Source organism: Bordetella bronchialis, assembly GCF_001676705.1.
Classification (GTDB): Bacteria; Pseudomonadota; Gammaproteobacteria; order Burkholderiales; family Burkholderiaceae_B; genus Bordetella_C; species Bordetella_C bronchialis.
In genome coordinates this window covers 1,138,052-1,366,072 of sequence record NZ_CP016170.1, presented here as the reverse complement: position 1 = coordinate 1,366,072, position 228,021 = coordinate 1,138,052, and the positions used below count along the sequence as shown (strand labels likewise).

The 228,021-nt window shown below is 67.6% G+C and carries 199 protein-coding genes, 3 tRNA genes, 1 pseudogene and 1 riboswitch (2 of these 204 only partly in view); of the genes and pseudogenes, 102 read left to right on the top strand and 101 right to left on the bottom strand.

What is annotated here, in order from left to right; translation table 11 throughout:
* Both pcnB and BAU06_RS06050 read left to right on the top strand, forming a co-directional pair.
* Positions 1-109 carry the end of a polynucleotide adenylyltransferase PcnB gene (gene pcnB, locus BAU06_RS06055; RefSeq protein WP_066345547.1) on the top strand. It extends 1,277 nt beyond the left edge of the window, so 109 of the gene's 1,386 nt are visible here — the last part of the coding sequence; its start codon lies off the left edge, out of view; it ends in the stop codon at positions 107-109.
* Between the two features lie 4 nt (positions 110-113).
* Positions 114-665, top strand: a complete 552-nt coding sequence (locus tag BAU06_RS06050; protein ID WP_066345546.1) for a 2-amino-4-hydroxy-6-hydroxymethyldihydropteridine diphosphokinase — start codon at positions 114-116, stop codon at positions 663-665.
* A 43-nt stretch (positions 666-708) separates the two neighbouring features.
* Here the strand turns inward: BAU06_RS06050 and BAU06_RS06045 are convergent, their stop codons facing one another.
* From BAU06_RS06045 to BAU06_RS06035, 4 genes and pseudogenes are all read right to left on the bottom strand, one after another.
* Entirely contained in the window at positions 709-1,341 is a 633-nt protein-coding gene (locus tag BAU06_RS06045) for a hypothetical protein (RefSeq protein WP_231934141.1), read from the bottom strand.
* An 81-nt stretch (positions 1,342-1,422) separates the two neighbouring features.
* Positions 1,423-1,572 (bottom strand): annotated as a pseudogene (locus BAU06_RS26990) (RHS repeat-associated core domain-containing protein); the annotation flags it as partial.
* A 150-nt stretch (positions 1,573-1,722) separates the two neighbouring features.
* On the bottom strand, positions 1,723-3,243 hold the full coding sequence (locus tag BAU06_RS06040; RefSeq protein WP_066345544.1) for a fumarate hydratase: 1,521 nt from the start codon (positions 3,241-3,243) through the stop codon (positions 1,723-1,725).
* Between the two features lie 105 nt (positions 3,244-3,348).
* On the bottom strand, positions 3,349-4,116 hold the full coding sequence (locus tag BAU06_RS06035) for a crotonase/enoyl-CoA hydratase family protein (RefSeq protein ID WP_066345540.1): 768 nt from the start codon (positions 4,114-4,116) through the stop codon (positions 3,349-3,351).
* Positions 4,117-4,286: 170 nt separating this feature from the next.
* Between BAU06_RS06035 and glyQ the strand changes: the two genes are divergently transcribed.
* Genes glyQ through BAU06_RS06005 form a run of 6 tightly spaced genes read left to right on the top strand, consistent with a single transcriptional unit; the run spans position 4,287 to position 10,699 of the window.
* Positions 4,287-5,198 (top strand): glycine--tRNA ligase subunit alpha, encoded by a 912-nt coding sequence (gene glyQ, locus BAU06_RS06030; protein ID WP_066345538.1) that lies wholly within the window; start codon positions 4,287-4,289, stop codon positions 5,196-5,198.
* Positions 5,195-7,330, top strand: a complete 2,136-nt coding sequence (gene glyS, locus BAU06_RS06025; protein ID WP_066345535.1) for a glycine--tRNA ligase subunit beta — start codon at positions 5,195-5,197, stop codon at positions 7,328-7,330. The genes glyQ and glyS overlap by 4 nt, the downstream gene beginning before the upstream one ends.
* A complete protein-coding gene (gmhB, locus tag BAU06_RS06020) occupies positions 7,327-7,872 on the top strand; it encodes a D-glycero-beta-D-manno-heptose 1,7-bisphosphate 7-phosphatase (RefSeq protein ID WP_066345532.1) in 546 nt (181 codons plus the stop codon). Before glyS ends, gmhB begins: the two co-directional genes overlap by 4 nt.
* Positions 7,869-8,606 carry a lysophospholipid acyltransferase family protein gene (locus BAU06_RS06015; protein WP_066345527.1) on the top strand — a complete coding sequence of 246 codons (738 nt, stop codon included), beginning with the start codon at positions 7,869-7,871 and terminating at the stop codon, positions 8,604-8,606. The genes gmhB and BAU06_RS06015 overlap by 4 nt, the downstream gene beginning before the upstream one ends.
* On the top strand, positions 8,593-9,573 hold the full coding sequence (locus BAU06_RS06010) for a M48 family metallopeptidase (protein WP_082988010.1): 981 nt from the start codon (positions 8,593-8,595) through the stop codon (positions 9,571-9,573). The genes BAU06_RS06015 and BAU06_RS06010 overlap by 14 nt, the downstream gene beginning before the upstream one ends.
* 28 nt (positions 9,574-9,601) lie before the next feature.
* Positions 9,602-10,699, top strand: coding sequence for a 2-aminoethylphosphonate--pyruvate transaminase (locus tag BAU06_RS06005; protein ID WP_066345525.1), 1,098 nt, complete (start codon positions 9,602-9,604; stop codon positions 10,697-10,699).
* A gap of 58 nt (positions 10,700-10,757) precedes the next feature.
* Here the strand turns inward: BAU06_RS06005 and BAU06_RS06000 are convergent, their stop codons facing one another.
* Positions 10,758-11,783: a Bug family tripartite tricarboxylate transporter substrate binding protein gene (locus tag BAU06_RS06000; RefSeq protein WP_066345524.1), complete on the bottom strand. Its 1,026-nt coding sequence runs from the start codon at positions 11,781-11,783 to the stop codon at positions 10,758-10,760.
* Between the two features lie 181 nt (positions 11,784-11,964).
* Positions 11,965-12,975, bottom strand: a complete 1,011-nt coding sequence (locus BAU06_RS05995) for a Bug family tripartite tricarboxylate transporter substrate binding protein (protein WP_066345518.1) — start codon at positions 12,973-12,975, stop codon at positions 11,965-11,967.
* A gap of 148 nt (positions 12,976-13,123) precedes the next feature.
* Here BAU06_RS05995 and gloA point away from each other — a divergent pair, with 148 nt between their 5' ends.
* The 3 genes from gloA (at position 13,124) to BAU06_RS05980 (ending at position 15,673) form a co-directional block, all read left to right on the top strand.
* Complete coding sequence (gloA, locus tag BAU06_RS05990) at positions 13,124-13,519, top strand: lactoylglutathione lyase (protein WP_066345516.1); 396 nt, start codon at positions 13,124-13,126, stop codon at positions 13,517-13,519.
* Positions 13,520-13,710: 191 nt separating this feature from the next.
* A complete protein-coding gene (gene def / locus BAU06_RS05985) occupies positions 13,711-14,244 on the top strand; it encodes a peptide deformylase (protein WP_066345514.1) in 534 nt (177 codons plus the stop codon).
* 199 nt (positions 14,245-14,443) lie between these two features.
* Entirely contained in the window at positions 14,444-15,673 is a 1,230-nt protein-coding gene (locus BAU06_RS05980; RefSeq protein ID WP_066345510.1) for a nucleoside recognition domain-containing protein, read from the top strand.
* A 559-nt stretch (positions 15,674-16,232) separates the two neighbouring features.
* Here the strand turns inward: BAU06_RS05980 and pyk are convergent.
* Positions 16,233-17,675: a pyruvate kinase gene (gene pyk / locus BAU06_RS05975; RefSeq protein WP_066358236.1), complete on the bottom strand. Its 1,443-nt coding sequence runs from the start codon at positions 17,673-17,675 to the stop codon at positions 16,233-16,235.
* 152 nt (positions 17,676-17,827) lie between these two features.
* On the opposite strand from pyk, the gene BAU06_RS05970 reads away from it, so the two are divergent.
* On the top strand, positions 17,828-18,964 hold the full coding sequence (locus BAU06_RS05970) for a glycerate kinase (protein ID WP_066345508.1): 1,137 nt from the start codon (positions 17,828-17,830) through the stop codon (positions 18,962-18,964).
* Between the two features lie 39 nt (positions 18,965-19,003).
* Here the strand turns inward: BAU06_RS05970 and rsmA are convergent, their stop codons facing one another.
* The 3 genes from rsmA to BAU06_RS05955 are packed head-to-tail and all read right to left on the bottom strand — an operon-like array spanning position 19,004 to position 23,947.
* Positions 19,004-19,822, bottom strand: coding sequence for a 16S rRNA (adenine(1518)-N(6)/adenine(1519)-N(6))-dimethyltransferase RsmA (gene rsmA / locus BAU06_RS05965; RefSeq protein WP_066345507.1), 819 nt, complete (start codon positions 19,820-19,822; stop codon positions 19,004-19,006).
* A 22-nt stretch (positions 19,823-19,844) separates the two neighbouring features.
* The gene (locus BAU06_RS05960; protein ID WP_066345506.1) at positions 19,845-21,491 is read right to left on the bottom strand and encodes a peptidylprolyl isomerase; all 1,647 of its coding nucleotides are present in this window, start codon (positions 21,489-21,491) and stop codon (positions 19,845-19,847) included.
* Positions 21,488-23,947 (bottom strand): LPS-assembly protein LptD, encoded by a 2,460-nt coding sequence (locus tag BAU06_RS05955; RefSeq protein ID WP_415834843.1) that lies wholly within the window; start codon positions 23,945-23,947, stop codon positions 21,488-21,490. Before BAU06_RS05955 ends, BAU06_RS05960 begins: the two co-directional genes overlap by 4 nt.
* A 197-nt stretch (positions 23,948-24,144) precedes the next feature.
* Here BAU06_RS05955 and BAU06_RS05950 point away from each other — a divergent pair, with 197 nt between their 5' ends.
* The 3 genes from BAU06_RS05950 (at position 24,145) to BAU06_RS05940 (ending at position 26,780) form a co-directional block, all read left to right on the top strand.
* Positions 24,145-25,185 (top strand): aminoglycoside phosphotransferase family protein, encoded by a 1,041-nt coding sequence (locus BAU06_RS05950; protein ID WP_082988007.1) that lies wholly within the window; start codon positions 24,145-24,147, stop codon positions 25,183-25,185.
* Positions 25,185-25,877, top strand: coding sequence for an N-acetylmuramate alpha-1-phosphate uridylyltransferase MurU (murU, locus tag BAU06_RS05945; RefSeq protein WP_066345502.1), 693 nt, complete (start codon positions 25,185-25,187; stop codon positions 25,875-25,877). Before BAU06_RS05950 ends, murU begins: the two co-directional genes overlap by 1 nt.
* Before the next feature lie 204 nt (positions 25,878-26,081).
* The gene (locus tag BAU06_RS05940; RefSeq protein ID WP_066345501.1) at positions 26,082-26,780 is read left to right on the top strand and encodes a DUF6776 family protein; all 699 of its coding nucleotides are present in this window, start codon (positions 26,082-26,084) and stop codon (positions 26,778-26,780) included.
* A gap of 46 nt (positions 26,781-26,826) precedes the next feature.
* On the opposite strand, the gene BAU06_RS05935 is transcribed toward BAU06_RS05940, so the two are convergent.
* The 3 genes from BAU06_RS05935 to BAU06_RS05925 form a co-directional block, all read right to left on the bottom strand.
* A complete protein-coding gene (locus tag BAU06_RS05935) occupies positions 26,827-27,372 on the bottom strand; it encodes a cytochrome b (protein WP_415834842.1) in 546 nt (181 codons plus the stop codon).
* Positions 27,373-27,436: 64 nt separating this feature from the next.
* Positions 27,437-28,627: an amidase gene (locus tag BAU06_RS05930; protein ID WP_066345500.1), complete on the bottom strand. Its 1,191-nt coding sequence runs from the start codon at positions 28,625-28,627 to the stop codon at positions 27,437-27,439.
* A gap of 4 nt (positions 28,628-28,631) precedes the next feature.
* Positions 28,632-29,468: an IclR family transcriptional regulator gene (locus BAU06_RS05925; RefSeq protein WP_231934005.1), complete on the bottom strand. Its 837-nt coding sequence runs from the start codon at positions 29,466-29,468 to the stop codon at positions 28,632-28,634.
* A gap of 128 nt (positions 29,469-29,596) precedes the next feature.
* Here BAU06_RS05925 and BAU06_RS05920 point away from each other — a divergent pair, with 128 nt between their 5' ends.
* On the top strand, positions 29,597-30,466 hold the full coding sequence (locus BAU06_RS05920) for a polysaccharide deacetylase family protein (RefSeq protein ID WP_066345494.1): 870 nt from the start codon (positions 29,597-29,599) through the stop codon (positions 30,464-30,466).
* Between the two features lie 189 nt (positions 30,467-30,655).
* Positions 30,656-31,636, top strand: coding sequence for a Bug family tripartite tricarboxylate transporter substrate binding protein (locus BAU06_RS05915; protein ID WP_066345492.1), 981 nt, complete (start codon positions 30,656-30,658; stop codon positions 31,634-31,636).
* A gap of 118 nt (positions 31,637-31,754) precedes the next feature.
* On the opposite strand, the gene dnaJ is transcribed toward BAU06_RS05915, so the two are convergent.
* From dnaJ to hrcA, 6 genes are all read right to left on the bottom strand, one after another.
* The gene (dnaJ, locus tag BAU06_RS05910; protein WP_066358208.1) at positions 31,755-32,879 is read right to left on the bottom strand and encodes a molecular chaperone DnaJ; all 1,125 of its coding nucleotides are present in this window, start codon (positions 32,877-32,879) and stop codon (positions 31,755-31,757) included.
* Between the two features lie 143 nt (positions 32,880-33,022).
* Complete coding sequence (dnaK, locus tag BAU06_RS05905) at positions 33,023-34,948, bottom strand: molecular chaperone DnaK (protein ID WP_066345490.1); 1,926 nt, start codon at positions 34,946-34,948, stop codon at positions 33,023-33,025.
* A gap of 99 nt (positions 34,949-35,047) precedes the next feature.
* Positions 35,048-35,383: a thioredoxin family protein gene (locus BAU06_RS05900; protein WP_066358201.1), complete on the bottom strand. Its 336-nt coding sequence runs from the start codon at positions 35,381-35,383 to the stop codon at positions 35,048-35,050.
* A gap of 61 nt (positions 35,384-35,444) precedes the next feature.
* Positions 35,445-36,020 carry a nucleotide exchange factor GrpE gene (gene grpE / locus BAU06_RS05895; protein ID WP_066345488.1) on the bottom strand — a complete coding sequence of 192 codons (576 nt, stop codon included), beginning with the start codon at positions 36,018-36,020 and terminating at the stop codon, positions 35,445-35,447.
* A gap of 174 nt (positions 36,021-36,194) precedes the next feature.
* Complete coding sequence (gene hemH / locus BAU06_RS05890; protein WP_066345486.1) at positions 36,195-37,271, bottom strand: ferrochelatase; 1,077 nt, start codon at positions 37,269-37,271, stop codon at positions 36,195-36,197.
* A gap of 44 nt (positions 37,272-37,315) precedes the next feature.
* On the bottom strand, positions 37,316-38,323 hold the full coding sequence (hrcA, locus tag BAU06_RS05885; RefSeq protein WP_066345485.1) for a heat-inducible transcriptional repressor HrcA: 1,008 nt from the start codon (positions 38,321-38,323) through the stop codon (positions 37,316-37,318).
* 118 nt (positions 38,324-38,441) lie between these two features.
* Between hrcA and BAU06_RS05880 the strand changes: the two genes are divergently transcribed.
* Positions 38,442-39,341: an NAD kinase gene (locus BAU06_RS05880; protein ID WP_066345483.1), complete on the top strand. Its 900-nt coding sequence runs from the start codon at positions 38,442-38,444 to the stop codon at positions 39,339-39,341.
* A 7-nt stretch (positions 39,342-39,348) separates the two neighbouring features.
* A complete protein-coding gene (gene recN / locus BAU06_RS05875) occupies positions 39,349-40,995 on the top strand; it encodes a DNA repair protein RecN (protein ID WP_066345481.1) in 1,647 nt (548 codons plus the stop codon).
* Between the two features lie 121 nt (positions 40,996-41,116).
* On the opposite strand, the gene fur is transcribed toward recN, so the two are convergent.
* Complete coding sequence (fur, locus tag BAU06_RS05870; protein ID WP_066345479.1) at positions 41,117-41,536, bottom strand: ferric iron uptake transcriptional regulator; 420 nt, start codon at positions 41,534-41,536, stop codon at positions 41,117-41,119.
* Between the two features lie 214 nt (positions 41,537-41,750).
* Between fur and BAU06_RS26505 the strand changes: the two genes are divergently transcribed.
* Together BAU06_RS26505 and dapB are read left to right on the top strand one after the other, a co-directional pair.
* Entirely contained in the window at positions 41,751-42,314 is a 564-nt protein-coding gene (locus BAU06_RS26505; RefSeq protein ID WP_156770363.1) for an outer membrane protein assembly factor BamE, read from the top strand.
* An 88-nt stretch (positions 42,315-42,402) separates the two neighbouring features.
* On the top strand, positions 42,403-43,194 hold the full coding sequence (gene dapB, locus BAU06_RS05860; protein ID WP_066345474.1) for a 4-hydroxy-tetrahydrodipicolinate reductase: 792 nt from the start codon (positions 42,403-42,405) through the stop codon (positions 43,192-43,194).
* Between the two features lie 33 nt (positions 43,195-43,227).
* Here dapB and murB read toward each other — a convergent pair whose 3' ends face one another.
* On the bottom strand, positions 43,228-44,277 hold the full coding sequence (gene murB / locus BAU06_RS05855) for a UDP-N-acetylmuramate dehydrogenase (RefSeq protein ID WP_066345469.1): 1,050 nt from the start codon (positions 44,275-44,277) through the stop codon (positions 43,228-43,230).
* Positions 44,278-44,332: 55 nt separating this feature from the next.
* Between murB and BAU06_RS05850 the strand changes: the two genes are divergently transcribed.
* A tRNA-Gly gene (locus BAU06_RS05850) sits at positions 44,333-44,408 on the top strand.
* 206 nt (positions 44,409-44,614) lie between these two features.
* Here BAU06_RS05850 and BAU06_RS05845 read toward each other — a convergent pair.
* A complete protein-coding gene (locus BAU06_RS05845; RefSeq protein ID WP_415834846.1) occupies positions 44,615-47,413 on the bottom strand; it encodes an autotransporter family protein in 2,799 nt (932 codons plus the stop codon).
* Between the two features lie 415 nt (positions 47,414-47,828).
* Complete coding sequence (locus BAU06_RS05840; RefSeq protein ID WP_066345461.1) at positions 47,829-48,554, bottom strand: GntR family transcriptional regulator; 726 nt, start codon at positions 48,552-48,554, stop codon at positions 47,829-47,831.
* A 62-nt stretch (positions 48,555-48,616) separates the two neighbouring features.
* On the opposite strand from BAU06_RS05840, the gene BAU06_RS05835 reads away from it, so the two are divergent.
* From BAU06_RS05835 to BAU06_RS05820, 4 genes are read left to right on the top strand one after another with little or no spacing between them, the layout of a single operon-like run.
* Positions 48,617-50,296 (top strand): GMC family oxidoreductase, encoded by a 1,680-nt coding sequence (locus BAU06_RS05835; RefSeq protein WP_066345456.1) that lies wholly within the window; start codon positions 48,617-48,619, stop codon positions 50,294-50,296.
* Positions 50,293-51,732, top strand: a complete 1,440-nt coding sequence (locus BAU06_RS05830; protein WP_066345450.1) for an aldehyde dehydrogenase family protein — start codon at positions 50,293-50,295, stop codon at positions 51,730-51,732. The genes BAU06_RS05835 and BAU06_RS05830 overlap by 4 nt, the downstream gene beginning before the upstream one ends.
* Positions 51,733-53,193 (top strand): sulfatase family protein, encoded by a 1,461-nt coding sequence (locus tag BAU06_RS05825; protein WP_066345447.1) that lies wholly within the window; start codon positions 51,733-51,735, stop codon positions 53,191-53,193.
* Positions 53,194-53,243: 50 nt separating this feature from the next.
* On the top strand, positions 53,244-54,218 hold the full coding sequence (locus tag BAU06_RS05820; protein ID WP_066345444.1) for a Bug family tripartite tricarboxylate transporter substrate binding protein: 975 nt from the start codon (positions 53,244-53,246) through the stop codon (positions 54,216-54,218).
* 16 nt (positions 54,219-54,234) lie between these two features.
* Here BAU06_RS05820 and BAU06_RS05815 read toward each other — a convergent pair whose 3' ends face one another.
* Together BAU06_RS05815 and BAU06_RS05810 are read right to left on the bottom strand one after the other, a co-directional pair.
* On the bottom strand, positions 54,235-55,155 hold the full coding sequence (locus tag BAU06_RS05815; protein WP_066345441.1) for a LysR family transcriptional regulator: 921 nt from the start codon (positions 55,153-55,155) through the stop codon (positions 54,235-54,237).
* 1 nt (position 55,156) lies between these two features.
* Positions 55,157-56,065, bottom strand: coding sequence for a LysR family transcriptional regulator (locus tag BAU06_RS05810; RefSeq protein WP_066345439.1), 909 nt, complete (start codon positions 56,063-56,065; stop codon positions 55,157-55,159).
* Positions 56,066-56,184: 119 nt separating this feature from the next.
* Between BAU06_RS05810 and BAU06_RS05805 the strand changes: the two genes are divergently transcribed.
* Positions 56,185-57,402, top strand: a complete 1,218-nt coding sequence (locus BAU06_RS05805; RefSeq protein WP_066345437.1) for an aminotransferase class I/II-fold pyridoxal phosphate-dependent enzyme — start codon at positions 56,185-56,187, stop codon at positions 57,400-57,402.
* A 43-nt stretch (positions 57,403-57,445) separates the two neighbouring features.
* Positions 57,446-58,114 (top strand): RraA family protein, encoded by a 669-nt coding sequence (locus BAU06_RS05800; protein WP_066345436.1) that lies wholly within the window; start codon positions 57,446-57,448, stop codon positions 58,112-58,114.
* Between the two features lie 354 nt (positions 58,115-58,468).
* On the opposite strand, the gene BAU06_RS05795 is transcribed toward BAU06_RS05800, so the two are convergent.
* Together BAU06_RS05795 and BAU06_RS05790 are read right to left on the bottom strand one after the other, a co-directional pair.
* Positions 58,469-59,380, bottom strand: coding sequence for an SMP-30/gluconolactonase/LRE family protein (locus BAU06_RS05795; protein ID WP_066345434.1), 912 nt, complete (start codon positions 59,378-59,380; stop codon positions 58,469-58,471).
* 19 nt (positions 59,381-59,399) lie between these two features.
* Positions 59,400-60,386 (bottom strand): Bug family tripartite tricarboxylate transporter substrate binding protein, encoded by a 987-nt coding sequence (locus BAU06_RS05790; protein WP_066345432.1) that lies wholly within the window; start codon positions 60,384-60,386, stop codon positions 59,400-59,402.
* Between the two features lie 312 nt (positions 60,387-60,698).
* Here BAU06_RS05790 and BAU06_RS05785 point away from each other — a divergent pair, with 312 nt between their 5' ends.
* Positions 60,699-61,466: a maleate cis-trans isomerase family protein gene (locus tag BAU06_RS05785; RefSeq protein WP_066345430.1), complete on the top strand. Its 768-nt coding sequence runs from the start codon at positions 60,699-60,701 to the stop codon at positions 61,464-61,466.
* A 139-nt stretch (positions 61,467-61,605) separates the two neighbouring features.
* Positions 61,606-62,589: a Bug family tripartite tricarboxylate transporter substrate binding protein gene (locus BAU06_RS05780; RefSeq protein ID WP_066345429.1), complete on the top strand. Its 984-nt coding sequence runs from the start codon at positions 61,606-61,608 to the stop codon at positions 62,587-62,589.
* 99 nt (positions 62,590-62,688) lie between these two features.
* Here BAU06_RS05780 and BAU06_RS05775 read toward each other — a convergent pair whose 3' ends face one another.
* The 6 genes from BAU06_RS05775 to ltnD form a co-directional block, all read right to left on the bottom strand.
* Positions 62,689-64,542: an ABC transporter ATP-binding protein gene (locus BAU06_RS05775; RefSeq protein WP_066345428.1), complete on the bottom strand. Its 1,854-nt coding sequence runs from the start codon at positions 64,540-64,542 to the stop codon at positions 62,689-62,691.
* Positions 64,543-64,937: 395 nt separating this feature from the next.
* Positions 64,938-65,927 (bottom strand): D-erythronate dehydrogenase, encoded by a 990-nt coding sequence (gene denD / locus BAU06_RS05770; RefSeq protein ID WP_066358194.1) that lies wholly within the window; start codon positions 65,925-65,927, stop codon positions 64,938-64,940.
* Between the two features lie 29 nt (positions 65,928-65,956).
* Entirely contained in the window at positions 65,957-66,757 is an 801-nt protein-coding gene (gene otnI / locus BAU06_RS05765; protein WP_066345427.1) for a 2-oxo-tetronate isomerase, read from the bottom strand.
* A 9-nt stretch (positions 66,758-66,766) separates the two neighbouring features.
* Entirely contained in the window at positions 66,767-67,441 is a 675-nt protein-coding gene (locus BAU06_RS05760; protein WP_066345425.1) for a class II aldolase/adducin family protein, read from the bottom strand.
* A gap of 87 nt (positions 67,442-67,528) precedes the next feature.
* On the bottom strand, positions 67,529-68,875 hold the full coding sequence (otnK, locus tag BAU06_RS05755) for a 3-oxo-tetronate kinase (RefSeq protein ID WP_082993533.1): 1,347 nt from the start codon (positions 68,873-68,875) through the stop codon (positions 67,529-67,531).
* Positions 68,872-69,768 (bottom strand): L-threonate dehydrogenase, encoded by an 897-nt coding sequence (gene ltnD, locus BAU06_RS05750; protein WP_066345416.1) that lies wholly within the window; start codon positions 69,766-69,768, stop codon positions 68,872-68,874. The genes otnK and ltnD overlap by 4 nt, the downstream gene beginning before the upstream one ends.
* 494 nt (positions 69,769-70,262) lie before the next feature.
* Between ltnD and urtA the strand changes: the two genes are divergently transcribed.
* The 5 genes from urtA to urtE are packed head-to-tail and all read left to right on the top strand — an operon-like array spanning position 70,263 to position 75,918.
* Positions 70,263-71,516, top strand: coding sequence for an urea ABC transporter substrate-binding protein (gene urtA, locus BAU06_RS05745; RefSeq protein ID WP_066345414.1), 1,254 nt, complete (start codon positions 70,263-70,265; stop codon positions 71,514-71,516).
* 21 nt (positions 71,517-71,537) lie between these two features.
* The gene (gene urtB / locus BAU06_RS05740) at positions 71,538-73,163 is read left to right on the top strand and encodes an urea ABC transporter permease subunit UrtB (RefSeq protein ID WP_066345412.1); all 1,626 of its coding nucleotides are present in this window, start codon (positions 71,538-71,540) and stop codon (positions 73,161-73,163) included.
* A gap of 2 nt (positions 73,164-73,165) precedes the next feature.
* Positions 73,166-74,356, top strand: a complete 1,191-nt coding sequence (gene urtC, locus BAU06_RS05735; protein WP_066358187.1) for an urea ABC transporter permease subunit UrtC — start codon at positions 73,166-73,168, stop codon at positions 74,354-74,356.
* 1 nt (position 74,357) lies between these two features.
* Complete coding sequence (urtD, locus tag BAU06_RS05730) at positions 74,358-75,218, top strand: urea ABC transporter ATP-binding protein UrtD (RefSeq protein ID WP_082988005.1); 861 nt, start codon at positions 74,358-74,360, stop codon at positions 75,216-75,218.
* A 1-nt stretch (position 75,219) separates the two neighbouring features.
* A complete protein-coding gene (urtE, locus tag BAU06_RS05725; RefSeq protein WP_066345411.1) occupies positions 75,220-75,918 on the top strand; it encodes an urea ABC transporter ATP-binding subunit UrtE in 699 nt (232 codons plus the stop codon).
* A 58-nt stretch (positions 75,919-75,976) separates the two neighbouring features.
* Here the strand turns inward: urtE and BAU06_RS05720 are convergent, their stop codons facing one another.
* On the bottom strand, positions 75,977-77,041 hold the full coding sequence (locus BAU06_RS05720; protein ID WP_197509440.1) for a DUF481 domain-containing protein: 1,065 nt from the start codon (positions 77,039-77,041) through the stop codon (positions 75,977-75,979).
* A gap of 261 nt (positions 77,042-77,302) precedes the next feature.
* Here BAU06_RS05720 and BAU06_RS05715 point away from each other — a divergent pair.
* Positions 77,303-77,378: transfer RNA gene (locus BAU06_RS05715), tRNA-Gly, on the top strand.
* Between the two features lie 340 nt (positions 77,379-77,718).
* On the top strand, positions 77,719-81,078 hold the full coding sequence (locus tag BAU06_RS05710) for an autotransporter family protein (protein WP_066345410.1): 3,360 nt from the start codon (positions 77,719-77,721) through the stop codon (positions 81,076-81,078).
* Here BAU06_RS05710 and BAU06_RS05705 read toward each other — a convergent pair.
* On the bottom strand, positions 81,075-81,740 hold the full coding sequence (locus tag BAU06_RS05705) for an alpha-ketoglutarate-dependent dioxygenase AlkB (protein WP_066345408.1): 666 nt from the start codon (positions 81,738-81,740) through the stop codon (positions 81,075-81,077). The two genes, BAU06_RS05710 and BAU06_RS05705, sit on opposite strands and share 4 nt — an antisense overlap.
* 294 nt (positions 81,741-82,034) lie before the next feature.
* Here BAU06_RS05705 and BAU06_RS05700 point away from each other — a divergent pair, with 294 nt between their 5' ends.
* Together BAU06_RS05700 and BAU06_RS05695 are read left to right on the top strand one after the other, a co-directional pair.
* Entirely contained in the window at positions 82,035-82,877 is an 843-nt protein-coding gene (locus tag BAU06_RS05700; protein WP_066345399.1) for a DUF899 domain-containing protein, read from the top strand.
* A 293-nt stretch (positions 82,878-83,170) separates the two neighbouring features.
* A complete protein-coding gene (locus BAU06_RS05695; protein WP_082993842.1) occupies positions 83,171-84,541 on the top strand; it encodes an MFS transporter in 1,371 nt (456 codons plus the stop codon).
* Here the strand turns inward: BAU06_RS05695 and BAU06_RS05690 are convergent.
* Complete coding sequence (locus tag BAU06_RS05690; protein ID WP_066345395.1) at positions 84,519-85,595, bottom strand: alpha/beta fold hydrolase; 1,077 nt, start codon at positions 85,593-85,595, stop codon at positions 84,519-84,521. The genes BAU06_RS05695 and BAU06_RS05690 overlap by 23 nt on opposite strands.
* A 227-nt stretch (positions 85,596-85,822) precedes the next feature.
* Between BAU06_RS05690 and BAU06_RS05685 the strand changes: the two genes are divergently transcribed.
* Complete coding sequence (locus tag BAU06_RS05685; RefSeq protein ID WP_066345394.1) at positions 85,823-86,938, top strand: calcium:cation antiporter; 1,116 nt, start codon at positions 85,823-85,825, stop codon at positions 86,936-86,938.
* Between the two features lie 42 nt (positions 86,939-86,980).
* Here the strand turns inward: BAU06_RS05685 and BAU06_RS05680 are convergent, their stop codons facing one another.
* On the bottom strand, positions 86,981-87,652 hold the full coding sequence (locus tag BAU06_RS05680) for an RraA family protein (RefSeq protein ID WP_066345393.1): 672 nt from the start codon (positions 87,650-87,652) through the stop codon (positions 86,981-86,983).
* A 331-nt stretch (positions 87,653-87,983) separates the two neighbouring features.
* Here BAU06_RS05680 and BAU06_RS05675 point away from each other — a divergent pair, with 331 nt between their 5' ends.
* Positions 87,984-88,838: an oxidoreductase gene (locus BAU06_RS05675; protein ID WP_066345392.1), complete on the top strand. Its 855-nt coding sequence runs from the start codon at positions 87,984-87,986 to the stop codon at positions 88,836-88,838.
* A 109-nt stretch (positions 88,839-88,947) separates the two neighbouring features.
* On the opposite strand, the gene BAU06_RS05670 is transcribed toward BAU06_RS05675, so the two are convergent.
* Entirely contained in the window at positions 88,948-89,907 is a 960-nt protein-coding gene (locus BAU06_RS05670; RefSeq protein WP_066345391.1) for a LysR family transcriptional regulator, read from the bottom strand.
* A gap of 108 nt (positions 89,908-90,015) precedes the next feature.
* Positions 90,016-91,416 carry an amidase gene (locus BAU06_RS05665; protein WP_066345390.1) on the bottom strand — a complete coding sequence of 467 codons (1,401 nt, stop codon included), beginning with the start codon at positions 91,414-91,416 and terminating at the stop codon, positions 90,016-90,018.
* 258 nt (positions 91,417-91,674) lie between these two features.
* On the opposite strand from BAU06_RS05665, the gene BAU06_RS05660 reads away from it, so the two are divergent.
* Positions 91,675-91,748, top strand: a tRNA-Cys gene (locus tag BAU06_RS05660).
* 79 nt (positions 91,749-91,827) lie between these two features.
* Here BAU06_RS05660 and BAU06_RS05655 read toward each other — a convergent pair.
* From BAU06_RS05655 to BAU06_RS05640, 4 genes are all read right to left on the bottom strand, one after another.
* Positions 91,828-92,175, bottom strand: coding sequence for a helix-turn-helix domain-containing protein (locus BAU06_RS05655; RefSeq protein ID WP_231934003.1), 348 nt, complete (start codon positions 92,173-92,175; stop codon positions 91,828-91,830).
* 43 nt (positions 92,176-92,218) lie between these two features.
* On the bottom strand, positions 92,219-93,706 hold the full coding sequence (locus BAU06_RS05650) for a cytochrome-c peroxidase (protein WP_066345382.1): 1,488 nt from the start codon (positions 93,704-93,706) through the stop codon (positions 92,219-92,221).
* Positions 93,707-93,783: 77 nt separating this feature from the next.
* The gene (locus BAU06_RS05645; protein ID WP_066345381.1) at positions 93,784-96,072 is read right to left on the bottom strand and encodes an alkaline phosphatase family protein; all 2,289 of its coding nucleotides are present in this window, start codon (positions 96,070-96,072) and stop codon (positions 93,784-93,786) included.
* A 40-nt stretch (positions 96,073-96,112) separates the two neighbouring features.
* The gene (locus tag BAU06_RS05640; RefSeq protein ID WP_066345380.1) at positions 96,113-98,128 is read right to left on the bottom strand and encodes an alkaline phosphatase D family protein; all 2,016 of its coding nucleotides are present in this window, start codon (positions 98,126-98,128) and stop codon (positions 96,113-96,115) included.
* A 324-nt stretch (positions 98,129-98,452) separates the two neighbouring features.
* Between BAU06_RS05640 and BAU06_RS05635 the strand changes: the two genes are divergently transcribed.
* Positions 98,453-99,256, top strand: a complete 804-nt coding sequence (locus BAU06_RS05635; RefSeq protein ID WP_066358167.1) for a 2OG-Fe(II) oxygenase — start codon at positions 98,453-98,455, stop codon at positions 99,254-99,256.
* Positions 99,257-99,480: 224 nt separating this feature from the next.
* Here the strand turns inward: BAU06_RS05635 and BAU06_RS26500 are convergent, their stop codons facing one another.
* Positions 99,481-99,891: a hypothetical protein gene (locus BAU06_RS26500; RefSeq protein WP_066345374.1), complete on the bottom strand. Its 411-nt coding sequence runs from the start codon at positions 99,889-99,891 to the stop codon at positions 99,481-99,483.
* Positions 99,892-99,996: 105 nt separating this feature from the next.
* Here BAU06_RS26500 and BAU06_RS05625 point away from each other — a divergent pair, with 105 nt between their 5' ends.
* The 6 genes from BAU06_RS05625 (at position 99,997) to BAU06_RS05600 (ending at position 104,857) form a co-directional block, all read left to right on the top strand.
* Entirely contained in the window at positions 99,997-100,926 is a 930-nt protein-coding gene (locus BAU06_RS05625; RefSeq protein ID WP_066345372.1) for an aldose 1-epimerase, read from the top strand.
* A 16-nt stretch (positions 100,927-100,942) separates the two neighbouring features.
* Positions 100,943-101,587, top strand: coding sequence for a DUF2946 family protein (locus BAU06_RS05620; RefSeq protein WP_066345370.1), 645 nt, complete (start codon positions 100,943-100,945; stop codon positions 101,585-101,587).
* Positions 101,588-101,597: 10 nt separating this feature from the next.
* Positions 101,598-102,173, top strand: coding sequence for an NUDIX hydrolase (locus tag BAU06_RS05615; RefSeq protein WP_066345368.1), 576 nt, complete (start codon positions 101,598-101,600; stop codon positions 102,171-102,173).
* Entirely contained in the window at positions 102,170-102,925 is a 756-nt protein-coding gene (aat, locus tag BAU06_RS05610; RefSeq protein WP_066345366.1) for a leucyl/phenylalanyl-tRNA--protein transferase, read from the top strand. Before BAU06_RS05615 ends, aat begins: the two co-directional genes overlap by 4 nt.
* A gap of 59 nt (positions 102,926-102,984) precedes the next feature.
* Positions 102,985-103,728, top strand: coding sequence for an arginyltransferase (locus BAU06_RS05605; protein WP_066345362.1), 744 nt, complete (start codon positions 102,985-102,987; stop codon positions 103,726-103,728).
* A gap of 79 nt (positions 103,729-103,807) precedes the next feature.
* A complete protein-coding gene (locus BAU06_RS05600) occupies positions 103,808-104,857 on the top strand; it encodes a quinone-dependent dihydroorotate dehydrogenase (RefSeq protein WP_066345358.1) in 1,050 nt (349 codons plus the stop codon).
* Between the two features lie 203 nt (positions 104,858-105,060).
* Here BAU06_RS05600 and phaP read toward each other — a convergent pair whose 3' ends face one another.
* Positions 105,061-105,645: a TIGR01841 family phasin gene (gene phaP, locus BAU06_RS05595; protein ID WP_066345355.1), complete on the bottom strand. Its 585-nt coding sequence runs from the start codon at positions 105,643-105,645 to the stop codon at positions 105,061-105,063.
* A 431-nt stretch (positions 105,646-106,076) separates the two neighbouring features.
* Here phaP and BAU06_RS05590 point away from each other — a divergent pair, with 431 nt between their 5' ends.
* Entirely contained in the window at positions 106,077-107,054 is a 978-nt protein-coding gene (locus tag BAU06_RS05590) for a tripartite tricarboxylate transporter substrate-binding protein (RefSeq protein WP_066345349.1), read from the top strand.
* Positions 107,055-107,141: 87 nt separating this feature from the next.
* On the opposite strand, the gene BAU06_RS05585 is transcribed toward BAU06_RS05590, so the two are convergent.
* From BAU06_RS05585 to BAU06_RS05575, 3 genes are all read right to left on the bottom strand, one after another.
* Positions 107,142-108,017, bottom strand: a complete 876-nt coding sequence (locus tag BAU06_RS05585; RefSeq protein WP_082987991.1) for an IclR family transcriptional regulator — start codon at positions 108,015-108,017, stop codon at positions 107,142-107,144.
* A 172-nt stretch (positions 108,018-108,189) separates the two neighbouring features.
* Positions 108,190-109,005, bottom strand: a complete 816-nt coding sequence (locus tag BAU06_RS05580) for a competence/damage-inducible protein A (RefSeq protein WP_066345344.1) — start codon at positions 109,003-109,005, stop codon at positions 108,190-108,192.
* 97 nt (positions 109,006-109,102) lie between these two features.
* A complete protein-coding gene (locus tag BAU06_RS05575; protein ID WP_066345342.1) occupies positions 109,103-109,906 on the bottom strand; it encodes an EI24 domain-containing protein in 804 nt (267 codons plus the stop codon).
* Between the two features lie 59 nt (positions 109,907-109,965).
* On the opposite strand from BAU06_RS05575, the gene BAU06_RS05570 reads away from it, so the two are divergent.
* A complete protein-coding gene (locus BAU06_RS05570) occupies positions 109,966-110,346 on the top strand; it encodes a thioredoxin family protein (RefSeq protein WP_066345340.1) in 381 nt (126 codons plus the stop codon).
* A 92-nt stretch (positions 110,347-110,438) separates the two neighbouring features.
* On the opposite strand, the gene BAU06_RS05565 is transcribed toward BAU06_RS05570, so the two are convergent.
* The 3 genes from BAU06_RS05565 to BAU06_RS05555 all read right to left on the bottom strand — a co-directional run bounded on the left by BAU06_RS05565 (position 110,439) and on the right by BAU06_RS05555 (position 113,135).
* Entirely contained in the window at positions 110,439-111,902 is a 1,464-nt protein-coding gene (locus BAU06_RS05565) for a DEAD/DEAH box helicase (RefSeq protein WP_156770159.1), read from the bottom strand.
* A gap of 148 nt (positions 111,903-112,050) precedes the next feature.
* Positions 112,051-112,392 carry an AzlD domain-containing protein gene (locus tag BAU06_RS05560; RefSeq protein WP_066345334.1) on the bottom strand — a complete coding sequence of 114 codons (342 nt, stop codon included), beginning with the start codon at positions 112,390-112,392 and terminating at the stop codon, positions 112,051-112,053.
* Complete coding sequence (locus BAU06_RS05555) at positions 112,389-113,135, bottom strand: AzlC family ABC transporter permease (RefSeq protein ID WP_066345332.1); 747 nt, start codon at positions 113,133-113,135, stop codon at positions 112,389-112,391. Before BAU06_RS05555 ends, BAU06_RS05560 begins: the two co-directional genes overlap by 4 nt.
* A gap of 137 nt (positions 113,136-113,272) precedes the next feature.
* Between BAU06_RS05555 and BAU06_RS05550 the strand changes: the two genes are divergently transcribed.
* The 4 genes from BAU06_RS05550 to BAU06_RS05535 all read left to right on the top strand — a co-directional run bounded on the left by BAU06_RS05550 (position 113,273) and on the right by BAU06_RS05535 (position 116,122).
* Positions 113,273-114,193 (top strand): branched-chain amino acid transaminase, encoded by a 921-nt coding sequence (locus BAU06_RS05550; protein ID WP_066345330.1) that lies wholly within the window; start codon positions 113,273-113,275, stop codon positions 114,191-114,193.
* Between the two features lie 102 nt (positions 114,194-114,295).
* Complete coding sequence (locus BAU06_RS05545; protein ID WP_066345329.1) at positions 114,296-114,508, top strand: zinc-finger domain-containing protein; 213 nt, start codon at positions 114,296-114,298, stop codon at positions 114,506-114,508.
* A gap of 80 nt (positions 114,509-114,588) precedes the next feature.
* Positions 114,589-115,008: a YybH family protein gene (locus BAU06_RS05540; protein ID WP_066345328.1), complete on the top strand. Its 420-nt coding sequence runs from the start codon at positions 114,589-114,591 to the stop codon at positions 115,006-115,008.
* A 16-nt stretch (positions 115,009-115,024) separates the two neighbouring features.
* On the top strand, positions 115,025-116,122 hold the full coding sequence (locus tag BAU06_RS05535) for a YheT family hydrolase (protein WP_066345327.1): 1,098 nt from the start codon (positions 115,025-115,027) through the stop codon (positions 116,120-116,122).
* A 7-nt stretch (positions 116,123-116,129) separates the two neighbouring features.
* Here BAU06_RS05535 and BAU06_RS05530 read toward each other — a convergent pair whose 3' ends face one another.
* Positions 116,130-117,596 carry a M48 family metalloprotease gene (locus tag BAU06_RS05530; protein WP_066358153.1) on the bottom strand — a complete coding sequence of 489 codons (1,467 nt, stop codon included), beginning with the start codon at positions 117,594-117,596 and terminating at the stop codon, positions 116,130-116,132.
* Positions 117,597-117,715: 119 nt separating this feature from the next.
* Between BAU06_RS05530 and galU the strand changes: the two genes are divergently transcribed.
* The gene (gene galU / locus BAU06_RS05525; RefSeq protein WP_066345326.1) at positions 117,716-118,561 is read left to right on the top strand and encodes a UTP--glucose-1-phosphate uridylyltransferase GalU; all 846 of its coding nucleotides are present in this window, start codon (positions 117,716-117,718) and stop codon (positions 118,559-118,561) included.
* Positions 118,562-118,589: 28 nt separating this feature from the next.
* Here galU and BAU06_RS05520 read toward each other — a convergent pair whose 3' ends face one another.
* The 4 genes from BAU06_RS05520 to BAU06_RS05505 all read right to left on the bottom strand — a co-directional run bounded on the left by BAU06_RS05520 (position 118,590) and on the right by BAU06_RS05505 (position 122,547).
* The gene (locus tag BAU06_RS05520; RefSeq protein ID WP_066345324.1) at positions 118,590-119,447 is read right to left on the bottom strand and encodes a cytochrome c oxidase assembly protein; all 858 of its coding nucleotides are present in this window, start codon (positions 119,445-119,447) and stop codon (positions 118,590-118,592) included.
* 64 nt (positions 119,448-119,511) lie between these two features.
* Entirely contained in the window at positions 119,512-120,633 is a 1,122-nt protein-coding gene (locus BAU06_RS05515) for a porin (protein WP_066345322.1), read from the bottom strand.
* Positions 120,634-120,680: 47 nt separating this feature from the next.
* Complete coding sequence (locus tag BAU06_RS05510) at positions 120,681-121,016, bottom strand: hypothetical protein (protein ID WP_066358147.1); 336 nt, start codon at positions 121,014-121,016, stop codon at positions 120,681-120,683.
* 520 nt (positions 121,017-121,536) lie between these two features.
* Positions 121,537-122,547, bottom strand: coding sequence for a sodium:calcium antiporter (locus BAU06_RS05505; protein ID WP_066358139.1), 1,011 nt, complete (start codon positions 122,545-122,547; stop codon positions 121,537-121,539).
* A gap of 61 nt (positions 122,548-122,608) precedes the next feature.
* Positions 122,609-122,765, bottom strand: a riboswitch (yybP-ykoY riboswitch).
* A gap of 90 nt (positions 122,766-122,855) precedes the next feature.
* Here BAU06_RS05505 and BAU06_RS05500 point away from each other — a divergent pair.
* Positions 122,856-124,199, top strand: coding sequence for an aminopeptidase P N-terminal domain-containing protein (locus BAU06_RS05500; RefSeq protein WP_066345321.1), 1,344 nt, complete (start codon positions 122,856-122,858; stop codon positions 124,197-124,199).
* A 12-nt stretch (positions 124,200-124,211) separates the two neighbouring features.
* Here the strand turns inward: BAU06_RS05500 and BAU06_RS05495 are convergent, their stop codons facing one another.
* A complete protein-coding gene (locus BAU06_RS05495) occupies positions 124,212-124,664 on the bottom strand; it encodes a TM2 domain-containing protein (RefSeq protein ID WP_156770156.1) in 453 nt (150 codons plus the stop codon).
* A 114-nt stretch (positions 124,665-124,778) separates the two neighbouring features.
* Here BAU06_RS05495 and BAU06_RS05490 point away from each other — a divergent pair, with 114 nt between their 5' ends.
* From BAU06_RS05490 to ruvA, 6 genes are all read left to right on the top strand, one after another.
* Positions 124,779-125,984, top strand: coding sequence for an FAD-dependent monooxygenase (locus BAU06_RS05490; protein WP_066345319.1), 1,206 nt, complete (start codon positions 124,779-124,781; stop codon positions 125,982-125,984).
* A 255-nt stretch (positions 125,985-126,239) separates the two neighbouring features.
* Complete coding sequence (gene dusB, locus BAU06_RS05485; protein WP_066345313.1) at positions 126,240-127,265, top strand: tRNA dihydrouridine synthase DusB; 1,026 nt, start codon at positions 126,240-126,242, stop codon at positions 127,263-127,265.
* Positions 127,266-127,302: 37 nt separating this feature from the next.
* On the top strand, positions 127,303-127,542 hold the full coding sequence (locus tag BAU06_RS05480) for a helix-turn-helix domain-containing protein (RefSeq protein WP_066345312.1): 240 nt from the start codon (positions 127,303-127,305) through the stop codon (positions 127,540-127,542).
* A gap of 47 nt (positions 127,543-127,589) precedes the next feature.
* Positions 127,590-129,179 carry a bifunctional phosphoribosylaminoimidazolecarboxamide formyltransferase/IMP cyclohydrolase gene (gene purH, locus BAU06_RS05475; RefSeq protein ID WP_066345311.1) on the top strand — a complete coding sequence of 530 codons (1,590 nt, stop codon included), beginning with the start codon at positions 127,590-127,592 and terminating at the stop codon, positions 129,177-129,179.
* Positions 129,179-129,730, top strand: a complete 552-nt coding sequence (ruvC, locus tag BAU06_RS05470) for a crossover junction endodeoxyribonuclease RuvC (RefSeq protein ID WP_066345310.1) — start codon at positions 129,179-129,181, stop codon at positions 129,728-129,730. Before purH ends, ruvC begins: the two co-directional genes overlap by 1 nt.
* Before the next feature lie 13 nt (positions 129,731-129,743).
* Positions 129,744-130,316: a Holliday junction branch migration protein RuvA gene (ruvA, locus tag BAU06_RS05465; protein WP_066345308.1), complete on the top strand. Its 573-nt coding sequence runs from the start codon at positions 129,744-129,746 to the stop codon at positions 130,314-130,316.
* Between the two features lie 55 nt (positions 130,317-130,371).
* On the opposite strand, the gene BAU06_RS05460 is transcribed toward ruvA, so the two are convergent.
* Together BAU06_RS05460 and BAU06_RS05455 are read right to left on the bottom strand one after the other, a co-directional pair.
* Entirely contained in the window at positions 130,372-131,304 is a 933-nt protein-coding gene (locus tag BAU06_RS05460) for a complex I NDUFA9 subunit family protein (protein ID WP_066345306.1), read from the bottom strand.
* Between the two features lie 74 nt (positions 131,305-131,378).
* On the bottom strand, positions 131,379-132,344 hold the full coding sequence (locus tag BAU06_RS05455) for a threo-3-hydroxy-L-aspartate ammonia-lyase (RefSeq protein ID WP_066345297.1): 966 nt from the start codon (positions 132,342-132,344) through the stop codon (positions 131,379-131,381).
* Between the two features lie 131 nt (positions 132,345-132,475).
* Between BAU06_RS05455 and ruvB the strand changes: the two genes are divergently transcribed.
* Positions 132,476-133,549 (top strand): Holliday junction branch migration DNA helicase RuvB, encoded by a 1,074-nt coding sequence (gene ruvB / locus BAU06_RS05450; RefSeq protein ID WP_066345291.1) that lies wholly within the window; start codon positions 132,476-132,478, stop codon positions 133,547-133,549.
* Between the two features lie 45 nt (positions 133,550-133,594).
* On the opposite strand, the gene recQ is transcribed toward ruvB, so the two are convergent.
* Both recQ and BAU06_RS05440 read right to left on the bottom strand, forming a co-directional pair.
* On the bottom strand, positions 133,595-135,421 hold the full coding sequence (gene recQ / locus BAU06_RS05445) for a DNA helicase RecQ (RefSeq protein ID WP_066345289.1): 1,827 nt from the start codon (positions 135,419-135,421) through the stop codon (positions 133,595-133,597).
* Positions 135,422-135,524: 103 nt separating this feature from the next.
* Entirely contained in the window at positions 135,525-136,874 is a 1,350-nt protein-coding gene (locus tag BAU06_RS05440; RefSeq protein ID WP_066345287.1) for a fimbria/pilus outer membrane usher protein, read from the bottom strand.
* Between the two features lie 214 nt (positions 136,875-137,088).
* Here BAU06_RS05440 and BAU06_RS05435 point away from each other — a divergent pair, with 214 nt between their 5' ends.
* Positions 137,089-137,790 (top strand): response regulator, encoded by a 702-nt coding sequence (locus BAU06_RS05435; RefSeq protein ID WP_066345285.1) that lies wholly within the window; start codon positions 137,089-137,091, stop codon positions 137,788-137,790.
* Positions 137,790-139,250 (top strand): sensor histidine kinase RisK, encoded by a 1,461-nt coding sequence (risK, locus tag BAU06_RS05430; RefSeq protein WP_066345283.1) that lies wholly within the window; start codon positions 137,790-137,792, stop codon positions 139,248-139,250. The genes BAU06_RS05435 and risK overlap by 1 nt, the downstream gene beginning before the upstream one ends.
* Here the strand turns inward: risK and BAU06_RS05425 are convergent, their stop codons facing one another.
* Together BAU06_RS05425 and BAU06_RS05420 are read right to left on the bottom strand one after the other, a co-directional pair.
* Positions 139,251-140,312 carry a cytochrome d ubiquinol oxidase subunit II gene (locus tag BAU06_RS05425; RefSeq protein ID WP_066345280.1) on the bottom strand — a complete coding sequence of 354 codons (1,062 nt, stop codon included), beginning with the start codon at positions 140,310-140,312 and terminating at the stop codon, positions 139,251-139,253.
* Positions 140,309-141,652 carry a cytochrome ubiquinol oxidase subunit I gene (locus BAU06_RS05420; RefSeq protein WP_066345278.1) on the bottom strand — a complete coding sequence of 448 codons (1,344 nt, stop codon included), beginning with the start codon at positions 141,650-141,652 and terminating at the stop codon, positions 140,309-140,311. The genes BAU06_RS05425 and BAU06_RS05420 overlap by 4 nt, the downstream gene beginning before the upstream one ends.
* Positions 141,653-141,887: 235 nt before the next feature.
* On the opposite strand from BAU06_RS05420, the gene BAU06_RS05415 reads away from it, so the two are divergent.
* Complete coding sequence (locus BAU06_RS05415) at positions 141,888-143,648, top strand: glutamine--tRNA ligase/YqeY domain fusion protein (RefSeq protein ID WP_066345277.1); 1,761 nt, start codon at positions 141,888-141,890, stop codon at positions 143,646-143,648.
* 35 nt (positions 143,649-143,683) lie between these two features.
* On the opposite strand, the gene BAU06_RS05410 is transcribed toward BAU06_RS05415, so the two are convergent.
* Positions 143,684-144,028: a hypothetical protein gene (locus tag BAU06_RS05410; protein ID WP_066345274.1), complete on the bottom strand. Its 345-nt coding sequence runs from the start codon at positions 144,026-144,028 to the stop codon at positions 143,684-143,686.
* Between the two features lie 238 nt (positions 144,029-144,266).
* On the opposite strand from BAU06_RS05410, the gene minC reads away from it, so the two are divergent.
* The 3 genes from minC (at position 144,267) to minE (ending at position 146,530) form a co-directional block, all read left to right on the top strand.
* Positions 144,267-145,334, top strand: a complete 1,068-nt coding sequence (minC, locus tag BAU06_RS25975) for a septum site-determining protein MinC (protein WP_082993530.1) — start codon at positions 144,267-144,269, stop codon at positions 145,332-145,334.
* Positions 145,335-145,456: 122 nt separating this feature from the next.
* Positions 145,457-146,272, top strand: coding sequence for a septum site-determining protein MinD (gene minD / locus BAU06_RS05395; RefSeq protein ID WP_066345272.1), 816 nt, complete (start codon positions 145,457-145,459; stop codon positions 146,270-146,272).
* A 3-nt stretch (positions 146,273-146,275) separates the two neighbouring features.
* Positions 146,276-146,530, top strand: a complete 255-nt coding sequence (minE, locus tag BAU06_RS05390; RefSeq protein ID WP_066345268.1) for a cell division topological specificity factor MinE — start codon at positions 146,276-146,278, stop codon at positions 146,528-146,530.
* A 143-nt stretch (positions 146,531-146,673) separates the two neighbouring features.
* On the opposite strand, the gene BAU06_RS05385 is transcribed toward minE, so the two are convergent.
* Both BAU06_RS05385 and ettA read right to left on the bottom strand, forming a co-directional pair.
* Positions 146,674-146,895: a glycine zipper 2TM domain-containing protein gene (locus tag BAU06_RS05385; RefSeq protein WP_066345259.1), complete on the bottom strand. Its 222-nt coding sequence runs from the start codon at positions 146,893-146,895 to the stop codon at positions 146,674-146,676.
* Positions 146,896-147,110: 215 nt separating this feature from the next.
* Positions 147,111-148,784 carry an energy-dependent translational throttle protein EttA gene (gene ettA / locus BAU06_RS05380; RefSeq protein ID WP_066345257.1) on the bottom strand — a complete coding sequence of 558 codons (1,674 nt, stop codon included), beginning with the start codon at positions 148,782-148,784 and terminating at the stop codon, positions 147,111-147,113.
* Between the two features lie 217 nt (positions 148,785-149,001).
* Here ettA and BAU06_RS05375 point away from each other — a divergent pair, with 217 nt between their 5' ends.
* From BAU06_RS05375 to BAU06_RS05355, 5 genes are all read left to right on the top strand, one after another.
* Positions 149,002-149,529 (top strand): hypothetical protein, encoded by a 528-nt coding sequence (locus tag BAU06_RS05375; RefSeq protein WP_066345250.1) that lies wholly within the window; start codon positions 149,002-149,004, stop codon positions 149,527-149,529.
* 94 nt (positions 149,530-149,623) lie between these two features.
* Positions 149,624-150,772: an ABC transporter substrate-binding protein gene (locus tag BAU06_RS05370; RefSeq protein ID WP_066345248.1), complete on the top strand. Its 1,149-nt coding sequence runs from the start codon at positions 149,624-149,626 to the stop codon at positions 150,770-150,772.
* Positions 150,773-150,779: 7 nt separating this feature from the next.
* Entirely contained in the window at positions 150,780-151,817 is a 1,038-nt protein-coding gene (locus BAU06_RS05365; RefSeq protein WP_066345246.1) for a branched-chain amino acid ABC transporter permease, read from the top strand.
* Positions 151,818-151,920: 103 nt separating this feature from the next.
* On the top strand, positions 151,921-153,723 hold the full coding sequence (locus BAU06_RS05360; RefSeq protein ID WP_082993529.1) for a branched-chain amino acid ABC transporter ATP-binding protein/permease: 1,803 nt from the start codon (positions 151,921-151,923) through the stop codon (positions 153,721-153,723).
* A gap of 56 nt (positions 153,724-153,779) precedes the next feature.
* Positions 153,780-154,700, top strand: coding sequence for a LysR family transcriptional regulator (locus BAU06_RS05355; protein ID WP_066345238.1), 921 nt, complete (start codon positions 153,780-153,782; stop codon positions 154,698-154,700).
* A gap of 105 nt (positions 154,701-154,805) precedes the next feature.
* On the opposite strand, the gene BAU06_RS27200 is transcribed toward BAU06_RS05355, so the two are convergent.
* The 4 genes from BAU06_RS27200 to BAU06_RS05340 all read right to left on the bottom strand — a co-directional run bounded on the left by BAU06_RS27200 (position 154,806) and on the right by BAU06_RS05340 (position 157,712).
* Positions 154,806-154,934, bottom strand: coding sequence for a hypothetical protein (locus tag BAU06_RS27200; RefSeq protein WP_254925996.1), 129 nt, complete (start codon positions 154,932-154,934; stop codon positions 154,806-154,808).
* A gap of 366 nt (positions 154,935-155,300) precedes the next feature.
* Positions 155,301-156,239 carry a sugar kinase gene (locus tag BAU06_RS05350; RefSeq protein WP_066345236.1) on the bottom strand — a complete coding sequence of 313 codons (939 nt, stop codon included), beginning with the start codon at positions 156,237-156,239 and terminating at the stop codon, positions 155,301-155,303.
* Positions 156,232-156,882 carry a bifunctional 4-hydroxy-2-oxoglutarate aldolase/2-dehydro-3-deoxy-phosphogluconate aldolase gene (locus BAU06_RS05345; RefSeq protein WP_066358128.1) on the bottom strand — a complete coding sequence of 217 codons (651 nt, stop codon included), beginning with the start codon at positions 156,880-156,882 and terminating at the stop codon, positions 156,232-156,234. Before BAU06_RS05345 ends, BAU06_RS05350 begins: the two co-directional genes overlap by 8 nt.
* 5 nt (positions 156,883-156,887) lie before the next feature.
* Entirely contained in the window at positions 156,888-157,712 is an 825-nt protein-coding gene (locus BAU06_RS05340; RefSeq protein ID WP_066345234.1) for an IclR family transcriptional regulator, read from the bottom strand.
* A 199-nt stretch (positions 157,713-157,911) separates the two neighbouring features.
* Here BAU06_RS05340 and uvrA point away from each other — a divergent pair, with 199 nt between their 5' ends.
* The 4 genes from uvrA to BAU06_RS05320 all read left to right on the top strand — a co-directional run bounded on the left by uvrA (position 157,912) and on the right by BAU06_RS05320 (position 167,931).
* Entirely contained in the window at positions 157,912-163,740 is a 5,829-nt protein-coding gene (gene uvrA, locus BAU06_RS05335) for an excinuclease ABC subunit UvrA (RefSeq protein WP_066345233.1), read from the top strand.
* Positions 163,741-163,749: 9 nt separating this feature from the next.
* A complete protein-coding gene (locus BAU06_RS05330; protein WP_066345230.1) occupies positions 163,750-164,940 on the top strand; it encodes an aminodeoxychorismate synthase component I in 1,191 nt (396 codons plus the stop codon).
* Positions 164,937-165,617 (top strand): aminotransferase class IV family protein, encoded by a 681-nt coding sequence (locus BAU06_RS05325; protein ID WP_066345226.1) that lies wholly within the window; start codon positions 164,937-164,939, stop codon positions 165,615-165,617. The genes BAU06_RS05330 and BAU06_RS05325 overlap by 4 nt, the downstream gene beginning before the upstream one ends.
* Before the next feature lie 70 nt (positions 165,618-165,687).
* Entirely contained in the window at positions 165,688-167,931 is a 2,244-nt protein-coding gene (locus tag BAU06_RS05320) for a hypothetical protein (RefSeq protein WP_156770155.1), read from the top strand.
* 38 nt (positions 167,932-167,969) lie between these two features.
* On the opposite strand, the gene BAU06_RS05315 is transcribed toward BAU06_RS05320, so the two are convergent.
* From BAU06_RS05315 to BAU06_RS05305, 3 genes are read right to left on the bottom strand one after another with little or no spacing between them, the layout of a single operon-like run.
* The gene (locus BAU06_RS05315) at positions 167,970-168,821 is read right to left on the bottom strand and encodes a tRNA threonylcarbamoyladenosine dehydratase (RefSeq protein ID WP_066358120.1); all 852 of its coding nucleotides are present in this window, start codon (positions 168,819-168,821) and stop codon (positions 167,970-167,972) included.
* A gap of 57 nt (positions 168,822-168,878) precedes the next feature.
* A complete protein-coding gene (locus BAU06_RS05310; RefSeq protein ID WP_066345219.1) occupies positions 168,879-169,547 on the bottom strand; it encodes a response regulator in 669 nt (222 codons plus the stop codon).
* A gap of 10 nt (positions 169,548-169,557) precedes the next feature.
* Complete coding sequence (locus tag BAU06_RS05305) at positions 169,558-171,033, bottom strand: ATP-binding protein (protein ID WP_066345217.1); 1,476 nt, start codon at positions 171,031-171,033, stop codon at positions 169,558-169,560.
* Positions 171,034-171,353: 320 nt separating this feature from the next.
* On the opposite strand from BAU06_RS05305, the gene BAU06_RS05300 reads away from it, so the two are divergent.
* From BAU06_RS05300 to purU, 6 genes are all read left to right on the top strand, one after another.
* Positions 171,354-172,562, top strand: a complete 1,209-nt coding sequence (locus tag BAU06_RS05300) for an MFS transporter (protein WP_415834867.1) — start codon at positions 171,354-171,356, stop codon at positions 172,560-172,562.
* Positions 172,555-173,232, top strand: coding sequence for a gamma-glutamylcyclotransferase (locus BAU06_RS05295; RefSeq protein ID WP_082987986.1), 678 nt, complete (start codon positions 172,555-172,557; stop codon positions 173,230-173,232). The genes BAU06_RS05300 and BAU06_RS05295 overlap by 8 nt, the downstream gene beginning before the upstream one ends.
* 138 nt (positions 173,233-173,370) lie before the next feature.
* A complete protein-coding gene (pdxH, locus tag BAU06_RS05290) occupies positions 173,371-174,012 on the top strand; it encodes a pyridoxamine 5'-phosphate oxidase (protein WP_066345215.1) in 642 nt (213 codons plus the stop codon).
* Positions 174,013-174,105: 93 nt separating this feature from the next.
* A complete protein-coding gene (locus tag BAU06_RS05285; protein ID WP_066345211.1) occupies positions 174,106-174,624 on the top strand; it encodes a flavin reductase family protein in 519 nt (172 codons plus the stop codon).
* A gap of 6 nt (positions 174,625-174,630) precedes the next feature.
* Positions 174,631-175,737 carry an NAD(P)/FAD-dependent oxidoreductase gene (locus BAU06_RS05280; protein WP_066345209.1) on the top strand — a complete coding sequence of 369 codons (1,107 nt, stop codon included), beginning with the start codon at positions 174,631-174,633 and terminating at the stop codon, positions 175,735-175,737.
* Positions 175,738-175,778: 41 nt separating this feature from the next.
* Positions 175,779-176,633: a formyltetrahydrofolate deformylase gene (gene purU, locus BAU06_RS05275; RefSeq protein ID WP_066345206.1), complete on the top strand. Its 855-nt coding sequence runs from the start codon at positions 175,779-175,781 to the stop codon at positions 176,631-176,633.
* 77 nt (positions 176,634-176,710) lie between these two features.
* On the opposite strand, the gene BAU06_RS05270 is transcribed toward purU, so the two are convergent.
* The 5 genes from BAU06_RS05270 to BAU06_RS05250 form a co-directional block, all read right to left on the bottom strand.
* A complete protein-coding gene (locus BAU06_RS05270) occupies positions 176,711-177,448 on the bottom strand; it encodes an amino acid ABC transporter ATP-binding protein (RefSeq protein ID WP_066345205.1) in 738 nt (245 codons plus the stop codon).
* A 36-nt stretch (positions 177,449-177,484) separates the two neighbouring features.
* The gene (locus BAU06_RS05265; RefSeq protein WP_066345204.1) at positions 177,485-178,177 is read right to left on the bottom strand and encodes an amino acid ABC transporter permease; all 693 of its coding nucleotides are present in this window, start codon (positions 178,175-178,177) and stop codon (positions 177,485-177,487) included.
* Between the two features lie 10 nt (positions 178,178-178,187).
* Complete coding sequence (locus tag BAU06_RS05260; RefSeq protein ID WP_066345203.1) at positions 178,188-178,946, bottom strand: amino acid ABC transporter permease; 759 nt, start codon at positions 178,944-178,946, stop codon at positions 178,188-178,190.
* Positions 178,947-179,071: 125 nt separating this feature from the next.
* Positions 179,072-180,001, bottom strand: a complete 930-nt coding sequence (locus BAU06_RS05255; protein WP_066345199.1) for an amino acid ABC transporter substrate-binding protein — start codon at positions 179,999-180,001, stop codon at positions 179,072-179,074.
* A gap of 209 nt (positions 180,002-180,210) precedes the next feature.
* Positions 180,211-181,116, bottom strand: a complete 906-nt coding sequence (locus BAU06_RS05250; RefSeq protein ID WP_066345197.1) for a LysR substrate-binding domain-containing protein — start codon at positions 181,114-181,116, stop codon at positions 180,211-180,213.
* Between the two features lie 297 nt (positions 181,117-181,413).
* On the opposite strand from BAU06_RS05250, the gene BAU06_RS05245 reads away from it, so the two are divergent.
* The 5 genes from BAU06_RS05245 (at position 181,414) to BAU06_RS05225 (ending at position 186,297) form a co-directional block, all read left to right on the top strand.
* Positions 181,414-181,746 carry a hypothetical protein gene (locus tag BAU06_RS05245; RefSeq protein WP_156770154.1) on the top strand — a complete coding sequence of 111 codons (333 nt, stop codon included), beginning with the start codon at positions 181,414-181,416 and terminating at the stop codon, positions 181,744-181,746.
* Positions 181,743-182,231, top strand: coding sequence for a hypothetical protein (locus BAU06_RS05240; RefSeq protein ID WP_066345193.1), 489 nt, complete (start codon positions 181,743-181,745; stop codon positions 182,229-182,231). The genes BAU06_RS05245 and BAU06_RS05240 overlap by 4 nt, the downstream gene beginning before the upstream one ends.
* 158 nt (positions 182,232-182,389) lie before the next feature.
* Positions 182,390-184,078 (top strand): thiamine pyrophosphate-binding protein, encoded by a 1,689-nt coding sequence (locus BAU06_RS05235; RefSeq protein ID WP_066345191.1) that lies wholly within the window; start codon positions 182,390-182,392, stop codon positions 184,076-184,078.
* A gap of 87 nt (positions 184,079-184,165) precedes the next feature.
* Positions 184,166-185,359, top strand: coding sequence for an acyl-CoA dehydrogenase (locus tag BAU06_RS05230; RefSeq protein ID WP_066345189.1), 1,194 nt, complete (start codon positions 184,166-184,168; stop codon positions 185,357-185,359).
* A gap of 227 nt (positions 185,360-185,586) precedes the next feature.
* The gene (locus tag BAU06_RS05225) at positions 185,587-186,297 is read left to right on the top strand and encodes an autoinducer binding domain-containing protein (protein WP_066345187.1); all 711 of its coding nucleotides are present in this window, start codon (positions 185,587-185,589) and stop codon (positions 186,295-186,297) included.
* Positions 186,298-186,303: 6 nt separating this feature from the next.
* Here BAU06_RS05225 and BAU06_RS05220 read toward each other — a convergent pair whose 3' ends face one another.
* From BAU06_RS05220 to BAU06_RS05170, 11 genes are all read right to left on the bottom strand, one after another.
* Positions 186,304-191,256, bottom strand: a complete 4,953-nt coding sequence (locus BAU06_RS05220; protein ID WP_066345185.1) for an autotransporter outer membrane beta-barrel domain-containing protein — start codon at positions 191,254-191,256, stop codon at positions 186,304-186,306.
* A gap of 148 nt (positions 191,257-191,404) precedes the next feature.
* On the bottom strand, positions 191,405-192,841 hold the full coding sequence (locus BAU06_RS05215) for a hypothetical protein (RefSeq protein WP_066345184.1): 1,437 nt from the start codon (positions 192,839-192,841) through the stop codon (positions 191,405-191,407).
* Between the two features lie 143 nt (positions 192,842-192,984).
* Positions 192,985-193,281, bottom strand: coding sequence for a hypothetical protein (locus BAU06_RS05210; protein ID WP_066345177.1), 297 nt, complete (start codon positions 193,279-193,281; stop codon positions 192,985-192,987).
* Positions 193,282-193,355: 74 nt separating this feature from the next.
* Positions 193,356-195,155, bottom strand: coding sequence for a Hint domain-containing protein (locus tag BAU06_RS05205; RefSeq protein ID WP_156770153.1), 1,800 nt, complete (start codon positions 195,153-195,155; stop codon positions 193,356-193,358).
* A gap of 114 nt (positions 195,156-195,269) precedes the next feature.
* Positions 195,270-196,595, bottom strand: a complete 1,326-nt coding sequence (locus BAU06_RS05200; protein WP_066345172.1) for a hypothetical protein — start codon at positions 196,593-196,595, stop codon at positions 195,270-195,272.
* Between the two features lie 266 nt (positions 196,596-196,861).
* The gene (locus BAU06_RS05195) at positions 196,862-197,701 is read right to left on the bottom strand and encodes a hypothetical protein (protein WP_066345167.1); all 840 of its coding nucleotides are present in this window, start codon (positions 197,699-197,701) and stop codon (positions 196,862-196,864) included.
* A complete protein-coding gene (locus BAU06_RS05190) occupies positions 197,698-198,147 on the bottom strand; it encodes a MaoC family dehydratase (protein WP_066345162.1) in 450 nt (149 codons plus the stop codon). Before BAU06_RS05190 ends, BAU06_RS05195 begins: the two co-directional genes overlap by 4 nt.
* An 85-nt stretch (positions 198,148-198,232) precedes the next feature.
* Positions 198,233-199,591, bottom strand: coding sequence for a benzoyl-CoA 2,3-epoxidase subunit BoxA (boxA, locus tag BAU06_RS05185; RefSeq protein ID WP_066345160.1), 1,359 nt, complete (start codon positions 199,589-199,591; stop codon positions 198,233-198,235).
* 115 nt (positions 199,592-199,706) lie between these two features.
* Positions 199,707-201,134, bottom strand: a complete 1,428-nt coding sequence (gene boxB / locus BAU06_RS05180) for a benzoyl-CoA 2,3-epoxidase subunit BoxB (protein WP_066345159.1) — start codon at positions 201,132-201,134, stop codon at positions 199,707-199,709.
* A gap of 174 nt (positions 201,135-201,308) precedes the next feature.
* Complete coding sequence (gene boxC, locus BAU06_RS05175; protein ID WP_066358113.1) at positions 201,309-202,967, bottom strand: 2,3-epoxybenzoyl-CoA dihydrolase; 1,659 nt, start codon at positions 202,965-202,967, stop codon at positions 201,309-201,311.
* 182 nt (positions 202,968-203,149) lie between these two features.
* Positions 203,150-204,055, bottom strand: coding sequence for a helix-turn-helix transcriptional regulator (locus BAU06_RS05170; RefSeq protein ID WP_066345158.1), 906 nt, complete (start codon positions 204,053-204,055; stop codon positions 203,150-203,152).
* 274 nt (positions 204,056-204,329) lie between these two features.
* Between BAU06_RS05170 and BAU06_RS05165 the strand changes: the two genes are divergently transcribed.
* The 7 genes from BAU06_RS05165 to BAU06_RS05135 all read left to right on the top strand — a co-directional run bounded on the left by BAU06_RS05165 (position 204,330) and on the right by BAU06_RS05135 (position 211,371).
* Positions 204,330-205,889 carry a benzoate-CoA ligase family protein gene (locus tag BAU06_RS05165; protein WP_066345152.1) on the top strand — a complete coding sequence of 520 codons (1,560 nt, stop codon included), beginning with the start codon at positions 204,330-204,332 and terminating at the stop codon, positions 205,887-205,889.
* 38 nt (positions 205,890-205,927) lie between these two features.
* Positions 205,928-206,773 (top strand): alpha/beta fold hydrolase, encoded by an 846-nt coding sequence (locus BAU06_RS05160; protein ID WP_066358112.1) that lies wholly within the window; start codon positions 205,928-205,930, stop codon positions 206,771-206,773.
* Between the two features lie 69 nt (positions 206,774-206,842).
* Entirely contained in the window at positions 206,843-207,976 is a 1,134-nt protein-coding gene (locus BAU06_RS05155; RefSeq protein ID WP_415834872.1) for an ABC transporter substrate-binding protein, read from the top strand.
* 11 nt (positions 207,977-207,987) lie between these two features.
* Positions 207,988-208,869: a branched-chain amino acid ABC transporter permease gene (locus BAU06_RS05150; protein WP_066345148.1), complete on the top strand. Its 882-nt coding sequence runs from the start codon at positions 207,988-207,990 to the stop codon at positions 208,867-208,869.
* Positions 208,870-208,881: 12 nt separating this feature from the next.
* Entirely contained in the window at positions 208,882-209,880 is a 999-nt protein-coding gene (locus BAU06_RS05145) for a branched-chain amino acid ABC transporter permease (RefSeq protein ID WP_415834868.1), read from the top strand.
* Positions 209,873-210,658 carry an ABC transporter ATP-binding protein gene (locus BAU06_RS05140; RefSeq protein ID WP_066345145.1) on the top strand — a complete coding sequence of 262 codons (786 nt, stop codon included), beginning with the start codon at positions 209,873-209,875 and terminating at the stop codon, positions 210,656-210,658. Before BAU06_RS05145 ends, BAU06_RS05140 begins: the two co-directional genes overlap by 8 nt.
* A complete protein-coding gene (locus tag BAU06_RS05135; RefSeq protein WP_066345143.1) occupies positions 210,655-211,371 on the top strand; it encodes an ABC transporter ATP-binding protein in 717 nt (238 codons plus the stop codon). The genes BAU06_RS05140 and BAU06_RS05135 overlap by 4 nt, the downstream gene beginning before the upstream one ends.
* An 11-nt stretch (positions 211,372-211,382) precedes the next feature.
* On the opposite strand, the gene BAU06_RS05130 is transcribed toward BAU06_RS05135, so the two are convergent.
* From BAU06_RS05130 to fba, 8 genes are all read right to left on the bottom strand, one after another.
* A complete protein-coding gene (locus BAU06_RS05130) occupies positions 211,383-212,405 on the bottom strand; it encodes an amino acid ABC transporter substrate-binding protein (protein ID WP_066345141.1) in 1,023 nt (340 codons plus the stop codon).
* Between the two features lie 259 nt (positions 212,406-212,664).
* Positions 212,665-213,708, bottom strand: a complete 1,044-nt coding sequence (locus BAU06_RS05125; protein WP_066345139.1) for an L-threonylcarbamoyladenylate synthase — start codon at positions 213,706-213,708, stop codon at positions 212,665-212,667.
* Between the two features lie 65 nt (positions 213,709-213,773).
* Positions 213,774-214,940 (bottom strand): 5-(carboxyamino)imidazole ribonucleotide synthase, encoded by a 1,167-nt coding sequence (locus BAU06_RS05120; RefSeq protein WP_066358108.1) that lies wholly within the window; start codon positions 214,938-214,940, stop codon positions 213,774-213,776.
* A gap of 98 nt (positions 214,941-215,038) precedes the next feature.
* Complete coding sequence (gene purE, locus BAU06_RS05115) at positions 215,039-215,566, bottom strand: 5-(carboxyamino)imidazole ribonucleotide mutase (RefSeq protein WP_066345137.1); 528 nt, start codon at positions 215,564-215,566, stop codon at positions 215,039-215,041.
* 157 nt (positions 215,567-215,723) lie between these two features.
* Positions 215,724-216,299, bottom strand: coding sequence for a disulfide bond formation protein B (locus BAU06_RS05110; RefSeq protein WP_066345135.1), 576 nt, complete (start codon positions 216,297-216,299; stop codon positions 215,724-215,726).
* Positions 216,300-216,309: 10 nt separating this feature from the next.
* Complete coding sequence (locus BAU06_RS26825; protein ID WP_231934002.1) at positions 216,310-216,462, bottom strand: DUF5993 family protein; 153 nt, start codon at positions 216,460-216,462, stop codon at positions 216,310-216,312.
* Between the two features lie 226 nt (positions 216,463-216,688).
* Complete coding sequence (locus BAU06_RS05105; RefSeq protein WP_066345133.1) at positions 216,689-217,570, bottom strand: phosphoribosylaminoimidazolesuccinocarboxamide synthase; 882 nt, start codon at positions 217,568-217,570, stop codon at positions 216,689-216,691.
* A 105-nt stretch (positions 217,571-217,675) separates the two neighbouring features.
* Positions 217,676-218,740 (bottom strand): class II fructose-bisphosphate aldolase, encoded by a 1,065-nt coding sequence (fba, locus tag BAU06_RS05100; protein ID WP_066345131.1) that lies wholly within the window; start codon positions 218,738-218,740, stop codon positions 217,676-217,678.
* Between the two features lie 242 nt (positions 218,741-218,982).
* On the opposite strand from fba, the gene BAU06_RS05095 reads away from it, so the two are divergent.
* Positions 218,983-219,309, top strand: a complete 327-nt coding sequence (locus BAU06_RS05095; RefSeq protein WP_066345126.1) for a hypothetical protein — start codon at positions 218,983-218,985, stop codon at positions 219,307-219,309.
* 239 nt (positions 219,310-219,548) lie between these two features.
* Entirely contained in the window at positions 219,549-220,103 is a 555-nt protein-coding gene (locus BAU06_RS05090; RefSeq protein ID WP_066345125.1) for a hypothetical protein, read from the top strand.
* 10 nt (positions 220,104-220,113) lie between these two features.
* On the opposite strand, the gene BAU06_RS05085 is transcribed toward BAU06_RS05090, so the two are convergent.
* Complete coding sequence (locus BAU06_RS05085; protein WP_066345124.1) at positions 220,114-220,548, bottom strand: hypothetical protein; 435 nt, start codon at positions 220,546-220,548, stop codon at positions 220,114-220,116.
* 168 nt (positions 220,549-220,716) lie between these two features.
* Between BAU06_RS05085 and yfiR the strand changes: the two genes are divergently transcribed.
* Genes yfiR through yfiB form a run of 3 tightly spaced genes read left to right on the top strand, consistent with a single transcriptional unit; the run spans position 220,717 to position 223,082 of the window.
* A complete protein-coding gene (gene yfiR / locus BAU06_RS05080) occupies positions 220,717-221,259 on the top strand; it encodes a regulatory sequestration protein YfiR (protein ID WP_066345123.1) in 543 nt (180 codons plus the stop codon).
* Positions 221,256-222,539 carry a diguanylate cyclase DgcN/YfiN gene (dgcN, locus tag BAU06_RS05075; protein WP_066345121.1) on the top strand — a complete coding sequence of 428 codons (1,284 nt, stop codon included), beginning with the start codon at positions 221,256-221,258 and terminating at the stop codon, positions 222,537-222,539. The genes yfiR and dgcN overlap by 4 nt, the downstream gene beginning before the upstream one ends.
* Before the next feature lie 12 nt (positions 222,540-222,551).
* Positions 222,552-223,082, top strand: coding sequence for an outer membrane lipoprotein YfiB (gene yfiB / locus BAU06_RS05070; protein WP_231934001.1), 531 nt, complete (start codon positions 222,552-222,554; stop codon positions 223,080-223,082).
* Here yfiB and BAU06_RS05065 read toward each other — a convergent pair.
* The 3 genes in view from BAU06_RS05065 to phnL are tightly spaced (at most 60 nt apart) and all read right to left on the bottom strand, a layout consistent with a single transcriptional unit that may run on beyond the window.
* Positions 223,069-226,137: a hypothetical protein gene (locus BAU06_RS05065; protein WP_066345112.1), complete on the bottom strand. Its 3,069-nt coding sequence runs from the start codon at positions 226,135-226,137 to the stop codon at positions 223,069-223,071. The two genes, yfiB and BAU06_RS05065, sit on opposite strands and share 14 nt — an antisense overlap.
* 60 nt (positions 226,138-226,197) lie before the next feature.
* Positions 226,198-227,400, bottom strand: a complete 1,203-nt coding sequence (locus BAU06_RS05060) for an alpha-D-ribose 1-methylphosphonate 5-triphosphate diphosphatase (RefSeq protein ID WP_066345110.1) — start codon at positions 227,398-227,400, stop codon at positions 226,198-226,200.
* Between the two features lie 2 nt (positions 227,401-227,402).
* On the bottom strand, positions 227,403-228,021 hold the 3' portion of the coding sequence (gene phnL, locus BAU06_RS05055; protein WP_066345108.1) for a phosphonate C-P lyase system protein PhnL. 95 nt of this gene lie beyond the right edge of the window; only the last 619 of its 714 coding nucleotides appear in the window; its start codon lies beyond the right edge, outside the window; its stop codon occupies positions 227,403-227,405.

Below are 228,021 nucleotides of genomic sequence, written 5' to 3'. Positions count from 1 at the left end.
GGAAGACGTTCCGCCGCGCCGCCGCCGGTCGCGCCGGCGTGGCAGCAGCGGTGGCAGCGGAGGCGATGGCCGGCCACCCGTCGCCGTCACGCACGGCCACGACGAGTAAGGCCATGGCGGCAACGGGCAGCGGCGCGGCCACGCCATGCGCCGTCCCGGCGGGACAGGCCATCGCTTATATCGGCCTGGGCGCCAACCTGGGCGACAGCGCCCAGACCCTGCGCCAGGCCCTGCGCGAACTGGCGGCGATACCCGGAATCCAGGATTGCGTCGCCTCGCCTTTCTACCGTACCGCTCCCGTCGATGCGAGCGGTCCGGACTTCGTCAACGCGGTGGCAAGGGTGGCCACCACGCTCGCCCCGCTGGCGCTGCTGGATGCGCTGCAGGCGCTGGAACTGCGGCACGGCCGCCAACGCCCCTACCGCAATGCGCCGCGCACCCTGGACCTGGACCTGCTGCTTTATGGCGACGTCCGCATGGACACTCCGCGATTGACGCTGCCCCATCCCCGCATGCGGGAACGCGCCTTCGTGCTGGCGCCCTTGCGCGACCTGGCGCCCGGCATGACATTGGATGGGGCAGCGCTGGACACGTTGCTGGCCCGTTGCGGCGGCCAGGACATCGGAATATTGCCTGGCGGGGATGCGCCCGCGCCGCACCGCTGACGTCTAACGACGGCCAGGATCCAGCGGCCGCGCGCATTCCGGCTCACTCGTCATCGTCGGCCATCAGCGCATCGCGCAGCGCCGAAGGCCCTTCCTCTGCCGGTGCGGCCGCGAAATACCGGTCCGCCAGTTTCGTCAGCAGGCGGTCCAGGCCGGTAAGGCGCTCCCCAAGCTCGGCTCGCCGGTTTCCGAGATATATCCTCCGGATACCGGGAAGCCCCATGGAAATCGCAGGCAATGTGGCTTCTTTCATCTTCGCCACGCGAAGCGCGAACCGCACCCTGTCGTAGGCGGTGCGCACGTCTTTCCGGCGGGGATCGATGGAGTGAACCACCAGCTGGTCCTCCAGGTCGTACAAATCGTCTTCCAGCGTGACGACGGTTTCCCGCAAGTCGGCGAGCGCGCTCGCCACCCTGCCTTCGTGGGCACCGTACTTTCCTGACCAGTGCGTATCGAACGCCGGTCCCCACTCGTCGCGACGTGCGGCGGATGCCCGGGCAGGCCTGGCTGTCCTGCGGGACGGTCCGGGCCGGTCCGCTTCCACGGCGGCGGCCGCCCGGGCCTGCTCCGCCGCGATGGGTACGTCCATGGCCGCGGGTTCTTCCCTGGCGGCAGGCTCGTCCCGGGCGCGGATCTCTTCGGCCGGATGCGCCAAGGACCGCTCGACGTCCTCCATTATCTCGCCGGGGACATTCATGTGGCCGGAGGGATCCCGCCGATTGGCGGGGTCGCCGGCACAATAGGCGTAGCAGTTCAAGCCGCCGCGTCCGAACGGACTTCGCGAATCCGGCGCGCCGAACCGCATCAAATGCGGCAGATAGCCGCGGTAGCCGTTGCCCAGCGGGTAACCGCCGCCGACGGGATCGCGGTAAGCCGCGGTGTAGCCCAGCGATGATCTGTCCGCCATGGCGCGGTCTCCAAAGCGGCAGAGTGTAGATCGGCGGCCATTTCCCGGACCGTAATTTCAGCGCGCAATTCTTTGCCGGGCATTGCGACGCCCGTGCCGCCGCTCGCCCGCCATGCCCGACCGGCACGGCCGGCGGCCGGGCCACGTCGGTTATGCCACCGCGACGGGGATCTTGCCGATCCTGGCCTGCCATTCGCGCGGACCGGTGGTATGCACCGAAGTGCCCTGCGCATCCACGGCGACCGTCACCGGCATGTCCTTGACCTCGAACTCGTAGATCGCTTCCATGCCCAGGTCCTCGAAGGCCAGCACCTTGGCCGCGCGGATGGCCTTGCTGACCAGGTAGGCCGCGCCGCCCACCGCCATCAAATAGGCCGACTGGTGCTTGCGGATGGCCTCGATGGCGACGGGGCCGCGCTCGGACTTGCCGATCATGGCGATGAGCCCGGTCTTGTCCAGCATCATGTCGGTGAACTTGTCCATGCGCGTGGACGTGGTCGGGCCGGCGGGGCCCACGACTTCGTCGCGCACGGGATCCACGGGACCGACGTAGTAGATCACCCGGTTGCGGAAATCCACCGGCAGGGTCTCGCCCTTGGCCAGCATGTCCTGGATGCGCTTGTGCGCGGCGTCGCGGCCGGTCAGCATCTTGCCGGACAGCAGCAGGGTCTGGCCCGGCTGCCAGCTGGCGACTTCTTCCTTGGTCAGGGTATCCAGGTTGACCTGCCGCGACTTGTTGTAATCGGGGGCCCAGCGGACGTCCGGCCACTCGGACAGCGACGGCGGGGTCAGGCGGGCGGGACCGCTGCCGTCCAGCTCGAAGTGCGCGTGCCGGGTGGCGGCGCAATTGGGGATCATGGCCACCGGCAGCGAGGCCGCGTGCGTCGGGAAGGTGGCGATCTTGATGTCCAGCACGGTGGTCAGGCCGCCCAGGCCCTGCGCGCCGATACCCAGCGCGTTGACCTTTTCGTAGAGCTCGATGCGCAACTCTTCGAGCTTGTTCTGCGGGCCGCGCTGCAGCAGCTCATACATATCGATGTCGTCCATGAGCGCCTGCTTGGCCATGAGGACGGCTTTTTCAGCGGTGCCGCCGACGCCTATGCCCAGCATGCCGGGCGGGCACCAGCCGGCGCCCATCGTCGGTACCGTCTTCAGCACCCAGTCCACCAGCGAATCGCTGGGATTGAGCATGGCGAACTTCGATTTGTTCTCGGAACCGCCCCCCTTGGATGCCAGCTGGACATCGACCTTGTCGCCGGGGACCAGTTCGACGTTCACGATACAGGGCGTGTTGTCCTTGGTATTGCGGCGGGCGAACAGCGGATCGGCCAGCACGGAGGCGCGCAGCGGATTGTCCGGGTTGGTATAGCCGCGGCGCACGCCTTCGTCGCACAGCTCCTGCAGGCTGCGCGACGTCTCGAAGCGCACGTTCATGCCGACTTTCAGGAAGACGTTGACGATGCCGGTATCCTGGCACAGCGGCCGCTTGCCCTCGGCGCACATGCGGGAATTGGTCAGGATCTGCGCGATGGCGTCGCGTGCCGCGGGGCTTTCCTCGCGCTCATAGGCGCGCGCCAGGTGGCGGATATAGTCCACGGGATGGTAGTAGCTGATGAACTGGATGCCATCCGCGATGGACTGGATGAAATCTTCTTCCTTGATGACGGTCATGACGTACGGTAGCGGTAAGGGTGTTGAGCGGTGACGGCCGGCGGGACCGCGGCCAGAGTATAGGACGGGCGCGCCGGGACTGCCGGCACGGTCCGCCCGGACGGATCATTTGCCCTGCCAGACGGGCTTGCGCTTCTGCGCGAAGGCCGTGGCGCCTTCCTTGGCATCGGCCGAAGTGAAGATATGGGCGATCAGGGGCCGCTGCCGGTCGAACATGCCGGCCTGATCCCAATCCACGGCCTGCGAGACGATGCTCTTGGCGGTCTGGACCGCCAGGGGGCCGTTCTCCACGATGGCGCGGGCCAGGGCCATGGCGTCCTGCAGGGCCTCCCCCGGCGCGGACAGGCGATTGACCAGGCCATAGGCATGGGCACGCTCGGCGTCCAGCATGTCGCCCGTCAGGATGACTTCCATGGCGATGTGGTAGGGCAGGCGGCGCGGCAGGCGCAGCATCCCGCCGGACCCGGCCACCAGACCGCGCTTGACTTCCGGCAGCCCGAACCTGGCGTCGCGCGCGGCCACGATCAGGTCGCAGGCCAGCGCCATCTCGAAGCCGCCGGCAAGCGCATAGCCCTCCACGGCGGCGATCAGTGGCTTCTTCGGCGGCGCTTCGTTCAGGCCGGCGAAGCCGCGCCCCGGAATCAGGGGCCGCTCGCCGCTCTGGGCGAAGGCTTTCAGGTCCATGCCGGAGGAAAACGTGTTGTTGGCGCCGGTCAGGATGCCGATGCGCGCAGCCGGGTTGTTGTCCAGTTCCTCCAGCGCGGCGGCCATGGCCTGCGCGGTTTCCAGGTTGATGGCGTTACGGGCGTCGGGACGGTTGATGGTAATGGTCTGGATACCGTCGACGAGCGCCACCTCGATCAGGTCGGCCATGGCGTTGTTCTCCTTCCGATGGGGCGGCGCGCGGGGCCGGCGGGCCCGCGGTTGCCGCGGAAATGGAATGATACGACCAACGGCGGCGGCGATTTTCCGGCAGGCCGTGCCGCCTCCAGTAAAATGCCGGGTTTCCCTAAGGCAGCCCTCCGGGCGGTTCCCCCTGTACCATGCTCACTTTTCAGCAAATCATCCTCAAACTCCAGGAATACTGGGACAAGCAGGGTTGCACGCTGCTGCAGCCCTATGACATGGAAGTGGGGGCGGGAACCTCGCACACGGCCACCTTCCTGCGCGCCATCGGGCCGGAACCCTGGCGCGCCGCGTATGTGCAGCCCTCGCGCCGCCCCAAGGACGGCCGCTACGGCGAAAACCCCAACCGCATGCAGCATTACTATCAATACCAGGTGGTGCTCAAGCCGGCCCCGCCGGAAATCCTGGACCTGTATATCGGTTCGCTGAAGGCGCTGGGCATCGACCCGACCCGGCACGATATCCGCTTCGTCGAGGACGATTGGGAAAACCCCACCCTGGGCGCCTGGGGCCTGGGCTGGGAAGTCTGGCTGAACGGGATGGAGGTGACGCAATTCACCTATTTCCAGCAGGTCGGCGGGCTGAACTGCACGCCCACCACGGGGGAAATCACCTACGGCCTGGAACGCCTGGCCATGTATCTGCAGGACGTACAGAGCGTCTACGACCTGGTCTGGACCGTCGGGCCGGACGGCCTGCCGGTCAAGTATGGCGACGTCTTCCACCAGAACGAGGTGGAACAGTCCACCTATAACTTCGAATATTCCTCGGCCGATATGCTGTTCGCGCATTTCAATGACTACGAATCCGAGGCCAAGCGCCTGATGGAAGTGCCGCTGGCCCTGCCGGCCTACGAGGCGGTGCTCAAGGCCGCGCATACCTTCAACTTGCTCGATGCGCGCGGCGCCATCAGCGTGACCGAGCGCGCCGCCTATATCGGCCGCATCCGCAATCTGTCGCGCGCCATCGCGCAGGCCTATTACGATTCGCGCGAACGCCTGGGCTTCCCCATGCTCAGCGGCCGTGCCGCCGCGGAGGCCGCGCAATGAGCGACATCCGCCCCCTGCTGGTCGAACTGCTGACCGAAGAACTGCCGCCCAAGGCGCTGCGCAAGCTCGGCGTGGCCTTCGCCGAAGGCATCCGCCAGGGCCTGGAGGCGCGCGGCCTGCTGGCCGCCGGCTGCCAGGTGCAGCCCTATGCCACGCCGCGGCGGCTGGCGGTGCACCTGTCCGCGGTGCTGGCCCAGGCGCCCGACCAGGCCTACGCGGAAAAACTCATGCCGGTCAAAGTGGGCCTGGATGCCGAAGGCCGCCCCACCCCGGCGCTGCTGAAGAAGCTGGCCGCCAAGGGCCTGGACGCGGCCGACGCCGCGACGCTGGCGCGCGAATCCGACGGCAAGCAGGACTATCTGGTGGCACGCGGCACGGCTCCCGGCGCACACCTGGCCGAAGGCCTGCAACAGGCGCTGGATGGCGCGATCGCCGGCCTGCCGATTCCCAAGGTCATGAGCTATCAGCTGGCCGACGGGCTCACTACCGTCAAGTTCGTGCGGCCGGCCCACGGCCTGGTGGCGCTGTTCGGCGCCGATGTGGTGGACATCGCCGCACTGGGCCTGGCCGCCGGCCGCGCCACCCAGGGCCATCGGTTCATGAGCGAAGGCGACATCGTCCTGCGCGATGCCGACGCCTACGCGGGCCAGCTGGCCGAGACTGGGCGCGTGATTGCATCCTTCGACGCGCGGCGCGAGGAAATCTCGCGCCAGCTGGACGCCCATGCGCAAAAGCTGGGCGCCACGCTGGGGGACGACCCGGACGTCCCCGCCCTGCTGGAAGAAGTGACGGCCCTGGTCGAACATCCCACCGTCTACGTCGGGGAGTTCGAGCCGCGCTTCCTGCAGGTGCCGCAGGAATGCCTGATCCTGACGATGCGCCTGAACCAGAAGTACTTTCCCCTGTTCGCGCCCGATACAGGCAAGCTCACGCACCGCTTCCTGATCGTCAGCAATATGCACGTGGCCGATCCGGTCAATATTGTCGAGGGCAACCAGCGCGTGGTGCGGCCGCGCCTGGCCGACGCGCAGTTCTTCTTCGACACCGACCGCAAGACGCCCCTGGCCGCGCGCGTGGAACAGCTGGGCAGCATCGTCTATCACAACAAGTTGGGTACGCAGCTGGAACGCGTGCAGCGCGTGCGCGCCATCGCCGCCGGCGTGGCGCGGGCGCTGGGCGCCGACGCCCAGGCCGCCGACCGCGCCGCCCTGCTGGCCAAGGCCGACCTGGGCACCCAGATGGTGGGCGAATTCCCCGAGCTGCAAGGCATCATGGGGGCCTACTATGCGGAAGCCGATGGCGAATCCCCGGACGTGGTGCGGGCGCTGCGCGAGCAGTACCGCAACAGGCTGGACGCGCCGGTGGACCGCGCGGGCCTGACCATGGCCTCGCTGTTCATCGCGGAGCGCGCCGAAACGCTGGTGGGCATCTGGAGCATCGGCCTGGCGCCGACGGGCGAGCGCGATCCCTTCGGCCTGCGCCGCGCGGCCCTGGGACTGATCAGCGCCTTCGAGAACCTGGCCGCGGGTGGCTGGCTCAAACCCAGCGAAGACGGCCCGCTGGCGCTGCGAGGCGTGCTGCGCCTGGCGGCCGACAGCTTCGGCCCGGGCAGGATCGCCGATAGCGTGCTGGCGGAGGTCGAAAACTTCATCTACGAACGCTACCGCAATCAATTGGCCGCCGATTTCGAACGCAACGCCGTGGACGCGGTGATCGCCCTGACGCCGCCGCTGCACCAGGTGGCCGCGCGGGTGCGCGCCGTCACGGCTTTCGGCGCGCTGCCGGAGGCCGCCAGCCTGGCGGCGGCCAACAAGCGGGTCGGCAACCTGTTGAAGAAGGCGGAAGGCGACATCGGCGCCGTCGACGCGGCGCGCCTGGTGGAACCCGCGGAGCGCGCGCTGGCCCAGGCCATCGAACGCCTCAGCCCGAGCGCGCAGGCGCAGTTCGAGGCGGGAGACTTCGCCGGCAGCCTGAGCACCCTGGCCCAGGCACGCGAACCGGTGGACGCATTCTTCGCCGACGTCATGGTCATGGCCGACGACCCGGCCGTGCGCGCCAACCGCCTGGCCTTGCTGGGCCGGCTCCATGGCTTGATGAACAAGGTCGCAGACATTTCCCGGCTGGCCCAGTGAAGCTCATCATCCTAGACCGCGACGGCGTCATCAATCAGGACAGCGACGCCTTCGTCAAATCGCCCGAAGAATGGATCGCGCTGCCCGGTTCGATCCAGGCGATCGCTCGCCTGCACCAGGCCGGCTGGACCGTCGTCGTCGCGTCCAACCAGTCCGGCCTGGGCCGCCGGCTGTTCGACATGAGCACGCTGACCGCCATCCATGCCAAGATGCGGCGCGAAGTCGCCCAGGCGGGCGGCGCGATCGACGCCATCTTTTTGTGCCCTCACCTGCCCGAGGACAATTGCCGCTGCCGCAAGCCCCTGCCGGGCATGTACGAACAGATCGCCGAGCGCTATGACGTCGACCTGACCGGCGTGCCGGCCGTGGGCGATTCGCTGCGCGACCTGCAGGCCTGCGCCGCCATGGGCTGCGCGCCCTGGCTGGTCAAGACGGGCAACGGGCCCAAGACCCTGGCCTCCGGCCAACTGCCGGCCGGTACGCAAGTCGCCGATGACCTGGCGGCGGTGGTGGACGTGCTGCTGGAAGACAACGCCGCATGAAGGCCGTCAATTTCCTGCGCTCGCTGCTGTATCTGGTTTTCCTGAGCGTTACGGTCGTCCCGTACGCGCTGGCCTGCCTCTTGTGGGCGCCGCTGCCCCTGCACTGGCGCTATCGGCTGACGGTGGGCTGGCCGCGCCTGGCGATCTGGGGCGCCCGCGCGATCTGCGGCATACGCTGGCAGGTGCGCGGCTGGGAGAACCTGCCCGACGGCCCGGCCATCCTGCTGTCCAAGCACCAGTCGGCCTGGGAAACCCTGTATTTCCCCGGCTTCATGCCGCGCGAAGTGTGTTTCGTGTACAAGCGCGAATTGCACTGGGTGCCCTTTTTCGGCTGGGGCCTGGGACTGCTGCGCATGATCCCGATCGACCGCAGCAAGGGCCGCGACGCCTTCGAACAGGTCGTGCGCCAGGGGCAGCGCCGCCTGAACGAAGGCCGCTGGCCTCTGCTGTTTCCCGAAGGGACGCGCATCGCCCCCGGCAAGGCGGGCCGCTTCAAGATGGGCGGCGCGCTGCTGGCCTCGCGTACCGGCAGCGTGGTCATTCCCATCGCGCACAATGCCGGCGAGTGTTGGGCGCGCAACGCTTTCATCAAACGCCCCGGCCTGATCACCGTTTCCATCGGCCCCGCGATAGAATCCCAAGGCAAGACCGCGGAAGCCCTGAACCGAGAGGTCCAGGACTGGATCGAAGGCGAAATGCGCCGCCTCAACCCTGAAAGGTATGTCTCGGAATAATCAGCTGGAACTGCTGTTCGATGCGCCGCCTGGCGATACGGGCGGCGGCGCTCCCGAGTCGCCTTCCGGATTGCCTTCCGAGTCGCATTCCTTTCCGTCCCTACCGGCCGCGCCTTCCCCGCCCGACCGGCATGAGCCCGAGGCAGCGGACCGCTTCGACCTGAAACCGTCGTCCGCCAGTCCCTTCCTGGTCGCTACCCCTTGCCCGCCCAGCCTGCCGCCCAATGCGCGCTGGCGGGTCGTGGCGACGCCACAGCAAGACATCGGCTTCGTGCTGCTGCGGTCGCGCCGGCGCACCATAGGTTTCGTCATCAGCGACGACGGCCTGCGCGTCACCGCGCCGAACTGGGTCACGCTGCGCCAGATCGACGAAGCCGTGGTCGAGAAATCCGGATGGATCCTGGCCAAACTGCGCGACTGGCACAAGCGCCGGGAACAGCTGGCGCTGTCGCAGACCCAATGGCGTGCGGGCGGCGAACTGCCCTACCTGGGCAAGCGCGTGGTCCTGGAACTGGGCTCGCGCGAGCGGCATGCCGCCCTGGCGGGCGACGCCGATGCGCCCTGCGACGGCGACGTGCTGCGCCTGGCCCTTCCCGCCGACGCGGCGGCCTCGCGCATCCGCGATGCGGCCCAGGCCTGGCTGCAGCAGCGCGCGGGCATCTGGTTCGGCGCCCGGCTGGCGTACTTCCTGCAGGCCAGCGGGCTGAAGATCCGGCGCTGGCGCCTGTCGTCGGCCGCCACGCGCTGGGGATCGTGCACCAGCGACGGCAACATCATGCTGAATTGGCGCCTGATCCATTTCGCGCCGTCTATCATCGATTACGTCATCGCGCACGAGTTGGCGCATCTGCGCGAGATGAACCACAGCCCGAATTTCTGGACCGAGGTCGGCCACATCCTGCCGGACTACCAGCAGGCGCGCGATGTCCTGCGGCGCCATGACCCCGCCATGCTTCCCCGGTTCTGATCCCCGCGACCCACTCCGCGAGCCAGCCATGCTATTGCTCACACCAGGCCCAGTCACCACGGCGGATGTCGTCAAGCAGGCCCTGGCGCAGGACTATGCGCCCTGGGACAACGACTTTCGCGCCATCGTGCGCAAACTGTGCGCGGACATACGGGAAGTGGCCGGCGGCACGCCCGAGACGCATGTGGCGCTGCCGCTGTCCGGCAGCGGGCATTTCGCGCTGGAAGCCGCGGTACGCACCTTCGTGCCAGCCGCCGGCAAGATCCTGATCCCCCAGACAGGCGCCTACGCGGCCCGCCTGCGGCGGCTGGCCAGCGAAGCCGGCCGCACGGTGGTCCCCTTGCCCGTGGGATCGCGCGAGCGCACGCAGGCCGCGGCACTGGCCGAAGCCTTGTGCGACGATCCCCGCATCACCCACGTGGGCCTGGTCTATAGCGAGACGGGCAGCGGCATCTGCCACGATGTCCCCTTGTTGGCCCAGGTGGCCGGCGGGCTGGGGCGGCGGGTGATCGTGGACGCGGTATCCGCCTTCGGCGCACTGCCCCTGGACGTTTCGGACCTGCCCGCCGTGGATGCCGTCGTCCTGACGTCCAACAAATGCCTGGAAGGCCCGCCGGGCGCGGCCTTCGCGGTCTGCCGCATAGACCGCCTGGAAGCGTCGCGGGGCAACGCCGGCAGCTGGTCGCTGGATCTTGCCGACATCCACGAGCACGGCAAGACCACCAACGGCGGCGCGCGTTTCACGCCGCCCGCACCGACCTTGGCGGCCTTGTCGGTGGCCATGGACCTGCATCGCCAGGAAGGCCGCGCCGCGCGGCTGGCCCGCTACACCGTCAACCAGCGCACGCTGTACGACGGCGTGCGGGCGCTGGGACTGGAACCTTACCTGCCCACCGAGCTGCAGGGGCCTATCATCGTCAATGTCCAGGCGCCCACGGTCCCGGGATGGACCCTGCAGGGCTTCGTCGACGGGCTGAAGCGGCGCGGGTTCGTGATCAGCAACTTCTATAACACCGAGGAGCCGACCTTCCGCGTCGGCTGCATCGGCGCCATCACGCCGGACGACATGTCGCGCGCCGTGGAGGCAATGGGACAGGCACTGAGCGAACTGCCCATCGCCGCGTAAGCGGCGGGAGCGGCGGAGACTCTTGCTGGCGGAAGGATGCGGCATAGAGTCCCGTACGTCATGGCCTTGCGCCCGCTTCGTCGGTGGGCTTACCGGCGGGCGCCGCGACGAAGTTGCGCTGGCGCAGCACTTCCGTCCACCTGACGGTTTCCTCGGCGATCAGGGCGCCAAAAGCGGCTGACGTATCCGGGGGTGGGGGAATATAGGCCTGGTGAAGCAGCGCTTCCTGCATTTCCTGCGTGGCGAGTACTGTATTCATCGATTGATTCAATCGCGCAATCACTTGGGGCGGGGTACCTGCCGGCGCCATCAACCCATACCAAGAATCGAGGGCGAGATTAGGAAGACCCGCCTCGGCGATAGTCGGAGTATGCGGTAGAGCGGGAACGCGCGATCTGGACATCACCGCGATAGGACGCACATTTCCCGCAACGATGTGCGGAAGCGCCGCGGGCAACGGGGCGAAACGCATGTCTACGCGGCCGCCAATAACGTCCGTAAAGGCCTGAAGACCACCGCGGTAAGGCACATGCGCTATGTCCGTGCCTGTTTCCTGTTGGAACAAGGCGCAAAGCAGATGGTCACTTGTACCCACGCCAGCGGAAGCACATGTTGGGGCCCCGGGATAGGCTTTCGCCAGCGCGACGATATCTTGTACGGTTGCCAGTGGGGTGTCCTTGCCTACGGTAATGATGTAGGGCATGGTCGCAGCAAGGCCTATCGGGATCAGATCGCGCGAAAAGTCATAGTCCAATCCGGGATACATCGTCTTATGGATCGTATTAGGACGAGAACCGAGATAAATCGTGTATCCGTCCGCCTGCGCGCGGGCGACGCCCCTTGCAGCGATGTTGCCAGCCGCGCCTGGCCGGAAGTCGACAATCACGCTCTGCTCGAGCTCGTCGCTCATATGCTTGGCGAGCAACCGCGCAAGCGCCTCGGCACCCCCGCCCGGCGGGAACCCGATGACAAGCGTGATTTGACGCTGCGGATATGTCGTCTCGGTATCGGCGGACATGGCGCAGAATGGAATGGCACCGCTTAGCAACGCAACCGCGGCGAGCTCCCGTGAGCAGAAGTGCATCTTGTCTCCGTTCGTACTGTTCGGTCATTGACATGGATTGCAAACAGCCCATGTACAGTCGACTGCGGCGGAGTGTGTACCTACCGCCGGGCGCGGGTTCCGCAGCGGCGACGTTAGAGTAAAGAAATCGCGGAGCTAACTGATGACGTGTGCCACCGATACCCGCCGGAAGAACCTACCCCTACGGGAGACGCGCATCCGGCGGGGCCGGCGCGAGATTCGGCCGGGTCAGGATCGCGGTCCACCTTTCGGTTTCTTCGGTGATGAGCCGTCCCAGGGATTCCGGCGTGTTGGGCGTGGCCGGCAGCCCGTATTCGTGATGCGTCATTGCATCCTGCAAGACCGGATCCGCAAGGGCCTTGTTAATGACGCCGTTCAGGCGCGCCACGACCGGTGGCGGCGTGCCCGCCGGCACCATCAAGGCATACCATGCCCCAAGGGCAAGGCGGGGGTATCCGGTCTCCGCGATGGTAGGAACCTGCGGCAGCGCCGACGCCCGGGCGTTGGACATCACGGCGATGGCGCGCAGCTTGCCCGCGCGTATATGCGGCAAGGCGCAAGCCAGCGGCGTGATGTACATATCCACCCGACCGCCCATGACGTCGTTGAACGCGCCGGCACTGCCGCGGTAGGGCACGTGCACCAGGGCGATGCGAGCGTCCCGCTGCAGCAGCTCGCAAAGCAGGTGATCCGTGGTACCGGTGCCACCCGAGGCGCAGGTCAGCCCCCCCGGATAGGCCTTGGCCAGCGCGATGAAGTCCTGCACGTTGGCGATGGGCGCGGCATTGTCGACCACCATCACGTATGTCGTGGTGGCCACCAGTCCCACCGGCGCCAGATCCCGCGCGAAGTCGTACTTGAAATCGGGGTAGATCACCTTGTGGATGGTGTTGGGCCGCCCGCCGAGATACAGCGTGTAGCCGTCCGGGGTCGCGCGCGCGGCGGCTTCGGCGCCGATATTGCTGGCCGCGCCGGGCCGGTAATCGATGATCACCTTCTGCCCGAGGTGCCCCTCCATATGGCGGGCCAGAAGCCGGCCGAGGAAGTCGTTGTTGCCCCCGGGGGGATAGCCGAGCACGAGCGTAAGCGGGCGCTGGGGATATGCGCTTTGCGCGTCCTGGCCCAGGGCGCTGGACGGAACCATACCGGCCAGCAGCGCGATAGCCGCCAGCTCACGTTTCCACGACTGCATTTCGTCTCCGATGGTGTACTGCCTGTCAAGGCTGAGCCGCGCACCGCACGGCGGCGCAATGTGTGCGCACGCTGACCGATAGGTTCCGTCGCGCTTGCCGGCCCGCTACTACAATAAGGACCTTCCCCCGCACCCAAAGGAAACCATCATGCGACTGCTCCACACCATGCTCCGAGTCGGCAACCTGGACCGTTCCATCGATTTCTATACGAATGTGCTGGGTATGCGCCTGCTGCGCCGCAAGGACTACCCGGACGGCAAGTTCACGCTGGCCTTCGTCGGCTACCAGGACGAAAAAGACGGCGCGGTGCTCGAGCTCACGCACAACTGGGACACCGAACGCTACGACCTGGGCAACGCCTATGGCCATATCGCCATCGACGTACCGGATGCCTACGAAGCCTGTGACCGCGTGCGCGAACGGGGCGGCAAGGTCACCCGCGAGGCCGGCCCGATGAAGCACGGCACCACGGTGATCGCCTTCGTCGAGGATCCGGACGGCTACAAGATCGAGTTCATCCAGAAAGGCACGCAGAACGACTAGCATCCCGGCCGGATCGCGCGCCGAAGGCAGCGCGCCCGGCGGGAAGGCGGCCGGTGCGCGCCCTCGCTTCGCCCCGGCCGCGGCAAGCGGCGCACGCGCCCGGACCATTGATCCGAGTTTCGCCCCCGCGGCGGGAATGGCACGCCGGCGCCCCTAGAATGCCGTGCCTTCCCTTCCTGGAAACACAAGCCATGATCCACGACATCCTGAAGATGGGCGACCCGCGACTGCTGCGCGTGGCCGCCCCCGTCCGCGAGTTCGATACCCCGGAACTGCATGCCCTGGTGCAGGACATGTTCGACACCATGAAGCACGCGAACGGCGTCGGCCTGGCGGCGCCGCAGATTGGCGTGGACCTGCAATTGGTCATCTTCGGGTTCGAGCGCAGCGAACGCTATCCCGACGCGGCGCCGGTGCCGCAGACCGTCCTGTGCAACCCCATCATCACCCCGCTGTCCGACGACAGGGAAGACGGCTGGGAAGGCTGCCTATCGGTGCCAGGCCTGCGCGGACTGGTGCCGCGCTACACGTCCATCCGCTACACCGGCTACGACCCCACGGGCAAGCTGATAGAGCGCGAAGCCAGCGGCTTCCATGCGCGCGTCGTACAGCACGAATGCGACCACCTGATCGGCCGGCTGTATCCCACCCGCATGACGGACCTGACCAAGCTCGGCTACACCGAAGTGCTCTTTCCCGGGCTGGACCCGAAAAGCGACGACTGAGCCGCAGGCGTGGCGTCGCCCGGGCGCCGACAGGGCCGGGCCGCGCTGGCCGCGCGGGCCCATGGCCCCTCGTATAGAATGGTGCGGATCTGGAAGCACCTACTATCAATATGATCCACGCGGCACGGGGCACGGGCGGCTCGCCCACGCATCGCCGCGCCATACGCCGGCCGGTCCGGTGACATAGGCGCGCCACGCGATGCTCAATCAGATATGGCTGGCCTTTTTCCTGGCAAGCGGCCTGGTCGGCGCCCTGCGGTGGCTGATAGGCGGCCATGCCGACGTCTTCGCCGCCATGGTCGGCGCGCTGTTCGACATGGCGCGCCTGTCCGTGGAAATCATGGTGCTGCTCTTCGGGACCCTTACCCTGTGGCTGGGCCTGCTGCGCATCGCCGAACAGGCCGGCATCGTGCGTGGCCTGGCGTGGTTGCTGGGACCGCTGTTCGCCCGGCTGATGCCCGAGGTGCCACGCGGCCATCCGGCGATCGGGCTTATTACCTTGAACTTCGCCGCGAACGCGCTGGGTCTGGACAACTCCGCCACGCCGATCGGACTGCGCGCCATGCGCGAGCTGCAGGCCCTGAATCCCCGTCCCGACACCGCCACCAACGCGCAGATCCTGTTCCTGGTCCTGAATGCGTCGTCACTGACGCTCCTGCCCGTGACGATCTTCATGTACCGGGCGCAACAGGGCGCCACCGACCCCACGCTGGTATTCCTGCCCATCCTGCTCGCGACCAGCGCGTCCACACTGGTCGGTTTCGTGTCCGTCGCCGTGTGCCAGCGGCTGCGGCTGCGCGACCCCGTGGTGCTGGCATGGCTGCTATCGGGCATCGTCCTGCTGGGCACCTTCGCGGCGCTGCTGGCCACCCTGTCCGCCGCCGCCATCGCGGCGCTGTCCTCGCTATTGGGCAACCTGACACTGTTCGGTGTCATCCTGGCCTTCCTGCTGTACGGCGCCCGGAAAAAAGTGGCGGTGTACGAATGCTTCATCGAAGGCGCGCGACAGGGTTTCGACATCGCGCGCGACCTGCTCCCCTACCTGGTGGCGATGCTATGCGCGGTGGGCGTGCTGCGCGCCTCGGGCACGCTGGACCTTGTCCTGGACGGCATACGATGGCTGGCCCATGCGGCCGGATGGGACACGCGCTTCGTCGATGCCCTGCCCACCGCGCTGGTCAAGCCATTCTCCGGCAGCGCGGCGCGCGCCATGATGCTGGACACCATGTCCCACTTCGGCGTGGACAGCTTTCCGGCACTGATGGCCGCCACCGTACAAGGCAGCACGGAAACCACCTTCTATGTACTCGCGGTGTACTTCGGCGCCGTCGGCATACGCCGCGCCCGCCACGCCATCGGTTGCGCGCTGCTGGCGGACCTGGCCGGCGTACTGGCCTCCATAGGTGTCTGCTACTGGTTCTTCGGCTAGCCGCCCGCCCCGAGCTCGAAGCTCGAAGCCCGAGACCCGAAGCCCTCTCCGACAGCCAAGCAGGGATAAACACACCCGACACTCACACAGCGCCAGTACGCCCCAACCACGGCATCGCGTAAGCTTTTTCCGGCGCCGCAGGGGCGCCGGAAAAAGCGGGCCCACGCAAATCTTCCACACCCCCGCCCTCAGGCCACGGAGCGCAAGCACCCCGACCGCCCCAGCGCCCGTGAATGAGAGACACCGGAGTCCGGCGGGGTGGTCACCTGTCGGGGCCAGCCTGTTGAGGACGAGCAAGCGGAATCGAAGGCAGGCGTGGCGCGGACGCCATGAAGAAGAACGCAAACGACAAACGCCCGCCGGACGAGATTAGCGCAGCGGTGTCCGGCCCCCGGGGGCCGGACCGGCCGATCAGGCTGGCCCCGACAGGTGACCACCCCGCCGGACGGCCCACCGACGCAGCGGCAACAACCCGACGCAGCGGCGACAACCGACGACCGGACCTCCGGCGAAAAGGTAGACCACCCCGACCGGCAGACAAAGGCACAACGCCCCCGCCCTACTCCACCGGAAGCAGCTTCATCCCATTCGTCCCACCGCTGTCGCGATAGAAATCGCCCTTGGTCAAAATCACCCAGTCCCCCTGTTCGACACGCCCGCGCTGCTTCAACTCCGCGATCGCCGCGTTGCTGAGCTCCGCCGGATCGTAGCTGGAGGGATCGAACGGCACCGTATACACACCCCGGAACAACGCCGCGCGATTCTGCGTGACCGGATGCGGGCTGTAGCAGTAAATGGGCACGCCGGAGCGGATACGCGACATGATCAAGGGCGTATGTCCGCTTTCGGTCATGGCGATCACCGCCTTGATGCCGGGAAAGTGATTCGCCGCGTACATGGCCGCCAGCGCGATGGTCTCATCGCAGCGGGAAAACGTCTCGCCCAGCCGGTGATGCGAATGCGTCGACGTGGGATGCTTCTCCGCGCCCAGGCACACCCGCGCCATCGCCTCTACCGCCTCGACGGGATACTGCCCCGAGGCGCTTTCGGCCGACAGCATCACGGCGTCGGTATAGTCCAGCACCGCGTTCGCCACGTCGGAGACCTCCGCGCGCGTCGGGAGCGGATTGGAGATCATCGATTCCATCATCTGCGTCGCCGTGATGACCACCTTGTTCAGGGTACGGGCATGCTGGATGATCCGCTTCTGGATGCCGGCCAGCTCCGCGTCGCCGACCTCCACGCCCAGGTCGCCACGGGCCACCATGACACCGTCGCTGGCGCGTATCAGCGCATCCAGCGCTTCGTCGTCCGCCACGGCTTCCGCTCGTTCGATTTTCGCGATGATCCAGGCCTGGCTGCCGGCCGCGCGCACGAGTTCGCGCGCCTCGTCGATGTCCGAGCCGTGGCGCGGGAAGGATACCGCCACATAGTCCAGCTGCAGATCCGCCGCCACCTTGATGTCCGCGCGGTCCTTGTCGGTAAGACTGGGCGCCGACAAACCACCGCCGCGACGATTGATCCCCTTGTTATTGGACAACGTCCCGCCGACCATCACCGTGGTCTGCACGGAATCGCGGTCTATGGTGTCCACGCGCAGCACCACACGCCCGTCATCGAGCAACAGCTCGTCGCCCGGCCGGCAATCCTGCACCAGCTCCGGATAATCGATGCCCACGATCTGCTCGGTGCCTTCCTCGTACGGATGGCTATTGGACAAGGTAAAGGTCGCACCCACCTTCAGGCTTACCTTGCCGTCCTTGAAGCGCGCAATACGTATCTTGGGACCTTGCAGATCGCCCATCAAGGCGACGAAGCGTCCTTGCCGGGCAGCCGCTTCGCGCACCAGTTGCGCGCGCCGCCGATGGTCCTCGGTGTCGCCGTGCGAGAAATTCAGGCGGGCCACATCCATGCCCGCGCGCACGAGCGCTTCGATGCGCTCCGGCGACGACGTCGCGGGGCCCAGGGTGGCGACAATTTTGGTGCGGCGCAGCACTGCCATGACGGGATTCCTGTGGAAGTTGAGCAAGCATCCTATGGTACCCCCGCGCATGCCCAGGGTCATGCGCGATATCCTCCGGGCGTTATCATGAGCCCCTTCCCGCCGCGCCCGCGGCAACGATACGGCCCGCACACACACAACGAGAACCGACCGTGAAAATCGTCATCGCGCCCGACTCTTTCAAGGAAAGCCTGTCCGCTCCCGACGCCGCAGCCGCCATCGCGCGTGGCGTACTTGCCGCGTGCCCCGCTGCGGACATCGTCGCCATCCCCATGGCGGACGGCGGCGAAGGCACGGTGGCCGCGGTGCTGGCGGCGACGGGCGGTCAATGGCGGTCCAGCGCCGCGACGGATGCGCTGGGCGCGACCGCGCAGGCCGCGTGGGGGTGGTTGGCCGACGATACGGCCGTCATCGAAATGGCCGCCGCCGCCGGACTGGAACAAGTGCCGCCGCAACGGCGCGATCCTTTGCGCGCGACCAGCCGCGGCGTGGGCGAACTGCTGCGCGCCGCGCTGGACGCGGGCGCGCGGCGCATCATCCTGGGCCTGGGCGGATCGGCCACCAATGACGGCGGCGCCGGCATGCTCGCCGCGCTGGGCCTGCGCATACTGGACGCCCAGGGCAAGCCCGTGGCCGATGGCGGCGCGGCGCTGGCGCAGGCGGCGCGCATCGATGTCGCCCAACTGGACCCACGCCTGGCGGACGTCCGCATCGAAGTCGCCTCCGACGTCGACAATCCCTTGTGCGGACCACACGGGGCATCGGCCGTCTTCGGTCCGCAAAAGGGCGCCACGCCCGAACACGTGCGTCAGCTCGATGCCGCCCTGTCGCATTTCGCCGACCTTAGCGCCGGCGTGCTGGGCCGCGACGAAAGAGACAGGCCGGGCGCCGGCGCGGCCGGCGGCCTGGGCTTCGCGGCCCATGCATTCCTGAACGCCACCTTCCGGCCAGGCGTGGAAGTCGTCGCCGAGCTAGGCGGACTGGCACAGGCCATGGAAGGCGCGACATTGGCCTTCACCGGCGAAGGCCGCATGGACGAACAGACCCTGCACGGCAAGACGCCGGCCGGCGTCGCGCGCATCGCCGCCCGCGCGGGCGTGCCCGTCGTGGCCCTGGCGGGATCTTTGGGCGACGGTTACGAGAAACTGTACGGGGTGGGCATCACGGCCGCCTACAGCCTGGCGTCGGGGCCCATGACGCTGGCCCAGGCCTGCGAACAGGCGGCCGGCCTGCTCACCGACCGGGCGCGCGATGCGACGCGCCTGTTCCTGGCCGGACGAACCGCCTGAGCGCCGGGCCGCGCATGGCGACAACGGCGAAGCGCCGACTCAGGCGTCGAGTTCCGCGCTATGCGGCCGGTCGGGCCCGACCAGGCCGGCATCGAGCAAGGCGTCGGCCAGGGCGATGAACCGGTCCACGGGAAGTTCCTCGGCGCGTGCCGTCGGAGCGATGTCCATCGCCTCCCAGGGAATGTGCGAGGCCCAATCCCCCAGCGCGCGACGCAGCATTTTGCGCCGCTGCGCGAAGGCCCGCGCCACGACCTGCTCCAGCGCCGCTTCGCTGCGCGGACGGACACGGTTCGGCGGCAACGGCATCATGCGCACCACCGCCGACACCACGCGGGGCGGGGGATCGAAGGCCTCCGGCGGGACATCGAACAGTTTCTCCATCCGGTACCGGGATTGCAGCATGACGGACAGCCGGCCGTAATCGGAGGATGACGGCGACGCCACCATGCGGTCGATGACTTCCCGCTGCAGCATGAAATGCTGATCGCGCACGAAGTCGCTCGCGGCCATCAGGTGGAACACGATGGGACTGGAAATGTTGTACGGCAGATTCCCGACGATGCGCAGCGTATCGCCGAATCGCGAAAAGTCCACGGTCAGCGCGTCCGCCTCGACCACCGTCAGCCGTTCCGGCGGGTGATCGCGGCGCAGGCGTTCCGCCAGGTCGCGATCGATCTCCACGACATTCAGGTGCCGCACGCGATCCAGCAGCGGACGGGTCAGCGCCGACAGCCCGGGGCCGATCTCGATCATGCGGTCGTCGGCGGCGGGACCGATGGCGCGCACGATGGCGTCGACGACGCTTTCATCGACCAGGAAGTGTTGTCCGAACCGTTTCCGCGCCTGATGCTGGGCCATGGGATGATGAACGGCGCCCCGCTCAGCGCGGGCTGCCGTCCTGGCTTTCCTGGCGGTCGCGCTTTTCCAGGCGGTTGTCGATGTACGCCTGGTCGCGCAACTGGTCCAGGTAGTCGTCGAAGGCCAGCTCGGAACGCCGTTCGAACAGGATGCGGCGCGCCTGCAGGCGCTCGACCTCGTCCTTGACGTCCTTTTCGCGCCGTTCCAACACCTGGATCAGATGCCAGCCGAAGCGCGTGTGCACGGGCTCGCTGACCTGGCCTACCTGCAAGGCGTTCATGGCCTGCTCGAACTCCGGCACGGTCTCGCCCGGGTTGAGCCAGCCGAGATCGCCGCCCTGGGGCGCCGTGGCGTCCTGCGAGTTCTGGCGCGCAAGCGCGCCGAAGTCTTCATGGCCGTCGACGATGCGCTGGCGCAGCAGCTCCAGCCGCTGGCGGGCCTCGTCATCCGACATCACGGCGGAGGTCTTGATCAGGATGTGGCGGGCGTGCGTTTGCGTCACCTGCACGGGCCCCTGGGGCAGCGGCACGGCGCCGTCCGAACTGGGATTCGGCGGCGGCGGCGCGGCAGGCGCGGTCGCGGGCGACTGGGCGGGGTTGCGGGCCGGCGCGGGCGCTCCAGCGCTGCGGCGAGCCACCACCTTCAGGATATGGAAGCCGTTGCCGCTCTGGATGATGCCGGAGATCTCGCCCTGCTTGAGATTGGCGATGGCATTGACGAACAGATCGGGCCAGCCTTCCAGCGGGCGATCGCCCATGGCGCCGCCCTGCAGGGCTTCCGGGCCGTCCGATGCCGCCGCCGCGACGCTGGCGAAATCCGCGCCGCTCTTCAGGCGCGCGAGGATATCCTCGGCCTTCTTGCGCAACACGGCCACCTGGTCGCGGGTGGCGCTTTCTGGCACGCGTACCAGGATTTGCGCCAAACTGAAGATCTGCGGGCCGGCGGCGGCCGGGGCCTGGGGCGCGGCACTGGCCTGCGCGGGTCCCTGGGCCGCGGGCGCGGCGCCGCCTGCTGCCTGGCGGCGCTGCTGTTCCTTCAGGAAGGCGTCCACTTCGGCATCGGAAACGACCAGATTGGCATCGACCGTGCGTTGGCGCAGCCTGTCGGCCAGCACTTCATTGCGGATGCCCTTGCGATAGCTGGTCCACGTCATGCCTTGCTTTTCGATGGCCTGGCGCAGCTGGTCGATGGACATCTTGTTGCGCGCGGCCACGGTCCCGATGGCCTGGTCCACCTGCGCGTCGTCCACGCGGATGTTCAGGCGCTGGGCCTCCTGGCGCTGCAGGTCTTCCATGATCAGGCGCTGCAGCACCTGGCGCTGCAGGACCTTGGGATCGGGCAATTGGATGTTCTGCCGCGTGAGCTCTTGCGTGGCCGTCTTCACGGCCTCGTTGACCTCGCGCATCGTGATGACGTCTTTGTTGACGACCGCGGCGATACCGTCGGCGAACTGGTCGGGCTGCGGAGCCGGGGCCGGGCTTGCCGCGGCCGGCGCGGCCGCCGGTTCGGCCGGCTTCGCGGCCGGCTTCCTGGCCTGCGTGCCTTGGCGCCCGGGGGCGGTGGATGGCGACTGCGATTGCGCGAAGGCGGCAAGCGGCAGCGACGTGCATGCCGCCAGGACCAGGACGCCGCGCGCGAGGCGAGCCGGCAAAAACACACTACGCATTATTCATACCTTTCGAAAGACGTTCCGGGCTGCGGCGGCGGGTTCACGGACTCGTAGCCGGGTATGCTGCGGCGCAACAGCTTCAAGGGATCGGTACCCAAGGCACCCAGGCCGTTCAGCTCGAGCTGGAAGAACACGGCTGTGTTGACCTCGTCGGTGGCGACCGCATAGCGCTGGAACACCACGCGGCCGGTCCAGCAGCAATCCCCTTTGTACTCCAGTCCCGCGATGGCTTGGGTGATGCGGCGGGAGTCCTGCACGGTCTGGTTGTCGGAATTCAGGATGGGCCCCGTGTGCATCGAGTAGTCGATGCGGCCGACACCGTACAGGCGCTGCGTGAACGGCCATTGGAATGCCAGGCTGACCTGGTTCTGGCCCTGCGGCAGGTAGGCCTGCTGTACGCCGTTGCTCAGGACGGGCGGATCGCGCTGGTAGCGATACGACACCGATATCGAGGTCAATCTTTGAGGACTCCACCGCGCCGAAACCAGACCCTGCTGGAAACGGCTATTGTACGGGTCGTACTGGGCACTGACCGTGGTGCTCAAGGTATCGGTGAGCGCCGCCGAGGTCTCCGCCAGGAAATTGGAACGTACGTTCGTACGCGGCGTTTCGCCGGGCAGCGTCACCCGCTGATCCTCGAAGTAGACCTGTTGCCCCACGGATGCGGACAAGCGCTCGAAGCCCGTGTTCGCATCCAGCCAACGCGTGGTCAGCGCGGCCGTCAACTGGTTGGCATTCGCGATGCGATCCCAACCGCCCGTGTAGAGGTTTTCCTCGAAGGCCTGCGCGAAACTGAAATCGGCCAATGACGTGTCGTACACCGGCATGCGCGATTGGTCCCTATACGGCACGCGCAGGTAATACAGGCGGGGCTCCAGCGTCTGGATCGAGTCCTTCCCGAACAGGGTCGTATCCCGCTCGAACGTCATCCCGCTATCGACCGAGAAAATCGGCAGGCCGCGTGAAATGCTGCTGGGATAGCCGCTGGTCGTCCCCAGGAAATTCCAATCGCCGCCAAACCAGTTCGTGCTCTGGTATTGCGTGAAGTTGTAGCCGACCTTGGGGGTGATATACCAGCCGGGCCGCACGATCGGGAACGCAATGCTCGGATACGCCTGGAGCCGGTCGCCATCGGGCCCGTAGTGGCCGTTCTTAGTGCCGGGGAACTCCTCGCCCGCGCCCACCAGGGTGCGTTGGAAACGCGTGGCGGTGCTGTCGAGTTCAAGGTCGAAACCATGGAAGTCATAGCGCTGCCCTTTCAAGGATAGTTCCGGCACCTTGTCGTACGGCGGCAGTATCGGGGCATCCGGGTCCTGCAAGGTCTGGTACTTGTAGACCTGCACAGAGGTCTGCCAGTAGGAGTTGCTCCAGCCCACCAGGCCTTGCCGGGGAAGATAGGTCGTGGATGCTTCGTTCAGGCCGATCGTCGAGAAGTCGCGATAGTAGTTATCGTCGGACACCCCATTGACGTTCCAGCTGGCGTAAAAGCCGTCGCCAAGGTTCTGGCTATGCCTGGACGAATACATCCACCGCTTTTCGCCGGTCTGGTTGTCGCTGGGCAGGTAGGTCCCCTGCAGAATGCCGGCGTAGTTAGACCCCAGATAGCGGAACTCGCCGCCCAGCTGGAGCCCACGCTTGGACATCAGCCGGGGATACAGCGTCGCGTCGTAATTGGGCGCCAGATTGAAGTAATACGGCGTCATGATTTCGAAGCCGCTACGGCTGGTCGACCCGTAGGTCGGCAGCAGCAGGCCCGATTTGCGTTCCTTCTTGATCGGGAACGTCATGTACGGCGAGGCCAGGATGGGCACATCCTTGAAATACAGCACGCCGTTGCGGGCCACGCCTTCGTTCTCGTCGAAGTCCATGTCCACCGAATCGGACTTGATGTACCACGACGGCTGCGCGCATTCGCAACCGGCGTAGGTGGTGTTCTGCAGCCGCATCGTCGAGCGGCTGAAAATATCCGCATGCTGGGCCTGCGCATGGCCGCCCGTCGCACCGAGCCAGAAATTCGGCGAACTGAGCTGCCCGCTTTCGTTGTCCACGTTGTACTGCATGGCCGGACCGGTCACCACGGTGCCTTCGCGGAACAGGCGCGCGCTGCCTTGGGAATCGACCTCGCCCGAGGCGCGGCGATAGGTGATCTGGTCGCCCTTGAGGATGGTGTCGATCCGGCGCACCTGTGCGCGGCCGGTCAGCGTGACGTTCGAATCCGGGTCGCCGTCCATGGTGTCGGCTTCCAGGTAGGCCGGCATCTGGTCGCTGGTCAGCCGGTGCACGCGCAGCCCGGGGGATGAACGCAGTCCCAGGACTTCCACTTCCTGGGCGCCCTTTTTCGAGCCAGCTTGCGCCGCCGACGGCTGGGAACCCGCTGACGTATCCGTTGCGACTTGGGCCTGGGCGACAGAGACCGCGCCAGCAAGGAATAGGATCAACGACCGGACGATGCGCACGTACGAGGGAACCTGAAAAGAGAGGGCAAGGCGGCCGGGACGGCGATGCACGCCCGCCCCGCGAGGGCCGCGAAGAGCCGGTATTATAGATAAGCTCGGCGTCAGCGCAGCCGCCGATGCGCCGGCATGCGCGATATCCCTGAATACGGGGTATTCACGCCCCCCGAATCGCCACTTTTCCTACACAGGTCTTTTCCTTGTCCACCCCCGCCGATCCCCGACTGGACGCGCTGCACGATTGGCTGCGCGGCCTGCCCGCCACACTGGCGCTGGCGCCCGACACCCTGCGCCCCGCCTCCAGCGATGCAAGTTTCCGACGTTATTTCCGCCTGGATGCCGGCGGGGGCTCCGTGGTTGTCATGGACGCGCCGCCTCCCCACGAGGACGTCCGCCCCTTCCTGCATGTGGCCGGCCTGCTGGGCGACGCCGGCCTGAACGTGCCGGCGATCCTGGCCCAGGATCCGGCGCGCGGCTTCCTGCTGCTGTCCGACCTGGGGCCCCACACCTACTACCAGCGCATCCAGGAAGGGCTGGACGACGCCACGCTGCAAACGATGTATCGGCAGGCGCTCGCCGCGCTGGTGCGGATGCAACAGGCCTCGGTAAGCGGACTGGCGGCCTACGACGGCGCGCGCCTGGCGGCGGAGCTGCAGCTCTTCCCGGAATGGTACGTGGGCCGCCACCATGGCGTAACGCTGGACGCCGCCGCCCAAGACGCGCTGCAGGGTGTCTTTTCCCTGCTTTCCTCATCCAATGCCAGCCAGCCCACCGTGCTGGTGCACCGGGATTTCCATTCGCCCAACCTGATGGCCTGCGACGGCGAACGCTACGGTCCCAATCCGGGCATCATCGATTTCCAGGATGCCCTGGCGGGCCCGATCACATACGACCTGGCCTCGCTGGTGACCGATGCCCGCACCACCTGGGAAGAAGCGCAGCAACTGGACTGGGCCATCCGCTATTGGGAAATGGCGCGCGCGGCCGGGCTGCCGGTCGCCGCGGATTTTGCCGAATTCCACCGCGCGTACGAATGGATGGGACTGCAACGCAACCTGCGCATCCTGGGCGTTTTCGCGCGGCTGCACCATCGCGACAACAAGCCCGGCTATCTGGCCCATATCCCGCGCGTCAATACCTACGTCCGCCAGGTCGCTGGCCGCTACGGCGTATTCGCCCCGCTCCTGCGCCTGCTGGACACGCTGGACGACCGCCAGCCCACGGTGGGATACACCTTCTGATGCGGGCGATGATACTGGCCGCGGGCCGCGGCGAGCGCATGCGGCCGCTGACCGACAGCCTTCCGAAACCCTTGTTGCAGGCCGGCGGCAAACCCTTGATCGGCTGGCATATCGAACGGCTGGTCGCCGCCGGCATCACGGACATCGTCGTCAACCATGCCTGGCTCGGCGACCGCCTGGAGGCCGCGCTGGGGGACGGCGCGGCCTACGGCGCCAGATTGCGGTATTCCCGCGAAGGGACCGCCCTGGAAACCGCGGGCGGCATCGCGCTGGCCTTGCCCATGCTGGGGGACCGGCCCTTCCTGGTGGTCAACGGCGACGTCTGGTGCGATTGGAATCCGGCGCTGGCGGCGCCGCTGGCCGGCGCCGTGGATGGCGCATCGGTACAAGCCTGGCTGCTGCTGGTCGACAATCCCGACCACCATCCCGGCGGCGACTTCCACTGGCGGCCCGACGGTACGCTGGATCCCGCGCAAGGCCAGAGGCTGACGTTTTCCGGCATAGGGATTTACCATCCGGGCCTTTTCAGCGGCATCGTGCCGGGCACCCCGGCGCGCCTGGGTCCCCTGCTGTCGCAGGCCATTGCCCGCCACGCGGTGCGCGGGCAGCGCCATGCGGGACGCTGGATGGATGTCGGCACGCCGCAGCGCTTGGCGGAACTGGACGCGAACCTGCGCGCGGCCCGGACCTGACCGGATATTTCACAATTTCAGGGTAGGCAACCAGGCTTGTCGAAATGGCTGCTGGGTGCCGCGGCAGGTTATCCTTCAATGCTTTGAGCGCTCGCCGCGCCAATTCAACGCGGCGGGGCGTCGGCAACGCACGCCCGCATACGCGCTGCATGGCGGTGTCGCCGGATGCAGAGCGGGGCTTTTATTGTTATTTGGATGGATGGGATGTTCGGACGGTCGCAGCGCGCGGTTTTCAAACCTTCGGTTTATCAGCCTGGAAAACGATCGCGGCGCATGCCGCGCTGGCTGGTCCTGCTGCTCGCGGGCATCGTGCTGGGCGCCGGTGGCGTCCTGTTCCTGCAAACCAATTACGGCCCGCAGCGGCTGACCGTGGAGCAATCCGAACAGCTGCATAGCGAGCTCAGCGCCGCCAATATCGATCGCCAGCGCCTGCAGGGCCAGGTAGAGGAAGTCACGCAGCAGCGCGACGCGGCGCGGTCCACGCACGACAAACTGACCGCCGACCTGGCCCAGGCACGGCAGCAGATCCAGAGCCTGAACAAGGATCTTGCGCTGTTCCAGGATGCCGTGCCCCCGGATCCGCGCGGCGGCCCCATCGGCATACGGTCCGCGACGCTATCGCGCCAGCCGGGCCAGCTGACCTACCAGGTACTGGTCATGCGCGACAAGGACACTACCGGCGTGCCGTTCAAGGGCACCCTGCAGTTCGCCATCGAAGGCCGCTATCCCAATGGCCGCAGCGGCACCGTAACGCCCGATCCGCTGCCCGTGGACATGGACCGTTTCGATAATCTCAGCGGCACCCTGCAACTGCCCGAGGGCTTTATCTCGCGCGGGGTGACGATCAAGGTGCTGGACTCGGCGCAGAAGCAGCAGGCCATGCGCATCTACTACGTGCGCTGACCCGCGCGCGCACGGGCCGCCGGGCCGGGCCAGCCGGCGCCGGCCCTTACAGCATCTTGCGCAGTGTGCCGTCCTTCAGCACGTATTGATGCCACAGCGCGGCCAGCGCATGCAGCCCGATCAGGTAGTACAGGGCGTTCCCCATGAACACATGGATGGCGTGCACGGTGCCGCGGGCGGCATCGTCGGCGCCGGCTAGCGAGATCGTGATCCCGGTACCCATCAGGCGCACCGGATTGCCGCCGTAGTTGATCATCAGGATGCCCAACAGCGGCTGGGCCAGCAGCACGATATAGAACAGCCAGTGCATCGCGCGGGCACAGGCCGCCAGCACGCCGCTGCCCTGCTCCGCCGCCGGCACGCCATGGACCAGGCGCCATATCAGCCGCAATGCGGTCAGACAGAGCACGGATACGCCGGCCCACATATGGATACCCGTCCACAGCGCCCGCGATTCGCTGCCGCGCGGGCCGCGCACTTCGATCGCGAACAAGGCAAGCGCCACCAGCAGGAAAATCAGCCAGTGCAGGACGATGGCGGGACGGCTGTAGCGGGCGACAGCGCCCGAAGCGGCGGAAGGCATGACGGACATCGAGGGCTCCTGGAGAATGGCGACCGCGGCGAGCCGGTCGCCGGCCCGCCAGTGTATCGCCGCGTCACGCTGCCCAGCGGGCAGCCTGTTCCAACAAGGCCCGGTCACGGCCACGGGCTGCTATCAGGGACAGGCCGACGGCGCATCGGTTCCCCGCCATGGCCGGCATGGTCAGCTGCGGCAGCCCCGCCAGGCTGGCGATGCACAATAGGCACAGGGCGCGGGTGCGGTCCTCCGCAGCCGTGGAAGAGCCCTTCACCGGCGCCACGAAGGACACGGTCGGTATGCAAAGGACGGCATCCTGCAGCAGCTCGTCCAGGCGGGCGGCGATGCGCCGGCGTTCCACGGCCGCGGCCGCGGCTTCGTCGGCGGCGATGGTCGACGCCCATTTGAAGCGCTCGCCGATGTCCGGCCCGAAGCGCGGCGCATGGCGGGCGATCCAGTCGCCGTGCGCGGCCCAGACTTCCCGCCCCTGTATCACGCGGAATATCTGCTGCCAGGCCAGCAGGCCCTCCTGGGCGAGCGTCACCTGTTCCACGGCGCCAAAGCGCGCCATCAGGGCGGCACGCGGCGCCTCCAGCCCTTGCCGTACCGCATCGGATGCCAGCGACCAGGCGTCGTCGGCCAGCAGCAGGCGGCCCGGCAAGCCGGTGTCGCCGGACAGCAAGGCCTGGCCGACCCGCGCCAGGGTGTCCGCGTCCCGGGTGATCCAGCCCACCACGTCATAGCTGGGCGCCAGCGGCACCACGCCCTCGCTGGAGACCGCCCCATGCGTGGGCCGGAAACCCCAGGCGCCGCAGAAGGTGGCGGGCAGGCGGATGGACCCCGCCGTGTCCGTACCCAGGCCGATATCGCACAGGCCGCTGGCGGCCGCCACGGCGGATCCGCAGGAGGAGCCCCCGGGGATGCGATCCGGCGTCACGGGATTGACCGGCGTTCCGTAGTGGAAGTTTTCCCCGTTCAGGCTGTAGGCCAGTTCGTCGGTCAGGGTCTTGCCGACGATGTCCGCCCCGGCCGCCAGCAATTGCGCCACCACGGGCGCATGCCGTTCGGCCGGCCCATGGGTGGCGCGCCAATCGGGGTTGCCCGCGCCGGTGACCCGGCCCTGGATGTCGATCATGTCCTTTACGCCGACGCGCAGCCGCGCCAGCGGCCCGCCGGCAGCGCCGGGAAGATCGAACCGGCCTTCCGGCGCGAACGCGCCGCCGGGATTGCCGGGCTCGAGGTTGGCCGGCGTGGTAGTCGCTTCAGTCATGGGGTCACCGATACAAGAGGGTTCCGATTACGTTCACTTCGTTGCGTAGCAAGGGGTACAGCGCGGCCTGCCGCGCGGGGGTCATGCGGCTGGAGATCGCCGCGATGGCCAGCGCCGCCACCGGGGCGCCGAAAGGATTGCGCACCGCCAGGCCGATGGCCGTCACGCCGGGCACGGCCTTCTCGCCGATCGCGGCATAGCCCTGCGCGCGTCCCGCCGCCACGGCTTCGCGCAGGTCGCGCTCGTCCAGCTCGCCGTAGGCGCCGATACGCGGCCGGATGGCTTCCACCACGCGATCGACTTCTGCCGGGGCCAGGGCCAGCAGGATGGCCAGCCCACCCGCGTTCACCCCCAGCGGCTGCCGGCTGCCCACGGTGACGACCGGCGTCTGGATGGGGTAGTTGCCCTGCACGCGGCTGATACATACCGCGTCGTTGCCCCGGCGGATGAAGAGAAATGCGGTGTCCCCGGTGGCCTCCGCCAGGCGCTGGAGCGACGCGGCGCACAATTCCCGCAGATTGAACTGCGGCGCCGCCACCAGTCCCAGCTCGAATACCAGGGTGCCCAAACGGTAGCGCCGCGCGCGCGCATCCCGCGACACCATGCCTTCGGCCACGAGGGCCTTAAGCATGCGATGCGCGGTAGGCGCTTCCAGGCCGCACAGGCGCGCCACGTCCACGAAGCGCAGGCCGGTTTCCTGGTGCTGGGCCAGGGTCTTGAGCACATGGACCACGCGGCGGATGGCCTGCGTGCCGGCCGGGGCGGCGGTCCCGGCCAGGCCGGGACCGGGGACGAGAACGTCCCCCGCGTCCTGCGGCAGCGATGGCTCAGGGTTTACCACGACGCAATTTTCCAGAATATGGATACTTTCAGGGCGCGCGTTGACACGCGTTTTACCGGTAAATACATTTGGCCTAAACAATACAGAGGCGGAATGCCCGGGTCAAACATCCATTATATGGACTATTCATGATACCCAAGGAACGCATCGACTATTCCGCGATCATCGATCGCAAGAAGCTCACGCCACCCGACGGCGCGCGCGTGATCGTCTGGCCCATCGTCAACGTCGAGGACTGGCAGATCGACCGCTACATGCCGCGCCAGGTCCTGCCCCCGCCCACCGGCGTCACCGCCCTTCCCGATATCGCCAACTGGGCCTGGCATGAGTACGGCATGCGTGTCGGCTTCTGGCGGCTGAAGGCCGCCCTGGACCGCCTGGGCATCGTGCCCACCCTGTCCATCAACGGCAGCGTCTGCCTGAACTATCCGCGCGTCGCGGAAGAAGCCCACAAGTCCGGCTGGGAGTTCATGGGCCATGGCTTCATCCAGATGCCCACGCACCAGGTCGAGGACCAGCGTGCCATGATCGAGCGCACGGTGGAGACCATCGAACAGTTCACCGGCAAGAAGCCGGTCGGCTGGCTGGGACCGGGCCTGACGCAGACACTGGAGACCGTCGATTACCTGCATGAGGCAGGCATCCGCTATATCGGCGACTGGTGCCTGGACGACCAGCCGGCCAAGGTAAGGACGGCGACGGGCGATATGGTGGCGATGCCGTATGCCCTGGAACTGAATGACATCCCGGTCGTCGCGGTCCAGCATCATTCCTCGGACGAGCTGCTTATCCGCGTGAAGGACACCTTCGACCGCCTGTACCAGGAAGGCACGGAACACGTGCGGGTCATGGGCATCGCGGTCCATCCCTTCCTGAGCGGCGTCCCGCACCGCATCAAGTATTTCGAGGAAGCGCTGGCCTACATCGCCGGCCACGACAAGGTGAAGTTCATGACCGGCGCGCAGATACTCGATTGGTATATGGCCCAGCAAGCCTGAATACCCGTCGCGACATAACGAGTGGCATCCGGACAGCGGTGCATTCCCGCAAGGGCGATGCGCCGCGCCGACAAAATCAAGGGGTCAGGGCAACGGGGGAAAACAAAGGACGATCGTCCAGATTCATGCGCGGCACGCCTTCGGGGCACCGCGTTATTGCCCTAGTCAATCTATCAGTTCGGAGTTTTTATGCGTACCCGCAGTCTTCTCAGCGCCTTCGCCTGCCTGTTCGCGCTGTCGGCCAGCACGGCCGCCCTGGCCCAGGCCGACGACTATCCCAATCGCCCGATCCGCCTGCTGGTGGGCTTTCCGCCCGGCGGCATTTCGGATGTGATCGCGCGCACGGTGGCCTCCAAGGCCAGCACTATCCTGAAGCAGAACATCGTGGTGGAAAACCGTCCCGGCGCGGGGACCACCATTGCGGCCGATACGGTTGCCCGCTCGGCGCCCGACGGCTACACCCTGCTATTGCAGGACACGACCACGCATGCCATCAACGCCAGCCTGTATCCCAAGCTGCCCTTCGATACGGTCAAGAGCTTCACGCCGATCTCGCTGGTCTCGAGCTCGCCGCTGATGCTGGTGGTCAAGGCCGATTCCCCGGCGCAGAACGTCAAGGAGCTGATCGCGATGTTGGCATCCAAGCCCGGCGGCTATGCCTATGGCTCCTCGGGCAACGGCACCATCATCCACCTGGCCAGCGAAATGATGGACCGGGCGGCGAACGTGCAGGCGGTCCACATTCCCTACAAGGGCAGCGCCCCCATCATCCAGGCGCTGCTGTCGGGCGACGTGGCCTATGCGTGGAGCAGCATGCCGCCCGCCATTTCGCAGGTGAAGGCCGGCAAGCTGCGCGCCCTGGCGGTCAGCACGCCCAAGCGCATCGCCGCCGCGCCGGACGTGCCCACCATCGCCGAAGCGGGCGTCCCGGCGGCGGAGGTCGTGCTGTACAACGGTGTCCTCGGACCCGCCAACCTGCCGCCCGCCATCGTCAAGCGCCTGAACGAGGCCTTCAACGAGGCCGCCAACAGCGACGAGGTCAAGTCCGTCTACGCCACCCTGGGCGCGGAGCCGGTCGCCGTCACGCCGGAAGCGATGCAGGCGCAGATCAATGCCGATATTCCCAAGTACGGCAAGGTCGTGAAGGAAGTCGGCGCCAAGGTGGACTAGCGTAGCGTCCGCGGATGGGCCGGCCGCGACCGGGCAGGCCACGCGACGCACGCAAAAAAGCCGGGCCTCTTGAGAGCCCGGCTTTTTGTTTTGCTGCCGCCGATAAGCCGGCGGACGATCAGCTGAAGAACTCCTTCACGCGGTCCGTCCAGGACTTGCTCTGGGGCGAATGACGGTCACCGCCGTCGTTCAGCGAAGCCTCGAACTGCCGCAGGATGCTCTTTTGCTCTTCGCTCAGGCGTACCGGCGTTTCCACCACGACATGGCAATACAGGTCGCCCGGATAGCTGCCGCGCACGCCGCGGATGCCCTTGCCGCGCAGACGGAAGGTCTTGCCCGACTGGGTGCCCTCCGGGATGGTGATTTCCGCCTTGCCGCCCAGCGTGGGCACCTGCAGGTCGCCGCCCAGCGCCGCGGTCGTGAACGGGATGGTCAGTTCGCAGTGCAGGTCGTCGCCGTCCCGCTGGAAGATCTTGTGCGGCTTGAGGTGGATTTCCACATAGAGATCCCCCGGCGGGCCGCCGTTCAGGCCCGGCTCGCCATTACCCGCCGAGCGGATACGCATGCCGTCGTCGATGCCGGCGGGGATCTTCACCTGCAGGGTCTTGTTGCGGCGGATGCGGCCGACGCCATCGCAATTGGCGCAGGGGTCGGTGATTTCCTTGCCGCTGCCGTGGCAGGTGGGGCAGGTCTGCTGGACGCTGAAGAAACCCTGCTGCATGCGCACCGCGCCGGAGCCGCCGCAGGTGCGGCAGGTCTTGGGCGTGGTACCGGGCTTGGCGCCGCTGCCGTGGCAGACCTCGCAGTTTTCCCAGCTGGGCACACGGATCTCCGTGTCGAAGCCATGGGCCGCCTGCTCCAAGGTGATTTCCAGCGCGTACTTCAGGTCGGCGCCGCGGTACACCTGCGGACCGCCGCCGCGGCGCGCGGCGCCGCCGAAGATTTCGCCGAAGATGTCGCCGAAGGCATCGGCGAATCCGCCACCCATGCCCGCCCCCATGCCGCCGGCGGCATTGGGATCGACGCCGGCGTGGCCGTAGCGGTCATAGGCGGCGCGCTTCTGCTCGTCGGTCAGGACCTCGTAGGCCTCTTTGGCTTCCTTGAACTTTTCCTCGGCCTCTTTGTTATCCGGATTGCGGTCCGGATGGTACTTCATCGCAAGCTTGCGATAGGCCTTTTTGATGTCATCGTCCGAGGCGTTCTTGGCAACACCCAGGATCTCGTAATAGTCACGTTTTGCCATGATCTTCCAGAGGCTTTTCTTCTTGCGAGGGCGCCGCCGGGGCGGACCCGCGCCGACCAAAACCCTGCTTCCATACGACCGCGCCCGGGACCGGAAAAAATCCGGGCCCGGGCGTTTACACCGTCATGCGCTGCAGCGGTTCATCACTGGTCGCGCTTCACTTCCTTGAAGTCGGCGTCGACCACGTTGTCGTCGGCCGGCTTGGCGTTGTCCGCCGCCGACTGCTGCTGCGCGGCCTGCTGGGCCTGCATGTCGGCGTACATCTTTTCGCCCAGCTTTTGCGACGCGGTGGACAGCGCCTGCACCTTGGCGTCGATCGCGGCCTTGTCGCCATCCTTCAGGGTGGCTTCCAGGTCCTTGATCGCGGCTTCGATGCTTTCCTTTTCGGACGCGTCGAGCTTGTCGCCGTACTCGGTCAAGGACTTGCGCGTGGCGTGCACCAGCCCGTCGGCCTGGTTGCGCGCCTGCGCCAGTTCGGCCAGGCGGTGATCCTCGTCCGCGTTCGCTTCGGCGTCCTTCACCATGCGCTGGATCTCTTCTTCCGACAGACCCGAGTTCGCCTTGATGGTGATCTTGTTTTCCTTGCCGGTGCCCTTGTCCTTCGCGGATACGTGCAAGATGCCGTTGGCGTCGATGTCGAAGGTCACCTCGATCTGCGGCACGCCGCGCGGGGCCGGCGGAATGCCTTCCAGGTTGAACTCGCCCAAGGCCTTGTTGCCCACGGCGATTTCGCGTTCGCCCTGGAATACCTTGATGGTCACCGCCGGCTGGTTGTCGTCGGCCGTGGAGAACGTCTGCGAGAACCGCGTCGGGATGGTCGTGTTCTTCTGGATCATCTTGGTCATGACACCGCCCAGGGTTTCGATACCCAGGGACAGCGGCGTGACGTCCAGCAGCAGCACGTCCTTGCGGTCGCCCGACAGCACGGAACCCTGGATCGCGGCGCCCGCGGCCACGGCTTCGTCCGGGTTCACGTCCTTGCGCGGATCGCGGCCGAAGAACTCCTTGACCTTTTCCTGCACCTTGGGCATGCGGGTCATACCGCCGACCAGGATCACGTCATGGATTTCCGAGACCTTGACACCGGCGTCCTTGATGGCGGTGCGGCACGGTTCGATGGTGCGCTCGATCAGGTCTTCCACGAGCGCTTCCAGCTTGGCGCGCGTGATCTTCAGGTTCAGGTGCTTGGGACCGGAAGCATCGGCCGTGATGTACGGCAGGTTGATTTCGGTCTGCTGGCTGGAGGACAGCTCGATCTTGGCCTTTTCCGCCGCTTCCTTCAGGCGCTGCAGGGCCAGCACGTCCTTCGACAGATCGACGCCCTGTTCTTTCTTGAACTCGCCGATGATGTAGTCGATGATGCGCTGGTCGAAGTCTTCGCCGCCCAGGAAGGTGTCGCCGTTGGTGGACAGCACTTCGAACTGCTTCTCGCCATCGACGTCGGCGATTTCGATGATGGAAATATCGAAGGTACCGCCGCCCAGGTCATAGACCGCAATCTTGCGGTCGCCCTTTTCCGCCTTGTCCAGGCCGAAAGCCAGCGCGGCCGCGGTCGGCTCGTTGATGATGCGCTTGACTTCCAGGCCGGCGATGCGGCCGGCGTCCTTGGTGGCCTGGCGCTGGCTGTCGTTGAAGTACGCCGGCACGGTGATGACGGCTTCGGTGACTTCCTCGCCCAGGTAGTCTTCGGCGGTCTTCTTCATCTTGCGCAGCACTTCGGCCGACACCTGCGGAGGCGCCAGCTTCTTGCCGTGCGCTTCGACCCAGGCGTCGCCGTTGTCGGCCTTGGTGATCTTGTAGGGCATCAGGTTGATGTCCTTCTGCACCTCTTTTTCGTCGTACTTGCGGCCGATCAGGCGCTTGACGGCGTACAGGGTGTTCTTGGGATTGGTGACGGCCTGGCGCTTGGCCGGCGCGCCGACCAGGGTCTCGCCGTCGTCCATGTACGCGATGATGGAAGGCGTCGTGCGGGCGCCTTCGGCGTTTTCGATGATGCGGACCTGCCCACCGTCCATCACAGCCACGCAGCTGTTGGTCGTGCCCAGGTCGATGCCGATGATCTTGCTCATGATGGATTACCTTGAATTAGGTCGGTTCTTAGGTTGAATAGTGAAAAACTCGGTTAGCGTGTAAGTGGGGCTGCCATCAGGGTTTTCAAGCGCGACGCTTTACTTCTTTTCGGCCCGCAACCGGTGCACGGCCTCGGAGAACTGCGGCAGGCCCGGCCAGCCGGTGATCCGGCCCAGGCGCTTGCCCGCCCGGTACATCACGAAAGTAGGGACGCCATGCAGGGAGAACCGCCGGCCCAGCGCCACGTCCGCATACACGTCGGCCTGGAACCAGGTCAGTTCCAGCGCCAGCAGGGCGTCCTGGTGCAGCATGGCCGCCTGCTTGAAACGATTGCAGTTGTAGCAGTCGGTGCCCCACAGGAAGACGCAGCGCAGATCGTCGCCCGGGGCCTGCACCACATCGCGCTCGAAGCCGTCGTTGTCGACGGGGCGCATGCCGAACAGCTCGAATACCTGGGAAGGGTCGAAGGCCTGGGCGTCGGTCACGGCGGCGCTCTTAGCTCTGTTGTCCCGCGGACACCACGACCAGCGCCGGGCGCAGCACGCGGTCGACGATCAGATAGCCCTTCTGCAGGGTCTGGACGACGGTGTTGGCGGGCTGTTCCGAGGGGACGGACGAGATGGCCTGGTGCTGGTGCGGATCGAACTTGTCGCCGGTGGCGGGCGCGATCTCCATCAGCTTGTTGCGTTCGAAGGCGGAGGCCAGCTGCTTGAGCGTGGCTTCCACGCCTTCGCGCATCGACTCGACGGTCTGTTCCTGCTGGGCCAGGGCGGCCTCCAGGCTGTCCTTGACCGGCACCAGGCTTTCGGCGAAGGACTCGATGCCGAACTTATGCGCCTTGGAGACGTCTTCCTGCGCGCGGCGGCGGATGTTTTCCGCGTCGGCGCGGGTACGCAGCAGCTGGTCGTAGTGCTCGGCCGCCTTTGCCTGGGCGGCTTCCAGTTCGGCGCGCAGCGCCGCCAGCAGGTCCTGCTGGCCTTCCCCGCCGTCCGCGGGCGCTCCGGTGTCGGCCGCGTCAGCCGCTGCATCGATGTCGGGCCTTTTCTCGGCAGGCTCGTTCTGTGCCGTCATGGGGTCTATCCTCCGGGGTAACGAATAAGGTTTGCAAGCACTGTGGGGGCCTATGCCCCCTTTTCAAGGGGGGTTAAGCGCGGGCGGCTTGCGAATTGATGTAAGCGACTGAAAACAAACGGGTTTTATTCTGGGCGCGGCCGTTCGCGATGCCCGGCCGCGGGCAGGCGCCCCTTATACGGGCCAGCCCTGCAGATTCCGCTGGACCAGTCCCGCCAGGGCGGCGATCCATGCCTCGTCGTCGTTTACGGCCGGGATGTACCTCAGCCGCTGGCCGCCCGCCGCGACGAAGGCATCGCGGCCCTCGACCTGGATTTCCTCCAGGGTCTCCAGACAATCGGCCAGGAAACCGGGGCAGACCACGTCGACCTCCGTCACCCCATCCTGGGCCAGTCCGATCAGCGTCGGCACGGTGTAGGGCTCCAGCCAGCGCGCCGTCCCGAAACGGCTCTGGAACGTCACTGGCGCCTGCTCCGGCGCCAGGCCCAGGCGCTCGCGCAGCAGGCGCCCCGTGCTCAAGCAGTCCTGGTAGTAAGGGTCGCCCAGTTCGACCGAATAGCGCGGCAGGCCGTGAAAACTCATCACCAGCTTCTGCGGGCGGCCGTGGACGCGCCAATAGTCCTCGATGCGCCCGACGACCGCGCCCAGATAGCCGGGATCGTCATGGAAGCGCTTGATGAAGCGCAGCTCGGGCTGGTCGCGCAGCCGGGCAGCCTGGCGGGTCACCGCGTCCACGGCGGTCGCCGTCGTGCTGGCCGCGTATTGCGGGTACAGGGGCACGACCAGGATGCGCTCGCAGCCGCGGCCGCGCAACTCGTCTAGGGCAGCCGCCACGGAGGGACTGCCGTAGCGCATGCCGAGCGCGACCTCCACGCCGGTCCCGCGTTGGGCGAGCGTCCGGGACAGACCCTGGGCCTGGCGGCGGCTATAGACCATGAGGGGAGAGCCCTCTTCCATCCAGATGCCGCGATACCGCGGCACCAGCTTCTTGGGCCGCAAGGTCAGGATGATGCCGTGCAGGATCGGCCACCAGAGATACCGCGGGATTTCGATCACGCGGGGGTCGGCCAGGAACTCGCCCAGGTAGCGGCGGATTTCCCGGGCGGTGGGCGCCTGCGGCGTACCCAGGTTGACCAGCAGCACGCCGGTCCTGCCCGGGCCGCGGGCCGTCTGTTCGACGAAAGGGTCTCCGCGTTCCGGTTCCGGAAGGAAACGTTCGGGCCACAGATACTTGAACGCACGCAGGAACACGCGGATACCTCGCCAGCCATGCCGTCCCCCGCGGGACCGCCGGCCTATTTGTGGTTATGACTCAGGGCGTTGGACAACAGGCGTGCCGTGATGTCGACGATGGGGATGACGCGCTCGTAGGACATGCGGGTGGGACCGATCACGCCCAGCGTGCCGACCACCTTGCCGTCCACGCCATAGGGCGCGGTGATGACGGAAACCTCTTCCAGCGGGACCAGCTGAGAATCGCCGCCGATGTAGATCTGCACGCCCTGCGCGCGGCTGGAGACATCCAGCAGCTGGAGCAGATCGGTTTTCTTTTCGAACAGGGCGAACATCTTGCGCAGGCGGTCCATGTCCGACGCGATGTCGGTGACGTCCAGCAGTTTGCGCTCGCCCGATATGACCACGGCGTCGCCGTCTTCCACGGCCTCTGTCCCGGCTTCCACCGCGGCCTGCATCAGGCGGGAAATGTCGTCGCGCAGTTGCGCCAGTTCCGTGGCCAGCGTGCGGCGCACCGCATCGAAGGACTTGCCCGCGAAATGCACGTTGAAGAAGTTGGCGGCCTCGACCAGTTCGTGCTCGACGTAGTCGCGCTGCACGAACAGGATGCGGTTCTGCACGTCGCCGTCGGGCGTGACGATGATCAGGAGCACGCGCTTTTCCGACAGGCGGATGAATTCGATCTGGCGGAAAACCTGGGCCCGCTTGGGCGTGAGCACCACGCCGGCGAACTGCGTCAGGTTGGACAGCAGCGCGGCGGCGGCGTTGACGGCGCGGGCCGGCTCGGCGGCCGGCAGGCTTTCGCGGATATGCTCGGGCTGGATGTCGTAGCTGCGGACCGACAGCAGGGAATCGACGAAAAGCCGGTAGCCGCGCGGCGTGGGGATGCGCCCGGATGAGGTATGCGGACTATGGATGAGGCCGGACTCTTCCAGGTCCGCCATCACATTCCGTATGGTCGCCGGCGAAAGATCGAACACCTTGGAAAGGGTGCGCGATCCGACCGGCTGGCCGTCGGCGATATAGCGTTCTATCAACGCCTTGAGCAGTGCGCGTGCGCGGTCGTCCATGTGGCTATTTTATGGAATCTTTTTTGCAACGGTGCCAATTTTGTCCCGCAAAGGCAAATATGGCCCCATATAATCGTTGAATCCTAGCTCAAACCTCTACCGGACGCCCGCCTCCAGCATGCATTTCCCGACTGTCGCCCTCATCGGCAGATACCAGGACACCGGACTGGACGCGCCGCTACGCGCCTTGGCCCAGATGTTGACCGAGGAAGGCCGTGGCGTGCTTATCGAAAAGGACACGTCCCACAACACCGGCCTGGCGGAATTCCCCGTCGCCGACATCGACGAGATCGGCCGTCGCGCCAACCTTGCCGTGGTGATGGGCGGCGACGGCACCATGCTGGGCGCGGCCCGGCTGCTGGCGCCGCACGGCGTGCCGCTGATCGGCGTCAACCACGGCCGGCTCGGCTTCATCACCGACGTCCCCCTGCACGACGCCAAGAACGCCTTGTCGCGCGTGCTGGAAGGCAACTTCAAGGCGGAAGACCGCATGCTGCTGGAAGGCAGCATCTGGCGCGGCGACCAGCAACTGTTCTCGTCGTCGGCCGTGAACGACGTGGTGCTCAACCGCGCGGGCCGCGGCGGCATGATCGAAGTGCGCGTCGAACTGGACGGCGTCTTCATGTACACCCAGCGCGCCGACGGCCTGATCGTCGCCACGCCCACCGGGTCCACGGCCTACGCGCTGTCGTCCAACGGGCCCATCCTGCATCCCGGCCTGCAGGCCATGGTGCTGGTCCCGGTGGCGCCCCAGACGCTGTCCAACCGGCCCATCGTGATCCCCGACAACGGGGAACTGGCCATGACGCTGACCGGCATGGGCCGCGTCGAGCATGGCGCCTCCTGCCACTTCGATATGCAGACCTGGTCCGACCTCCAGCCCGGCGACCGCATCGTCGTGCGGCGCGCCCCGCACACCATCCGCTTTCTGCATCCGGAAGGCTACAGTTTCTTCACCACTCTGCGCCGCAAGCTGCACTGGAATCTGATGCCGCAGGCCACGGATAGCGGAGAATGACGCCGCCATGCTGCGCACGCTGCATATCCGGGATTTCGTAATCGTGGAGAAGGCCGACATCCATTTCGGAGCCGGCTTTACCGTGTTTTCCGGCGAAACCGGCGCCGGCAAGTCCATCCTTATCGACGCGCTGGCGCTGACGCTGGGCGAGCGCGCCGATGCCTCCGTCCTGCGCGAAGGCGCGGCGCGCGCCGACATCAGCGCGGTATTCGACACGCCCGACAGCCTGCGTGCCTGGCTGGCGGAGCGCGAGATCGACGCCGAAGAAGAACTCGTGCTGCGCCGCGTGGTGGACCCGCAAGGCCGCAGCCGCGCCTTCATCAATGGCGTTCCCGCCACGGTCGCGCAGTTGCGCGAACTGGGCGACAGCCTGGTGGACATCCATGGGCAGCACGCCCACCAGAGCCTGATGCGCCCGGACGCCCAGCGCGAATTGCTGGATGCCCAGGGCGGCCACGGCGAATTGCGCCAGACGGTCGCGCAAGCCTGGAAGCACTGGCGGCAATTGGCCAGGCAGCTCGAAGGCCTCGAACGCGACAGCGCTTCGCTGGAGGCGGAGCGCGAGCGGCTGCAATGGCAGGTGGACGAACTCGACAAGCTGGACCCGCGCCCCGGCGAGTGGGAAGCCCTGCAGGCCGAGCACACCCGCCTGGCGCACGCGCAATCCCTGCTGGACGGCGCATCGCGCACGCTGCAGGCGCTGGATGGCGACGACGAATCCGCCCATAGCCGCGTGGTGGCGGCGGTGCACGTGCTGGAGCAGCTCAAGCGCCACGACCCGGGCCTGCAAGGCGTCTGCGACGAACTGGAGTCCGCGCGCATCGCGATCGCCGAAGCGGTTTCCGACCTGAACAACTACGTCAGCCGGGTGGACCTGGACCCCGCGCGGCTGGCCCAGGCGGAAGAACGCCTGGGCGCCGTATTCGAACTGGCGCGCAAATTCAAGACCGAACCGGAATCCCTGCCCGATCTGCGCGAGTCCCTGCAGGCGCAACTGGCCGACATGGCGGCGGCCGCCGATGTCGATGCGCTGCGCGCCCAGACGGAAGCGGCCCAGGCCGACTACGCCAAGGCCGCGGCCAAGCTGTCCGCCGCCCGCCGCAAGGCCGCCAAGGAATTGAGCAAACTCGTCACCGACGCCATGCAGGCGCTGGCCATGCAGGGCGGCCGCTTTGAGGTCTCCGTCGAAAAAGCGGCATCGCCGTCGGCGCAAGGCGACGACACGGTGGAATTCCTGGTCGCGGGCCACGCCGGCACCACGCCGCGGCCGCTGGCCAAGGTGGCATCGGGCGGCGAGCTTTCACGGATCTCGCTGGCGCTATCGGTGATCGCCAGCCGGGCCGCGCGCGTGCCCACCCTGATTTTCGACGAGGTCGATAGCGGCGTGGGCGGCGCGGTGGCCGAGGTCGTGGGCCGGCTGCTGGGTGAACTGGGCCAGCGCCACCAAGTGCTGTGCGTGACCCACTTGCCGCAAGTCGCGGCGCGCGGCGGCGCGCACTACCAGGTCAGCAAGGCGGAGAAAGCCGGCACCACGCATTCCCGCATCGTGGAGCTGGATGCCGATGCAAGGGTAGAGGAAATCGCCCGCATGCTGGGCGGTATCAAGATCACCGCCACCACGCGGCAGCATGCCCGGGAAATGCTGGGCGCCTGATGGCGGGCGCCGTCGGGGGGGCGCCGTGGCGGCCCCGCCTGGGGCACGCACTGGCGCGGCCCCGCCTGCGCGGCCCGCCCTGCGCGGCCCGGCCTGCGCGGCCCGGCCTGATGCGGCCCGCCTAGCGGCGGGCGGCGCAGTCGCCGCAGGTACCGTAGAGCACCATGGCGTGGCTTTCCAGCAGGAAACCGTTGTCCTTGGCGATCTTGTGTTGCCGCTTTTCGATATCGATGTCGTTGAATTCCACGACCTTTCCGCAGTTCGTGCAGATGAGGTGATCGTGATGGTCGCCGTCGTTCAGCTCGAAAACGGCCTTGCCGCTATCGAACTGGCTGCGCGCGAGAATGCCGGCCTGCTCGAACTGCGTCAGGACGCGGTAGACCGTGGCCAGGCCGATTTCGACGTTTTCGGCGATCAGGGCGCGGTAGACGTCTTCCGCGCTAAGATGGCGCTGCTCCGCTTTGCGGAAAATATCCAGGATCTTCAGGCGCGGAAAGGTGGCCTTCAAACCCATGGTCTTGAGGTCGCTTTGATCGCTCATTGGTCCAGTAGGGAAAGTTCCGCATGACGGGCGGGACGGGAGACCAGGCCGACGTGGCCGCCGGCTTATGCCCCTGCGCTATCGCGCCCTGTTGTCCACGCCACGCGGAATGACTTGAATAAACCTTTATGATAACGGTTTTGCCAGTATCCATTACGGGGAACCCCGAGTGTTCACGATCGCACGTTCCACATCCCACCGCCTGAAGGCGGCCATCGCCATCGGCGCGCTCGCGGCCGTCCTGGCGGGATGCAGCTCCGACAAATGGGGGTTTCCGTATAAGGCGCCGGTTCAGCAGGGCAACTGGATCACCAGCGAACAGGTTGCCCTGTTGCGCCCCGGCATGACGCGGGAACAGGTCCGCTTCGCCCTGGGCAGCCCCACGCTGACCAGCGTGCTGCACTCCGACCGCTGGGACTATCCGTACTACTACAAGCCGGGCTATGGCCCCACGCAGGAACGGAAGTTCACCGTCTTCTTCGAGAACGACAAGCTCACGCGCTGGGAAGGCGACAAGCAGCCGGCCGTCCAGCCCTACCAGCTGGCGGATGGGCCCGCGGGGTCGTCGGGGACCAGCGTTCCTCCGCCGCAGAATCCCGCGCCGGCCAGCACGACGCCTGCCGGACCCGCCGGGGGCGGACTGCCCGCTGGCGTGACCTCCTCGGACAACAGCCCGGCGGCGGCCGCCTCGTCCGGCAACGCGCCGGCTCAGGCCGCGCCCGCCGGCGGGGCCCCCGCCGGAACTTCCCGCACCGCCCAGCCGGGCGCGGCGCAGTAGCACGACGGGCGCCGGGCGCGCGCGGCCCCCACGCCGGCGCCAAGCCCGGGCCCGCAAATCGACAACGACGTCTAGCGAGGATCTACCCATGCGCATCGCCATTGCCGGCGCCAGCGGCCGGATGGGCCGCATGCTTATCGAAGCGGTGCTCGGCCACCCCGACATGACCCTGGCCGTCGCCCTGGACCGGGCAGGCAGCGACCACATCGGCCAGGACGCCGGCGCCTTCCTGGGGCGCGACACCGGCGTCGCCATCACGGACGACACGCAGGCCCTGGCCAACGCGGATTGCCTGATCGACTTCACGCGCCCGGAAGGCACCCTGCGCCATCTGGATGTCTGTGCGCGGCACGGCGTCAAGGCCGTCATCGGCACCACGGGTTTCGATGAAGCGGGCCACGCCGCCATCGCGCGCGCCGCGGAAAAGACCGCGATCGTCTTCGCGCCCAATATGAGCGTGGGCGTCAATGCCACGCTGCGCCTGCTTGAAGTCGCCGCGCGCATCCTGAATTCCGGCTACGACGTGGAAGTGTTCGAAGCGCATCACAACAAGAAAGTCGACGCGCCGTCCGGCACCGCGCTGAAGATGGGAGAGACCGTCGCCAAGGCCTGGGGCGTGGAATTGCCGGACGTCGCGACCTGGACGCGCCATGGCGACACCGGTGTGCGCGAACCTGGCACCATCGGCTTTTCCGTGGTGCGCGGCGGCGATATCGTGGGCGATCACACCGTGTATTTCTGCGGCATAGGCGAACGCGTCGAAATCACCCATCGCAGCAGCAGCCGCGCCACCTATGCGCAAGGCAGCCTGCGCGCGGCCGACTTCCTGCGCGACAAGACGCAGGGCCTGTTCGACATGCAGAAGGTGCTGGGCCTGTAGCCCGCCCGCCGGCGGACACCCCAGCCGCAACGATCAGGGCCGCACCGGCTCCGCTTCGAGTTCGACGCCGTACCTGGCGCTGACATCCGTGCGTATGGCCTCGGCCAGGGCCATGATGTCGGCGGCGGTGGCGCCGCCCCTGTTCACCAGCACCAGCGCCTGCCGGTCGTGGACGCCCGCCTTGCCCATCGCGCGGCCCTTCCATCCGCATCGATCGATCAGCCAGCCCGCCGCCAGCTTGTAGCGCCCATCCGCCTGCGCGTAGGACACCAGGTCAGGAAACCGCTGGCGCAGCGCCGCGTGGCGTTCCGCGGTAACGATAGGGTTTTTGAAGAAGCTGCCCGCGTTGCCGATGACGGCCGGATCCGGCAGCTTCTCGCGCCGGATGCCGCACACGGCGTCGAAGATGGCGCGAGCCGACACGGAATCGCCGCCGGCCAGGGCGGGATGCCGCTTGACGTCCGGATAGTCGAGCACCGGACGCCATGGCCGCGGCAGCGCGAAGCGCACCGACACGATCGCCCAGCGGCCGGGTTCGTCGTGCTTGAACCGGCTGTCGCGATAGGCAAAGCGGCAATCCCGCGCCGACATCGCGACCATCTCCCCACGCACCACGTCCCAGGCGTTCAACCCCAGGAAACGCTGGTCCAGCTCCACGCCATAGGCGCCGATGTTCTGCACCGGCGATGCCCCCACCGTCCCGGGAATCAGGGCGAGGTTCTCCAGGCCGTCCCAGCCATTGCGCAGGCAGGTGTCGACGAAGCCATGCCAGTTTTCGCCGGCGCCGGCCTCCACGATCCAGGCGTCGGCGCGGGCTTCCAACAGGCGAATGCCGGGGATGGCCATATGAGCCACCAGGCCTTCCATGTGCGCGGGAAGCACGACATTGCTGCCTCCGCCCAGCACGAAAAGCCGCCCATGTTGCCGCGCCAAGGCGGTCAGCGCGGGAAGCTGCGCGGGAGAAACCAGGCGGACATAGGCCCGCGCGGCCGAGGCCAGGCCCAAGGTGTTGAGGGCGGTAAGGTCCGCCGCGATCGGCGCTAGAGTTTCCGTATCGGTATTGGACGCCGATGGATTTGACATCGATTTTCGGAAGCTGATATAGTTTCGTTCTTCGCTGATTTTACGCGATAGCGATGCGGGAATAGCTCAGTTGGTAGAGCGCAACCTTGCCAAGGTTGAGGTCGCGAGTTCGAGACTCGTTTCCCGCTCCAGAATTCCGATCCGCAGTGCCCCGATGAAGAACCAGAATCGGGAAGCCTGCAAGAAAGCCGATCAAAAGAGTGATCAAAAGGCCGATAAAAAGGCCGATCGATCAAAAGGCCTGAAAGGGGCGAATCGGGGGCGAACCCCATGATTCGCCCCTTTTCTTTGCGCCGCCCGTACAACGACGGGCGTCGGCGTGGCAGCGTCGGCCGCACTAAAACCGCATCGCGAGCGTGAGCACACCCGCTTGCTGCCGGTTGCCACCGCCGAACTGCGCGTCGTAGGCGATGCCCGCCGTCGTATTGCGCGCGATGGTCATCTCGGCGCCGAGCCCGAGTACGGCGGCGTCGCGCGCGATCGGGACGCCCGTCACGGAGAACGTCTTACCGCCATCGAAAGCCAGATCCTGTCTTGGCGTCAAATCGCCCATTGCGTGGCGCCAGCCCAGCGAAGCGGTCAGACGTCCCGGCGCGCGGTCGGATCCGAACAGCCACGCGCCGCGCAATCCCAGCGTCGTGCTGGTCACATCGTCGGAATTTCCCGACCCGTGCAAGGCCGCCGTACCGCCCGACTCATCGAAGTGGCGCGTGCGCAGCTGGTTCCACGCGACGCCGGCGAAGGGTTCGATGTTGTAGGCATCGCCCAGCGGCAAGTTGTAGCCGAGTTCGGTGAACACCTGCGCCGAAGAGGCGTGATAGGACGACTCGAGGCTCTGGTCCAGGCTCCCGGCCGCCACGCTGCGCTTCGTGCCGATATCGTGCCAACTGTAGGCCGCGCCGGCCATGAAGCGGAAATGGCCGGGTCCGGCTTGGACGTTCCGCCCGCCGAACAACGTCGCCGTATAGCTGTCGACATTGGTTCGCGACGACACATCGGCGACCGAACTGTGGCTGCCGATGTAGCCAAGCGCGCCGCCCAGCCGCCAGCCTCCGCCGATCGCGCCGTCGCCGCCGACGAAAAGGCCTCCGTCCGACTGACTTACACGCGATGCGTTGCCGTCGCCGCCGAACGTGCGCCAGTTGCCGAATACTTGCGCCCAGACCGGATGGGCGCCGCTGCGCGGCAGGGCGTCGGACAACGGCGAGCCCCATTGGGCCGTGGGCGGCCCTGCCAGCGCGTGCGCATCGAGGTTGCCGCGCAGATGGGCCAATGGCAGCGTGCGCACGGTATCCCCCAGGCTCTGCAACACGCTGACATTGCTCGCATAGGTTTCGCCGGAAAGCATGTTCAAGGCCGAACGCGCCTCGTCCGGCGCCATGCCAAGCACCGCGGCCGCCACCTGCCCGGCGGCGGTGCCGCTGGCGGCGCCGGCCACCGAACCGGCCAATCCACCGTTGCCGCCGAGCGGACCGCTGGCCGAGGCACCGCCATTCCCGGCCGGCGACGACCCACTTCCGGTCACGGGTGGCGCTTCGTTATCCAGCGCACTGCCCACGCTGCTCTGGTTGCCCGTATTGCCGACGCTGCCGATCGGCACGTCGTTGCGCGTAAGCGTCATGAACGCGTTGTGCGGGTCGTAGCTGAGCGTGGGAGTCAGGAAGGCATACGCTGACGAGACGCCCGTGAACCGGCCCTGTATGCCGCCATCCGCGGTCAGGATGTTGTAGGTCGTGCGCGGCGCATAGTTGCCGTCGGGCCCCACGTGCGCCACGCTGCCGTCCAGGTAGGCGATGCCGGTGACGTGGATGCGGTCGCTCGCGCTGCTGGCCGGATCGGCATGCACACGATAGACGGTGTCCTGGCCAAAGGTGAGGTTGCCATTGACGGTAAGCGTGCCGATGGGCGAACCATCATTGCCGGGGGAGATCACCGCGGTGGGATAAAGGGTGGTGGTGCCCAGCTGACCGACGCCCGCCAACACGACTTCCCGGCCGATATCGACGGGACCGTTCAACTTGCCGTTCAATTCCAGGGCGCCGTCGGCGATCAGGATGGGGCCGGTCAGCCCGCTGCTATCCGCGTTCAGGATCACCGATCCCGGTCCGGTCTTGACGAAACCGCTGGTGCCTTGCAAGGCGTTGTCGATGGTATCGACGAATTGGCCGGAGGCGTAGGTGCCGTCGCCCACCACGATGGCAGGCGGGTTGCCCCCGTTGGGGACCAGGGTGATGGGAGCGCCTTGCAGGCGGTATCGGTCCGTGGCGAACTGAAGGCCCGATACGCGTACGGGACCCGCGCCGCCATCGACGGTCACCGTACCGGTCGCGCCGGTGAAAATCGCGTATGCGCCATCGGGCAAGGCTCCCGTGGCATTGCTTGGACTATTCCAGTTCGTGCTGGCGGCGGTCCAGGTGCCATCGCCGCCGCCGGCTCGGGTGGCGGACGCCACGCCGTTGCCGTTCCACAAGTTGGTCGTGCTCGGGCCGAGGATAAGGTTGATCTGCTTGTCGCCGGTCAGCGATTGGATGGTGGCCGCAGGCAAGGAGTCGCCGCTGACCGAACCCAGCGACAGGCCGTTCCCGCTCAACGTGCCGCCGTATGTCAGGATCCGGTAGTAGCCGGCAGTGACGCCCAAGGTATTTACCGAGACGTTCAGCGTCGTGTTGTTAAGGGCGGCGTCGCCGCGGACAGTGATGTTGTCGCCGGTGCCCGGCTGCGTAATAGGCAGCCCGGCATAGCCGGTCTCGAAGTCGAATGCGGCATTGTTCATCGACAGGTTGCCGTTGACCACGAGGTTGCCGTTCGAGACACCGGTTGGCGTACCGACGGGATAGCCGGGCGCGACGCGCGCGTTGCCCGTCACGCTGAGATCGCCATTGATCGAGCCGAAGCCGCCGACAATGGCGTTCGAGGTCGCGGCGACGTTCCCGTCGATAGCGACGCCCGCGCCGCCGCCGTTGCCACCGATCACCAGCGTGCCACCGTTCACGTCGATCCCGCCCGGAAAGCTGGCCGAACCGTCGAAAACCCGCGTATCCCCCGGCGAGACGGTCAAATCCGCCGCCATGCCCGCCCCGCAATAGGACGCGCTCAACGCAATCGTCGCCTTCAGCCACTTCTTCTTGGCGTACATCAATGTGGACTCCCCTGTATCGGTCAACAGTTCGATGCTCGGGCCGCCGGTTGCCGGAACTGCCATGTCGCAAACCGGTCCGTTGGCGGATGAGCACCCGCGAAAAAAGACGCAATGTATACCGCTTTAGGAGCAATACCAAGAATTTAGAAGGCAGATACCATCCAGATCGCCGAAGATACCGAGTTTTGATGATCCTAAATATGTAGATTGGGAGGATGGATACCATCCAGCCGGAAGCACGCCGGTCGCTTGGAGCAGGCGTACGCGAACCGCACCACGGTCTTCCTTGCGGAGCGGTACATGCAGACTCGCGGGGAATTGTCGCGTGTAGGCGCTCGCACCCTCGCAAGCACGGGCGGCCGCGTTAGCCATTCGCACACATTGCGGCCCGGCCACAACGCGCAGCATCCCTTCAAGGCTGCAATTCAATCTCCCACCGCACCCAGTCGCCCCGATAAGTGACGTCGGCGTAGTAAAGGATCAAGCCCTTCTTGTCCACGAATACGCGCGTGACGTTGACGACGGGGCTGCCCGCGCGCACGCGCAGCAGCCGCGCCGCCTCAGCGTCCGCCGAGCCGATGGACATGGTCTGGCGGGCCCGCTCTATCCGCACGGACTTCATTTCCATCAAGGTGGGGATGACCGCCCGCGACCGGAATTTCTCCGGCGCGCGCTGGAAGATGTCCTGCAGCAGGTATAGGGAGATGACGGCGTAGGGTTGCCCTTCGGTGAAATGCTGGCGGCGCATGAACACGTAGCTGTCGCCCAGCGTACCCGCGTCCGCCGCGGCGGGCGGCTTGCCATGGGATTCGTCGAAGGTGAGCATTTCGGCGCTGGTCGATTCATACATCGCGGCCAGAGACCGCAGCGAAGTCTGCATCACGACGGTGTTCGGACTTTCGGCGGCGCGCGTCACGACGGTGCCCAGCCCCCGCCTGGGGGCCAGCAGGCCCTCCTTGGTCAGCAGTTGAACGGCCTGCCGCACGGTGATGCGCGCCACCTGGAATTCCGCGGCCAGCGTTTCCAGTGTGGGGATACAGGTACCGGGAAGCCATTCCCGTTTGCCTATGCGGTCGCGCAATATGTCCGCCAGCTGCAGATAAAGCGGGATGGGGCTGTCTTGGGTGAGGTTTGACATCGGCAAACAATCAAAAGTACTATCAATAGAACTTTAGGCTTTTAATCCTTTCGCTGACCATTATGCAACACAGCCCCCGAGGGAGTCGTGGCTACGACTACATCATTGTCGGCGCGGGTTCGGCCGGATGCGTGCTGGCCAACCGCCTCAGCGCCGACCCCGCCGCGCGGGTACTGTTGCTGGAGGCCGGCGGCCCCGACCGCAATTTCTGGCTGCGTCTGCCGGTGGGTTATTTCAAGACCATCTACGACGAACGGTTTTCACGCGTCTTCCGGGCCGAGGGCGGCGCCGCGCTCAAGGGACGCGAGATCGCCTGGCCCCGCGGCCGCGTCCTGGGCGGCTCGAGCTCCATCAACGGCCTGATCTACACGCGCGGCCAGAAGGAAGACTTCGACGACTGGGCCCAGGCCGGCGCCCATGGCTGGGACTATCGGTCGGTACTGCCCTACTTCAAGCGGTCCGAGGCCTATCGCGGCCCCGCCTCGCCGTATCACGGCGTGCATGGCGAGCTGGGCGTGTCGCCGCTGCGCAACGACCATCCTTATTGCCAGGCATGGCTGGACGCCGCGCAGGCCTTGGGACTGCCGAGCAATCCGGACTTCAATGGGGAAACCGATTACGGCGTGGGCAATTACCAGCTGACGCTGAAGGGCCGCTGGCGTGCGAGCGCGGCGGCCGCCTTCCTGCGGCCGGCGCTGGCGCGCGACAACCTGACGGTGATCACGCGCGCCCAGGTCACCCGCGTGCTGTTCGAGGGCCAACGCGCCGTGGGGGTGGAATGGGTATGCGACGGCATGACCGACAATGCCACGACGGACCGCGAGGTCATCCTCTCCGCCGGCGCCATCCAGTCGCCGCAGGTCCTGCAATTGTCCGGCGTGGGGCCCGCCGCGCTGTTGCGCAGGCTCGGCATACCCGTCGTGGCCGACGCCGCGGAAGTCGGCGCCAACCTGCAGGATCATTACCAGGCGCGCACCATCGTCCGGCTCAAGACTCGCAAATCCCTGAACAATGACGTACGCAACCCATTGCGGCTGGCCTCCATGGGGCTGGAGTGGCTGCTGTTCGGACAGGGTCCGCTGACCGTAGGCGCCGGCCAGGCGGGCGGATTCGCGCGCACCCGCCACGCGGTAGGCGGGCGCAGCGACGTCCAGTTCGCGATCATGCCCCTGTCGGTCGACAAGCCCGGCGAGCCCCTGCACCGCTACGCCGGTTTCACGGCCAGCGCCTGCCAGTGCCGCCCGGCATCGCGCGGCCGCGTGGATATCGTCTCCACCGATCCTTACGCCGCGCCGCGCATCCAGGCGAATTACCTGGTCGAGGAAATCGACCGCAAGACACTGGCCGACGGCCTGCGGATGCTGCTCGAGATCTATGCGCAGCCGCCCTTCCGCGACCTGGTGGAGGCGCCGGTACTGCCCGCGCCATCGCGCGCGTCGAACGGCGACCTGCTGCGATTCGCCTGCGAGCACGGCAGCACCATCTTCCATCCCAGCGGAACCTGCCGCATGGGCAGCGACGACCGGGCGGTGGTGAACCCCTTGCTGCAGGTCAAGGGCGTCTCTGGCCTGCGTGTCATCGATGCATCGGTCATGCCTGCCGTGACGTCCGCCAACATCAATGCGCCCACCATCATGATCGCCGAGAAAGGCGCGAGCCTGATCCTGGACGGGCCCATCCAGGGCGCCCCCCGGACGGCCCGCGCAGCCGAGATGCAAACCTTATCCGGAACCCCCACATGAAATACGACTATGGCAACCTGATCGATGGCGTGTGGCAGGACACCGGCCAGATCTTCGACACCCATAATCCCGCGCGGCCCGCGGAGACGGTCGGCCGCTACGCCATGGCCGACAAGGCCATGGTGGACCGCGCCGTCGCGGCGGCAAGCCGCGCCGCGCGCGAGTGGCGCCGCGTGACGGTGGCGCAGCGCTGCGACATACTGGGCCGCTATATCGACGCCATCGAAGCCGCGCGCGGGGTACTAGCCGCCGCCATCACGGCCGAGCAGGGCAAGACGCTGAAGGAAAGCCTGGGCGAAGTGGCCAAGGCCTGCGGCGAAAGCCGCTACATGATGCAGCATGCCATGGCGGAGACAGGCAGCCGTCACGCCGCATCGCTGCGCCCGGGCGTGCGCAACCTCGTGGTACGGCGGCCACGCGGCGTCATTGTCGCCATCACGCCGTGGAATTTCCCCGTCATGACGCCCATGCGCAAGATCGCGCCGGCCCTGGCTTTCGGCAATGCCATCATCGTGAAGGCATCGGAATTCACGCCCGCGGCCGCGTGCCTGCTGGGGGCCATCGCCGCCGACATCCTGCCCAATGGGCTGGTGCAGATCCTCCACGGCGGCCCGGAGATAGGCAACGCCCTGGTGAGCCATCCCGGCGTACAGGGCGTGACCTTCACCGGTTCGGTGGGCACGGGCAAACGCATCGTGGCGGCGACCGCCAGCAATCTTGCCGAGGTCTCGCTCGAACTGGGCGGCAAGAACGCGGCCGTCATCCATGATACGGACGACCTGGACGCCTGCCTGGACCAGGTGGCGCAGGCCGCCATGATGTGCTCGGGCCAGCGTTGCACCGCCGTCAGCCGCGTACTGGTCCGCCGTGACCTGCATGCCCAGGTGGCGGCGGGACTGGCGCGGCGCATGGCGGCGATGCGCCTGGGCGACGGCAGCGACCCGTCGACCGAACTCGGCCCCATGACTCACCGGGCGCAGCTGGAGCATGTCCGCCTGTCGGTGGACCAGGCGCGCCGCGATGGCGCCGTGGTGGTCACGGGCGGCGAGCCGGTCCGGGTACCCGGCTGCGTGGACGGCTATTTCTATGCCCCGACGCTGCTGGACCGGGTTGCGCCCGACTCGGCGGCGGCGCGCGAGGAAATCTTCGGCCCCGTGGTCAGCCTGATTTCCTACGAGACGCTGGACGACGCGCTGCACCTGCTCAACGATGTGGCCTACGGCCTGACCGCCGCCTTGTTCTCCAACGACGCCCGAGCCATCGCCCGCTTCGTGGACGAGTGCGAAACCGGCATGCTGCATGTCAACCACGGCACCGTGCCGGACAGCCACATGCCGTTCGGCGGCATCAAGGCGTCCGGCGTCGGCGCGTACTCGGTGGGGCCGGGCGCGGCTGCCTTCTACACGACCGAGCATTCTGTCTACCTGGGAGCATGAATGAGCAAGCAACCCAACATCATCCTGATCATGACGGACCAGCAGCGCTTCGACACCATCGGCGCGTTGGGCGCGCCATGGATGAAGACGCCCGTGCTGGACAGGATGGCCCGCGAGGGGACCGCATTCACGAACTGCTATGTGACCTCGCCGGTCTGCGTGGGCTCGCGTGCCAGCCTTTTCCAGGGCATGTATCCGCATGCCACGGGCGTCTTCACCAACTTCCATCCCTGGGAGCCCACGTGGGTGAACGCGCTGGCCGATGCAGGCTACCACTGCGTGAACATCGGCAAGATGCATATCAATCCCTACGACGCGAAAGGCGGCTTCCACCAGCGCTTTTTCGTCGAGAACAAGGACCGCCCGCTGTTCCTGGACGAACATACGCGCGCGCTGTATGACGAATGGGACAAGGCCCTGCATGCGCGCAAGCTGCAAAAGCCCAGCCGATATACCCGCCACCGGAACGATCCGGCGGGTTACAGGAACGCGATGGGCGCCTTCGCCTGGGACATGGACGATGACATGCATTCGGACATGTTCATCGGCGACCACGCCACATGGTGGCTGAAGGAGCGGCAGTCGCAGAATCCGCTATTCCTGCAGATCGGCTTTCCCGGCCCGCATCCGCCCTACGATCCCCTGCCGCGCTATCTCGATATGTACCGCGATGTCGACATCCCCGTTCCTGAACCCACGGCCGCGGAACTCGCTGCGCAGCCGGCCATGCATGCCACCTTGCGCGGCAACATGATACGCAGCAACTATGACTCGGTCGCCTGGAAAGAGCACGCGTCCCGGGAAGAACTGCTGCGCATCCGCCGCCATTACGCGGCGAACGTCAGCATGATCGACGACAAGGTGGGCCAGATCATGGAGACGCTGGAAGAAAAAGGCTACCTCGACAATGCACTGGTGATTTTCACCTCCGACCATGGCGACGCGCTGGGCGACCACGGCCATATCCAGAAATGGACGATGTACGACTGCTCGGTACGGGTGCCCTTGATCTTCTGGTCCAAGTCCCTGGTGCAGGCGATGCAGACCGACGCGCTGGTGCAGCTGATGGATATCGCTCCCACCATCCTGGAGTCCGCCGGCGTTGCGGTGCCACGGTCCTTCGAGGCCAGATCCCTGTGGCCCATCCTGCACGGCGAGGCCCGCGGCATCCGTACGGCGGTGTACTCGGAACTGGCGCGCGACCACATCCAGACCGGGGCGGAATACATGGTGATGTGCCGCGACGCGCAATGGAAGATCGTCTACTACCTGGGCGAGACCGCTGGAGAGCTCTACGACATGAAGCAGGACCCCGGCGAACTGAACAACCTGTGGTCGGCGCCCGAACACCAGGCCATGAAAGAACAGATGATCAGGGACCTGTTGGAATGGTCGGTACGCGGCGCGATCGGCAGCCGCCAGCACCCCGCCCTGAAGCCGCAGCAGCCCATGCCGATCTGAGGCCTCCGGACATCGACACGAATACGCCAGAAAAACGAGGAGACAGAATCATGAACAAATACGGATCGGCCGCCCTGCTCGCGCTGGCATTGGGCACGGCCGTCACGGCCAGTCAGGCGGCGGAATCCTATCCCAGCCGCCCGATCAATCTGGTCGTGCCCTTTCCGGCCGGCGGCGTGGTCGACGTGGTCGCGCGCATGGTGGGCCAGAAAATGGCGGGCGCGCTCGGCGCATCCATCGTCGTCGAGAACAAGCCCGGCGCGGGCGGCACGATAGGCGCGGCCTACGTATCCAAGGCCGCGCCCGACGGCTACACCTTGCTGCTGGGCGGCTCGGCCACGCAAGTGTTCGGTCCCGCCCTTTATAAGAACCTGCCCTACGACGCCCGCACCGCCTTCGCTCCTGTCGGGCAGATCAGTTCCGGGCCGCTGGTGCTGGTCGTGGGATCCACGGTAAAGGCGAATACCGTGCCGGAACTCGTTTCCTATCTGAAGGGCCAGCAGGACAAGGCTTTCTATGGCAGCAATGGCAACGGCACCTTCCCCCAGTTGGCCGCCGAGCTCTTCAAGCAGGCCAACGGCCTGTCCACGGCCCATATTCCCTACAACGGCGGACCTGCCGCCATGACGGCCCTGGTCGCCGGGGACATCGCGTTTTCCATCAACCATATCCCGGTGGTACAGGGCCTGGTCAAGGGTGGGAAGATACGCGCGCTGGCGACCACGGGCGCTAAACGGTCCGTGGCTTTTCCCGATCTGCCCACCATGCAGGAAGCCGGCATGCCAGGTTTCGAGGCTGGCGCCTGGTGGGGCCTGTTCGCGCCCGCCGGCACGCCCGCATCCGCCGTCGATAAACTGAACATGGCATTGAAGGCCGCGCTGGAAGACAAGGCCGTGCAGGCCAGCCTGGCGGCGCAGGGTGACGAGGTCTTGTACAGCTCGCCGCAGGACTTTGGCCGCTTCGTCCAGGCCGAGACCAGGAAGTGGACCCAGGTGGTGAAGTCGGCCGACCTGAAGATCGACTAGGCCGGCGAACTGGGCGCTATCCCCGGCGGGCGCGCCTGCCCGGCACGTCGCGCCGCACGAAGGTACTGGACTGCCGCGCCACTTCCGCGACCTCGCGGCCGAGCGCGGAATCGGGATAGTGGGGGAAATAACAGGCGTAGGTCACGGTCGGCGCCGGCACCGAGGTCTTGACCAGCGCGAGACTGCCGGCGCGCAGTTCACTTCGAAAAAGCTGCACGGGCAGGCAGCCGATGCCGACGCCGGCCGCCACCAGGCCGGCCAGGGCCTGGATATTGTTGCCGCCGTAGATGCGGTCAGGCCGCAGGCCGGCGCTCTCCCAGATCCGGCCGCACACCAGCGTGATGACGGAATGCGCGGATTGTTCGATCACCGGCTTCTCGGCAAGCGCCTGCAAGGGATGCACGGCATCCGGCGCGAACATGCCCGGGGCGGAAAACCACCCGAACTTCACATCCCCCACGCCCAGTTTCACGACGCCTTCCGACGGCCGGTGGTCAGGCAGGATGGCAAAGTCCAGGGCGCCCCGCTCGACCTTTTCGTGCAAGGTCAGGGAAAGATCGATTTCCGGTTGCACGATGATCGACGGATACAAGGCCTTCATCCGTTTCAAGAAATCGGGGAACCACGTCAGGGCGACCACCTCGGTCAGCCCGACCTTGAAGACGCGGGCCGGCGGGGCGCCGGAGCGCTTCAGGTTCTCGAGCGCCTGGAGCCGGTCGAACAGACGTTCGCACTCGGCCTCGAGCTCGCGGCCCAGCCGCGTCAGCTGGCGCCTGCGGCCGTCTTCCTCGAACAACGGCCCCGCGGCCGCGGCCTCGACCTCTTGCAGGCGCTTGGTCACGGCCGACTGGGTAATGTGCAGCTTTTCGGCGGCCCGGTTCAATGTGCCCAGCCTGGCGACCCAGTAGAACGCTTGCAACTGTTTGATGGTCAGCATGTCAATCGGCCTTGGCCGGCGCCAGCGCCGTGTTGAAATCGCAGGTCTTGCGGGCGAGATCGGCGACGGTCGAGTGGAACGCCGTCATGGGCGCCACCCGCATCAGCAGCGTGTACGGCAGGCTCGGGGCCCCGATGGGGATTCTCACTTCCCTGAGCAGGCCGGACGCCATACCCTGGGACGCCACCGCCCGCGGCAGGCTGGCGATGCCCAGGCCCGCGGCGCAGATGCCGGCAAGCGCGGCAAGGCTGTCGCTTTGGATCGAGCTGGCCAGCTTGACGCCCCGCTCCGCCAGCCAGTCCTCGACCTGCGTCCCGCCCCCCTGCGCCCGCCCTTGCAGCAGCACGGTCTGCCGCTCGAACTCCGAGAGCTTCATGGAAGCCGGCAGCGGCGCATCCGCCGCGCAGAACCAGCCGCATTTGGCGACGCCGACCGGCAAGCGGACCATATCGTGGGAGCGGACCGACTCCATGACCACCGCCGCATCCAGTTGCCCATCCCGCATCAGCGCGTGCAGGCCGAACGACGATCCGACTTTCAAATCGAGGCGCAGCCGGGGATAGCGTGCCTTCAGCTTCGCGATGAACGATCCCAGCCAGGTCACGGCGGACAGCTCGGTCACGCCCAGCCTGAGCGTGGGCGCGTAAAGCGTCGAACCGCCGAAACGCTCCATCAGGTCCGTGCGCTGCCGCAGGATGCCGCGCGCGTGCAGCAGGACCTCCTGGCCCTTCGCGGTCAATTGCGCCGCGCGGCGGTCGCGGCTGAACAGCGGCTGTGCGTAGCCTTGCTCGAATTCGCGGATCAGGCGCGAGACGCCGGATTGCGACGTACCGAGATGCCGCGCGGCCTTTTCAAAAGACCCCATGTCGGCAACGGCGACGAAGGCTTCGAGCTCCCGGAAGGTGGTCATCCTGGGAAACACCCCATGTTTTCATACCGGATTGGAATTCTCTCACATCAGTAATTATCTCTTTTCAGAATTATTTCGCGTGCGGACAATCTGCCTACCCTACATCGTCGAGCAGCCACATGCCTACACACCCACAGATCCTCGCCGACCGGCTCGGCCACGTGAAACCGTCGGCCAGCGTCGCCGCGAAAGCACGCGCCGACGCGATGCGCGCGGCGGGCCGGGACATCACGGACTTCACGCTGGGCGAGCCCGACTTTCCCACGCCCGCCCATATCGTGCGGGCAGGCATGGCGGCGCTGGAAAGCGGCCACACCCGCTACACGGCGTCCGCGGGCACCGCCGCGCTGCGCAAGGCGATCGCGGGCAAGCTGAAGCGTGAAAACGCGCTTGAATTCGCCATGGATGAGATCGTCGTGGGGAGCGGCGCGAAGCACGTGATCTTCAATGCCTTGATGGCCACCGTCAATGAAGGCGACGAGGTGATCGTACCGGCGCCCTACTGGGTGTCGTACCCAGAGATGGTCCTGATCCACGGCGGCATTCCGGTGATAGCGGAATGCCCGGCGGCCGCCGGCTTCAAGCTGACCGCCCCACAGCTGGACGCCGCGATCACCGCCAGAACACGCTGGGTGATACTGAACTCGCCCGGCAATCCGACCGGGGCGGTCTACGGCCCCGCCGAACTGCGTGCCTTGGCCGACGTGCTGCTGCGGCACCCGCATGTGCGCATACTGACGGACGAGATCTATGAACATTTCGTCTATGGGCATGCCAGGCATGCCTGCATCCTGAACGTCGAACCGGAACTCCGCGCCCGCACGCTGCTGGTCAACGGGCTGTCGAAATCGCACGCGATGACGGGGTGGCGCATCGGCTATGGCTGCGGGCCCGCCGCGCTCATTAAGGCCATCACGCTGCTGATCACTCAAAGCACAACCTGCGCGACCGCGGCCGCCCAGGCCGCCGCGGCGGAGGCGCTGGACGGCCCGCAGCAATGCGTGCGCGAGGCGGCAAGGCGCTTCGAGGACCGCAGGGACCGGATGGTCGAACGGCTGAACGCCATCGACGGCATCGCCTGCGACAGCCCGGATGGCGCGTTCTACGTGTTCGCCTGCGTGGCGGGCCTGCTGGGACGCCGCACGCGCGACGGCCACGTCCTGAAGACCGATGTCGACGTGGCGGACTTCCTGCGGGAGGAAGCGGGAGTCGTGGCCATCGATGGCAGCTCCTACGGCATGTCGCCCTTCCTGCGCTTTTCCTTCGCCACATCGATGGAGGAGATCGATCGCGGTTGCAGCGGGATCGCGGCGGCGGTCGCCCGGCTCGAACCTTGAACACCTGGGCGCTACAGCGCCGGAACCTTCACCACGGACACCCATGAGCTACGCATCTTTCTCGGACTTCGATCGGCCGTCGCCAGCGCTGCTCGAGCGCGCACGCGAATTCCAGCCCGCGATCCTTTGCGACGTGGCGGGCCGCCGCGGCACCATGCATGCGCGTATCCGCGCGCTGGCTCCCGCCATGAAGCTGTGCGGCCCGGCGTTCACGGTCGAAGTCCGCCCGGGCGACAACCTGATGCTGCATGTGGCCCTGGCCATCGCCCGCCCCGGCGACGTGCTGGTCGTCGATGGAAAAGCCGACCAGACCTGCGCGCTTTTCGGCGAGCTCATGGCCACCCAGGCCATCGCCGCCGGACTCGGGGGGCTGGTCGTGGACGCCGCGGTACGCGACCTGGATGTGCTGGCGCGCGCGCCTTTCCCGATCTTCTCCGCGGGCGCGAATCCTTGCGGCCCGACCAAGGGCCTGCCCGGCAAATTGAGCATCCCCGTTTCCGTGGGGGGTGTCAGCGTCAGTCCCGGGGACCTGGTGATCGGCGATGCCGACGGCGTGGTCGTGATTCCCCGGGCCGATGTCGAAACCGTGCTGGACGCGGCGGAAGAGAAGGTCGCGGCCGAAGACCGGCGTGTGCGGGAAATCGCCGCGGGCGTACTGATTTCGCCCTGGCTGGACGATGCCCTGAGGCAGGCGGGCCTGCCGGCCTTGTAGCCTCGCGCGCGTCCGGCTCACCGACGAACGAGCGATATCGCGCGGCCCTTCACGCGAAGGGCACGCTTTCTTGCCCGACGGCCGGGCTAGGGCCTGTTAACGCTAGAAGGAGCCTCGCATGAGTACGCAAACCGGTGGATGGCAAGGCACGAAGCGCAGTCGTGGTGGTGCCACGGCGAGCATTCGTAACGCGGCCAGGCGCCGGTTTGCGTACTCACCCTTCGGGCTGGCCGAGTCCGGGGCGGCATACGTCGTTACGGACTCCTCACGTGGATCAACCACGCCGCGTCGTCCGCGCCTAGTCTGCCGCCCCGGACTCGGCCAGTGCGAGGCTCCTTCTAGCGTTAACAGGCCCTAGCGATGGGAAAAAAGCGGCTTGCCCGGCAGCGGCATGCGCACCCGGAATATTTGCGCGCTCGCGGACTCCGTGATGAACAATTCCGCGTTCTGCTCGCCGCCGTAGGCAATATTGGTGGAAAGCAGACCGCCCGGCGTCCTGACGCGCAGCAAGGGCTCCCCCTGGGCGTCGAACAGCCACACCGTCCCCAATCCGGCATGCGCGACCGCCAGTCCCCCCGAGGCATCCAGCGCCAGGCCATCGGGACCCAGGCCGCCCATGAGCGGCAGGAACAGGCCCGCTTTGGTCACGCCGCTGCCCGACAGGGGTACTTTCCAAACGGCGTTCGCCCGCGTGACCGCGAGCAGTACCGCGCGCTCGTGCAGGTCCATGACGACGCCATTGGGACTGGGCACATTCGACAGCAGGCAATCCAGCCGTCCGTCCGGCTTCAGGCGGAACAGGCGGCCGCTTGGGTCATGCAGTCCGGTCATGCCCTGGTCGGTGAAGTAGAGGTCTCCGCCGCGCGCGAAGAACAGGTCGTTGACGCCCTTGAATCGCTCCAGCCCCGCGCGCGGCAGGTAGGGTTTCACGGCCCGCGACCCCGGCTCGTGCACCATGATCCCGTGCCTGCAGTCCGCGATGAATACCAGGCCATCGTCGCGTATCTTCAGGCCGTTCGGCCAGCCGTCGTACTCGACGGCGATCGAGAAATTCCCCGCCCGGTCCACGTTCAGGATGCGCCCGTTGACGATGTCGACGCACCAAAGCACACCGGCGCGGTCGAACGATGGCCCTTCGAGAAAGCTGGAAGCGCCCAGGCCGGCGGGCTGGCCCCGGTTCCATTCGTTCGCGGGCGTCGCCGTGCGCAGCGCGTCGGGATACCGGGCGAATACCTCGGCCTGGACCGTCCTTGGCGCCTGGAACATGAAAGCCACGCGCCGACGGCTAGCTGTTCGCCAGGTCCGCGGGCCCGAGCAGCTCGGCCGCCCACTTCTTTGTCCTGTCGAACGAGTCGCGCATGTAGGCCGCGGTCGCTACGGGATCGAGGGGCGCGGAGATGGCGCCAAGCTGCTCGCGCAGCTTCGCTTCCACGTCCGGCATGCGGACCACTTCGCCCAGCTGTTTGCCCAGCGCCTGGGCGCGCGCCGTCTCCATTCCTTTCGGCGCGACGATAACGAAGAAGTCGTCGACCACCATGCCCGGCACCGACTCCTTTACCGTCGGCACATCCGGGAACAGCGGCGAGCGTTCCGCGTTGGACACGCCCAGGATCTTGACCTTGCCGGATTCCAATGTGGCGCGGGTGCCGGCCAGATTCTCGAACTTGGCGTCGATGAACCCGCCCATCAGGTCCTGGTTCGCCGGCGCGGAGCCCTTGTAATGCACGATGATGACGTCCAGGTTCGCCGCCTTGGCCAGATACGCGGCCGCCAGGTGGCTCGATGAGCCCTGCCCCACGGTCCCTATCCTGACCTTCTTGGGATTCGCGCGGCAGTACTCGATGAACTCGCCCACATTGGAAACCGGCAGCTGTTTGCCGGCCAGGAACAGATAGGTGTTCACCGAAAGCCTGGCCAGGGGCGTGAAGTCGGCCACCGGATCCAGTTTCTGGACGTCGGGATAGACCGCCGGCGCGGTGACCAGCATGGATGAGCTCAGGTAAAGCACCTTGCCATCCGGGGCCTGGCGCTTGACGTAATTGCTGGCGATCAGGCCGCCGGCGCCGGGACGCGCTTCGACGATGATCGTCTCGCCGATCTTCGGGCCCAGCTTCTCGGCCACAATGCGGGCGATCGCGTCGGCACCGCCGCCCGGCGGGCCCGGGATGATGATGCTGACCGGAGCCGAACTGGCTTGCACGCGTCCGGCGGAGGCCCCCGCCACCAGGACACTACCGTAGGCAAGCTTCAAGATGCCGCGACGTGAAATCATTGCGCCCCCCGTGATTTTTCATTGAGTCGCGGCAGTTTATCGGCGCCGAAAACGATAGAAAACTGAATTTTCCCGACCGCGGGATATTCCAGATTGATATGGATCGCTGGCGTTTACCCTAGCGGTCCGGGCAGTGCTGCCAACCGGCGACGGCGGCGCGGGACGCATGCTTGTCCGCGTTGCCGCGCGCGCCGCCCCGTGGGAATGCCCCGGCGGGCATCTATTGCCACGAGCGAATAATGAATCAGAATTTTCCATTGGCGCCGTGCCGGGGGGTATGCCTATAATCGGGCAAACTCCAAGGGGAACACCATGAATAACGATGTAAAGCGATTCGGCGTGTTGGCGCCGCCGGGAAATACGGCCATGGAACGCGAGCTCCCGTTCGCGCTGCCGGCAGGGGTGGCGATGAATCACAACCGCCTGTCCCGGCCGGGATCCGGGATCAGCGCGGACTCGCTGCTGGCGATGGCGGATTCCATCGGGAGGGCGGCCAGCGATCTGGCGCAGGCCTATCCCGAGATCATCCTTTACGGCTGCACCAGCGGCAGCTTCCTTGCCGGCATCGGCCGCGAGGCCGAGGTGGCGCAACGGATCGCCGACCTGACGGGAATCGAGGCAATCACCACGTCCACCGCCGTCGTCAATGCGCTGCGCGCGGTATCGGCCAAGCGCGTATTCATGCTGACGCCTTACCCGAAAGACATCACCCGCCACGAGGTGGATTTCCTGGCCCACTACGGCATCGAGACGGGCGCCTGGGATGCGCTGGAGTGTCCCACCAGCGAAGCGATACGCCAGGTGTCCTCGGAAGCGGTGCGCGACCGGCTGCTGGCAAATCGGAACCGCATCGATGGCTGCGATACGGTTTTCATCAGCTGCACCAACCTGCTCACCATGGACCAGATCGCCGGGCTGGAGCGCGAACTGGACAAGCCCGTCGTGTCGTCCAACCAGGCCTCTTTATGGGCGGTGTTGCGGCATATGAAGGTGGATACCGGCTATCGCGGCGATCGCCTGTTCCAGCGCGACGGGCATATCGAGGTTTCGCGTCCGGGGCCGGCGCGGGCCGCGGCCTGACCCACCATAACGCGCCGGACGGGCCCGCGCCACGCCGCATGCGCATCGACCGATAAATCTCAAGGGGAGCGCGGAGAACGGCACCGGCACGGCGGTCGCGAGGCCCCGTGCAGGATGCCGCGATCGCGCCGCACATATCATGCACAAATCCATTGTCCATGCCTTCCTGACCGTTCTCGGGCTGCTGTTCCTGGCGCCCCCTGCCGCCAACGCGGCGGACCAGAAATTCCCGGACCATCCGATCAAGTTCGTCGTTCCCTATGCCGCCGGCGGCTCCACCGACGTGCTGGCACGCATCCTGGCCGAAGCGCTGTCGCAGGAACTGAACGGCAGCGTCGTCGTCTTCAACCAGCCGGGCGGGGGCGGCGGGATCGGGACGTCCTTCGTGGGCCGCTCGCCAGCCGACGGCTATACATGGTTGATGGCGACCAACGGCACGCATGCCATCAACGTCAGCCTCTATCCCTCGCTGAGCTATGACCCGGTAAAGGACTTCGCGCCCGTCAGCCTGGTCGCGGCGGTCCCGCTGGTGCTGGTCGTGCCGGCCTCCTCGCCGGTCAAGAGCCTGAAGGACTTGATCGCGCTGGGCCGGGGCAAGCCGGGCGGACTCAATTTCGGTTCCGCCGGCATCGGGTCTTCGGGACACCTGGCGGCCGAGATGCTGAAAATCGAAGCGAAAATGCCGGGATCCCATATCCCGTTCAAGGGGGATGGCCCGGCCCTGGTGGACCTGATGTCGGGGCGGCTGGATTTCTCTTTCACCAACCTGCCCGCGGCGGTGAACCAGATCCGCGATGGCCGCCTGCGCGCCCTGGCGGTGACCACGGCGCAGCGGTCGGCGGAATTGCCCGACGTGCCCACCGTGGCCGAAAGCGGCTACCCGAGCTTGCAGGTCGATCCCTGGTACGGCGTGCTGGTGCCGGCGGGCACGGACCCGGCCCTGGTGAACCGGCTGAGCCAGGCGATCGACAAGGCGCTGAAGACGCCTTCCGTGCGCCAGCGCATCGTCGGCCTGGGCGCGACGCCGATCGGGACGACGCCCGCGGAATTCGCCGGCGTCATCAAGCGCGACACCGACAAATTCCGCGAAGTCATCCGCATTTCGGGCGCCCGGGCCGAGTAGGCGGGCGCGATTCTCCCCGGCCAGGCGCCGCGCCGGACGGCGCGCCGCCCGCCGTGGCCCGGGCGGCGCCCGCGCGGTGCCGGGACCGGCCGCCGCCGCTTATGGCGAGTCCAGGGCCGCCTCGTCGTCGAGCATGCGGTCGCGGATGCGCCCCTGCCCCGGCCCGTCCAGCGCCTGCCGCTCCAGCAGCTTGCGGTACAGGCCGCCTTCGATGCGCATCAACTGGTGGTGGCTGCCCTCTTCCACGATGCGGCCCTTGTCCATGACCAGCAGTCGGTCCAGGGCGCGCACCGTCGACAGCCGGTGCGCCACCACCAGGGTCGTGCGGCCCTCCATCAGGCGGCCCATGGCCTGCTGGATCAGCGCTTCGCTCTCGCTGTCCAGGCTGGAAGTCGCCTCGTCCAGGATCAGGATGGGCGCATCGGCCAGGAAGGCCCGGGCGATGGCCACGCGCTGGCGCTCGCCGCCGGACAATTTGACGCCGCGTTCACCCACCTGCGTGTCGTAAGCCTTCGGCAGGCGCATGATGAAATCGTGCGCATTGGCCAGCCGCGCGGCCTGCTCGATCTGTTCGCGCGTGGCATCCGGCCGCGCATAGGCGATGTTCTGTGCCAGCGTCCGGTGAAACAGCAAGGGCTCCTGCTGCACGATGGCGATGCGCCGGCGCAGCGACACCTGGCTGACCTTGGCGATGTCCTGGCCGTCGATAAGGATGCGGCCGGCCTCCAGGTCGTACAGGCGCTGGATCAGCTTGATGAAGGTCGTCTTGCCGGAGCCGGAATGCCCGACCAGGCCTATTCGTTCCCCAGGCGCGATGTCCACGGAAAAGTCGCGGAACAAGGGCGTTTCATGCGACCCATAGCGGAAGCTGACGTTCTCGAAGCGGATGCCGCCGGCATCCACGGACAGGGTCGCGGCGCCCGGCAGGTCGCGCACGCCCGGCGGCTGGCGGTCCAGCGCCGCCAGTTCCTCCATGTCGTTGACCGCGCGCTGCAGCTCGTGCAGGTCCATGCCCACGTCCCGCAGATACCCCTGCAGGACGAAGAACATCGCCATCGCGAAGGTGATGTCGCCGATCGAGGCCTGGTCCCGCACCCACAGATACAGCGAGGCGCCGATCATGGCCACCAGCATCGCCGCCAGCATCGCGCCCTGCGCGCCCAGGTTCAGCGTGGAACGCGTCCAGGTGCGGCGCGTGCGGCTGTCCCATTTGTCGATGATGCGGCGCAGGTGTTCTTCTTCGCGCGCCTCCGCGCCGAATGCCTTGACCACGGCGTTGCAGCCGATGGAATCGGCCATCGCGCCGCTCAGGCGGCTGTCCCAGGCATTGCTCAGGCTGGCCGCTGGCTCCACGTACTTCAAGGTCAGCGACACCGTCACCGCCAGATACAGCGCGGATCCCAGCCCCACGATCAAGCCCATGACCGGCCAGTAGATGGCCAGCAGCACCGTGGCGCCGACCAGTGTGGCGAACGAGGTCAGCAAGGCCAGCAGCAGCGTGTCGTTGAGCTGGTCCGCCGCCCACATGCCGCGGCCGATCTGCCGCACGGTGGATCCCGTGAAGTGATTCGCATGCCATTCCGACGACAGGCGCTGCACGTGGCGGAAGGCGTTGCCCGCCATGCCGCGCATCATGCCTATCGTGAAGGGAATGACCAGGTGATAGGCGCCCTGCCGCAGCAGGGTGGCGCCGACGCCCAGCGCGACCAGCATCCAGAATGCGGAGAACGCCGCATCGCGTGCGCCATCCGCGTCCACGGCGCTGCCCGCGACGGCGTCGATCAGTTTGCCGGCATACATGGGCGCCGCGACATCCGCCAGGGTGGACAACAAGGCCAGGAAAAGAATGCCGGACATGCGCCAGGGCTGCTGGCGCCAGTACCGGGAAGCAAAGCGCAGGACATGGAACAACGTCCGGCCACGCTGTTCTCGAGTGGTTTTGATTGAGGTCATGACTATCCACGGCGCATCGATGCGCCGGTCCTTCAATGCGAGGGCGCCGCGGGCGTCCGCGTGCGCGCCGGGCGCACACGACGGCGCCGTCAGCGCGCGTTATGCGTAATGGGTAGACGCGCCGCAAGGCGCGTGGAAAGCAGGGGATGAACGGGCGTGGCGGACCCGTCGCCGGGCAACAGACCGGCGACGGAACCGCGCGGGGGACGACTTAATGCCGTCGCTGGGGCACGCGCGGGATGGCGTTGTTGAACTGGATGCTTGGCATCACGCGCCTCCCTATGTGTGGGCAAGAAGAAATTCGAAGAGCTGACGTGCAGCTGAACCACGGATTATGGTTCGCCATGCGCGCGGCGTCAATGGCGCGCACCCGCGCCGCGCCGGCAAGCCGCTTCCTATGCGGACCGCCCCGTCTCGGCAAGGTATTGTTCGATGACCGCGCGATAGGAGACATCGGGCCGCAGGCCCAGCGCGGCGGCGCGCGGGCTGTCGAAGCGCGCCGGCCACCCGCCGACGATGCGCGCGATGGCCGCGTCGGGCCGCAGGCTGACCCGTCCGGCCACCTGCTTGCCGGCGACGCTTTCCAGCGCTTCCAGCATCTGCCTGACGGTCACCGTCAGGGCGGGCAGGTTGATGGCGGTGCGGCCGCCCAGCGCTTCGCGGTCCGCCTGCGCCACCGCCAGGATGCCGCCGACGGTATTGGCCGGGGACGCCAGCGCGACCGGGGTATCGAGATCCACCGGGCACACCGCGGCAACGCCCGCCAGGGGTTCCCGGACAATGCCCGACAAAAAGCTGGACGCCGCGCCGTTCGGCCGCCCGGGCCGCACGGACACCGTCATCAGCCGCGCCACGCGCCCGTCGATATAGCCTTTACGCGTGTATTCCGCGATCAATTGCTCGCAGATGAATTTCTGCGCGCCGTAGCTGGACTGCGGCGTGGGCAGCGTGTCGTCGCGGATCACGGCGGGCAGCGGTACGCCCGGATCCGAGCCGTAGACCGCCACCGAACTGGAGAAGAACAGCAGCGGCGGCCGGCCGGTGCGCACCGCCTGCGCGCGCAGTCCTTCCAGCAGCACGCGCGTGGTCTCCAGGTTGGAGCGCAGCCCCAGTTCGAAATCGGCCTCGCATTCCGCCGACACGGCCGAAGCCAGATGGAAGACCACGTCGGGAGACATCGCAAGCAAGGCCGGCATGCGGTCCAGCAGGTCTCCCACATCGCCCGCCACGCAGGCGGCGCCCGCCAGCTCGGGATGCGTCGGCGCAACACGGTCCGCCAGGGTCAGCCGCGCGATGGGCTGGCCGCGGAAACCGCCCTGTCGCAGCAGCGCCAGCGCCAGCCGCGTGCCCAGGAAGCCCGCGCCGCCGGTAATCAGGATGTTCAAGCCCTCGGTCGTGGCCGTCGTCGTCATGGTCAGGCTCCTTGCAAGGCGGAACGGGCATTGCGCAGCCAGCCCAGGCCGGCGCGCGTGCCGGCCGCCGGCCGGTACTCGCACCCTATCCACCCGTCATAGCGCAATTCGTCCAGGACGCGGAACAGGTGCGGATAATTCACCTCGCCGGCGTCGGGTTCGTGCCGGGCAGGCACGCCGGCGATCTGGATATGCCCGACGCGGCCCGTGGGCAGGTACTGGCGGATGCGGGTTTCCAGGTCGCCCTCGACGATCTGGCAGTGATAAAGATCCATCTGTACTTTCAGGTTGGCGGCGCCGATCTCCTGGACAATGGCATGCGCCTCTGCCTGCCGGTTCAGGAAATAGCCCGGGATGTCCCGTGTATTGATGGGTTCGATCAGTACGTCGCGGCCCTCCCTGGCCGCGGCTTCGGCGGCCCACGCCAGATTGCGGACATAGGTGTCGCGCAGGAGGGCGCGCGCCACGCCTTGCGGCATCAGGCCCGCCATGACATGAATGCGCGGGCAGGACAAGGCATCGGCGTAGTCCAGCGCGCGGGCTATGCTGTCGCGGAACTCCGCTTCGCGTCCGGGCAGGCAGGCCATGCCGCGTTCGCCGGCCTCTTCCCGGCCAGGCGCGCCGTTGAACAACACCTGCGAGAGGCCGTTCGCACGCAGCCGCGCCGCCAGCTCCGGGGCCGGCCAGGCGTAGGGAAACAGGAACTCCACGCCCTTGAACCCGTCTTCCGCCGCGGCCTGGAAACGATCCAGGAAATCGTGCTCGGTGTAGAGCATGCTCAGATTCGCTGCGAACTTCACCATGATGCCTCCTTACCAGAGCGCCTTGAAGTGCCGGCGCAGTTCGTCGATGTGTATTTCGTCCAGCGGCAGCGCGCGGCAGTCGCCCAGCAGCCACAGCGCCGCGGTTTCTTCCAGTTCTTCCAGCACCGCCATGGCGGCCGCGGGCGTTTCATGCCAGACCTGCGGGCCCAGGCGCTCGCACATCACAGCATGCAGGGCGCGGCCATCCGCCGCATGGCGCGCGATCCATGCCGCGACCTGCTCGCCCACCGCCGGATCGCCGGGACGGCAGTACGGGATCAGGGGCACGTGTCCGACCTTCATGACCTGATAGGGCGTGAGCGGGGGCAGGATATCGTCATCGCGCCAGGCGCCGCGCAGCGTCAGGGCCACCAGGTGCCGCGAATGGGTATGCAGCACGCATCCAGCCCACGGCGCGGCCTGGTAGATGCGGCGGTGCAGGACCAGCGTCTTGCTGGCGCGATCGCCGTCGCGCTGGATGCCGTCGTCCCCCACCCAGGCCAGGCGGACCGGATCCAGGTCGCCCAGGCTGGCGTCCGTGGGCGTTATCAGGAAACCGCCGCCATGTCCGGCGGGCACGCGCGCGCTGATATTGCCCGTGGTCCCATGCACGTAACCGCGCGCGAACAGGCTGCGGCCGACGCGGCAGATTTCATCCCGCAGGGTATTCAGGTCGGTGTCCATCGGTTCTCCATGGCCTTGCCGTGGATCGCGGCGCCCGCATGGCGCGCGCGTGGCGAGGATGATGCCCGCCGCCAGGGGCGGGGAATCTTAGCATCCGGTTTCGCGTGTCCCGCGCCGCGGTTCGGGAGCCTCCCGGCGGTCGATTCCCGCGTCCAGCACCGCGTAGGCGCGGCTGAAGAAATCGTCGCCGCCGAAGTTCCCGGACTTCAGCGCCACATGCAATCCCGGTCCGGATGCATCGTTGCCGCGCGCGTGGCACCAAGGCACGCCCGGATCGATCTGCGGCCCGATCTGCAGCTGGCTCAGGCCCAGCGCCTGCACGCAGGCGCCCGAGGTCTCGCCACCCGCCACGATCATTTGCCGCACGCCGGCCTGCGCCAGGCCGCGCGCCACCTGCGCCAGCACGGACTCCACCCGGGCGCCGGCCTGCTCGGCGCCCAGGATGTCCTGCGTCTGCCGTACCGCCTCGGGCGAGGCGGACGAATACACCAGCACGGGCCCATCCGCCAGGCGTGGACGCGCCCATTCCAGCACGCGTTGCGCCTCGGCGGCCGAGGCATCGGCGGCCTGGGCCAGGCGCGCGGGGTCCACGGCCATGGCCGCTCCGCCCGCATCGATGTAGTGGCGGACCTGGCGCAGCGTGGCTTGCGAGCAGCTGCCGGACACGATGGCGCGCATGCCCTGCGCGGGCGGCAGGCGCTCGGCGGTGGGCGACGGCCGCAGGCCGAAATTCGCCGGCAAGCCCAGGGCCAGCCCCGAGCCGCCGGTCACCAGCGGAAGATCGCGAACGGCCTCGCCCAGGCGCAACAGATCGCCGTTGGACACCGCGTCGACGATGGCCATGCCCACACCGGCCGCACGCAGGGCGTCGATGCGCGCGCGGACAGCCGGCGCGCCGGCGGCCACCGCGCGGTAGTCGATCAAGCCCACCTGCCGCCGGCTCTGCGCCTGCAGCACGCGCACCAGGTTGGCGTCCGTCATCGGCGTCAAGGGATGGTCCCGCATGCCGCTCTCATGCAGCAGCACGTCGCCGACAAACAGATGGCCCTTGAAAACGGTACGGCCGTTGTCGGGAAAGGCCGGCGTGGCGACGGTGAAGTCCGTGCCCAGGGCATCCATCAGCGCCTCGGCCACGGGGCCGATATTGCCGCGCGGCGTGCTGTCGAACGTGGAGCAGTACTTGAAGTAGATCTGCGACGCCCCTTGCGCACGCAGCCAGCGCAGGGCAAGCAGCGACTGTTCGACCGCGTCTTCGGCGGGCGTCGTGCGGGACTTCAGCGCCACGACCACGGCGTCCATATCGCGCACACCGTCCGCCGCCGCGGCGTCCGGCACACCGATCACCTGCAAGGTGCGCATGCCCCCGCGCACGAGGTTGTTGGCCAGATCGGTCGCGCCGGTGAAATCGTCGGCGATGCATCCCAGGCGGATCATGATTGCGCTCCAGGCAGCTGGATTCCGGGAAAGATCTTGATGACGGCGCTGTCGTCCTCGGCGGCATGGCCGGCCGTGGAGGCCTGCATGAACATCTGGTGGGCGGTGGCCGATAGCGGCAGCGGGAACTTGCTGGCGCGGGCCATATCCAGCACCAGGCCCAGGTCCTTGACGAAGATGTCCACCGACGACAAGGGCGTATAGTCCGCCGCCAGGACGTGCGCCATGCGGTTTTCGAACATCCAGCTGTTGCCGGCGCTGTGCGTGATGACGTCGTATAGCGCCGCGGGGTCCACGCCTTCGCGCAGGCCCAGCGCCATGGCTTCGGCCGCGGCGGCGATATGCACCCCCGCCAGCAACTGGTTGATGATCTTGACCTTGCTGCCGGCGCCCGCGCGATCGCCCAGCTTGTAGACGCGCGCGGCCATGGCGTCGAACAGGGCCTCGCATTTGGCATAGGCTTGCGGGCGGGCGGCGGTCATCATGGTGATTTCCCCCGCCGCGGCGCGCGCCGCGCCGCCCGAGATGGGCGCGTCCACGTAAAGCAGGCCCAGCGCTTCCAGGCGCGCCTCCATGGCGGCGGACCATAGAGGATCCACGGTGGAACACATGACGAAGACGGATCCCGCGGACATCGCGGCGGCGCAGCCCTGTTCCCCGAACAGCACCGCTTCGGTCTGGGCCGCATTGACGACGACGGAGACGACCACCTGGCAATGGCGCGCGAGCGGGGCGGCGCTGCCATGGGCGGTCCCGCCCTCTTCCGCGAAAGCCGCGGCGACCTCCGGCCGGACATCGTACACATGCACCTCGTGGCCGGCGCGGCGCAGCGAGCGCGCCATGCCGCCCCCCATCGCGCCCAGGCCGATCACACCCACCGCCTGTCCATTCATCGCAGTCTCCTCTCATGTCGTTCTGGCGGGCGCCGGCACGGCATCGCGCCCGCCATAAACGTAACACGGCCCCCAGGGCGGGCGGGTGCCACGGCCGTGCACCAGCGCGGCCCGCTCACGCCCGCAATGCAGGCGGCACGCCTGCCAAGGCGCGACCGCCGGCACCAGGCCCAGGCAGGCATGCACCATGAGCGTGCCTTTCCTTGTGCCTGGCGCCTCCATATGGTGCCGGCCATTCACGGCATCGTGCGCGCCCGCCGCCAGCGGGCGCCCCGTGGCGGCACTTCCGTGGCCGGCGCGCGCGGGAGATCCGGCGATACCCGGCCGCCGTGCGCCGCCCAGGCGGCGCGGGCCCCCTTAACAAATTGGCATACGTTTTGCTTTTGGTGCTTGTGCACCTGCGTCATCGCCCGATGCGCACGTGTCAGCCGTACGAAGCTTGGCTATGCACTCCTGCCGGCGCACACCGGCTTACTGTTAAGGATCCCGACAACATGAACCGCAGACACGTACTCAAACAATTGACGGCCGCCAGCGTGATGGCGATGACGGGATGGCTGCCGGAAGCCCTGGCCGCCGAGGACACCATCAAGGTCGGCATCCTGCATTCGCTGTCCGGCACGATGGCCATTTCCGAGACGTCGCTGAAGGACGTGGCCCTGATGACGATCGAGGAGATCAACGCGGCCGGCGGCGTCATGGGCAAGAAGCTCGAACCCGTGGTGGTCGACCCCGCATCGAACTGGCCGCTGTTCGCCGAAAAAGCGCGCCAGCTGCTGTCGCAGGACAAGGTGGCCGTGGTCTTCGGCTGCTGGACCTCCGTGTCCCGCAAATCGGTGCTGCCGGTTTTCAAGGAGCTGAACGGCCTGCTGTTCTACCCCGTCCAGTACGAAGGCGAGGAACTGGAACACAACGTGTTCTACACCGGCGCGGCGCCCAACCAGCAGGCCATCCCGGCGGTGGAATACCTGATGAGCGAGGACGGCGGCGGCGCCAAGCGCTTCGTGCTGCTGGGTACCGATTACGTCTATCCGCGCACGACCAATAAGATCCTGCGCGCCTTCCTGCATTCCAAGGGCGTGAAGGACGACGACATCCAGGAGGTCTACACGCCCTTCGGCCATTCCGACTACCAGACCATCGTCGCCAACATCAAGAAGTTCGCCACGGGCGGCAAGACCGCGGTGGTCTCGACCATCAATGGCGACTCCAACGTGCCCTTCTACAAGGAGCTGGGCAATGCCGGCCTGAAGGCCACCGACGTGCCGGTGGTGGCCTTCTCCGTGGGCGAAGAGGAACTGCGCGGCGTCGATACCAAGCCCCTGGTCGGCCACCTGGCCGCGTGGAACTACTTCGAGTCCATCAAGAATCCGGTCAACGCCGAGTTCATCAAGAAGTGGAAGGCCTACGCCAAGGCCAAGAACCTGCCCAACGCCGACACGGTGGTGACCAACGATCCGATGGAGGCCACCTACATCGGCATCCACATGTGGAAGCAGGCCGTCGAACAAGCCAAGACCACCAACGTGGAGAAGGTCATCGCGGCCGTGGGCGGCCAGAAGTTCAATGCGCCCGACGGCTACACCGTGGAGATGGACAAGACCAACCACCACCTGCACAAGCCGGTCTACATCGGCGAGATCCGCGCCGACGGCCAGTTCAACGTGGTCTGGAAGAGCAAGGGCCCCATCCGCGCGCAACCGTGGAGCCCCTACATCCCCGGCAACGAAGGCAAGCAAGGCCTGTAAGCAAGAAGGAACCGCATCGCCATGCGCCTCGCGCTGATCGCAATCACTCTGCGCCGCTTGCTGGCGGCATGGCTGCTGGCCATGCCCATGGCCGCGGCGCTGGGCGCGGGGCTGGACGCCTCGCTGCTCGCGCCGCTTGCCGGCGACGACACCGACGCCAAACTGGAGGCCATCGGCAAGCTGGGCCAGTCCACCGAACCCGCGGCCGCCGACGTGCTGGCGGCGATGGGCTCGGACCGGCTCTATGCCACCGGCGACGGCCGCGTGCTGATCGACACCGGCGCGGGCGCGCGGGATCCGGCCACCGGGCAGAGCCTGGCCATGCCGGCCGATGCGAGTTCCGTCATGATCAATAACCGCCTGCGCCGCGCCATCGACGGCGCGCTGGCGGAATCGCGGCTGCACGCCGCCGATCCCGCCCAGCGCCTGGCCGCGGCGCAGCGCCTGCAGCAGACCTCGCAGCCCAGCGTGCTGCCGCTGATCGTGGCGGCGCTGGACAAGGAAAAAGACCCGCAGGTCCGGTCGGCGCTGGAGACGGCGCAGGCCAACCTGGAATTGAAGAGTCCGGATGCGAACGTGCGCCGGCACGCCGTGGAGATCCTGGGCCGCAGCCAGAACACGGCCTTCATCCCCGTGCTGACCACCCTGGCCGGCCGCGACGCGCAAGGCAATTACGCCGAGCCGGACGCCGGCGTGCGGGACGCGGCGGCGGCCGCCCTGCGCGCCATCGACCGCCATCTGGCCGCCATCGAGTGGGCCGGGAATATCTTCTATGGCATCAGCCTGGGCAGCGTATTGCTGCTGGCCGCGCTGGGCCTGGCCATCACTTTCGGCCTGATGGGCGTGATCAATATGGCCCACGGCGAGCTGCTGATGATAGGCGCGTACGCGACCTTCGCCGTGCAGGCCGCCTTCCGTGCCTGGGCGCCCGCCTGGCTGGACTGGTATGTGATCGCCGCCCTGCCCGTGGCCTTCGTGGTGACCGCGCTGGTCGGCATGGCGCTGGAACGCACGGTCATCCGCTGGCTGTACGGGCGCCCCCTGGAAACGCTGCTGGCGACCTGGGGCATCAGCCTGATCCTGATGCAGCTGGTGCGCTCGCTGTTCGGCGCGCAGAACGTCGAAGTCAGCAACCCCGGCTGGATGAGCGGCGGCATCACCGTCATGGGCGGCCTGGTGCTGACCTACAACCGCCTGGTCATCATCGTGTTCTCGCTGCTGGTGCTGTTCTTCGTCTGGCTGCTGCTGAATCACACGCGCCTGGGCCTGTTCGTGCGCGCGATCACGCAGAACCGCCGCATGGCCGATTGCGTCGGCGTGCCGACGGGCCGCATCGACATGCTGGCCTTCGGCCTGGGCTCCGGCATCGCGGGGCTGGCAGGGGTCGCCCTGTCGCAACTGGGCAATGTCGGCCCCGACCTGGGGCGCGGCTACATCGTCGACTCGTTCATGGTGGTGGTGCTGGGCGGCGTCGGGCAACTGGCCGGGACCGTCATCGCCGCCCTGGGCCTGGGCGGCCTGAACAAGATCATGGAGCCCTATGCGGGCGCCGTGCTGGCCAAGATCGCCATCCTGGTACTGATCGTGCTGTTCGTGCAAAAGCGCCCGCAGGGCCTGTTCGCCCCGCGCGGCCGGAGCGTCGAATGAAGATGTCCCCTTCCATGGACCTGGCCGCGATGGCGCGGCCCCCGCTGTATTCCAGGCGCGCCTGGGCCGCGCTGGTGCTGGCGGCGCTGATCCTGGCGCTGCCGCCCTTGCTGAACCTGGCTTTTCCGCCGGGCAGCCCGCTGCATATGTCGTCCTACGTCGTGGCGCTGCTGGGCAAGTTCATGTGCTATGCCCTGGCCGCCCTCGCGCTGGACCTGGTGTGGGGCTACGCCGGCATCCTGTCGCTGGGCCACGGGCTTTTCTTCGCGCTGGGCGGCTATGCCCACGGCATGTACCTGATGCGCGCCATCGGCCACGACGGCGTGTACAAGAGCGACCTGCCGGACTTCATGGTCTTCCTGAACTGGAAGTCCTACCCCTGGTACTGGTCTTTCACGGAACACTTCTGGTACGCGGCGCTGCTGGTCGTGCTGGTGCCCGGGGTGCTGGCTTTCGTGTTCGGCTACTTCGCCTTCCGCTCGCGCATCAAGGGCGTGTACTTTTCCATCATCACGCAGGCCCTGACCTTCGCGGCCATGCTGCTGTTCTTCCGCAACGACACGGGCTTCGGCGGCAACAACGGGTTCACCGATTTCAAGCGCATTCTGGGCTTCGACATTACCTCGGCCGGGACGCGGGCCGCCCTGTACTGGGCCACGCTGGCCTTCCTGGCGGGCTGCCTGGTGCTGGCCCGCGCCGTCACGCAATCCAAGCTGGGCCGCGTGCTGACCGCCATACGGGATTCCGAAAGCCGCCTGCGCTTCATCGGCTACGAGCCCCTGGGTTTCAAGCTGTTCGTCTGGACGCTGTCGGCCGTGATGTGCGGTATCGCCGGCGCGCTGTACGTGCCGCAAGTGGGCATCATCAACCCGGGCGAGATGTCGACGGAGAACTCCATCGAAATGGTCATCTGGGTGGCCACGGGCGGACGCGGCACGCTGATCGGGCCCATCCTGGGCGCCGGCGTGGTCAATGGCCTGAAGACCTGGTTCACCAGCGTCTTCCCCGAATTCTGGCTGTACGCGCTGGGTTTGATCTTCGTGCTGGTCACGCTGTTCCTGCCCCAGGGCATCGTGGGGCTGGTCAAGCAATTGGCCGCGGCCCGCGCGGCGCGGCGGGCGCGCCAGTCCGGCGGGCCCGGCGGCCAGGCCGGGCAATTGGACGGCATCGCACGCGGCCAGGAGGGCAACTGACATGAAGGCGACGACACCCGGCCACGCCAGCACCGCGGGACTGCCCGCGAACGACCAGGACAATCCCAGCGGCACCGCCAGCTACGGCCGTGTCAATCCCAAGGACGTCGACACCGCGCACGGGGCCATCCTGTATCTGGACGGCATCACGGTCAGTTTCGACGGCTTCAAGGCGCTGAACAACCTGACGCTGGACATCAGCGTGGGCGAACTGCGCTGCATCATCGGCCCGAATGGCGCGGGCAAGACCACGATGATGGATGTCATCACCGGCAAGACCCGGCCGACGTCCGGCTCCGCATACTTCGGCCAGAACATCGACCTGACCGCCCTGAACGAGGCGCAGATCGCGCATGCCGGCATCGGCCGGAAATTCCAGCGGCCCACGGTGTTCGAGAACCATACGGTGTTCGAGAACCTGGAACTGGCCATGAAGACGGACAAGCGCGTGCGCCCGACGCTGTTCGCGCGCCTGGACAGCGCGCAGGCGGACCGCATCGCGGAAACCCTGGCGCTGATCCGCCTGTCGGCCCATGCCTACCGCCCCGCTGGCCTGCTGTCGCACGGCCAGAAGCAGTGGCTGGAGATCGGCATGCTGCTGATGCAGGAGCCACGCCTGTTGCTGCTGGACGAACCCGTCGCCGGCATGACGGACGCCGAAACGGAGCGCACCGGCGAGCTCTTGAACGAATTGCGCGGCCGCCATTCCCTGATGGTGGTGGAGCACGACATGGACTTCGTCACCGGCATCGCCGGCGACGGCAAGGTCACCGTGCTGCACGAAGGTTCGGTACTGGCCGAAGGCAGCATGGCCGAGGTCCAGTCCGACCCGCGCGTCATCGAAGTCTATCTGGGCCGCTGACATGCTGGACGTACAAGCCATCAATCAATACTACGGGGGCAGCCATACGCTGCGCGGGGTGTCGCTGGACGTCCGGCGGGGCGAATGCCTGGCCCTGCTGGGCCGCAACGGCGTGGGCAAGACCACGCTGCTGAAATGCCTGATGGGCGTCCTGCCCCTGGCCAGCGGCAAGGTCGTCTTCGAAGGCCAGGATATCTCGCGGCTGTCCCCGCACAAGCGGGCCGCCCTGGGCATGGCCTACGTGCCGCAGGGGCGCGATATCTTCGCGCGGCTGACCGTCGAGGAAAACATCGTCATGGGCATGGCGTCCTTTCCCGGCGCCCGGGCGCGCCGGATCAAGGACGAAGTGTTCGAGCTTTTCCCGGTGCTGAAGACCATGCTGGCCCGCCGCGGCGGCGACCTGTCCGGCGGCCAGCAGCAGCAATTGGCGATCGCCCGCGCGCTGGTCGCCGAACCCAGGCTGATCATCTTCGACGAACCCACCGAAGGCATCCAGCCGTCCATCATCAAGGACATCGGGCGCGTCATCCGGTTGCTGCGCGAACGCGGGGATATCGCCATCCTGCTCTGCGAGCAGTACTTCGACTTCGCCCACGAACTGGCCGACCGTTTCGTGGTGATGTCGCGCGGCGAGGTCGTCGCGCGCGGCGATCAGGCCGCGATGGGCGATGCCGAGGTGCGCCGGCATCTGTCGGTCTAGCGCCCGTCCCGCCCAGGGCGCCGGTCCCGCTGGCGCGCGGGCTGCCGCCGCCCGCGCCCTACCACGTCAGGCCCACGCCGGTCCCGTACGTGGATTCGTTCATGCTTTCGCGCGAGCCGCTGACCTGGTCGCGCGCGTATTTCACGTACAGCGACAAGGTACTGTTGACGTTGTAGCGCAGGCCGATCTCGCCGTTGATGCCGTAACCGGCCGCGCCCAGCGCCCGATACACCTCGCCCATGGTATAGACCGTGAACTGCTTGCCGCTCAGGTAGCGCGCATAGTTCCAGCGCGTGCCGACGGCGTAGAAACCTTCGTTGCCGCCATCGCTGTAGCCGTATTCGATGCGTCCGACCAGCGCGGACAGTGAAAACGCGCCCAGTTCATCGTCCCAGAATTGATAGCCAGGCCCGGTGCCGTAGGCGCTCTGGCGGCTGACTTCCTCGACGTAATCGCGCTTGTAGCGCAGGCGTCCCTGCCAGAACGCCTTGTCGGTCAGGAAGCGGTCCAGCGTGTAGTCGCCGCCGTAGTTGTCGGTACCGGTATCGTCGCCATCCTTGCTGCGGTGCCAGGCGGCGCTAAGGATGTTGCGCCACAGGCCGCGCCGGGCGTCCAGCGAGAAATCCGCCGCGAAGTCCTGCGAATTGACCGACGCCGTCTTCTGGTTCAAGGACAGGTCGAACTTGCCGCTGACCGATGTCTCGCCCCACAGGCGCCTGGGCCGCGTCATGCTGTCCAGGGATGCCAGCGCCACGTCGGTCTTGACATCGGCCTGCCCGTCGGGCGATCGCTCGACGCCATCGACGACGACCTTGCCCGAATCGGCGCGCAGCAGCTTGGCGTAGTAGTCATGCTCGATCGTCTTGTCGCGTATGACCAGGTCCTTGTCGCTCTGCAGGGTTTTGACGTGCTTGAACTGCAGCCGCACGTCGCCGCCGTAAGGCGTATTGACCAGCAGGATGCCGTTGTCCAGGGAAAGAATGGTGCCGGTGATGCGGTCGCCGTTGTCCATCCATACCGTGCCCGCGTGAACCGCGGCGGCGAACAGGGTCGACCAGGAAACGAGCAGCAGGCGGACAAAGCGGCGCGGCGCCGCGGCGTACAGGCGGTGGGTCATGGACATGGGCGTGAACGGAGTGGGCCAACCAGGCATTGCACGAACGCGGATGCCGATCCGGTCGCGCTCATCCGTACACATCCTAGAGAAACCAGGGGAACGGATGTAACCATAGGCGTATGGCTGCGGCCCTGGCAGGCGTGCGGTCCGCCTGCCAGCACGCCGGCCGGTTTTATGTATAATCCCGTTCTTGCCGATGACGGCGGCCCTGGCCGCTGCGGCGGTAGTGATCACCAAGGATCACCTGGTGTCGCCTGGTGATACCACGCGGGAATAGCTCAGTTGGTAGAGCGCAACCTTGCCAAGGTTGAGGTCGCGAGTTCGAGACTCGTTTCCCGCTCCAGATTCACGCGCATGGCGCCATACCGGCCCCATGCGCCGCAAAAAGGAGCCTCCGGCTCCTTTTTTTATTCCGCCGCTATTTATTCCGCCCCCGTTTGTTCTGCCCCCGCAAGGGGCTTGGATGCCTGGTTATCCCGCCGCCCCATGGCGGCCGCATGGGGCCCGTTGCGCGTCCCAGCGCGGCCACACCATCCCGCACAACACGTTTCTTTTTCCCACAGTCACTGTCGCGGCGTAGCCACGCCCGCCCGAGGCTCCAGCGGAAAACTGTAAATAAACTGAACGAATACAAACGATTCAGTTACTCTGCTTGCGATATTGTATCCGCAGAGTAACAAACGATGTCCCGTCGATTTACCCCCACCCCGCTGGTCCTGCTTCTTTCCGCCGCCTTCGGTTCCCTGGCCAATACGGCGGCGCTGTCGGCCTGCACGGCGGATGGCAGTGGCCTGATCACCATCCCGACCGGTTCGTCGCAGCCCACCTGCACCATGGCGGCGGGCAATTCCATCCAGGTCAACGGCCCCATCGCGCCGGCCTTCACTTCGCCCTACGGGATCTATGCCGGACCCGGGACGCCCATCGGCTACATCAATATCGCCGCGGGCGGGGTCGTCCAGGTGGGACTGAGCGGGAGTTCGACGCAGAACGGCATCGCTGTTTCGATCAACGGCCCGACGATGGACAGCTTCACCAATAGCGGGATGGTCTACACCACCGGCTTCAGCGGCAGCCTGTTCCTGACCGGCGTCGGCATCGCGAACACCGCGATCGCCCAGGACTTCACCAACCTGGGTAGCATCCAGAACGGCAATGGCGTGGCCGTCATGCTGAACAACAGCACGATCGGCGGCGATTTCCGCAATGGCGCCACGGGGACGATCAACAACACGCCCACGGCATCCGCTACCAGCCCCACCATCATCGAGCTGAACAATGTGACGATAGGCGGCGACTTCGTGAACGAGGGCACGATCCGGGCCTACGTCGCCGCGAACCGGTCCGTCATACAGCTGACCGGCAGCACGGTGCACGGTGCGGTGACGAATACGGGCACGATTTCCGACCTGAACCTGAACAATTCCTCCGTCGCCTCGGGGATCGCCAACACCGGCGTGGCGCGCCAGATCGCGGTCACTTCCGGCAGTACCGTCGAAAGCGTGCGCAATGGCGTCGGAGGCTCGCTGCAGGGATTTCTGCTGGACGGTTCGACGGTGACCAATGGGGTCGTCAACAACGGCCAGATCGCCAGCGCGGATACCACCATTGCCGGTATCGAGCTGAACAATGGCGTGGTGCAGAACAACGGCATCGTCAACGGTTCGACGGGCACGATAGGCAACCGGCGGGGTATCGTGGCGCGCGGCGCGTCCCAAGTGGGCGGCGGCATCGAAAACGCCGGTACCATCCAGGGCAGCCTGGACGCCATCAGCGTCCTGGAAGGCTCGACCGTCACGGGCACCATCATCAACACCGGGACGATATGGTCCACCGGCGGCATCGGCATCACCGTGGATGCCTCGACCGTCAATGGCACGATCCGAAACGACGGCCTGCTCAGCGGCATCAAGGCCATCGCCATCCGGAACGGCGGCACTATCGACGGCGATATCGTCAACAACAGCACTCTCAGCGGCTCGTACGGGACCGGCGTCGGCATGGAGGTTTCGGGGGCCAGCACGGTGACCGGCCGCATCGCGAACACGGGGACGATCTCGTCGGGCGTGGTGGTGGACGGCGCCACGGTAATCGGCGGGATTTCCAATACCGGGACGATAGGCGCGAAGGCGGATGGCGCGGCGGTAGACGTGTCCAATGCGGCCGTGCCGCTGACGATCACGAACGCCGGGACGATAGACGGCGTCATCCGGCTGGGCGCCTCCACGCTGGACATCGAGGGCGGCAACGTCACCGGCGCCATCAACGGCATCGGCGGCACGGTCAACATCAACACGGACTACACGCCGTCCAGCACGATTACGGTCCAGCGCGTGAACGTCGCCGCCGGCAAGACGCTGACGGTCGCCAACCAGGAAATCAAGGGACTGATGTCGGTGGCGGGTACGCTCGCCGGATCGGGGGACGTGGGGCCGACGACCCTGCTCGGCGGCGCTGTCCTGTCGCCCGGCACCTCGGCCACGCCCGTCGGCAGCCTGACCGTCAACGGCGACCTGGTATTCAATTCGGGCTCGACCTATCGCGTCGACGCCGCGCCCGACGGCACGCACGACACCGTCCACGCGACGGGAATCGCCAAGCTGGCGGGAACGGTGCTGCAGGTGGGCTCGAATGGCACCTACACGCCATCCACCGCCTACACCATCGTCACGGCGGATTCCGGCCTGCAGGGACAGTTCGCCACCGTCTCCAGCAACCTGGCGTATCTGGCGCCGACGGTGGCCTATGACGGCAACAACGTCGTCATGCGCGTGGACCTGAAGACCGTGCCGGTCGATCCCGGCACGCCGCCATCCGATGGCGGCACGGGCGGCAACCCGGGCGCGGGCAATGGCACCGGTGGAAACGCAGGCGGTAGCGGCGGCGGGGTGCGTCCCATCCGCTTCGCCGATCTGGCCTTCACGGGCAACCAGCGGGCAGCGGCCAACGCGCTGCAAAGCCTGCCGGCGAACAGCAGCCTGTACACCCGCGTCCTGAACCTGCCCAACGGCGCGCCCGCGGGCGTGTTCAGCGACCTGGCCGGCGAATCCCACGTCAGCACCGTATCGGCGATGCAGAACGTCACCAATAACGTGGTCAGCCTGCCGATGGCGCATCTGCATGCGAACCTCAACGCCGGCTGGCTGCCGGGTCCGCCCACCGCGCAGCTCAACATGGGCGATGCCTCCACGCTGCCGCGTTCCGCCGCGCAACCCATGTGGGCACAGGTGTTCGGCAACTGGCGCACGATGGACGGCAACGGCAACGCCGCCCGGACCAAGGAAACCGACGGCGGCCTGTTCGTCGGCGGCGACTACGGGATAGGCAACGGCTGGCGCCTGGGCGGCGCCCTCGGCTACACGGACAGCCATATCGCCGTGGACGACCATTCGGCATCGTCCGATGTCAGCAGCTACAGCGCCGTGGTCTACGGCGGCAAGGCCTTCCAGGCCGGCCCGGGCAAGATCAACCTGACCGCCGGCGCGGCTTATACCTGGCATGACATCAAGAGCGAGCGCAACGTGAACGCGGCGGGCCAGTACCAGAACCTGACCGCCAGCTACAGCGCGAATACCAGCCAGGTCTTCACGGAAGTGGGGTATGCGATGCCGCTGACCGACCGCATCACGCTGGAGCCCTTCGTGGGCGCGGATTTCAGCGACCTGCGCACGCGGGGATTTTCCGAATCGGGCGGCGATGCCGCGCTGAACGGCGCAAGCAACCACAATCGCGTCGGCACCACCACGCTGGGCCTGCACGCGCAGACCACGTTCGAGCTGAGCCAGGCCGCCGGCCGCCTGCGCGGCACGGTGGGATGGCGCCATGCCTACGGCGACGTCAATCCGGAAACCACGATGTCGTTCGACGGCAGCCAGTCCTTCACGGTAGCCGGCGCGCCCATCGCGCGCGATGCCGCGGTCGTGGAGCTGGGCGTCGACATGGCCATGAACAAGTACGCCACCATCGGGCTTTCCTATGCGGGCCAGTTCGGCAACGGCAACCGGCAGAACACCGGCAGCGTCAATCTAAGCTGGCGCTTCTAAGCGGGCGGTTCCGATAGATCGGCGGGAGCCGCCGCTTGCGGGGCATCGCCCCGGGCGGCCCGTCCTGCCCGGGATGAAGGACGCCTGCCCGCCAGCGTCCGGAAGGTAATCGACCAGCGCGGCGCCGCCAGCGGCGCCACGCTATGCTGCCAGTCCCAGCGGGCGGCCCCTTGCATCAGGTAGATGGAACGCGGCAGCACGTCGGCGCGCAGGATATCGCGGCGGCTGGGACGCTGCGGCGGATAGGGCCGGAAGCGCAGCACCGCGGGACTGCCCAGGGATACCCCGGCGACATCCTCGAAATCCGGCACGTCGCGGTGCCAGCCCAGCGGCGCGCCGGGCGGATACTCGGCAACCAGCACATGCGCCAGCCGCTCCGGCGCGACGCCCATCCAGTCGGCCACCCGCGCACGCAAGCCATGCAGGGATTCCACCAAGGGCTGGGCCGGCTGCAGGCGATTGGCATCGTAGTCGAAACTGCCGCCATAGCTCACCACCCGCCGGCGCGCCGTATAGCTTTTATAGCGGGCCGCCTGCAGCGGCAGGCCGCGCACCAGCGCGAGCAGGGCGGCCTCTTCCTGGGCAGTCAAGAAGCCGTCCTCGTAGCGCCATCCTGGCGGCATCGCGGAAGACGGCCCGTCGAACAGCGTCAGTTGCGTCATTGGTACTCCCTCCAGGACCAGACCCGCAGGACCACGCAAAGCGTGTACCGGCAAGCGTAGCAACAAGGTCTTCATCGGCGGCAATGTCGTGCTCTACCTGCTGTCCGGAGGCTCCGCCAAGGCCGACAAGTCGAAGAACTGCTGAAGCAGCGGCCGCGGCGAAGCGCGCCACATTTGTCACTCCCGCGCCCGCGCCGGGCCGCGCCACAATGGCTGCACGACATCCCGGGCTGCCACCGCGACGCCGCCCCGATGGCCGCACACCAGACCGCGCCGACCAGGAGATGCACCGCCATGACCTTATCCACGCCAGACAGCCCGCGGGACGCCGCCCCCGCCATGCGCACGCCGCCCGTCGTATCGCCGCAGGAGTGGGAGGCCGCCCGCCAGCAACTGCTCATCAAGGAAAAAGCCCACACCCGCGCCCGCGACGCCCTGGCCGCGGAACGGCGCCGCATGCCGTGGACGCCGGTGGACAAACGCTATGTCTTCGACGGCCCCCGCGGCAAGGCCAGCCTGTTGGACCTGTTCGACGGCCGCCGCCAGCTGATCGTCTACCGTGCGTTCTTCGAGCCCGGCGTCTACGGCTGGCCCGACCATGCCTGCCGCGGCTGCTCCATGGTGGCCGACCAGGTCGCGCACGTGGCGCACCTGAATGCGCGCGACACCACGCTGGTGTTCGCCTCGCGCGCGCCGCAAGCGGACATCGCCCGCCTGAAGCAGCGGATGGATTGGAAGATGCCCTGGTTCACGATCACCGACGACTTCGATGCCGACTTCGGCGTGCACGAGTGGCACGGCACCAACGTCTTCTATCGCGACGGCGACCGTATCTACCGTACCTACTTCCTGAACAATCGCGGCGACGAACAGATGGGCGGCACCTGGAATTACCTGGACATCACGCCGCTGGGCCGCCAGGAACCCTGGGAGGACTCCCCCGAAGGCTATCCCCGGACGCCCACTTACAAATGGTGGAACTGGCACGACAGCTACGTGCCCGATGCGCCGCCGGACAACAAGTGGGTAGAGATTTCGGATGCCGGGGAGGCCGCCTTCCGCGAGGAAAGCGCGGCCAGGAAGGCCGCGGCGGCGGGCGGCGCCCCGTCGACGTGCAGCCATTGCAGCGCTGACTGAACGGTATGCCGTCGGCCGCTGCACGCCCGTGGCGGGCGGCGGTTGCCCAAGGCGCTTACGTTGTGAACGGCGGGGCCGCGAATGCGGCTCCGCGCGCTTGCTGACAAGGCCATGAATGCGCGCGAGAAGGACGCGGCGGCGTTTTGACAAGGCGCGAGGGTGTGGCCCAGAATCTAGGGCCTTTCCCAGGGCCCGCGGTTCCGCGGCCACGCCCGCGCACTCGTCCACGCCGCCTCGTGAACCCGCACAGCAATTTTCGCGTCATCGCCGTGGTGGTTGCCACCACGCTCTTCATGCAGAACATCGACAGCACCGCCATCGCGACGGCGCTGCCGGCGATGGCGCGGGACCTGGACGTCAATGCGGTGCACCTGAGCGCGGCCATTACGTCTTACCTGGTCGCCATGACGGTGTTCATCCCGGTCAGCGGCTGGGTGGCGGACCGCTACGGCGCCAAGCGCATCTTCATGTGCGCCATCTTCCTGTTCACGGCGGCATCGTGCGCATGCGCCCTGTCCAGGGACCTGGCCGGGCTCATCCTGGCGCGCATCGTGCAGGGCGCCAGCGGCGCGATGATGGTGCCCGTGGGCCGGCTGGTACTGCTGCGCGGCGTGCGCCGCGAAGACCTGCTATCCGCGACCACCTGGCTGTCCATGCCGGCGATGGTGGGTCCGGTCATCGGACCGCCGCTGGGGGGCTTCCTGACAGACACCTTTTCCTGGCGCAGCATTTTCTGGATCAACCTGCCGATCGGCATCCTGGGACTGGCCCTGGTATGGCGGTTGATCCCCCGGTCCGACACCGAGCGCCCGCCCAGGCTGGATATCGCGGGCATGACACTGATGGGCATCGCCATCAGTGTCTTCATGGTCGGCGTGGAAACGGTCGGACGCGGCATCGTGGCGCCGGAACTGCCCTGGCTGGCGATCGCCATCGGGCTGCTGTTCTTCGGCCTTACCGTCCGGCATTGCCGGCGCGTGCCCAATCCGGCCATCGATTTCTCTCTCTTGTCCATTCCCACCTTCAATGCGGCCACCGTCGCGGGCAGCCTGTTCCGCGCCGGGGCGGGCGCCCTGCCCTTCATGGTCCCCTTGACGCTGCAGCTGGGTTTCGGGCTGTCGGCGGCACGCAGCGGCATGCTCACGCTGGCCAGCGCCGTGGGCGCCTTCTGCATGCGTCCCATGGCGCAGTTCTTCCTGCGGCGCTATCGGGTGCGCGGCATCCTGCTGGGCGGCTGCTATGCGTTCACCGTCACGCTGCTGGCCTGCGCCACGCTGACGGCGGACTGGCCCGAAGCGGCCGTCTTCGCGCTGCTGCTGTGCGGCGGCCTGGCCCGCTCGCTGAATTTCGCCTGCATGAACGCCCTGGCCTACGCCGACGTTCCGCCCCGAAAACTGTCGGCGGCGACCTCGTTTTCCGGCACGGCGCAGCACCTGCCGCGCGCCGCCGGCGTGGCGGTCGCCGCCGGGGTCATGCAGTTGTCCATGATGCTATCGGGCCGGGATCACGCCCAGCATGCCGATTTCGCGTGGTCCTTCATCGCCATCGCCGCCGTGGTGCTGGCCTCCGCGCCAGGCTACGCGGCGCTCGCTCCGGAAGCCGGGGCGGGAATCTCGCGGGGCCGGTCGCCGGCAGAGCGCGCTACCAGCTCGCCACCTCGATGATGGCGTCCGCGAATTCCCGCGGCGCTTCCTGGGGCAGGTTGTGGCCGATGTCGCCGGGCAGATCGATGTGCTTGTACCGGCCGGTGAATTTATTCGCGTAGGCCGAGGGCTGCGGGTGCGGCGCGCCGTTGGCCGCGCCTTCCATGGTGATGGTCGGCACACCGATGGCGGGCAGCCCGGCCAGGCGCCTTTCCAGCGCGTCGTATTGCGGTTCCCCCGCGGCCAGGCCCAGGCGCCAGCGGTAGTTGTGGATGGTAATGGCCACGTGATCCGGATTGGCCAGCGAGGCGGCCGAGCGTTCGAACGTGGCGTCGTCGAACTGCCATTTCGGCGAGGCGGTCTTCCAGATCAATTTGGCGAAGTCGTGCCAGTTCTTCTCGTAGCCCAGCCGGCCCCGTTCCGTGGCGAAATAGAACTGATACCACCACGCCAGTTCCGCGGAGGGCGGCAGGGGCGCCTGATTCGCCCCCTGGGTGCCGATCAGGTAGCCGCTGACCGAGACCATGGCCCGGCAGCGCTCCGGCCACAAGGCCGCGATGATGTTCGCGGTGCGCGCGCCCCAATCGTAGCCGCCGATGATGGCCCGGCGGATCTGCAGGGCGTTCATCAACGCGATGATATCGGCGGCCACCGCGGTCTGCTGGGCGGTGCGCGGCGTGGCCTCGGACAGGAAACGCGTCGTGCCGTAGCCGCGCAGGTGCGGGACGATGACGCGAAAGCCCTTGGCCGCCAGCATCGGCGCCACGTCGACATAGCTGTGGATATCGTAGGGCCAGCCATGCAGCAGGATGACCACCTGCCCGTCGGCGGGCCCGGCCTCGGCATAGCCGATGTCCAGGGGTCCGGCGTCGATCTGGCGAAGGGTGGCGAACGTGGTGGCCGACGAGCCCGCGCCCTGCCGGCCCGCCTTGCCGGGCGCGGGCCGGGGCGGCGCATCGCCCGGCAGCCCGGTTTGCGCCCGGGCCAGTCCCGTCAGCCCCAGCTCCAGTGCGCCGATACCGGCGGCGGCGGTCCCCAGGAAGCGGCGGCGGCGGTTGTCGATCTTATCCGGCATGCTTGTTTCTCCTAACACGGTGAGACGAATAAACCCGCGGGCGCCGCGGACGATACAGCCGCATCCGGATGTCTTTCCCTCCCCGGCCGGCTCCCACGCATTACATCGGCCCCATGTATCGGCCGTTTTTTCCGCCCGGGGCCTGGCCGTATCCCGATGTATGGTTCCTGGCGGCGCATACAGTGCGATACATTCCCCTGGAGCCGATTTCACGGGCGGGAACGAATATGCAAGCGAATACCCCTGTACGATCCATGCCGATATCGGCCTGGGCCTATCCCCTGCTGGCGCTGGCCTTCTATTTCGTGGCGGCGGCCTACGGCTTCGCGACGCCCTTCGTTCCCGGGTTGGGCAACGGCGCCATCGCGGTCCTGATGATCGTGGTGCTGTTCGGCGCCATCTTCGCGGCCGTCTACCACGCGGAGGTGATCGCCCACGTGACCGGCGAACCCTATGGAACGCTGGTTCTCACGGCGGCGGTGACGGTGATCGAAGTCGCGCTGATCGCGTCCATCATGATTTCCGATCCGGCCGGCAGCCCTGAACTGGCCCGCGACACGGTGTACGCCGTGGTCATGGTGGTCTGTACCGGGCTGGCCGGCGCCTGCATCCTGGGCGGCAGCCTGCGATTCCGCGAGCAGCGCTATGTCAGTACGGGGGCTTCGGCCTATCTCGCGGTACTGATCGTGCTGGCCACCTTGACGCTGGTCCTGCCCAATTACACGCAGAGTGCCAGCGGGCCTTCCTATTCCAGCGAGCAGCTGGCCTTCGTCGCCGTCATGACCCTGCTGCTATATGCCGCTTTCCTGTATATCCAGACGGTGCGGCACCGCGAGTATTTCGTGGTGCTGGCCGAGGACGATGCCGAGCATCCTTCACCCATCGGCGGGCGCCGGCTGGCGGCCAGCATCGTGCTGCTGCTGGTGGCGCTGGCCGCCGTGGTGCTGCTGTCCAAGACATTCGCCAATGTGGTCGAATACGGCCGCCAGGCCATCGATGCGCCGCCCGCGGTCACCGGGCTGGTCGTGGCGCTACTGGTGCTGATGCCGGAAGGCATCTCGGCCTACCAATCGGCCCGGCGCGACGAGCTGCAGAAAGCCATCAACCTGGCGTTGGGCTCCTCGCTGGCCACCATAGGACTGACCTTTCCGGCCGTGTCGGTACTTAGCCTGGTCCTGCACAAGCCCCTGGTCCTGGGGCTGGATCCCGGCGAAACGGTGCTGATGACGCTGACCCTGGTCGTCAGCCTGCTGACCCTGGCCAGCGGTCGCACGAATGTGCTTTACGGTTTCATCCACCTGGTGATTTTCGGCACATTCGTCTTCATGACCTTCATGCCTTGAGCGCCATGCGCCCCGGTATGAATTTCCGCGGGAAGCGCCGGCTTATTTCGTGACGCAGCCCAGGGCCTTCAGGCGCGCGTCGATCCAGCCGGTGTCGTGCTTGCCGGCCGCGATGTTGGCGAAGGTCTGTTCTTCCGCGGCGTGCTTGGCCTTGGCGGCCTCGTACACGGCCTGCGCCTGGTCGTAGGGAATGCACAGCAGGCCGTCGTCGTCGCCGACGATCAGGTCGCCCGGCTCGATGGCCATGCCGTCCAGCGCGATGGTGCAATTGATTTCGCCGGGGCCATCCTTGTAGGGACCGCGATGCGTGACGCCGGCCGCGAACACCGGGAAGTCGCCACGGCGCAGCGCGGCCGCATCGCGGATGGACCCGTTGATCACGATGCCGCCCAGCTTGCGCGACTTGGCGTAGGTCACCATGATCTCGCCGATGATGGCATTGGTCAGGTCGCCGCCGGCGTCCACCACGATCACGTCGCCCGGCTGGGCCAGGTCCAGCGCCTTGTGCACCATCAGGTTGTCGCCCGGCCGCGTGCGCACGGTCAGGGCCGGCCCCGCCATGAAAGAGCCGTCATGCATGGGACGCAGGCGCGGGCCGCCGGCCGTCATGCGCGACATCACGTCGCTGATATTCGCCACCGGCAGGCCGACATATTTGGCGACGATGTCGGCGGCGACGGCGCGACGGCGTGCATGGATTTCGAAACCGATCATGGGGTGTTCTCCGTGTAGCTCGTGCAGTAACAGGGTGGGACCGCCGGCCGGCATTCCATGCGCCGGGGCGCGGGAAGGCCGGCGATGCGGCACCAGGCCGCCACTCGGCGCGTCGCCGACATCGTAATCGAGACAAGCTTGCGACGGACTGGCGGCCAGGCCGGCCGGCAGGATGCCGCGGCCGCGATTGACAAGTTCCGCTTGTCAATCAAGTCAGCGTTTCGTGGCTAGGCCGGCAGGGGCGGGACGCCTAAAGTGGCATCCAACGCGGCACCGCACATCGATTCCCCGGCACCCGCGCCCCTTCCATCCCGCCTATCGGAGCACTGCCATGACGACTTCCTCCACCTCCTTCAAACGCGTGTGGTTCATCACGGGCGCGGCCCGCGGCCTGGGCGCGCTGATCGCCGACGCGGCGCTGGCCGACGGCAATGCCGTGGTCGTCGCCGGCCGCAACCTGGCCGCGCTGGCCCAACGGTTCGGCGATGCGCCCAATGTCCTGCCCGTCCAATTGGATGTGACCGACGAAACCCAGGCCCGCGCCGCCGCCAGCGCCGCGATCGCGCGCTTCGGCCGCATCGATGTCCTGATCAACAACGCCGGCTTCGGCCTGCTGGGCGCCGTGGAGGAAGCCGACGACGCCGACGTGCGCCGGATGTACGACACCAACGTCTTCGGACTGCTGAACGTAACGCGCGCCGTCCTGCCCCATATGCGGGAACGGAAGGCGGGCCATATCCTCAATATTTCCTCCATCGGCGGCTACCGCGGCGCCGCGGGCTTCGGCGTGTACTGCTCCACCAAGTTCGCCGTGGAAGGCCTGACCGAAGCGCTGCATGACGAGCTCGCGCCCCTGGGCATCCATGCCACCGTGGTCGAGCCCGGCTACTTCCGCACGGACTTCCTGGACGCCTCGTCCCTGGTGAAATCGCCCACGGTGATCGGCGACTACGCGGAAACCGCCGGCAAGGTGCGCGAACGTGCCGCGCAGATCAATCATGAGCAGCCCGGCGACCCGCGGCGCCTGGCCACGGCGATGGTCAGGCTGGTGGACGCCGATCGCCCGCCGCTGCGCATGCCCTTCGGCACCGACACCCTGGCCGCCATCGAGGCGAAGAATGCCTACGTCGCGGAGGAAACCGCCGCCTGGCGCGAGCTTGCCGCCTCCACGGACTTTCCGCGATAAGCCAGGGTACCGGGTCCTGCGCCCGCGGATCGGCGATGAGGTCGCCGTAGCGCGCGCGCAGGAAGGCCCTTCGGCGATGACCGCCACGTCGCCGTTGCGGCCCAGCCCCCTATCGGCCCTGGCGCCGCTTGCGCGCCGGCTTGCCGGCGCGCAGCTCTTCTTCGTTCAGGTGCCATTCCGTGCTGGCCTGCAGGCGCTCCATCATGAAATCGATGAACAGGCGGACGCGCAGCGGCATATGGGTGCGGCGGGCATAACACAGGTACATGGCGATGCGCTGCACGGTATGCGGCAACAGGAGCGGCACCAGTTGTCCCGCGCGGATCAGCGGCACCGCGGTGAAACTGCCCAGTTGCCCGATTCCCAGGCCTGCCGCCACCGCGCGTGTTTCCAGTTCGGGATCGTTCATGCAGAGCGCGGGCGGCACGTCGCGGTAGACGATTTCTTCGCCGACCTGGAATTCCCAGGGCGCCACCTTGCCCGTATTGGGCTGCAGATAGCCGGTGCAGCGATGCGTGGCCAGATCGTCGATGGTCGCCGGGGCGCCATGCCGGGCAAGGTAGTCCGGCGCGGCACAGACGATCAACTGGATGGGCAGCACCCGGCGCGCGACGATGCGGCCGTCGGGCTGCTGGCCGGCGCGAAACCCCACGTCGATACGCTCGGCCACCCAGTCCTGGAAGCGGTCTTCCAGCTGGATATCCAGGTGCACGTCAGGATGCTCGCGCGCGAAGGTCTCGAACAGCGGCCACAGCACGGTATTGCCCAGGGCGCGGGGAGCGGTGACGCGCAAGGGCCCGCTCGCCCGATCGGCGTGGCGGGCGCTGTGCATGACATCGGTCAAGGCCTGCAGCGGCGGCTGCACGGACTCCAGGAAGCGGCGCCCCTCGTCCGTCAGGCTGATCTGCCGCGTGGTCCGGTGGAACAGGCGGATGCCCAGATGCTTTTCCAGCTGCGCCACGGCCAGGCTGGCGGCCTGCGGTGTGACGCCCTGTTCGATGGCGGCCTTGCGCAGGCTGCCCAGCGTCGCCGTCCTGACGAACAGCGAAATAGCGCGGATTTCGTTCACCGGGTCCCCTTGTCTTGCCGCCGGCGGCGGCTTCGATGCGTCGCGCCCGGCGCCGGGACGGGCGGTGCCCCGCGCGCGGCCCGCCGCGCGATTCGACGCCGCATACGGTCAATCCAGGCCCACGGGCCGGCGCGCGCGCCAGGGCGTGGCCTGCTCGTAGGCATAGGCGGCGCGCAGGATCACCGGTTCGTCCATGCCGCGCCCGGCGAACTGCACCGACAGCGGCAGACCCGTCTCGGTAAAGCCGGACGGCACGGCCACCGAACACATATCGAGCAGGTTGGCCATGCGATTCAAGCGCGCCAGCGTGGAGGTCGCCTGGTCGGCCTCTTGCACGGGAATCGCCGGCAGAGGGGTGGTAGGCAGCAGCAGGAAATCCGTACCCACCATCGCCGCCATCATTTCCGCCTTGGCGCGCTCCCTGGCCCGCAGCAGATCGATGTATTCGGCGGCGCCGATGCCCCGTCCCGCCAGTATGCGGCGCCGCACGTAGGGATCCACCTGCAGGTCATCGCGTTCGCCGATGGCGCGCAGGGCGGCATAGCCTTCGGCCGCCATGATCCCTCCCGCCATGGTCATGGCATCGGTGGAGCCCCGCGGCAGGGGCCGCCGCACCACGCGCGCGCCCAGGGTGCGCAGCGTCTCCAGTGCCTGCTCGTAGGCGGCCAGCACGGCATCGTCGATGCCGGCCCGTTCTTCGTCGGGCATCGCCCAGACCCGCATGCCGTCGACACCGTCGCGCAGCCCCGGCAGCACCGACCGCGCGGGCGCATGGCGCGTGGAAGCATCCAGCGGATCGGGCCCGGCGATGGCGTCCAGCATCAGCGCGGCATCGGTGACGGTATGCGTCATCGGCCCCACGGTGTCCAGCGTGGCGCTGAGCGGCATCAGGCCATCGCGGCTGACCAGACCCACCGTGGTCTTCAGGCCCACCAGGCCGCACATGGATGCCGGAATGCGCACCGAACCGCCCGTGTCCGTGCCGATAGCGGCACAGGCCAGACCGGCCGCCACCGCCACGCCCGAGCCGCTGCTGGATCCGCCCGGCACCCGGTGGACCTGCATATCCCAGGGGTTGCGCGGCGTGCCGAACGACGCGTTGGTCCCCCACCCGCCGAAGGCGAACTCCACCGTCTGGGTCTTGCCCAGCACGATCGCGCCGGCGGCTTGCAGCTTCCGGACCACGGTGGCCGTGCGGTCCGGGATGCGCGGCGGCATGGATTTGGAGCCGCAGGTCACCGGCCGTCCGGCGATATCGAACAGGTCCTTGATGGCGACCGTGATCCCATGCAGGGGTCCCAGCACCACGCCGGCCGCCCGCAAGGCATCGGCTGCCTTCGCCGCGGCCAAGGCCGAATCGGCATAGACGTCCATATAGGCGTTCAGCGCGGGATCGTGCCGCTGGATGCGATCCAGCCGCAGCCGGACGAGCGCCTCGCTCGTCAGGGCGCCGCTTTGCAGATCGCGGCCAGTCTGTTCAAGAGAGGCGTAGGCGTCGACAGAACTCATGGAGGCTCCGGACCGGGACTGATGTGACGCGACATCGTAACCCGGCGATGGCCGCCGCCAGGACCGTGGCACGCCCGCGGCCGGCAGGTGAAGACACGCCGCGGCAGCGGGGCGCTGTCGCGACGGGCGCGGCCCGAATCCGCCCCCGTGCAATCCCGTCCAGGATGATGATAGAATGCTGGGCTTCACTCCGGCGACCGGTACATTTCGCTCGAACGGGGAGAGTTGGTCAACAAGTTGGCCAAACAAGGCAACACAGGCGCAATGGCAGAGTGGTTATGCAGCGGATTGCAAATCCGTGTACGTCGGTTCGATTCCGGCTTGCGCCTCCAGGAATTACGCGGCTCTCCCGACGGAGGGCCGTTTTTCGTTGTAGCGCCGTCCGGGGGAAATCTGGGCAGCGCGCCGAGCTCATAACCCGGAGGTCGCCGGTTCAAGCCCGGCCCCCGCAACCATGACTTGTCCGTCTATCTGATCATAGAGAATGCCCATTGCGTCAGCGATGCGCTGCTTGGTGGCCTTCTTAGGCTTGGCTCCAGTGGCTTCCATGGCCAGATAGCTGGGCTGACGGATACCGACGCGCTGGGCCATTTCGTTTTGGGTGATGCCGAGGTATTCGCGCCAAGCGCGGATGAGGCTGCAGTCGTTCTTGAAGGACAGCTGGACCACTTCATGGGGGATCGTTCCATCCGCAGGGATGCGGGGATTAACGGGGCGATCCTTCTGGGTGAGTTCGAGGTATTCAGCGTAAGGAAGCACGACAAACGCCGGCTTCCCATCGGATTCGATAATGGTGGATTCCTCAACCCACGCAGGCCTTCTGCGCCGGGGTGGGCGGCGCGTTGGGCCGGTAGTCGTCGGTCAGCGTGTTCAGGAAACAGATCAGGTCGTGCACGTCCTGTTCCGACATCGGCGGCCTGGACCCGGCCGGACGGCCGTCCAGCGGCATTTGGGTGTCGATATTGCCCCAATACTGCCGGGGCAGGTCGTTGTACTTCTGCACCGTGCCCGTGCCCTTCGCATACTGCGTGGTGATCAGCCCATAGGCCGGATAGCCCGGGTCGTAGCCGGGATCGCCCGGCTTGAGCACCTTGCCGCCCACCGTCGGATACCACAGCTCCGGATTCGTATCGCGGGTGTTGTAGAAGCGGATCGCCTGTTCCAGCGTATGGATGACCCCATTGTGGAAGAAGGCCTGCCGCACGGCCACATTGCGCAGCGTCGGGGCCTTGAACATGCCGCAGAACCGGCTGGGCTTGCCGTCCTCCGCCAGGGCGTGGTCCGGCCGTTCCGGCCCGCACAGCCCCATGTCGAAACGCCCGGGATCCTTGTCGTTGGCCGGGATGTCGTTGCGGTTCGCCTGGGGGGCCGTGGCGTGCAGGTCATTGCGCGGCACGCCGATGGCCTCATAGGAAAAGTCCGTGAACAGGGCGCTGCTGCCGCGGAAACCGGCGCCCTGGTAATGGCAGGAAGCGCAGTTCCCGGTATTCGGGTCGGCAAAGACGCGCAAGCCGCGCAGCTCGGCAAGAGTCAGCTCGCCGCCTTTTTTGTTCGACGTGTACATGTCGAACTTGCTGTTGTAGGGCCGGAAGCTGATGTCCTCCAGCTGGAAGGCCTGCAAGGCCGCCGTGACGGCATGGAAGGCGGTGGCCGTATCGTCGAAGACGTGTTCGCCGAAGGCCTGGCGCAACAGCGGCGCATAGCCGGCCACGCGGACCTTGGCGACGACTTCCGCGGCCGAGGCGTTGGCCATCTCGACCGGATCCAGCAGCGGCCCCCTGGCCTGTTCGGCGTGGTCCGCGGCGCGGCCATCCCAGTCCAGGCCGCCGCCCGGCCCGGGCACGCTGATGGCATCGGGATTGTCCAGCAGATCGGAATACGGCGGCGTCTTGTCCTTGTAGCGCAGCGAGGGCACGGCCCGCACGCCGTGCTGCGTCATCGCGACGCCGCCCAACTGCGCGGCCAGGTCATTGGGCGGGCCGTAGGCGAAGCGCGGATCGTGGCAGGTCGCGCATGCGACCTTGCGCGATCCCGAGATATCGCGGTCGAAGAACAGCTTCTGGCCGGCCTGGGCCGCCAGGCTCAACGGCTTCTGCCGTATCACCGGGTTGTGCCACACGTCACCAGGCGTGGCGTCGCCAGCCGTGGCGTCCTGCCCGGCGGCTACCGGCACGGCGGCCGCGGCCACCGACAAGACCGGTCCACGCTGTTCATCGCGAGCCGCGATAGCAAGGCCCGCGGCCATCGCCATCGCGAGCAGGCCGACGCCGGCCATCGAACGCTTGCGCATGCGGAAGATCCTTTGATGCGAAAAAATCGTGCCGACCGGACGCCCAGGCCGGGCCGGCACCCTTGGGCGGACTTGCCCTACTTCACGGCCCACACGCTGACCTGCGTCTTGTCGGGACCGATCTGCGGCGGCGTGGCGGCATCCGTCGATTGCTTCTGCCGGTAGGTGGCAGGAATCACATAGGCGTGGTTCATGGGGCGCACGGAGTCGAAATGCGTGTCCCCGCTGTTGGCGAACTCCGGAAGCATTTGCAGGTGCTCGGCGATGAACTTCTCGGTGTACTTGGCGCGGTTCAGGTACGAGGCATCGACCGCCGGATCGGCCACCTGGAACATGTCCTGCATGGTCCGCACGAAGGAGAAATGGCTGTACGCATCGCTATCGACCACGCCCTTGGGCGCCTGGGGCTGGTTGGTCACGATCAGGAAGATCGAATTGCCATGGCCGTGATTGCCCTCGGTGTAGTTGGCGATGGACGTATCCGGCGCGAAGCTGCCGTCCGGCCCCTGCTTCAGCGGCAGCGACACCGTGCTGTTGCTGACGTTCCAGCCGCAGCAGGAATTGAAGCCGCTGCTCGCGGTGGCCTCGTCGAACATGATCACGATGGCGGATCGCCGCTGGGTGTTCTTCCACAGCGAGGATGCCTGGATTTTCCTGATGATGGCGTCGACGTAGTTGTCGCCGCGCGTGATGATGGCGTTGCCGCTGCAATCCGACGCGGGCACGCCGCCGGCCGTGTTTACCGTGGTGCTGTGCATGTCGTCGCACTGGTCGGGAATCAGGAAGTTCAGTTGGCCGACGTCGCCGCTTTCCAGGTCCTTGCCCAGCTGGTCCACTTCATAGTTGGCCGGCACGGCATACTTGGTGCCGTTGGCCATGTTGGCGTCGAACTGGCCGCCGCCCAGCGTGCGGTTGCTGAAGAAAAAGTCCGGCAGCAGGCGCGCGTCCTGGAAGGCCATCGGCGGGCTGTGCTTGGTCCGGTACAGGTTGCCGGGCATGGGTATGGTCCCGTTCGACGGGATGGGCGTGGGATTGTTGCCGATGCCGTTCGGATAAGCATTGTCGATACCCGTGATCGCGCTGTCGGCCACGCTGTCGGTACGCGGGTCCTGGCCCGGGTTCATGCTCTCGCCGTACACGCGCCAGGTCATGCCGGCGTTCTCCAGCGCCGTGAACATATTAGGCCCGCTGATATTGTGGTTGGTGCCGCCGCAGTTCCCGCCCGTGGGATTGAACGGCGAGGCAGCCAGCCCCGGCTTGTCCGCGGTGGGCAGCGGATCCTTGGGCGCGTTGGCGCCGATGGCGTCGCAATTCCATTGGGAATCGTCGGTGATGCCGAAATCGTCGCCGCCGCCGACGGCCGTGTAGTTCGGCTCGCTGGGCTGGCCGGTCGAGAAGTAATTCGTCAGCTGGTTGTAGTCTTTCAGGTACTTGGCGATCTTGGGCGCGTAGGGCTGGTTCAGGATGGTATTGGAGCCCTTGTTCTCCAGGAACAGCACGAACAAATGGTCGTAGCGCGGGATGCCTTCCACGTTGAAGGCCGCCTGTTGGGCCTGCAGGAAGGTAATGGGCTTGCGCGTTTCGGGCGTGGTGGCGGTGTCCGGGGTGACGTTGATCTTGTCGGTCAGTTCAGGATCGCCGCCGGCCACGGCGAGCGCGTCCGGATACAGGTCGCCGCGATCCAGCTTGCTGGTCGCGTAGGTGTAGCGGTTGCTCAACTGGTTGGTCTCGTACAGCAGCGCGGTGCGCGTGGCGCCCTGGGCGGCGTGGACGTCGGCGATCACATCGGCGGGCTGCACATTCAGGCGCGTGGCCAGGTTGGCCTTCTCCGCCGCATAGCTGCTGCCGGCGTCCTCTACCATGCGCTGGATCTCGCTGGACATGGGGCTGATGACGATCTTGCCCGCGCCCTGGTCGGAGATCTCCTCGGCGGACACGCGCAAGGCCATGCGCCGGGCGACCTTTGCGCCGCTGGCGGTATTGGTGGCGTCCGTGCCGATGTCGGCCAGCAGCGGCGAAATGGCGGCGGTCTTCAGCGTAAACGCCCCATTGGCGTCCGTGACCGCGGGGTTTTCGGCGGCATCGCACTTGCCGTTGCCGTTGGCGTCGATACAGACCTTGGCATTCTGGAAGTAGGCCGCGTCGATGGTCGGGTTCGTCTTGCTGCCCGGCACGTAGTTCGAACCGGTGACCACGCCCTGCATCGTCATGGTCGGCGGCGTATCGTTGCTGGACGAGGCCGGCGGCGAAGACGAATCGTCGTCGCCGCCGCCGCAGCCGGCCAGCACCAGCGAGGCGGCGATCACGGTCAAGGAGGCGTACAACGGCGCGCGGCGCGCGCGGGCGGAATGCTTGGATGGCGTCATGATTCTTGTCCTCTTGGACAGGCGTAAGGGAATGATGGGTTCAGGCGGACACGGTGACGGCGGCAACGCCGGTATCGACCGTCACCGTCGTCGTGCCCGCCACGGTGGGCGCGGCGGGCAGCTCGCCATTGACCAGCGGCTTCATCTTGTTGAACCGGCAGGTCAGCTTGTCCGCGGTCAGGGTCACCACGGCATATCCCTGCGCATCGGTATCGACATACTTCAGCCAGGCGTTATTCGAGGACATGGTGCCGTTGAGCTTGTTGGTCACGTTCTGGTAGACGAGCGGCTGCAGGCCGGCCAGCTCGGGCACCGCATGGATCTCGTCCACATAGAACTTGAACAGCGAGGTGCTGGACACGCCGGCGGTCACCAGGTCGACCATCACCGGCATCGGGGTGGCGGCGTCGAAGTCGTCCATGACGGCGCCGGCGAAGAAGGCGTGGATATCGCCCGTCAGCGCCACCACGTTGGGGATGGTGTTGTCCCGCAGGAAAGCCATCATGTCCTTGCGTTCGCTGTTGTAGCCGTCCCACTGGTCGGCATCGAACAGGATCACATTCAGGAAGGACACCGGCGGCAGCATCGCGTTGATCGCCGCCACCGAGGCGTTGACCAGCGCCACGCCGAACACGCCGTCGAACAGCGCGTGAATATGGCTGAAGGCGCCAGGCAGCGTGCCGGATGCCTTGATCGCCGCGATGTCCAGGCGCACGGCCGGCAGGATGGCGCTGTCGCGCAGCGGCGCCAGGTCCTCCGCGTCCGTCGCCACGATGGCGTCGGTGACCAGCTGGGACACCGCTTCCAGCCCGTCGACCTGCATGCGCAAGAGCGATACCTCGTTGCCCCACAGGCGCCAGGCGGTCTTGGACTTGCTGCCCAGCATCTGGTCCTTCCACCACGCGAGCTGCGTGGCCCCCAGCATGGATTGCGTACCGCCGGCGCCGATCTTGGCCTGCTCCGCGGCGGCCAGCGTATCGCGCCCGACCAGGTAGCGGCTGCCCAGGAAGCCGCCCGTGACGGACTCGGGAATGACGTGGTCGTCGCGGTACAGGCGTTCGTCGGTCATCACCAGGGTGGCCAGCGTACCGAAGGTAAAAGCGCGGTAAATCTGGATGTTTTCGAAGGAAGGATTGTTCAGGTCCAGCGTGACGTCGGCGGGCATGAATTCGAACCATGCCTGGTTGGCGCTGCGCCGGCGCGCGACCTGCTCGGTCTGGTCGTCGGTGGGCGTGTAGGTCTGGCGGTCCTGCCAGGAGTCGTCGGAGAACTCGTGGTCGTCCCAGATGGCGATCACGGGAAAGCGGGCATGCAGCGCCTGCAGGCGCGGATCGGAACGATAGCTTTTGTACAGCGCGCGATAGTCGTTGACCGTGGTGGCGTAGACCGACCCGTCGGCCATTCCAGTGCCGTTCGGCAGCGCCAGCGCCGCATGGGCCTTCTCGGTCTGGCCGATCAACACATGGGCGGGCAAGGTTTCGTAGATGTAGTCGCCCACGTGGACGACGAAGTCCAGGTCTTCCTTCACCAGTTCGTCGAACGCGGCCCAGTGGTTCGCGTTCCAGTCCTGACAGGAGATGAAGGCGAACTTCAGCTGCGCGACGCCGGCGCCTTCCGCCGGCGCGGTCTTGGTGCGGCCCGCCGTGCTGTTCGCGGTGCCCGCGATGAAGCGGTAGAAATAGGTCGTGGCGGGGTTCAGGCCCATGACCTTGTGGCGCACGGTGTAGTCCCAGGAAGGATCCGCCTCGATCGCGTCATTGACCAGCAGGTTGGTGAAGCCCTCGTCCGTGGCGACCTGCACGGTCAGTTTGACAGGATCGGCGCCGTTGGCGCCGTCCACGCGCGTCCATAGCACGACGCTGTCCGGCTTGGGATCGCCGGAGGCCACGCCCTGCGCGAAGGAGACGTTCGTCGCGGGCGGGTTGCCGGCGGCGGGATCGCTGGCGGCTGCGTCATCGTCATCGTCGCTGCCGCCCCCACAGGCCGTCAGCGTGCCGGCCATGGCAACGGATACGGTTATAAAGCTGCCCCACTTCAAAAAGTCGCGACGGTCCATGTGCACCAATGTCTGGTTGATTGAGGCAGCCTGGTCCCGTGGGTCGCAGCACCGCCGATGATTTGGGTGCGGCATTACCCCATAGGCAAATTGCGCGATCTTTACAGAAAAGTACACATGCGGATGACACTGACATATTCCGTTCAGTCGGTGGAAAGCAAGCGGTCACGGCCGAGTCAAATTGGGGAACACGGGCCGGGCCCGAGCGATACCGGCGGCCCCGCGAACCTGGGCCGGCCGAGCGGCGCGCATCGGCATGGGTCCCCATTACGCGCGCGATCGGGCTACATCGATTGACATATGGGCGGCATACGCTGCGCGTCCATGGCTATCACCATCGATTTCCCGAATCCGCTGCGCGATTGGATCGCGCGAAACCTCGGACGCGGCGTCGCCGCGCCGGACATCGTGTCCGAACTGATCGCGCAGCGGACGCCACCCGAGCTGGCCGCCGCCATGGTCGGCGCTGTCGCGCATGCGCTGGCGCATGGCACGCCGCTGGCCGATGGCAAGCTGATACTGGACCCGCACGAGCATGGCGCCGGCGCACCGTACCGCGCCGGCGCCATGCGCCTGCCGTCCGGGCCCAGGATCCTCGCGCACGACCGCGAGATATGCGTACTGGCGCGCATGGCGCGGCCCAGCACGGCGATCCTGGCGGACGTGCTGGATGCGGAGGAATGCCTGGGCATGTTTTTCCGTCCCGGCGAAACGCCCCTGATCGAGCGCATCGAACGGCGTATCGCCTGCCTGACCGGCTTGCCGATGGACCATGGCGAAGGACTGCAGATCCTGCGCTACCCCACGGGAGCGGAAAACACCCCGCACTTCGACTATCTGATGCCCACGAACGCGGCGAATCGGGATTCGCTGGCACGCAGCGGGCAGCGCGTCTGCACCCTTATCATGTATCTCAACGAAGTGCCCGCGGGTGGGGAGACGACATTCCCGGAATCGGGATGGACCATCGTGCCACGGCGCGGCCACGCCTTGTATTTCGAGTACGGCAACGCGGCGGGGCAGACCGACCCTGCCTCGCTGCACGCGGGCGCGCCGGTACGGGCGGGGGAAAAATGGATCGCCACCAAATGGCTGCGCAGCCGCAAGTTCATGCCGCGCGGCGGATGACGAAAGCGCGCGCACGCCGCGATCGCGGCGTGCGCGGTGGCGTGAAGGACGGCTTCCCGCCGGAAACCGCCAGCGAAGCACCGCAATCCGGTCCCCCCACGGAGACCGCCGCGGCCAACGCCCGAACCTGTCGATGCACTGTCGCGCGGCCTGGCGCCCGTCCGGGGCAGGCGGCGCATTCCGGCGCGCCCGGGACATGCCGATCCTGGCGGCCCGCGGGCGCCTCAATGCCCCCTGCGGTTGTCCTTGTTGCCGCGAGTCCCGGCCGTGCCGCCCGCGGGGTCGCCGATGGACCCGGGCGCACCTTTGCTGCCTTGCACCGTGCCCTGTCCGGGTGAAGGCGGAGCAACCGATGTCGGGGGCGGCACCGCCCCGGGCGCGGGAGCGGACGTGGCGGGCTGGCGGGCATTGGGCCCCAGGCTGGAGGGCGGGCCGGACTTCGACCCGGGCACCGGCTGGTCCAGGCCCGTCCCGGCGGGCTGGTTGCCCGGCATGAGGGGGCGGGAGCTGCCCGAAGAAGAACGCTGGTCGGCCGCCTGCACACCGGACACGGCCCACGGCGCGATGGCAAGCGCGATGGCGGCGGCAATGTAGAGCAGCAGGGCAACCAGCGGATGTTTCCTGTTCCTTTTCACGGTCTGACTCCATTCGGGGCGCAACGGCGCGGCACGCTTGCGGCACGTTGCGTGTCCGTGGCCCGCAACCACCGTTCCCGGACCATGGCTACCTATAATCGGCGCATGAACGCACCGACCGTACTGCGCCTGGATCATGGCGACGCCTATGTGGAGATCTGCCCCGGGCTGGGTGGCACCATTCTCAACTACAGCTGGCGCGGCCAGCCGATCCTGCGGCCCAGCGACGGCGTGCCCGCGATCGCGCGCCTGGCGGCCTGCTACCCGCTGCTGCCGTTTTCCAACCGCATTGCCGGCGGGCGGCTCGCCTTCGATGGCCGGACCCATGCCATCCCGCGCACGGTCGACTACGCGCCCTTGCCCATGCATGGACTGGCCTGGCAACGCCCCTGGCGCGTCCAGGCTTGCGATACCGGGCGCGCCACGCTCACGCAGGATTACGCGCCGGACGGCGCCACGCCCGCATGGCCCTTTCCTTATGCCGCGACGCAGACGTTCCTGCTGGACGACGCCGGCCTGCACCTGACCCTGTCCCTGCGCAACACCGGCACGGGTCCCCAGCCGGCAGGCCTGGGATGGCATCCGTACTTTCCGCGCACGCCGGCCACCCGCATCTGGGCACGGACCGGCGACATGTGGGTCAACGACGACGCCAACCTGCCCGTGCGCCGCGAGCCGGCGCCCGCGGGACTGGCATCCGGCATGCTGGCCGCGGACACCGGCTACGACAATGTGTTCCGCGATTTCGGCGGCCACGCCGGCGTGGCCTGGCCCGAACGCGACCTGGCGGTGACCCTGCACGCGGACGCGGTTTTCAGCCACGTGGTCATCTTCACGCCCCGCGACAAACCCCATCTGGCCATCGAGCCCGTGTCCCATATGACCGACGCATTCAACCGCCACGCCGCCGCGGGACACCGCGCCACCCCAGGCCTCGATACGGAAACCGGCACCGCCATCCTGGCTCCGGGCCAGAGCCTGGCCGGCGGCATATCGCTGCGGCCCTCGACACTGCGCGACGCCGGCCCGCGCTGATCCGCGAGACCTCGCCATGGATGATTCCGTACTCGCCGCCATCGCCCGCTGGCCCAATGTCCCGGCCGTGGCGGGATGGCTCTCGCTGGACGCCAACGGCCGGTGGCGCCTGCACCCCGCGGGCGACGCGGCGCGCGGCGGACCGGGCGTATCGATCGCCAATCCGTCCATCCTGGCCTTCATGTCGCGCAACTACGATCGCGACGAGCAGGGCCGCTGGTTTTTCCAAAACGGGCCGCAACGCGTGTATGTCCGCCTGGACGCGGCGCCCTATATCCTGCGCACCGGCACGGATGGCACCTGCCTGGAAACGCATACCGGCTTGCGCGTGCGGGACATCGCGGGCTGGTTCCTGGACGAGGCGCACCGGCTCTATGCGCGGACCGACCTGGGCCCCGGCATGATCGCCGGGCGCGACGTGCCGGCGCTGATGGACGCCATGCGCCTGGAGGACGGCGCCGATGCGCTGCAAGCGGCGGCCGAACTGGAAGTGGGCGCCTCGCTACAGGTACGCCATCCGGCCGCCACGGCCGCGGTGCCCTTGCGCCGGCTGCGGCGCGACGAGCTGGAACGCGAACTCGGCTTCGTGGCCAACCCGGCCGTGGACCCGCGGCCGCCCGGCGCCGCGCCCGCCACACCGGCGGACGGACCTAGCCGTTAGAATCGCCATCATGAGCGTACAGCCCCCCCACTACTTTCCCGCCCCGCGCCGCGCCAAATTCTGTAGCCAGTGCGGCACGCCCATCAGCCGGCGCGTACCGGATGGCGACAACCGCGAGCGCGATATCTGCGATCACTGCGGCGCCATCCACTACCAGAACCCGCGGGTCGTCGTGGGCACCGTGCCGGTCTGGGAAAACCGCATCCTGCTCTGCCGCCGCGCCATCGAGCCGCGCTATGACACCTGGACGCTGCCGGCCGGCTTCATGGAATTGGGCGAAACCACCGCGCAGGGCGCGGCGCGCGAAACGCTGGAGGAATCCGGCGCGCGGGTGGAATTGGGCGAACTGTTCACCGTCATCGATGTGCCGCAGGTGGACCAGGTCCACATCTATTACCTGGCCCGCGCCCTGGGTCCCGAGCTGGACCCGGGCCCGGAAAGCCTGGACGCGCGCTACTACGACGAGTCGGAAATCCCCTGGGACGACCTGTCGTTCCGCACGGTCGTCACCACCCTGCGGCACTACCTGGAGGACCGGCGCCGCGGCGTCTACCAGGCCCACCGCTATTCGCTCGAGCATCATTGAAGCTGCCCTGGGTCGACCCCGACACCCCGCTACCGCCGGTCGAATGCGCCATGAGCGAACCCGACGGCCTGCTGGCGGCCGGCGCGGACCTTTCCGTGGAGCGCCTGACCGAAGCGTATTCCCGCGGCATTTTCCCGTGGTACTCGGAAGGCGAGCCCATCCTTTGGTGGTCGCCCAACCCGCGCATGGTGCTGGCCTGCGAAGACTTCATCGTCTCGCATTCCCTGGCCAAACTGCTGCGCCGGCTGGCACGCCAGGAACAGCAGCCCGACGCCCGCGTGCAGGTGCGCGTGGACACCGCCTTCGAACAGGTGCTGCGGGCCTGTGCCGCGCCGCGCGACGGCCTGTCCGGCACGTGGATCACGCACGAGATGCGCCAGGCCTATGCGGCCTGGCACCGCGCCGGCGCCGCCCACAGCGTCGAAACCTGGATCGACGGCCGGCTCTGCGCGGGCCTGTACGGCATCAGCCTGGGCGGCATGTTCTACGGCGAGTCGATGTTCACGCTCGTGACCGACGGCTCCAAGATCGCGCTCGCGCACCTGGTGCGCTTTCTGTCGAATCACGGCGTGCCGTGGATAGACTGCCAGCAACAGACCCGCCACCTGGCCAGCCTGGGCGCCCGTCCCGTGCCGCGCGCGCAGTTCGTGGCGCGGGTCGCCGAACTGGTCGCACGCCCGGCGCCGCCGTGGCGGTGTGGCCGGCTCGACACGCAAGGCCACCTGCTGCCTTTGCCCGAGACGACGGCCTAGCGCCTTAGGCGTTATCATGTCCGGACCGCCACGGGCCTCACACCCGATGGCGGCCGCGCATGAGCCAGCTAAAAGAACTTCCCTTCTCCACCCTGCAGTTCTATGCCACGGCCCCCTATCCTTGCAGCTACCTGCCCGGACGCCAGGCGCGCTCACAGGTCGCCGCGCCCGGACACCTGATCCACGCGGGCACTTATTCGCAGCTGGTCGAACAGGGCTTCCGCCGTAGCGGGCTGTTTACCTACCGCCCCCACTGCGACGGCTGCCAGGCATGCATCCCCGTACGCGTGGACGCGGCGCGCTTCGCGCCCAACCGCAGCCAGCGCCGCGCCTGGAAGCGCCATGGCGATTTGCGCGCCTTCGTGGCGGAGCTCGCCTGGTCGCCCGAACATTACGAGCTCTACACGCGCTACCAGCAAGGCCGGCATCCCGGCGGGGGCATGGACGAGGACAGCCGCACCCAGTACGCCCAATTCCTGCTGACCAGCCGCGTCAACACGCGCCTGGTCGAATTCCGTACGCCGGAGGGCGTACTGGCCATGGTGTCCATCATCGACGTCCTGGACGAGGGCCTGTCCTCGGTCTATACGTTCTACGACCCGGATATCCCCGGCAGCCTGGGCACGTACAGCATCCTGTGGCAGATCGAGCAATGCCGGACCCTGGACCTGCCCTGGCTGTACCTGGGGTACTGGATCGAGACCAGCCGCAAGATGGCGTACAAGGCCAGTTTCCGGCCGGCCCAGCTCCTGATCGAAGGCAGCTGGCGTAGCGAGCCGGCACCCGGCGGGCTGGACGCGTAAGCGAACGAACGCGCCCCGCGACACGCGCCCGGCGGATGGGGCGCCACCCTGGGCGCGGATGGCTCTACAATGCCGCCCCATGTCTATCCTGTTCCAAGCCTATCCCCTCGCGCGCCGTGCCTTGTTCGCCATGGACGCCGAAACCGCCCACGACGTCACGCTGAAAAGCCTGCAGCGGGCCTATGAGTGCGGCGTGACGCGCTCGCTCATGCATGCCGCGCCGCTAGCTCCGATCACGCTGATGGGACTGCGGGTGCCCAACGCCGTCGGGCTGGCCGCGGGATTGGACAAGAACGGCGCGTATATCGACGCGCTGGGCAACCTGGGTTTCGGCTTCGTGGAGGTCGGCACCGTGACGCCGCGTCCCCAGCCCGGCAATCCCAAGCCGCGCCTGTTCCGCCTGCCGCAGGCCAATGCGCTGATCAACCGCCTGGGGTTCAACAATCTGGGCCTGGACGCTTTCATCGCCAACGTGACGCGCAGCCAATGGCGCGCGCGCGGCGGCATACTGGGCCTGAACATCGGCAAGAATGCCGACACGCCCATTGCCCAGGCCGCGGACGATTACCTGAAGGGCCTGCGCGGCGTGTTTCCGCACGCGGACTACGTGACGGTGAACATCTCTTCGCCCAATACGCAGAACCTGCGCTCGCTGCAGGGCGGCGACGAACTGAGCGACCTGCTGGCCCGTCTGCGCGACGCACGCAAGGAGCTGGCCGATACCTACGGCCGCGACGTGCCCCTGGCGGTCAAGATCGCGCCGGACCTGACGCACGAGCAGATCGACGCCATCGCCGACATCCTGCCGCGCTACGGCGTGAATGGGGTGATCGCCTGCAACACCACCCTGTCGCGGGCGGCGGTGGCCGGCATGGCGCACGCCGACGAGGCGGGCGGCTTGTCGGGTCCGCCGGTGCACGAACTCTGCCTGGCGGTGATCGCCCGCCTGAAGCAGCGCCTGGGTTCGACCATGGCCATCATCGGCGTGGGAGGCATCCACAGCGGACGCCAGGCCGCCGAAAAAATGGCGGCCGGTGCCGACGCGGTTCAGCTCTATACCGGACTTATCTACCGTGGGCCGGCCCTGGTCCGCGAATGCGTCGACGCCACCGCGGTACGCGCGGCATAAGGTCGTCGCGCGGGGCGTCGCCTGCCCCGTGATCGGGCGCGCGTACGCGGGCCCGGCGGTGGCCGGCACATAACGGAAAAACTGGACAAAAAAGGGCCGCCCCAAGGGCGGCCCAGGCTCCAGCTCTGCTCAAAACTGGCTTACTTCGATGACGCGCCAGCGAACGCCGCGGTGGCGTCGCGGCGTCTTGCCGGTCCGGGGACTCAGGCAGCGGCGCGACGGCCGCGCGGCGAGGCAGCCTTGTTGGCGGCGTCGGCGGCATCCGACGCAGCCTTGAAGGTCGCGTTGGCGGCGGCATTCAGGTTCGATTCGGCGACTTCGGCGGCCTGCTTGGCGGCCTTGGTCATGGAATCGTACGCGCTGGTGGCGGTCGCCAGCGAGGACTTGATCAGCGCGACGGCGCCTTCGGTGCCGGTGGGCGCATTCTTGGCCAGTTGGTCGATGGCTTCGGACAGCTGGGCCTGGTTGTCGGCGATATGCTCTTCGCCCAGCTTGACCAGCTCGCCCTGCACGCCGGCGACGATGTCATACACGTGCTTGCCATAGGCCAGCGCCTTTTCCGCGCTTGGCTGCACCAGGCTGGTCGAGAACGCCAGGGCTTCCTGCGGGTCCTTGACGTCGGCGGCCTGCTGCGAACGCAGCGCGACTTCGTCGATGGTCGCCTTGATGACCTTCAGGTTCAGGTCGACCAGCTTTTCAAAGCCCGAGAACAGCGCGGACTGGGTAGCGATCAGGGTGTTGATGCCGGCTTTTTGACGGGCGAACACTTGTTGGGGAATAGCGCTCATTGGGAATCTCCTCGAGTGGCCCCTTCGCGGGGGGCGGAATGACTGCGGATGCGGAAGGCGTTGCGACGGGGTCCCATCCTGCTTGGGGATACCCCCGGCTCGCGGCCTACCACCACTCCCGAGCCGTTGTTGCACTGCACAATTCACATTTTAGAGACGTTCAATTCGATGTCAAGTGATTTTGGTGCGCCGCAACAAACCTACACAATTGCGCCGCCCGCAGGCCATCCGGAGCAATATGGCAGCGCAATATGACAGCGCCGGTATCCCTCGCGACGATAGAGAGTCCGTGGAGCGGACGCAACATGGGGAAACAACTAAGGTGACGCGTCCCTGCTTATTGCCTAGACTGGGCGCAGAGTAGGCCCGCAGGGCGCTCAAAACTACGCAGATACCAATTCCATAATGCATCCGCAAATCCAGGAGACAACATGCCTTTCCCTACCCGCCGGCTAGCCGCCGTCCTGGCGGCCGTCACGCTGTCCGCGGCTGGCGCCGCGCATGCCGAATATCCGGACCACGTTGTCAACATGGTGGTCCCGTTCGCCGCCGGGGGGCCGACCGACAACGTCGCGCGTTCGCTGGCCGAAGCCATGCGCCCGGCGCTCGGACAATCCATCATCGTCGAGAACAAGGGCGGCGCCGGCGGCACCATCGGCACGACCTTCGCGGCCCGCGCGCCGGCTGACGGCTACACCGTCCTGCTCATGCACGTCGGCTTCTCCACCGCGCCGTCGCTGTACAAGGATCCCGGCTACGATCCCTTCAAGAGTTTCGAGCCCATCGGCCTGGTGGTCGACGTGCCCATGACCATCCTGGCGCGCGACAACTTCCCGCCCAACAACATCAAGGAACTGGCGGACTACGTCAAGAAGAACGCCGACAAGATCACGCTGGCCAACGCCGGTATCGGCGCCGCCAGCCACCTGTGCAGCGTCATGCTGAACGAAGCCTTCGGCGTGGAGCTGCTGACCGTGCCCTACAAGGGCACCGCGCCTGCCATGAACGACCTGCTGGGCAAGCAGGTGGATATGCTCTGCGACCAGACCACCAATACCACCCAGCAGATCAATGCGAAGAAGGTCAAGGCCTATGCCGTGACCAGCCTGAAGCGCGTCGCCACGCTGCCCGACCTGCCCACCATGGACGAGTCCGGCTACAAGGGCTTCGAAGTCGGCATCTGGCATGGCATGTGGGTCGCCAAGGGCACGCCCAAGCCGGTCGTGGATAAGCTGGTCAAGGCGCTGCAGGCCGGCGTCAAGGATCCCAAGTTCCAGGAACGCATGCAGACCCTGGGCGCGGCGGTGCTGGTGGACGAAGCCAACCCGCAGGCCCTGGACGCCAAGGTCAAGCAGCAAGTGCCGCAGTGGGCCGAGCTGTTCAAGAAAGCGAAGGTCGAAAAACAATAACAGCCAGCGCGCGGCCAGCACCGCGAACCGCGCCAGCAATCCCGGCATGCCGGGATTCATCGGAAGCCCGGCATGCCGGGCTTTTTTTCATGCCGCGGAACGGTCGTCCACGGCCGCGTGACCGTCCACCGCCAGCCGGCCGAAATCCGCCTCGGCGGCGCGCGCGTCATAGCCGAGCGACGCGGAAATCCGCGCGGCGGTCTCCTTCAGGCGCGCGATCCATTCGTCCTGCATGCGTTCGGCGGGCGCCGAAATGGACAGGCCGGCCACGAGTTTCCCGCTGTCGTCATGGATGCCGGCGGCGATGCAGCGTACGCCGACTTCCAGTTCCTCGTTGTCGCGCGCATAGCCATGGCTGCGCACCGTGGAAAGTTCTCGTTCCAGCATATCCAGCCGCGTCAGGCTGTTTTCCGTATGGCCGGCCAGCCCGGTACGCAAGGCGTAGGCGCGCACCTGCCGGGGCTCCGCCGTGGAAAGGAAAAGCTTGCCCGTGGAGGTCAGGTGCAAGGGCGCCCGGCCGCCGATGGCCCGCACCACCTGCATGCCGGAGCGCTCGCTCCATGCGCGGTCGATGTAGACGATTTCATCGCCCTGCTGCACCGACAGATTGATGGTCTGCCCGGTCATCTCGTGCAGATCGTGCATGGGTCCCTTGGCGGCGTCGCGGACATTCAGGCGGCCCTTCACCAGCGAGCCGAGTTCCAGCAGCCGCATGCCCAGTTGGTAGACGCCGTTGTCCACGCGCTCGACATAGCGCCCGACGACCAGGTCGTTGAGGATGCGGTGGGCCGTGGAGGCATGCAGCCCCGTCGTCGCCGCCAGCTCCTTGAGCGTGACGGGATCGGGCTGCGCGGCCAGGGCGTCGAGCAGGCGCATCGCGCGCTCGATGACCTGGATGGCGATGGTCGCGTGACCGTCGCCTTGCGGGTGGGCGCTGCTGGCGTGGGAAGGGAGGCGGGTCATAAGCTCTATGCGCCGGTCCCGCCACGGCCTGTGGGACCACGGCCATGCGGCGGCGCAACAATTCGTTATTTCCCGTATTGTGAAATACGCGGGGCGGTTTGGCAACCGGCGAGTGCCCGGCGGCCATTACGCCGATGGTCTGCTGAAGTGGCTTGTCGAGGTGGCCGGGCGATCAGGCTCGACCGGGCGGGGTCAGGCGCCCGCCCAGGCGCTGGACTTCCGCGCGCAGGAAATCCATCGCTTGCGCGGCGGCCGCGGGCTCTCCCTTCACGCCCAGGTCGATGTGGGGCGAACGGCCGTCCTCGCCGACACTGGGCAGGCTGAACGCCTTGACGCCGGGCCAGCGGGACTGGATTTCGTCCATGACGGGCGCGATGCGGGATTCCGGCAAGCCATAGACCAGGAAAGCATGCTCGGCATGCGCGGTCTGGTGATGAAGATGGGCATACCGGGTATCGAGCGTCCATTCCAGCATAGGCCAGGCCATCACCGGGAAACCCGGCACAAAGGTGTGATCGCGGATGAAGAAGCCCGGGATGCGGTTGTAAGGGTTGGGCACGATCTCGCAACCCTGGGGAAAGCGCCCCATTTCCAGGCGGCGCTGGTTCTCCGGGGTGGACATGTCGGTGCTGCCCTGCCCCTTGGCGGCCATTTCGGCACAACGCAGGGTGATTTCCCGTTCGGCATCCGGATGCAAGGCCAGCGGCAGGTCCAGTGCCGCCGCCGCGGCCTGCCGGGTGTGGTCGTCCGGCGTGGCGCCGATGCCTCCGCAGGAAAAAACGATGTCCCCGCCGGCGAAGCTGCGCCGATAGGCGCGGACCAGCGTGTCGCGGTCGTCCGGCAGGATTTCGGCCCAGGCCAGCCGCAATCCGCGGGCGGACAGCAGCTCGACGATCTTGGAAAAATGCTTGTCCTGCCGGCGGCCGGACAGGATTTCGTCGCCGACGATGATCAGGCCGATGCGCGGGCTCGCGGAGTCGAGGGGCATGGTGGATTCCAGTAAGGCGTGAAAGACGGGCGGACGCTCGATGCGCCGTGGGGCGCATTATCGCGCCGCGTTGGCCGCCGCGCGGGCGGCGCCAGCATCAGCGCGGCGCCATCTCGATGACTTTCTCCTGCCGCAGGCGCTGCAGGGCATCCAGGCCGTAGTGCGCGAACACCAGCGCCGAAAAGACCGGCAGGAAGACCCAGGCCGGCGGCAGCAGGTTGATCAGCGAACAGATCAAGCCCACGCTCCAGAAACCCAGATTGTGCCGGCGCAGCAGGATGCGCCGTTCCTCGGGACTGGCGTGCTCGACGATGGCGTCGATGCGCATCATGCGCGAAAAGGCGAAGGCCCACCAGAACACCGACAACAGCACCGCCATGGGCGGCACCAGCCACAAGGGCAGCGTCAGCAGCCAGCCCAGCGCGAAGACGATACTGACCCACAATGCATTCCAGACGCTGACGGCCGTCCCGTATCGGCCCTGCTTGCCGACGGCCGCGTACTCGCGCTCGCCGACATGGCGCAGCACCAGCGGCATAACGAATACCGCGGCGATGGCCAGGCCCAGGATGCCCGACACCGGCAGCAGGATCGCCGCCGCCACGACCGGCACCAGGTACACCTTGAGCGAGAACAAGCCAACGGCGACCAGCCACTCGTCCACGTTGTTGACCACGCTCCAGTGCGAGGCTTCGTCGCGCAGCCATTCCGTCAACGGGGCCCAGCAAAACCACAGCAGCAGAATGGCGCCGACCAGCGCGATCAGGAACGGCAGCAGCACGGCGAACAGCATGGCGGGATGGCATTGCGATACCGCCGCGCGTTTGAAGGCCTGCCACACGCCGGCCAGGCCGGCGGAAGCCGGGGGCGGAGGCAAGGCGGAATGGGAAGGTGCGGGCATGAGAACGGTCCGGTTGTGCATCGCAGGTATGATAGTTAAATACTTACGCCGCCGCCCATATGCCCGCCCTAGAACCTGGTAACGACTCGGCCGCCTTGCGTGGCCTGCTTCAACGTCCCGGCCTGGACCTGGTCGCCTGCTTCTGCGCGGCCTGGTGCGATACCTGCCGCGAATACCGCCCCAAATTCGAAGCCCTGGCCGCGCAGGCCGACGGCAGCGTGTTCGCCTGGATCGATATCGAGGACCACCCCGAACTGCTCGGCGAAGAAGAAGTGGAAAACTTCCCGACCCTGCTGATCCAGCGGGCCGGCAAGACCGTGTTCTACGGCCCCATGCTGCCGCATATCGGCCACCTGGAACGCCTGCTGGCCTCGCTCGGTCCGGACAGCGCATCCGTGCCTACCCGCCTGCCGGACGTTCGCGCGCTGCTCGCCGGATAGGCCGGCCGATGCCTCGCACAGGCATCGGGAATCCGACTTCGACACGTTCCGCATGCCCCCCGGCCACCCGTGGGGCGGGCCGGCGCCCGCGATCAGGAAGGCTTGCGCGTACCGCCCAGCAGGACGGCCACCTTGCGCTTGGGCGCGCCGGCGCGCTCCGACGGCGCCGGCTCCCCGGGGGCCGATTCCCCGGCGGCCGATTCCGGCGCCGGGTTGCTGGGCACGTAGGGCTTGAGAAAGAAATCGTCCACCGGCGCCTGGCGGTTCGACGAGTCGCCATAGCGGCGTTCGCCGGGCCGGCCGCGCGATTCGCGGCGTTCGCGGCCGCCGCGGACCTCGTCGCCATGGCCGCGGCTGCGCGCGACGAGTTCCGCCGGCACATCCAGCCGGCCGCGCGGCACCGGCCGCTTGATCAGTTTTTCGATGTCCAGCAGCAGGCGTTCCTCGCTGGGCGTGAACAGCGCGATGGCCTCTCCCGAGGCACCCGCGCGGCCCGTGCGGCCGATGCGGTGCACGTAGTCCTCGGCGTTGTAGGGCAGGTCGTAATTGATGACGCAAGGCACGCCCGCCACATCCAGGCCGCGCGCGGCGACGTCGGTGGCGACCAGCACTTCCAGTTCGCCGGCCTTGAAGGCGTCCAGCGCCTTCATGCGGTCGGCCTGGCTTTTATCGCCGTGGATGGATTCCGCCTTGATGCCGTCGCGTTCCAATTGCCGCGCCAGCCGGGCCGTGCCGATCTTGGTGTTCGAAAACACGATCACCTGGTTCAGGTTGCGCGACTTCACCAGATGCACGACGGCAGCGCGCTTGGCCTCGCTGCTCATCTCGTAGGCGATCTGCGTGACCGTGTCCGCCGTGGCGTTGCGCGCGGCGACTTCGATTTCCACCGGGTGGCTCAGGTACGAACGCGCGAGCTTGCGGATCTCGTTGCTGAACGTCGCCGAGAACAACAGGTTCTGGCGCTGGCTGGGCAGCAGCCGGATGATGCGCTCCAGGTCGGGCAGGAAGCCCATGTCCAGCATGCGGTCCGCTTCGTCCAGGACCAGGATGCCGACCTGCCCCAGATTGACGTTCTTTTGCTCCACATGGTCCAGCAAGCGGCCCGGCGTCGCCACGAGCACTTCGCAACCGTTGCGCAGGCTTTCCTTTTGCGGCCCGATATCCACGCCGCCGAACACCACGGCCGACCGCAGCGGCGTGCGCTTGCTGTAGCGCTTGACGCTTTCGGAGACCTGGTCGGCCAGCTCGCGCGTGGGCGTCAGGATCAGGGCGCGCACGGGATGCCGCGCCGGCGACGCGCTGGTGTTCGCCATGGGCATCAGGCGATGCAGGATGGGCAGCGTGAACGCCGCCGTCTTGCCGGTACCCGTTTGCGCCGCGCCCATGACATCTCGGCCCGAGATCACCACGGGGATGGCCTGGGCCTGGATGGGTGTGGGGGTGGTGTAACCCGTTTCGGTGATGGATGCCAGCAGCAACGGATGCAGATCGAAGTCCGAAAACGCGAGGGTCGTCGCATCCGTTGAAGTTGCTGCGGAAGAATTGGTTTCAGTCATGGAATAGGCAGATGCCGGGGACCGCGCGCGATGCAGAAAAGCAAAAGAATCGGGCCCGGATTGCTGTGGATAACTCGATTTTAGCGCAGGTAGGACTCCTCGCCAGTCCGGGCCCGCGATTATTGGGGACACTAGGCCCCCGCAGGCGTCACGGCGCCAGCCAGCGCAAGCCCCACAACACCAGCATGCCGGCGACGATAACCAGCACGGTACTGCGCGTACGCAGGAAGACCAGGATGCCCGCGACGCCGGCCAGCAGCTTCATGTCCAGCATCGGCCCGACACCGGCCTTCCAGGGCAGCAGGTCCGGGACGATGATGGCCGTCAAGGCGGCCGCCGGCGCATAGCGCAACGCGCGGCGCACGTTCTCGGACAGGGGCAGGTAATCGCCCAGCAACTGGTAGCCGGCCCGGGTGACCAGGCTGCACAGCGTCAGCAAGCCGATGGCGGCATAGACATAGGCGTCCTCGGAAGCCAGATCGAGATTCATGCCCGGCCCCGCGCGTAGCGTTCCGCCAGCATGCCGGCCGCCACCCCGGCGAAGACGGCCGCGGCCAGGCCCAGCCGCAAGGGGAAGACCTGGCCGATCCAGCCGGTCAGCGCCGCGGCCGCGATGGCGGCCAGCATGGGCCGGGTCGTGGCCAGCGGCACCACGATGGCCAGCAGGGCCAGCACCGCGGCGAAGTCCAGCGACCAGCCCGCCGGGACCAGGGCGCCCAGGTATATGCCGGCGATGGAGGTCCCTTGCCAGACGAACCACCCGGGAGCGATCACGCCGATGAAGAACCACAGCTGCTCCCGCGTGCCGCGCACGCGCGCGTCGCCGAAGCGCGGGATGAACAGGACGAAGCCCATGTCGGTGGTGAAGTAACCCAGCGCCAGCCGGCGCGGCCATGGCAAGTGGCGGAAAAACGGATGCAGGGCGGCGCCGAAGACGAGAAAGCGCAGGTTGACGATGAAACCCGCGGCGAAGATAAGCCACAGCGGCGCGCCGGAGGCAATGAGCGGCAGGGAGGTAAGCTGCGCCGAGCCGGCATACAGCGTCAGCGACATCAGCAGCGCCATGGATTCGGCCAGGCCCGACTTGACCATGGCCACACCCGTGACCAGTCCCCACGCCGCCGTGGCGATCAGCGTCGGAGCGACGGCGCGCATGCCCTGGCGGGCGGCGTCCCAGCGCGCTTGCCGGATCGCAAGGCTATCCTGATCGGAGACTGCCGGTTCGGACGACAACGATGGACCTGATAGTGGGGATGGAAGCGTCCGGCCGGCCGGACCAAAATGGCGCACGGACAGGCTGGCGCGCACCGCAATGGGGCATATTGTAGCCCGCCGCTTGATACAATACGGCCCACTCAAGGAGAACGAACATGTCGATGGCCGACCGCGACGGATTCATCTGGTATGACGGCAAACTGGTTCCCTGGCGCGATGCCACCACGCACGTCCTGACCCATTCGCTGCACTACGGCCTGTCCGTGTTCGAAGGCCTCCGGGCCTACAAGACGGACAAGGGCACCGCGATCTTCCGCCTCAAGGACCACACCAAGCGGCTGTTCAACTCCGCCCACATCTACCAGATCCCGATTCCCTACGACGCCGAAACGCTGGAAGCCGCGCAATGCGAAGTCGTGCGCGCCAATGGGCTGGAATCCTGCTACCTGCGTCCGCTGGTGTTCTACGGCTCGGAAAAAATGGGCGTCTCTCCCAAGGGCGCCAAGGTCCATGTGGCCATCGCGGCCTGGCCCTGGGGCGCCTACCTGGGCGAAGAAGCCCTGGCCCAGGGCATCCGCGTGAAGGTCTCCTCGTACGCGCGCCAGCACGTCAACGTCACCATGCCGCGCGCCAAGGTGGCCACCACCTACGCCAACTCCATCATCGCCAACTCGGAAGCCCTGCAGGACGGCTATGACGAAGCCCTGCTGCTGGACACCGAAGGCTTCGTCGCGGAAGGCGCAGGCGAAAACATATTCCTGGTCAAGGACGGCGTGCTGGTCGAGCCGGAAATCGCCTCGGCGCTGACCGGGATCACGCGCTCCACCATCCACGCGCTGGCCAGCGACCTCGGCATTCCCCTGCTGACGCGCCGGCTCACGCGCGACGACGTCTATATCGCCGATGAAGCCTTCTTCACCGGCACGGCGGCGGAAGTCACCCCCATCCGGGAAGTGGACAACCGCCGCATCGGCGAAGGCCGCCGCGGCCCGGTCACGGAACGCCTGCAGAAGGCATTCTTCGATCTGGTGCAAGGCCGCAACGCCAAGTACCAGGGCTGGTTGACCAAGATATAAGCCGCCGGCCCACCTGCCCGGACTGCCGATCACCCTACTTACCTGCCTGCCGATTCGTCCGCTATCGTTGCGCTGTATGCACACACTGTTTCAGGAAACACCATGACCGCTGCCGCCACCGCCTCCAAACATGAACTCATCGAGGTCGGCGCCGAAGACCTGCCGGTATATTGCCCCGGCCCCAAGGCGCCGCTATGGAGCATGCATCCCCGCGTCTTCCTGGATGTCGCCCACACCGGCTCCGCCCGCTGTCCGTACTGCGGCGCCGAATACCGCCTGAAGCCCGGCACGGTGATCAGCGGCCACGGACACTGACCGCCTGGCCGCGGCCCGCGCCCATCGCGGGCCTTCGCGGCCTTTCCCGTTCACTTCGCTTTCCGATCGTCCAGCCGCCCATGTTCGCCACGCCGCAAGAAACCGAAGACGCTTTCTACGAAGCCCTGGAACACGCCGACCTGGCTCGCCTGATGCAGGTCTGGGCGGATGACGAAGAGATCGTATGCATCCACCCGGGCGGCCTGCGCATCGTCGGCCAGAAGGCCGTGGAGGAATCCTGGCAGGCCATCCTGGCCGCCGGCCCGCTGCACGTGCGTCCCATGCGGCCGCTGATCATGCAAAGCATGGGCAGCGCGGTGCACATCCTGGTGGAACACGTCGGCGCCGCGGGCGGCGGCAAGGACTACGTCAGCTGCTACGCGACGAATATCTACCATAAGGGGCCGACCGGCTGGCGCATGGTCATGCACCATGCCTCCGCGGCGCCGGCCGAAGCCGGCCTGCTGGACCTGCACGACGTCCCCGACATGCTGCACTAAGGGCGGGTGACAGCTTTTGGCCTCCGCTCGCCTGGACACCACTCCCTGCCCCGTGCCTGCCTGGCTGCCCGACGGGCACAGCCAGACGCTCTACGCCGCCACGCTGGCCCAGTACCACCGCATCGCCTTCGTGCGCGAACGCGTGGACACGCCCGATGGCGACTTCATCGACATCGACTGGACCGGGCCCGGGCTGTTTCCGCACAAATCCGCCGACGGCCTGCCGCCCGAACCGCCGCCGGTGGTCACGGCGAAGACGGCGGCCGCGCGCTGGATCACCGAGGCCGATTGGGCGTCCCTGCCGCAGTCGCCCGGGACGCCGGCACTGGTGCTTTTCCACGGCCTGGAAGGCGGCAGCCTGAGCCGCTATGCGCAGGCCATCGCGCACCATTTCCGCGCCCGCGGATGGATCGTCGCCGTCGCGCATTTCCGCGGCTGCTCCGGTACGCCCAACCGCCTGGCGCGGGCCTATTACTCCGGCGACTCCGACGAAGTAGGCTTCATGCTGGCCAGCGCGCGCGCCCGCGTGCCGCATGCGCGCTGGCATGCCGTCGGCGTATCGCTGGGCGGCAACGCCCTGCTGAAGTACCTGGGCGAACAGCAGCAGGCCGTGGACTGGCTGGCCGCCGCCGCCGGCATTTCCGTGCCGGTGGACCTGGTGGCGGGTGGCAACAGCCTGTGCCGCGGCTTCATCAACCGCCATATCTATAGCCCGTATTTCCTGCGCACCATGAAGCACAAGGTCCTGGAAAAGGCCCGCCGCTTCCCCGGTGCCATCGACGTGATGCGCATCGCGCACGCGCGCAACCTGCGCGATTTCGATGACGCCTATACCGCGCCCATGCACGGATTCCGCAACGCCCTGGACTACTGGACGCGCGCGTCCAGCAAGCCTTGGCTGGCTTCTATCCAATTACCCACGCTGGTGCTGAACGCGCGCAACGATCCTTTCCTGCCTGAGCCCGCGCTGCCCGGCCCGGCCGATTGCTCGCCCCACGTGCTGCTGCACCAGCCCGCCAACGGCGGCCACGCAGGTTTTCCCACCGGCCCCTTCCCCGCCCACCTGGGCTGGCTGCCCCAGCGCCTGGGGCGGTTCTTCGAAACGGGCAACTGAAGGCCGGTCAGCTCTTGAAGCGCTGCAGCAGCTGGCGCTGTTCGTCCAGCTTGTCCCTGACTTCCTTGATCTGCACGTCGATCTGCGACGAGACATAAAAATCGCGCGACATCTCCCGTGCCTGGCGCAGTTGCGCCTCGGCCGCCGGCAAGGCGCCTATCGCCGTGTAGTACGTGGCCATGTCGCGGCGCGCCTGCACGCGGTCGCCGGTTCGTTCTTCGCTTTGCGCGAGCAATTGGTAGAACTGGGGTTCGTCCTGGCCCCATTGCTTGACGCGCTCGCGCAGGAAGGCCTGGGCCTGCGCGTCCCGCCCGGCCTGCTGCAATGCCTGTACGTAGGCGATGGCGATCGCATAGCGGCCCGGCCAGGCTTTCCAGGCCGCCTCCGCCAGCGACAAGGCGCGGGCGTGATCCTTCTGCGCGTTGGCCAGGTCGACCGCCAGCTTGTCGAGCTCGGGCGACGACTGCCCGTTGGCCATCGCGAGCTTCAGATTGCTTTCCGCCGCGGCAAGGTCTTCGCGCCGCATCGCGCTCAGCGCCAGGCCATAGTAGGCGGCGGACTGCTGCACCCCGGTCAGCGTGCGGGCCTCGTCCTGGAACAGTTGGGTGGCGGTACGCAAACCGGTCGTATCCTGCCCCTGGATGACGCGCAGCTTGGCGCGCACGTACCAGTAATCGATGCTGTCCACGTGATGCCCCTTGGGCAGATTGCGCACGCGATTCTCGATATCGGACATGCGGTCGATGGAAAGGGGGTGGGTGGACGCCCAGGCGCCGCCGCCCATGCCTTCGTTCAGCCTCGAGGCATTCATCAGGCGCTCGAACATATGCGACATCCCGCTGGGGTTGTAGCCCGCGCTGGTCAGCATCTGGAAGCCGGCGCGATCCGCTTCGCGTTCCGCGTCGCGCGAAAATCCCAATTGCCGGTCGATGGCCGCGGCCTGCCCGAAGGCCGCGACGCCGGCGGCCAGGTTGCCTCCACCGCCCGCCAGCGCCGCCAGCAAAGCGCCGGCGACCGAGGCCAGCATGATGGCGCCGGTCTGGTTGCTCTGCGTCATGCCGCGCGCGATGTGCCGCTGCACCACATGGCCGATTTCGTGGGCGAGCACCGCGGCCAATTCCGATTCGCTCTTGGTCGCGACCACCAGGCCGCTGTTCACGCCGATATAGCCGCCGGGCATGGCGAAGGCGTTGATCTCGGGATCGCGCACGCCGAACAGATCGACCGTCGGTACGGTGCCCGGCGAAAACGAGGCCAGCTTGCGGCCCATGGCGGTCAGGTACTGGTTGATTTCCGGATCGCTGATATAGGTAGGATCGCGGCGGCCTTCGGCCATGATGACATCGCCCAGCTGTCGTTCCGCGTAAGGCGATAACTGATCCGCGGAAGCTGCGCCCATGGAAGGTAGCCCGATCGGTTGAGCCCATGTGGCCGATGGCGCGGCGGCGCTTAATGAAGCACAAAGCAACAGCATGAGCGGCTTGCTTACGCCGAACGATAGGCGCGAGGTGCGGTGTTTCATGCGAGTATCATACCCAGGCGAAAAATTTCCCTTCCCAAGCAATACCGATATTCCATCATACCGAGGTTCCAATGCGACCCATAAGAAAAGCTGTATTTCCCGTTGCGGGCATGGGCACCCGCTTTCTGCCGGCCACCAAGGCCATGCCCAAGGAAATGCTGCCCGTGGTGGACAAGCCGCTGATCCAGTACGCGGTGGAAGAAGCGGTGGCCGCCGGCATCACGGATCTCGTATTTGTCACCGGCCGCAACAAGCGGGCGATCGAGGACCATTTCGATTCCGCGCCGGAACTGGAATCCGACCTGGAAAAGAAGGGCAAGACAGAGCTGCTGAACATGGTGCGCGGGATTCTGCCGCCGGGCGTCAATTGCATCTACATCCGGCAATCGGCCCCACTGGGCCTGGGGCACGCGGTATTGACGGCGGAGCCTGCGGTCGGCAATGAACCCTTTGTCGTCGTGCTGGCCGATGACCTTATCGATGCCGACACGCCTGTGCTCAAGCAGCTGGTCCATACCGCCATCAAGTACGACGGCAGCGTGCTGGGCGTGCAGGACGTGCCGCGCGCCGAAACCAAGAAGTACGGCATCGTCGCCGCCCGCAAGGTCGACGATCGCACCGAACGCGTCACGCACATCGTCGAAAAACCCGAGCCGGACGACGCCCCGTCGACGCTGGCCGTGGTGGGCCGCTATGTGCTGGAACCCGAGATCTTCGAACACCTGCGCGCGACCAAGATGGGCGCGGGCAACGAAATCCAGCTGACCGACGGCATCGCGTCGCTCATGCGCGAACGCGCCGTCTTCGCCCATCGCTACGAAGGCACGCGCTACGACTGCGGCAACAAGCACGGCATGTTCCAGGCCACCGTGGCCCTGGGACGCAAGTACCACGGCCTGGAGCCGGACAAGGAATAAGTCGTGGCCGGGGCCGGCCACGCCGGCCCTAGCGCACCGCCGGCGGCGCGCTGATGCCGACACGCCCGCGCCGCTTGCGCGCGGGCAGGCGCCCCTTCCCGGAAAGACGCATCAAGGTACCCAAGGCCACCAGCAGGCCGACCAATTCCACCAGCGCCGCGGGAATCCACATCGTCAGACCGCCTATGCTCTGGTCCATCAGGGCCGGCATGGGGATCGCCCGGCCGCACAATTCGAACAAGGGATACAGGTCGCGCTGGGTCAAAGCGATATACGCCCCCGCCACCATTTGCGGCGCCATCGTCAGGATCGGCGATATCACACGTCCGCCCGGAGACATGGCGGCCGGCGGACTGGGGCGGCGGTCCAGGATCAGGTTCCAGTACAGGAAGCCCGTGATGACCACCGACCAGTTCATCAGCCTGTACAAGCGCCAGTCCAGCATGGAATAGAACTGCACCGTCGGCAGCAGCCATACCACGACCAGGAACACGAACAGGAAGGGGATCAGGATCTTGTGCGTGAGCACGGCCTGCGCGAAGCGGCCGGAGCCCGTGGCAAGGAAGCGGTGCAGCCATCGGCGCACGGCAAGCGGCAAGCCGGCGCGCATGGCGGAGCCGGGATAAGCCGCCATGACGACCAGCGGCCCGAGGTGATGCAATACCAGATGCTGGATGCGGTGGATGAAGAACATCCGTTCCGCGTAATAGTCCAGGCGGGTGTGCAGGGAAAGGTACAGCAGCACCATGCCGGCCCAGAACAGCGCCTTGCGCGCGCCCGAGACGCGATGCACGCGGCCGCCGCGCACGAACAGCCATCCACCGGCGACGAACAAGGCCACCAGCGTGGGCGAGAATTCCCAGGGAATAAGCCAGTCGAGCAGCAAGGACGCGATCCCGAAACGCGCGCCGCCGGGATGACGGCACGCGGACCGTCCATTGTAGTCGCCGCTAGAACTGGTGCGTGATCCCTACCGCCACGCGGGTGGTGTGGGAGTTGTCGGGATCGAATTGATTGTCCAGCGTGTAGTTGCGCGCATAGCCGACGAAGGAATACAGGCTGGTGCGCCGCGACAGCGGGTAGATGTAGCCCAGGGTAGCCACCTGTGCCGTGCGCGCCCGGCTGCCGTCCTCCCACGACCAGGATGGCTTGGCGGGGGACCACTGCGCGACCAGGCTGCCGGGCCCCACGGGCACCGTCGCTCCCAGATACCAGGCGTCCACCCGCCCGCCGTGGACGAAGGGCGCGGGGCCCAGGTCCAGGCCCAGGCCGTCCGGATCGGCACCATCCAGGCCGACGAAGCCATCCTGCTGGCGCGTCCAGGCGACGGCGATTTTCACGACGTCGAAATCGTAGGAGATGCCCAGCTGCAGCGCGCGCGGACGCGCCCCGCCGACGTCCGTCGCGCCCAGCCGCATCTGGTCCCAGGTGGCGACGGCAAGCAGGGGGCCTTCCTCGTAGCGCAGGCCCAGGCTGTACGCGCGATTATTGTCGGCGGTACGAAATCCCGAGGCGCTGCCATCGTCCGCATTGAAGGAGTAGCCGACGCCGAACTGCAGCCCCCCGAAGGACGGCGAAAAATAGTTGACCGTGTTATCGAACTGGAAGGTGTCCGAGGCCTTGAACGTGGCGCCCAGGCCCATGTCCTTCCAGCCCGCCTGTTCCAGGTCGCCGGCGAACTGGTTGGCGATGGTGGGCTGCCGCCCCAACCGCACTTCGCCCAGCGAGGCGTGTCCCAGCCCCACCCAGGCGTTGTAGTTGAACAGGCGACCGGAGTCGTCTTCCACCAGGCCGTCCGCGGCATTGAAGCCGGTTTCCAATTGGAAGCTGGCATGCCAGCCGCCGTCCAGCTCTTCCCTGCCGCGCATGCCCCAAAGCGAGTCGGTCTGCCCGCCGCTGATCATGCTGTTGCGCGTGCCCTGGCCGGACGTATGTTGCGTGGCCAGGCCCAGGTCTATCAGCCCATACAGGGTGACACGGGTGCCCGGGGCATCGTCGTCATCCGCCGAAGCGGCGGCCGGGTAAAAGAACGCCGCGCTGAGCAGCGCGGCGGAAAAGAAAGTTCGCTTCATGTGCACGCAGTCCTTCGGTCCATCCCCGGCACCGCGCGCCGTCTCGTTCAGGACAGGGCGTGGCGGAGGTCACCGAAGTGTACGTGCTTGATGCTTGGATGCGCCTGTAATTGGCGCGCTTGCGACATAAGTATCGTTCTCATTTCAGCCGGGCATTTAACGGTGATGCAGGCCGAAGCGAGCTGCCGATCGCGGCCCTGCTCCACTTGCATTTGCGAGACAGTGAGCCCCGCGGCCTTGAAGTCGGACACGATGTGTTTGCGCACCGCGCCCAATGCATCGCGCGGACAGACCACGGTCAATCGCGAACTGGCATCGCGGCGATCGGGCATGGCGGCACGGCCGACACCCGCGCGGCGGAGGAACAAATCGAAAACACGCATAGTGGCCTCCTTCAAAAGCGAGTACCGCGTGGATACGCGTCGCCCGGCCATCGATGCCTGCGCGCGGGACACCCGCGCAAGGCCATCGGCGGCAAGCAAGCGGACGATTCGAACGACTATGCTGCGCGCAAAGGCGACCCGTGCTCGCGCTGCCGGCAGCGTGGCGCAAGACTCGCGAAGAGCCCTGGACCGGCCTGGGCATACGACGAAACGCGTAACGGGAGATACGGAAGGTCAGCGCCATGCGCGTTTCCGGAATGGCCCGGCCTGTATGGACAGGCCGGAGGATCATCCTGGAACCCGCCCAAGAGGCGGACGGGACGCTGGAACTTGCTGGACAACCGCACCCTGCGGAACAGGGTGCGGCAGAGTTGAATCTGCGTGAACCCTGTCAGGCAGCGACGCCGACACTAGGTCGACTACTACTGTCGCCGGAATCTGTATTCACGTAGCAACTCCTGGGGGATTCGAAGCCGTTATTGTAATCGGGTTTACCCGGGGGCTCAATCCCGCCCGGCCCTCACACGTAGAAATGCCAGCCGATGTACCCGGCGAACAACGCATACAGGGCCCCCACGGCGGACAGCGTGCCCAGGCTCATGGTCTGCTGGCGGAAGCGCAGCCACAGCACGCCGATGGAAAGCATGGTGAACAGGCCGGCGGCGATCAGCGTGCCATCCAGGAGCCAGGGCGTCAGGAATATGCCCATGGCGCTGGGGATGGTGGCCTGGATCATCATCGCGCCGGAGATATTCGCCAGGGCCAGCCTTTCCTTGCCCTGCCTGACCCAGATGATGGCGTTCATGATTTCGGGCAGCTCGGTGGCGACCGGCGCCAGCAGCAGGGCCGCCACATGCGGCGTGGCGCCCATGAGCTGGCCCAGGACTTCGATCTGCAGCACGAACACGCGCGAGGCGATGGCGATCACCACCAGCGCGGCCACGGTCTGCAGACAGGCCCACGCCATGGAGGGCTCCGCGTCGCGCGGCCGGAACTTCAGCGGCTCAAGGATGTCGGCTTCGGAACAGGTTTCCTCCGCCGACAGTTCACGTTTTACGTACAGCGCATATGCCGCCAGGAAGAGGATGCCCAGCCAGGGTTTCCAGGCGAATGCCAGCAGGCCCAGGCCGACCTTGAACGCGAAGATGGCCATGAACCAGCCCTGGTCGCGCGCCAGCCGCTGCTGGTCGGCCCGGATACAGGAATCGTCCGCGGCGCCGGCGCGCCGCTTCTGCAGCCGCAGCAGCGCCAGGCCCACCACCGCGTACGCCAGCGTCGACAGCACCAGCGGGCCGCCCATGGCGGCGCCGACACCGATGTCCTTCTGATCCGGCGTGGTGCCGAACACCACGGCCATGAAGGTGACGGCGCTTTCGGGCAAGGCGGTGCCGAAGGCGGCCAGCACCGTGCCCACCGCCGTCGCGCCCAATTCCAGCCGGTGCCCGACCCATTCGACCCCATTGACGAAATATTCGCAGGCGAAATAGATCACCGCCGCAGAGGCGATGAACAGCGCGATAGTGGAAATCATGATGACGCAGCCGGACGAGCGGATACCGATGGCGCGACGACACGGCTCGCCCGGCTGGGTTAGCGCGTCGTGGCCAAAGGTCTCGCCTGGCGGATTCGCCCGGCGCGCGGCAAGCGCGGCCGTGGCGAAGGCCGTTTGCGCCATGGGGTCCGCGGACCGCCAAGTGTGTTGACGCAAACTCCTTGGGGCAAGGATGGCTACTCCCCAATGACAACGGTGCGGATTGTAGCAGCAGGTCAAGGATGCTGTACGCTCCCGCGGGCCCGGCTGCGGGTAAAGTAGCCCATCCACCACAGTCCGGATCCGCCATGAGCCTGCCACCCGACGACTTCGCCCCCCACGCCGCCCGCCGCCGGCGCCTGCAGGACACCATGCGCGCCGCCGGCGGCGGCATTGCGCTGCTGCCCGCGGCCCGGCCGGCCGTGCGCAACCGCGACGCGGAATACCCCTACCGCCAGGACAGCGACTTTCTCTACCTGACCGGCTTCCCGGAGCCCGAGGCCTGGCTGGTGCTGACCGCCGGCGACACGGACCGCGCGGTGCTGTTCTGCCGCGACAAGGATGAGGAACGCGAACTGTGGGAAGGCCGCAGCTTCGGCCCGGACGCCGCCGCCGCGCGCTTCGGTTTCGACGAAGCCTACCCCGTATCGCGGCTGGACGAGCTGCTGCCCGGCATGCTGCTGGGCCAGCGCACGCTGTTCGCTTCCCTGCTGCGCGACAGCCGCATCGACGAATGCGTGCGCCGCGCCATCGAGGCCGCGCGGCGCCACGCGCGCACGGGCCAGCAGCCCCCAAGCCGGCAGCAGGATCCCCTGCCTCTCATCGCGGAGATGCGCCTGGTGAAGGATCCGACGGAAATCGCCACCATGCGGCGCGCCGCGCGGATTTCGGCGGGCGCCCATGCGCGCGCCATGCGGCACGCGCGTCCCGGCATGCGCGAGTACGAGATCGAAGCCGAACTGCTGTACGAGTTCCGCCGGCATGGCGCCCAATCGGTGGCCTACAACACCATCGTGGCCACCGGACCGAACGCCTGCATCCTGCACTATCCGGCCGCCGACGCGGTGCTGGAGGACGGCCATCTGGTGCTGGTCGACGCCGGCTGCGAAGTGGACGGCTACGCCGCCGACATCACGCGCACCTTTCCGGCCAACGGCCGCTACAGCGGCCCCCAGCGGCTCCTGTACGACCTGACGGTGGCGGCGCAGGAAGCGGCCAGCGCGGCGACCCGGCCGGGCCTGACCTGGAACGACGGCCACGAGGCGGCGCTGCGCGTCCTGGCGCAAGGCATGATCGATGCCGGCCTGCTGCGGGGTTCGCTGGACGGCGTGCTGGAATCCAAGGCCTACAACCGTTTCTATATGCACCGCACCGGCCACTGGCTGGGCCTGGACGTGCATGACGTGGGGGACTACCGCATGGCGGACGCGCCGGCGGGCGCGGAGCGTCCCTGGCGCGTGCTGGAAAAAGGCATGCTGCTGACCATAGAGCCGGGCATCTACGTGAGGCCGGCGGACGATGTGCCGGAAGCATTCTGGAATATCGGCATCCGCACCGAGGACGACGCGCTGGTCACCGACGAAGGCTGCGAGCTGATCACGCGCGGCGTACCGGTCGACGCGCGCGAGATCGAAGCGCTCATGCGGGAATAGGCCCGCCGGCGATCACAGCACGTAGCCTTCCAGCCACCCCATGGATTGCCACACGTACACGACCACCATGGCGATGGCGAACATGCCGCAGACCGAGCCGATCAGCAAGGCGCCCAGGGCGACCAGCACCGGTCCCCAGCCGGTACGCGACGGGGTCGCCAGGCCGGGGTTGTAGGCGCGGTCGAATTTTTCATCGGCGCGCAGGCACAGCACCGCGCTCTCGATGAAACCTTCGACCATGGGGATGAAGAGCAGGAAGAAGGCCGGGTTGTCGTACCAGACGGGGAACAAACGCGTCGCGGCCAGGCATGCGATGGCATACAGGGTCAGCCAGATGGCGCCGCGCCGGCCCAGATACCACCAGTGGGCGCCCATCCAGCCGAAGAACAAGGCCAGCAGGCCGGCCCGCACCTTGGTGCGCGGCGCGCGGCGCGTCGGCTGCAAAACGGAAGAGGCTTCGGCCATGGCGGATCCCACGCGGAAAGAAGGCGTGGGGATTGTAAGCGGATCGCGGCGGCCCGGCGCATACGCATAGGCCGGCGCCGCGGCGGGCGGCGGCGCGCGGGCTAGAATTCCGGCATGAATTTTCCCGCGTATCCCCTCGTGGCCATACTGGGCGCCGGCCCGGTGGGACAGGCCCTGGCGCTGATGCTGGCGCGCGTGGTGGACGATGCATCGCGCATCGTCCTGGTCCAGGGCGCCTCACCCCCGCGGTCGCCGTCGGCGTCCACGACGGCGCCGCCACGGCCGGGCACATCCGCGCAAGGCGACCCGGACGCCCGGGTACTGGCCCTGAATCACGGCAGCCTCGTATTGCTGGAGACCCTGGACGCCCGGCCGCCGGGCGCGGCGCCCATCCATACCATCCACGTTTCCCAGCGCGGCCGCCTGGGGCGTACAGTGATCCGCGACACGGACTTCCAGGTGCCGCAACTGGGCGGCGTGGCGCCCTATCCCGCCGTGCGCGACGCGTTGGCGCAAGCCGTGGCGCGCTCCGGCGTCACCGTGGTGCACGCGCATGGGGCGCGCGTGGCCGGGCGCGAAGGCGCGGACGTCATCGTGCGGGCCCAGGACGGACAGGAAATCCGCTGCGCCGTGGCGGTCGTCTCCGACGGCGCCGCCACCGGCCAATTGCGCCGGGAATATGGCCAGGATGCGGTGCTGACGGCCGTACGCGCCGCCCGCCCGCGCGCCGGCTGGGCCTTCGAGCGCTTTACCCGCGAAGGTCCGCTCGCCCTGTTGCCCCACCCGGCGGGAAACGATTGCTATGCGGTGGTGTGGTGTTGCGCGCCCGCCCGCGCGGCCGGCCTGGCGGCCCTGGATGCGGCGGCGTTCTCGCAGGCCCTCGGCGCCGCCTTCGGCGATCGCCTGGGCCCGCTGGCCTGCATCGCCCCGCGCCATGTGTCGTCGCTGTTCCTGAGCATGCGCCGCACGCAGGTGGACGGCCGCGTGGTCGCCATCGGCAACGCCGCGCAGACCCTGCACCCGGTCGCCGGCCAGGGACTGAACCTGGGACTGCGCGATGCCGCCGCCCTGGCGCAATCGCTGGCGCCCTGGCTGCGCGATCCCGCGCGCGATCCGGCCGCGGCACTGGACGCCTTCGCGGGCGCCCGCCGCGGCGACCGCTGGCTGACCACCGCACTGACCGATCTGCTGCCACGCGTCTTCACCACCGGACTGGCGCCCGTGGAACATGCCTGCGGCCTGGCGCTGCTGGCCCTGGATCTGGCCGCGCCGCTGCGCGCGCCGCTGGCCCGGCATCTGTTGCAGGGTTGGCGTGCCTGATGGCTTGCTGGAAGGCCGGCGAACCGGGCGATGGTTCGCGCGGCGGCCAAGCCTGATGAAACGATGGCGCGCCCTCGCGCTGGCGCCCCATGCCGGAGGGACGGCGTACAGCCATGGGCGGGCATCGTGCGCATGAAAAAGTCGGCGGCCTAAGTCCTAGTCTCCACCCGCTTTCCCGGGGGCGCGCCGGCATGCGCGCGGCCACCGCCGGGACGGCGTAATCCGGGCCGTATCGGGCCCGGGTAAAATCCGCGGATGCAGATCGGCCCATGGAACCTACCCAACAACGTACTGGTCGCGCCCATGGCGGGCGTGACCGACCGGCCTTTCCGCCAATTGTGCAAACGGCTGGGGGCGGGATACGCGGTGTCCGAAATGGCGGCCAGCAACCCGCGCCTGTGGGACAGCGTCAAGACGTCGCGGCGCCTGAACCACGACGGCGAAATCGCGCCGGTCGCGGTGCAGATCGCGGGCGCCGATCCGGCCATGATGGCGGAGGCGGCGGTCTTCAATGCCGCGAAAGGCGCGCGCATCATCGACATCAACATGGGCTGCCCGGTCAAGAAGGTATGCAATGTGGCATCCGGCTCGGCGCTGCTGCGCCATGAAGACCTGGTGGCGCGCATCCTGGACGCGGTGGTCGCCGCCTGCACGCCGCTGGGCGTGCCGGTCACGCTGAAGACCCGCACCGGCTGGGACCGCGAAAACCGCAACGCCCTGCGCATCGCGCGAATGGCCGAAGACGCCGGCATCGCCGCCCTGACCCTGCACGGGCGCACGCGCGCCGATCTGTACACCGGCCAGGCCGAATACGACACCATCCGCGCCGTCAAGGCCGCCATCCGCATCCCGGTCGTGGCCAACGGCGATATCGACAGCCCCGAAAAGGCGCGCTTCGTCCTGGACTACACTGGCGCCGATGCCGTGATGATCGGTCGGGCCGCCCAGGGCCGCCCGTGGATATTCCGGGAAATCGACCACTACCTGCGCACCGGCGTCCGGCTCGACGCGCCGACCTACGGCGAAATGCGCGACCTGCTGCTCGAGCACCTGGACGACCACTACCGCTTCTACGGCGAACACACCGGCGTGCGGACGGCGCGCAAGCACATCGGCTGGTATGTCGACGGGCTGCCCGGCGCCGAGGCATTCCGTGCCGAAATGAATCGCATCGACGAGACCGCCGCGCAGGCGCGCGCCGTCGGTGCCTGGTTCGACCATTTCCCGCGCGACGGCCGGCCTGGGCAGGCCGACCGCGCGCAAACCCTGCTGGCAGCCTGAGCGCCAGTCACATAAACAAAAATAGTTGTGCCTCAACATGAGTAAAAAAGATGGTTTGGAAGAATGCGTGCGCGCCAGCCTGGAGCGCTATTTCGAGGACCTGGGCGACGCCGAGCCCCACGACATGTGGGAAATGGTGATGCGCTGCGTTGAACGGCCGGTCCTCGAGATGGCGATGGAACGGGCCGGCGGCAATCAGTCGCGCGCTTCCGAAATGCTGGGCATCACGCGCAATACCTTGCGCAAGAAGCTGCTCGCGCACAACATCCAGGTTTGATTCCTCTTCATCGCCCGCGACCCGCTTGCGCTTTCCCGACCCTTATCATGAAAATCGAAACCGCCCTGCTCTCGGTCTCCGACAAGACCGGTATTGTTGAATTCGCGCGCTCGCTGGCGGCGCGCGGCGTGCGCCTGCTGTCCACCGGCGGCACCGCCAAGCTGCTGGCCGAATCCGGCCTGCAGGTGACCGAAGTGGCCGCGCATACCGGCTCGCCCGAAATCCTGGACGGCCGCGTCAAGACCTTGCATCCCAAGATCCACGGCGGCCTGCTGGCGCGCCGCGACAGCGACGCCCACATGGCGACGCTGCGCGACCAGGGCATCGACCGCATCGACATGCTGGTCGTCAACCTGTATCCCTTCCGCGAGACCGTGGCCCGCGAAGGCTGCACCTTCGCGGACGCGGTCGAGAACATCGACATCGGCGGCCCGGCGATGCTGCGCGCGGCCGCCAAGAACCACGGCACCGAGGCCGGCGGCGTGACGGTCGTGATCGACCCGGCCGACTACACCCGCGTGCTGGCCGAGATCGACGCCAGCGGCACGACCTCGTACGCCTTGCGCCTGGCGCTGGCCACCAAGGTGTACGCGCACACCGCCGCGTATGACGGCGCCATCGCCGCCTACCTGAGCAGCCTGGCCGACACCGCGCCCGCCCAGGACGCCGCGCCGTCGCGCCATCCCTGGCCCGAGACGCTGACCATCCAGATCCGCCAGCAGCAGGCCTTGCGCTACGGCGAAAACCCGCACCAGTCGGCGGCGTTTTACGTCGATCCGCAGCGTCCCGCCGGCGTGCTGGGCAACTATCGCCAGTTGCAGGGCAAAGAGCTGTCGTACAACAACATCGCCGACGCCGACGCGGCCTGGGAGTGCGTGCGCACCTTCGACAGCGCGGCCTGCGTCATCGTGAAGCATGCCAATCCCTGCGGCGTCGCCGTGGCCGAGCATGCGCTGGAGGCCTACCGCAAGGCCTTCAAGACCGATCCCACCTCGGCCTTCGGCGGCATCATCGCCTTCAACCGCCCGGTGGACGCCGCCATGGCGGAGGCCGTCAGCGAACAATTCCTGGAGGTCCTGCTGGCGCCCGCCTATGACGGCGCCGCGCTGGCGCTGCTGGCCAAGAAGAAGAACGTGCGCGTGCTGGAAGTGCCCACGGGCGCCGGCCACAACGCCTTCGACGTCAAGCGCGTGGGCGGAGGCTGGCTGGTGCAGACGCCGGACGCCCTGGCCGTGGCGACCGATGCGCTGAAGGTCGTGACGCGCAAGCAGCCCACGGAACAGCAGATGCACGACATGCTGTTCGCCTGGAAGGTCGCCAAGTACGTCAAGTCCAACGCCATCGTGTTCTGCGCCGACGGCATGACGCTGGGCGTGGGCGCCGGCCAGATGAGCCGCGTCGATTCCGCGCGCATCGCTTCCATCAAGGCCGAAAACGCGGGGCTGACGCTGCGCGGCTCGGCCGTGGCGTCCGACGCGTTCTTCCCCTTCCGCGACGGCCTGGACGTGGTCGTCGCGGCGGGCGCCGATTGCGTGATCCAGCCCGGCGGCAGCGTGCGCGACGACGAAGTCATCGCGGCGGCCGACGAACATGGCATCGCCATGGTGCTGACGGGCACCCGGCATTTCCGCCACTGATGCGCATCCTGGGCGTCGATCCCGGCCTGCGCCGCACCGGCTTCGGCGTCATCGACGCCGAAGGCTCCCGCCTGCGCTACGTGGCCAGCGGCACGGTGGTCGTGCCGCCCGCCAACGCGCTGGCGGATCGCCTGAAGGTCATCCTGGACAACCTGCGCGACATCGTGCGCGACACGCGGCCGGATGTCGCGGCGCTGGAAATCGTGTTTCTGAATACCAATCCGGCGTCCACGCTGCTGCTGGGGCAGGCGCGCGGCGCCGCGCTTTGCGCGATGGCCGACAGCGGCCTGGCGGTGCACGAATACACGGCGCTGCAGATCAAGAAGTCGGTCGTAGGCACGGGCCGCGCGGCCAAGGAACAGGTGCAGGAGATGGTGCGCCACCTGTTGGCGCTGGACGGCCTGCCGGCCCCGGACTCGGCCGACGCCCTGGCCTGCGCGATCTGCCATGCGCACGTCGGACCGCTCGCCGACCGGCTGGCGGCCCTTAAACATCCGCTGGCTCCGGGCCGCGCGCGCATGCGCCTGCGCGGCGGACGCCTGGCGGGATAAGCGAACGACCCACATGATCGGACGAATCACCGGCACCCTTATCGAGAAATCCCCGCCCACGGTATGCGTGGACGTCAATGGCGTGGGCTACGACGTCGACGTGCCCATGAGCACGCTGTACGCCCTGCCCGAGAACGGCGCGCGCGTTTCGCTGTATACGCACCTGACGGTGCGCGAGGACGCCCACCTGCTCTATGGTTTCGCCACCGTGGCCGAACGCGCCGCCTTCCGCGAACTGGTCAAGGTCAGCGGCATCGGCGCCCGCACCGCGCTGTCCGTGCTGTCGGGACTGTCGGTGGCGGACCTGGCGCAAGCCATCACGCTGCAGGAATCGGGGCGGCTGACGCGCGTGCCGGGCATAGGCAAGAAGACCGCCGAGCGCCTGCTGCTGGAAATGCGCGGCAAGCTGGGCGCGGACATCGGCGCCACGCCGCATGCGGTATCGGACAATCAATCCGACATCCTGAATGCCCTGCTGGCCCTGGGCTACTCGGAAAAAGAATCCCTGGCCGCGCTCAAGACCTTGCCGGAAGGCGTCGGCGTATCGGATGGCATCCGCCAGGCCCTGAAGGCGCTGGTGCGCTGAACGGCGCGCCGCGACCCGGGTGCCGATCCAGGCGGCGCGCGCCGCTTGCCGCGATTCAGGCGCCGCGCGCCCGCGGGTGCGCCAGGTAAGCCGGCACCACGGCCTCCATGGCGGTGGGCACGATGCCCAGCTCTTGCGCCATGCCTTCGCGGGCGATGTTGTCGACCTTCAGGCTGTCCAGGTTGTCCGGCGTCATCAGCGGCTTGCCGGGCAGGCAGGCCAGCATCGCGGCCTGGAGACGCCCCAGGCCCATGGGGACGTTGACGACCAGCCGCGGATGGCCGCTCCATTTGGCGCACATGCCGGCGATGGCGCCAAGGGTATGCACCTGCGGCCCCGCCAGCTCGTAGACTTTGCCATAGGTGTGCGGATTGGCCACCATGGCATCGATGGAGGCCGCCACGTCTTCCACATAGACCGGCTGCATGCGGGCGTGCGCGCCCGCCAGCGGCAGCACCGGCAGCCAGCGCGCCAGGCGCGCGAACAGGTTGGTGAAGTCGTCGTCGTGCCCGAATACGACCGAAGGCCGCACGATGGTCCACGCATGGCCATCGGCGGCGGCGAAGACTTCGCGCAAGGCGGCCTCGCCATCGCCCTTGGAGCGCAGGTACATGCTGGGGCCGCCCGGATCCGCGCCCAGGGCGCTGATATGTATCATCCGCCGCACGCCATGCCGCACGCAGCCCTGGGCGATGCGGCGCGGCAGATCGACATGGGCCCGCGCGAAACCGCCGCCATAGGGACGTCCGCGGCCATCATGCAGGATGCCGACCAGATTGATGACCGCGTCGCAGTCGGCCAGCAACTGGTCCAGCGTCGCGTCGTCATGCACGTCCGACTGCGACAGGGTCACGGTGGGCACGACCTGCAGGTCGCGCCCACGCGCATACAGCCGCGTGGGCACATGGACCTGATGCTTGGCCACGCCCAGGCGCGCCACCACGTGACGGCCGATGAAGCCGCTGCCGCCGATGACAAGGATACGCATCCGCCACTCCCGGTCGATCCAAAACAGGGTCGATTCTGCGCCGCAGGCCGGGGTTGGCGCAAGCGCGCCCAGGCTCAGGAGGCCAGAAATCCGCCGTAGGCCTTCAGGTCCACATTGCCGCCGCTGATGATCACGCCCACGCGCGCGTCGCGCAGGGGCACCGCCCGATGCAGCACGGCGGCCGCGCCCAGGCAGCCGGTGGGCTCGACCACCATCTTCATCCGTTCGGCGAAGAACTTCATCGCATCCACCAGTTGCGCGTCGCTGACCGTGACGACGTCCGTGACGTGCTTCTGGATGATGGGAAACGTCAGCTCGCCCAGGTGCGTGGTCAGGGCGCCGTCGGCGATGGACTTGGGCGTCGGAATGGGAATCACATGCCCGGCGCGCAGCGATTGCTGCCCATCGTTGCCGGCTTCCGGCTCCACGCCATAGACCTTGCACGACGGGCTGAGCGCCGCCGCGGACAGCAGGGAGCCCGACAGCAGCCCGCCGCCGCCCAGGCAGACGAAGAGATAGTCCAGGTCGCCGACTTCCTCGAAAAGCTCCTTGGCCGCGGTGCCCTGGCCCGCGATGACGTCGAAATGGTCGTACGGCGGAATCAGCGTGGCGCCGGTCTCGGCCTGCAGGCGCCGCGCCACAGCTTCGCGGTCTTCCTTGTAGCGGTCGTAGGTGACGACCTTGCCGCCATAGCCTTCCGTGGCCGCGCGCTTGGCCGCGGGGGCGTCCAGCGGCATGATGATGGTGGCCGAGACGCCCTGCAGCCTTGCCGCCAGCGCGATGGCCTGCGCGTGGTTGCCCGAGGAAAACGTCAGCACGCCGGCGCGCCGCTGCTCCGGCGTGAGCCGCGCGATCGCGTTGTAGCCGCCGCGGAACTTGAAGGCCCCCATGCGCTGGTAGTTTTCGCACTTGAAGAAAACCCGTGCGCCGGCCCGCGCATCGGCGGTGGTGGAAGTCAGGACGGGCGTGCGATGCGCCGCGCCTGCCAGTCTTTCACTGGCGGCGACGACGTCGGCATAAGTGGGCAATACGCGGGACATGGAAGTTTCCTCGGCAAGGGACGGTGGCGAAAAACCGAAGGATGATAGTTCAGGCCGCGGCGTGCCGCCATCCGGGAACGGCGGCACGGACGGTGGTGTACGATAGCCGGGCTATCCACGCCGCATTCGTCATGGCCATACAGTCCGACTCCCTCTCTTCCCGCCCCGACGCCGGCCGACTGGTCGCGCCGCAGCCCGTATCGCCCAACGAGGAGTCCATCGAACGCGCCCTGCGCCCCAAGGTGCTGCGCGACTACGTGGGCCAGGACCGCGCGCGCGAACAGCTGGAGATCTTCATCGCCGCCGCGCGCAATCGCGGCGAGGCCCTGGACCACGTGCTGCTGTTCGGCCCGCCCGGCCTGGGCAAGACCACGCTGGCGCACATCATCGCCCAGGAAATGGGCGTCCAGCTGCGGCAGACTTCCGGCCCCGTCCTGGAGCGCCCGGGCGACCTGGCCGCGCTGCTCACCAACCTGGAAAGAAACGACGTCCTGTTCATCGACGAAATCCATCGCCTGTCGCCGGTGGTAGAGGAAATCCTGTACCCGGCGCTGGAAGACTTCCAGATCGATATCCTGATCGGCGAAGGGCCGGCGGCCCGCAGCGTCAAGCTGGACCTGCAGCCCTTCACCCTGGTCGGCGCCACCACCCGCGCCGGCATGCTGACCAACCCGCTGCGCGACCGCTTCGGCATCGTTTCGCGCCTGGAGTTCTATAACGCCGCGGATCTGTCGCGTATCGTGACCCGCAGCGCGGCCCTGCTGCAGGCCACCATCACGCCCGAAGGCGCCGACGAGGTCGCGCGGCGCGCGCGCGGCACGCCGCGTATCGCCAACCGCCTGCTGCGCCGCGTGCGCGACTATGCAGAGGTCAAGGCCCAGGGCCGCATCGACGCCCAGGTGGCCGGCGCCGCCTTGTCCATGCTGGAAGTCGACCCCCAGGGCCTGGACCTGATGGACCGCAAGCTGCTCGAGGCCATCGTGCACAAGTTCGACGGCGGGCCGGTCGGCGTCGACAGCCTGGCCGCCGCCATCGGCGAAGAACGCGACACCATCGAAGACGTCATCGAACCGTATCTGATCCAGCACGGCTATCTGCAACGCACGCCGCGCGGACGCATGGCCACGCAAACCACCTGGCGCCACCTGGGCCTGGCGCCTCCGGCCGGCGCGACGGCCGCCACCGGGGACCTGTTCGGCGGCTGAGCAGCAGGCCGCCACGGGCACGGCCGGGCGGCCGGCAGGGCGGGCTCAAGCGACGCCCGCCACGCACTCCAGGATTTCGTCGCCGTAGGCTTCCAGCTTGCGCGCGCCCACGCCGCTGATGCCGCCCAGCTCGTCCGCCGTCGCGGGGCGGGCCAGGGCGATTTCGCGCAAGGTGGCATCGTGGAAGATCACATAGGCGGGCACGCCGTGGTTGCGCGCGACCCCCGCGCGCCAGGCGCGCAGGGCTTCGAAGACCGGCTGGGCCTGGGCCGGCAGCTCCACGGCGGGCGCTCTTGCACGCGAGCCGGCGCTTTTGGCGGCACGCGCCGCCTTGGGCGATTCCCGCCGCAGCATCAGCTGCCGCTCGCCCTTGAGCACCGCGCGGCTGGCTTCGGTCAGGGCCAGCGTGCCGTAGCCTTCGTGATCCACGGCAAGCAGGCCCTGGGCCAGCAATTGCCGCAGCACGCCGCGCCAGGCCGAGTCCGACAGATCGGCGCCGACGCCGAACACCGACAGCGTGTCGTGCCCGTACTGGCTGACGCGGTCGGTACTCTTGCCGCGCAGGATGTCGATGATGTGGCCGGCCCCGTAGCGCTGCCCGCGCTCTTTCCAGAGCCGGTACACGGCGGACAGCACTTTCTGCGCGGCGACCGTGCCGTCCCAGGCCTGCGGCGGGTCCAGGCAGACATCGCAGTTGCCGCAGGCGGTGATGTGCTGGCCGAAATAGGCCAGCAGCCGCACGCGCCGGCACTCCACCGTCTCGCACAGGCCCAGCATGGCGTCCAGCTGTTGTCCCAGGCGGCGGCGGAAGACGTCATCGCCGGGCGATTCGTCGATCATCCGGCGCTGCTGCACCACATCCTGCAGCCCGTAGGCCAGCCATGCCGTGGCGGGCAGGCCGTCGCGGCCCGCGCGGCCGGTCTCCTGGTAGTAGCCTTCCACCGATTTGGGCAGGTCGATGTGCGCGACGAAGCGCACGTCCGGCTTGTCGATGCCCATGCCGAAGGCGATGGTGGCCACCATGACGATGCCGTCCTCGCGCAGGAAGCGCGACTGGTTGGCCGCGCGCACGGCCGCCCCCAGGCCGGCATGGTAGGGCAGCGCCTGCACGCCGTTCTCGCAGAGGAAGTCCGCGGTTTCTTCCACACGCGCGCGCGACAAGCAATAGACCACCCCGGAATCGCCGGGATGCTCGGTGCGGATCAGGTCCAGCAGCTGCTTGCGCACCTCGTTCTTTTCGACGATGCGGTAGCGGATGTTCGGCCGGTCGAAGCTGGCGACGAAATGGCGGGCCTCGTCCAGGGCCAGGCGTTGGGCGATTTCCGTGCGGGTGGCGGCCGTGGCGGTGGCCGTGAGCGCGATGCGCGGCACCTGCGGCCAGCGTTCGTGCAGCAGCGACAGGCCCATGTATTCGGGCCGGAAATCATGGCCCCACTGCGACACGCAGTGCGCCTCGTCGATGGCGAACAAGGCGATGCGGCCGCGGTCCAGCAGATCCAGGCAGCGGTCCGTCAGGAGGCGTTCGGGGGCCACGTAGAGCAGATCGAGCTCGCCGTCCAGGAAGGCGCGTTCCACGTCGCGCGCCACGCGCCAGTCCTGGGTGGAATTCAGGTAGGCCGCGCGCACGCCCAGTTCGGTGAGCGCGTCCACCTGGTCCTGCATCAGGGCGATAAGCGGCGACACGACCACGCCCGTGCCTTCGCGCACCAGCGCGGGCACCTGGTAGCACAGCGACTTGCCGCCGCCGGTAGGCATCAGCACGAGCGCATCGCCGCCCTGGATGACATGGTCGACGATGGCCTGCTGCTCGCCGCGGAAGGATTCGTAGCCGAAGACGCGCCGCAGGACTTCCAGGGCGCGCGGCTCAGACATGAAGAAAAGCCGGTAGCATCATGCGCGGCATTTTAAAGGACGGGCGGCCCTTGCCGCGGCGGGCGTGGCATCCCGGGCACGCCCGGCGGGGCGGCACGGCACCCTATCGTCCCCCCAGCGGCATGGTCAGCTGCATATTCAGGCCGTAATCGCCGCTGATGACATCGTGGTCCGCGCCCACCGCCAGCCGCACATTGGGCGAGAGCATCATGCTCTGCGAAATCCCGTACCGGCGCTCCAGCATTTCCCCGCTGGTGTCGCGCAAGCCGGAATACGTGCCGCTGAACTCGCCCCAGCCGCTGATGGGCACGCCGGCGGAGAAATTGTCGCGCCATTGGCGCGTGGCGGTCGCGCCGTCCTGGTAGCTGGAGAGATCGCCATAGCCGCTGCTAGTCATCTCGTTGGCATAGCCCAGCTTCACGGAATCGAACACCCTGACGTTGTAGCCCAGGCTGTAGCGCCAGCCCTGGTCGGTTTCGAAATGGCTTTGCGTCGCGCCGCCCTGCAGCGTTCCCCACTGCCCCAGCGAATACGTCGTGCCCAGCCCGGTAGTCGTCAGGGCGCGGGCGCTTTGCACCTGGCCCTCCAGCGTGACGTCGGGCGTCAGGCCGTAGCGCACGCTATTGCTGCCAGCCGGCGCGCCATACTGGACGGCGCCCGCCGTGAGGGCGGGATCCGTGTTGTTGATGCGTCCCCAGACCGAGGAATAGCCCAGCCTGCCTTCCGGCACCGTGGTATCGCTGCTTGTCTTCAGGTTGGAAACCTGCACGCCGCCTATGGTGGCCGCGCTGCTCCAGGCGGGCGAGAAAGGCGTCAGGCTGCCCAGCGTGACGGACGGACCATCGACGCTGCGGTAGGTCAGGCTGCGGTCGCCGAGCTGCATCCCGCCCTGCGGGGAAACGCCGGCGAACCAGGGCTTGGGCGTGCCCACGGGCCGTCCCCATTTGACCGGCGTGGTGCCGGGGGGCGGCGGCACGTAGTCCAGGGCCAGGCCGTCCATGGCCGCGTCGGCGGCGTTCCCGGCGGCGGTGGGGACGACGGCGCAGTCCAGCGGCGCGCCGTCGGCCGATGCCGTGCCCGGTTCCGGGGTGGATGGGTGTTCGGCGGGCGGAACCTCGGCGCCGCCTTCGCCCTGGCCGGACGCGGGATCGCCCGCCGGGGATGGCGGCGCTTCGCCCTGGGATGCCGGTTGGCAGGGAAGCAGTTCGGCGGTGATGTCGACCGCCCCGGGAGGCTTGACCGGCATGGGCAGCGCGGGCGCGAGCACGCCCAGCCCGCGCCCGGCCTGGGCGAGCAACACCGGCCCCCGCGCGGGATCGGCGGCGCCCGGCGCGGACAAGACGGTACTGGAAACCGGTATGGCCGGGGCGGCCAGCGCGCCGGGGTGGACGCAGCAAGCCGACACGGCGACTAGGGCGGCGCGGGATGCGTGCCGCCGGACGAAAACATGCATAAGGCCTGGTTCCGCGGGTGGTGGGGGTCGCCGTCAGGCTCGCGGCAGGTCTGGCCACAGGAGGCGCCCCCGGTCGTTACAAATCGTCCCCCTCCCGGAACGCGCCATTTTAATCGGGCCCGGGCACGCGCGTGCCGTATAGTTCCGGTCGATTTCCAATTTCAGTCCATTTCCTCCCCTTGCCCGCGGGGCCCCGGCCTCGCAATATGCGGACATGGAAACGCCTCATACCAAACTGCTGGTCGTCGACGACGACCCTGCCCTGCGGCAATTGCTGGCCGACTACCTCAACCGCCATGGCTACGACACGCTGCTGGCGCCCGACGCGGCCGACCTGCCGGCCCGCATCGCCCGCTACGCGCCCGACCTCCTGGTGCTGGACCGCATGCTGCCGGGCGGCGACGGCGCCGACGCCTGCCGCCGCCTGCGCGAACAGGGCGAGGACATCCCCGTCATCCTGCTGACGGCGCGCGACGAAGCCGTGGACCGCATCATCGGCCTGGAAGCGGGCGCCGACGACTACCTGGGCAAGCCTTTCGACCCGCGCGAACTGCTGGCCCGCATCGAGGCCGTCCTGCGCCGCAAGAAAGGGCCGTCGGCCCTGACGCGCGATGCGCCGGTCAACTTCGGTCCTTTCGTCTTCGAACCCGCCACCCGCCAGCTGCTGCGCGATGGCGTGGCCGTCAAGCTGACCGGTGGCGAAATCAACCTGCTGGAAGCGCTGGTGCGCAACGCCGGCAAACCGCTGTCGCGCGAACGCCTGCTGGCGCTGGCCCGCGACGACGATGCCGGCGAGCGCAACGACCGCGCCATCGACATCGCCATCCTGCGCCTGCGCCGGGCCATCGAGGACGACCCCAAGCAGCCGCGCTGGATCCAGACCGTATGGGGCATCGGCTATCGCTTCTCGCCGTGATGAAGTTCTCGCCCAGGTCCCTGCTGCCGCATTCGCTGCGTACCCGCCTGATCCTGCTGGTCCTGGGCTGCATGCTGGTGGCCCAGGCCGGCACGCTGGCCGTGGGCTCGCACTACCGCCATCGCTTCGTCGACGACGTGGTCATGGACTACATCGTCACCACGATACGCACGCTGCGCGCGGCGGTGTCGGAAGTCCCGGCCGAAGACCGCGCCGGTTTCGTGCGCGATGCCTCCGGCGGCCAATGGCATTTGTGGGCGCGCACCTTGCCCGCCGAGGCCCAGCTGGCGCGTTTCCATGGCGGCGGACTGCCGCCGCCGCCCCCGCGCGACGGTCCGTCCACCGGCGAACGCGATGCCAGGCTGGCGGAAATGCGGGAATACCGCCGCACCCGCCCGGATGGCCCCGACGATATCCGCCGCGACCTGCGCGGCCTGGTGCGCCAGTTGAACGAGCGGCTGAACGACGGCACCCGGGTCGCCCTCTCGCGCGGGCCCCGCCCCGAGGTTTTCATCTCGCTGGCCCCCAACCCCACCAGCGAGGACACGCCGCAATTGCGGGAGTGGCTGGTGATCCCGCTGGACCGCCTGGATCCGCCGCTGGCCACGCCCATGATCATTACCTGGCTGGCCGTGTTCGGCGTGGTGCTGATACTGGCCGGCGGCTTTTCGTGGCACATCACGCGGCCCATCACCCGGCTGGCCGAGGCCGCGGACAAACTGGCCGCCGGGCAGCCGCAGCGCGTGGAGCCCTCCGGCCCGCACGAAACGCGGGTGCTGGGCGAGCGCTTCAACGCGATGCTGGATGCCCTGCAGGAATCCGAATCCGTGCGGCGCACCCTGCTGGCCGGCCTGCCGCACGACTTGAAGGCGCCGCTGTCGCGCATGTGGCTGCGCATCGAAATGTCGGACGACGCGGCCCTGACGGAAGGGCTGCGCAAGGACCTGCGCGACATGCAATATATGGTGGACCAGTTCATCGGCTTCGTGCGCGGCACGGATCCGGCAGGCTACCGCTATGCGCCCGTGCCGCTGGGCGAATGGCTGGCCGAACGGGTGCAGGGTTGGCAGGGCGCGGGCTCGCCGGTGACCTTGCGCATCGACAGCGATCAACCCATGACCGTGCAAGGCGACGCGGTCGCGCTGGCGCGCCTGCTCGACAACCTGGTGGCCAATGCGCTGCACCACGGCGCGCCGCCGATCGAGGTATCGCTGGCCGAACAGGACGGCAAGGCCGTGCTGTCGGTCTCGGATCATGGCGCCGGCATCCCCGCCGACCGGCGGGCCGAGGCGCTGCGCCCCTTCGCCCGGCTGGACGATGCGCGTACCCGCACCGGCAATGTGGGCCTGGGACTGGCCCTGGCCGACGCCATCGCCCGCGCCCATGGCGGAAGCCTGACGCTGGGCACGGCGCCGGGGGGCGGCTTGTGCGTGGAAATCACCCTGCCGCTGCAGGCCTGATCAGCGGGACCCCGGCAATCCGTCCGGCACCGGGCGGCCGCGCCTGGCCTTGCCGAACACCGACCGGTAGGCCAGGATGTTGAAGACCAGGATCAGCGGGATGGCGACGATGGCGCCGGACAGCACCAGGCGCATCGACCCCAGCGAGGCCGCGCCATCCCACACGGTCATGTCGTCCAGGATCAGGAAGGGAAACAGGCTGTACGCCAGGCCGCCCAGCATCAGCAGGAACAGACCGACGCAGGTCACGAAAGGCACCCAGCTGAAGCGCTCGGCGTGGCGCGGCAGCCGGGTCAGCACCATCTCGGTACCGACGAAACCCAGCAGCATGGCCAGCCACACCGCGACGGCCGGGCCCAGGTGCGACAGGTTGCTCCATTTGTAGAAGATCCCGGCGTTGGCCAGCCCCAGGGTGACGGCGATCGCCACCATGCCGGCCGCCGTCCAGCGGATCGCATGGCGGGCCCAATGCACCGCGCGCCGCTGCAGGTCGCCATCGACCCGCATTGTCAGCCAGGTCGCGCCCAGCAGGACGTAGGCCGCCACGGCGCACAGGCCGACGAACAGGGAAAATCCGTGATAGCCGGCCGTATTCTGGTAGCCGGTGGCGATGCGGCCCAGCGCCATGCCCTGGCCGAAGGCCGTCATCAGCGAGCCTATCCAGAATGCGGTGACCCAGCGCGGCTTGGATTCGGTGCGGGCGCGCAAGCGGAACTCGTACGACACGCTGCGCAGCACCACGCCCAGGACCATCAGCGTCAATGGCGCGTAGAGCTGCCCCAGCACGGTCCCCCAGGCAAAAGGAAAGGCCGCGGCGAACAGCCCCACTCCCAGCAACAGCCAGAACTCGTTGGCGTCGCGCCAGGGACTGAGCAGCGTCATCATGCGGCCGCGCTCTTCCGCGGGCGCCAGCTGCAGCAGGATGCCCACGCCCAGGTCGAAGCCGTCCAGCACGGTGCCCGCCACCACCAGCACGAACAGCATACCCATGAACACCAGCGGCATCCAGAAAGAGGGATCGTCGGGACTCAGGCCCAGCGAAGCGGCGAGCGTGGCGATCATGGCGCAGCCCCCGCCATCTTGCGTACCGGCACGACGCCATAGCGCGCGGCATGAAACAGCATGCGCACGAAAGCCGCGAACAGCACGCCGTACAGCGCCGCGTAGCCCAGCGTGCCGTAGAACAGCGAGCGCGGCGAGGCCGTGCCCAGGATTTCCGTCTGGGTGACGGCGCCATTGACGGCATAGGGCTGCATGCCGACCATGGTGAACACCCAGCCGAACACCACCAGCGCCGCGCCGGAAAACGTCATCAGCGCCAGCGCGCGCAGCCATCGGCGCGACAGGTGCGAGGGATCGAAGCCGCTCTTGCGCAGCCTGAACAGGGTCGCCCATGCGACGCAGGCCATCGCCAGCGCCAGGATCGCCACGATGCGTGCCGACCAGAACGTCAGTAGCACCGGGGGCTGCATATTGGCGTAGTTTTCGAGCGCCAGGAAATGGCCGTTGACATTACGGCCCAGCCAGCGGGCCGCCGCGCCGGACAGCGTCCATGCCGCGCGGTTGGTTTCGGTCTCCGCATCCGGCCACCCCAGCACGACCAGGTCGGGCGCGGCGCCTTCGTGCCAATAGGCCAGCGCGGCCGCGGCCTTGGCGGGCTGGTAATGGGCGATGAGCTTGCCCATGCCGGCGCCGACCGGCGCCAGCAGCACCACGGCGATGCACGCCAGGCCCAGCGCGGCGCGGAATCCCAGGCGTTCGCCGTCGTCCAGGGGACGGCGCAGGCCCTGCCAGGCGGTAATGCCCATGATCAGGAAGGCCGCGGTCAACAGGGCTCCCAGCACCGTGGCCCCTATCGTCCACCCCAGCGAGGGATTGAAAACCACCTTGGCCCAATCGTAGATCTGGAAGCGGCCGTCGATGGCGACCGCACCGTCCGGCGTCTGCGTCCACGACACCAGCGCCAGCACCCAGAACGCGGTGGCCAGATGGCCCAGCGCCACCATCAGCACCGACAGGGTGTGCACGGCCTCCGACACGCGGCGTTGCCCGAAAAGCATGACGCCCAGGAAGCACGACTTCAGGGCGAACACCGACAGCACCGCGAACCCCAGCAGCGGCCCCGCGACATTGCCGATCTTGTCCATCAGCCCGGACCACACGGTGCCCAGCTGCAACAGCACCGGCACGCCCGAAGCCAGCGCCAGCACGAAGGCCAGGGCGAAGATCCGCACCCAGAAGCGATAGGCCGCGGTCCAGCCGGCGTTGCCGCTGGCGCGGGCGCGCAGCTTGAAATACAGCAACAGCCAGGACAGGGCCAGCGCCAGCGCCATGAAAAGCGCGACGAACGCCAGGCAGGCAATGAATTGCAGACGTCCCAGGAATAAAGGGGGGATGCTCATGGTGGGCGCTAGTTTAGACGCACTTTAGGGACGCCGAGCCCACCCGCCCGCCAGCCTGGCGCCGGCCGGGGCCGGCCGGGCCCCGGCGACCGCGGCGGCGGGCCGGGACGCGCGCGGAACCGCCCGCCAGCCGAGGATGCGGCCCGGTGCGGGCGCCCAGCCATGCCGGTCCAGGGGCGCGCGGGCCCGAACGTGGCAAAATTGTCCCTTTGCCGCCGCCATTTCCCCGCACAGCATGACCAACGCTCCCCCGCCCCCCGCCGCTCCGAACTTCCTGCGGCACATCATCGAAGCCGATCTCAAGGCCGATCGCTTCAAGGACAAGCATTGGGCCGGCGTTCCCGGTCCGGCGGCGGTGCAGGCCCAGGGTGGCCTGGATCCGGCGCGCATCCGCACGCGCTTCCCGCCCGAGCCCAACGGCTACCTGCATATCGGCCACGCCAAGAGTATTTGCGTGAACTTCGGGCTGGCGCGCGACTACGGCGGCACCTGTCACCTGCGCTTCGACGACACCAATCCCGAAAAGGAAGACCAGGAATATGTCGATGCCATCATCGACGCGGTCCGCTGGCTGGGCTTCGACTGGAAAGGCGCGGACGGCCGCGAACAGCTGTATTTCGCCAGCGACTACTTCGACACCATGTACGCGTTCGCGCAGGCCCTCATTCGCGCCGGCTACGCCTACGTCGACCAGCAGTCGCCGGAAGAAATCCGCGCCAACCGCGGCACGCTGACCGAAGCGGGCAAGAACTCGCCATGGCGCGACCGGCCGGCCCAGGAATCCCTGGACCTGCTGGCGGAAATGCGCGACGGCAAGCACCCGGACGGCAGCATGGTGCTGCGCGCGCGCATCGACATGGCCTCGCCCAACATCAACCTGCGCGACCCGGTCATCTATCGCGTGCGCCATGCCACGCACCACCGCACGGGCGACAAGTGGTGCATCTATCCGATGTACACCTGGGCGCATCCCATCGAGGACGCGCTGGAAGGCATCACGCACAGCATCTGCACCCTGGAATTCGAAGACCAGCGTCCCTTCTACGACTGGACGCTGGACCGGCTGGCCGAGCTGGGCCTGCTGGCCCGGCCGCTGCCGCACCAATACGAGTTCGCCCGCCTGAACCTGACCTACGTGGTCACCAGCAAGCGCAAGCTGCTGCAGCTGGTGCGCGACGGCCACGTCGATGGCTGGGACGATCCCCGCATGCCTACCCTGTTCGGCATGCGGCGCCGCGGCTATCCTGCGTCCGCCATCCGGCTGTTCTGCGACCGCACCAGCATTTCCAAGTCCGACTCGCGCATCGACTACAGCCTGCTGGAAGCCGCGGTACGCGACGAACTCGATCCCGTCGCGCCGCGTTCGGTGGCCGTGCTGCAGCCCCTGAAGCTGGTCATCACCAATTACCCGGAAGACCGCGTCGAGATGTGCACCGCGCCGCGCAATCCGCACGACCCGGCGCAGGGCCAGCGCGAGTTTCCCTTCTCGCGCACCCTATGGATAGAGCAGGACGACTTCCGCGAAGACCCGCCCAAGAAGTATTTCCGCCTGTTCCCCGGCAACACCGTACGGCTGAAGTACGGCTACGTCGTGCGTTGCACCGGCTTCGTGAAGGACGAGCAGGGCAAGGTCGTGGAAGTCCACGCGGAATACCTGCCGGAAACGCGCAGCGGCACCCCCGGCGCGGACAGCGTGAAGGTCAAGGGCAACATCACCTGGGTCAGCGCGGCCCATGCGGTCGGCGCCACCATACAGCTGTACGACCGCCTGTTCGCCGATCCGCATCCCGATGCCGGCGATAAGGACTTCATCGCCGCGCTGAACCCGGACTCCCGCAAGACGGTGCAGGCCTGGCTGGAGCCGGGTACCGAGCTGGTCCCGGGCGTCACGTGGCAATTCGAACGGTTGGGGTATTTCACCCTGGACAGCGTCACCTCGACGCCGGAAAAACCCATCCTGAACCGCGTCGTCACGCTCAAGGACGCCTGGACCTGAGACGGCGGGCCGGCGGCCTCCCGCGGCATCCATCGTCAGAGGCGGCGCCGGCCAGGATCCGGATCCAGGTTCGCGGGGCCCGACGCCGCGTCATCGGGCCGGTCGGTGGGCGGCGCGGTCACGGTATTGGACGGCAGCAGGCCCTTGCGTTGCGCGTCCTTCAAGGGCCGGCCGGCGTCCTCCGGCTTGCCGTCCGGCTTGCCGTCCGGCACCGACATGGCATCGTCCCCGGGCTTCCGGTCCCTATCGTCATGGACCGTCAGCTCCTGGTCCGGCAAGGCGCCGGCATCGGGATCGTAACCCTTCTCCAGGGTGCGCAGTTCCTCTTCTTCCTGCCCGCTCAGGCCCGTGGGGCGCCGCGGCGCGGTTCGGTTCGTCATGGAATCCTCCTGTCCTGGCCACTACGGCATTGCCGCGGTCGCGCAAGGCTTGTGCCCGGTACGGCCCGGGCCGCATGCGTCCCGCGCTGGCGCGGTCGCCGGGCCATGGGCGCCGGCGCGCGCGGCGCGGCACAGGGATGTTCCGCTCCCTGTTCCCGTGTTTGGCGCCGGGGCGCCTCGGTTATCATCCCCGACGTTCCTGTCACCGCGGTCCCGCCGCGGTCTTTTCGCAGCCAAGATGACTTCAGATTCCCTTGCCCTGGACTTCAAAAGCGCCACGCTGTATGCCGTGCGTGTCGTGTTGCATAGCGCCGATATCGGGCGGCTGACCGCCGCCCTGGACAAGCGCATGGCGGACGCGGGCAGCTTTTTCGAGAACGAACCGGTGGTCATCGACGCCAGCCGCGTCGATGCGCCCGTGGACTGGCCGGCGCTGCTGGCGGCGCTGCGCGGACATAATCTGCCGCCCATCGGCGTGGTGGCCGAAGGCGACAATCTGCAAGCCGCCAGGGCGGCGGGCCTAGTCCCTGTCGAACTGTCCACGCCGCCGACGCGATCCGCACCCGCGGACGCCGGCAACGCCGCCCCGCCCCTGCCCACCCAGCCCGCCGCCGCCTTGACGGCCGCGCCCGCGCCGCAAGCCACGGACGAGACCACGCCGGCCGCGGATGCGGGCCCCACCACGGGCACGGGCACAGCCACGTCAGGCGGCGATGCCGCGGCCACCGCGTCTTCCCCCGGCGACGCCGAGGCAGCCGCCTCCCCGGCCGGCAGTCCAGGCGCCACGAAGCCGGGCCCCACGCCCGCCGCATCCGCCGCCGTGGAAGGCAGCGTCGGCGGCCCCGCCCAGCTTGGCCAAGCCGGCGGCGCCGCCGGTACGGCGCCGGGCCGTTCCCGCGAGCCCCTGCCGTCGCGGGCCGCGCGCGAAACCACTTCCTCCGCCTCGCCCACGCCCGCCGATCCGCAATCGTCGTCCGCCCTGGTGATCAGCCGTCCCCTGCGTTCGGGCCAGCGCGTCTACGCGCGCCACACCGACCTGGTGGTGATCGGGATGGTCAGCCCCGGCGCCGAAGTCATCGCCGACGGCAATGTCCATGTCTACGGTCCGCTGCGCGGCAAGGCCATGGCCGGCGCGCGCGGCGACACATCGGCGCGTATTTTCACGACGCATCTGGACGCCGAACTCCTGGCCGTGGCGGGCGTATATCGCGTGGTGGAGGACAAGCTCGATGCCACGCTGCATGGGCAAGCCGCGCTGATACGCCTGGATGGCGACACTTTGCGTATTGAAGCGCTGAAAGCGTGACGGACCCCTGACGGGGACTTGGTGACCAACGGTTGCCAACAGGCGTTGAAGAAGCGCTAAACCCGCGGATTTGTTTTACGATACTGCGATTTATCTGCTCAGGACATAAGGGTTCTATCGACATGACGCGTACTGTTGTGGTCACTTCCGGCAAGGGCGGGGTGGGCAAGACGACTACCAGCGCCAGTTTTTCTTCCGGCCTCGCGATGCGCGGACACAAGACCGCCGTGATCGACTTCGACGTAGGCCTGCGCAACCTGGACCTGATCATGGGATGCGAACGTCGCGTGGTGTACGACTTCGTCAATGTCATCCAGGGGGAAGCCTCGCTGAAGCAGGCCTTGATCAAGGACAAGCAGCTCGAGAACCTGTTCGTGCTGCCCGCCTCGCAAACGCGCGACAAGGACGCATTGACGCAGGAAGGCGTGGGCAAGGTCATCGAAGACTTGAAAGAGATGGGCTTCGACTACATCGTCTGCGATTCGCCCGCGGGTATCGAAACCGGCGCCTTGCTGGCGGCCTACTATGCCGACGACGCGCTGGTCGTCACCAACCCCGAAGTCTCGTCGGTCCGCGATTCGGACCGCATCCTCGGCATCCTGGCGGCCAAGTCCAAGCGCGCGATCGAGGGCGACGAGCCCGTCAAGGAATTCCTGCTGTTGACGCGCTACAACCCCAAGCGCGTGTCCGAAGGCGAAATGCTTTCGCTGACCGACATCGAGGACATCCTGCGCATCAAGCTGATCGGCGTCATTCCCGAATCCGAATCGGTGCTGCAAGCATCCAACCAGGGCCTGCCGGCGATCCACCTGAAAGACACCGACGTGGCCGAAGCCTACAAGGATGTGGTGGCCCGCTACCTGGGCGAGGAGCGTTCGCTGCGTTTTACCGACTATGCGAAGCCCGGTTTCCTGAAACGCATATTCGGAGGCAAGTAATCGATGTCCCTTCTGTCCTTTTTCCTCGGCCAGAAAAAGTCTTCCGCCAGCGTTGCCAAGGAGCGTCTGCAGATCATCCTGGCGCACGAGCGTTCGGGACGCGACGGCTCGCCTGACTACCTGCCGCAACTGCAGCAGGAGCTGATCGCCGTCATCTCGAAATACGTGAAGATCAATCCGGACGACATCAAGGTGCACCTGGAACGCCAGGACACCCTGGAGATCCTGGAGGTCAAGATCGAAATGCCGCAGGCCTAGGGCCGGCGCGTTTCCGTCGCAGGCACACGAAAAGCCCGCCCGGCGCGATAGCGCGGGGCGGGCTTTTTTCCTTGCTTGCGCCGGCCCGGATGGCCATGCGGCCGGGCCGGGGGACGGGGGGTTGCAGGCGCTGCGCGGCGGGCTTACTTGCCGACCTGGTTGCCGATGACGCCACCTATGGCCGCGCCACCGACGGTGCCCAGCACGCCACCGTTGGTGATGACGGCACCGGCGACGCCGCCGATACCGGCGCCCGTCACCGTGGCTTTCTGGCGATGGCTCATGCCGTCCCAGGTGGAACATCCCGCGGCGGACAGGCTAAGCAGGGTAACCGCGCACAGCTTGGTCAGGGTTTGGATTTTCATGATTTTTCCTCCAGACATCGGAGTTGCTCCGGCGATATGAACCTTGCCGCGCGCCTCCGGCGATGCCGTCATGGACGACAAATCCAGCATTGCAAATCGCATGCCCCAGCGGTGTGAAGATTGCCCAGCAGTTGTGTCAAGACGTTCAGTTCCACGCAAGGACAGGCGCGCGGTGTTGCCGCGCGCCTGGCTTGTTTGACGATACGTAACGCCGGTTACTTCAAGGGCTTGTAGCGCAGGCGCTTCGGCTTGGCGCCTTCCTCGCCCAGGCGACGGCGCTTGTCGGCTTCGTATTCCTGGTAATTGCCGTCGAAGAACACGACCTGCGAATCGCCCTCGAAGGCCAGGATGTGCGTGGCGATACGGTCCAGGAACCAGCGGTCGTGGCTGATCACCATGACGCTGCCCGGGAATTCCAGCAGGGCGTCTTCCAGAGCGCGCAGCGTTTCCACGTCGAGGTCGTTGGACGGTTCATCCAGCAACAGCAGGTTGCCGCCGGAAATCAGCGTCTTGGCCAGATGTAGCCGCCCACGCTCGCCGCCCGATAGCTGGCCCACGATCTTGTTCTGGTCGCCGCCCTTGAAATTGAAGCGGCCCAGATAGGCGCGCGAGGACATCTCGAACTTGCCGACGGTCAGCACATCGGCGCCGTCGGACACCGCGTCGAACACCGTTTTGCTGTCGGCCAGGGAGTCTCGCGATTGATCCACATAGGCAAGCTTGACCGTCTTGCCGACCGTGACCGTGCCCGAATCCGGCTGCTCGCGCCCGGCCAGCATGCGGAACAGCGTGGACTTGCCGGCGCCGTTGGGGCCGATGATACCGACGATGGCGCCCGGCGGCACCTTGAAGCTGAGGTTGTCGATCAGCAGGCGGTCGCCATAGGCCTTGCTGACATTGCTGAACTCCACGACCTCGTTGCCCAGGCGCTCGCCGACGGGAATGAAGATTTCCTGCGTTTCATTGCGCTTTTGGTATTCGTACGAAGACAGTTCCTCGAAACGCGCCATGCGGGCCTTGGCCTTGGCCTGGCGGCCCTTGGGGTTCTGGCGCACCCACTCCAGTTCTTTCTTGATGGTTTTCTGGCGCGCGGATTCGGAGGCCTCTTCCTGCTTGAGGCGGGCTTCCTTCTGTTCCAGCCAGGAGCTGTAGTTTCCCTTCCACGGGATGCCGTGGCCGCGGTCGAGTTCCAGTATCCATTCGGCGGCGTTGTCCAGGAAATAGCGGTCGTGCGTCACGCCGACGACCGTGCCCGGGAATTTCTGCAGGAACTGCTCCAGCCATTCGACGCTTTCGGCGTCCAGGTGGTTGGTGGGCTCGTCCAGCAGCAGCATGTCGGGCTTGGACAGCAGCAGGCGGCACAGCGCGACGCGGCGCTTTTCGCCGCCCGACAGGTGTTCCACCGAGGCGTCCCATGGCGGCAGGCGCAGGGCATCGGCGGCGATTTCCATCTGGTGTTCGATGTCGTCGGCGCCGCTGCTGGCGGCGGCCGCGATGATGGCTTCCAGCTCGGCCTGCTCGGCGGCCAGCTTATCGAAATCGGCGTCGGGCTCGGCATACGCCGCGTAGACCTCGTCCAGGCGCTTGCGCGCGGCGACGACGGCGCCCAGGCCTTCTTCCACGGCCTGCCGGACGGTATGCGCGGGATTCAGCTGCGGTTCCTGCGGCAGGTAGCCGATATTCAGGCCGGGCATGGGAATCGCTTCGCCCTCGATGTCCTTGTCGACGCCGGCCATGATCTTGAGCAAGGTGGACTTGCCCGAGCCGTTCAGGCCCAGCACGCCGATCTTGGCGCCGGGAAAAAAAGACAGCGAAATGTCGCGCAGGATCTGCCGCTTCGGCGGCACGATCTTGCCGACGCGGTTCATGGTGTAGACGTATTGAGCCATGGGGTCTTTTTTGAGAATGTCCGATCGAACAGGGATTGTAGGGCGTGTCGGCCCGCGCGGGCGACGGCAAGCGCGGCGATATCCGCGCAGTACGATCAACGGCCGAAAGAAAAAGCAGGGACGGCACGCCGGCCGATTCTCCTTTTGCCGCTCTTTCGATATTCTTACAATCCCGAGCCTGCGTCTTGCAAGACGCGGCCACGCAGCAGGAAAGCTTATGTCCGCTTCAGCCACTCCCCCCGATTCCATTTCCCGCTTCCAGGCCGCGGAGCTCGACATGCTGGCGAAGACAGCGGACGCGCTCAGCGCCTATCTCGGCAAACCCGTGCTGGCGGAAGTCGGCACGGCCGATGACGGACTGGAGTGGGTCACCTTCGGCATTCCGCTGGATGCCGACGCGCTGGAAGGCGGCGAGCACGATCCCATGCGCGTACAGCTGGGCGGTCCGGATGCCCGGCTGCTGGGCAGCCGCGGCGGCCTGACCGGCACCGACGAGCAGGCCTACGACTGCCTTTACCTGTGGGCCATCCAGATCACGCTGGCAGAAGGCGAACGCTTCGTCAAACTGGACCAGGACGGCGAGGAAGCCGCATGGTCCGACACCCTGGCCGATGTCCTGCCTTTCGCCCTCTCCGACGAGGATCTCGCCGCGCTCGAGGACGACGACGAAGAAGATGACGAGGACGACGAGGACGACGACGACGCCCTGCCGGGCCACACCCGCAACGGCACGCCGCGCCATTAGAATCCGGATCCGCCGACCGCCCGGGGCCGCGCTTCCCGCCTGGCGCGTGGTTCAATAGCGCCCATCGAACGCACGCAATCCGCTGGAGTCCACCATGCCATTGAAAGCCTTGCGCGCCGTCCTGGCGCTGCTGGCCGCCTGCCTTGCCTTGCCGAGCTTCGCGCAAATGAAGATCGGCGTCGTGACGTCATCGACCGGCCCCACGGCGCTGGTCGGCATCCCGCAGAAGAACACCGTGCCGCTCCTGCCGACGCGCATCGGCGAGCTGGCCGTGCAGTACATCGTGCTGGACGATGCCAGCGATACGACGCAGTCGGTCACGGCGGTACGCAAACTGATCAACGAAGACCGCGTGGACGCCATCATCGGCCCCCCGGGCTCGCCCAATACCATGGCGATCCTGCCCTTCGTCGCGGAGGCCGGCGTCCCGCTGCTGGCGCCCGTGGGCACGGCGGCCGCCGTGCTGCCCATGGACGACCAGAAGAAGTGGGTATTCAAGACCACGCAGAACGACGACATCATCGCCCAGGCGCTGGTCGACCACATGGCCGGGGCCGGCGTGAAGACCGTCGGCTTCATCGGCCTGAACGATCCCTACGGCGAAAACTGGTACAAGGTCTTCGCCGACCTGGCGAAGCGGCGGCGCATCGACATCGTCGCCAACGAGCGCTACCTGCGCACGGACAGTTCCGTCACCGGCCAGGCGCTGAAACTGCTGGCGGCCAGGCCCGACGCGGTGCTCATCGCCGCGACGGGCGCGGCCAGCGTACTGCCCGAAACCACCCTGGCGGATCTGGGATATCACGGCACGTTCTACCAGACGCATGGCGCCGCCCTGCCCGATTTCCTGAAGCTGGGGGGCAAGCGCGTGGAAGGCACCATCCTGGCCGCCGGCCTGATGCTGGTGCTGCCGGAGATCGCCGACGACAATCCGTCGAAGAAAGTCGCCACGGCCTACGTCGACGCCTACCGCGAGCGCTATGGCGTCACGCCGGCGACCTTCGGCGCCAATGTCTACGACGCCGGCCTGCTGCTGCAACGCGCCGTGCCGCTGGCCGAGAAGGCCGGCCAGCCCGGCACGCCGGCGTTCCGCTCGGCGCTGCGCGACGCGCTGGAACAGACGCGCGACCTGGTGGGCACGCAGGGCGTATACACGATGACGCCACAGGACCACAGCGGCTTCGACGAGCGCGGCCGCGTCCTGATCACGGTCAGGAACGGCAACTGGGCGCTCATCAAGTAGCCTGGCGATGAACGCGCAGATCGCCCTGATCCTTGGCCAGGACGGTATCGCGAACGGCGCGGTCTATGCGTTACTGGCGCTATGCATCCTGCTGGTGTTTTCGGTCACCCGGGTGCTGTTCATCCCGCAGGGCGAATTCGTGGTCTATGGGGCCTTGTGCATGGCGGCCATGCAAAGCGGCCGCGTGCCGGCCCTGGTCTGGCTGCTGGCCGCCTTCGCCGTGGCGGAAGCGGTCGCCGACGCGCGCGGGCGCGGCCGGGGCGCGGCCGACATCCCGCCGCGCCGTCTTCTGGCGAAGACAGCCTATCCTTTCGTGCTGGCGGCCATCCTTGGGATGCTGCCGCTGGCCGCGCTGCCGGCCTGGCTGCAAGGCATGCTGACGCTGGCCATCGTGGCGCCCATGGGACCGCAGCTGTACCGGCTGTTCTACCAGCCCATCGCCGAGGCCTCGACACTGGTGCTGCTGATCGTCTCGATCGCGCTGCATCTGGCGCTGGTGGGCCTGGGCCTGCTGGCCTTCGGCCCGGAGGGCGCCCGGGCGGCGCCGTTCAGCGATGCCCGGTACGCGCTGGGACCGGTCGCGGTGTCCAGCCAGACGCTATGGATCGTCGCCGTATCGCTATTGTGGATGCTGGCCCTGTACCGCTTCTTCGGCCGCACCCTGCCCGGCCGCGCGCTGCTGGCCGCGGCCGACAACCGCGCCGGCGCCCGGCTGGTCGGCATCTCGCCGGCCTTCGCGGGACGGGCGGTCTTCCTGCTGGCCGCGACGCTGGGCGCGTGCTCGGGCATCCTGGTCGGACCCGCCACCACGCTGTACTACGACTCCGGCTTCCTGATCAGCCTGAAGGGTTTCGTCGCGGCCATCGTGGGCGGCCTGGCCAGCTATCCCCTGGCCGTGGCCGGCGCGCTGGGCGTGGGCTTGATCGAATCCTTTTCCGCCTTCTGGGCCAGCGCCTACAAGGAGATCATCGTCTTCACGCTGATCATCCCTTTCCTGCTGTGGCGTTCGCTGCGCCACGGCGCCATCGAGGACGAAGAAGAATGAAGCCGGCGCGATGCCTGGCCGGCGACCCGGCGACCCACATGCAAGCCAACCAGGCCGCGCGCCGCGTGCGACGCGACGCCGCCGCCCAATGCGAGCAGCCGCCATGCGCGATCTGCTGACGCCGCGGCGGATGCTGGCCGTTTTCCTGGCGGCGCTGGCCGGGGCGCCCTGGCTGCTGCCGCCTTTCTATATCAGCCTGCTGGACAACATCGGCCTGGGCGCGCTGGCGGCGCTGGGCCTGGTGCTGCTGACCGGGATCGCCGGCCTGACCAGCTTCGGCCAGGCCGCCTTCGTCGGCGTGGGCGCGTACACGGCCGCGCTGCTGTCCACGCGAGCCGCCGAACTGCCCGCCTGGCTGGCATGGCTGGGCGCCACGCCATGGCTGTCCCTGCTGGCCGGGCTGCTGCTGACGTTCGCGCTGGCGGCGGTGCTGGGCGCGATCACGCTGCGCCTGTCGGGACACTTCCTGCCGCTGGGCACCATCGCCTGGGGCCTGGGCCTGTATTTCGCCTTCGCGGCCGTGCCGGGCCTGGGCGGCTTCAGCGGCATCGGCAACATCCCGCCGATCCGCATCGCCGGCTGGGCGCTGGGCGACCGCGGCATCTACTACCTGATCTGGCTATTCCTGCTGCTGGCCATATGGACCACGCGCAACCTGCTGGACTCGCGCCAGGGCCGCGCCATGCGCGCGCTGCGCGGCGGCCGCGTCATGGCGGAGGCAATGGGCGTGGACACCACGCGCGCACGCGCGGCCCTCTTCATCATCGCGGCCCTGCAGGCCTGCGCGGCAGGCTGGCTGTACGCGCACATGCAGCGTTTCGTGAATCCCACGCCCTTCGGACTGCAGCGCGGCATCGAATACCTGTTCATGGCGGTGATCGGCGGCGTCTCGCATGTGTGGGGCGCCCTGGCGGGGGCCGGCGTCTTCACGCTGGCCAACCAGTGGCTGCAGGACTGGCTGCCCGGCCTGCTGGGACAGAACGGCAACTTCGAGATCATCGTGTTCGGCTTCGGCATGGTCCTGCTGCTGCACCGGGCGCGCGGCGGGCTGTGGCCGGCCATCGCGCAACGGCTGCCGCTGGCACGCGAAGCGCGGCGCATCAATATGTCGGCCGAGCCGCTGCCGCGCCGGCCGCTGCCGCCCCGCGGCGACGTCGTGCTGGAAGCCCGAGGGCTGACGCGGCGCTTCGGCGGCCTGGTGGCGAACGACGGCATCGGCCTGGCCGTGGAAGCCGGCCAGATCGTCGCCGTGATCGGCCCCAATGGCGCGGGCAAGAGCACCTTGTTCAACCTCCTGTCGGGCATCGATACGCCGACGTCCGGCTCCATCCTGTTCCAGGGCGAATCCGTGGCCGGACGCGGGGCGCGCCATATCGCGATGCTGGGCATGAGCCGGACGTTCCAGCACGTGCGGCTGCTGTCCCGGATGAGCGTCCTGGACAACGTGGCGCTGGGCGCGCATCCGCGCGGCACGCATGGCATCTGCGCCTCGGCCTGGCGCGCCGACCGCCGCGAGGAAGCCCGCCTGCTGGCCGAGGCCGCCCGCCAGGTGGAGCGCGTGGGACTGGGCGCGCACATGCACGACCCGGCGGGCAGCCTGCCGCTGGGCCGGCAACGCATCCTGGAAGTCGCGCGGGCGCTGGCGGCCGACCCCTGCCTGCTGCTGCTGGACGAGCCCGCGGCTGGCCTGCGCTACCAGGAAAAGCGCGAGCTTGCCGCGCTGCTGGCGAAGCTGCGCGCCGGCGGCATGGCCATCCTGCTGGTGGAACACGATATGGAGTTCGTCATGGGGTTGGCGGACCGCGTGCTGGTGATGGACTTCGGCCAGAAAATCGCCGAGGGCACACCCGCCCAGGTGCGGCATGACCCCGCTGTGATGGAAGCCTATCTCGGCGCGCCCGGCTGAGCAGTAAAATTCGGCGCATTCTTACGGCACACTCGGCCGATACGCACGGAACCTGTATGGACGCTGCCACGGTTCAACTGAACGACATCGCGCTTTTCGTAGAGGTCTCGCGCCGCAAGAGCTTCAGCCTGGCGGCGCGGGCCTTGAGCATTCCCACGTCCACGCTGTCGCGCCGCATCAGCGAGCTGGAACGCGCCGTGGGGATGCGGCTGTTGAACCGCAATACCCGCCGGCTGGACCTGACCGAGGCGGGCGCCCAGTATTTCGAGCGCTGCCAGGGCCTGGTGGACGAAGCCCGCTTCGCGCACGAGCAGCTGTTTTCGCGCGCGGCGCGGCCGGAAGGCAAGCTGACCGTCTGCCTGCCCAATAGCCTGGCCATGCTGCTGATGGCCGAATCGCTGCATGCCTTCACGGACGAGTACCCCGAGATCGAATGCGAGCTCGACCTGAGCCTGCGCGCGGCCGACCCGAACGCGGCGCCCTTCGATGTCATGCTGCGCTTTGGCGAGCCCGGTTCCGCCGACGGCATGGAGGTGCGCGAAGTGATGACCCTGCGGCGCAATCTGTATGCGTCCCAGGAGTACATCGCCCGGCATGGCGAGCCCGCCACGCCGGCCGACCTGCCGCGCTTCGAATGCCTGCGCAGCGGCTCCAGCGAAATGAGTTCGACCTGGGTGCTGAGCCGCGACGGCGTCGTCGAGCGGATACCGGTGTATGGCCGGATCATGGCCAACAATATGGGCTTGCTGAGCGACTTCGCCAGCATGGGGCTGGGCATCGCGCCGCTGCCGGTATATGCGGCCACCCACGGGCGCATTTCGAAGGACCATACGCTGCACCGGGTACTGCCGGAATGGTCGGCCGCCCCCCTGCCCGTCTATGCCGTGTTTCCCTCGCGCATCCTGCCGGCCAAGACGCGCGCCTTCATGGATTTCATCATTCCCCGGCTGGCGCCCGCCAATGGCGACGCGGCATGAGAAACCGAAACCGCGATAGATAAAAAAACCGCCGGCAATGTGCAATGACCGGCGGTTTTCGTGCCTGCCCGCGATGTGAAGCGCGGCGGCGGATCGAGGCGGCTATCAGGCGCGCTTGATCTTTTCCAGCATCTTGAAAACGCCCTTGGGCGAGTTCACGAAGAGGCGCTTGAAAGCCTTGCCCAGGCAACGGCGTTCCAGGGTGTTGCGACGCACGCGTTTGCGTTCAGCCATGACGGTTCTCCAATCTACGGTCCGGGGTTCAAAGCCGGCGGGTTTAAAGTCCCGGGTGTGAAGCCGGTGGGGTTCAAAGGATGGGGCGGCTTCGCGGCGGCGGGGGATACCCCACGCATCGAATCCGCTTCCACCGCTTCCACCGCTTCCCGGTCCCAGGTCGCGCCCAGCGGGATTCCGTCGGCGCCAAATCAGGGAAACCCGGTATTCTACCTGTTTTTGTGAGCTCGCGCCCGGGCGGCAGGGCGACACCGCATCGCCTGCCTGAGCGTGTCGTGCCCTGCTTGCCCACCCCTGCTTGCCTGGCCCTGCGCCGCGCGGTCGCGGGGCGCCAAAGCGGACCGCCAAGCTGCGACCGCCCGTCGCCTACTGCCCGGATTGATTGCCAGCCAGGAAAGCCCGCACCTGGGCCGCCGTCGGCAGCGGCTGGACGGCGCCGTATCCCTGGGTGGACAGGGCGGCCGCGGCATTGGCATAGCGCACGGCGGTTCCCCAGTCGTCGCCGCGGGCGCGGCGGGCCAGCAAGGCGCCGGCGAAGCAGTCGCCCGCTCCGGTGGCATCGACGGCCTGCACGGTGATGCCGGCGACCGCCTGGCGCTGATTGCCGTCGTCCAGGATGGCGCCCTCGCTGCCCAGTTTCAGGACGACCGTTCCGCGCGCGCCGGCCGCGCGTATCCAGTCCAGCGTGCCGGCGGGATCGGTATGGCCGGTCAGGTGCCGCATGTCGTCCATGCTGGGCAGGAAGATGTCCGCCATGCGCATGGCTTCGCTCAGGATGGCGCGGGCGCGGTCCACGGGCCACAGGCGCAGCCGCAGGTTGGAATCCAGGCACACCTGGGTACCGGCCGAACGGGCCCGCTCGATGGCGGCGAAGACGGTATCGCAGGCGCCGGCGCTGATGGCCAGGCTGATGCCGGAGACATGCAGGAAGGCGGCCCGCTCCACCATGCCATGCCGCAGGTCTTCCGGCGCCATGCGGCTGGCGGCCGAGCCCGCCCGCATATAGCTGAACACATGCCCTTCGGGACCGTGCTGGACGAAATAAAGCCCGGTGTGCGCGCGCGGATCGATCATGACACCGCCGGTGTCGACGGTTTCGTCGCGCCACAGCTGCATCAGTTGTTCGCCGAAGACATCGGCCCCGATGCGCGTCAGGTAGGCGCAACGGGCGCCCTGGCGCGCGGCGGCGATGATGGCGTTGGACGTGTCGCCCCCATGGCCTTGCAGGAACTCGGGCCGGCCCGGCCGCGTCTGGTTGAATTCGATCAGCGGCTCGCCCAGCGCCACGATGTCGAAATCAGGCATGGGCGGCCTCGCGGATGCGCTGGATCTGCGCCACCAGCGCGGCGGTGTCGCGGGCGGCGAAGGCGGCCTTGTCGTACAGGTTGCTGCCGATGCCGACCAGGGAAGCCCCCGCCTTGAAATAGTCGCCCATGTTTTTTTCCGTGACGCCGCCGGTGGGGCAGAAAGCGGTATCGGGGAAGACGGACTTCAGCGATGCCAGATGGCTGGGCCCGCCCGTTTCGGCGGGAAAGATCTTGACCAGGTCGGCGCCGGCGCGCCGGGCCTGGATGACCTCCGACGGCGTGAAGGCGCCCGGCAGGCACAGCGCCGAAGCAGCGTGCGCCAGCGGCACCATTTCCGGCACCAGGCCGGGCGACACCAGGAAATCCACCCCGGCGACCAGGGCGTCGCGCGCCTGGGCCTCTGTCAGCACCGTGCCCAGCCCCAGCAGCAGGCGGGCGCCGTGCTTGTCGCGCAGGGCCTTGACCAAGTCCAGCACGCCGGGAATGGTCCAGGTCAATTCCAGCGTGGTGCAGCCGGCGGCGATGGCGACCTCGGCGGCATAGGCCGCGGTCCCGGCGTCGCCATAGCGCAGCACGGGCACGACGCGGGCGGCCAGCAGTGCCTGGCGTTTGTCCGCGCGGGCATCTTGGGGGGAAGTCATGGCGTTCATGTGTCCTCTCGGGAAAACGCGCCGCCGGCGGCCGGCCAGGCGCTGAATCGGGCCTGCGCGGCATCGCGCAGGCGGATAAGGGGCGCGATGTAGCGCGATTGCGCGCCGCCCTGCTGGCGGAACTGCAGCGTGCTGACGCTGACGCAGGCCAGCGGCCGGCCGCCCTGCCCGGCAATGGCGACGCTGTAGCAGACGATCCCGCGTTCGTTTTCTTCGTCGTCCACCGAATAGCCGCGCTGGCGGATGCGCGCCAGCTCCTGGCGCAGATCGTCGCGCCGCGCGATGGTGTTGGGCATGCGCGCGTCCAGGTGCAGCGTGGCCAGGATGGCGTCCGCTTCCGCCTCGGGCAAGGCGGCCAGGTAGGCCTTGCCGGCCGCCGTGCAATGCAGGGCCAGCCGTCCGCCCACGCGCGACGCCATGCGCACCGGGCCGGGCCCTTCCAGCTTGTCGATGTAGATCATCTCGCTGCCCGCCGGCACGGCCAAGTGCACCGTTTCGCCCGTCTGGTCGCGCAGCGATTGCAGGTCGTCCGCCAGTGCGGCGCGCAGGTCCAGCTGCGACCACGCGCGGCTGGCCAGTTGCAGCAGGCGCGGCCCCAGGCCGTAGCGCACGCCGGCGCCCGCGCCGCCGGCGGACGTTTCGGCGATCATGCCCTGCTGCAATAGCGCGGCGACAATGCGATAGACCGTGCCGCGCGGATAGCCGCACACGCGCACCAGGTCCGCCATGGCGACGGGGCTGGCGGCATCGGCGACGGCCTGCAGGACGGTCATGAATTTGGAGAAGGCGGCGGTACCGGCCACCTGGGTCGAGCTGTCCATAATGTGGTCATTCTATCCACAATATAGACGCGATTATCCCACAGGCCCGGGCGGCGGGTAAGCCCTTGCAAATGCCGGCCACGCCCCCACCCATCGCCAGTGCGCCTGCCCCGCCGCCGGCTCAGCGGCCGGCGCCTAATCCCTTATCCCGCGCGCGGCATGGCCCGGCCCCTATTGACGCCCAGGCTACGATACGCATATGACCTCCGAAATCCGCATTGTTGGCGCTCGCCAGAACAACCTGAAAAACCTGGACGTATCGTTCGCCACCGGCGAATTCACCGTCGTGACCGGCGTATCCGGGTCGGGCAAGAGCTCGCTGGCCTTCGATACCCTGTATGCCGAAGGGCAGCGGCGCTACGTCGAAACCTTCTCTCCCTACGCGCGCCAGTTCCTGGACCGCATGGACAAGCCGCAGGTCGACCGCATCGAGGGCATCCTGCCCGCGATCGCCATCGACCAGACCAACCCCGTCCGCAGTTCCCGCAGCACCGTGGGCACCATGACGGAGCTGAACGACCACCTCAAGCTGCTGTTCGCGCGCGGCGCGCGCCTGTATTGCCGCGGCTGCGGCCTGCCGGTACGCCGCGACACCGCCGAGTCGATCTTCCGCTCGCTGGCCGAACGCACGGCGGGCACGGACGATCGCCGCCTGGTCATCGCCTTTCCCATCAAGGTGCCGGCCAACTTCACCGAAGACGAGGTGCGCGGCTTCCTGGAACAGCAGGGCTACACCCGCGTGCACGCGCAGGAGGGCGTCGTCGCCGCCCCCGCCGCGCAGGGCGCGGCCGGCAACCGGAAAAGCAAGGCCAAGGGCGGGAAGGCCGCCAAGGGCGCGGCCCAGGATGCCGCGCAGGCGCAGCGCGTCCTGCACGTGGTGCAGGACCGCTTCCGCTTCGGTTCGGTGGAACGCGACCGCGCGATGGAAGCCCTGGATACCGCCTTGCGCATGGGCGCCGGCCATTTGTCGGTGCACGTGCTGGACGACGACGGCAACGACGCGCAGGTCTGGAAGTACAGCGACCGCCTGCATTGCGCGGATTGCGATATCGAATACACCGATCCCCTGCCCAGCTCGTTCTCCTTCAACTCGCCGCTGGGCGCCTGCGAAACCTGCCGCGGCTTCGGGCGCGTCATCGGCATCGACTACGGCCTGGTGGTACCGGACGAGAACAAGACGCTGCTGGAAGGCGCCATCAAGCCCTGGCAGACCGCCAGCTACAAGGAGTGCCAGGACGACCTGCAGAAATACGCGCCCAAGGCCGGCGTGCCCCTGTCCGCGCCCTGGAAAAGCCTGACTCCCGCGCAGCGCGAATGGATACTGCGCGGCGACCCGGACTTCAAGGGCGGCAGCCAGGCATGGAAGACCCAGTGGTATGGCGTGCAGCGTTTCTTCGACTGGCTGGAGACCAAGGCCTACAAAATGCACGTGCGCGTGCTGCTGTCCAAATACCGCAGCTACACGCCTTGCCCGGTCTGCCAGGGTTCGCGCCTGAAGCCCGATGCGCTGCTGTGGCGCGTGGGCAGCAAGGACGAAGCCGATGCCGTGCTTCCGCCCCACGACGGCCGCTACAAGCGCTTCAAGCCGGTGCAGGCCAACTGGAGCGACGATCTGCTCCACCTGCTGGACGGCCTGTCCATCCATGACCTGATGCTGCTGCCCATCGAGCGGGTGCGCCTGTTCTTCGACCGTCTGCGCTTCGTGGGCGTGATGGATGCCGCCACCGACCTGCTGCTGACGGAAGTGCGCGCGCGCCTGAAGTTCCTGTGCGACGTGGGACTGGGCTACCTGACGCTGGACCGGCAGAGCCGCACCTTGTCGGGCGGCGAAGTGCAGCGCATCAACCTGACCACCGCGCTGGGCACCTCGCTGGTCAACACCCTGTTCGTGCTGGACGAGCCCTCCATCGGCCTGCATCCGCGCGACATGCACCGCGTCGTGGAAGTCATGCATCGCCTGCGCGATGCCGGCAATACCCTGGTGGTGGTGGAGCACGACCCGCAGGTCATGGTGGCCGCCGACCGCGTGATCGACATCGGGCCGGGCCCGGGCGAACGCGGCGGACGCATCGTGTTCGACGGCACGCCCGCGCGCCTGCGCGAGGCACGCACCCTGACCGGCGATTACTTCGGCGGCCGCCAGCGCGTGGAGGCGCCACGGCCCATGCCCGTGGCGGCGAATACGCCGCGCCTGATCCTGGAAGGCGTCAACGCCCACAACCTGAAGAACGTCTCGGTGGAAATTCCGCTGGGACGGCTGGTCTGCGTGACGGGCGTATCGGGGTCGGGCAAATCGACCCTGGTGCAGGACGTGCTGTATCCCGCGCTGCTGAAACTCAAGGGCAGGCCGTCGGAATCGCCCGGCGCGCACGCCCGCCTGCTGGGCGCCGAGCAGATCGCCGACGTCGTCATGGTGGACCAGGCGCCCATCGGCAAGACGGCGCGCTCCAACCCGGCCAGCTACGTCGGCGCCTTCGACGCCATCCGCAAGCTGTTCGCGCAGGCGCCCTTGTCCAAGGAACGCGCCTATACCGCGGGCATGTTCAGCTTCAACAGCGGCGAAGGCCGCTGCCCGACCTGCGGCGGCACCGGCTTCGAACACGTCGAGATGCAGTTCCTGTCCGACGTCTACCTGCGCTGCCCGGACTGCGACGGCAAGCGCTTCCGCGGCGAAGTCCTGCAGGTGCGCGTGGAGCACCTGGGCAAAAGCGCTTCGATAGACGAAGTGCTGGACATGACGGTCAGCGAAGCGCTGGACTTCTTCAAGGGCCTGCGCGACGTGCAGACCGGCCTGGCGCCACTGGCCGACGTGGGCCTGGAATACGTCCGCCTGGGCCAGCCCGTACCCACGCTGTCCGGCGGCGAAGCACAGCGCCTGAAGCTGGCGGGGCACTTGGCGGAAGCCGCGCGCAGCGGGATTTCCTCGGCCAAGGTCGCGAAGAAGGGCAGCCTCTTCCTCTTCGACGAACCCACGACGGGGCTGCATTTCGACGACGTCGCGCGATTGATGCGCGCCTTCCGCCAGCTGCTGGCTGCCGGCCACACGCTGCTGATCATCGAACACAACCTGGACGTGATCCGCGCGGCGGACTGGCTGCTGGACCTGGGCCCCGAAGGCGGGGATGCCGGCGGCCTGCTCGTCGGCGTCGGCACGCCCGCCGACCTGATGAAGAATCCGGCCTCCCACACCGGGGCGGCCCTGCGCGACTACGAAAGCGCCATCGTGCCGGAGGCCGCGGCCGCCGCGACGGTCCATGGCCGCCTGGCGGCCGCCACGGCCGTGGCCGAACCGGCGCTGGCCTATGGCGACGGCGATGGCGATGACCGCGGTGACGACCGGCTGGCGTCCCGGGATGGCGGCGACGGCCAGGCCCGCGATGCCGGCACGCCGCTGCAGACGGCGGTGCGCCGCCGCGCCGCCCAGGCCATCGAGATCCGCAACGCGCGCGAGCACAACCTGAAGAACGTCAACGTCGAGATCCCGCGCGACAAGTTCACCGTGATCACCGGCGTGTCGGGCTCGGGCAAATCCACCCTGGCCTTCGATATCCTGTTCAACGAAGGACAGCGGCGCTACCTGGAGTCGCTGAACGCATACGCGCGCGCCATCGTGCAGCCCGCCGGCAAGCCGGACGTCGACGCCATCTTCGGCATTCCGCCCACGGTGGCCATCGCCCAGCGCACCAGCCGCGGCGGATTGAAATCCACGGTGGCCACCATGACGGAGATCCACCACTTCCTGCGGCTGCTGTACGTCAAGCTGGGCGTGCAGTATTCGCCGGACTACAACGTGCCGGTGGAACCGCAGACGCCCGACCAGATCGTGGCCCGCATCCTGCGCGAGCGCGCCGGCCAGCACATCGGCATCCTGGCGCCGCTGGTCACCGCGCGCAAGGGCTACTACACCGATCTGGCGAAATGGGCCGGCAGCAAGGGCTACACGCACCTGCGGGTGGACGGCGTCTTCACGCCGGTCAGCCCCTGGCCGCGGCTGGACCGCTACCGCGAGCACACCATCGAACTGCCGGTCGCCGACGTGCAAGTGGATGCCGCCAACGAAGCCGCCCTGCGCGATGCCGTGAAACAGGCCCTGGAACACGGCCAGGGGGCGCTGAGCGTCCTGTGGCCGCTGGACAACCTGCGCGACAATCCCGCCACCCCGCTGGAACAGGCGCACTTTTCCACCAAGCGCACCTGCCCCATCAGCGGCGTCAGCTTCCCCGAGCTGGATCCGCGCATGTTCTCCTACAACTCCAAGCACGGCTGGTGCCCCACCTGCTACGGCGCGGGCGTGGTCATCCCGGAGTTCGACGAGGAACAGACCGGCGAGGAAGCCTACTGGACCGAAGGCGCTGGCGAGGCTCAGACCTGCCCCGAATGCCACGGCCAGCGCCTGAACCGCGTCGCCCTGGCGGTGCGCTGGCGCGACCGCTCCATCGCGCAATTGGCCGGCATGGCGGTCAGCGAAGCGCACAGCTTTTTCGAAGGCCTGGTGCTGCGCGGCCGCGAAGCCGAAATCGCGCGCGACATCCTGCAGGAAATCCGCAGCCGGCTGAACTTCATGCAGGAGGTCGGTCTGGGCTACCTCGCGCTGGACCGTTCCGCGCCCACGCTGTCCGGCGGCGAAGCGCAACGCATCCGGCTGGCCGCGCAGCTGGGTTCCAATATGCAGGGGGTCTGCTACGTGCTGGACGAACCCACCATCGGCCTGCATCCGCGCGACAACCGCATCCTGCTGGATGCACTGGGCAAGCTAGAAGGCAACGGCAACACCCTGGTGGTGGTCGAGCATGACGACGACACCATCCGGCGCGCCGCGCACATCATCGACATCGGTCCGGGCGCCGGCGTACGCGGCGGGCGTGTCGTGGCCCAGGGCACCGCGCAGGACCTCATCGCGGCGCCCGAGTCGGTCACCGGCCGGTATCTGGCCGAACCCTTGCGCCACCCGCTGCAAGGCCGCCGGCCCGTCGACAAGGACACGGCCTTCATCGAAGTCCGCAATGCCCACCTGCACAATCTGCGCAACGTCACGGCCCGCTTGCCCATCGGGCGCCTGAGCGTGGTCACCGGCGTATCGGGCTCGGGCAAGTCCACCCTGGCGCGCGAGGTCCTGCTGGACAACCTGCTGCATGCCGTCTCGCAGGGCAAGGCGCCCGCCTGGAAAGGCTGCACCGGCATCGCGGGCTGGGAAGTGCTGGACCGCGTGCTGGAAGTCGACCAGACGCCCATCGGCAAGACCCCGCGTTCCTGCCCGGGCACCTACATCGGCTTCTGGGACGAGGTCCGCAAGCAGTTCGCCGATACGCGCGAAGCGCGGATGCGCGGCTGGACGGCGGCGCGCTTCTCCTTCAACACCGGCGACGGCCGCTGCCCGGTCTGCGAAGGCCAGGGCATGCGCACCATCGAAATGAACTTCCTGCCGGACGTGAAGGTACCCTGCGACGCCTGCAACGGCGCGCGCTTCAACGCCGACACCCTGTCGGTGCAGCTGCGCGGCAAGCATGCGGGCGACGTCCTGTCCATGGAAGTGGATGACGCGCTGGCCTATTTCGAGGCGCATCCCAAGGTGCGGCGCCCGCTGCAGCTGATGCAGGATGTCGGCCTGGGCTACCTGACCCTGGGCCAGCCCTCGCCCACGCTGTCCGGCGGCGAGGCGCAGCGCATCAAGCTGGTGACGGAGCTCTCCAAGGCTCGCCTGACGGAAGGCGTCATCACCACTGGACGCGCCTCGCGCGCGCCGCATACGCTGTATGTGCTGGACGAACCCACCGTCGGCCTGTCCATGGCGGACGTCGAAAAGCTCATCCATGTGCTGCACCGCCTGGTGGAAGCCGGCAACACGGTCGTGGTGATCGAGCACAACCTTGACGTGATCGCCGAAGCCGACTGGCTGCTGGACCTGGGGCCCGAAGGCGGCACCGGCGGCGGCCAGCTGGTGGCACAGGGTTCGCCGGAAGACGTCATGGCGCTGCGCGAACGCTCCCATACCGGCCGGGTACTGGCCGAGTTCCTGGAGCGGCAATAGAGGTCGAAGATGTTCTGCCGTTTCGAAGACCGCCTGGCCGGGCGGGCATTGCAGCTGGACGGGGCGGGCGAACGCATCGAGGCGCGCACGCCGGCCCAGTTGCAGCCGGCCCTGAGGGCCATCGAGGCCGCACGCCGGCAAGGCAAATGGGTCGCGCTGCTGCTGGACTTCGAGCTGGGCGAATGGCTGCTGCCCCTGCCGGAGCGTGCCGCGTGCGCGCCCGCTTCCCATGGAAATGCCGAGCCGGCCGGCACGCCCGCCGCGGGCGCGCATGCGCCGACATCCGCCGAAGCGGACCGGCCGCGGCTGCGCGCGCTGGTCTTCGACACGATGCGCGAGGAAGCGCCCTGGCCGGCCACCGGCACGGCCGGCGGCATCCAGGGCATCGCGCCGCGCCTGGACCGCGCCGGCTACCTGCCGCGCATCGAGGCCATCCGTGACGGCATCGGCCGCGGCGCCTATTACCAGGTCAACTACACGATGCCGCTGGACATGCGCGTGCGGGGCGACCGGCGCGCGCTGTATACCCGCATCGCCGCGCGCAATCCGGTGGCGCACGCAGCCTACATCGAAGACGGCGAACGTACCGTCCTGTCGTTTTCGCCGGAGCTGTTCGTCCAGCGGCGCGGCGACCTGCTCACCACGCGCCCCATGAAGGGAACCGCCCCGCGCGATGCCGACCCCGCGCGCGACCGCGCGCTGGGGCAGGCACTGCTTGCCAGCGAGAAGAACCGCGCCGAGAACCTGATGATCGTCGATCTGCTGCGCAACGACCTGGGCCGCCTGGCCCGGCCCGGCAGCGTCCATGTCGATGCCCTGTTCACGCTGGAGCGCTATCCCACGGTATGGACGATGACGTCCACCGTGACGGCGCGCGCCCCGCATGCCGGCCTGGGCGAGGTGCTGGCCGCGCTGTTTCCCTGCGGCTCGGTGACGGGGGCGCCCAAGATCGCCGCACTGGCCCATATCCGCGACACGGAGGTCGCCCCGCGCGGCCTATACTGCGGCAGCGTGGGCTGGCTCGCGCCGGACGGGGACTTTTCGCTCAATGTGGCGATACGAACCCTGGTGGTGGATGCCGCCGGCCGCGGCGTCTACGGCGCGGGTGGCGGCATCGTGCATGATTCCGAGCCCGACGCGGAATGGCAGGAATGCCTGTGGAAAGCACGCATACTCGATCCGGAGCGAGACCCGGCATGATCCCTCCCCAGTCCTTGCACGCCCCGGCTTCCGCGGACCGTCCCGACCTGATCGAAACCATGCGCGTGGACGAGGATGGCCGCATACCTTTGCTGGAGCGGCATCTCGAACGCCTGCAATCGTCCTGCGCGGCGCTGGGCCACGCCTGGAACGCCGGCCAGGTCCGCGACCAGGTCCTGACCGCCGCCGGCGCGGCGCAAGGTCCCGGTCCGCATCGCCTGCGGCTGCTGCATCATCCCGACGGCACGCTGACCCTGCGCACGTTTGCGCTGCCGCCCTTGCCGCAACCGCAGGGCGTCTGCCTGTGGACCGCGCGCCTGTCCTCGGCCGAAGTCCTGCTGCGCCACAAGACCACGCACCGTCCCTGGTACGAAGCCATCACGGCGTGGCTGGCCGGCCATCCGGACATTTTCGATGCGCTGTTCTGCAACGAACGCGGCGAATTGTGCGAAGGCAGCCGTACCAATGTGTACCTGCAGATGGGCGGCATCTGGTTCACGCCGCCGGTTTCGTGCGGCTGCCTGCCCGGCGTGCAGCGCGGCGCCCTGCTGGACGCCGGACTGGTGCGGGAACGCATCCTTTACGAGGACGACGTGCCGCGCGCCAGCCGCATCCGGCTTTCCAACGCGCTCAGGGGCTGGATGGACGTGGAGTTCCGGCTGGGCGCCCGCGCCTGAAGGCGGCGCGCAAGGAACGCGCACAGGGCGGCGCGCACATAGTGGACTTCCGCTTCCATGGAGTCCACCCATGCCAGATATGCCGTCCTCGATGCAGTTCCCGTCCCCCCTGCCGTCCGTCGTCGCGCAACCGGCGGTACAGGCGGGGTCCTCGCCCATGAGCGACGCCGAACAGGCAAGCCTCGCGCATCGCGTCGATGCCGTGCGCGACGCCGCCACCCAGCCGGCCGCCTTGCAGAAGCTGGCCTCCGCCATCCTGGATAACGAACGGGTCTCCACCGGCATGCGCCTGGCGGCTCTGCTGTACCCGCCTGCGTCGGGCACGCCCTGCGCCGGCAAGCCGGCACGGGACGATGCGCGTGGGCCGGGGCATGACGACGCGCCCGCGAAGGCCGCCAGTCCGGAGCTCGGCCGGATGGAACGGCTTTGGCGCGAGCACGTCAGCTTCAATATCCCCAACGCCGAGACGGTGCGATTCGCGGTGCGCGCTCCCATCGACACTCCCACGGGCAGCGCCACGGCCGTCGTCCGGGTAAGCGGCATCAGGACCAGCACTGCGAATGTCTCGCCCGCCGCGCCCCGCGGCCTGCTCGAGTTCGCCAGCGACTATCTGCGCGACCATCCGGCCGAGACGCCGGCGACTTTCCTCTCGCCGTTCAAGTGCCTCGCGGAACGCGGCATCGATATCCCCTCGGACATAGATCTTGCGTTCAGGCGTCAGGTTCTGCCGTACGAAGTCCTGCGCGAGCGGGTCGCCACCTACGTTGCCAAGCTGCCGCCCCGTCCGGCGGAAGCCTTCACCGTCAACGTCTGGAATTCCTATACCTTTTGGGAGCTGGGCCTGGACGCGATGTGCTCGCGCGCCGCGATGGCCCTCCTGGATGGCGGCGTGCTGACGCCCGAAGCGCTGCGGGAATGGTCCGGTTTCGAGCATGGTGTGCAGAACCTCGCTCCGGGCCACGCATCGCGGGCGCCGGAATCCGGCGCGCCGCCGAAAGTCGCGCAGGTCGAACGCTCCAAGGCCGTGACCATGCTCCTGGCGGACTGGACTGTCGCCGGCAGCAACCAGGACTCGGCCAGGAAGCTGGCGCTTATCAAGGATCCCGCCAGGCTGCTCGCGCTGTCCGAGCACATGGTGCCGTTCGAGCATATCGCCTATCTCGTGTCACTGGCCGACAAGGTGGAATGGCCAGTGCTGGCGGCCGAAATGGACCGCGTCGCCGCACAGCATGCGCCGCTGTGCGACGCCATGTTCCAGACCCTGCAAGCCAGGCGCGGGCTGTCGGACGAAGAGGCGCTGCACGCCTACGCGCTGCAGCGCGTTTTCTTCTACAACGGCCGTTTCCGCCGGATGGGACAAGAGGAAACGGCGCGATTGGAGCAGTCCAGGCAGATCCTGGCGCCGCACGTGCTGCGCCACACGCTGATGTCTTCCGGCATGCTGGATGCCTGGGCGCTGACCCGCGGCACGGACGCCGCCGCGGGCGCACCGCCTCATTTTCGCGCCATTCCCGCGGCTCCCTTCTTCGACGCCTGGACCGCGCAAGGCATCCCCGTGGAACAGCAGGCGCTGATCGCCCAGTTCTGGGCACAGGGTTTTCCACCCGCTTTCGCGCAGGACGTCGTGCGCGAACACGCCCAGGATCCCATCCGCCTGCACGCATGGTTTGCACAGGGCCACCAGGCGCGCCTCGGGCACCGGCTGGACAAGCCCATGATGGAAGCGGTGGCGCGCTGGCTGCGCGATGCCTCTATCCCGCCAGAGGCCCTGCAGCTCGTGCCCAAGATGATCCTGAGCGACCTTGACAGTGCGCGCATCGACACCATCCTGCACATGTCGGCGTATCCGCAGCGCGCGGAAGCCCTGTTCGGCGAGAAGGCCAATACCCCGTGGCAGGTCTGGTGCGGCCTGACGACGCCCGCGGCCTTGTACGAGCGGATCGTCGACGGCAACGAACCGGAAGAAGAACTGCGCGAGGCGGCGGAGCGGGAACAGCAGGCAATATCCGACCTGCGGCGCAATCTTGCCGAGACCCGCGAGCGCCTGCGCCACATGCTGCATGCCCTGGAAAGCGTGCGCGCCGACATCGCGCCGGACACGCCGCACGCGCGCAAGTGCAAGGACTTCGCGGACGCCTGGCGCGACACGATCGCCAGGCTGGACGGCCTGCTGCAACCGTCGCTGGATGACCTCGGCGGCGATGAGGCGCGCCGGATCGACGACGACCTGGCCGTATTGTCCGCACAGCTGTCTTTCCAGATCACGTCGCTGGACGGGGCGCCTGCCGACCGGGCATCGATGATGGCGGCGTGAGCACGCCAACCGGTGCGTGCCCCGGAACCGGCGTGCCGCTAGGCCGCCCCCAAGGCACGGCGCAAGGCCTGGTCGGCCGCGGCCATGCCCATGGTGGCGGTGATGGTGACAGAAGACCCGTAGCCCGCGCAGGACAGGCCCTGGGGCGCGAGCGGCTGCACCATGGCGCCCACATCGTCCTCCGACTCCGCGCCAGCGGTCCATGCCGCGGGCAGGATGGCGGGCTGGTCGAACCACAACGCCCGCACCTGCATTTTCGGGGTGCGGGCCGGCGCCTTGCCGGCCCGGGCCGATGCCTTGGGATAGCCGTGCTCGCGCCGCAGCTTGTTGCGCAGCTTGGCAAGCAGGGCGTCATTGCAGGCCTGCGACAGATCCCCGGCGCGCAATGCCAGCGGATCGGTCTTGCCGCCCGCGCCGCCGCACACCAGCAGCCAGGCGCCACGCCGGCGGGCATGCAGGATCATGGCGATCTTGGCGGCGGCCTGATCGGTGCAGTCGACCACCGCGTCATAGTCGTCCGCCAGCAATTCCGCGACGTTGTCCGGCGTGACGAAGTCATCCACCTGGGTGACCGCGCATTCCGGGTTGATGCCCGCCACGCGAGCCGCCATGGCCGACACCTTGGCCTGGCCCAAGGTATCCGACAGCGCATGAATCTGGCGATTGACATTGGACTCGGCGATGTGATCCAGGTCGATCAGCGTCAGGCTGCCCACGCCGCTGCGTGCCAGCGCCTCTGCCGTCCAGGAGCCCACGCCGCCCAGCCCCACCACCGCGATGCGGGCGGCGCGCAGGCGCTCGGGCGCACGCGGCCCATACAGACGGGCCAGCCCGCCGAAACGGCGTTCCGCGTCGATGTCGCAAGCGGGGGATACAGTGGAGATGCTCATGATGAGGCGCATTTTCTCATGCCGCCAGCATGCGGCCAGCCGCTCGCCGTGCCGCTTCTAGTGCATTTCCAGCTTGTAGCCCACGCCGTAGATCGAGCGGATCAGGTCGTGCCCCGGCAGCACCGCCTCGAACTTGCGGCGCAGGTTCTTGATGTGGCTGTCGACCGTGCGGTCGGTGACCACGCGATGATCGGCATACAGGTGGTTCAGCAGGGCGTCGCGCGAGAGGATCTTGCCCTCCGCCGACGCCAGCGCCTGCAGCAGGCGGAACTCCACCGGCGTCAAGGCCAGGGGTTTGCCGTCCAGCGTGGCCATATGGTGCTCGGGACGGATCTCCAGCAGCGACTGGTGATGTCCGCCGTTGCCGCCATTGCGCGCGCGCCGCAGGATGGCCTTGACGCGGGCGACTACCTCGCGCGGGCTGAACGGTTTGCAGATGTAGTCGTCGGCGCCCATTTCCAGGCCGATGAGGCGGTCGATTTCCTCCACGCGGGCCGTCACCATGATGACCGGCACGTCGCTGAAGGTGCGCAGCTCGCGGCACACTTCCAGGCCGTCGCGGCCGGGCAGCATCAGGTCCAGCAGAACGAGCTCCGGCTTGGCCCGGCGTATGGCCGCCAGCGCCTCGCGGCCGTCGGCCAGCGCTTCGGTTTCGTATCGCGCCGCGCGCAGGTAGTCGGTCAGCAGCGCGGCAAGCTTGGGTTCGTCTTCTACGATCAGGATCATGGGGGTCCTCTCAGGCCGTGGCCGCCTGGGCCTCGGGAAAAACAATACGCACGCGCAGTCCGCCCAGCTCCGACGGCATGGCCTGGATACTGCCGCGATGCGACTCGACGATGCGCTGGCAGATCGCCAGGCCCAGCCCGGCGCCGCCGCTTTCGCGCGAACGCGACGGGTCGACGCGGAACAGCCGGTCGAACAGGCGTGGCAGGAACTGCGGCGGGACGCCCGGCGCGGAGTCCTGGCATTCCACCGCCACGGTGCTGCCTTCGGGACGCACGGACACCCGCACGACGCCGTCGGGATCGGTATAGCGCAAGGTGTTCTCCAACAGGTTGTTCATCAACTGGGTCAGGCGCTGCGCGTCGCCCTCGATGATGCAGCCTTCGGGCGAGATCTGGGTCTCCACGCGCAGTCCGCGCGCACCGAAGCGTTCGCGATAGGCGTCCACCGCCTGTTCGGCGATGCCGCCCACGTCCACCGGCAGCATGCGGTAGGACAGCGCGCCGACATCGGCCAGCGACAGCTCGTACAGGTCGTCGATCAGCTTGCTGAGCAGCGAGACCTCGGCCTGCAAGGAGGCCAGCGCGTCCGGAGAGAAAGAGCGCACGCCGTCCTGCAGGGCTTCCATCTCGCCGCGCAGGACCGCCAGCGGGGTGCGCAGCTCATGCGAGATGTCGGCGACCATCTCGCGCCGCAAGGCCTCGTTGCGCTCCAGCGTGTGCGCCAGCCGGTTGAAGTCCTGGCCCAGGCGCCCCAGCTCGTCGGCGGACGTGACATTCACCCGGGTGGCATAGTCCCCCGCCGACAGCCGATGGGTGGCGCTGGCCAGCCGGCGTACCGGCGCCAGGAAGATCCGCGCCAGGAAAATGCTGACCGCCGCCGCCAGCAGCGCGGCCAGCATGCCGATGACCCAGGTGGCCTCGGACTGTTCGCGCTGGAAGCGCTGGTCGGCTTCGCTGGGCAGGCGGTTCGGGAAGGGCGTCACCAGCCAGCCCACCGTCATGCCGTCGACATCCACCGCCCGGCGCGGCGCGCCCGGCGGCGGCGCCGAATACCCCGCCACCACGCGCATCTGGTTATCGAGCAGCGTGAAGGGCAGCGCCAGGAAGTCGCGCCCGTGGGGGCCGTCCGGATCCATCAGGTCCATGGGCGGCCCGGGCGGCGTCATATTGGGATCCAGCTCCGACAGCCATTCCAGTACGCCGTGGGGCGGGGGATGCCGGCGGCCGGCCGGGTCGCCCGGCGGGATCGTCAGGAGATGGTTCCACAAGGAAGCGTTGCCACGCAGGAAGTCCCAGCTTCCGCGTTCGCGATACAGATCGGCCAACGATTGCCGCATGCGCTCCACACGCCGTAGTTCCCTTTCCTTGACGTACGAAAGGAAATGGCGCTCGAAGTTCCACCGCACGGCGGAGCCCATGGCCAGCGTCACCGCCAGGCTGGTGGCGAGGATGGCGAGGAACAGTTTGAAGGTAATGCCTAATTTCATGGCGAAGGACGCACGGGTCCGGAAAGGCCGGCAATCGCAGCCTGGCCGGCCCGCGTGAGGGAAAGACCGCGACCGGGGCCGCCGCGTTCCGCCTCGCGCGTGGAAAGTCGGCGAATGTTAACCACAGGATGGCGGCCACGGCGCCGCCTGCGCCAGTGTTCCACAATGTTTACGCCTTGCCACATGGCGGCATTGCCCGCAGGAGCCCGGGCCGATGCCGACCCGTCTCCACACTGTTGCATAAACGTTACTGAGGTGCCGCTCTACCACCGCTGGCTCGACATAGGACGAAGATAGGGACAGAATAGGACACATTCACCGTGTCCCAGCCTGCATCTTCCCCTTCGATCGCACCGATTGCCGTCTCCGCCTCCGGAGCCGTGTCGCTTTGCCTGATCAATATGCTCAACCACGTGGCGCTCACGGGCGGCCGCGTCACGGTTTCCCTGAGCGCCCTGCACATCGGGCTGTCGACCTTCACCGTAGGCGTGCTGATTGCGGTTTTCGCCGTACTTCCCATGCTGTTCTCGGTAAAAGCCGGAAGATGGGTGGATCGGGTGGGGATACGCCGCCCCATGTTCATCGGCACCGGGCTGCTGGCCCTGGGCACCCTGGTGCCCGCCATCGCTTCCACGCGCATATCGCTGCTGTTGGCCTCGTGTTGCGTGGGGATAGGCTTCATGCTCCATCAGGTCGCCAGCCAGAACGTACTGGGACAAGTGCATCCCGCCGAGCGGCTGCGCAATTTTTCCTGGATGTCGCTGGCGCTGGCGGCCTCCGGGTTTTGCGGCCCGCTGGTTGGGGGCTTCGCCATCGACCACATGGGCAGCGCCGCGGCCTTCGCCCTGCTCGCCGCCGGCCCCTTGGGCGCCGCCACGGGGCTATACCGGCTGCGCAGGCACCTGCCGCGGCAGCGCCACCGCCGTGGTGAAGAACCGGTCGCCGCCCCCCGCCGGGTGACCGAGCTGATCGCCCTGCCCCCGCTGCGGCGCATCCTGTTCGTCAATACCATCCTGTCCGGCGCCTGGGACAGCCATCTGTTCATCGTGCCGCTGTTCGGGGTGGCGATCGGCCTCTCGGCCACTACCATCGGCATCGTACTGGCGTCCTTCTCGGCCGCAACGTTCATCATCCGCCTGGCATTGCCGCTGATCCAGCGGCGGGTGCGGTCGTGGACCCTGATCCGGGTGGCCATGGGAACGGCCGCGGCGGATTTCATGATTTACCCGTTTTTCACCGATGTTGCCGTCCTGATCGGCTTGTCCTTCGCCCTGGGCCTGGCCTTGGGTTCGAGCCAGCCCAGCATCCTGGCGCTGCTGCACCAGCATTCCCCGCCCGGCCGCGCCGCCGAGTCAGTGGGCCTGCGGATGGCCTTGATCAATGGATCGCAGGTCTCCCTGCCGCTGACCTTCGGCGCCCTGGGTGCGGTCATCGGCATCGCGCCCCTGTTCTGGGCCTACGCGCTGACGCTCGCCGCCGCGGGATGGTTGAACCGCGCGCCGCCGGCCGGGTCGGATGGCAATGGCTGACCTCAAATCCTCGCCACCGGTCCCCGAGGCGCCGCGCCCAAAAGGCGACGGCACCGCCGTGCCCTTCCGCCTGTGGACGGAGGCGGAACGGCAGGCCTCCATGGAAGATGCGCTGAAACATTGGCGCACCGGCGAGGATGTCTGGATCTATGGCTACGGGTCGCTGATCTGGCGACCGGAGTTCGACTACGTCGAGCGCCGGCTGGCCACGCTGCACGGCTACCACCGCGCGCTCTGCCTTTGGTCGCGGGTGAACCGCGGCACACCGGAGTCGCCCGGATTGGTCTTCGCGCTGGACCGCGGCGGTTCCTGCCGGGGCGTGGTGTATCGGCTCCAGGGCGGCCTGGTGCCGCGGTTCTTTCCGCAGCTATGGGCCAGGGAAATGTCCACCGGCGCCTACCTGCCGCGCTGGCTGTCCTGCGCGACGGACGCGGGGACCGTCCGCGCGCTGGTCTTCGTCATGGACCGGACCAGTCCCGCCTATATCCCCGCGCTGCCGGAAGAGGAAGTGCTGGCCATCGTGCGCCGCGCCAGCGGCCGCTATGGGCCCTGCATCGACTATGTCACGCAGACCGCGCAGGCCCTGCGCGAGGCCGGTATCCACGACAGGCGCCTGGCCCGCGTGGCGCGCCTGCTCGCGGCGCAGCGCCACACCTTGCCGGAAGGCTGATGCCCTGCCTGGCCCGGGGGAATCCCGGAGGCCGCCCGGCAAGGGCGGTAAACTGGGACCTTCGCCATTCCAGGCCGGCGCGCCCGCGACTTCTTGCCTTGCAAGCGGTCGGCCGGCGGCCCCGTCCGTGAGCCCGCCATGTCTCTTGCCGATCTGCGCCAAAGCTACGAAAAGAAAGTCCTGCTCGAAGCCGACGCCCTGGCTTCGCCCTTCGACCAGTTCAACGCCTGGTTCGACGAAGCCCTGGCCGCCCAGGTGCCCGAACCCAACGCCATGACCCTGGCCACGGTGGACGAACGCGGCCGGCCGTCGGCGCGCATCGTGCTGGTCAAGGGCGCCGATCCGCGCGGCTTCGTTTTCTACACCAATTACGAATCGCGCAAGGGGCAGGAACTGGCCGCCAATCCGCGCGCCGCCCTGCTGTTTTTCTGGCAGCCGCTGGAAAGGCAGGTCCGCATCGAAGGCACCATCGAAAAGACCTCTCCCGAGGAGTCCGACGCGTATTTCCATAGCCGTCCGCTGGGATCGCGGCTGGGCGCGCTGGCATCGCGGCAAAGCGAGCCCGTCAGCCGCGAAACGCTGGAAGCCTCGCTGCGGGACTGCGAACAGCGCTACGGCGATGCCCCGCCCCGGCCGGACCACTGGGGCGGCTATCGCCTGGTGCCCGACCGCTTCGAATTCTGGCAGGGCCGGCCGTCGCGGCTGCATGACCGCCTGGTGTACGAGCCCGAGGGCAGCGGCGACGGCCACGCCTGGCGCATCGTCCGCCTTTCGCCCTGAACCTCGCGCCACACGCGGCCGGCGTACTGGCGCCGGCCCCGCCACCGCCGTCTCCGACCATGTCCGCCGCCCTGTTACCTCGACGCACCGCGCATGTCCGCATCCGCTCCTGATTTCGACGCCACCTACTTCCGCACGGCGCTGGGCCGCTTCGCGACCGGGGTTACGGTGGTCACCGCCAACGGGCCGGACGGCACGCCCCTGGGCCTGACGGTCAGCTCATTCAACTCGGTGTCGCTGGATCCGCCGCTGGTGCTGTGGAGCCTGTCGGCGTCTTCGCGCTCGCGCGAGGCCTTCACCCGTTGCGAACGCTACGTGATCAACGTGCTGGGCGCCGACCAGCTGCACCTGGCGCAGCGCTTCGCCCGCGGCAGCGTGCTGGAGCGCTATGCCGGCATCCCGGATGCCTACGCGCCGGGGGGCACCCGCATGCTGGGCGCGCACTGCGCCGCCTGGTTCGAATGCTACAACCGCAGCCGCTACGAGGAAGGCGACCACATCATCATGGTCGGCCAGGTGGAGCATTGCGGCCATAGCGGCGCGCTGCCCCTGGTCTATCACGCCGGCGGCTTCGACCTGACGCCGGACCCGGCAGCGGCGGAAAGAGGATAGTCCGGCATGAGCACCGACATCGATTGCGTCGTCATCGGCGCGGGCGTGGTGGGCCTGGCCGTCGCGCGCGGCCTGGCGCTGGACGGCCGCGAGGTCCTGGTGGCGGATGCCGCGGAAGGCATCGGCACGGGCACCAGTTCGCGCAACTCCGAAGTCATCCATGCCGGCATCTATTACCCGGCCGGCAGCCTGAAGGCGGAACTGTGCGTGCGCGGCAAGCACATGTTGTACGACTATTGCGCGGCACGCGGCATTCCGCACCGCCGCCTGGGCAAGCTGATCGTCGCCACCGATGCCGCGCAGGACGCCATGCTGGACGATATCGCCCGCCGCGCGCGCGCCAATGGCGTGGACGACCTGGAGCGCCTGTCCGGCGCCCAGGCGATGGCCATGGAGCCGGCCCTGCGATGCACCGCCGCGCTGCTGTCGCCGTCCACCGGCATCGTCGATAGCCATGCGCTGATGCTGGCCTATCAGGGCGACGCGGAAAACGCCGGCGCGCAGTTCGTTTTCCATACGCCGCTGCTGGCAGGCGGCGTGCGGGCGGACGGCGGCTTCGACCTGCGCTTCGGCGGGCAGGAGGCCATGACGCTTTCCTGCGCCACGCTGGTCAACGCGGCGGGGCTGCATGCGCCCGCCCTGGCGCGCCGCCTGGACGGCGTGCCCCGCGACAGCATCCCGCAGGCCTACCTGTGCAAGGGCAGCTACTTCACGCTGTCGGGCCGCGCGCCCTTCTCCAGGCTGATCTACCCCGTGCCGCAGCATGCCGGATTGGGCGTGCACCTGACGCTGGACATGGGCGGACAGGCGAAATTCGGCCCGGACACGGAATGGATAGAACGCGAGGACTACACACTGGACCCGCGGCGGGCGGACGTGTTCTACGACGCGGTGCGCAGCTATTGGCCCGCCCTGCCCGATGGCGCGCTGGCGCCGGGCTACACGGGTATCCGCCCGAAGATTTCCGGCCCGCGCGAACCGGCGGCCGACTTCGCCATCGTGGGGCCGGCGCGGCATGGTGTGGCCGGCCTGGTCAACCTGTTCGGCATCGAATCCCCCGGGCTGACATCCAGCCTGGCGATCGCCGAACGCGTGCTGGCCGCGCTGCCGTAAGGCGGCAATGGATCAGAAAACCAAAACGGACATTACCGACCATGCAGCACAACGACTACATCCTCACGCTCTCCTGCCCTGACCGCACCGGCATCGTCTATCGCGTCAGCGGCCTGCTGTTCGAACTGGGATGCAACATCCTGGATTCCCAGCAATTCGGCGACGACGAAACCGGCCGCTTTTTCCTTCGCGTGCATTTCGACCTGCCGCGCAGCACCGCGCCGGAGGACCTGCGCGCGCGCTTCGGCACGCTGGCCGGCGAACACGCCATGGACTGGCAGATCCACGATGCACGCCGCAAGGCGCGCCTGTTGATCATGGTCAGCAAGCAGGGGCATTGCCTGAACGATCTGCTGTTCCGGGTGCGCAGCGGACACCTGCGCGCGGAAGTCGCCGCTATCGTTTCCAATCACCCCGACTACGCCGGCCTGGCCGCGTCCTACGACATCCCCTTCCATCACCTGCCGGTGACGCCGGAGACCAAGGCCCCGCAGGAAGAACAGGTTCTGCGGCTGGTGGACGAACTGCAGGTCGACCTGGTGGTGCTGGCGCGGTATATGCAGATCCTGTCGCCGGCGCTGTGCCGGGCGCTGGCGGGGCGCGCCATCAATATCCACCACAGCTTCCTGCCCAGCTTCAAGGGCGCGCGGCCCTATCACCAGGCGCACCAGCGCGGGGTGAAGATCATCGGCGCCACCGCGCACTACGTCACGCCGGACCTGGACGAAGGCCCCATCATCGAGCAGGACATCGAACGCGTGGATCACACCATGTCGGCGCAGGACCTGACGCAGGTGGGCAGCGATGTCGAATCGCTGGTCCTGGCGCGCGCGGTGCGCAGCCATGTGGAGCACCGGATTCTGTTGAACGGAAACCGTACCGTCGTTTTCCGCTGAGGCGGCCGGTTGCTGAAGGATGGCGCAAATGCTAACGCGCGGGAGCGCGCCAGGACGGCGCGCTCGCCGCACGCCGGTCAGTGCGACAGGATCTTGGACAGGAACTGCTGGGCGCGCGGCGAGCGTGCCTCCAGGTTGCCGAAGAATTCCTCCTTGCCGCAGTCTTCGACGATATGCCCGCCCACGTCCATGAAGACCACGCGGTTGGCCACCTTGCGGGCGAAGCCCATTTCATGGGTCACCACCATCATGGTCATGCCTTCGCGCGCCAGGTCCACCATGACGTCCAGCACTTCGTTGACCATCTCCGGGTCCAGCGCGGAGGTCGGCTCGTCGAACAGCATGGCGATGGGATCCATGGACAGCGCCCGGGCGATGGCCACGCGCTGCTGCTGGCCGCCCGATAGCTGGCCGGGAAACTTGTCCTTGTGCGCGCTCAGGCCCACGCGGTCCAGCAGTTTCAGGCCGCGCGCGATGGCTTCGTCCTTGCTGCGGCCCAGCACCTTGACCTGGGCCAGCGCCAGGTTCTGGGTGACCGACAGATGCGGGAACAGCTCGAAGTGCTGGAACACCATGCCCACGCGCGAGCGCAGCTTGGGCAGATCGGTCTTGGGCGAGCCCACGGACGTGCCGTCCACGGTGATCTCGCCTTTCTGGAAAGGCTCCAGGCCGTTGACCGTCTTGATCAGCGTGGACTTGCCCGAACCCGAAGGCCCGCACACCACCACGACCTCGCCCTTGGCGACCGAGGTCGTGCAATCCGTCAGCACCTGGAAGTCGCCATACCACTTGCTGACATTCTTGATTTCTATCATTGCCATATACCTAAACCCCTGTAGTGGCGGCGCGCCTTAGCGCACGATCGCCATGCGAGCCTGCATCCGCTTGACCAGGCGCGAAAGCGTGAAGCAGATGATGAAGTACACCGCCGCCGCGAACAGATACATTTCCACCAGCCGGCCGTCGCGCTGCGCGATCTTGGCCGCGGCCCCCATGAAGTCCGTCAGCGACAGCACGTAGACCAGCGAGGTGTCCTGGAACAGCACGATGGTCTGCGTCAACAGCACCGGCATCATGTTGCGGAAGGCCTGCGGCAGGATCACGTGGCCCATGATCTGGAAGTAGCGCAGGCCCAGCGCCTGCCCCGCCGCCACCTGGCCGCGCGGGATCGACTGTATCCCCGCGCGCATGATCTCGCAGTAGTAGGCGGCCTCGAACAGCGTGAAGGTCACCAGCGCCGAGGTAAACCCGCCCACCGCCAGCGGACGGTCGGAGCCGACCAGCCAAGCGCCGATATACGGCACCAGGAAGTAGAACCAGAAGATCACAAGCAGCAGCGGCAGCGCGCGCAGCCCGTTCACATAGACCGTGCCGACCCAGTTGAAAAGCCGGTTGCTGGACAGCCGCATCATGGCCAGGATGGTGCCCAGGATAAGCCCGCCGATGGCCGACAGGATCGTCAGCTTGAGCGTGAATACCATCCCGTCGCGGAACAGGTAGGGAAGCGAACGTATGATGACGTCGAAATCGAATCCATTATTCATATCGTTCCCCTCAGTGTCCGCCGCCGCCGTTGGCCTTCGAGCCCACGAATCCTGGCACCGACACACGGCGCTCCAGCGCGCGGGCGCCGAACTGCACGACGATGTTCAGCGCGAAATACAGCAGCGTCGCGCCGGCGAAGGCCTCGAACACCTGGAAGCTGAACTCCTGCATGGAGCGCGCGGCGCCGGTCAGTTCCAGCAAGCCGATGGTGAACGCGATCGACGTGTTCTTGATCAGGTTGAGGAATTCCGACGTCAACGGCGGCAGGATGATGCGATAGGCCATCGGCAGCAGCACGTAGCGATAGACCTGTGCCGGGCGCAGGCCCATGGCCGTCCCGGCCATGCGCTGGCCGCGCGGCAGCGAACCGATGCCCGAGCGTACCTGTTCGGCCACGCGCGAGGACGTAAAGAAACCCAGGCAAAGCACGGCGGGCCAGAACATGCCCCAGGGCGGCGGCATTTGCTTGATGGCATCGCCCAGCGACACCGGCACCAGTTCGGGCACGACGAAATACCAGATGAACATCTGCACCAGCAGCGGCACGTTGCGGAAGATCTCGACATAGCACGTGCCGATGCGCTGCGCGAGCTTGCTCTCGGTGGTGCGCATCACCCCGATCACGGACCCCAGGGAGAAAGCCAGTATCCAGGCCAGCAGGGCCGTGGAAACCGTCCAGCCCAGGCCGCGCAGCAGCGCATCCAGATACGTACCGGACCCGTCGGGCGCCATCTCGAAAAAGATGGACCAGTTCCAGTTGTAATGCATGTGTAATCCTGCGGAAAAACCGCGCCGGCGAGATGCGCCGGCGCAGGGAAATCGGCGGGGCGCGCCGAGGGGCGCGCGCGACGGGATGCTGCCCGTCCCCGCCGATCATCGGAACGGAACGACGATTATTGCTTGTAGGTGGCCGGATCGCCCGAATCCGTGGGGTTGGCCAGGACCTTCTTCAGCGCCGGGCTCATCGGCAGGTTCAGGTTGACGTTCTTCGGCGGGATGGGCGACTCGAACCACTTCTTGTAGAGCTTCTCGACGGTGCCGTCCTTGATCATGGCGACGACCGCGTCATCGACCACTTTCTTGAAAGCCGGATCGTCCTTGGGCTCGATCATGGCGTAGGGCTCGACCGAGTAGGCCTGGTCGCTGATCATCCATTCCTTGGGGTTGCGCGCGGTGGCAACCAGGCCCGCCAGCAGCACGTCATCCATGAAGAAGGCGGCGGCGCGGCCGTTTTCCACGGTCAGGAAGGCTTCCGCGTGATCCTTGGCGGGGATGATGTTCATGCCCAGGGCGGGCACCTTCTTGCCGTCCAGGTAGGTGGCCTGGCCGCCGTTGGCTTCGGTCACCCACTTGATATTGCTGGTGCCGGCGGTGGAAATCACGGTCTTGCCCTTCAGGTCTTCCAGCGTCTTGTAGCCGGCGGACTTCTTGGCGACGAAGCGGTTGGCCGTCACGAAGGTGGTGGGCGCGAAGCTGACCTGTTTCTGGCGCTCCAGGTTATTGGTGGTGGAGCCGCATTCGATGTCCACCGTGCCGTTGGCCACCAGCGGGATGCGGGTGGAGGAGGTAACGGCCACCAGGTTGACCTTCAGGGGTTTGCCGACATTTTTTTCCACGGCCTTGACGATGCCGTAGCAGATGTCCATGGAATAGCCGATGGGCTTCTGGTTATCGTCCAGATAGGAAAACGGCAGCGAGGCGTCGCGATAACCCAGCTTGATGGTGCCAGAAGCCTTGATGTCGTCCAGGCGGCCAGCCTGGGCGGACAGCGAGGTGAGCGTGGTGGCAGCCGCGACAGCAGCAAAGAGCAGCGTTTTTTTCATGAAGATATTCCCATGGTCAGGAGAAACACCCGTACCGCACGGGTAATGCGGTCCGAGACTAGCGGGGTATTGTTTCAGAAAACGACGGCGAAACAATCGGTATTAGCCCTCTGATAAGGGGCGAAAAGTGCCTCTTATACGCTTGATCCGATACAGAAAAATAGCGGAAATCATGCCAACTGTTCTACAGCCGCGTGCCGTAAGCCGTGCTAGCGGCTGGTTCCGCCATCCGCGATTCCCTGCAGCCAGGCCTGGAATATACGCGGGGCCTCGGGCCGATGCCCGCGGTCGGGATAACTGAAATAGTAGCCGTGGGGCACGGGCAGGACGGCCTGCGCCGGCATGACGACACGGCCGGCATCCAGGGCCTCTTGCGCGAGGAAGCGCGGCACCAGCCCCACGCCCAGGCCCGCCTCCGCGGCGGCCAGCACCATGGAAAACAGTTCGTAGCGCGGGCCGCCCGCCGCCTGCGGCCCGAACAGGAAGCGGTTTTCCGCATACCAGAGGCGCCAGGCATCGGGCCGCGAATTCAAATGCAGGTGCGGCATGCCCGCGAGCGGCCCGCCGCCCTGTTCGCGGGCCCCCTGGGCCAGGGTCGGCGCGCAGACGGGAATCAGCTCGCGTTCACGGAACAGCAGTACGCCCCGTGTACCGGGCCAGACATGGTCGCCGTGATACAGGGCGCCGTCGAAAGGCTGGTCCTTGAATTGGAATGGCAGCGTGCGCACCGACAGGCTCACCGTAATGTCGGGGTGCAGGCGGTTGAAATCGGCCAGGCGGGGAATAAGCCAGGTGGTCGCCAGCGTGGGCACCACGGCGATATGCAGGCTGCGGCCCATGCCGGTGCGGCTGACGAGCCCGAAGGTGTCTTTCTCTATTTGGTCCAGGTGATGCCGGATACGCCCGGCGTATTCGGCGCCATGGTCGGTCAGCGCGATGCGGCGGCGCACCCGCGTGAACAGCTGCACGCCCAGCCGCGCCTCCAGGCTGGCCACCTGGCGATAGACGGCGCTGTGGGTCAGGGAGAGCTCTTCGGCGGCTCGCGAAAACGTGCCCAGCCGGGCCGTGGCCTCGAAAGCCTGCAAGGCGCTCAGGTTGGGGATGCCTTTTCTCATGGGATGAATGCCGCATCGGGGGCCGCGACGCGGATGCGAGGCGGGGAATGTGCGATTTTATCAATCGTCATGTGCATGGCGCGCAAATGCGCCGGCATGGGCGGATGCCTGGGCGGCGATCCGCCGCGGGCGCTATTTTGTAGCGGCTAGAAATATCTCGGAACACTACCTATACTGCGCGCTTTGCGCCGAGAGGTCCGCATGCCAGATCCGATCCCGTCCCGGAAAACCCGCCCGGCGCCGCGCCGGGCGGTCCAACTAATGTTCTGCGCCGCGACGCTGGCCCTTGCGGGCTGCATGTCGCTGTCCGTGCGACCCACCACCTACACGCCGGTGCCGGCCGCCGCGGCCGTGCAGCCCCTGCGGCTGGCCAAGGCCGTCGCCGCGCCCTTGACCAACGACGCGACCGTCGTGCTGGCCGAAGGGTCGCAGTGGCTGCCGGCCGGATCCATTCCGCAGGGCATGGTGTACCGCAAGCTGGGCGGCACCCTGATGATCGATGCCAAGCGCCTGCGCGAGGCCTATCCCGTCGTCGCCGACAACAAGCTCGTCGGTTTCTATTTCCCCGGCGAAACCTCTTTCACACCCGTGACCTACGCCACCACGCTGAACCTGGAGCCGACGCCATGAACCCCATCCGCCTGGCGGCCTGGATTGCCGCCTGCCTCATGGCCGCCCTGCTGGCGGGCTGCGCCGGCCCGCGCTACGCCAGCATGGCGGCTTCCCTGCCCGCGTTGAAACCGGGCGAGGGACGCATCGTGTTCTACAACCCCATGCAGGACGCCGGGGCGGGGCCGTCCGGCCAGCCCAAGATCCGCGTCAACAAGCAAGTGGTCGGCCGCTCCAAGCCCGGCAGTTTCTTCTACATCGACCGGCCGGCGGGCAGCTACGTCGTGACCGACAAGCTCTGGACCGACGACGGCCTGAGCTTCATGCTGAACCCTGGCGAAACGCGCTATGTGCGCTTCGTCGCACCCAGCCTGGGCAGCACCGGGATCAGCAAATTGAATATCGACCTGGTGGATTCCCCGAGCGAGGCCCAGCGGGAACTGCTGCCGCTGCGCTACTTTGGCGCCGCGCCGTCGGCGCAGGCGCAGGCCGGCCCGGGCGACTAACCGGGCCGCCGCCACCGGCGCGGGAGACACCGCGGCGCGGCTTCCGCGGCAACGTGCCCGGACCGCACGTGATTGTGCGTTTTTATCAATTGCGTTGTGCGCGTTTGGAACACTATCCTCACGGATATCCTAGCCCGTACTCCGTGAAACGACACGCCATGCAGACTCCGCAGCCCTCCCGCCTGGGCGGACACATCCTCGTCGACCAACTCGCCGCCCACGGCGTCAAGCACGTCTTCTGCGTGCCCGGCGAAAGTTACCTGGCCGTCCTGGACGGCCTGCACGACGCCAGGATCGATGTCACCGTCTGCCGCCAGGAAGGCGGCGCCGCCATGATGGCCGATGCCCATGGCAAGCTGACCGGCGAGCCGGGTATCTGCATGGTGACCCGCGGCCCGGGGGCCTCCAATGCGATGGCGGGCGTGCACATCGCCATGCAGGACTCCACGCCGCTGATCCTGTTCGTCGGCCAGATCGAGCGCGGCATGCGCGAGCGCGAAGCCTTCCAGGAAATGGACTACCGCGCGGTGTTCGGCACCCAGGCCAAGTGGGTGACCGAGATCGACCAGGTGGAGCGGATCCCCGAACTGGTATCGCGCGCCTTCCACGTGGCCACCTCGGGCCGGCCCGGTCCGGTCGTCATCGCGCTGCCGGAAGACATGCTGGTGGAAACGGCGGAAGTCGCCGACGCCCCGCGCTATGAAGTCATCGAAAGCGCGCCCACGCCCGCGCAACTGGATGAACTGCAAGCCCTGCTGCGGTCGGCGCGCGCGCCCATCGCCATCCTGGGCGGCGCCCGCTGGGATGCCGGCGCGGTGGAGCGCTTCGCCGACTTCGCCACCCGTTTCCAGCTGCCCGTCGCGGTGTCGTTCCGGCGGCAGATGCTGTTCCCCGCCGACCACCCCTGTTTCGCGGGCGATGTGGGCATAGGCCTGAACCCCGCCCTGCTCAAGCGCGTGCAGGATGCCGACCTGGTCTTGCTGGTGGGGGGCCGCATGTCGGAGATGCCCAGCCAGTCCTATACGCTGTTCGACATTCCCGTGCCCAGGCAGAAGCTGGTGCACGTGCATCCGGACAGCAGCGAACTGAACCGCGTGTATCGCGCGACGCTGGCGATCAATGCATCGCCCATCGCCTTCACGCAAGCGCTGGCGGCGCTGCAACCGGCCGGCGGCGCCCAGGGCTGGCCCCAGGAAACCCGGGCCGCCCACGATGCCTATCTGTCCTGGAGCGATCCCGCCGCCATCAAGACGCCCGGCGCTCTGCAAATGGGCGCCGTCATGCAAGTCCTGCGAGAAACGCTGCCGCCCGACGCCATCATGACCAATGGCGCCGGCAACTACGCCACGTGGCTGCACCGCTTCCATCGCTTCCAGCGCTACGGCACCCAGCTGGCGCCGACCTCCGGATCCATGGGCTACGGGCTGCCCGCCGCGGTGGGCGCCAAGCGCGTGTACCCGCAACGCACCGTGGTATGCCTGGCCGGCGACGGCTGCTTCCTGATGCACGGCCAGGAATTCGCGACGGCCGTGCAGTACGACCTGCCCATCCTGGTGGTCATCGTCGACAACGGCATGTACGGCACGATACGCATGCACCAGGAACGCCATTACCCCGGCCGCGTCTCCGCCACGGCCCTGCGCAATCCCGATTTCGCCGCCTATGCGCAGGCCTTCGGCGGCCATGGCGAACGCGTCGAATCGACGGAACAGTTCGCGCCCGCGCTGCGGCGCGCGCTGGACAGCCGCAAACCCGCCATCCTGCATTGCCTGATCGATCCGGAAGTGATCACGCCTACCACGACGCTGGAAAAGATCCGCGACACGGCACTGAAGGCCGGGCACTGAAACCCCGCCGCCGCGGCGGCTGGCGTGCACGGCACGCCGGACATGCCACGGCCTACGATTTAAAACCAGCGAGACCAGGAGTTTTCCATGTCATCCAACCCTTCCTTCCACTGGCAGGATCCGCTGCTGCTCGACAGCCAGCTCACCGACGAAGAGCGCATGGTGCGCGATGCCGCCGCCGCGTATGCCCAGGACAAGCTGGCTCCGCGCGTGCTGGAGGCTTTCCGCCACGAAAAAACCGATCCGGCCATCTTCCGCGAAATGGGCGAGCTGGGCTTGCTGGGCCCCACCATCCCCACCGAATACGGCGGTGCCGGCCTGAACTATGTGTGCTATGGCCTGATCGCCCGTGAAGTGGAACGCGTGGATTCCGGCTACCGCTCGATGATGAGCGTGCAGTCCTCGCTGGTCATGGTGCCGATCAACGAATTCGGCAGCGACGAACAGAAACAGAAGTACCTGCCCAAGCTCGCCAGCGGCGAATGGATAGGCTGCTTCGGCCTGACCGAGCCCAATCACGGATCCGATCCCGGCAGCATGGAGACCCGCGCGGTCAAGACGGCCGACGGCTACCGGGTGTCGGGCACCAAGATGTGGATCAGCAATTCCCCCTTCGCCGACGTGTTCGTGGTCTGGGCCAAGGTGGTCGGCGGCGACGACGACGGCAAGATCCGCGGCTTCATCCTGGAAAAAGGCATGAAGGGCCTGTCGGCCCCCGCCATCCATGGCAAGGTCGGCCTGCGCGCCTCCATCACCGGCGAAATCGTCATGGACGAAGTGGAGATCCCGGCTTCGCAGATGCTGCCCAAGGTCAGCGGATTGAAGGGCCCGTTCACCTGCCTGAATTCCGCGCGCTATGGGATCGCCTGGGGCGCGCTGGGCGCGGCCGAGTTCTGCTGGCACACGGCGCGCCAGTACACGCTGGACCGCAAGCAGTTCGGGCGCCCCCTGGCGGCCAACCAGCTTATCCAGAAGAAGCTTGCCGACATGCAGACCGAGATCACCCTGGGCCTGCAAGGCTGCCTGCGCCTGGGCCGCATGAAGGACGAGGGCACGGCCGCGGTGGAGATCACGTCCATCATGAAGCGCAATTCCTGCGGCAAGGCATTGGATATCGCCCGCATGGCGCGCGACATGATGGGCGGAAACGGGATTTCCGACGAGTTCGGCGTGGCCCGCCATCTGGTCAACCTGGAAGTCGTCAATACCTATGAAGGCACGCATGACGTGCATGCCTTGATCCTGGGCCGGGCCCAGACGGGCATCCAGGCCTTCTGCTGACCCGTCCGGAAGGCTGGACGGCATCGCGGCCTTGCACGCCGCGGAATCGTGGCCGGCGCGATTCCGCCGGCCGCGCCCCGCCGCGGTCGCGATCGCGGCATACCGCGGCGCGACGGATCCCGATACGAAAGATTACCCCCCGGCGCTCCGTTTCCCTTAGTCGGCCCAGTGTATTTTTTCTGCGGCGGCGCGCGCAAAGCGCGCGGCGATGGTAAGGGGAAGCCGACATGCAGAACTGGGAAAGAGAGCGGACGGAGCTGCTGCTCGTGGCCGACAACGAGAAGCAGTTCTATGGCCTGCTGCATGACATCGTGCGCCGGCTGGGATTTGAATATTATGCGTTGGGCATGCGGCTTCCCCTGCCGCTGACGAACCCCAGGCTTATCCTGCATGACAACTGTCCCGACGATTGGCGTTGGCCCTCGCAGGTGACATCCGCCATTTTCGCCAGGGTTGCCGCGAACCGGACAGGCGCGCCTGACGAGGCGCTTGTGTGGTCCACCGACCTGCCGGGCGATGGCCCGCCATTCTGGGAAGATGCGCGGACGCATGGCCTGAAGGCGGGGTGGGCCCAGGCGTGCCACGGGCCCATGGGCGTCGGCAGCGCCCTGAACCTGGCCAGCTGCGGCGCCCACATGCTGCTGAGAGACCTGGACGAGCTGTCTCCGCGCCTGACCTGGCTGGCCCATACCGCGCATCGCGGTCTGGCCAGGCTGCTGGTGCCGAAATACATGCCGGAAGCCACGACCGGTCTTTCGGAACGGGAAATCGACATATTGCGCTTGACCGCCGATGGCAAGACATCGGTCGCCATCGGGCGGATCATGCATTTGTCCGAACGGACCGTGAATTTCCACATGGAGAAAATCCTGCAGAAACTGGCGGCCGCCAACCGGACGTCGGCCGCGCTGAAGGCGGCCATTCTCGGGCTGCTGTAGCGGTCGTCAGAACAGGTAGCGGATTCCGACGTTGCCATAGACCGAACTCGTGCCATGTCCAAGCCGCTGCTGTCCCGCCAGTTCGCCATACACCGACAGGTTGGGGGTAAGGCGCCCCGTCGCCCCCACTTGCAATTGCACGGCGGTGCCGACCTTGCCCGGCGTGAACGAGGTATCGGCCAGCTTGACATCGTTGTCGCCACCCCACGTTTGCAGCAGGTTCGCCGCCACATAGGGTTTCCATTGGGGCGCTGACGGAACCGGGATGGATACCTTGACGCCGCCCCGCGCGGTAAAGAAGGTGTTGGTGTCCCAGTCGGTGTGCACGCCGTCCACGTCCGTGTGGTCATCGAAGCGGAAGGTCTGACTCATCAACTGCAACTGGGGCTCCACCACGAAGCCGTTGTCCAGCGCGAAGGCCTTGCCGGTTTCGACGGAGGCCTCCAGGCTATTGCCCTTGATCTTGCTGGCCTCGCTGCTCTTGTCGGTTTTCACGTCGCCGTTGAAGGTACCGGCCGACAGCACGCCATCGACGTACCAGCCGCTCTTGTGCTGCCATGTGGCGGTCAGCGCCACGCTGCGCGCATCCAGCCTGAACTTGCTGGACTCCGCGTCCTGGGTCTTGGGCCGGACCGAGGTCGAGCCGATGGTCACCGCCGCGCCCAGGCGCAGGTTCTGGTCCTGGTCGCGCAGATGCAGCCAGTTGCCGCCGATCTGCATGGCCTGGATGTCCTGGTGGAAATCGTAGCCGTAGTCGTCGAAGTCGCGGCTGGACCGGTAGCTGCTGCTGGCGGCGATGACGCGGCTGAACATCTCCGCGCGGTTGTCCGGCGGGGGGATGTCCTGGCCCCGGATTTCGCCCAGGCGGCGATTCAGGCTTCCCATGACCGTGGCGCCGTAGTTCTGCAGCGCCAGGGGCGCGACGAGTTCGGAGCTGGCCTGCGCGACGATGGCGGGACGTCCGCCGCCGCCCTGCCCGCCCGGCGGCATGCCGGGCACCGGATTGCCGTTGGGATCCAGATACGCGGTCTGCAAGCGGTAATCCCAATTCAGGGGCGCGGCGCCGAGCATGGATTGCGAGGCCGCGGCCTGCCCGGGCCCGTAGGCGAACAGCCGATACTGGTAGGGGCTGCCATTGGCCGCGACATAGCCGCCCGCCAGCGTGAATGCATTGGCGGACGAATTACCCGCGACCTGGACCAGCGAAATGCCCTCGGTGGGAACGGGAAGGTTGTTGAGCGCCGTATTCGTATTGGCGCCCGTCCCGGTCGTCTGCAGTTGCAGGGTCGTCGTCCCCGTCGCATTGCCCTTGATCAACAGGCGATCGGTGCTTTGATTGCCCAGCGCACCGCCGGTATTCAGGACGGTGTTCATCGCCACCGTGCCGCCGCCCTGGTAATCGCCGTTTACCGTCACGGATTTATAGGCGCCATTGACCGGCGCGCCGAACGCGACCGTCCCGGCATTGCCCAGGCTGGCCAGGGTGGTATCGGCGGTGACGTTCCACGTGCTGGACGCATCGTTGACATTGATCGCCGCGGTGCTGGAAGCATCGCCCAGCGACGGGGTGCCGGTGTAGACGCTTCCGCCATTCAGATTCAAGGTCAGGGCGGCGCCCGCGTCGGCCCGCAAGTCGCCGGACAATATCTGCCCGTTCGCGTTGAGCGTGCCCTGCCCGCTGGCCACCCGGTACAGCGACTTGCCGGCAGCGGCGTTCAAGGTGGTGTTGGACAGATTGACGACGCTGGAACCGTCCGAAACGATGGCATCGTCCGCGCTGCCGATGGTGCCGCCGGCGAATCCGACCGTACTGCCATGGACCGCGACGGCGGCGGTGCCGGCCGCCGTGCTGTCCACGGTGGCGGCGCCCATGTCCAGCGTGCCGGCATTCGCGATTACGCCGCCCAGCTGGCTGGCGCCGCTGAAAGCCAGCCGCCCGGCGCCGTTCTTGGTCAGGGTATAGCCCGCGCCATTGTCGACCGCGGCGCGCCAGGTCGTGTCCTGCCCGCTTTCGACGTTGACCGCGCCGGCCGCGCGCAGTTCGATATTGCGCCCCGACACGAAGCTGCCGCCGATGTCCAGGCCGCCGCCATCCAGCACGACTTCGCGGGCGGCCGTCGTATCGCCCAGATTGCGGTCGCTGGTGACCCGCAGCGTGCCGCCCTCGATGCGCGTATTGCCCACATAGTTGTTGTCGCCCGTCAGTTCCAGCGTGCCGGCGCCCTGCTTGACCACGAAGATGCCCTGGCCATTGGGCGTCGTGCCGTCGCCCAGGTGATAGGCCACCGTCTGCGTCGCGCCCGCGGCGACGTTGTAGGTCATGTTGTCATCCGCGCCGATGACGCCGCCCTGGCTGGCATTCGCGCCCTGGTTCAGGGTGATGCCGGGCCAGTTGTTGGCCAGGGTCTCGTTCGGCGGTCCGACGTCCGACAGATCCAGCCAGCCGCCATCCAGGGTGAAGGTCTTGGTGAACGTGCCGGGCGCCACATTGCGTATCGCCAGCACGCCGGACGCGATATCGGTCCCGCCGGCATAGCCGAAGGCGTTATTGCCGGACAGGATCAGCGTGCCCGCGCCTTGCTTGATCAGGCCCATGCCCGCGGCATTGCCGCCGGTCAGGGTGCCGGAGAAGGTCCCGGTGCTGGTGCCGTCCAGATTATTCACGCCGTCGACGGTCAGCGAGTTGGCGCCCAGGTTGATCGTGCCGTCGCCGGAGATCATGCCTACGTTGAAATTGCCTTGCGCGTTCGATACCGCGGACACGTCCAGGACGCCGGGGCCCGTCACGTTGAAGGTTCTCTGGCTGGCATTGGCCTGGCCGCCGACCGCCAGCGTCCCGTCCTGTACCAGGACTCCACCGCCTGTCGCGGCACCGAAGCCGAACACATTGGGGCCCGACAGCGTCAGCGTACCCGTGCCGGCCTTGGTCAGCCGGCCGGCGCCGGCGGCGTCCTGGATCGTGCCGCTGAAATCGGAATCCAGGGCAGAGGACACGGTCAGGTTGTTCGCGCCCAGTTGGATCGTGCCGTTTCCGCTCGCCAGGCTGTTGATGCGGCCCACCTGCACGCCCGACAAGGCGGTCGACCCGGAGATATCCAGCGTGGCGCCCGCCGTGGAGAAATCGAAGGCCACGCCCGTGCCCTGCGCCGCCCCGGCCAAGCCCAGCGTGGCCGTGTCCTGGATGTGGGCGGTGCCGCTGAAACCGGCCAGGGCATTGGCGCCGGTCAGGGTGAGGCTGCCGGTCCCGCTGCGCGTCAGGTCTCCGTTGCCAGTCAGGCGGCCGGCATACGTGGTCTGCGCCGCGCCTGCGATCTGCAGGTTGACGGGTCCCATCAGGACTTCCCCGGTACCGGCCGTTCCGCCGCCTTCCAGGGAATCCAGCGTAAACGTGCTGCCGTTGGTCCGCGGGCTGATATCCAGCTGGCCATAGTCGTCCACGCGGGCGGCCACATTGGCGACGGTGGCGTTGGGCCTGAACTGGATGGTGCCCACCGCGGCCGGGCCCGAGCCCCTGGCCCAGATTCCCACGCTGTTCAACGACGTCGTGCCGTCCACCACCGCCACGCCGCCATTCTCCGCCAGGATGCCCCAGGAATTCGCGCCCAGATTGAGCGAGGCCGTCTGCGTCGCGTCGAGGGTGACATTGTTGAAGTTGACACGGCTGTTGGCGCCGTTGACATCGATCGCCGCGCCGCCGTCGCCCGTCACGCTGATCCGGGGCAGCGTTGTCGTGCCGGGCGCGGCCGTCGGATCGAAGGTGACCACCGCCCCGTTGCCGACCACGATGCCGTGCGCGCCGGCGCCCGCTGCCTGGATCAGCGTGTTGGGGCCAAAAGTGACGCTGCTGCCCGCTGAATTGAGGCGTACCGCGTCGCTGGCGTTCGCGCCGGCCGAAATGGTGGCGTCGGCCAGCGTGGCCGTGCCCGCGGTGGTGGCCGAACCGATCGCCAGGCCGACGGCGCCGCTGCCCGTCGCATTCACGGTCAACGGCGTGGTGTTGCCCAGGGTCAGGCTGGCGCCGCTCTCGACGGAAAGGCCGGTGGAGCCCGTGCCCGTGGCATTGATAGTGGCGCCGTTCAAGGTCAGGCTGGACGAGCTGACCACCTGTGCGCCGATGGACGGGCCGGCCACGCCGATGGATCCGCCGTTGAAATTGACGATCGTGCCACTGCCGCCGCCGACCAGAAGCCCGGTGGCGCCCGCGCCCGAGGTCTGGATCGCAGTGTTGGTGAGCGTGGAGGTGCCGCTGGCGGTCAGCAGTACCCCGACCGACTGGTCGCCGGTGGTGGTGAAACCCGCGCCCTGGATGTTGAGATTCTGCAGCACACCCTGCAGGTCGGCGCCCAGGGCGTTGGTGCCCGTGGTAAAGACCTGCGTACCCGTGATGTTCAGGGTGCTGGACTGCCCCGGGCCACCGCGCAGGCGTATGCCCGAGATGGCATTCCCCAATCCCGTTCCGCCGTTGCCGTGGACGTTCAATACCGTATTGGCATCCATGGTGACGGTAGAGGCGCCGGACACGTTCACGGCATTCGACCCATTGCCTTCGACGGTGACGCTGGTGCCCACCAGATTGACGTTGGCGCCGTTCTGCGCGACCACGCCATCCGAGCCCAGGCCATGTGTCAGGATGGTGTTGTTGCCGGGCGCCGTCAAGGTCGCCCCGTCGGCCAGCAGCCCGGCCTCCGCATCGTTGCAGGTCTCGACGCTCTGGCCGACGGCCAGGCTGGCCGTTTGCGTGGGGCCGCAGGCGGCATAGGCGGAATTCGACATGAACACCAGGACTGCCGCGGTCCCGCCCAGCCAGGCCGATCCCCCAGCGATGCGACGACGGGAGGATGCGCCGGCCACGCAGGCCGACCGCCCGCCGTCCGATGACGGATTGCCCTTCGCGATTTCCGATGCCGCCACCAGCTGGCCGGTTTTCCTGTTCCGTATCAAACGATAGATGCGATTCATCCCTGTACGCCGTCCATGTGAACCCGACACCCTTGTCGGAATTTTCTTAAACGAAACTTCTCGAAGCGCACGAGGTTAGATTGCCGTCGCGCGACGTTGAATAAGAAAATTCGTATGGGTGTACACATGGGCGTCGCGCGATCCATCATCACGGCGCAGCCGTCGCCAGCGCGACGGTCAAGGTGTCGGACCAGATGGAGACGCCGCTGCGCCGCACTTCGTACTGCGCCACCAGCGTGGCATTCGCGCCGTCGAAGCCGCTCAGCTGGTTCTCGGAGAACACGAAGGAAAAGTCTCCCCACTGTTCATCGACGGGTATGGCGTATTCGGGACTGGAAAGGGTGACGATCCGGGGGTTGCCGGTCTGGGGGAACAGGCCGTTCAGGTACAGGCTCATGACGACCGTGTCGCCGGGCTGGAAGGCGGTGTAGGACTGCGGGACGAAGACCTGCAAGCCGCCCGCGATGATATCGGGCGTCACCGTCGCCGGCTTGCCCGGGAGATACGGCGGCAGGCCCTTCAATGCGCCGCTGGGACGCTGCGGCGCGGCCGGCGGCACGGTACCGAGCACGTTCACCGGCAGGTAATTGGAGTCTTCCCCGTTGGCGCTGACGGCGGGCACCACCGTATAGGCCACGACGTTCGGTGTCTTTTCAGTCGCCTCCAGGGACATGAAGTACCGCTTCGGGATCTTGATGGTGTCGCCCACCTTGAGCTTGTAGGCATCGGTCATGATGCCGTTCAGCCAGCAGCCCACGTAGATCTGGGCGCCGTTCTGCATCCACGTCAGGGTGGCATCGGCGTTGATGGTGATGGGAACGCCCGCATCGTCGTAATCGTCGAGGTTCACGGGATCGGTTATTTCCGGCACCTGGACCCCGGCGTCGATCCAGGGCGTGCCCAGGGCGGAAAAAGTCAGCGGGAAGGCCCGCGTCGTGACGCCTCCCCAGGTGGCGGACATCAGCACGATGGACGGCGCGGTATTGGCGAATTTCAGCGCGGCGCGACCGGTGGGATCCGTATACGTCAGGAAGGTATTGCCCGTCACGTCGGCGGGATCCAGCTGCGGGTCCTTGTTATCTGCCGTCAGCACATAGGTGGGATTGGCCGGATGGCCGCGCCATGTCACCTTGTTGTTGTTCAGGGGGGTTCCCTCGTCCGCGTCGCTCAACCAAAGCGTGACCATCATCACCTGGTCCGGGTCCGGATCATTGGGATCGAAGGGCGACACCTGCGGGTCCGCGGTTTCGCCATAAGTGCGGCTGATGCTGTATTGCATGCGCGGCCGGGCGCAGCGATACAAGGCCGTGCAGTGGCCGGCGTCGGGCGCCTCGGTATCCCAGACGGAAACCAGGACCATGAATTGGCTATCGGTGCCCGGCCGGCTCTTGATGCCGAAGCTGAAGCTGGCCTGTCCGCCCTGGACGGTGGCGGTGCCCGTCTTGGCGCCCGCCAGCGACGCCACGGGGATCACCGACCACGAGACAGAGGTGCCGGTTATGCCGCTTACCAGGATTTTCAGCGTATTGACGGTGCCGACGATCAGTTGGGTATCGGGGCCTGGATTGTTGAACTGGACGTTCATGAGCGTCACCTGAGAATGGGTTCGTACCGCGCCACTGCCACGCCATCGGCGCACCGCTTCCGCACCACTGCACCACTGCACCACTGCACCACCGCGCACGCCACACGCCATGTGGCACACGCCCCGCATGGCCGCCGGATCCGCTACGCGGGGGGCCAGCCGAAGATATGTACAGTGGCGGAATAAACGTTTTGGTTCACGTCGTCGTCATCCTGCAGGCCGTACAAGGTCACGGTGTACGCGTACTGGCGGTCCAGCTGCATGGGCAGCGACACGGAGATCGCGGCGGGATCCCGGACGAAAAAGGCGTTGTATCCGTTGGGCCAATCGATACGCACCCAGAAGCCGACGTTGCCCGCCAGGGTCAGCAGATCCCAGGTCGCGCTGACGATGCCCGCGGGATCGTAGGTGGCCGTCTTGAGATTTATCGGATAAGCCATGGTTGGTTCCGTCCACGCAGATACAGCGAAATTCGGCTAGCGGCCGGCCCGCGATCCGGGCCGGGCCGGGCCGCTCAGTTCTTGCCATGCATTCTTTCGTTCGCCGCCTGCCGCATGGCGGCGCCTTGCGCGGCGTAGTCGCCCACCAGGATCGCTCCGGCATAGAAAGCGCGATCGTTGGTATCCGCGATGCGCCCGCCGTCGCTGGTCGCCAGGTGCACGCTGTATACGCGGACCGGCGTGTCGCGATTGTCCGCGAGCACCTCGCGCAGTATGGAAGGACCATTGCGGCCGTACACGGTGTCTCCGGCGCGCAGATCCCGCGCGCGGCGCATGCCTGTCTTCGTCAGCACCGGATGGTCGAGCGTGACCACCACCGACTCGCCGGCCGCGTCCACGAGCTTGATGAACTTCTTGTCGCGGCCGGGGCTGATTCCGCTCAGCCGCACGCTTTTTCCCGAGGGACCCAGCAGCAGATCCCCGGCCTTGAGCGTTTCAATGGGCACGGTCCGGCCGTCGGCCAGCGCAACCGGGGTGCCTTCTATCACGCATCCCCATTGGTAGCCCACCGGCGGCAGCTGCTTGTTGGCGTCGAATCCGTCGAAGGTTTTCAGCGAACCCAGACCGATCGAGACCGGATGGTAGGGACTGCCGTTCCGCTCGTCGAAGAACATGGCGATCATGTACCAATCCTGGATATCCGCCGGATCCAGGTCGGTGCAGGTCGATATCTTGCCGGCGTCGAGAAACTGGGAAGAATCCTTGCGGTCCTGCGGATTGGAGAACTGCCACTGGAGCTTATTGCCGAGGACATTGAAGCCTTTCCATGGCGGATCGATGTCGAAACTGGCATCGCAGGCGCCACCCTCTACCCTGACCAGCTTGACGCGGAGTTTCCCGGGGGTCTTGTCCTTGCCGCTGGGGATGGCGGGGATGGTACGCCCGTCGGTTCCCGTCATCGTGTAGATCGCGTTGGCGATCGTTATGGTGCCCGCGAAGGGAAACAGCAGGTCCAAGTCGTCGTTCAGCACCCCCGGCTGGGACGGCCCGTAGTCGCAGAACTCGCCATTCGTATCCGCCACGGCGCGATTCAGGCAAATGATCGTCCTGTCCGGGACACCGTCCTGCGGCGGCGGATGGCCGGGCGCGGGGGTGGGATCCAGCATCGCCACGCTCAGGGGGCCGGCGGAAGCGTCGCGATCCATGCGGACATTCCAGCAGAAGGGCTGGCCGCCCGCCTCCCCGAAGTAATTCGTGTACGTGATGACGTTGGCTTTATTGGGATTGTTGTTTCCCGCGACCACCGACTGGGTCACGACCGGCATATTGCGCATGCTTTCGTCGTCGGAGTTCGTGCCGGAAGCGATCAGCGTCTCGGCCAGGCCGGCGGCGTCCTTCGTGTAGATGTTGACGGTCTGGATCTCGAACTTGTCCAGGTCCGTATCGTTCACGAACATGCTGCTGAATGACAGCGCGGTCACGTTCGTGAACAGAGGCGCGGTCGACGTGACGTGGATGATGGCGAAATCGTCCGGCGCATGCGTCATGCCATAGCGGCCGGGCTTGCCGGTAGACGTCATATCGGGAAACTTCCAGCCGCGCGCCTTCAGCGTTTCCAGCGTGCGATAGGCCGCCGGATAGCGCTGGGCATCGCGCCCCCACATCCGCAGCAGGGCGCGCCGGGCTTCTTCCCCGCTGGCGTCGCAGGCCACCGGCAGGCCCGTGTTGGGCGTGCTGTCCACGTCGGCCCGGATCGCGCGATCGTCCGCGGCGTTCGGTTTATGAAAGGCAGGCGCTCCCGCCACCTGGAACGGCGCCAACGCCAGCATCGTCATGCATGCCGTGCCGACCGCTATCGACAGAACATTACGCATACTCGGATATCTCCCGGACCGGGCAAGCCCGGTGTTCGACCATCGCGTCTGGTCAAGAGTCCTGACGGATGCAAGCCGGCCGGCGCGCGTCGCGTGCCGGCCGGCCCTGTGCCGTCAGGCGGTCACGAGCTGGAGAATCGGCGTCAAGGGCGCGGAATACAGCGTCGGATCCCTCGGCGCGTCGCCGAAACCCTTGTAGTAATAGCACTCGAAAGTGCCCGCCTCCCGGCCATGGGCCGCGTACCCCGACAGATTGCCCGCCGGAATCTTCGCGACATTGGTGCCGTTCTGCGTCGCTGTCACCTGCAACTTGAAGCTGGCGGCTTTCGATCTGTCCGTGTCCAGGGGGTCATAGCCGTTCAGGAAGTAGACGAGCGTGACCTCGTCGCCCGTTGCCAGGTCGGGGATGTAGACCGACGGGTCGCCCTTCAGCAGCACACTGGTGTTGATGCTGGACAGGCCGATCGTATAAGGCCGGGCGAGCTTGCCATCGGTCGGCGGATGCAGCCAGGTGTTGCCCGTGACCGACTCCGGATTCACCGTGTTGGACTGGGTCGTCCTGAGGCTGGCGCCTGTTTCGGTGGTCATCCAGCTGATGACGTAGTTCGATGCACCGACGAAGGCCTGCTTCTGGATATCGAAGCCCTGGACCAGTGCCTCGTAGGCCTCGACCGCGCTCGCGAGCTTGCCGTTCACCAGGGCGACGGTCGGCTGGCCTATCTTGCCCGTCACGTCCAGGTTGCCCACCACGGTGGTCGTGAGCAGCGCACCGTTATACGCATCCAGGTTGAGCGGCGACCACAGATTGAATTGATTGCCATCCCCGCCTACCAGTTCCGGCAGGAACACCACGTGTTCGTTGTCCGCCAGGTTGCCCGTCCCGTACTTGATGGCGACCAGGAAAATGCCCTCGTACAGCGAGGAGAGCTTGAATTCGATGGCCTCGCCCAGCGGGCCGCTGTAGAACCAGTAAAGCCCGTCCGGGGAGACGACCTGTATGTTTCCGTTCTTGTCGTACACATTGATGTTGCCGACCACCTCGACGCCGATCGGGTAGTACTTCAGCTGTGTCGACCCACGGCTGGTGAACTGCGCGGTGGCGGTGATCGTGTAGGCGGGGAGGCCCAGGTCGGCGGCATCCGGGGCGACGGGAACGGCATTGGGGCTGACGACCAGATTGCCGGTATTCACCCAGGTGGTGGTGTAGGTAGCCGAGACATACGGCGCCAGGGTTGCCGGGTCCACCACTTCCAGCGGGACGACAACCCCATCGGTATCGCCCGTGTATGTCACGACGACGGCGACCTGCCCCGTGTTCACGTCCGTGGTCACCGGCATGACCTGGTCGAACGTGACATTGGCATCGGAACTCTGGAACGTGACGGGTATGTTCTTCGGGTCGGTGGGACTGGGCGGATCGTAGGTGAACGTGAAAAGCATCGGGGCTCTCAAGCCCATCGAGCATCCGGTGGGTGGCATGATCGAATCGGCCATTTCTATCTCCTGGCGACGGTACGGCTTCGTTCCGGGCATGCGGCTGGTCCCGGGTTGCGGCCAAGCGGCACGCGCCGCCTGTCTTGGCGTTCATTCTATGGAGGGGCCGATGTAATACGAACTGGCAGAACTGCCAGTTCGCGTTTTGCGCATTGACGTGGGATGCCGATGCCTTCGGCGACATCCGCGGCGCTATCGCATGCGAGAGGGGGTCAGGGCTTGAGGCCCGCCGGCGCGGCGCCCACGCCGCGCACCAGGAAACGCCAATATCGCGCGCCGCCACCCGCATCGACCGCGACCACGCCACCGACGTTGACGCGGCCGGGTGGCGGCCGCAAGCAGGAGGGATCGCGGACCAGCGACACCGTGGCGTCGCCGCGGCCCGGCAAGGTCAGCCACTCGCGCGGCGCATAGCCTTGTTCCACCGGCACGCCGCTGATGGACAGCCGCGTGCACAGGCCGACGAAAGTCTGTGGACCGAGCAAGGCGAATCGGACGGGCCTGGCCGCGCGGTTCTCCACACGCAGCGAGACGCCGCTGCCATGCATGGGATCGCCGCGCTGGCCCGACACCGTGATCCGCAGCGGCCGCTCCAGGGCGGCGTCGCGCGGCCACTGCCGGTCGGCGCGCGCCTCGCCCGCCAGCACCTGGCGCGACGTGTCCGCGACGAAGGCGGCCCGTCCGCGCCATTGCGCCAGGGCCTCGGTCTTGCAGCCGCCGGCGTTGGCTACCACCCGAACCGCCTGTTCGGCGGTCATCAGCACCGGGGGCACTTCTTCGGCCAGCTTTTCCAGCATGGCCTTGGCGGACAGTTTCAGGCGCTGCGTGGCGACGGCTTCCAGTTCATCGAGGCGCCGCGCCTGCCGGTCGCCGTCGCCATCCGGGCAAAGCACATCGACCTTGGCCAGCATGTCCCAGGCGGTGAGCGCCTGGCGCAAGGTGTAGTTTTCGCCCGGCGCGGCCGGCGCCCCCAGCGCGGGGGGCACGCAGGCAAGCGGCAGGACGGCCAGGACCAGGCCGGCGGCGGGGCGTGCGGCGCGCTTGGGCTTCAAGCGGCGGGATCCTCGCCCAGGTCGAACAGGCTGGTCGCGTCCAGCTCCAGCACCGCTTCGTCGTGCTGGTTGTAGACGACCCAGGCCCAGTTGATGATGCCCAGGTCGTTGCGCGACGAGGAACTGCGCACGCCGTGCACGCGCGCTTCCAGCCGCAGCCGGTCGCCGGGACGCACCGGCACGCGCCAGCGGACTTCCCCCAGGCCGGGGGATCCGAAGGACTCGGAATCGTGCAGCGCCGTATCCACGGCCATGCGCATCGCCATGGCGCAGGTGTGCCACCCGCTGGCGATCAGCCCGCCCCAGCGCCCTTCGTTGGCGCGCTTGACGTCGGTATGGAACCACTGCGGGTCGTATTTGCGGGCGAATTCCAGGATCTCGGCTTCCGTGACCGTGACCGGACCGGCATGGATCACCATGCCCTGCTTGAAATCGGCGAACTTCATCTAGCGGCTTCCCCATGGCGACCGCGCCGGGACTCGTGCCCTGCCGCGCGCCATGCGGGGCCTGGACGAAGGAATCGGATCGCGGTCAGTACGTCTCGAAATGCAGCCTGCCTTGGCGGCACAAGGCCTGGTGCAGGATAGACCAATCCTGGCCGGCTTGCACGGCGGCATGCGCCAGGGCGTCGAGCACGCCGGTTTCCATGCCCTTCAGGCCGCAGACGTAGACACAGGTCCTGTCGTCGTTCAGCAGGGCGAGCACGTCCGCGGCGCGCTCGACGATCAGGTCCTGCACGTATCGCCTGGGCTGGTCCGGCTCGCGCGAGAGGGCCAGGTTGATGTCGATGAAGTCCCGGGGCAGCTTCATCAGGGGGCCGAAATACGGCAGCTCCCGGCGGGTGCGGGCGCCGAAGAACAGCATCAGCCTGCCGTTGTCTCCGCTGGCCATGCGGCGCCGGCAACGCTCCGTCATGGCGCGCATAGGGGCCGATCCCGTGCCCGTGCATATCATCAGCAGGTTGGCGCCGCGCCGTCCCGGCATCAGGAAGGTGTTGCCGAAGGGGCCGATCACGCGCACGGTGTCGTGCCGGGCCAGGTCGCACAGGTAGTTGGAGCACAGGCCGTCGTGGCTGTTGCCGTCCCGGCCGGCGGCCACGCGCTTCACCGTCAGCGACAGATTGTTGTAGCCGGGCCGCTCGCCGTCGCGCGGGCTTGCCACGGAATACTGGCGCGCATGGTGCGGGCGCCCGCGCGCATCCACGCCGGGCGGCAGGATGCCGATGGACTGGCCCTCCAGCACGGGGAAAGGCATTTCGCCGAAGTCGAGCACGATGTGGCGCACATCGCTGTCGGCAGAGTCGTCGGTAACGCGATAGTTGCCCACCACGGTGGCGACGACCGGATCCTTGTGCGTGTAGAGGTTGACGTAGGGATGCGCGGCGGACCAGGGCGGCACGACGGCCCCGCGGATCACCGCGGGCGCGGCGGCTGGCCCGGCCAGGCTTTCGGGATCCATGGCGGAATCGCCGCGATCGGCCCCGCTGGCGGCCGCGGGGCCCGAAGCGGCGGCGGCCGCCGCCTCCGCCACGCCCGCCGCGTCCGTTTCGCCGGCGCCGGTCGCGTTACCGCCCGTCGTTTCCGCGGCCCGCGCCTCGGCCAGCAGGGCCTCCACGGGCTCCTGCGGCGGCAGCGCGTCCCAGCCGAACTGGTCCTGCACGCCATAGGCGCGCGCGCGCGGAATGACGCGCCAATTGTCGATCGAACCCGTCGGGCAAGGCGGCACGCAGGCCATGCAGCCGTTGCAGACGTCCGGGTCGACCACATAGTTGTTGCCATCGTGGGTGATGGCGTCGATGGGACAGGTCTCCTCGCAGGTGTTGCAGCGTATGCAGATCTCGGGATCGATCAGGTGCTGCTTCAACAGGCTGGGGGGCAATGGGGCGTTCATCGTTTCACCCTGGTTGCGGCATGCGGGCGGCGGTTGATGGCGTCATGGCGGCCGCTGCGACGCGTCCGGCCATTCGCCCCGCAAGGCATGGCCACGCGGGGCGGCGGCGCGGCGTTCAATTGAAGCGGACGTATTCGAAGTCGACCGGCTGGCGGTTCACGCCCATGACGGGCGGCGCGATCCAGTTGGCAAACTTGCCCGGCTCGACGACGCGTCCCATCAGCGAGGCCACGAAGACGCGGTCCTCGTCCGTGGGCAGCCAGCGCGACCGGCCTGCCTGCCACTGCGCCTCATCGACAATTTCCCCTTCCGGCGTGACCTTGATGCCGGCCAGCGTGCCGATCTGGCGGTTGAAGGCCTTGTGCGGCACCGACAGGCGGAAGGGGATGCCGTTCTTTTCGATGACCTTGTTCCAGCGCCCGACACCCGCCATGGAATCGCGGATGAAGTCGTCGCGCAGCACTTCGTTCAAGGCATTCAGCATGGGCACTTCGGTTTCGCGCAGCTTGCCGCCTTCCAGGGACAGGATGCGGTAGCTGTCGTTCTTCAGCTGGTGGTCGTCCGTGCGCTTGCCTTCCTCGTAGCGGCCCTTCAGGCCGGCACTGTAGAAGATCGCCGCGTTGGACGACTGGTCCGCGCCGAACAGATCGATGGTGACGCTGTAGTGGAAATTCAGGTAGCGCTGTATGGTCGGCAGGTCGATCACGCCGGCCGCGCGCACCGCCGCGGGGTCGTCGGTCTTGAGCTGGTTCATGACCTCGCAGGTGCGCTGGATGATGCGGGACACGCCGGACTCGCCGACGAACATGTGGTGCGCTTCCTCGGTCAGCATGAACTTCGTGGTGCGGGCCAGGGGATCGAAGCCGGACTCCGCCAACGCGCACAGCTGGAACTTGCCGTCGCGATCGGTGAAGTAGGTAAACATATAGAAGGACAGCCAGTCCGGCGTCTTCTCGTTGAAGGCGCCCAGGATGCGGGGGTTGTCGGCATCGCCGGACGTGCGCTGCAACAGCGCGTCGGCCTCTTCGCGGCCGTCGCGGCCGAAGTAGCGGTGCAGCAAGTACACCATGGCCCACAGATGGCGGCCTTCTTCCACGTTGATCTGGAACAGGTTGCGCAGGTCGTACTGCGAAGGCGCGGTCAGGCCCAGGTGGCGCTGCTGCTCGATCGACGCCGGTTCGGTATCGCCCTGGGTCACGATGATGCGGCGCAGATTGGCGCGGTGTTCGCCGGGCACGTCCTGCCAGACGTCGCGGCCCAGGTTCTCGCCGAAGTGAATCCTGCGCTGGCCGTCGCGCGGCGCCAGGAAGATGCCCCAGCGGTAATCGGGCATCCTGACGTGGTCGAAATGCGCCCAGCCATCCGGCTCGACGCTGACGGCCGTGCGCAGGTAGACCTCATGGTTGTGCGAGCCGTCGGGCCCCATGTCGCGCCACCATTGCAGATAGTTGGGCTGCCAATGCTCCAGGGCGCGCTGCAGCGCGCGGTCGCTGGAAAGATCGACGTTGTTCGGGATCCGGTCCGTATAGTTCACGCCTGACATGTCTGTGCTCCTGTCCGGCAGGGCGCCCGGCGCCGTGGCTGGCGCGCCCTGCATGCTCTGTGTGGAAGCGGCCGGCCCGCGTATCGGCCGCGATGGGAACTCCGTTTGGCTTGCCCTGGCTTCGCCCGGACCGGCCGGCCATGCCGCGCCCTTGCCCCGCCAAGGCGCGGCGGCTCAGACCCGGTTCCAGTCGAAGGCGGCCTGTTCGCCCTTGCCGTACAGCTTCAACGCGCCCTTTTCCCCGACCGCGTTGGGGCGGTTGAAGATCCAGTTCTGCCAAGCGGTCAGCCGCCCGAAGATGCGCGTTTCCATGGTTTCGCGCGGGCCGAACCGCAGGTTGGCCTCCATCCCCGTCAAGGCATCGGGCGAGAGCGCGCCCCGTTCTTCCAGCGCCAGGCGCACTTCGTCATCCCAGTCGATGGCATCGGGCGCGAAGGTGACCAGGCCCAGGTCCAGGGCCTCTCGCGCCGGGATCGCCCGGCCGGCGCGGGCGCGCACGGCCTCCAGCGGCGCGCTTTCGTGGTGGAAGCGGCGCTGCAGGCGGCTTTCCCCGCTGACCATGGGGCAGGCGCCGAAGTTGCGCTCGCCGACCACCAGGCGCGCGGGGGCGGCGCTGTCTTCGTCGTCCAGCATATAGATGCGGTCCGCGGCCAGGGCCAGTTCCAGCAGCGTGCCGGCGAAGCAGGATTGCGGCTCCACGAGCGCGAACAAGGTGCGCGAGGTCACGTCCAGGCGCGCCAGCGTACGCCGCAGCATGCCCGCGGTTTCGTTGACGAACCAATGGCCGGCATGGGCCTGCAGCGTGGCATCGACCGCAAGCACCGCCTGGGGATCGCCGCGCGTGCGCAGCACCCAGGTGCCGATGTCGAGTTCGTTGGCCCGCATCCACAGGATGGCGTCGTCCAGCTCGCGTGCCATTCGCAGGGGCCACCATTCGGCGCCTTGCGCCAGGATGGCGTCGACATCGCGCGGGACGTCCTGGTCCGGCGCGCGCACGGTCCAGTTGGCCAGGCGGCGCTCGCGGTCGATCGCCACGTCGACATAGCGGTAGGACAGGCCGTCCGGGCCGTCGCGGCGCTGCAGCGGCGTCAGCGCCACGCCGGCGCCCTGCCCCGGCCGGCTGCTGCCTTCCGCCAGGGCGAGCGCGCGCTGCCGCACGCCGGCCGCGAACTGCTGCGGCTTGATGACGTCGTCGACCAGGCGCCAGGCCTTGGCCCGCTCGCCGCGCACGCCCTCCACCAGGGTGCAGAAGATATCGGCATGATCGTGCCGCACCTTGCGCTTGTCGATCACGCGGGTCAGGCCGCCGGTACCGGGCAGCACGCCCAGCAGGGGGACTTCCGGCAAGGCGACGGCGGAGGAGCGGTCGTCCACCAGCAGGATCTCGTCGCACGCCAGGGCAAGCTCGTAGCCGCCGCCGGCGCAAGCCCCGTTCACGGCGGCGATGAATTTCAGGCCGCTGTGCCGGCTGGCGTCCTCGATACCGTTGCGGGTCTCATTGGTGAACTTGCAGAAGTTGACCTTCCACGCGTGCGAGGACAGCCCCAGCATGAAGATGTTGGCGCCGGAGCAGAACACGCGGTCCTTCAGGCTGGTCACCACGACCGTGCGGACTTCGGGATGCTCGAAGCGGATGCGCTGCAGGGCGTCGTGCAGCTCGATGTCCACGCCCAGGTCGTAGGAGTTCAGCTTGAGCTTGTAGCCGGGCCGCAGGCCGCCGTCCTCGGCCACGTCCATGGCCAGCGTGGCGACCGGGCCGTCGGTGGTTAGGCGCCAATGGCGGTAGCGGGTGGGATCGGTCCTGAAGTCGACCGGGGATGGGGCGTTCGTCATGGAGGTCTCCTGCACCATGGCGCGCATGCACGATACTGCATGCGCTATCGTTTGATGCAGAATAGTGCAGCCTCAGGTGGGCGTCAAGGCCGACATGCAACAAACTTCCGGTGGGACGCCATTCGCCTGCGCGCCGGCCGGGATCGCGCCGGGCGCGACGGCGGACGGTTACGGCCGCGCCTTCAAAGCGGCAGGCCGCCTGCCTTGCGCACCTGCGCCCGCAGGCCGGCGAAGCATTCGGCCACATCCATATGGCTGGTGTTCCAGGTCAGGTCGGCCTTGGCATAGAAGGCCTCGCGGCCGGCCAGGATGCGCTTGAGGTCCGCCATGGCTTCGTTATTGCCGGACATGGGGCGGAAATCGCCCTGCGCCATGACGCGGCCCATGTGCTCTTCCGGGGTGGCGCGCAGCCACACGGTATAGCAATGCGCCAGCAGCAGATTGAAGGTGGCGGCCTCGGACACCAGCCCGCCCGGCGTGGCCAGGACCATCTCGGGATAGAGCTGCACGGCCTCTTCGAGGGCGCGCCGTTCGTAGCGGCGGTAGGCATTGGGGCCGTACAGGTTATGGATCTCCAGGATGCCGCAACCGGCGACCCGCTCGATCTCGACATTGAGTTCGACGAAGGGGTAGCCCAGGTCGTCCGCCAGCATCTGGCCCAGCGTGGATTTGCCGGCGCCGCGCAGGCCGATAAGCGCGATGCGCTGGAAGCGGTCGGGACGCTGCCCGCCGCCCACGCCGAACAGCTGGGCCAGCGACACGCGCGCGCGTTGCAGGTCGGCCTCTGTGCGGCCGCTGAGCAATTCGCGTATCAGCAGCCATTCGGGCGATTCGGTGGTGACGTCGCCCACCAGTTCCGCCAGCGCGCAATTGAAGGCGCGGGCGATCTGCAGCAGCACCAGGATGGATGCATTGCCCAGCCCGTGCTCCAGGTTGGCCAGGTGGCGCTCGGACACCCCGGTGGCCTGCGCCAGCGCCTTGCGCGTCATGCCGCGGATGGCGCGCAGGCGGCGCACGCGTTCGCCCAGCGCCACCAGGAAGGGTTCACGTTGCGGATCGGTAGACGCCTTGTCCAACGCTTGAGTCATGAATCGGGTTGCTCCGAGGTTTCCCTAGTGGCCGGCGTTTATGCATTATAGTGCTTGACCCGGGCCGATTAAAGCACTATTTTTCCTGCAATGTTGAATAAGGGCTGACATCACCGGGCGGATAGCGCCCAGGGCGGCGGCCTGTGATTCTAGAGTAGCGCCGCGGCCCTCCCGGGCCGCCCCGGTTCCCTTCGCCGCGCCCGGCGCGGCAGAACGAACCGCCGGCCCATGACGCCGGCGGCGGGACGGGTCAGACAGACCAGGAGACAACACCGTGGATAGCTGTCCGCAGGAACTCAATTTCGCCAGCCACCTGGCCGCGCTGAACGCGGGACGGGCGGACAAGCCGGCCTATATCGACGATTTTGGCGTGCTGCGCTACGGCGGACTGGCGGACCGCGCGGCGCGCTTCGCCGGCGTGCTGCAAGGGCTGGGGCTGCGTCGAGAGGAACGCCTGCTGCTGCTGATGCACGATACCGCGGACTGGCCCGTGGCATTCCTGGGCGCGCTGCACGGGGGCGTGGTGCCGGTGGCCGTCAATACCCTGCTGACGCCCGACGACTACGCCTACATCCTGTCGCACAGCCGGGCCCGTGCCGCCATCGTGTCCGGCGCCCTGCTTCCGGTATTGCGGCGGGCAATGGCGCAGGGCCAGACGGAGCTCGAACACATCATCGTGTCGCGGCCCGAGGCCGACCCGGCCGGGCACGGCGCCATCGAGCTGGAAGCCGCGCTGGCCCGGGCGCCCGCCATCCCGCCCGTGCGCACGCTGGCCGACGAGATGGCATTCTGGCTGTACTCCTCCGGCTCCACCGGCAAGCCCAAGGGCGTGGTGCACACGCACGGCAACCTGTGGCATACCGCCGAGCTCTATGCCAAGCCCGTATTGGGCATCCGCGAGGACGACGTGGTGTTCTCGGCGGCGAAACTCTTCTTCGCCTACGGGCTGGGCAACGGCTTGACCTTTCCCCTGTCGGTGGGGGCCACCGTGGTGCTGATGGCCGAGCGCCCGACGCCGCAGGCCGTCTTCCAGCGGCTGACCCGGCACCGGCCCACGGTGTTCTATGGCGTGCCCACGCTGTACGCCGCCATGCTGGCCGCGCCCGACCTGCCGCCGCGCGAACAGCTGGCGCTGCGCGTCTGTACCTCGGCCGGCGAAGCCCTGCCGCGCGATATCGGCGAGCGATTCCGCCGGCACTTCGGCTGCGACATCCTGGACGGCATAGGCTCGACCGAAATGCTGCATATCTTCATCAGCAACCAGGCGGGCAGGATCCGCTATGGCACGACCGGCATGCCGGTGGCCGGCTACGAGGTGCAGCTGCGCGACGAACAGGGTCAGCCGGTGCCGCCCGGCACCATCGGCGACCTGTATATCAAGGGTCCCAGCGCCGCCCTGATGTACTGGAACAATCGCGAGAAGACCCGCCAGTGCTTCCTGGGCGACTGGCTCAAAAGCGGCGACAAATACGTCCGCGACGAGGACGGCTACTACACCTATGCCGGCCGCAGCGACGACATGATCAAAGTCAGCGGCCAGTACGTGTCGCCGGTGGAGGTGGAGAACGTGCTGATCCAGCACGAGGCGGTGCTGGAAGCCGCGGTGATCGGCGTGCCCGACGGACAGGGATTGGTCAAGACCAAGGCCTATGTGGTGCTGCGCCCCGGCTACGCCGCGCACCCCGACACGGGGGCCGCGCTGCAGGCCTACGTCAAGCAGCATCTGGCGCCCTTCAAGTACCCGCGGCAGATCCACTTCACCGACGAGCTGCCCAAGACCGCCACCGGCAAGATCCAGCGCTTCCGGCTGCGCCAGATGGAAGAACACGCATGAACGCGGCCACCGGGCAACACGCCGCCGCGCAGGGGGACATGGCGCGGCATCCCGGGGAAGCGGCCGCGCCGGGCACGGGGCAGGCCCGCGTGCGGGTGGGCGGCCGCGCGCTGAGCCTGGAATACCAATGGATCGGGCCGGAGCGCCAGGGGACGCCGCTGCTGGTCTTCCTGCATGAGGGGCTGGGATCGCTGTCGATGTGGAAGGATTGGCCTGCCCGCGCCTGCGCCGCGGCCGGGTGCCGCGGCCTGGTGTATTCGCGCCCGGGCTACGGCCGCTCCACGCCGCGCGCGGCGCACGAGAAGTGGCCCGTGGCCTTTATGCATGAACAGGCCGACGCGGTGCTGCCCGCGCTGCTGCAAGCCCTGGGCATCGACGCGCGCCGCGATCCGCCCGTGCTTTTCGGCCACAGCGATGGCGCATCCATCGCGCTGCTGTATGCGGCGCGGCATCCCGACGCGGTCGCCGGCGTCATCGCCGCCGCGCCGCATGTCTTCGTCGAGGACGTCACGGTGGGCAATATCGAGGCCGCACGCCGCGCCTATCTGGAGACGGACCTGCGCGACCGGCTGGCCCGCTATCACGACGACCCCGATTCGGCGTTCTGGGGCTGGAACGATATCTGGCTGGATCCGGCCTTCCGTGCGTGGAATATCGAGGCGGAGATCGCCACGATCCGTTGCCCGGTGCTGGCGCTGCAAGGCCGGGACGACGAATACGGCACGCTCGCGCAGATCGAAAGCATCGCCCGGCGCGCGCCGCGCGCGGCCATGCGGGTGCTGGCCGATTGCCGCCATTCGCCGCACCGGGACCAGCCCGAAGCCGTCATCGATGCGATCCGCGGCTTCCTGCGGCAGCACGGCACGCGGACACCACACCTATAACGACCCACGAGACGGAGACACACGATGAACACGCGCATCATGCACGCCGCGATCGCCGCGACGCTGACCATGTCCGCCGGGCTGGCCCAGGCGCAGCCGGCGCCCCGGCAAGAACCCGTCAAGATAGGCTTCATGCTGCCGTACAGCGGCACCTACGCGGCCCTGGGCACGGCCATCGAAAACGGCTTCAAGCTGTACGTGGCCGAACAGGGCGGCAAGCTGGCGGGCCGCGAGGTCGCATACTACAAGGTCGATGACGAATCGAACCCGGCGAAGGCGCCGGAAAACGCCAACCGGCTCATCAAGCGCGACCAGGTCGATATCCTGGTGGGCACCGTGCATTCGGGCGTGGCGATGGCGCTGACCAAGGCGGCCAAGGAATCCGACACCACGCTGCTGGTCACCAACGCCGGGGCCGACGCCATTACCGGCCCGATGTGCGGCATGGGCGTGTTCCGCACGTCTTTCAGCAACTGGCAGCCGGCCTACGCCATGGGACCGGTCGCCGCCGAGAAAGGCTACAAGACCGCGGTCACCATCACGTGGAAGTACGCCGCCGGCGACGAGGCGGTGGCGGGCTTTCGCGAAGGCTTCGAAAAATCCGGCGGCAAGGTCGTCAAGGACCTGAGCCTGCCCTTTCCCAATGTCGAGTTCCAGCCGCTGCTGACGGAGATCGCCGCGCTCAAGCCCGACGTGGTTTTCACTTTCTTCGCGGGCGGCGGCGCGGTGAAGTTCGTGCAGGACTACGCCGCCGCGGGCCTGAATAAAACGATCCCGCTGTACGGTTCCGGCTTCCTGACCGACGGCACCCTGCAGGCGCAGGGGCAGGCCGCGCAAGGGCTGCTGACGACGCTGCACTATGCTGATGGCCTGGATACGCCGCGCGATACGGCCTTCCGCGCGGCCTATGCCAAGGCCTACCCGGGCACGCCGCCCGACGTCTACGCGGTACAGGGCTACGACGCCGCCCAGCTCTTGGCGGCCGGACTGCGGTCGGTGCAGGGCGACCTGTCCAGGAAGGCCGACATGCGCAAGGCGATGCGCGCCGCCACGATAGACAGCCCGCGCGGCGCGTTCACGCTATCCGTTGCCGGCAATCCCGTGCAGGACATCTACCTGCGCCAGGTCGACGGCATGGAGAACAAGGTCGTGAAGGTGGCGGTCAGGAAACTGGCCGACCCGGCGCGCGGCTGCCGGCTGTAGGACCGTCGTCCATGGACGGGACGGTCTTTCTTATCCAGTGCCTGAACGCGGTGCAATACGGCCTGCTGCTGTTCCTCGTGGCCAGCGGCCTGACGCTGATCTTCGGCATCATGGGCATCATCAACCTGGCCCACGGCAGCTTCTATATGGCCGGCGCCTACATGGCCTTCGCGCTGGGGCCGTGGATCGACAGGACCACGGGCGGCGGGCTGGCCGCGACCATCGTCGCCTGCGTGGTGCTGGCGGCGGTGCTGGGCTATGTGCTGGAACTGGCCTTCTTCAGTTTCCTGTACCGCCGCGACCACATGCAGCAGGTGCTGATGACCTACGGCCTGATCCTGGTATTCGAGGAAGCGCGCGCCATCCTGGTCGGCAACGATGTCCACGGCGTGCCCATCCCCGCCTGGCTGCAAGGCAGTATCCCGCTGGGCGGCGTCATGACCTACCCCGTCTACCGGCTGTTCATGTCGGCCGTGGGCGCGGCGGTGGCGCTGCTGCTTTACCTGGCGATCACCCGCAGCCGCATCGGCATGATGGTGCGGGCGGGCGCCAGCAATCGCGAGATGATCGCCTCGCTGGGCGTGGACATCAACCGCCTGTACCGGCTGGTGTTCGCCGCCGGCGTGGCCCTGGCCGCCCTGGCGGGCGCCATCGCGGCGCCGGTTTCCTCTGTGTATCCCGGCATGGGCAACGGCGTGCTGATCGCCTGCTTCGTGGTGGTGGTGATCGGCGGCATCGGCTCCATCCGCGGCGCGTTCGTGGCCGCGATGCTCGTGGGCTTCGTCGATACCTTCGGCCAGGTGTTCTTCCCGGCCGCGGCCGGGGTGCTGGTGTATGTGCTGATGGCGCTGGTCCTGCTGTGCAGGCCCGAAGGCCTGTTCAAGCAAGGCTGAAGAGAGACGGCGATGAAGATATCTGCTGGCGCCGCCGCGGCGATCGCCACCCTGCTGGTCCTGGCGCTGCTGCCCTGGATGGCCAGCGAATACTACCTGGGCCTGGCCGCCCGCATCATGATCTACGCCCTGTTCGCGCTCAGCCTGCAGCTGCTGGTGGGCGAGGCGGGGCTGGTCAGCCTGGGACACGCGGCGCCCTTCGGCCTGGGCGCGTATGCCGCCGCGCTGCTGTCGCCGCCGTCGGCGGCCGGACCGCTGGTACCGCTGCTGGCCGCCGCCATGGGGGGCGGCGCGGCCTATGCGCTCGCCACGGGCACGCTGGCGCTGCGCACACGCGGCGTGTACTTCATCATGGTGACGCTGGCCTTCGCCCAGATGGCCTATTACGTCTTTCACGATACCAAGGTGGGCGGCGGCAGCGACGGCGCCTATCTGTACTTCCGTCCGCAGGCCAGCGTGGGGGGCTGGATGCCCTTCGACCTGGCCGATGCGACGACCTTCCATCTTTTCGTGGCGGCCTGCCTGGCCTTGTGCTGGGGGCTGCTGGCCCGGCTGCGGCGCTCGCCCTTCGGCGCCGCGCTCGCCGGCATCCGCATCAATGAACAGCGCATGCGCGCGGCCGGCTACTCCACCTTTCCCTACAAACTGGTGGCCTATGCGCTGGGCGGCGCGCTGGCCGGCCTGGCGGGCTTCCTGTTCGCGCTCAAGGATGGCTTCGTCACGCCGGAACTGTTCGCCTGGGGGCAGTCCGGCATGGTGCTGCTGATGGTGATCCTGGGCGGCATGGCGCGCCCCGGCGGCGCGGTGGCGGGCGCCGTGGCGCTGGTCCTGATGCAGGAACTGTTCCAGTCGGAAGCGGTCTTCGGCGACTACGCGCGCCATTGGCATCTGCCGCTGGGCCTGGCGGTGATCCTGCTGGTGGCCCTGCTGCCGCGCGGCCTGGCCGGCCTGGCGGATGGCGCATCGCCGCGCATCCGGAAGAGAACCGCCACGGGGGAGTCCCATGCCTGACACACTGATGCACGCCCGCGACCTGACCCGCCGCTTCGGCGGCCTGACCGCCGTTCGTGGCGTCACGCTGGCCTTGCGCCGCGGCAGCCTGCATGCCGTGATCGGCACCAACGGGGCAGGCAAATCCACGCTGATCAATCTGCTGTCGGGCGACCTGCCCGCCGATGCCGGCGCCATCGAGTTCGCGGGACATGACGTAACGGCCTGGCCGCAGCCGCGCCGCGCCCGCGCCGGGCTGGGACGCAGCTACCAGCGATCCACCCTGTTCCCCACCCTGAGCGTGCACGAGAACTGCCGCCTGGCGGCGCAGGCCGCGCGCCCGCGCTTCTGGCAGTGGTGGCGCGACGCCGGTGCGTGCCGGCGGACCGTGGCGCTGGCGGACGAGGTACTCGAGCGCACCGGACTGTCGGCGGACCGCCACCGCATCGCCGGCACGCTGCCGCACGGCCGCAAGCGGCAGCTGGAGATTGCCATGTGCCTGGCGACGCGCCCGTCCGTGCTGCTGCTGGACGAGCCGCTGGCCGGCATGGGCGCCGAGGAAACCGGCCGCATGCTGGATCTGCTGCAGGCCTTGAAGCCCCAGCATGCCATCCTGCTGGTCGAACACGACATGGACGCCGTGTTCCGCGTCGCCGACACGATCACCGTGATGGTGGATGGCGGCGTGATCGCCAGCGGCGCCCCCGCCGCGATCCGCGCCGACGAGGCGGTACGCACCGCTTACCTGGGCGCAGCCGGCGGCGACGGCGAAGCTTGCACGCGGGTGGCCGCGCCATGAAACGGACCGATTGGATAGAAGCCGAAGGCCTGCACGCGCACTACGGCGCCAGCCATGTCCTGAGGGGCGTGGACTTGCGCATCGGCCAAGGGGAAGCCATCGGCCTGCTGGGCCGCAATGGCATGGGAAAGACGACCCTGATCCGGGTGCTGACCGGCCACCTGCGATGCAGTGCCGGGCGCGTGCGGATCGGCGGCGGCGACGGCACGCATATGCCGCCGCACGCACGCGCGCGCCTGGGCATCGCCTATGTTCCCGAAGGCCGTGGCATCTTTCCCAACCTGTCGGTGCGGGAGAATCTGCTGGTGGCCGCCCGCGCCGGCAAGGCGGGGCGCCGCGACTGGGACTATGCACGCGTCATGGAGATCTTTCCCCGGCTGCGCGAGCGCACGCGCCATGGCGGCCAGCAGTTGTCGGGCGGCGAGCAGCAGATGCTGGCCATCGGCCGTGCCCTGATGACCAACCCCGACCTGCTCATACTGGATGAAGCCACCGAAGGCCTGGCACCGCTGATCGTCGCCGAGCTATGGCGCGTGATCGCGCGGATACGGCAGACGGGGATTTCCACCCTGATCGTCGATCGCAACTACCGCGCGGTACTGGCGCATACCGATCGCTGCGTGGTCATGGAAAAAGGCGTCCTGGCTTGCCAGGACGCCAGCGCGGCGCTGGCCGCGCAGCCGCGACTGCTCGAACGCTATCTGGGCGTGTAGCGCGGGCCCGCTCAGCGTACGGGCCAGGGATACATCGCGCCGCCCTGGTTCCACAGCGCGTTCACGCCGCGCTTCAGCCCCAGCTTGCTGCCGCCGCCCACATTGCGCTCGAAGATTTCGCCGTAATTGCCGACCGCCTTGATGGCGTTGTAGGCCCACTTCTCGTCCAGGCCCATGTTTTTGCCGGCGCCGGGCGTCACGCCCAGGATGCGCAGCACATTGGGGTTGCTGCTTTTGAGCATGTCATCGACGTTCTTCTGGGTGATGCCGTATTCCTCGGCCTCCATCAGCGCGAACAGCGTCCAGCGCACGATGCCCAGCCAGTTTTCATCGCCCTGGCGCACCATCGGCCCCAGGGGCTCCTTGGACAGGCGCTCCGGCAGGATGTCGTAGTCGTTGGGATTGGCCACCTGCGACGCGCGCACGGCGGCCAGCTGCGAGGCGTCGTCCGTGAATGCATCGCAACGGCCGGACTCGAACGCGCGCACCACTTCGGTCACCTTGTCGATGACCACGGGCGTGAACTTGATCCCGTTGGCGCGGAACCAGTCGGACAGGTTGAGCTCGGTGGTCGTGCCGGGCTGCACGCAGATCGTCGCGCCGTCCAGCTCCTTGGCGCTTTTCACGTTCAGCGATTTGCGCACCAGGATGCCCTGGCCGTCGTAGAAGCTGGCCGCCACCGCGGCCAGGCCCAGGGAAGTATCGCGCGTCTGGGTCAGCGTTACCGTGCGCAGCAGCACGTCGACCTCGCCGGACTGCAGGGCCGTGAAGCGCTGCTGCGTGGACAGGGCCGTGCCCTTGAACTTGCCCGCATCGCCCAGCGTCGCGGCCGCGATGGCGCGGCAGATGTCCACGTCCATGCCGGCCCATTCGCCCTTGCTGTCCGTCGCGCTGAAACCGGTCACGCCATCGCTCAGCCCGCATTGGACGAAGCCCTTCTTCTTGACCGCGTCCAGCGTCGGCCCCGCCACCGCGACATGCGCGGCGCCCGCCAACGCCAGGGCGCAGGCCGTCAGGGTAAGAAACTTCTTCATGGGTGTTCTCCTTGGTGTCGGCGCCGCCCGCCTTGTGGGCACGCGGAACCGGATCGCCGGGCTAGCCGCCGGCCGGTCTTGCATGTAGGCGGCGCAGCGTAAGCCGGGCAGGCCGGCGGAACAATTAGGTGGAACACTTAGCCGCGATGAAGGCGGCGGCGCAAGGCGGGGGGCGCGCGGCTTCGCGGCTGCGCGCGCAGACGGGAAGCCGGGCGCACGGGCCAGGCAGCCGGGGCATCGCCGCCCCGGCATGTCTGCATCACATATCAAAGGCGGCCGCGGCGCGGCCGATGCGGTCGTTCACCGCCGCCCATTCGGGCGTACGCGGCGGCGCCTCGACCAGGATGCGGCGAAAGCCCATGCCGTCCAGTTCGCGCAGCAAGGCATACAAGGCCTGCGCATATTGCGCGGGTTCGGCGGCCACCGGCTGCCACACCAGGCGCGGATCGATTTGCAGCGGGCGCGGCGTATAGGCGACCACCACGGTGCGTCCGTCCTCGGGCAGGCCTATGCCGACCGCCGCGGCTTCCAGCTGTTCGCGCGTGGCCAGCGCCAGCGGCGTGCGCGGGGCGTAATGCGCGCGCAGCGTGCCGGAGGCGCGCGGCGCCGCGGCGTCGGGCAAGGAGGGCGGCTCGCCCAGCACCCGCTGGATGTCGGCGGCGGTGATATGGCCGGGCCGCAGCAGCACGGGCCCCACGCCCTGGTCCAAGCGCGACAGGTCGACGATGGTGGACTCGATGCCCACGGCCGAGGCGCCCCCCTGCAGCACCGGCATGCCGCGCGCCACTTCATCGGGAAACTCGGCGCGCACGTGTTCGGCCCGCGTCGGCGACACGTGGCCGAAACGATTGGCCGAGGGGCCCGCAACGCCGCCCTGGCCGCTGGCTTGCAGCGCCGCGAAGGCCCGCAGCAGGCGCTGCGCCACCGGGTGGGACGGGCAGCGCAGGCCCACGCTGTCCTGCCCGCCGCTGACGGCGGGATCGATGCGCGGCGCGCGTTTCAGGATCAGCGTCAGGGGCCCGGGCCAGAAGGCATCGATCAGGTCGCGCGCCTGGGGCGGAATCCTGCCCGTCCAATACGACAGGTCGGCGCCCGGCGCCACGTGCACGATGACGGGGTGATTGGAAGGCCGCCCCTTGGCGGCGTAGATGCGGCCCACGGCCAGGGGGTTTTCCGCGTCGGCGCCCAGCCCATACACCGTCTCGGTGGGAAAGGCCACCAGCTGCCCTTGCGCCAGCACGCGGGCGGCGTGCTCGATCTGGGCGTCGGAGGCTTCGGCTTCGGTCTGCGTGTCGGGCGCCATGGCGGGAATCCTGGATGAAGAAAGGGGAGCGCGCGGCCGGCGCGCGCCGGCCCGGGAGCGTCGGCTCAGGGCGCGGGCATGCCCAGCACCGACGCCACGCGGCCGGCATCGCGGCGCGCCTGCGCCATGGTGGCGGCGACGATGGTCACATGCCCCATCTTGCGGCCCCGGCGCGCGTCGCGCTTGCCGTACAGATGCAGCTTGGCGCTGGGCACGGCCAGGGCCGCGGCCCAATCGGGTTCGCGCTGCCGGTCCGTGCCCGGCTCGTACCAGATATCGCCCAGGATGTTTAGCATGACCGCCGGCGCCAGCAGATCGGTGGCGCCCAGCGGCAGGCCCGCCATCGCGCGCGCCTGCTGCTCGAACTGGCTGGTGACGCAGGCGTCGATGGTGTAATGGCCGCTATTGTGCGGACGCGGCGCGATTTCGTTGACCAGCAGCGAGCCATCGCGCAGCACGAAGAACTCCACGCACAGCACGCCGTGGTAATCCAGGCCCGCGGCAATGCGCAGCGCGGCATCGCCGGCCGCGCGTTCCAGCGCCGCATCGGGCCCGGACAGCGCCGCGCGGTCCACCGTGGACACCGCCAGGATGCCATCGCGGTGCACATTGCGCGCCACGGGGAACATCACGGTCCCGCCATCGAAGCCGCGCGCGATCACCACGGAGATCTCGTGATCCAGCGGCATCAGGGCCTCCAGCACGCACGGTACGCGGCCGAAGGCTTCGAAAGCCGCCAGCGCCTGCTCGCGGGTCTGCACGCGCGCCTGCCCCTTGCCGTCGTAGCCCAGGCGCGCCACTTTCAGGATGCCGGGGAACAGGCCGTCGGCGGCCTGGCGCAGGTCGTCGTCCTGGCGCACGGCAACATGGGGGGCGACCGGAATGCCTTGCGATGCGATAAAGGCCTTTTCGGCGATGCGGTCCTGCACCACCGCCACGGCATCGGCGGACGGACTGACGCGGCAGCGCGCCGCCAGCGCGCGCAGGCTGTCCGCGGGGACGTTCTCGAATTCCGTGGTGACGGCGCGGCAGATGCGGGCCAATTCGTCCAGGCCGGCGGCGTCGTCATATCCCGCGTGGATGTGGCGATCGGCCACCATCGCGGCCGGCCCGTCGGCGGCCGGATCCAGCACCGCCACCTTGTAGCCCAGGCTTTGCGCCGCGTGGCAGAACATGCGGCCCAGCTGGCCGCCGCCCAACAGGCCCAGCCATCCGCCGGGCTCGACCACCATGCCCGGGCCCGCCGCGGACGCCACGGCGGTGCCGGCCGCGCCTGAGCCGGCCGCGCCTAAGCCGGCCGCGCCTGAAGACATGGAAACCGTCGTCGACGTCATGCCTGCTCTCCCGGCGGCAACCGCATCGCCCGCGCCGCGTCGGTCTGGCGCGCACGGAATGAAAGCAGCCTGGCATGCAGGGCGTCGTCCATGGTGGCCAGGTTGGCGATGACGTGCAGGGCGGCATTGGCCGCGCCGGCCTCGCCGATGGCGAAGGTGGCCACCGGGATGCCCTTGGGCATCTGCACGATGGAAAGGAGGGAGTCCTCGCCACGCAGGTATTTGGAAGGCACGGGCACGCCGAACACGGGAACTTCAGTCAGCGCCGCCATCATGCCGGGCAGGTGCGCGGCGCCGCCCGCGCCGGCGATGATGGCGCGCAGCCCGCGCCCGCGCGCCGCCGCGCCGTATTCCGCCATGTCCTGCGGCATGCGATGGGCGGAGATCACGCGCGCTTCGCACGGCACGCCGAAGTCATCCAGCATGGTGACGGCGTGCTTCATGACTTCCCAGTCACTGGATGAACCCATGATGACGCCGACCAGGGGCGTCGGCGCGGGCAAGGAGTTGGAATTGGCGGTCATAAGGGGACGGCAGAGGAATGGCCCCCGCCGTCAGGCGGCATGGGCGCGGCGGCGGGGAAAGCCCTCGATTTTAACCGTCCCCCGCCGCGGCGTCTTTCGCCCGCCCCCGGCGCCGTATCTTTACCCGCCCCGGGGGCAGCGCCTTGCGCGCCGCCCGTCAGTCCCCGGACAGCGGAGCCAGCAACTGATACGTGGTGGGGTTGTCCGGGCAGGCGCCCACCCCGCATTCCAGCGTCGTGCTGGCCGCGTGGACCAGCGAGACCAGGAAAAACAGCCACATGATGGCGCCCGCCACGATGCCCGTGCGGCGCGGCTGGCCGCTGTCGCCGGCCCGCCGGTCCAGGGCCAGCATCACGGCGCAATAGGCGATCAGCGCGACAAAGGCGATCAGCGCCCAGGTATAGAAATGCAGGTCCAGGAGGGTGGAACCATAGCCCGGGTCGCCGGGCGCCTGGTGCAGCAACAACTGCCGCGCCGACACCACGATGCCGCCCAGCGCGGCCGCGATCACCATGGCGTAATGCGCGGGCGACGCGCCGAAGCGCAGATTGAGCAGCAGCCCGGCGCCCGCCAGCACGAAGGCCACCCGCTGCAGCAGGCACAAGGGACAGGGCAGCTCGTTGAAGACGATTTGCCAGACGAAGGCCAGGACCAGGGCGGCGGTAACGCCCAGCAGCGCCAGCGCGTTCAGGAAGAAAGAGGCGGGATGCGAAGACCGCGACGCGAATTGCATGGCCGGTCTCTCAAAGGGACAGCCGCAGGGCGTCGGTCATGTGGTAGTGGGCCCAGGCCGCGAAGACGGCCAGGGTCAGTAGCCACAGCGTGAAACAGGCCCCCCGCTTGCCCCGGATACCGAACCACACCGCCAGCATGCCAAGCACAAACGGCAGCATCATGATCATTGCAGCGCCCCTCCTTTTCATCACCGGGGCGCCCCGGAAGAACGCCCAAAGAAAGGCGCCGGGCCGATGCGGCCGACCCGGATTGGTGGCACCCGTCGCCCTCCCGGGCGCGGTTGCGCGGCACTATATATGATCCTTCGCGGAAAGACGACTTCAAGGGCCGGGTCCGCGCGGCCCCGCGGCGCCGCCCGGGCCCGCGCGGCGGCGGGCGCCCGGCCGGTCAGGCGGTCAGCCGGTCCAGGGCCTCGCGGTATTTCTCCGCGGTCTTGCGGATGACGTCGGCCGGCAGGCGCGGCGCGGGAGGCGTCTTGTCCCAGGGCTGGGTCTCCAGCCAATCGCGCACGAACTGCTTGTCGAACGAAGGCGGGCTGATGCCGACGCGGTAGCTGTCGGCCGGCCAGAAGCGCGAGGAATCCGGCGTCAGCACCTCGTCCATCAGGTACAGCCCGCCCTTGTCGTCCAGCCCGAATTCGAACTTGGTATCGGCGATCATGATGCCCTTGGTCGTGGCGAAGGCGGAAGCCTCCTGGTACAGCGCCAGGGTGACATCGCGGATACGCTCGGCCATGGACTGGCCGACCTCGCGCACCACGTGGTCGAAATCGACGTTTTCGTCGTGGGTGCCGAACTCGGCCTTGGCCGCCGGGGTGAAGATGGGCTGGGGCAGTTGCTCGGCCTGGCGCAGTCCCGCCGGCAGGGCGATGCCGCATACCGAGCCCGTGGCCTGGTAGTCTTTCCAGCCCGAACCGATCAGGTAGCCGCGGGCCACGGCCTCTACCAGGATGGGCTTGAGCCGCTTGACGACCACCGCCCTGCCCCGTACCTGCTCGATTTCGTCCGCCGCCACCACGTCCTCCGGCGCGACGCCGGTGGAGTGGTTGGGGATGAGATGCGCCAGCCGCGACAGCCAGAACTCCGTCAGCGCCGTCAACACCTGGCCCTTGCCTGGAATGGGGTCGTCAAGGATGACGTCGAAAGCGGAAATGCGGTCCGTCGCGACGATAAGCAGCTTGTCGTCGCCGACCGCGTACATGTCGCGCACCTTGCCGCGCCCCAGCAGGGGCAAGGACCGGATACTGGATTGATGCAGGGCTGAAGTCACGGGTGGCCTATGGCGGAAATGAACATTCCCGCCGGACGCGGGGCCTGGGCCGGCCGCGTCCAGCGGGAATGTCGGATAAAGGAAATGCCGGCTGATGCGCGCAGTTTACTGCACGACCTGCGCCAGCTTGCCGCCGGCGTAGCGCTGGGCCATCTCCTGCAGCGGCAGCGCCTTGATCTTGCTCGCGTTGCCGGCGGTGCCGAATTCCGTGTAGCGCTGCACACAGATGGTCTTGGCGGCGGCGCGGGCGGGCTTCAGGTATTCGCGCGGGTCGAACTTGGACGGGTTCTCGGCGAAGAAGCGGCGGATGGCGCCGGTCATGGCCAGGCGGATGTCGGTGTCGATATTCACCTTGCGCACGCCGTACTTGATGGCTTCCTGGATTTCCTCGACCGGCACGCCGTAGGTTTCCTTCATGTCGCCGCCGAATTCGCGGATTTCCGCCAGCAATTCCTGCGGCACGCTGGAGCTGCCGTGCATCACCAGGTGGGTATTGGGCAGGCGGCGGTGGATTTCCTTGATGCGGGAGATCGACAGGATGTCGCCGGTGGGCTTGCGGGTGAACTTGTAGGCGCCGTGGCTGGTGCCGATGGCGATGGCCAGCGCATCGAGCTGGGTCTTGCGGACGAAGTCGGCCGCCTGCTCGGGGTCGGTCAGCAGTTGCTCGCGCGTCATGGTGCCTTCGGCGCCATGGCCGTCTTCCTTGTCACCCTTCATGGTTTCCAGCGAGCCCAGGCAGCCCAGTTCGCCTTCCACGGTGACGCCCACCTTATGGGCCATTTCCACGACCTTGCGGGTGACTTCGACGTTGTAGTCGTAGTCGGCGATGGTCTTGCCGTCTTCCTTCAGCGAACCGTCCATCATGACGCTGGAAAAACCCAGGTCGATGGCGCCCTGGCACACCTTGGGCGACTGGCCGTGGTCCTGGTGCATCACCACCGGGATGTGGGGATAGGATTCCACCGCGGCCTGGATCAGGTACTTCAGGAAGCCCTCGCCCGCATATTTGCGGGCGCCGGCGGATGCCTGCATGATCACCGGGCTGTCGGTCTCGGCGGCGGCCTCCATGATGGCCTGGACCTGCTCCAGATTATTGACGTTGAACGCCGGAATGCCGTACCCGTTCTCGGCGGCGTGGTCGAGCAGCTGGCGCATGGAAACTAGGGCCATGGTGGTCCTCCTGATAGGCGATGATCGATTAATGTGAATTTTTGGAACGGGGCGATTTTACCGGCGCCGGCAGGAAAGGTCTCGGGACGGAGGAACTAGCCCATGGGCGCGATTGTTTCCGGGCATTACGCGCGGCATGCCCCGCGGTACCCGGGCCACCGCGGCGGTGGTACCTTGAACCCCCGCGGCACTACGGTGTCTCAGCCCAGCCGGTACGCAGCCGGCGCATCGAAGAGGACAGTATGAAATCACGCGCGCTTCCCGCAATCGTATTCGCCCTGATGGCGGCGGCGGCCGCCGCCCCGGTCCACGCCCAGGCCACGCAGGAAATGCAGTTCCCCGGCCACGACGGCAGCCTTTCGCCCCCGTCCACCCTGCGTATGACCGTGACGCCGCAAGGCCCCGCGGTGCCGCCCCCGCCGCCGGTGCGGGACAGCCCCGAAAGCGTGCGCCAGTACACGCAATGCCGCGACGACGCCGACCGCGAAGCGACCTCGGCGGCGAAAATGCGCGAGGCCGTCGGCCGTTGCCTGGACGAATTGAACCAGCGCCGCGCCCAGGGCCAATAAGGCCAGGCTGCCGGCCAGGCTGCCGGGACCCCGGACGCTCATGGCCCGCCGCGGGCCCCGCCTCATGGCCGTCGCCGCCCCTGCCACGCGCCCGCCGGACGCTTCCGGCCGGCCCGGGGCCCGGTCCCCCGCCAGCCGGCCACCCTGGGGCAGCGCCCCATGCAGGCCGGATCCCGGGTAAACTCCCGCGCGTTCGCGCCGGGACGGGTCCCGCGCCCGGTTGGCCCTTTCCTTACGCCATGACGCAGAATCTCACATCCGCCCCGCCGACGATTTTCCTCTACACCGAGGAAAAGCGCGGCAATCAATGGGTCGAATCCATCGTCGTCGGACAGCTCGGGGACTTCTCCGGATCGGAGAAATTCATCGTGGTCCAGGATCCCCATACGCGCATCAACTTCGTCTACCGCATCGACAGCATGAGCAACAACCTGGACGCGGTGTCCATGACGACCCTGACGGAAGCGGACTTCGCGGCGCGCAAATCGACCACGATCAACGGCGCCACCTTCAAGCTCGGCCCGGCGGAGGACGCCATCCGCCTGCTGCGCGGCAAGACCCAGTGGATCCAGGACAAGGGCTCCATCCTGTCCGTGCTGCTGCAGGGCGCGGCAACCAAGAAGGTGGGATTCGTGCGTTCGCATATCCAGCGCGACCGGGTCACCCAGGTCAACCCCGGCGTCCCGGTGGAATACCTGCGCGACCGCGGAACCCCGCAGGCGGACGACACGCAGTCCGCCGAGACATCGGACAAGCCGTCGGACAACCCGCCGGATACGCCCGCCGCCGCCTGAAGGCGGGCGCTCAGTCGTTCACGGTGCAGGCGACCGCCTCGCCCTCTTCGAATTCGACGTCATAGGTGTGGTCCCGGTCCCAGGGCACGGTGAACCACAGCTCGTAGTCTTCGCAGCTTTCATCGAACAGCCATAGCGCGCGCAACACCGCGACGCGGGCCATGCCCTCGGCCGTGTCCTGCGCCGGCAGGCAGGCGGGATCGACCCCCATCTTCTCGCATTCCTCGCGCGTGTAGTGTTCGAGCAGGAGATCCGCGGCCTCCAGGATTTTGTCGGGCAGGACGGCAAGCAGGGCCTGCAGCGCCTTGCCGCACTCCCGCGACGGCATCTCGCCTTCGGTCTGCACCATGACGTGCATGGGTGGACGGTCCGCGGTGTAGACGACGTTGTCCACCGCCCAGAGTCCCGGTTCCTCGGGATCCTGGTGGAACTCAAAGTGCGTCATCGGGGTCCTCCCACGGAATTGAATGCCTGTCCGCCATGGTAACGCGCCAGACCTGGGGAGCAAGCGCCCGCCAGACTTTGTGTCCAGTGCTGACTGCGCTTGACAAATAATAAGCAAACTCATCTACACTCCCACGGTTCTCCAGCCTCCTCATCCAGCATCGATCCCATGATAGGCCGCCGCGCCTGGCGCTTCTGGTTGCCTGCGCTGCTGGCGGTTGCCCATGCGACCGCGGGCGCGGCGCCCTCCTCGACCGACACGGCCACCCGGTCCGCCCTGGTCGGGCAGGCGGTCATGGGGATTCTGGGCTACACGCGCTGGCCGGTGCAGCCGGATGTCATCCGCCTGTGCGTGGCGGGCCAGCCGGCCTATGACTCGGCTTTGTTCGACGATCAGGCACGGCCTCCGGCGCTGGCGGTGCAAGTACGACGCGCCGTCGCCGACGATCCGGCGCTGGCGCAGGAATGCGATGCGGTCTACCTGGGCGGGCTGAAGCCCGGCGCGCGGCGGCAGGTCCTGCGGCGCATCGTCGGACATCCGGTGGTAAGCATTGTCGAAGACGACGCGGAGTGCGCCGTCGGCAGCATGTTTTGCCTGGACGTCCAGCCCGACCGGGTCGGCTTCCAGGTCAACCTCGATTCCGTGGCGCGCAGCGGTGTCCGCATCCACCCCAGCGTGCTGCAGCTTTCGCGTCGCAGGCCATCTCCATGAAGAAGAACGCGCGCCCCGACTCCAGCCGACCCAGCCTGCGCCAGGCGTTGCGCAGGCTGCATTTCGTCGTGACCCTGTTCGCCGTCGGCCTGGCCGGCATCGTCCTGACCGTGACCGGGCTGGTGGCGCTGCGGGCCTATACCGACCATCACCAGAAGCTGATCGCCCGCTCCATCGCCTACACGGTGGAAGCGGCCACCGTGTTCCACGACCGGGTGGCCGCGACGGAAACGCTGGCCGCGATCGCCGCCCGGGAAGACGTGGCCGCCGCCGTGGTCTACGACGGGAAGAACGAAATCCTGGCGGAGTGGCACCGCTCCGCCGACGACAATTTCGCGTGGGCGCGCCAGCAGGTCGCGCGGCTGCTCAATCCACCCCCTGTCTTCATGCCTATCGTCCACCAGGGGCAGACGGTCGGCCGGCTGCTGCTGGTGGGACGCGGCGGCAATCTGTTCGACTTCCTGCTCAAGGGCCTGGCGGGCGTCGCCGCCTGCGCGTTGATCAGCGGCCTGGTGGCCAACCGGCTGTCGCGCCGGACGTCGCGCCAGATAGGGCGCCCGCTGCGGGCACTGGCCGAAGTCGCCCATGCCGTGCGCAACGAGCGGGCCTTCTCGCGCCGCGTGCCGCCCGCGCGCATCCGCGAACTGCACGCGCTGGGAGAGGACTTCAATGCCCTGCTGGACGAACTCGAGGCCTGGCAGACGCAATGGCTGCACGAAAACGCCTCGCTGGCGCACAAGGCCGCGCACGACAGCCTGACCGGCCTGCCCAACCGCGCGCACTTCGAGGAACAACTCGACCGCGCCATCCACGATGCCGCGGTGCTCGAGCGGCGGGTCGCCATCATGTTCCTGGACAGCGACCGCTTCAAGGAAATCAATGACGGCATGGGGCACGCCGCCGGCGACGCCGTGCTGGTGAATATCGCCGCCCGCGTGCGCGGCCAGCTGCGCGAGGGCGACGTCGTGGCGCGGCTGGGCGGCGACGAATTCGCCGTCATGCTGTCGCCGCTGCGCGAACTGAGCGACGCGCAACGCATCGCCGACGACATCCTGCTGGGCATGCGGGCGCCCATCCGCCTGCCCAACGGCGACGACATCGTCTGCTCGCTCAGCATAGGCATCGCCGTCTATCCGGATCATGCCGGCAATGCCGCCGACCTTTTCGATGCCGCCGACAGCGCGATGTATCACGCCAAGCGCCGCGGCGGCGGCACGCAGTCGACCGCCGCGCGCCGCGGCCGCTCGGCGCGCGGCATCCACAACAACGCCTACAACTGAAGGAGCAAGTACGTGTCAGCGATTTCCCCCTCCGGCCACCGCCGGTTTCCCACCCTGTGGATGGCATCCATGCGCTGGTGCCTGTGGCTCGCCTTCGGCGCGATGCTGCTGGCCGGCTGCCAGACCGTGCACAAAGGCCTGACGCCGGCGCAGATCGCAGTACTCAAGCAGGAAGGCTTCAAGCAGACCGACGAAGGCTGGGAGCTGGGACTGTCCGACAAGGTGCTGTTCGACTTCGACGCCTACGTGGTCAAGCCGGAAGCGACGGACAACCTGCAGCGCCTGGCCCGCAACCTGCTTGGCGTGGGGCTGGACCGCGTACGGCTGGACGGGCATACCGACAACGTCGGCGCGGCCGATTACAACCAGCAGTTGTCGCTGCGCCGCGCCCAGGCCGTGGCGGATGTCGTGACCGCCGCCGGCATGCCGGCGGCCAATGTCCAGGTACGGGGCCTGGGCTCGACCCGCCCGGTGGCCGATAACGGCACGGCGGCCGGACGCGCGGAAAACCGCCGCGTCGCCATCGTCATCACTGTGGAATAAGCCGCGTCCACTGCCTGATGCGGCGCGCCAGCCGCTCGGCCAGGCCCGGCCCGGGCAGGCGGCTGTTGATGTAGAAGGTCAGCCATTGGTCGACCTTGATGTCCCAGGGCGAAATCCTGACCGGCGCGCCGTCCGTATCGGGAACCGCCGCCAGCACCCGCGCGGCGTCGGCATGCCGTGAATGGGCCAGGCGGCGCATCATCGCTGTCTCGATATGCGGCCCGATGCGCGGGTCGGCCAGGATGCCGCGATAGGCGAGGATGGTGGAGGAATGGCCGTCGTGCACCGCCATGGGCAGGCCGCCCATGCCGGAAAGGCTTTTGGCGATCAGCAGCCGCGGCAGGACGGGGATGATCTCCGGCAGTATCCGGGGATGCACCAGCAAGGCATGGAATTCGCGCACGGCCTCGGTGTGTCCGCCGGCCAGCGCCTGCGCCAGGCTGGAGGCCTCGCCCATGGGCCGCGCCGTCAGCAATGCCGGCAGGCAGCGCCGGATGGCGGGCAGGATGGCGTCGTCCACCAGCAGCCGCCCGTAGGCGGCGACCGCCGCGGCATGCCCCTGGCGCATCGCCACCGCCAGGCCCGGCGTTCCCCACTGGCCTTCGCCCAGCGCCAGTACCGGCAGGGCGGACTGGATAAGCGGCGCGATGGCGGGATGGGCGAGCAAGTGCCGATACTCGTCGATGGCTTCCGCGTGGCCCATTTCCAGCGCGCTGTGCAGGGCGGTGACCTGCCCGGCGGGATCCATCGCCGCGCATAAGGCGGGCAGCCACTTCTTCAAGCGTTCCAGAATGCGCGGCTCCGTCAGCAGGGCGCGGTATTCCCGGATGGCGTCCGCGCGCCCGGCGTGCATGGCCCACCACAGGGGCGATCGCTTGTGGACGCGGGCATTGCGGCGGCCCAGGCCGCGCTCGATGCCGAAGTAGCGCGGCAGCTCCTTGCGTATCAGCGGAAAAAGCGCGGGGCTCAGCAGCAACCTGCCATATGCCCGTATGGCAAGGTCGCCGCCGCCATCCATGCCGAACATCAAGGCATTGACGCGTTCGCGCGGTCCCGCGTGGCGGTGGCCGGTGGCCGAGAGCAGCGTCGGCAGCCTGGACCGGATCCTGGGCAGGATGGCGGGATGGCAAAGCATGGCGCCGTACGCCTCCACCGCCTTGGCGCAGTTGCGATGCATGGCCGCGCCCAGTGCCGAAACGCCATGCTTGCGGTCGGCGATCAGCAGGTCCGCCAGCATCCCGCGGACATGAGGCAATACCGCGGCGGAACACAGCAGCCGGGCCCAGGCGGCCATGCCCACGTCGTTGTCGGCGGCCATCGCGTCATACAGCATGGGGCGCTTGGCGTCGCCGCACAGCATGCCGTACAGCAGGTGGCCCTTGCCCCATCTTTCGGTGGCGGCGCCCCAGCCGCCTTCGGCCAGCACGCGCACGGCGTCGATGGCGCGGACGTTGCGGTCCGCCACCCAGCGCTGCAGGCGGGTGGGGCCGCCGGGCCTGGCCGTCTCGTTGAACAGCGTCCACATGTTCGGGTACCACTGGCTCGCCAGGATCGTTACCGCGCCGCCCAGGTGCATGGCCCCGTCGATGAAAGCGGCGCGCTGGTCCGGCGGAAACCGATACAGGAAACCATCGACGCGGCCGTCCACATAGCGGCGCGCCCGTTCTTCGCCCATGCGCGCCAGCAGCGCCAGCGCGATATCGGCATCGAGCAGCCAGTGCCATGGGACGGCCATGAGCTCGTCCGGATCGGACGCGCGGATCGCGGCGCGCACCGCCAGGACCGGAACATCGGGCGCGCCGGATGGCTGCGTATCGATCCACCGCAGCAATTGCGGAACCCGCAACAATTCCGGGCTGCCCGCGCTGGCGTCCCAGGTGGGGGCGCCGGCCGCGCGGCCGAACCTGAACCGCCACACCAGATTCTCGTAGGCGAGCAAGGCTTCCACCGCGCCGCTTTCGTCGCGCCATTCGCCCCGATGGACCGGCATGTCGTCCATCAGGCCTTCGGCATGGATCATGTCCAGGACCGCCACCGCGATCAGCGTGGCGTCCGTGCGGAACCTGTAGCATCCGACGTCGTCGTCGGTCTCCACGAAGGCGTGCAGGGTCAAGCGATCCTTGCTCAAGCCCATATCCAACAGGATGTTGTCCAGGATGGCATCGAAGGACTGGGCCACGGCATCGTCATAGGACACCTGCCGCTGCCCGGGCGGCGCGGCATGGCGGTTGAACGCGGACAGGCATTCTTCGGCCAGCAGGCTGGCCAGGTTGCCTGGCGTGATGGCCGCCAGCACTTTCTCGCGGCATGCGGGCAGGAAGCCGGGGGACTCCAGGTGCAGATTCGGCGCATAGGAATCCAGGATGGGTTCCAGGCCGATTTCGTCGGCCAGGTAATTCCATGCCGCATTGACGAAGTGGATTTCCACGCGGGCGTAATCGTCGCGCCGCCCGAACATCTGCGAGGCGGCCTGGGTCAGGACATTGCGCGCGCACAGGTCCTTCATTTTCCATAGCCGCGCCTTGATGCCCCCGGCCGACATCAGCAGGGCGCGCTGGGCGGTCACCAGATTGGCGATCGTGCCCGGCCCGCATACCGCCAGGCTTTCCGACAGGTTGATCGCCTCCGCGCGGCGGATATGCAGCGGGATGGATTCGTCGTGGACCAGCGCGTACAGGCTTTCCAGGGAGCGCTTGCCGATGCCGTCGATCAATTCATCGTGGACATACGACTGGCCTTCCGCGAAGCGCCGGCGGTACAGGGAATGAAAACCGTCGGCGATTCGCTGCCTGTCCTGGGCCGGCATATCGTCCCGCGCGGCGAACCGCGCCAGGCCGTCCAGCAAGGCATGGAATTCCTCGCGGTACCGCGCGAATTCGGCGCTGGCGCGAAATTGCGCGTGCGAGCCGTGCACCTGCGGTTGATAGCTGATGCCGGGGCCCGGCGGCGCCGGCGGCCCTTGCGGGCTGCCATCCGCCGGAGCTTCCGGCTTTTGGGGATACGGCAGGTAGAACTCGGGTCTGAAGCCGGATATACCAACAGTATTCGCATACATGGGCACATTCCGCAAAACGCCTTATGTGGCGGTTTCGCGGAATGGTTCCTGCCCCGCGGGCTAGGCCGCGACGGCGGCGCCCTCGCCGCGCATGGCGGCCAGCGGATCGGCCGCGCGCGCGTAGCCGGCCGAGAAAACCAGGCGGCCCGCGCTCCACGTGTGGCTGACCAGCGGCTGGCCGCCCACCATGGCGACGGCCGTCAGGTCCGCCCTGAGCCCCGCCTGGATACGGCCGCGGTCGGTCAGGCCGGCGGCCTGGGCCGGATTGGCGGATACCAGCGCGACGGCCTGCGGCAGCGGCAGCGACGCCTGGCGCGCCGCCACGAAGGCCGCCGCGATCAGCGTGGACGGCTGGTAGTCGGAGCACAGGCAGCTGGCAACGCCGGCGCGTATCGCGTCGATGGCCCGTATCGAGCCGCTCTGGCTTTGCCCGCGCAAGACATTGGGCGCGCCCAGGATGGTGGGCAGGCCGCAGGATACGGCGGCCTTGGCGGTATCCAGCGTAATGGGAAACTCGCTCATCGCCACGCCCAGGGCGCGCATCGCGGCGATGCGATGCACCGAATCGTCGTCATGGCTGGCGGTCGGGATCCCGTGGCGGCGCGCCCGTTCGAGCAGGTGTTCCACGCGCCCTACCGCGCCTTCCTGCGCGACCGTCTTGGCGCGCGCGGCCTCTTCCGCCTGTTCCCGGCTCATGCCATGGTTGCCCATCATGTATTCCAGGTAGGCATCCAGGGTCTTGAACTGGCCCTGCCCCGGCGAATGGTCCATGACGGACAGCAGTTGCACCATGCCTTCGTCCATGAGCGCGGTCAGGACCGGCACGGCATACGGATCGGTGACCTCGTAGCGGCAGTGCACGCGGTTGTCCACCAGGCTATGCGGGCGGAAGGCGTGCAGGCTGCGGATGACCTCGGCGGCCGTGTCGTTGTTGCGCACGCCCCATTCGCGATTGGCGAAGGACACGGCATGGTAGGGCGTGGTGATGCCGGCCGCCGCGTTGCGCCGGTCTATCTGCGCCACGGCGAATTCCAGGGGAAACAGAACCCGGGCGCGGGGCTCGGCTTCTTTCTCGATGGCGTCGCAGTGCAGGTCGATCAGGCCCGGCATCAGCGTATGGCCGCGCAGGTCGACGACATGGTCGGCGCGGGCGTTCACCGGGTCGACGGCGGCGATACGGTCGTCCTCCAGCAGCAGCGATGCGCCGTCCAGGACGTCGTCGGCCAGCACGATGCGGGCGTGGGTCAGCAATGTGGTGGTCATGATTACTCCTGCAAGGCCGCGATGGCCGGTTCCAGGGCCAGGATGCGGGTGGCCACGGCGTCGCGAACGGCGTCGTCATGGAAGATGCCCACCACGCAGCGCCCTTCGGCCACCGCGTCGCGGATCAGCGAGACGACCACCTCGCGGTTGCCGGCATCCAGCGAAGCCGTCGGCTCGTCCAGCAACAACAGCGGATGCCCGCCTATGAAGCCGCGCGCGATGTTCACGCGCTGCTGCTCGCCGCCGGAAAAGGTGGCCGGCGGCAGATCCCACAGGCGCCGGGGCAGGCGCAGCCGTTCCAGCAAGGCGGCGGCGCGTTCGCGCGCCTGGGCCACCGCGACGCCGCGCTGGCGCAGCGGATCGGCCACGACATCCAGCGTCGAAACGCGCGGAATCGCCCGCAGGAACTGGCTGACATAACCGATCGCGTCGCGGCGCAGCTTGAGTACCCGCTGCTCCGGCGCGCGGGTCAGCTCGACCCATTCTTCGCCGTCGCGCACATGGATGCTGCCGGCCGTCGCCAGGTAGTTCCCATACAGGCAGCGCAGCAGCGTGCTCTTGCCCGTGCCCGACGGCCCGGCCAGCACCAGGCATTCGCCGCGCGCCGCGTCGAAGGAAACG

Excerpts from the sequence above, each read along its gene's own strand:
- BAU06_RS06050 (WP_066345546.1), top strand. The coding sequence starts at position 114 with ATGGCGGCAACGGGCAGCGGCGCGGCCACGCCATGCGCCGTCCCGGCG.
- BAU06_RS06045 (WP_231934141.1), bottom strand. The coding sequence starts at position 1,341 with ATGGAGGACGTCGAGCGGTCCTTGGCGCATCCGGCCGAAGAGATCCGC.
- BAU06_RS06040 (WP_066345544.1), bottom strand. The coding sequence starts at position 3,243 with ATGACCGTCATCAAGGAAGAAGATTTCATCCAGTCCATCGCGGATGGC.
- BAU06_RS06035 (WP_066345540.1), bottom strand. The coding sequence starts at position 4,116 with ATGGCCGACCTGATCGAGGTGGCGCTCGTCGACGGTATCCAGACCATT.
- glyQ (WP_066345538.1), top strand. The coding sequence starts at position 4,287 with ATGCTCACTTTTCAGCAAATCATCCTCAAACTCCAGGAATACTGGGAC.
- glyS (WP_066345535.1), top strand. The coding sequence starts at position 5,195 with ATGAGCGACATCCGCCCCCTGCTGGTCGAACTGCTGACCGAAGAACTG.
- BAU06_RS06015 (WP_066345527.1), top strand. The coding sequence starts at position 7,869 with ATGAAGGCCGTCAATTTCCTGCGCTCGCTGCTGTATCTGGTTTTCCTG.
- BAU06_RS06010 (WP_082988010.1), top strand. The coding sequence starts at position 8,593 with ATGTCTCGGAATAATCAGCTGGAACTGCTGTTCGATGCGCCGCCTGGC.
- BAU06_RS06005 (WP_066345525.1), top strand. The coding sequence starts at position 9,602 with ATGCTATTGCTCACACCAGGCCCAGTCACCACGGCGGATGTCGTCAAG.
- BAU06_RS06000 (WP_066345524.1), bottom strand. The coding sequence starts at position 11,783 with ATGCACTTCTGCTCACGGGAGCTCGCCGCGGTTGCGTTGCTAAGCGGT.
- BAU06_RS05995 (WP_066345518.1), bottom strand. The coding sequence starts at position 12,975 with ATGCAGTCGTGGAAACGTGAGCTGGCGGCTATCGCGCTGCTGGCCGGT.
- gloA (WP_066345516.1), top strand. The coding sequence starts at position 13,124 with ATGCGACTGCTCCACACCATGCTCCGAGTCGGCAACCTGGACCGTTCC.
- def (WP_066345514.1), top strand. The coding sequence starts at position 13,711 with ATGATCCACGACATCCTGAAGATGGGCGACCCGCGACTGCTGCGCGTG.
- BAU06_RS05980 (WP_066345510.1), top strand. The coding sequence starts at position 14,444 with ATGCTCAATCAGATATGGCTGGCCTTTTTCCTGGCAAGCGGCCTGGTC.
- pyk (WP_066358236.1), bottom strand. The coding sequence starts at position 17,675 with ATGGCAGTGCTGCGCCGCACCAAAATTGTCGCCACCCTGGGCCCCGCG.
- rsmA (WP_066345507.1), bottom strand. The coding sequence starts at position 19,822 with ATGGCCCAGCATCAGGCGCGGAAACGGTTCGGACAACACTTCCTGGTC.
- murU (WP_066345502.1), top strand. The coding sequence starts at position 25,185 with ATGCGGGCGATGATACTGGCCGCGGGCCGCGGCGAGCGCATGCGGCCG.
- BAU06_RS05940 (WP_066345501.1), top strand. The coding sequence starts at position 26,082 with ATGTTCGGACGGTCGCAGCGCGCGGTTTTCAAACCTTCGGTTTATCAG.
- BAU06_RS05935 (WP_415834842.1), bottom strand. The coding sequence starts at position 27,372 with ATGTCCGTCATGCCTTCCGCCGCTTCGGGCGCTGTCGCCCGCTACAGC.
- BAU06_RS05930 (WP_066345500.1), bottom strand. The coding sequence starts at position 28,627 with ATGACTGAAGCGACTACCACGCCGGCCAACCTCGAGCCCGGCAATCCC.
- BAU06_RS05920 (WP_066345494.1), top strand. The coding sequence starts at position 29,597 with ATGATACCCAAGGAACGCATCGACTATTCCGCGATCATCGATCGCAAG.
- BAU06_RS05915 (WP_066345492.1), top strand. The coding sequence starts at position 30,656 with ATGCGTACCCGCAGTCTTCTCAGCGCCTTCGCCTGCCTGTTCGCGCTG.
- dnaJ (WP_066358208.1), bottom strand. The coding sequence starts at position 32,879 with ATGGCAAAACGTGACTATTACGAGATCCTGGGTGTTGCCAAGAACGCC.
- dnaK (WP_066345490.1), bottom strand. The coding sequence starts at position 34,948 with ATGAGCAAGATCATCGGCATCGACCTGGGCACGACCAACAGCTGCGTG.
- BAU06_RS05900 (WP_066358201.1), bottom strand. The coding sequence starts at position 35,383 with ATGCGCCCCGTCGACAACGACGGCTTCGAGCGCGATGTGGTGCAGGCC.
- grpE (WP_066345488.1), bottom strand. The coding sequence starts at position 36,020 with ATGACGGCACAGAACGAGCCTGCCGAGAAAAGGCCCGACATCGATGCA.
- hrcA (WP_066345485.1), bottom strand. The coding sequence starts at position 38,323 with ATGGACGACCGCGCACGCGCACTGCTCAAGGCGTTGATAGAACGCTAT.
- BAU06_RS05880 (WP_066345483.1), top strand. The coding sequence starts at position 38,442 with ATGCATTTCCCGACTGTCGCCCTCATCGGCAGATACCAGGACACCGGA.
- recN (WP_066345481.1), top strand. The coding sequence starts at position 39,349 with ATGCTGCGCACGCTGCATATCCGGGATTTCGTAATCGTGGAGAAGGCC.
- fur (WP_066345479.1), bottom strand. The coding sequence starts at position 41,536 with ATGAGCGATCAAAGCGACCTCAAGACCATGGGTTTGAAGGCCACCTTT.
- dapB (WP_066345474.1), top strand. The coding sequence starts at position 42,403 with ATGCGCATCGCCATTGCCGGCGCCAGCGGCCGGATGGGCCGCATGCTT.
- murB (WP_066345469.1), bottom strand. The coding sequence starts at position 44,277 with ATGTCAAATCCATCGGCGTCCAATACCGATACGGAAACTCTAGCGCCG.
- BAU06_RS05845 (WP_415834846.1), bottom strand. The coding sequence starts at position 47,413 with ATGTACGCCAAGAAGAAGTGGCTGAAGGCGACGATTGCGTTGAGCGCG.
- BAU06_RS05840 (WP_066345461.1), bottom strand. The coding sequence starts at position 48,554 with ATGTCAAACCTCACCCAAGACAGCCCCATCCCGCTTTATCTGCAGCTG.
- BAU06_RS05835 (WP_066345456.1), top strand. The coding sequence starts at position 48,617 with ATGCAACACAGCCCCCGAGGGAGTCGTGGCTACGACTACATCATTGTC.
- BAU06_RS05830 (WP_066345450.1), top strand. The coding sequence starts at position 50,293 with ATGAAATACGACTATGGCAACCTGATCGATGGCGTGTGGCAGGACACC.
- BAU06_RS05825 (WP_066345447.1), top strand. The coding sequence starts at position 51,733 with ATGAGCAAGCAACCCAACATCATCCTGATCATGACGGACCAGCAGCGC.
- BAU06_RS05820 (WP_066345444.1), top strand. The coding sequence starts at position 53,244 with ATGAACAAATACGGATCGGCCGCCCTGCTCGCGCTGGCATTGGGCACG.
- BAU06_RS05815 (WP_066345441.1), bottom strand. The coding sequence starts at position 55,155 with ATGCTGACCATCAAACAGTTGCAAGCGTTCTACTGGGTCGCCAGGCTG.
- BAU06_RS05810 (WP_066345439.1), bottom strand. The coding sequence starts at position 56,065 with ATGACCACCTTCCGGGAGCTCGAAGCCTTCGTCGCCGTTGCCGACATG.
- BAU06_RS05805 (WP_066345437.1), top strand. The coding sequence starts at position 56,185 with ATGCCTACACACCCACAGATCCTCGCCGACCGGCTCGGCCACGTGAAA.
- BAU06_RS05800 (WP_066345436.1), top strand. The coding sequence starts at position 57,446 with ATGAGCTACGCATCTTTCTCGGACTTCGATCGGCCGTCGCCAGCGCTG.
- BAU06_RS05795 (WP_066345434.1), bottom strand. The coding sequence starts at position 59,380 with ATGTTCCAGGCGCCAAGGACGGTCCAGGCCGAGGTATTCGCCCGGTAT.
- BAU06_RS05790 (WP_066345432.1), bottom strand. The coding sequence starts at position 60,386 with ATGATTTCACGTCGCGGCATCTTGAAGCTTGCCTACGGTAGTGTCCTG.
- BAU06_RS05785 (WP_066345430.1), top strand. The coding sequence starts at position 60,699 with ATGAATAACGATGTAAAGCGATTCGGCGTGTTGGCGCCGCCGGGAAAT.
- BAU06_RS05780 (WP_066345429.1), top strand. The coding sequence starts at position 61,606 with ATGCACAAATCCATTGTCCATGCCTTCCTGACCGTTCTCGGGCTGCTG.
- BAU06_RS05775 (WP_066345428.1), bottom strand. The coding sequence starts at position 64,542 with ATGACCTCAATCAAAACCACTCGAGAACAGCGTGGCCGGACGTTGTTC.
- otnI (WP_066345427.1), bottom strand. The coding sequence starts at position 66,757 with ATGGTGAAGTTCGCAGCGAATCTGAGCATGCTCTACACCGAGCACGAT.
- BAU06_RS05760 (WP_066345425.1), bottom strand. The coding sequence starts at position 67,441 with ATGGACACCGACCTGAATACCCTGCGGGATGAAATCTGCCGCGTCGGC.
- otnK (WP_082993533.1), bottom strand. The coding sequence starts at position 68,875 with ATGATCCGCCTGGGATGCATCGCCGACGATTTCACCGGCGCGACCGAT.
- ltnD (WP_066345416.1), bottom strand. The coding sequence starts at position 69,768 with ATGAATGGACAGGCGGTGGGTGTGATCGGCCTGGGCGCGATGGGGGGC.
- urtA (WP_066345414.1), top strand. The coding sequence starts at position 70,263 with ATGAACCGCAGACACGTACTCAAACAATTGACGGCCGCCAGCGTGATG.
- urtB (WP_066345412.1), top strand. The coding sequence starts at position 71,538 with ATGCGCCTCGCGCTGATCGCAATCACTCTGCGCCGCTTGCTGGCGGCA.
- urtC (WP_066358187.1), top strand. The coding sequence starts at position 73,166 with ATGTCCCCTTCCATGGACCTGGCCGCGATGGCGCGGCCCCCGCTGTAT.
- urtD (WP_082988005.1), top strand. The coding sequence starts at position 74,358 with ATGAAGGCGACGACACCCGGCCACGCCAGCACCGCGGGACTGCCCGCG.
- urtE (WP_066345411.1), top strand. The coding sequence starts at position 75,220 with ATGCTGGACGTACAAGCCATCAATCAATACTACGGGGGCAGCCATACG.
- BAU06_RS05720 (WP_197509440.1), bottom strand. The coding sequence starts at position 77,041 with ATGTCCATGACCCACCGCCTGTACGCCGCGGCGCCGCGCCGCTTTGTC.
- BAU06_RS05710 (WP_066345410.1), top strand. The coding sequence starts at position 77,719 with ATGTCCCGTCGATTTACCCCCACCCCGCTGGTCCTGCTTCTTTCCGCC.
- BAU06_RS05705 (WP_066345408.1), bottom strand. The coding sequence starts at position 81,740 with ATGACGCAACTGACGCTGTTCGACGGGCCGTCTTCCGCGATGCCGCCA.
- BAU06_RS05700 (WP_066345399.1), top strand. The coding sequence starts at position 82,035 with ATGACCTTATCCACGCCAGACAGCCCGCGGGACGCCGCCCCCGCCATG.
- BAU06_RS05695 (WP_082993842.1), top strand. The coding sequence starts at position 83,171 with ATGCAGAACATCGACAGCACCGCCATCGCGACGGCGCTGCCGGCGATG.
- BAU06_RS05690 (WP_066345395.1), bottom strand. The coding sequence starts at position 85,595 with ATGCCGGATAAGATCGACAACCGCCGCCGCCGCTTCCTGGGGACCGCC.
- BAU06_RS05685 (WP_066345394.1), top strand. The coding sequence starts at position 85,823 with ATGCAAGCGAATACCCCTGTACGATCCATGCCGATATCGGCCTGGGCC.
- BAU06_RS05680 (WP_066345393.1), bottom strand. The coding sequence starts at position 87,652 with ATGATCGGTTTCGAAATCCATGCACGCCGTCGCGCCGTCGCCGCCGAC.
- BAU06_RS05675 (WP_066345392.1), top strand. The coding sequence starts at position 87,984 with ATGACGACTTCCTCCACCTCCTTCAAACGCGTGTGGTTCATCACGGGC.
- BAU06_RS05665 (WP_066345390.1), bottom strand. The coding sequence starts at position 91,416 with ATGAGTTCTGTCGACGCCTACGCCTCTCTTGAACAGACTGGCCGCGAT.
- BAU06_RS05650 (WP_066345382.1), bottom strand. The coding sequence starts at position 93,706 with ATGCGCAAGCGTTCGATGGCCGGCGTCGGCCTGCTCGCGATGGCGATG.
- BAU06_RS05645 (WP_066345381.1), bottom strand. The coding sequence starts at position 96,072 with ATGACGCCATCCAAGCATTCCGCCCGCGCGCGCCGCGCGCCGTTGTAC.
- BAU06_RS05640 (WP_066345380.1), bottom strand. The coding sequence starts at position 98,128 with ATGGACCGTCGCGACTTTTTGAAGTGGGGCAGCTTTATAACCGTATCC.
- BAU06_RS05635 (WP_066358167.1), top strand. The coding sequence starts at position 98,453 with ATGGCTATCACCATCGATTTCCCGAATCCGCTGCGCGATTGGATCGCG.
- BAU06_RS05625 (WP_066345372.1), top strand. The coding sequence starts at position 99,997 with ATGAACGCACCGACCGTACTGCGCCTGGATCATGGCGACGCCTATGTG.
- BAU06_RS05620 (WP_066345370.1), top strand. The coding sequence starts at position 100,943 with ATGGATGATTCCGTACTCGCCGCCATCGCCCGCTGGCCCAATGTCCCG.
- BAU06_RS05615 (WP_066345368.1), top strand. The coding sequence starts at position 101,598 with ATGAGCGTACAGCCCCCCCACTACTTTCCCGCCCCGCGCCGCGCCAAA.
- BAU06_RS05605 (WP_066345362.1), top strand. The coding sequence starts at position 102,985 with ATGAGCCAGCTAAAAGAACTTCCCTTCTCCACCCTGCAGTTCTATGCC.
- BAU06_RS05600 (WP_066345358.1), top strand. The coding sequence starts at position 103,808 with ATGTCTATCCTGTTCCAAGCCTATCCCCTCGCGCGCCGTGCCTTGTTC.
- phaP (WP_066345355.1), bottom strand. The coding sequence starts at position 105,645 with ATGAGCGCTATTCCCCAACAAGTGTTCGCCCGTCAAAAAGCCGGCATC.
- BAU06_RS05590 (WP_066345349.1), top strand. The coding sequence starts at position 106,077 with ATGCCTTTCCCTACCCGCCGGCTAGCCGCCGTCCTGGCGGCCGTCACG.
- BAU06_RS05585 (WP_082987991.1), bottom strand. The coding sequence starts at position 108,017 with ATGACCCGCCTCCCTTCCCACGCCAGCAGCGCCCACCCGCAAGGCGAC.
- BAU06_RS05580 (WP_066345344.1), bottom strand. The coding sequence starts at position 109,005 with ATGCCCCTCGACTCCGCGAGCCCGCGCATCGGCCTGATCATCGTCGGC.
- BAU06_RS05575 (WP_066345342.1), bottom strand. The coding sequence starts at position 109,906 with ATGCCCGCACCTTCCCATTCCGCCTTGCCTCCGCCCCCGGCTTCCGCC.
- BAU06_RS05570 (WP_066345340.1), top strand. The coding sequence starts at position 109,966 with ATGCCCGCCCTAGAACCTGGTAACGACTCGGCCGCCTTGCGTGGCCTG.
- BAU06_RS05565 (WP_156770159.1), bottom strand. The coding sequence starts at position 111,902 with ATGACTGAAACCAATTCTTCCGCAGCAACTTCAACGGATGCGACGACC.
- BAU06_RS05560 (WP_066345334.1), bottom strand. The coding sequence starts at position 112,392 with ATGAATCTCGATCTGGCTTCCGAGGACGCCTATGTCTATGCCGCCATC.
- BAU06_RS05550 (WP_066345330.1), top strand. The coding sequence starts at position 113,273 with ATGTCGATGGCCGACCGCGACGGATTCATCTGGTATGACGGCAAACTG.
- BAU06_RS05545 (WP_066345329.1), top strand. The coding sequence starts at position 114,296 with ATGACCGCTGCCGCCACCGCCTCCAAACATGAACTCATCGAGGTCGGC.
- BAU06_RS05540 (WP_066345328.1), top strand. The coding sequence starts at position 114,589 with ATGTTCGCCACGCCGCAAGAAACCGAAGACGCTTTCTACGAAGCCCTG.
- BAU06_RS05530 (WP_066358153.1), bottom strand. The coding sequence starts at position 117,596 with ATGCTGTTGCTTTGTGCTTCATTAAGCGCCGCCGCGCCATCGGCCACA.
- galU (WP_066345326.1), top strand. The coding sequence starts at position 117,716 with ATGCGACCCATAAGAAAAGCTGTATTTCCCGTTGCGGGCATGGGCACC.
- BAU06_RS05515 (WP_066345322.1), bottom strand. The coding sequence starts at position 120,633 with ATGAAGCGAACTTTCTTTTCCGCCGCGCTGCTCAGCGCGGCGTTCTTT.
- BAU06_RS05510 (WP_066358147.1), bottom strand. The coding sequence starts at position 121,016 with ATGCGTGTTTTCGATTTGTTCCTCCGCCGCGCGGGTGTCGGCCGTGCC.
- BAU06_RS05505 (WP_066358139.1), bottom strand. The coding sequence starts at position 122,547 with ATGATTTCCACTATCGCGCTGTTCATCGCCTCTGCGGCGGTGATCTAT.
- BAU06_RS05500 (WP_066345321.1), top strand. The coding sequence starts at position 122,856 with ATGAGCCTGCCACCCGACGACTTCGCCCCCCACGCCGCCCGCCGCCGG.
- BAU06_RS05495 (WP_156770156.1), bottom strand. The coding sequence starts at position 124,664 with ATGGCCGAAGCCTCTTCCGTTTTGCAGCCGACGCGCCGCGCGCCGCGC.
- BAU06_RS05490 (WP_066345319.1), top strand. The coding sequence starts at position 124,779 with ATGAATTTTCCCGCGTATCCCCTCGTGGCCATACTGGGCGCCGGCCCG.
- dusB (WP_066345313.1), top strand. The coding sequence starts at position 126,240 with ATGCAGATCGGCCCATGGAACCTACCCAACAACGTACTGGTCGCGCCC.
- BAU06_RS05480 (WP_066345312.1), top strand. The coding sequence starts at position 127,303 with ATGAGTAAAAAAGATGGTTTGGAAGAATGCGTGCGCGCCAGCCTGGAG.
- purH (WP_066345311.1), top strand. The coding sequence starts at position 127,590 with ATGAAAATCGAAACCGCCCTGCTCTCGGTCTCCGACAAGACCGGTATT.
- ruvC (WP_066345310.1), top strand. The coding sequence starts at position 129,179 with ATGCGCATCCTGGGCGTCGATCCCGGCCTGCGCCGCACCGGCTTCGGC.
- ruvA (WP_066345308.1), top strand. The coding sequence starts at position 129,744 with ATGATCGGACGAATCACCGGCACCCTTATCGAGAAATCCCCGCCCACG.
- BAU06_RS05460 (WP_066345306.1), bottom strand. The coding sequence starts at position 131,304 with ATGCGTATCCTTGTCATCGGCGGCAGCGGCTTCATCGGCCGTCACGTG.
- BAU06_RS05455 (WP_066345297.1), bottom strand. The coding sequence starts at position 132,344 with ATGTCCCGCGTATTGCCCACTTATGCCGACGTCGTCGCCGCCAGTGAA.
- ruvB (WP_066345291.1), top strand. The coding sequence starts at position 132,476 with ATGGCCATACAGTCCGACTCCCTCTCTTCCCGCCCCGACGCCGGCCGA.
- recQ (WP_066345289.1), bottom strand. The coding sequence starts at position 135,421 with ATGTCTGAGCCGCGCGCCCTGGAAGTCCTGCGGCGCGTCTTCGGCTAC.
- BAU06_RS05440 (WP_066345287.1), bottom strand. The coding sequence starts at position 136,874 with ATGCATGTTTTCGTCCGGCGGCACGCATCCCGCGCCGCCCTAGTCGCC.
- BAU06_RS05435 (WP_066345285.1), top strand. The coding sequence starts at position 137,089 with ATGGAAACGCCTCATACCAAACTGCTGGTCGTCGACGACGACCCTGCC.
- risK (WP_066345283.1), top strand. The coding sequence starts at position 137,790 with ATGAAGTTCTCGCCCAGGTCCCTGCTGCCGCATTCGCTGCGTACCCGC.
- BAU06_RS05425 (WP_066345280.1), bottom strand. The coding sequence starts at position 140,312 with ATGATCGCCACGCTCGCCGCTTCGCTGGGCCTGAGTCCCGACGATCCC.
- BAU06_RS05420 (WP_066345278.1), bottom strand. The coding sequence starts at position 141,652 with ATGAGCATCCCCCCTTTATTCCTGGGACGTCTGCAATTCATTGCCTGC.
- BAU06_RS05415 (WP_066345277.1), top strand. The coding sequence starts at position 141,888 with ATGACCAACGCTCCCCCGCCCCCCGCCGCTCCGAACTTCCTGCGGCAC.
- BAU06_RS05410 (WP_066345274.1), bottom strand. The coding sequence starts at position 144,028 with ATGACGAACCGAACCGCGCCGCGGCGCCCCACGGGCCTGAGCGGGCAG.
- minC (WP_082993530.1), top strand. The coding sequence starts at position 144,267 with ATGACTTCAGATTCCCTTGCCCTGGACTTCAAAAGCGCCACGCTGTAT.
- minD (WP_066345272.1), top strand. The coding sequence starts at position 145,457 with ATGACGCGTACTGTTGTGGTCACTTCCGGCAAGGGCGGGGTGGGCAAG.
- minE (WP_066345268.1), top strand. The coding sequence starts at position 146,276 with ATGTCCCTTCTGTCCTTTTTCCTCGGCCAGAAAAAGTCTTCCGCCAGC.
- BAU06_RS05385 (WP_066345259.1), bottom strand. The coding sequence starts at position 146,895 with ATGAAAATCCAAACCCTGACCAAGCTGTGCGCGGTTACCCTGCTTAGC.
- ettA (WP_066345257.1), bottom strand. The coding sequence starts at position 148,784 with ATGGCTCAATACGTCTACACCATGAACCGCGTCGGCAAGATCGTGCCG.
- BAU06_RS05375 (WP_066345250.1), top strand. The coding sequence starts at position 149,002 with ATGTCCGCTTCAGCCACTCCCCCCGATTCCATTTCCCGCTTCCAGGCC.
- BAU06_RS05370 (WP_066345248.1), top strand. The coding sequence starts at position 149,624 with ATGCCATTGAAAGCCTTGCGCGCCGTCCTGGCGCTGCTGGCCGCCTGC.
- BAU06_RS05365 (WP_066345246.1), top strand. The coding sequence starts at position 150,780 with ATGAACGCGCAGATCGCCCTGATCCTTGGCCAGGACGGTATCGCGAAC.
- BAU06_RS05360 (WP_082993529.1), top strand. The coding sequence starts at position 151,921 with ATGCGCGATCTGCTGACGCCGCGGCGGATGCTGGCCGTTTTCCTGGCG.
- BAU06_RS05355 (WP_066345238.1), top strand. The coding sequence starts at position 153,780 with ATGGACGCTGCCACGGTTCAACTGAACGACATCGCGCTTTTCGTAGAG.
- BAU06_RS27200 (WP_254925996.1), bottom strand. The coding sequence starts at position 154,934 with ATGGCTGAACGCAAACGCGTGCGTCGCAACACCCTGGAACGCCGTTGC.
- BAU06_RS05350 (WP_066345236.1), bottom strand. The coding sequence starts at position 156,239 with ATGCCTGATTTCGACATCGTGGCGCTGGGCGAGCCGCTGATCGAATTC.
- BAU06_RS05345 (WP_066358128.1), bottom strand. The coding sequence starts at position 156,882 with ATGACTTCCCCCCAAGATGCCCGCGCGGACAAACGCCAGGCACTGCTG.
- BAU06_RS05340 (WP_066345234.1), bottom strand. The coding sequence starts at position 157,712 with ATGGACAGCTCGACCCAGGTGGCCGGTACCGCCGCCTTCTCCAAATTC.
- uvrA (WP_066345233.1), top strand. The coding sequence starts at position 157,912 with ATGACCTCCGAAATCCGCATTGTTGGCGCTCGCCAGAACAACCTGAAA.
- BAU06_RS05330 (WP_066345230.1), top strand. The coding sequence starts at position 163,750 with ATGTTCTGCCGTTTCGAAGACCGCCTGGCCGGGCGGGCATTGCAGCTG.
- BAU06_RS05325 (WP_066345226.1), top strand. The coding sequence starts at position 164,937 with ATGATCCCTCCCCAGTCCTTGCACGCCCCGGCTTCCGCGGACCGTCCC.
- BAU06_RS05320 (WP_156770155.1), top strand. The coding sequence starts at position 165,688 with ATGCCAGATATGCCGTCCTCGATGCAGTTCCCGTCCCCCCTGCCGTCC.
- BAU06_RS05315 (WP_066358120.1), bottom strand. The coding sequence starts at position 168,821 with ATGAGCATCTCCACTGTATCCCCCGCTTGCGACATCGACGCGGAACGC.
- BAU06_RS05310 (WP_066345219.1), bottom strand. The coding sequence starts at position 169,547 with ATGATCCTGATCGTAGAAGACGAACCCAAGCTTGCCGCGCTGCTGACC.
- BAU06_RS05305 (WP_066345217.1), bottom strand. The coding sequence starts at position 171,033 with ATGAAATTAGGCATTACCTTCAAACTGTTCCTCGCCATCCTCGCCACC.
- BAU06_RS05295 (WP_082987986.1), top strand. The coding sequence starts at position 172,555 with ATGGCTGACCTCAAATCCTCGCCACCGGTCCCCGAGGCGCCGCGCCCA.
- pdxH (WP_066345215.1), top strand. The coding sequence starts at position 173,371 with ATGTCTCTTGCCGATCTGCGCCAAAGCTACGAAAAGAAAGTCCTGCTC.
- BAU06_RS05285 (WP_066345211.1), top strand. The coding sequence starts at position 174,106 with ATGTCCGCATCCGCTCCTGATTTCGACGCCACCTACTTCCGCACGGCG.
- BAU06_RS05280 (WP_066345209.1), top strand. The coding sequence starts at position 174,631 with ATGAGCACCGACATCGATTGCGTCGTCATCGGCGCGGGCGTGGTGGGC.
- purU (WP_066345206.1), top strand. The coding sequence starts at position 175,779 with ATGCAGCACAACGACTACATCCTCACGCTCTCCTGCCCTGACCGCACC.
- BAU06_RS05270 (WP_066345205.1), bottom strand. The coding sequence starts at position 177,448 with ATGATAGAAATCAAGAATGTCAGCAAGTGGTATGGCGACTTCCAGGTG.
- BAU06_RS05265 (WP_066345204.1), bottom strand. The coding sequence starts at position 178,177 with ATGAATAATGGATTCGATTTCGACGTCATCATACGTTCGCTTCCCTAC.
- BAU06_RS05260 (WP_066345203.1), bottom strand. The coding sequence starts at position 178,946 with ATGCATTACAACTGGAACTGGTCCATCTTTTTCGAGATGGCGCCCGAC.
- BAU06_RS05255 (WP_066345199.1), bottom strand. The coding sequence starts at position 180,001 with ATGAAAAAAACGCTGCTCTTTGCTGCTGTCGCGGCTGCCACCACGCTC.
- BAU06_RS05250 (WP_066345197.1), bottom strand. The coding sequence starts at position 181,116 with ATGAGAAAAGGCATCCCCAACCTGAGCGCCTTGCAGGCTTTCGAGGCC.
- BAU06_RS05245 (WP_156770154.1), top strand. The coding sequence starts at position 181,414 with ATGTCGCTGTCCGTGCGACCCACCACCTACACGCCGGTGCCGGCCGCC.
- BAU06_RS05240 (WP_066345193.1), top strand. The coding sequence starts at position 181,743 with ATGAACCCCATCCGCCTGGCGGCCTGGATTGCCGCCTGCCTCATGGCC.
- BAU06_RS05235 (WP_066345191.1), top strand. The coding sequence starts at position 182,390 with ATGCAGACTCCGCAGCCCTCCCGCCTGGGCGGACACATCCTCGTCGAC.
- BAU06_RS05230 (WP_066345189.1), top strand. The coding sequence starts at position 184,166 with ATGTCATCCAACCCTTCCTTCCACTGGCAGGATCCGCTGCTGCTCGAC.
- BAU06_RS05225 (WP_066345187.1), top strand. The coding sequence starts at position 185,587 with ATGCAGAACTGGGAAAGAGAGCGGACGGAGCTGCTGCTCGTGGCCGAC.
- BAU06_RS05220 (WP_066345185.1), bottom strand. The coding sequence starts at position 191,256 with ATGAATCGCATCTATCGTTTGATACGGAACAGGAAAACCGGCCAGCTG.
- BAU06_RS05215 (WP_066345184.1), bottom strand. The coding sequence starts at position 192,841 with ATGAACGTCCAGTTCAACAATCCAGGCCCCGATACCCAACTGATCGTC.
- BAU06_RS05210 (WP_066345177.1), bottom strand. The coding sequence starts at position 193,281 with ATGGCTTATCCGATAAATCTCAAGACGGCCACCTACGATCCCGCGGGC.
- BAU06_RS05205 (WP_156770153.1), bottom strand. The coding sequence starts at position 195,155 with ATGCGTAATGTTCTGTCGATAGCGGTCGGCACGGCATGCATGACGATG.
- BAU06_RS05200 (WP_066345172.1), bottom strand. The coding sequence starts at position 196,595 with ATGCTTTTCACGTTCACCTACGATCCGCCCAGTCCCACCGACCCGAAG.
- BAU06_RS05190 (WP_066345162.1), bottom strand. The coding sequence starts at position 198,147 with ATGAAGTTCGCCGATTTCAAGCAGGGCATGGTGATCCATGCCGGTCCG.
- boxA (WP_066345160.1), bottom strand. The coding sequence starts at position 199,591 with ATGAACGCCCCATTGCCCCCCAGCCTGTTGAAGCAGCACCTGATCGAT.
- boxB (WP_066345159.1), bottom strand. The coding sequence starts at position 201,134 with ATGTCAGGCGTGAACTATACGGACCGGATCCCGAACAACGTCGATCTT.
- boxC (WP_066358113.1), bottom strand. The coding sequence starts at position 202,967 with ATGACGAACGCCCCATCCCCGGTCGACTTCAGGACCGATCCCACCCGC.
- BAU06_RS05170 (WP_066345158.1), bottom strand. The coding sequence starts at position 204,055 with ATGACTCAAGCGTTGGACAAGGCGTCTACCGATCCGCAACGTGAACCC.
- BAU06_RS05160 (WP_066358112.1), top strand. The coding sequence starts at position 205,928 with ATGGCGCGGCATCCCGGGGAAGCGGCCGCGCCGGGCACGGGGCAGGCC.
- BAU06_RS05155 (WP_415834872.1), top strand. The coding sequence starts at position 206,843 with ATGTCCGCCGGGCTGGCCCAGGCGCAGCCGGCGCCCCGGCAAGAACCC.
- BAU06_RS05150 (WP_066345148.1), top strand. The coding sequence starts at position 207,988 with ATGGACGGGACGGTCTTTCTTATCCAGTGCCTGAACGCGGTGCAATAC.
- BAU06_RS05145 (WP_415834868.1), top strand. The coding sequence starts at position 208,882 with ATGAAGATATCTGCTGGCGCCGCCGCGGCGATCGCCACCCTGCTGGTC.
- BAU06_RS05140 (WP_066345145.1), top strand. The coding sequence starts at position 209,873 with ATGCCTGACACACTGATGCACGCCCGCGACCTGACCCGCCGCTTCGGC.
- BAU06_RS05135 (WP_066345143.1), top strand. The coding sequence starts at position 210,655 with ATGAAACGGACCGATTGGATAGAAGCCGAAGGCCTGCACGCGCACTAC.
- BAU06_RS05130 (WP_066345141.1), bottom strand. The coding sequence starts at position 212,405 with ATGAAGAAGTTTCTTACCCTGACGGCCTGCGCCCTGGCGTTGGCGGGC.
- BAU06_RS05125 (WP_066345139.1), bottom strand. The coding sequence starts at position 213,708 with ATGGCGCCCGACACGCAGACCGAAGCCGAAGCCTCCGACGCCCAGATC.
- BAU06_RS05120 (WP_066358108.1), bottom strand. The coding sequence starts at position 214,940 with ATGGTGGTCGAGCCCGGCGGATGGCTGGGCCTGTTGGGCGGCGGCCAG.
- purE (WP_066345137.1), bottom strand. The coding sequence starts at position 215,566 with ATGACCGCCAATTCCAACTCCTTGCCCGCGCCGACGCCCCTGGTCGGC.
- BAU06_RS05110 (WP_066345135.1), bottom strand. The coding sequence starts at position 216,299 with ATGCAATTCGCGTCGCGGTCTTCGCATCCCGCCTCTTTCTTCCTGAAC.
- BAU06_RS26825 (WP_231934002.1), bottom strand. The coding sequence starts at position 216,462 with ATGATGCTGCCGTTTGTGCTTGGCATGCTGGCGGTGTGGTTCGGTATC.
- fba (WP_066345131.1), bottom strand. The coding sequence starts at position 218,740 with ATGGCCCTAGTTTCCATGCGCCAGCTGCTCGACCACGCCGCCGAGAAC.
- BAU06_RS05095 (WP_066345126.1), top strand. The coding sequence starts at position 218,983 with ATGAAATCACGCGCGCTTCCCGCAATCGTATTCGCCCTGATGGCGGCG.
- BAU06_RS05090 (WP_066345125.1), top strand. The coding sequence starts at position 219,549 with ATGACGCAGAATCTCACATCCGCCCCGCCGACGATTTTCCTCTACACC.
- BAU06_RS05085 (WP_066345124.1), bottom strand. The coding sequence starts at position 220,548 with ATGACGCACTTTGAGTTCCACCAGGATCCCGAGGAACCGGGACTCTGG.
- yfiR (WP_066345123.1), top strand. The coding sequence starts at position 220,717 with ATGATAGGCCGCCGCGCCTGGCGCTTCTGGTTGCCTGCGCTGCTGGCG.
- dgcN (WP_066345121.1), top strand. The coding sequence starts at position 221,256 with ATGAAGAAGAACGCGCGCCCCGACTCCAGCCGACCCAGCCTGCGCCAG.
- BAU06_RS05065 (WP_066345112.1), bottom strand. The coding sequence starts at position 226,137 with ATGTATGCGAATACTGTTGGTATATCCGGCTTCAGACCCGAGTTCTAC.
- BAU06_RS05060 (WP_066345110.1), bottom strand. The coding sequence starts at position 227,400 with ATGACCACCACATTGCTGACCCACGCCCGCATCGTGCTGGCCGACGAC.